Below are 227,182 nucleotides of genomic sequence, written 5' to 3' on the forward strand. Positions count from 1 at the left end.
GGCGTCGTCAGCTGGTTCATCACGCTCGGCGGCACGCTCTCGCCCCAGTCGGCCCCGACCCTCAACCTCCTGCCGGCGATCATCGGTGCCGTCGGCACGCTCGTCATCAGCCTCGTCATCGCCTTCCGCAAGACGGCACCCGTCGCGCTGACGTTCGCCTACGCGGTCGTGGAGGGGCTCTTCGTCGGCGGCATCTCGGCGTTCTTCGAGGTGGTCTGGCCCGGCATCGTGTTCCAGGCCGCGCTCGCGACGATCGCCGTGATCGGTACGACCCTCGCCCTGTTCGCGAGCGGCAAGATCCGCGCCTCGGCGAAGATGACGAAGATCGTCATGATCGCGATGATCGGCTACGGCGTGTTCTCGCTCCTCAACATCGGTCTGATGATGTTCGGCGTGCTGCCCCCGGAGCTGACGTTCGGCATGCGGGACATCACGATCATGGGCATCCCCCTTGGTGTCATCATCGGCATCGCCGTCGTCCTCATGGGCGCGTACATGCTCGTGCTCGACTTCGACGCGATCCAGCGCGGCGTCCGCAACGGCGCCCCCGCGAAGCTCGCCTGGACGGCCGCCTACGGCATCATGGCGACCGTCGTGTTCATCTACATCGAGATCCTGCGAATGATCGCGATCCTGCGCGGCAGCGACTGAGCAGCCGCCTGAGAGAGAAGGTCCGTCCCGGTTCGCCGGGGCGGACCTTTTTCGTGGGCGCAGACGAACTCATGTCCTGCGCTTCACCGCGGCATAGATGCCACATAGGGCGGGTCACTTCACTCGAAGTGAACGAAAGGTGAACACCATGCCCGACCTCACGATGCTCCTCATCGACCTCGCCGCGATCACGATCCTCACGATCGCGGTCTACTTCCGCCGCCATCGTCGGCGCGACCTCGTCGTCGCGTTCTTCGGAGTGAACATCGGCGTCTACGCCGTCGCATACGTGCTCGGTTCCGCCGACGTCGCGATGGGACTCGGCCTCGGTCTCTTCGGCGTGCTCTCGATCATCCGGCTGCGTTCAAGCGAGATCTCCCAGCGCGAGGTCGCCTACTACTTCGCGGCCCTCGCGATGGGGCTCATCGCCGGGCTGACCCCGGCATTCGGGGTCATGCCGGCCGTACTCATCGGCCTCATCGTCCTCGCCCTCGCGATCGTCGATCACCCGGCCCTCTTCGGAGCCACCCGGCACCGCACGATGCAACTCGACGAGGCGATCGCCGACGAAGACGAGCTTCGCGCCGTGATCGGCGCCCGCGTCGGTGGCGACGTGCGCTCGCTGAACGTTCAGCACATCGACTTCGTCAACGACACGACGCTCGTCGACGTGCGCTACCGCGTGACGAGCCAGGGCGATGAGCGAGATCGGGAGCGCAGCGCCGATCGCGCTGAGGTGTCCGCATGAGCACGGCAGTCATCGAGGGTGTCGCATCGCGGTTCCGTCCGATCGGGCTCGACGAGCTCGTCGCGGAAGCCGCGCTCCTCACCCGCGTCGACCGGAAGTACCTCGTCCCCGCCGAACGCGTGATCGGGATCCTCCATCACCTGGACGACGCGACACGCGTACTCGAGATCGACGGCGAGCGCCGATCCCACTACGGATCGATGTACTTCGACACCCCTGATCTGCTGAGCTACCACCTCGCGGCGCGCGGTCGGCGCCGACGCTTCAAGCTCCGTTGCCGCCACTATGTCGACACCGATGCCGCCTTCCTCGAGATGAAGACGAAGGGCAGCCGCGGCACAACCGTCAAGGAGCGCATCCCGCACCCGACAGACGCCGTCGAACGGCTCACGCCCGAAGGCCGCTCGCACGCGGCCGAGGCGATCTCGGCCCTTGGCCTCGAGGAGACGCTCGTCGACGATCTCGTCCCCACCCTGCACACGGGCTACCGCCGCATGACGCTCCTCCTGTCGGATGGCGCACGCGCGACGGTCGATTCCGATCTCGAATGGGCCGACACGTGGGGCGGACATCTGACGCGGCCCGGCCTCGTCGTCGTGGAGACGAAGTCGTCCTCGCGCGCTTCCGTCGTCGACCACCTGCTGTGGCGTGCGGGGATCCGGCCGTCGTCGGTCAGCAAGTTCGCGACCGGACTCGCCGCACTGCGACCCGATCTCCCGTCGAACAAGTGGAGCCGCGTGCTCCGCACCCATTTCGCCGACGGCGCGCCCTCGACTCGCGTCGCCTGATTTCCCAAGGAGAACCACCATGACCACATCCCCCTCCCGCCGGCACCGGCCCGCTCTCCGCGTCGCGGTCGGCCTCGGCCTCACCTTCTCTCTCGGCGTCGCGGCCCTCACAGGCTGCTCGGCCATCGCCGACGCCGCGACAGATTCGACGCCCTCCGACGGCACGGCGACGACCGCATCGACGGCCTCGAAGTCCGAGAGCGTGTCGGCAGTCGTCGAGGCGAACGCCGACCAGACCGTCGTCAACGACGACGAGTGGTCGGCGGACGACGCACAGGACATCGCGCTGTCCGGATCCACCGCGGAGACCGACGCGTCCGGTGTGACGGTCGCGGACGGCGTCCTCACGATCACCGAGGCCGGCGTGTACCGCCTCTCGGGCGAGTTCTCCGGCTCGGTCGAGGTCGACGCGGCCGACGATGCGCAGGTCGTGCTGATCCTCGACGGCGTCACGATCGAAGCGGAGGATGCGCCCGCGATCCAGGTGATCTCGGCCGATGATGTCGCGCTCTTCCTCGAAGACGGATCCACGAACGCTGCCACGTCGACCGGTTCATACGACGAGGAAGCCGAGGCCAACGCCGCGGTCTTCGCCGACACTGACCTCACGATCTCAGGCAACGGATCGCTGACGGTCGACGGATCCGCGAACGACGGCATCACCAGCAAGGACGACCTCGTCGTGCTCTCCGGAACCATCGACGTCACCGCGGCCGACGACGGTCTCCGCGGCAAGGATTCGCTCACGGTGCGCGGCGGTGAGATCACGGTCGATGCCGGGGGCGACGGCCTCGTGAGCGACCAGGACGACGACGACACGGAGGGCTGGGTCCTCGTCGAAGGCGGCACGCTCGACGTCACGGCCGGAAGCGACGGCATCGACGGATTCACCGACGTCATCATCACGGACGGCGACATCGCGATCGCCGCGGACGAGGGCATCGAGGGCGGCACAGTCGCGATCGGCGGGGGCAGGATCGACATCGTCGCGTCCGACGACGGAATCAACGGATCCGCCGGGACACCGGACTCGACGACGACGTCTGCCGAGGATTCCACGGCCGACGAGGATTCCACGGCCGACGAGGACGCCACGGCAGATCGTGAGTTCCCTGGCGGCGAGATTCCCGAGGGCGGGGACCGGCCCGACATGGGCGGCGGCATGCAGGACACGGGCGAGTGGGTGCTCATCGCGGGCGGCGAGATCACGATCGACGCCGCGGGCGACGGCCTCGACTCCAACGGATCCCTCGAGATCACGGGCGGCACGATCGTCGTGGGCGGCCCCACGAACAGCGGCAACGGCGCACTCGACGCGAACGGCGAGATCACCGTGTCAGGTGGCACCCTGCTCGCGCTCGACGCGGGCGGCATGAGTGAGACGCCGTCGACCGACTCAGCTCAGGCTTGGGTCGCCGCGAGCGCCTCCGGCTCGGCCGGCGCGACGATCGAGATCGTCGCGGCCGACGGAACCACCCTGTACTCCGACGAGGCCGCGAAGGACTTCGGCGCCGTGGTGTTCTCGAGCGCGGACGTCGCCGCCGGAGAGAGCTACACGATCACGGTCGACGGCTCCGAGGCAGCCACCGTGACGACCGGCGAGGCCCTCGCTGGAGGCATGGGCGGCCCGCGGGGCTGACTCGCGATGTCAGCGCAGCGGCCCGCCCTCCTCGATCACGCGGTCGAGGAGACGGCGGACGACCCGCGGATCCTGGCGGATCCCGTCGTGTTCGAACTCGTTCGTGATCCACAGATGCATGTTCGGCACGGCGTCGCGGGTCGCCTCGGCGAACTCGATCGGCACGAACATGTCGTCGTGGTACATCGCCGCCGCGACGGGCACCTCGTTGCGGGCCAGCTGCGCGCGATCGTACAGCTCCGGGTGATCGGTGCGCTCATGCAGCGCCATGACTGCATCGCGGAACGGGCGCAGCGACGCGATCTCGTCGAACTGCCACGGGAAGAACATCTCGCCCGTGAACGGCATCGGGCGTCCCGCCGCGACCTCCTCGGCGGCATCGAACCCGCCGAGCTCCTGTCGCATGCGGTGCGCCGCCCACCGGGTGGCGCCCGCCCCGTCGGCGTAGATCTCCTCCTGCAGCACGGCGTACAGGGGCCCGCTCCAGTACTGCGTGCGCTGGTCGACTCCGTCGAGGAAGGCGTCGCTAAGCCGCCCGGACGGAAGGATCGCCTCGTCGAGCAGCCACAGCAGCCGCTCCATTCCGGGGCCCATGCCGAAGTCGATCCCGAGCGTCTGCAGCCGGCGGGCGCTCAGCCGATCCCCACTCGGCAGCAGCACTTCGTCGTTCTCGACGATGTCGACGATCGTCTGCAGCGTCTCGACGTGCCAGGGGTAGCGGCGGGAGAACTCCGCGGTCTTGCGCTGCACGCGCGGCAGGGTGTTCCGGTAGATATCGTCGATCGACGGGTCGATCGAGGTGATCCCGCCCGTGACGTAGCTCGCCTCGAGCGCGTCGGGCGCGAACGACAGATAGCTGAGCGTGAGGAACCCGCCGTAGCTCTGGCCGAGCGTCTGCCACCGGATGCCGCCGAACACCTCGCGGCGGATGTGCTCAGCGTCGGCGATGATCTGCTCGGCGCGGAAGCAGCGGATGTAGTCGGCCGCTTCCTCCGCCGTCATCCCGGCGACCGTCGCGCGGTCGATCGGCGTCGAGCGTCCCGTGCCGCGCTGGTCGAGCAGCAGCACGCGATGCGTCTTCAGAGCCTCGTCGATCCACCCCTCCCCCGGCATGGGCCGCGGCCCTTTGCCGCCCGGTCCTCCCTGCAGGAACAGGAGGACGGGCGCGTCGGACATCCCGGGCTTCTGCAGCTCGCGAGCGAAGAGGCCGATGCTCCGTCCGCTCGCGGGATCCGCCCAGTCAAGAGGGGCGGAAACGGCGTGGTCGCGGACGAGAACGCCGCGCAGATTGAACTCGTGCGTCGTCATCCCTCCATCCTCGCGCACAGCGCGGAATCCGCTCTCCAGAGAGGCAGGTAGATTTGCGAGGTCCTTCTCATCTCCCGGGAGCCGCATGTCCGTCACTCTCCGCGCGCACCGCAACGCGCTATTCGTGCTGTTCCTGCTTCCCGGCATCGGGATCGCGTCGTGGGTCACGCGGACCCCCGATGTGCGGGATCTCCTCAGCGCGTCGACTGCGGAGATGGGGCTCATCCTTTTCGGCTTGTCGATCGGCTCGATGATCGGGATCCTCGGATCTGGGCCTCTGGTGTCGCGCTTCGGCACGCGCCCGATGATCGCGGTCGGCGCGATGATCGTCGCCCTCGGCGTCGCGACCGCCGGCGCCGGATCCGCGGCCGGATCCGGCCCCGTCGTGGCGCTCGGGCTCGCGCTCGTGGGGCTCGGCATGGGCGGCGGCGAGGTCGCGATGAACGTCGACGGCGCCGAGGTCGAGCGCCTCCTGGGCCGCTCCGTGATGCCCACCCTCCACGGCTTCTTCAGCCTCGGCACCGTCCTCGGCGCCGTCGTCGGCATGCTCCTCACGGCGATCTCGTTCCCCGTCGGCTGGCACCTCGGGATCGTCGCCGTCGCCATGGCGATCGTCGTCGTCGCGGCGATCCGCTCCGTACCGAGCGGATTCGGGAAGCGATCCGCCTCCGCAGCGAACGAACGATCGCCGCGCCCGCGCGTCTGGCGCGATCCGAATCTCCTGCTGATCGGCGGCATCATCCTCGCGCTCGCGATGGCCGAGGGAACGGCGAACGACTGGCTGCCGCTCCTCATGGTCGACGGGCACGGCTTCGACGCGGCCCTCGGATCGGCGACCTACGTGGTCTTCGCCGCGTCGATGACGATCGGGCGATTCCTCGGCGGTGGCTTCGTCGACCGCTTCGGCCGCGCCGCGGTCCTCGCCGGGAGCGCGCTCCTCGGCGCTCTGGGCCTCGCGGTCATCATCTTCGTCGACAGCCAGATCGCCGCCGCGGTCGCCGTCATCCTCTGGGGCGTCGGCACCTCGCTCGGGTTCCCCGTCGCGATCTCCGCGGCGGGCGATTCGGGCCCCGATTCGGCGGCGAGAGTGTCGTTCGCGGCGACGATCGGGTACATCGCCTTCCTCGTGGGCCCGCCGGTCCTCGGCTTCCTCGGCGAGCACTTCGGACTGCGAACAGCCCTCGTCGTGGTGCTCTGCCTCGTCGCCATCGCGATCTTCCTGTCCCGCGGGGCCCGCACCGTGACGGACCGTGCGTCGGCCGACGCCGACATTCGGTGAGCGGGACTGCCGCCGCGCCGGATTCGATCAGCCCTGCGGCGGCACGCGCGTCGGTGCGGCCGCGAACGTCTTGCCGTTCGGACGGGTGTGCACGACTCGCTTCGGGCCCGTGCGCCCGTGCGTGGCGAAGATCATGAGCCCGACGAAGGTGAGTCCTCCCACGAGATTCCCGATGACGGTCGGGATCTCGTTCCAGATCAGGTAGTCGCCGACCGTGAAGTCGGCGCCGAGGAGCAGCCCGGTCGGGAAGAGGAACATGTTGACGACCGAGTGCTCGAAGCCCATGTAGAAGAACAGCATGATCGGCAGCCACATGCCGATCACCTTGCCGGGCACCGAGGTGGACATCATCGCCGCAACCACGCCGGTCGACACCATCCAGTTGCAGAGCATGCCGCGAATGAAGAGGGTGAGCATGCCGCCCGCGCCGTGCTCCGCGTAGCCGAGTGTGCGGCCGTGGCCGATCTCGCTGATCGCCTCGCCGACGACGCTCGGCTCGCTCGTGAAGCCGTAGGTGAAGTAGATCGACATGCACAGCGCCACCATGAACGCTCCGGCGAAGTTGCCGAGGAAGACGAGCCCCCAATTGCGCCCGATCCCGCCCACCGTGATGCCGGGCCGCTTGTCGAACAGCGCGAGCGGCGCGAGCGTGAACACGCCCGTGAGCAGGTCGTAGCCGAGCAGGTAGAGCAGGACGAAGCCCGCCGGGAACAGCATCGCACCGACAAGCGGATTGCCTGTCTGCGTCGCAACGGTCACGGCGAACGCTGCGCCGAGCGTGAGCATCGCGCCGCCCATGAACGAGCGGATCAGCGTGTCGCGCGTCGACATCAGGACCTTCGACTCGCCGGCATCGATCATGCTCGTGACGAGCTCGGCGGGCTTCACATACGACATGGGGCCTCCTCGGATGGGGTCCCCCACAGCGTGCCCTGTGCCCATTTCCGGCGTGTGTCGGTTCACGTTTCGCGCCGGCTCCCGAGATCTCACGGGCGACGGCGCGGTGGCGTGAGGGGAACGGCGCCGTCGCGCCGCCGGAATCTGGCCGTTCTCCCTACCCCGTCTGCTTCAACTTCGTCCGCTGGAGTTTCCCGGTCGTGGTGTGCGGCAGGGAATCGACGAAGCGCACGTCACGCGGATACTTGTAGGCCGCCATCCGTGCGCGTGACCACGCGATGATGTCGTCCGCTGTTGTCTCCGCGCCGTCACGCAGCACGATGAATGCGCGCACGCTCTCGCCCCGCTTCGGGTCCGCGTATCCGACGACGGCGGCCTGCGCGACATCGTCGTGACGGATGAGCATCCCTTCCACCTCCTCCGGGAACACCGAGTACCCCGAGCTCTTGATCATCTCCTTGCTGCGACCGTCGAAGTGCAGGTACCCCTCGCTGTCGATCCGCCCGAGATCTCCCGTGTGATACCACCCCTCAATGAGGACCTCGGCGGTTGCCTCCGGCCTGCCGCGATACCCCAGGAAGACGCTGGGCGAGCGCACCAGGATCTCCCCGACCTCGCCGCTCGGGAGGTCTCTCGACGCATCCTCGGGATCGACGATGCGCAGCTCGGTCTCGAAGGTGGGCCTGCCATGGCACCCGTACCGGATCGCCTCCGGAGGCATGAGGGTGTCGCCCGTGTGGGTCTCGCTCATGCCGTATGCCCACTCGAACAACGGGACCCCCGCGACGGCCTGCCAGCGGTCCGACAGATCCCGATCGATCTGCATTCCGAAGCTCGTGCCGAGCGTGAGCCGTACGTCCCGCAGCGCCGCCGACTGGTCGACGTCCGCGTCCAGAAGACCCAGCGCGATCGGAGGCGTCACGTAGAGCACCGTTGCCCGGGTGCGTGCAACGTCCTTCAGCATGAGGATCGGATCGAACCGCGCTTCGACGACGATCGTCGCCCCCACCATGAGCGGGGACGTCATCCCCACAACCATGCCGGCGATGTGGAAGATCGGCATGACCGAGCAGAAGACGTCGTCGCCGGAGAAGCCGTAGGTCTCGACGAGGCACGCCGTCTTGAACTCGGCGTTGCGATACGAGAGCATCGCACCCTTCGGCTTCCCCGTGGTCCCGGAGGTGTAGATCACGAGGCTCGGGTCGTTGACCATGTCGATGTCGACGGGAGCGGGCTCGGGACGCGTCCCCGCCACGATGTCCGCGAATCTCGCGGTCTCCGCCGCCCCGCTGTCGCGGACGACGGCCGCAGACGCGTCGACGGGGATCGATGAAGGGTCCGTGACGACATCGGCGAAGTTCGCACACACCACGGTGTGGACATCGCTCGTCTCCACGCGCCGGAATACGTCGACGAGCTCGTCGAAGGTGATGAGGACCTTCGCCCCCAGATCTCCCAGCTGATACTCCAGCTCCCACTCCTTGAACATCGGGTTGCACGGCCCGACGACAGCTCCCAGGCGCTGAATCGCGAGGAACGACACGATGAACTGCGGCGAGTTCTGCATGAACAGCCCCACCGCATCGCCCTTCTCGACCCCGCGCTCCGCGAGATAGGCGGCGAGCTGAATCGCCTGCCTCTCCAGCTCCGCGTAGCTGATCGATTGATCCCCGAAGACGATCGCCGGGTGGTCGGGCCGCTCGCGCGCGTGCTCGGCGACGTAGGCATGGACCGGTTGATCGCGTGTCGGCGCCGTGCGGGCGCCGTGCGTCGTTTCGTTCATGGGCTCATCTCCCCTCGAACTGCGGATCCCGCTTCTCCGCGAAGGCGCGCTTGCCCTCGGCGAAGTCGTCGGTCTGGGCGCTCGCCGCCGTCGCCTCGACCTGAAGGTCGAACGCCTCTCCCACCGAGAGCGTCTCGCCCGAGCGCATCGCCGACTTCATCAGGCCGATCGCGCGGGTGGCCGATCCCGCGAGGGATCCGGCGAGTTCCGCAGCGACGTCCTGCACCTCGTCGGCGGGCACGCGACGGGCAAGCAGACCGAGCCTGTCCGCCGTCGCCGCGTCCATCATCCCGCCCGTCGCGAGCACGCCCATCGCCACGTGCCAGCTGGTGCGACGAACCAGCATCGTGGTGCCCGCGGCAATCCCTCGCAGGACGAACGGCAGTCCGAAACGTGCCCCCTCGTCCGCGACGATGAGGTCGCTCGCCAGGGCGATCTCGAATCCCGCGCCCAGCGCGTACCGCTGAACGGCACACACCACCGGCTTGTCCAGCTCGAGGATCTTCGTCACGATGCGCGGATAGCCGCCCGCGTAGCGCGCGTGCAGGTCGTCGGGCTCCGGATGCTCGGCGGTTCCCATGTCGACAAGGTCGTCGCCCGCGCAGAACGCCTTTCCCTCCCCGCGCACGAGCACCGCCCGCACGGCCGAGTCGGATGCCGCCTGGTCCAGCGCATCGCAGATCGCCGCGATCATCGAGTTCTCGAGCGCGTTGAGCGCGTCGGGCCTCGCGAGTGTGATCTCGAGGACGCCTCGCGTCCGCGTGATTCTGATCCGATCCGTCACTTCTTCTCCTCCTCCAGACGCTGCCGGTCCAATTCCGCGCGTATCTCCGGTGGCACGGGGGCCGGACGACCATCCGGCCCCACATGTACGTAGGTTGTCTTCCCCGTCACGCAGATCTCGCCCCGCTGAAGAATCCGTTCGTCCAGAGTCACGGAGGTGTTCCCGACTCGTTCGATGCGGCATTCGACCGTCGCCGTGGATCCGTAGTGCAGCTCTTTCTCGAACACCACGGCGTACGCCTTGACGATCATCGACCAGTTCTCGAGAGTCCCGTCCGTCATGAACAGCCGGAACAGCTCGCTTCGCCCCGCCTCGAACCATACGGGAGGCACGGTGTTGTTGACGTGGCCGACGACGTCCGTTTCGCTGATGCGTGGCTCGATCTGCGTGACGTACACGGCTACCTTCCCTGTCGCGCTGGCGCCGGGGTGTCGACGTACTCGCGCTGATGCGCGATGACGACGCGTTCGAGCTCAGCCTCGCTCGGCGGTCGGCCGACCCAGACGCCGATGAGGCACGCGACCAGCGACAGCGGCAGCGACACCGTGATCTGGGACAGGGTCGGCATCTCGACGCCCCACAGCAGGATGAGATAGGAAGCGCCCCCGACGATCGCACCGAGGAGCGCGCCCAGCGTGTTCATGCGCTTCCACCAGATCCCGAGCAGCGTCGGGAAGAAGAGCGTCGAGGCCAGCAGGCCGACGGCCGCGGTGTAGAGAATCGTCAGCAGCTCGGGCGGGTTCAAAGACAGCGCCACGGTCAGCACTCCGAAGCCGAGAACGCTCCAGCTCGTGAGCTTGCGCAGCGACGAGTCCTTCATGTTCGGACGGAACTGACCGACGAGGTCATAGGCGAACGCGCCGCCGAGGCCGAGCAGCATGGCGCTCACAGACGACATGACGGCTGCGAAGATCCCCGCATACGCGAGGCCTGCAACCCAGGCGGGCGTCTGCTGTGCGAGGAAGACGAGGAACGTGTTGTCGAACGAGGACAGGTCGTCCCCGCCCTGGAGGATGATGACGGCACCGACGATGAAGACCGTCGTCACGATCGACGTGACGATGTACAGCCCGAGGCCGACGGCGAGGCTGCCGCGCCCCGCGCGCTCCGACTTCGCGGCGAAGATGCGCATGATCGTATGCGGCAATACCGCGTTCACCGTTCCCCAGATGATGAAGGCACCGATGTACGACACCAGGGGGTAGGTCTCCGCGCCGGACCAGAGCGGACGAAGGGTGGTCGCGAGATCGTACAGCGATGCCGGGCCGCTATGAGCAGCGAAGGCGATACCCCCGCAGATCACGACGACAGAGATCATCAGCAGTCCCTGCACGAAGTCCGTCAGCGTCACAGCCTTCATCCCGCCGAAGAACGTGTAGAAGATGTAGACGGCGCCGATGGCGATCACCGACCAGCCGTAGTCGAAGCCGAACAGCTGCTCGCCGAGCATGCCGCCGACCTTCATCTGCGCGACGAGGTAGGCGACGAGGACGCCGATCAGAACGATCGGAACGATCGTGTTCAGCACCTTGTTGTGGAACCGGACGCGCAGGAACTCCGGGACGGTCGAGATGCGCATATTACGCAGAACCTTCGCGAGGAAGAACGTCGCGATGAGGTATCCGAGCGCGACGCCGCCGTTGTATGCGGTGATGTAACCCCAGCCTCCGGCATAGGACAGGCCGATGTTGCCGAGCATCGTGCCACCCGTCGCGAAAGCCGCGAAGATGGCGAAGCCGTTGACCCAGACGCCGACGTTGCCGCCGCCGGTGAGGTATTCGCGGCTGCTCTTGTTCCCGCCGCGACGGGCGTATATGCCGATGCCGATGCAGAACGCGATGTACGCGATGAGGATGACGAGAGGGATCGGGTTAGGCATTGTCGCCCTCCTCGCCGGTCGAGTCGTTGCGCGTGACGATGAGGTCGATGATCATCACGATGAACGCGGCGATCATGAGCCCGCACAGCATGTAGTTGATCAGCGACGTACCGCCGAGCATGGTGTTGTATGCCCACGGATTGAGTGTGGCGACCGTCAGGATCAGCATGACGATGGTCGCCCAGAGCCGGAACCGCGAGATGCGGAAGAAGCCCCGCGTCGCGGCCGGTCGGGATTCGATGCTCATGTGGTTGCTTCCTTACTGGTGGTGACGCACTTCACCGTCGAAGTGCGGCTGGCGACGCTCGAGGAAGGCGTCCATGCCTTCATCGCGGTCGGCAGTCTCGAAAAGCACGGCCTGAGCGAGCAGCTCTATCTGCAGCCCTGCGGACATGCTCGTATCGTGGGCAGCCGCAATGGCCGCCTTCGCGAGGCGAAGCGCGCGCGGACCCTTGCCGCGCATCGCCTGTGCGAGCTCGATCGCCGCGGCCTCGAGATCCTCCGGTTCGTGGATCGACGACACGATGCCGAGCTCGTAGGCGCGATCGGCGCGCATGTGAGCGCCGGTCAAGATGAGGTGTGAGGCGACGGATGGCCCCGCGATGCGCGTCAGCATCTGCGTCCCCCCGGCACCCGGGATGATGCCGAGTCCGGTCTCGGGCAGCGCGAACGTCGCACGCGGCACGGCGATCCGGACATCGCATGCGAGCGCGAGCTCGAAGCCCCCGCCGAACGCAAGGCCGTTGACGGCCGCGAGGGTCGGCAACGTCGACTCGCGCACGGTCGAGATGGCGTGCTGCATGCCGCGGTGGGTCATCTCGATGCCGCTCTTCGAACGCAGCTCCGGGATGTCGGCGCCCGCCGCGAACGCCCGATCACCCTCGCCCGTGACGATCACGACGTCGACGCTCGCTGACGCCTCCCAGGCGCGGATCTGAGCGGCGAGCGTCTCGGTCACCTCGCTTGTGAGAGCGTTCAGCGCTTTCGGACGCGCGAGCGTGATCGTGCCGATGCCATCGGAGACATCCGTGCGCAGGCCCGTCACGAGGCACCGTATTCATAGAAGCCGCGCCCCGTCTTGCGTCCGAGCCGGCCTGCGCGCTCAAGATCAAGCAGCGTCGTGGCGGGACCGCGCGACGGATCGCCGGTCTCCTGGGCCTCGAGCTTCTTGATGCCCACGTTGACATCGATGCCGGTCAGGTCGAGGAGGGCGAACGGGCCGACCGGGTGGCCGAGTCCGTTCGTCACGGCGAGGTCGATGTCCTCGACCGTCGCGACGCCCGCCTCGAGGAGTTCGATGGCCTCGTCGAAGATCGCCGCGACGATCCGATTCGCGATGAATCCGAAGATCTCCCTGCGCACGACGACCGGAGTCTTGCCCATCCGTTCCGCGAGCTCGACCGCAGCCTCGACGGTGTCGGGCGAGGTGTGCTCACCGCCGACGACCTCGACGAGCTTCATCACGAGCGCAGGATTGAAGAAGTGCATGTTGCACACGCGCCCCGGATTCGTGATGTCCGCGAGCTTGCTCGAGACGATGCTGGAGCTGTTCGTCGCGAGGATCGCGTCGGCCGGTGCGACGCGCCCCAGCCTCTGGAACAGATCGCGTTTCGCGCCGAGATCTTCGACGATCGCCTCGATGACGATGTCCGCCCCGCTGGCCGCGTCGTCGAGGTCGAGGGATGTGGCGAGACGCGCGAACGCGGCTTCGACGTCATCCGCATCGAGGGTTCCTCGGGCGACGCCGCGCGCACAGCGCTTCTCGAGTTGATCCATGGCGCTGTCGAGCCGTTCCTGGTCGACGTCGACCATCGTCGTGTCGCAGCCGGCGAGCGCCGCGAGCATCGCGATCTGGCTGCCCATCGCTCCAGCTCCGCACACGACCGCGGTTCCGATCGGTGTCATCAGTTCTCCTTCTGGTTCCAGCCGGCGGGGCCCGCCGGCGATGCGTCCCGCTCGATCGCGAGCGCAATGCCCTGCCCGCCCCCGATGCAGGCGGAGACGATGGCGCGCCCGCCGCCCGCGCGCGCGAGCTGGTCGACCGCTTTCATCACGAGGGCGGTACCGGTCGCGGCGATGGGATGCCCGTGCGCGATGGCTCCGCCCCAGGCGTTCACCCGGGAGATGTCGAGGTCGAGCTCCTGTGCGCAGGCGAGCACCTGCACGGCGAACGCCTCGTTGATCTCGATCACATCGACGTCGTCGAATGACCAGCCGGTGCGCGCGAGAAGCCGGCGAATCGCCGGAACAGGACCCACGCCCATCACTTTCGGGTCGACACCCGTGACGACTCCGTCGACGACCCAGGCGATGGCCCGAGCCCGCCTGCGGATCGCCTCTTCCTCACCGACCACGACGACCGCGGCCGCGCCGTCGTTGATTCCCGAGGAGTTGCCCGCTGTGACGCTGCCGTTCACGTGAAAGGCGGGCCGCAGCGCCGCGAGGGCCTCTCGCGTCGTCGTCGGCCGCGGGTGCTCATCGGCGCGGACGACCCCGTTCTTCGTCGGGACGGCCGCAATGCCGTCGATCCATCCCTTCGCCCGTGCGTTCTCGTAACGCTGCTGGCTCGTCGCCGCGAAGGCGTCTTGATCCTCACGTCCGATCGCGAACCGTTCGGCGAGATTCTCGGCCGTGGTGCCCATCGCCGGGTCTCCGGCGGCGTCGCTCGCGAGACGGCGGCGCAGGAAGCTCGGGGGAACAGGCGGAGACGGGCGAAGAGAGCGCTCCAGCTGAAAGGGCTCGCGCGTCATCGACTCAGCACCGCCCGCGACGACCGTGTCGGCAGCCCCTGCCGACACCGCCTGCGCCGCAAGCCAGACGGCGTCGATTCCGGAACCGCACTGCCGGTCGATGGTGCGCGCCGGCACCGTCACGGGCAGTCCCGCCTGCAGCCATGCGACGCGCGCCGGATTGCCATCGGGCGCGAGCGTCACCCCCATGACGACGTCGTCGACCTCCTGCGGATCGACCGTCGCGCGTTCGAGCGCCTCGGCGAGCGCGACCGCGCCCAGGTCACGAGCCTCGAACTCCGCGAGGCTTCCCCCACGACGGCCGATGGGCGTGCGGGCGCCAGAGATGATCGCAGCGCGCATCAGCGCCTCCCTTCGAATCGGATCAGTTGTCGGAGCGCGTCGCCGGAGGCGAGCGCATCCATTCCTTCGTTGATGTCTTCGAGGTCGATCACGCCGCTCACGAGCTCGTCGACGGGCAGCCGGCCCGCCCGCCACAGCTCGACGAAGATCGGGATGTCCCGCGAAGGGATCGCCGAACCGAGATAGCTGCCGACGATCGTGCGGGCCTGGGCGACGAGATCGAGCGGCGTGACGCGCGCTTCGGCCTCGGGGGCGGGCAGGCCGACGGTCACCGTGGTGCCGCCCGGCGCGGTCAATCGGATCGCCATCTCGAATGCCCTCGGATTTCCCGCGGCCTCGACCACGGCCGCTCCCCGTACACCGGCCTCGACCGCCTCTTCCGGGCTGTACGCCTCCGCGGCGCCACCGCGCAGTGCGACCGCGCGCTTGTGCGGCAATCCGTCGACCCCGATGACGCGGTGACCCAGCGCATGCGCGACGAGCACGGCCGCCATCCCGACCCCGCCGAGGCCGACCACGACGACGGTCGATCCCGGGGCAGGCGATGCCGCGTTGAGAACCGCGCCGCCCCCCGTGAGCACCGCGCATCCGAGCAGAGCGGCGACATCGGGCGGAACGTCCGCGTCGACTCGGACGACGGATCGAGCGTCGACGACCGCGTGCGTCGCGAATCCCGAGACGCCCAGATGATGGTGCACATCGGATCCACCACGGCTGAGTCGGCGACCGCCGGCGAGAAGCTCTCCGGCCTGATTCGCTTGGGATCCTCGCTCGCAGGGCAGGCGCCCGGCCGTCTCGCACGCAGCGCACGTGCCGCAGCGCGGCAGGAACGTCATCACGACGCGGTCGCCGACCTCGAAGCCCTCTGTCGCCGGGCCGAGGTCTTCGACGATGCCGGCCGCCTCGTGCCCCAGGAGCAGCGGCGTCGGACGCCGCCGGCTGCCGTCGACCACGGACAGATCGGAGTGACAGATGCACGCCGCCTCCATTCGGACGAGCATCTCACCGGCCTGCGGGGCGGCAAGCGTGAGCTCATCGACAGAGATGGGGCGCGATGCGCCGAACGGGCGCGCAGCATCGCCGCGTTCCAGCACGGCGCCACGGATGGCCAGTGGATAGGTGATCGGCATCGACTCTGTCGCTCCTCATCGAGTTCGGGACTCCGCCAGTCAACCGTCCTTTCGTGACGCATCACATGTTGTGCAGAACATGAAGCAGGAGGAAGGATGGTCCTCGATGACAGACGTGGCCCGATCCTTCACCAGTGCGCTCGAGCGGGTGCTCGCCACCCCTGACGAGCCTCCGGAAACGAGCCGCTCCCTCCCCCACCGCGAGGCGATGCTCGTCTCCCAGTTGCAGGCCACGCTCGCCAAAGGGCGCCGGCAAGAGCAGACATCGCGTCTGCTCTTCGACACCGCATCGGCGATCACCGAGGCCCATGACATCGACGAGATCCTCCAACGCGTGTGCGCGCGCACGCGGTCGCTCCTCGTCACCGACATGGCTTACGTGAGCCTCAACGACGCGTCGACGGGCGAGACCTACATCCGGACGACCGACGGCATCGTGACCGACACGTATCGACAGATCCGGATGCCGTTCGGATCGGGGATCCTGGGGCAGGCAGCCGCCGGCGGCTCGACGTACGCGATGTCGAGCGACTACTCTCACGACGATTCGTTCCCGCATCTGCCGCATATCGACGCCGCTGTCGCAGAGGAGGGCGTGGTCTCGATCCTCGGCACGATGCTGAGGACGTCGGAGGGTGTGATCGGCGCCCTCATGATCGCCGATCGCTCGACACGTGTGTACTCCTCCGACGTGATCGCGCTGCTGCAGCAGATCGCCGCCCTCGCGTCGGTGGCGCTCCAGCGCGCCACGTACGTCGACTCACTCACGGATGCCCTCGCCGAGCGCGACCGCGCACGCGAGGAGGCCGACTCGCGGCTGCTGGCGCTCGAGCGGCTGCAGCGGTTCGACCACGACCTTCTCGAACTTCTGCGCAATGACCGCCCCCTGACGTCCCTCATCGATGCCCTGTCGTCGCACCTCGGCGCGGAGGTCGCACTGCTGCGCGCCGCCGAACTCGAGGGGGTGCACCGCGCGGCGCGGCGCACCCCCTGGGTGCACGATTGCGACGGCCGGGCCACGACCCTCATGCACGCGGTCGCCGGGCGTCGTGTGCTCGGCGCCATCGAGGTGCGCCGGGCCCTCGGGGAAGATGACGCGCGTCTTCTCGAACGCGGTGCGGGCGTGCTGAGCGCCATGCTGCTGCACGATGAGCGGCGACACGAGGCCGACCGGAAGCTGCAGGATCAGCTCGTCTCCGGAATCGAGACGGCCGACCAGACCGCGTGGCCCACGCTCTCTCGCCGTCTCGCTCCCTTCGGGCTCCTCGAGGGAAGTCGGGTCCACGTGCTCTCGGCGCGCGGCCCGGGCAACGCCGACGTGTTCGCGGCGCTTCGCCCGCTCGTCGAATCACGCGGCGGCGTCATCGGAGAAGTGGGCGGCACAGTGCGCATTGTCAGCGGTGATGTGGGTCCGGATGACGCAGCGCGCATTCTCAATCCGGGCACGATCCACGCCGCGATTTCGGGGGTCTCGACGACGTTCGCCCGCCAAGACCTCGCCCGCGCTGTGGCGACGACGGAACGCGCCGTGCGTGCCATGCGCGCGCTCGGAGAGATCGGATTCGCCGACCCGACGCGTGAGCTCGGCCTCGCCGGTCTCGCGCTCTCGCATCTGCCGGACGCCACCGCATCGCGACTCGCGGAGTCTGCCCTCGGACCTCTCCTCGCGTACGACCGAAAGCGCGGCTCCGACCTCGTCACGACCGCGCGCACGCTGCTCGACAACGACGCCGACGCGGTCCGAGCGGCGGAGGTGCTGTACCTCCACCCCAACACGGTGCGCCAGCGCATGCGCCGCATCGACGACCTCCTGGGTCCGTCGTGGCGGCACGGAGCGCGTCGCAGCGAGCTGCACATCGCCCTGCGGATCTGGCACGGTTCGATACCGCCCGATCGCCCGGATCCCTCACCCGAATGACACAACCGCTCGTACCCCACGTTCGGATGCGCAGCGACACCGGCAGTTCTCCTCCCGAACGCACCCAGGGGTGCCCCGCGGTCGTTCCCCGGCACCATATGAGCCACACGACACCCCCGGAACGCGGGGTACCACGGGAGGGAACCCCGATGACGACGATGCCCCACGCGCGCGGCGTGGGGCATCGTCGTCATCGGGGTGGAATCACTCCCACTCGATGGTCGCCGGGGGCTTGCTCGTGACGTCGAGGGTGACGCGGTTGACCTCGGCGACCTCGTTGGTGATGCGGTTCGAGATCCGTGCGAGCACGTCGTACGGCAGACGCGTCCAATCGGCCGTCATCGCGTCCTCGCTCGAGACGGGGCGCAGCACCACCGGGTGGCCGTAGGTGCGGCCGTCGCCCTGCACGCCCACGCTGCGCACATCGGCGAGCAGCACGACGGGGCACTGCCAGATCTCGCCGTCCAGGCCCGCAGCCGTGAGCTCCGCGCGTGCGATCGCGTCGGCCGCGCGCAGGGTCTCGAGACGGTCGTGCGTGACCTCGCCGATGATGCGGATTCCGAGGCCCGGCCCCGGGAACGGCTGACGGCCGACGATCGCCTCGGGCAGGCCGAGCTCGCGCCCGATCTGGCGCACCTCATCCTTGAACAGCGTGCGCAGCGGCTCGATGAGATCGAAGTCGAGATCGTCGGGCAATCCGCCCACGTTGTGGTGGCTCTTGATGTTCGCTGTGCCGGATCCGCCGCCCGATTCGACGACGTCGGGGTACAGCGTGCCCTGCACGAGGAACTTGATCGGCTCGCCCTCGGCCTTCGCCTCGTCGACGAGCTCGCGCTGCACCTTCTCGAACGCGCGGATGAACTCGCGGCCGATGATCTTGCGCTTCTCCTCGGGATCCGTGACACCCGCGAGATGGCCGAGGAACGTCTCTTCGGCATCGACCGTGACGAGGCGCACTCCCGTCGAGGCGACGTAGTCCTGCTCGACCTGCTCGCGCTCGCCCTGACGGAGCAGTCCGTGATCGACGAAGACAGCCGTGAGCTGATCGCCGACGGCGCGGTGCACGAGGGCCGTCGAGACGGCCGAGTCGACGCCGCCCGACAGCGCGGAGATCACGCGCGCGGATCCCACCTGCTCACGGATGCGGGCGACCTGCTCGTCGATGACGGATCCGCTGTTCCAGTCAGCGGGAAGACCGGCCGCGCGGTGGAGGAAGTTCTCGATGACCTGCTGACCGTGGTCGGAGTGCTTCACCTCGGGGTGCCACTGCACGCCGTAGAAGCAAGCCTCGGCGTTCCCGAACGCCGCAACGGGCGTCGCCTCGGTCGATGCGAGCACGTCGTAGCCGGCGGGGGCCTTCGCGACCGAGTCGCCGTGGCTCATCCACACGTTCTGCGACGTCGGGGTGCCCTCGAGCAGAACGCCGCCGTCGCCCGCGAGGCTCGCGTCGGTCGCGCCGTACTCGCGCTGGCCGGTCTGCGCGACCTCGCCGCCGAGCGCCTGCGCCATCACCTGGAAGCCGTAGCAGATGCCGAGCGTCGGGATGCCGAGATCGAACACGCTCGTGTCGAACTGCGGCGCACCCGGCGCGTAGACCGAGCTCGGGCCGCCCGAAAGGATGATCGCGACGGGGTTCTTCGCCGTCACCTCGGCCGCCGAGATCGTGTGCGGCACGAGCTCACTGAACACGCCGGCCTCGCGCACGCGGCGCGCGATCAGCTGGGCGTACTGGGCGCCGAAGTCGACGACCAGAACGGGTCGCTGTGCGGTGTCGGTGCTCACGAGGCGGCCTCCTGTGCGGGGTCGGGGGTCAGGTTCTCACGCGCCGCGCGTTTGGCGGCGGCGCGCTTCTCGCGCTCGGCGAGGTAGGTCTTGACGTCGCGGGCCACGATGCCCTCCATGATGAACGACAGGAACGGCACGACGCCGCCGCCCGCGAGAAGAAGGAAGCGGCCGAAGCGCCACCGCATGAGGCTCCACAGCCAGAACACGCCCGCGAGATACACGACGTAGAACCAGCCGTGCGCGATGAGGATGCCGAGCGAGAGATTGACTCCGCCGCTGCCCTCGCCCGTCGACACGATCTCGCAGCCCCCCGCGCCCATCGCGAACTGGGAGTACCAGACGCAGTCCCCCGCGGGGATGACGGGGGCGAACCAGAGGAAGCCGCCGGATCCGCCCAGAAAGAGCTCGACGTGCAGCGGCGAGTACTTCAGGACCATCTCGGCGACGAGCAGGAGCAGGCCGACGCCCGTGATCACGCTCGCGATCTGGTAGAAGCGAAGCGCCGTGCGAATCCTCGGGAAGGTCGCGATCCGGGGCTGAGGCATGCCCACCAGTCTACGGGGCGGAAACTGTGGGATTCCGCCTACTCCTCGTCGAGGTCGTCGGGATCGATGCCCGCGATCTCCTCGAGCTCCCGTTCCCACGCATCCTTCGCGAGGCGGTACCAGAGGTAGAAGGAGAAGGCCGCGAAGATCGCCCACTCGGCCGCATAGAACAGGTTGAGCCAGTTGACGGATCCGTCGTCCGACGGCGCGGGCGAGGAGATCGTCTCGAGCCCGGCTTCGGCGATGCCGCCCGTTGCGTCGGCCGCCGCGAGGAACGGGCGGTAGACCGGCCCGTCGACCTCCGACCACTGGCCAAGCAGAGCGGCCGGCGACATGCGCGTCATCTCGTACGGATCATCGCCCGTGGCGGGCGTCGGCCCTTCATCCGCGACGAGGCGGCCCGTGAGTTCGACCGGCTCAGACCCGGCTTCCGCGGCGAACTCCGCCGCCGCTGCCTCCGCCGCCGCGCGATCCGGCGCCCATCCGATCGCTGTCGCGAGCGACGCGCCCTCCTCGGTCACGAGGCGTCCCGTGACCCAGAAGCCCGCCGCGCCGTCGTTGAAGCGCTCGGACACGACGAGGAAGTCGGTCGCAGACCAGGCGCCCGTCAGCTCCACGCGCTGCCCGACCAGCGGCCCCGGCAGATAGTCGCCTGTCGCGACCACCTCGTCGATCGGAAGCACATTCTCGGTCGCGCCCTCCGGAAGCGGATTCGTCGCGATCGCACGCGAGAGCTGCCACTGCAGCAGCCCCGCGAAGATGCCCGCGACGACGAGGCACAGCACCAGCATGCCGATCCAGCGCGGTCGCAGCATGACCTCGCGGAGCGTCGGCGGGAACTCCTGCAGGCTGAGTTCGTCGTGCGCGGAGACGTCGGTCATTCGTAGGGCGTGACGACCACGTCGACGCGCTGGAACTCCTTGAGATCGGAGTATCCGGTCGTCGCCATCGACTTGCGCAGGGCGCCGATGAGGTTCGAGGTGCCGTCGGCGATCTGCGCCGGGCCGTACAGCACCTCCTCCATCGAGGCGATCTGCTCGACATGCACGCGGCGCCCGCGCGGCAGCGTCGGGTGGTGGGCCTCCTGGCCCCAGTGGAAGCCGCGACCCGGCGCGTCGGTCGCGCGAGCGAGCGAGACGCCCAGCATGACGGCGTCGGCCCCCATCGCGATCGCCTTGACGAGATCGCCCGAGGTCCCCACGCCGCCGTCGGCGATGACGTGCACGTACCGGCCTCCCGACTCGTCCATGTAATCGCGGCGCGCACCCGCGACGTCCGCAACCGCGGTCGCCATCGGCGTGTGCACGCCGAGAGTGGTGCGGGTCGTCGAGGCGGCGCCGCCGCCGAAGCCGACGAGCACGCCCGCCGCGCCCGTGCGCATGAGGTGCAGCGCCGCACGGTAGGTGCCCGCTCCGCCGACGATGACGGGCACGTCGAGGTCGTAGATGAACTGCTTGAGGTTCAGCGGCTCGTCGCCGCTCGAGACGTGCTCGGCCGAGACTGTCGTGCCGCGGATCACGAAGAGGTCGACGCCCGCGTTCACAACGGTCTCGTAGTGCTCCTGCGTGCGCTGCGGCGAGAGGGCGCCCGCCGCGACGACGCCCGCATCGCGGATCTCCGCGATGCGCTGCGTGATGAGCTCGGGCCGGATCGGCTCGGCGTACAGCGCCTGCATGCGCTGCGTCGCCGATTCGGTCGGCAGCGAGGCGATCTCGGCCAGCAGCGGTTCAGGATCCTCGTAACGGGTCCACAGACCCTCGAGGTCGAGCACGCCGAGCGCACCCATCCGCCCCAGGGCGATCGCCGACGCGGGGCTCACGACCGAGTCCATCGGCGCACCGAGGATCGGGGTGTCGAAGGTGAAGGCGTCGATCGTCCACGTCGTCGACACATCGGCGGGGTTGCGGGTACGCCGCGACGGCACCACCGCGATGTCGTCGAAGGTGTATGCGCGCCGGCCGCGCTTGCCGCGCCCGAGTTCGATCTCCATGCTCATCGATTCAGCGTCCTCAGCGTGTGTAGTTGGGCGCCTCGACGACCATCTGGACGTCGTGCGGGTGGGATTCCTTCAGGCCCGCCGGCGTGATGCGGACGAACTTCCCCTTGCTCTTGAGTTCGTCGATCGTGCGCGCGCCGACGTAGAACATCGACTGACGCAGGCCACCGGTCAGCTGGTAGGCGACAGCCTCGACAGGGCCTCGGAACGGCACCTGGCCCTCGATGCCCTCGGGAATGAGCTTGTCGTCGTTCGGCACATCGGCCTGGAAGTAGCGGTCCTTCGAGTAGGACGTCTTCTTGCCGCGCGTCTGCATCGCCCCGAGGGAGCCCATGCCGCGATACTGCTTGAACTGCTTTCCGTTCTGAAAGACGAGCTCGCCCGGCGACTCGGAGGTTCCTGCGAGCAGCGAACCGAGCATGACGGTGTCGGCACCGGCGACGAGCGCCTTCGCGATGTCGCCCGAGTACTGCAGACCGCCGTCCGCGATGAGGGGAACGCCAGCCGCGCGGCACGCGAGCGACGCCTCGTAGATGGCGGTCACCTGGGGAACGCCGACGCCGGCGACGACGCGGGTCGTGCAGATGGATCCGGGGCCGACGCCCACCTTCACGGCGTCAACGCCCGCGTCGATGAGCGCCTGGGCGCCTTCGCGCGTCGCAACGTTTCCGCCGACGATGTCGACATGGGCGAAAGATTCGTCGGCCTTGAGCCGCTTCACGATGTCGACGACGCCCTGCGACTGCCCGTTGGCCGTGTCGACGACGATGACGTCGACGCCCGCATCTCGCAGAGCCTCAGCTCGCTCCCACGCCTCGCCGAAGAACCCGATCGCGGCGCCGACGCGGAGCCGGCCCTGATCGTCCTTCGTCGCGTGTGGGTACTGCTCGCGCTTGTCGAAGTCCTTGATCGTGATGAGTCCGGCAAGCGTGCCGTCGTCGTCGACGAGCGGGAGCTTCTCGACGCGGTGCTTGCTGAACAGCGCGACGACCTCGTCGTGCGAGATCCCGGGGCGTCCGGTGACGAGGCCATCCTGCGTCATCACGTCCCGCACCGAGGTCGTCCGCTTCGCCTCCTCCGAGACGAATCGCATATCGCGATTCGTGACGATGCCGACGAGCTTCCCGGACTCATCGACGACGGGAAGGCCCGAGATGCGGTACTCGGCGCACGTCGCGTCCACCTCGGCGAGGGTGCTCTCCGGAGACGTCGTGATGGGGTCGGTCACCATGCCCGATTCGCTGCGCTTGACGCGGTTCACGGCCGTCGCCTGATCGGCGATCGACATATTGCGATGCAGGATCCCGATGCCGCCCTGTCGCGCGATCGCGATCGCCATGCGGCTCTCGGTGACGGTGTCCATGGCGGCCGAGAGCAGCGGCAGCTCCACGCGGATGCGCTTCGTCAGCTGCGACGCCGTCGCGGCCTCACTGGGGATGACATCGGTGTGCCCGGGCAGGAGCAGCACGTCGTCGTAGGTGAGTCCGATGAAGCCGAAGGGATCGTTGTCCGTCATGTGTGGGAACTCCTGCTGGGGCGCGAGCGGGGTTCCTATTCTATGGCCGCGCAGCTGTGCGCCGGCTCGCCAGCCAACGCAGTCGGCAGTCGCCCGGAACTGACCGATGCGGGCGGGTCTCAGACGCGCCGTCCGCGCCACCGCGAGACGAGGGCGCTCTTCGGTCCGAAAAGGGCAACGAGTGCGAACGCCACCCCCTGCACGAGCACGACGAGCGCACCCGACGCGGCGTCGAGCCAGTAGCTGAGGTAGATGCCGACGACCGAGCACGTTGCCGAGAAGATCGGTGCGATGAGGAGCATGCGCCCGAAGCGATCCGTCAGCTGATGCGCCGTGACGCCCGGGATGATGAGCATCGCGACCACGAGGATGACGCCCACGACCTGGAGCGCAACCACGGCCGTGAGGGCGAGCACGCCCAGCAACATTGCGCCGAGCAGGCGCGGCGACAACCCGATGGCGAAGGCGTGGCCGGGATCGAACGCGTACAGGGTCAGATCGCGTCGCTTCACGACGAGGACGCCGAACGCGACGGCCGAGAGCAGCGCGATCTGCATCACCTCTCCGTCTGACACCCCGAGGATGTTCCCGAAGATGATGTGGCTCAGGTCGGTCTGGCTCGGGGTGACCGAGACGAGCGCAAGCCCCAGGGCGAAGAGCACGGTGAAGACGATGCCGATCGCGGCGTCCTCCTTCACCCGCCCCGTATCGCGGACGACGCCGATGAGCACGACGGCGAGGACGCCGAACACGAGGGCGCCGAGGGCGAACGGCGCGCCGACGATGTACGCGAGCACGACACCCGGCAGCACGGCGTGCGAGACGGCATCGCCCATGAGCGACCAGCCGACGAGCACGAGCCAGCAGGACAGCAGCGCGCAGACAGTGGCGGCGACGACCGTCGTCACGATCGCCCGCACCATGAAGTCGTAGCCGAGCGGCTCCAGGATCAGGTCGAGAACCGTCATCCGAGATCGTCCAATCCGAAGGCCTTCGCGAGGTTCTCGGGCAGCAGCGCCTCCGCAACGGGTCCGTGGAACAGGGGCCGATGCAGCAGGAGAACCGCTTCGTCGGCGAGCCGCGGCAGCGCATGCAGATCGTGGGTGGAGACCACGACGGCGCACCCGTCGACCGCCAGTTCGCGCAGCAGGCGGACGATAGTCGCCTCGGATCGCTTGTCGACGCCGGCGAACGGCTCGTCAAGAAGGAGGATCCGTGCACCCTGAGCGATACCGCGGGCGACGAAGGCCCGTTTACGCTGTCCCCCCGAGAGCTGACCGATCTGCCGACCGGCGAGGGCCGAGAGGTCGACGCGATCGAGCGCCTCGGCGACGGCCGCGCGATCGTCCGCGCTCGGACGACGGGTAGGTCCCTGCCGCGCGTATCGCCCCATCATGACGACGTCTCTCACGGAGACGGGGAAACCGGAGTCGATGTCCTCACTCTGCGGCACGTATCCGATGACGCCGCGCCGCCGCGCCTCTGCGGGAGTCCCTCCGTCGACACGGACGCTTCCGGAGTCCGGACGGACGAGGCCGAGGATCGTCTTGAAGAGCGTCGACTTGCCGGATCCGTTCATCCCGATGAGCGCGGTCACTCGCCCCGGCTCGATCGCAATGCTCGTGTCCCGGAGCGCGACGACGTCGCGGTAGCGCACCGTGACGCCGTCGACCTCGATCGCGGTGCTCATCCGGCGAGCGCCTCCACGATGACCGACGCGTCGTAGCGGATCAGATCGAGATACGTCGGTACGTCCCCGTCCGGCGCCGAGAGCGAGTCGACGTAGAGGGTTCCGCCGAAGACGGCGTCGGTCGCCTCGACGATCTGCCGCATGGGCCGGTCCGAGACGGTCGACTCACAGAAGACAGCGGGGACCCCGGCTTCGTCGACGAACTCGATCGTCTCGGCGATCTGCTGCGGGGTCGCCTGCTGCTCCGCGTTGACCGGCCAGATGTACGCCTCCGTCAGCCCCGCGTCGCGCGCAAGATAGGAGAACGCGCCCTCGCAGGTGACGAGTGCGCGCTCTCCCTCGGGAACGGCCGCGAGAGACTCGACGAGTTCGTCCTGCACCTCCTGCAGCGATTCGCGGTACGCGGCGCCGTTCGCGGCGTATTCCTCGGCCCCGTCCGGATCGAGCTCGGAGAACGCCGTGACCATGTTGTCAACGTAGATCTGGACGTTGAGCGGGCTCATCCACGCATGCGGATTGGGGGTGCCCGCGTACGCGTCCGCCGCGATGTCGATCGGCTCGACGCCGTCCGACACGACGACGTGCGGCACATCGAGCGGATCGACGAACTGCGCGAACCACGCCTCGAGATTCAGCCCGTTGTCGACGATGAGATCGGCCTCCGTGGCTCGGCGGATGTCGCCGGGCGTCGGCTCGTACGCGTGGATCTCGGCGCCGACCTTCGTAATCGACTCGACGCGCAGGCGGTCGCCGGCGACCTGCTCGGCGATGTCAGCAAGAACCGTGAAGGTCGTGAGGACGACGGGACGGTCGTCGTCGGGTGGTGCGGCCTGAGCGGAGCAGCCGACAAGAGTCGACGAGACGACCGCGGCGACGGTCGCCGCCGCCCACGACAGGATCGTTTTCGGCATACCGAAAATATAATCTTTCGGCACACCGAAAACAATCCCGCCGCGCCGTGGATCGTCAGCGCCTCCGGGCGACGATCCTGCGCCGAGCCGTCAGAACCAGGGCGACGACGAGCACGCCGTACAGCACCAGTGAGATGGGGCTCTGCACGAGCACGCTGGCGTCGCCATCCGAACTCATCACGGCGTCACGCAGCCCGGTCTCCGCCACGGGCCCGAGCACCATCCCGATGATGAGCGGTGCGATGGGGAAATCGGCGGCGCGCATGAGGAACCCGACGATGCCGATGCCGAGGAGCATCAGCAGATCGAAGGTCGACCCCGACGTCGCGTAGATTCCGAGCGCACACAGCACCCCGATGCCCGCGTACAGATACGGCCGCGGAACGAGAAGCAGCTTCGCCCACACCATCGCGAACGGCAGATTGATGAGGAGGAGGACGATCATCGCGAGGAAGAAGCTCGCGAGAAGAGCCCAGACGAGATCGGGCGCGCGCTCAAACAGCAACGGCCCCGGCTGCAGTCCGTACTGCCGGAAGGCGGCAAGCATGATCGCCGCTGTCGCAGAGATGGGGAGCCCCAATGCGAGGAGCGCCCCCATCGCCATGCCCGTCGTCGCATTGCCCGCGGCTTCGGGCGCAGCGAGCCCCCGGATCGCGCCCCTTCCGAACTGCGGGTTGCGGCGACGCGCGTCGAGACGCTTCTCGAGCCCGTACGCAAGGAAGGTCGGGATCTCGGCGCCGCCTGCCGGGACGATGCCGAACGGCAGGCCGATTACCGTTCCGCGCCCCCAGGCCGGCGCGGCCTCCACGATGTCCTTCCATGCGAGCCAGGTGCGGCCCGACGGGCGGATCATAGCCGACCCCGAACGGTGTCGTTCGAGACAGCCGACATAGATCACCTCGCCGAGCGCGAGAACCGCGACCGTAACGGTCACGAGCGACACACCGTCGAACAGATCAGGGGATCCGGCCGTGAAGCGAGGCGCGCCCGAGACCCCATCGATCCCGATGACGGCGATACCGAGCCCGAGGAAGAGCGAGGAGAGACCACGAACCGGGCTGTCCGTGACGACCGACGATGTTGCGACGAACGCGAACACGGCGAGCGCGAAGAACTCGGCAGGACCGAAGTGCGTCGAGAGATCCGCGAGCAGAGGCGCCAGGAAGACCACGAGGATCGACGCGACGAGGCCTCCGATGAAGGCACCGATAGCCGCTGTCGCGAGAGCCTGCGCCCCGCGACCGTTCTTCGCCATGCGATGCCCCTCGAATGTCGAGGCGATCGCAGAGGCCTGCCCCGGCGTATTCATGAGGATGCCCATGGTCGAGTCACCGAAGAGACCACCGAAGTAGACGCCCGCGAACATGATGAACGCCGCCGTCGGCTCCAGAGAGAAGGTGACGGGAAGCAGGAGCGCGACGGCCATGGAGGATCCGAGGCCCGGCATGACGCCGACGGCCGTTCCGAGCAGGCACCCGAAGAGCACCCAGACGAGGTTCTGCCAGGTGAGCGCGCCGGCGAAGCCGTCCGCGAGAAGCTGCAGCGATTCCATGTCAGAAACCCCCTCCGAGGATGCCGGACGGCAGAGACAGTCCGAGCGCCATGTCGAACGCGATGTACGCGGCCGAGCTCACGCTGAACCCGACGATGAGCGAGAAGATCGGGCGAGCAGACCCGAATCCCCGCGCGATGCACCAGAACAGCAGACCGGCGCCGATCACCCACCCCAGGATCTGGAGCGAGAGCGTGAATCCCAGGACGGATCCGACGATCCATGAGAAGGACTTCCAGTCCATTCCGACGCGTCGGGTGACGAGCGTCGAAGTGCTCTCGGTCGCGGCGTCCTCGTCGTCCGATTCGGCGGTCGCGGGAACCGGCGCGCGCCAGGCGCGAACCGCGCCGACGACGAGCAGCGCCGCGAGAGCGAAGAGGCCGGCCGTGATGATCGCGGGGAAGAAGCGCGGTCCGGGGAACGCGGCGCCGGGAGGGATCTCCATCGTCGCGATGCCGATCGCGAGATACACCGCGAAGGCGACGATGAGCGCTGGCATGAGAAGCGCCACCGCAAGCGTGGCCATGCGCCCCGAACGTACGCCGAAGATGAGGCGCTCACCGACGACCGCCGAGACGGCGGTCGGATTGTGCATTCCGCTCACAGCCCCATCTCCTCGTACAGTCCGGCGATCCGCGTCGTCTCCTCATCGAGGAACACGTCGAGCTCATCCCCCGTGATCACCTGTTCGGTCCAGTGGTATCGCTCCGTGGCGTCCTGCCACTCGGCGGTGCCGACGGTGTCGACGACCAGCTGCGTGAGCTGCTCGACGTCGTCGGCCTGCAGAGCCGCGGGGGCGGCGAGCATGCGCCAGTTCGTCAGCGTGATGTCGTATCCCTGCTCTTTCGCCGTGGGGAGGTCGATGCCGTCCACACGGTCCGTCGCGACAAGCGCGAGTGCGCGAAGTCGCCCCGATTCGATCTGGTCGATGTTGTCGGGATAGCCGCCGGCCGCGGCCGCCGCCGTCCCGTTGAGCAGGGCCTGGATCGCCTCCCCGCCTCCGTCGGACGAGATGTAGGAGGTGTCGACCGGGTCGATCCCGGCGGTCACCGCGAGATCGGTGACGACCAGCTGGTCGAAGGATCCGCCTCCCGTCCACGGCACAGCCCCCGGGTCGTCCCTCCACGCGGTGACGAGATCATCGAGCGTCTCATAGGGAGAGTCGGCGGGGACAACGATCACGTTGTACTCCTCGACGACCACGGCGATCGGGGTGATGTCATCGAGGGTCGCCTCGGTTTCGAACTGGATGGTCGCGGCAAGCAGCCCCGTGCCACCGACGAGCAGGTTGTTCGGCTCGCCGTCGAGAGCCGACAGATTGCCGAGGGCGATCGTGCCGCCCGCGCCGGGCATGTTCACGACCTGCACGTTGTTCACCAGCCCGTTGGACTTCTGCGCCTGCTGCATCTCGCGGGCGACCGCGTCCCAGCCACCGCCGGCGGCCGCTGGAGCGATGATCGTCATGGAGGATCGGATGTCCGTCCCCGCGGAGGCCGCGCGGATCGAGCCGGCTCCGGCGGTGACGATCAGGGCTGCTGCGACCGCACCCCCGATCACGCGCGCGATCACGCGCCTGCTCGGCGGGCCGCCCGGCGGGGCATCAGGGGTCAGGGATGTCTCGGGCATGGGGATCTCCTTCCTGCGCGACACCGTTGTCAGCACAGTGATCGTCAGTCTCACGACGAGATGAGGCGACGACAACCGAAATCCGAATTGTGCTCTATATGCTCAATCTGATCGATGACCCCGTCAGAGGAGACGCGCGTGCACGCCTGGTCCCGGCCGGAGGCCCGACGGGTTGTCCTGCTGCTCATGCCGAGCCTCGTCGTGCTCCTCAGCGTCATCGCGACAACGAGCATCGCCGCCACGGTCCAGATCGGCAGCATCCGCGAATCGACGACGACGCTCGCTCGGGATGTCGCGACGAGCTTCGCTCAGCTCGACTCGGTGCGCGAGGCGCTTCGGCTCGCGAACGAGGATCCCGTCGTCGACGGATCCTCCATCCGCGAGGAGCCCGCCTTCGGCGAGCTGCAGTCGCTCGCGACGATCATCGAGCAGACATCCGGCGTCACGTACGTCGTCGTCGCAGACCTCGGCGCGATCCGCCTCACTCATCCGCGGCCGTCGGAGCGCGGACGACAGGTGCTCACCGACACGTCGCCGCTTCGCACGGGGGAAGAGTACATCGGCACGGACACGGGACCGGTCGGTCGCACGCTGCGGGTCAAGGTCCCCGTCTTCGACGACGAGGGCGACGTCGTCGGCATGGTGGCCGTCGGATTGCTCGAGACCCGCCTCGACGAGAGGGCCGCCGAGACGCTTCGCGATCTCCTTCCCTGGGCGCTCGGCGCACTCCTCCTCGGCACGATCGCGAGCGCCTTCGTCTCCGTCGCCCTGCTGCGGCGGTTCCGACACTCGGACGACGACGCCCGCGAGCTCGAGACGACGCGGCGGATCACCCTCGCTCTGCGGGAGCAGTCGCACGAGTTCGACACCAGGATCCACGTCATCCACGGCCTGCTCGCGCACGGAGATGCGCAGGATGCGCTCGACTACGTCGAAGAGCTCGGATCCGTCGGCGAGGGCGACGACGGAGGCTCGTGCCCGCCCCTTCTCCGCGCGACTCTCGACGCCGTGCGCGCCGAGCTCAGCGTGCACGGAACTGCGATCGATGTGGCGCACGACGCGACGAGCGACATCGACGGCGATGTGTCGCTCGTGCTCGCGAATCTGTGCCGCAATGCGGGCGAAGCGGGAGCGTCGCTCGTGCGCCTGCGATTGTCCCAGGACGGCGATCTGCTGCGCGCGACCGTCGAAGACGACGGTCCCGGTATCGCGCCTTCCGATGTCGAGCGGATCTTCACGCGAGGGTTCTCCACAAAGACAGACCGGAACGAGGCGGTGCGGGGCATCGGGCTGGACATCGTGCGCCGCACGGTCATCTCGCGCGGAGGAAGCCTCGAAGTCGGTCGCTCGGAGCTGGGCGGCGCCCGATTCCGCTTCGAGATGCAGGTGGCACTGTGACCGAGAGCCCTCTTCGCGTGCTCGTCGTCGACGACGATCGCGGTGCGCAGCTGCTGCATGGCCGCTATGTCGACGAATCCCCCGGCTTCGTGCTCGTCGCCCGCGTCGGCACGGGACGCGCGGCGATCGAGTACGCCGCGCATCACGACGTCGATCTCGTGCTTCTCGACATGCGACTCCCCGACATCAGCGGCATCGAGGTGCTGAACCGTCTGCGCACCCACGGACTCGCCCACATCGACGTGCTCGTCATCAGCTCCTCACAAGACCAGGTCACGGTGCGCCAGGCGCTCGCCGGACGTGTGGCGGGCTACCTCGTCAAGCCGTTCACGCAGGAACGGCTGCTCGGCCGCCTCGCCGCGTATCGCGCAGACCGAACGGATCGCATCGTCGAACGCGAACGCGAACGCCCCCTGGTTCAGGGGGAGATCGATCATCTCTTCGCCCCCGCGCGCACGGACGGCGAGGATCCCCGGAGGGCATCCGCTTCCCCGCACGAACTCCCCCGCGGCATCGCCGAGGTGACGCTGCGTCGCGTCCTGTCCGAACTCGACCCGCTCGTCCCCCGCACGGCGGTCGAGATCGCGGCACGGAGCGAGATCTCGCGCGCGACGGCCCGGCGGTACCTCGACCACCTCGTCGACGTCGGCCGCATCGATCTCGCCCACAGATACGGCCGCCGGGGTCGCCCGGAGGTGCTCTACCGCCTCGCGCCCGATGTCTCGGACGAGTGAGTCCGTCTCACACCCTGTCCGCGAGGATCGCGACACGCTTGCCGTCGATGCGCGTGACGAGGAGGGTCGCGGATCCGCTTCCCCGGAGCTTCAGCTTCTTCCGCAGCGCCGCGGGATCGATGTCGACGCCGCGCTTCTTGATCTCGAGAGTGCCGATATCCCGTTCGCGAAGCGCCTTCGCGAGGCGCCCCGGATCGGCGGGCAGCGTCTCGCGCACCCGGAACGTGCGCACGAACGGGCTCGTGAGCTCCGCGTCGCCCGTCAGGTAGGCGATTCCTTCGGCCACCGGTCCGGCCTCGAGCGCACGGGCCACGTCACCGACGAGGCGCGCGCGGATCACGGATCCTTCTGGCTCGTGGACGAAGGATCCGAGCCGGCGCACCGCCTCGTCCTCTGCATCGCCGGGCGCAGTGATCTCGTGGGCACCTCCCGAGCGGATCACGAGCGCAGCCCGGCGCACCCCTTCGCGGGCCAGAGAGCCCGACCAGAGCACGAGCTCGACGGTCGAGCCGTCGACGCTGATCCACTGCGCCTCGAACTCGTCTGGGATCGCGTCTCGGTCGTGTGCCGGGCTGAGCTTGATGCCGGTCGGCAGCCGCTGAGCGAGAGCAAACGCCCAGTCGAGGGCGGGCGAGTAGTCGTCGGGAGAGACACGCCGCGTCTCACTGTGGCCCCTCGTGCGGCGCGCGGGGTCGAGCCACACGGCGTCGACGCCCGCGAGATCCGTCTCCTCCGCTCGCCCATGACGTACGTCGACGGACCCGGCATCGTCTCGGAACGGCGAGAGATTGTAGGCGGCGAGCGCGGCCGTGACGTCGTCGGCGTCGACCGCGAGGACACCGATCCCGAGCGAGGCGAATGCGAGAGAGTCGCCTCCGATTCCGCAGCCCAGATCGGCGACGCGCCCGATCCCCGCCTTCTGGAACCGGCCCGCGTGGTGGGCCGAGACGGACATGCGGGTCGCCTGCTCGAGGCCGGCGCGCGTGAAGAGCATGTGGCGGGCGAAGTCTCCGAACTTCGCCTCCGCGCGCTGTCTGAGGCGCACCTGCCCGACGACGGCCGAGACGCGCTCGGGGCTGTGTCCGGCGCCCCGCAGCCGCGAGACCGCGCGCGCGACGTCGGCGACCGTCTCGACGGTGTCCAGGGAGTCGAGCAGTTCCAGTGCCTCGGGTGTGAGAAGCTCGTCGAGCTCGGCGTGGTCCATCATTCCAGCGTAGGACGGGACCGACTTGGCACTCACGTTGCGTGAGTGCCAATTGCAGTTCTAGACTGACGATTAGCACTCTCGGGGTGAGAGTGCGAACCTTACGTCTTCTGTCAGGACAGGAAAGCAGAGGTACACCGTGTCGGTTTCCATCAAGCCGCTCGAGGACCGCATCGTCATCAAGCAGGTCGAGGCTGAGCAGACCACGGCGAGCGGGCTCGTCATTCCCGACACCGCCAAGGAGAAGCCCCAGGAGGGCGAGGTCGTGGCGGTCGGGCCGGGTCGCATCGACGACAACGGCAACCGTGTTCCGGTCGATGTCGCTGTCGGCGACGTCGTTCTGTACAGCAAGTACGGCGGAACCGAGGTCAAGTTCGGCGCTGACGAGTACCTCGTCCTCTCGGCCCGCGACGTCCTCGCGGTCGTCGAGCGCTGACGCTCAACGTCACCTGAGAACCCCGGACGCGATGCGTCCGGGGTTCTTCGTCTGTCGGGGGTCATCCCTACTCTGGAGGACATGACCCCAGAGATCCCCGCCGATGTCTCAGAGATCACCGAGAGCGTGACCACGAATCTGTGGACCGCGTGGAGCGCCGTCGCGATCTCTGCGGTCGGCGCACTCGCCCTCGCGTTCGTCGTCGTCTGGGTGTTCAAGGCCGTCACGAGCCGGCTCGGCCGCCGACACGAAGTGTTCCGCGAACTCAGCCGTCGCTTCCCGAAGCCCACCTTCTGGTTCGTCACGGTCATCGGCTGGAAGGCGACGGTTCCGCTCTTCTTCCCGCAGGGCTTCGACGATCTGAAGGGAGCCGCCGACTACGCGCTCGATCTCTCGATCATCGCCGTCATCGGCTGGATCCTCGGCAAGATCCTCATCCTGCTCATCGACGGGGCGATGCGTCGTCAGGATTCCGTGAGCGGCGACGCCTTCACGGCGCGCCGGCGCCGCACGCAGCTGCGCATGATCCGCCGGCTCGTGATCGCCGTTGTCGCGGTGCTCACGATCGCCGCCATGCTTCTCACGATCCCCGGCGCCGAGACGTTCGGCGCCTCGCTGTTCGCGTCTGCCGGCGTCGCCTCGATCGTCGCCGGCCTCGCGGCGCAGTCGACGCTCGGCAATCTCGTCGCGGGTATCCAGCTCGCCTTCTCGAACGCGCTCAAGGTCGGAGACACGGTCGAGGTCGACGATCAGTTCGGCACCATCGAGGAGATCACGCTCACGTACGTCGTCGTGCAGATCTGGGACGATCGGCGCCACGTTCTCCCATCGACCTACTTCACGACGACCCCGTACACGAACTGGACCCGCAACCAGACCGCGGTCACGGGCACCGTCTTCGTCGAGGCCGACTACACGGTCGACGTCGACGCCGTGCGGGCCGAACTCGAGCGGATCCTCGACGCCGCTCCCGAGTGGGATCGCCGCAGCTGGGGCCTCATCGTGTCCGATGCGACGGGCGGAGTCGCCCAGCTGCGCGCGACCATGACGGCCGCCGACGGCGACCTGCTGTGGGATCTGCGCTGCAAGGTGCGCGAGCAGCTCGTCGCGTTCATCGCGACGCAGCGCCCGCAGGATCTGTCCCGCACCCGCGTGCAGGTCGATCCCGACGCCACCTGATTTGGCAGGATCCCGCTCCTGCTCGACAGGACGCGCGCAGCCGCGAGTCTCGCCGCCGCCGTAGGCTTGATCGGTGAGCACGACTTCTCCTCCTGGTCCCCTCTCCCGCGATGCCGTGGCCGGCGTCGGATACGGCTTCGGGGCCTATCTGCTGTGGGGCGTGCTCCCGCTGTACTTCGTCGTGCTGGCGCCGACCGGACCGTGGGAGACGCTCGCCTGGCGCGTGCTGCTGTCGCTCGCGCTCTGCGCCCTGTTGCTCACCGTCACGCGGGGGTGGGGCCGACTGCGCGCGATCGCCCGGTCACCGCGACTGCTCGCATGGTCCGCCGTCGCGGGCGTGCTCATCTACGCGAACTGGCAGGGATTCCTCTTCGCGGCGCAGACGGGCCACGTGCTGCAGGCGAGTCTCGGGTACTTCATCAATCCGATCGCGACCGTCCTGCTCGCGGTCCTCGCGTTGCAGGAACGCCTGCGTCCGTTGCAGTGGGCCGCGGTCGGCATCGCCGCGGTCGCAGTGGTCGTGATCGTCGTGTTCTACGGATCCATCCCCTGGCTCTCGCTGCTGCTCGCCGGCACGTTCGCGCTCTACGGCCTCGTCAAGAAGAAGCACCTCGGACACGCGGTTGATCCCGTGAGCGGCCTGACCCTCGAGACCGCCTGGCTCACGCCGATCGCGTGCGTCCAGCTGCTGATCGTCGGATCCACCACGGGACTGACGCTCGGACACCACGGCGCGGTCCACACGATGCTGCTGCTGCTCGCCGGCGTCGCAACCACCGTCCCGCTGCTGCTGTTCGCGGCTGCATCTCGCCGCGTCTCGCTCACGACCGTCGGACTGCTGCAGTTCACCGCGCCGATCCTGCAGTTCCTCACGGGCGCATTCCTGCTGCACGAGGAGATGCCGATCGAGAGGTGGATCGGATTCGCCCTCGTCTGGCTGGCCTGCTTCGTGCTCGTCGTCGACATGGTGCGCCAGAGCCGTGAGCGCGCCACCCGGCGACGCGCGCACCCGGTTCCGACCGTCTGAAGCGCGCCGGTCAGACCACGAGCTCAGACACCGCGAGCTGCGGCAGGATCCATGTGAGCCAGTAGGCGCTGAAAAGGATCGAGACGCTCCCGCAGACGATCGCGGTCCAACACCAGCGCCGCCGCTCCGAGCGACGGAACAGGGCGACCGCGCCGAGAACCACGCCGACGAGACCGACCACGGCGCCCCACGGTCCGAACCACGACACGACGATGCCGATCGCCGAGAGCGTCACGGCGACAACACCGAGGCGCGTCACGTGCGGGCGCCGCTCGCGCCGGGTGAGGGGGCGCTCGGCGACATCCGGGTGGATCCACCCGAACGTGTCGGATCCGACCGTCGCAAGCGGCCCCGTCGTCGACGAGACCGCGCGGGGATCGGTCGAGCGCTGCTCCGACGCGCGGTCGGCGGAGGACCCTTCTTCCGGGACGTCCGCGTGCGCGCGCATCCCGATCATGCCGTCACGGCCTCCCGCTCGGCGACCTGGATCTCCGTGACGGGCAGCGTCGAGTCGGCGCCGAACGCGAGCGTCGACGGATCCCGTCCGCTCGCGATGAGCTGAGCCGCGAGTGCTGCGATCATCGCGCCGTTGTCGGTGCACAGGCTGAGCGGCGGGATCCGGACGGTGACTCCGCGTTCCTCGGCGCGGGCGAGCGCGACCTCGCGCAGCCGGCGATTGGCGATGACGCCCCCGCCGAGCAGCAGCCGCGGCACGCCGCGCGTCTCGCACGCATCGAGCGCCTTCGTCACGAGCACGTCGACGACGGCCTCGCGGAAGCTCGCGGCCACGTCAGCAAGGGGGACGACCTCGCTCGCCTGCTCGCGCTGCTCGATCCAGCGCGCGACCGATGTCTTGAGGCCCGAGAACGAGAAGTCGAACCGATGCCGTTCGAGATCGCTCGCACGCGACAGCCCACGCGGGAAGCGAATGGCAGCCGGATCCCCGCCCTCGGCCGCACGGTCGATCTGCGGCCCGCCGGGGTACGGCAGGCCGAGGATCCGCGCGACCTTGTCGAACGCCTCGCCTGCAGCGTCATCGATCGTCTCGCCGAGCAGCTCGACGTCGCTCGTGAGGTCGCGCACGTGCAGAAGCGAGGTGTGCCCGCCCGAAACGAGCAGCGCGATCGTCGGGTACTCGAGCGGATCCGTGTCGGGCGCGACGATATCGGCCGCGATGTGCCCGACAAGGTGGTTCACGGCGTAGAGCGGCTTCCCGAGTGCGAGCGCGAGGGCCTTCGCCGCGCCGACGCCGACCATGAGGGCACCCGCGAGACCCGGGCCGCTCGTGACGGCGACGGCATCGAGGTCGTCGAGACGCACGCCTGCCTCGGCGACCGCGCGCTCGATGGCGGGCTGCAGCGCCTCCAGGTGCGCGCGGGCCGCGACCTCGGGCACGACACCGCCGTAACGCGCGTGCTCGTCCATGCTGCTCGCGATCGTGTTGCTCAGCAGCGTGCGGCCGCGCACGATCCCGATGCCGGTCTCGTCGCAGCTCGTCTCGATGCCGAGAACGAGAGGGTCGGTGCGGTTCATCGGGGCGTCTCCTGCGTCTCAGCCCACGCGGTCAGGTCGAGTCGCATGACGACGGCGTCGACGTCGTCGGGCTGGTAGTAGCGGGGGCGACGACCGAGCTCCGTGAATCCCTCGCTCTCGTACAGCGCGGTCGCGACAGGATTGTCGGCGCGCACCTCGAGGAAGACCTCGCGAGCGCGGCGTTCGGCAGCCGTCTCGAGCAGCGCGCGGAGCAGGGAACGCCCCTGACCACGACCGCGCGCGTCGGCCGAGACGGCGATCGTCTGCACGTCCGCGTCTTTCCCGCCCGCGAGGTGCCGCAGGCCTGCGTATCCGGCGACGGCTCCGCCCCGCTCGAGCACGATGTATCGACCGTGCGGCGAGGCCAGCTCGGCCCGCATCGTCTCGTCGCTCCACGCGTCCGCGGGGAAGCTCGCCCGCTCGATCGCCATGATCGCACCGAGGTCATCCATCGTCGCCGTGCGGATCACGTGCTCACCCGCTTCACCGGGCCCGGCAGCTTCGCGTCAGGGGCACGCAGATAGAGCGGCTCGCCGATCTCGGGGATCCTGCCCGCGCGGAGCATGCGCGCCGCGAGGATTCCGATGGCGCCGGCAGCGATGGACCTGGCGTGCACGACCTCTCCGAGCGGGGCGCCTGCCGCGGGGTCCGGCGCGCTGAGATTCTGAGTTCGCGCCGGCGTGCTGACGCCTTCGCCGGATCCTTCAGAATCTCGGGTATTCGTCAGGTCCTCGGCACGCGGCTGCGGCACGAGTACGGGCCCGGAGACGCGGCGCGGGATGCCGTCGTCGGATCCCTCGTACGTGCTCACCGCGTTCTCACGGCGCCGCGCGTCGGTGACGACGGAGAATCGGCCATCGGTCTGCCGCTCGAGCGCCGCCGCGTCGTGGCTGACGACCGGCACCACAGGGATCCCGCGCCCCGTCGCGAACGCGCGGGCCGCCGCGATCCCGATGCGCAGGCCCGTGAACGGCCCCGGCCCCATGCCGACGGCGACGTGCGTGATGTCGGCGGGAACAGCCCCCGCTTCGGCGAGCGCCCGTTCGAGCAGCGTGCCGATCACCTCGGCGTGGCCACGGGTGCCCTCGCTGTCGGCCTGCGCGCACACGTCTTCCGTCGCCGGGTCGACGACGGCGACGGAGGAGCCGAGTGAGGAGTCGATCGCGAGAATCATCGCTTCCAGCGTAGGCGTGCGCTCCTCAGAGCCAGCTGGCGTCACGTTGCGTTACGACAACGGTCCGGGGGGCATCGAGGTCGAGGTTCTCCGGGTCCACATCTGCCTCCCCCACCGGACGCGTGATCTCGATGTCCCACCAAGCATCGGCGATGTGCGCGACCGCGTCGCGGCCCCACTCGATGATCGTCACGGATCCGTCAAGATCGAGGTCGAGGTCTTCCAGCTCGGCGGCATCGGACAGCCGGTACGCGTCGGCGTGAACCAGCGGAGCGCTGCCCGTGAGCGACGGATGCGTCCGTGCGAGGACGAAGGTGGGGCTCTGCACCGGGCCGCGCACTCCGAGCCCGTCGGCGATGCCGCGCGTGAGCGTCGTCTTGCCCGCGCCGAGCGGCCCTGTCAGCACCAGAACGTCGCCCGCCACGAGCGCGTCGCCGATCCGGCGCCCGAGCGCCTCCATGTCGGCGGACGTCGCGACCTCGTGCTCACCCAGGATGTCGTCGGGAACCATGAACCCATCCTCTCGCGTGGTCTCCGTGCACAACGACGCCAATTCTGACCCGTTCCGGCCAACACGCCGCGGATCTGCGCGACGGACGACAGAATCGGCGTCGTTGTGTATCCGCTTACTCCACGACGACGCGGCGCACGCGCGGGCCGATGCGCGTGACGATCTCGTAGTTGATCGTGCCCGCCGCATCGCCCCACTCGGCGGCCGACGGCGCGCCGCGAAGCGGATCCCCGAACAGCACCGCCTGGTCGCCGGGCGCCACCTCGGTGTCGCCGACATCGACGACGAACTGATCCATCGCCACGCGCCCGGCCACACGGAAGCGCTCTCCGCGGATCCGCACCGGACCGGCGTTCGACGCCTGCCGCGGCACGCCGTCGGCGTACCCGAGCGGCACGAGAGCGAACGTCGTGTCCCGCTCGGCGCGATAGGTGTATCCGTACGAGGCACCCTGCCCTGCTTGCACGCGGCGCACGGCGGCGATCGGCACCCGCAGCGTCATGGCCGGCCGCAGCCCGAGCTCGGCCGCCGAGCGGTCGTCGAAAGGCGACAGGCCGTAGATCCCGAGCCCGACCCGCACCGCGTCGAGGCGCGCCTCGGGCACGTCGAACGCCGCGGCGGTCGCCGCGAGATGACGGATCCGCGGGGAGAGGCCCGCCTCCGCGGCGCCGCCGAGCGCTTCCTCGAACAGCCCCAGCTGCGCGAGATCGTCCTCGCGGCTCGCACCAGACAGGTGGCTGAACAGACCATCGACGCGCACGCGATCCTCACGCTCGAGACGCGCGGCCTCGCCGAGAAGCGCGGCCCACTCCCCCGGCGCGGCGCCGTTGCGCCCGAGGCCCGTCTCGAACTTCAGATGCACGACCGGGGCGGATCCGGAGGCGTGGGCGACAACGCGGCGCAACTGATCGACGCCCGAGACGCCGATCTCTACGCCGTCGGCGAGGGCCGGCCGGAAATCGGTGTCGGGAGCGTGGAGCCAGGCGACGATCGGCGCGCCGATGCCAGCCTGACGCAGAGCGATCGCCTCCGCGACATCGGCCACGCCGATCCGCGTCGCTCCCCCGGCGAGGGCGCCGCGCGCCGCCGTGATCGCACCGTGGCCGTACCCGTCGGCCTTCACGACCGCGATGAACTCATGCGTGCGGGTCACGGCCCGCAGCGTGCGCACATTGTGCTCGATCGCGCCGCGATCGACGATCGCCTCGCGCGCGACGCCGTACCCGTCAGCTTCAGTCATACCTCGGATCCTCCCACTCGCCACCCGCGGCGCCCACCTGCACAACGACGCCAATATTCGCCCGGACGGGCCGGAAAGGGCCGAATCGCACGAATCTGCACAGAATTGGCGTCGTTGTGTAGGACATCACCCCTCCAGCACGACGTAGGCAAGGGCGAGGCCCCCGTCGTGCGAGAGGGACAGGTGGGGCCGGGTCGCCCCGCGCGCGGCGAGAGTGCGGGCTGTCTCGCCCGTGACGACATAGCTCGGCGCCTGGCGCTCGCCGAGGCGGGGAACCTCGATCTCCTGCCAGCGCACGCCGTCGGATCCGCCGAGCGCCTTGATGAGCGCTTCCTTCGCCGCGTAGCGCGCGGCGAGGGAACGCAGCGGCAGCTCGCGCTCGTGCGCCGTGAACAGGCGCTCCATGAGGCGCGGCGAGTGCGCGATCTGTCCCTCGAAACGATCGATGTCGACCATGTCGACGCCGATGCCGATGATCACGACGCGCTCCCCTTGCTCATGCCAGCAGTCTAGGTCGACCACCGGCTCGCTCTTGCTCTGCGCCGATCGGGCGCGCGCTACTCCACCGTGACGGACTTCGCGAGGTTGCGCGGCTGGTCGACGTCGAGGCCCTTCGCGGTCGCGAGGCCCATCGCGAAGATGTGCAGCGGCACGACGGCGAGGATCGGCTCGAAAAGCGGGCTCGCAAGCGGAATCCGCAGCATCTCGTCGGCCGACGGCAGCACGGCCGTGTCGCCCTGCTCCGCGATCGCGATGATGCGGGCGCCGCGCGCGCGGATCTCCTCGATGTTCGAGATGACCTTGGCGTGCATTGTGGCGTTGCCGCGCGGCGACGGCACGACGACGAACACGGGCTGACCTGGCTCGATAAGCGCGATCGGACCGTGCTTCAGCTCTCCGGCCGCGAATCCCTCGGCGTGGATGTACGAGATCTCCTTGAGCTTGAGCGCGCCCTCGAGCGCGATCGGGAAGCCCACGTGGCGGCCGAGGAAGAGCACGGATCGCGTGTCCGCCATCCAGTGCGCGAGCTGCTCGATGCGCTCCTGCTCGTTGTCGAGGATCCACTGGATCTTCTCGGGCAGCTCCTCGAGCTGGACGACGGCCTCGGCTGCGTCGTCCGTCGACAGAGCCTCGCGGACGCGCCCCACGTGCAGCGCGAGCAGGTAGAGCGCCGTGATCTGTGCGACGAACGCCTTCGTCGATGCGACCGCGACCTCGGGGCCGGCGTGCGTGTAGACGATCGCATCCGACTCGCGAGGGATCGTCGCGCCCTGGGTGTTGCAGATCGACAGCGTCTTCGCGCCGAGGCGCGCCGCCTCCTTGACGGCCATGAGCGTGTCCATCGTCTCGCCCGACTGGCTGATCGAGACGACGAGCGTGGAGGCGCCGACGATCGGATCGCGGTACCGGAACTCATGAGCGAGCTCGACGTCGACCGGGATCCGGGCCCAGCGCTCGATCGCGTACTTGCCGACGAGTCCCGAGTAGTAGGCGGTGCCGCAGGCGAGGATCACGACGCGCTCGATGCCGGTGAACAGCTCGTCGAGACCGTCGAGCTCGGGGATCACGATCCGGCCATCGCGGATCCGCCCCCGCACGGTGTTGGCGACGGCCTCGGGCTCCTCCGAGACCTCCTTGGCCATGAAGCTCGACCAGCCACCCTTGTCGGCCGCCGAAGCGTCCCACGACACCTCGAACGGTGCCGGCTCGACCGGGTTGCCGTCGAAGTCGATCACGGAGACAGCGTCGGGCGTGATCGCGACGATCTCGTCCTGACCGATCGCGAGGGCGTGGCGCGTGTGCTCGACGAACGCGGCGACGTCGGATCCGAGGAAGTTCTCACCCTCACCGAGTCCGATGACGAGGGGCGAGTTGCGACGGGCGCCGACGACGAGGCCCGGGTGGTCCTCGTGCGTCGCGAGGAGGGTGAACGCCCCATCCAGACGGTGGACGACGGCACGGAAGGCGCCGACGAGATCTCCGCCGTTCGCCCGGTATGCGCGGGCGAGAAGTGCCGCAGCGACCTCGGTGTCGGTCTCGCTGCGGAACGTGACGCCGTCCGCCGCGAGCTCACGCCGGAGATCGGCGAAGTTCTCGATGATGCCGTTGTGGATGACCGCAAGACGGTCATCGTCGGCAAGGTGGGGATGCGCATTCTCGTCGGTGGGCCCGCCGTGGGTCGCCCATCGGGTGTGTCCGATGCCCGTCGTGCCCGCGCCGATCGGCTCGGCCGCGAGCGCCTCGCGCAGCGCCGAGAGCTTGCCTGCGCGCTTGCGCATGCCGAGGGATCCGCTCTCGTCGATCACGGCGATGCCCGCCGAGTCGTACCCGCGGTATTCGAGGCGGGCCAGGCCCGAGACGAGGATGTCCTGGCTGGCCCGAGGGCCGACGTATCCGACGATTCCGCACATGCGGGCAATCCTATGACCGGTGCCTGACAATCCCGCCAGAGGCGCTCCTCCGGTCGCGCTACAGCTTGCGCAGGAGAACGCGCTCGACGGCGTGCTCGGCCCCCTTGCGGAGGACGAGGGTCCCCCGGTGCTTCGTCGGCTCGACGTTCGAGGTGAGATTCGGCAGGTTGATCTCGTTCCAGATGCCCCGCGCCGTTGCGATCGCTTCCTCGTCGGAGAGGTGCTGGTAGACGTTGAAGTACGACGCGGGGTTCGAGAAGGCGCCCTCGCGCAGCTTGAGGAAGCGCCCGATGAACCACTCTTCGATGTGCGCGCTGTCGGCGTCGACGAAGACCGAGAAGTCGAACAGATCGCTCACGGCCACGTCATTCGGGGCGGGCGGCGGCTGCAGGACGTTGAGGCCCTCGACGATGAGCACGTCGGGACTGCGCACGACGACCGACGCATCGGGCATGATGTCGTACTTCACGTGCGAGTAGAACGGCGCCCGCACCTCGCGCGCGCCCGACTTCACGCGCGTGACGAAGTCGACGAGCGCGCGGCGGTCGTACGACTCGGGGAAGCCCTTCCGGCCCATCAGCCCGCGACGCTCGAGCTCCGCGTTGGGGTACAGGAAGCCGTCGGTCGTGACGAGCTCGACGCGGGGGGTGTCTCCCCATCGGCTCATCAGCTCGCGCAGCAGGCGCGCGACGGTCGACTTGCCGACCGCGACCGAGCCGGCGACCCCGACGACGAACGGGATCCGCGGCTGCTCCTCGCCGAGGAAATCGGCGACCTCCCCGCCGATCTGGCGCGTGCCGCGCGCCCACGCGCTCAGCAGACGGCTGATCGGCAGGTACACGTCGCGCACCTCGTTCACATCGAGCCGATCGCCGAGGCCGCGGATCTGCACGATCTCCTGTTCGGTCAGGGGCTGGTCCATCCCCTTCGCCAGGCGCGCCCAGTCCTCGCGCGGGATATCGCGGTAGAGGGAGGGCTGCAGGGAGCCGCTGACAGAAGCCATCCGCGACATGATACTTCCCCCGGCAGCTCGTCGAAGAACGCGCGTTCGGGAGGTGTCGGGCTCTCGCGCCTGCTCTTCGGCGTCTATCGTTCTGCCATGCGCCTCGGAGTTCTCGACATCGGTTCCAACACCGTCCACCTGCTCATCGCCAATGCGCAGCCGGGGGGCCGCCCGCTCGCCGCGACGAGTGAGAAACGCACCCTGCGCCTCATGCGCTATCTCCAGGACGACGGGGCGATCTCTCCCGACGGGGTCGACGCGATCCTCAAGGCCGTGCGCAAGGCACGGAAGGTCGCGAAGAAGGAGGGTGTCGAGGAGCTCCTCGCGACCGCGACTTCGGCCGTGCGCGAGGCCGCGAACGGCCCCGAGGTGATCGCGCAGATCGAAGAGACTCTGGGCCAGAGCCTCCAGGTGCTCGGCGGATCCGACGAGGCGCGATTCACGTTCCTCGCCGTCCGCCGCTGGTTCGGCTGGTCGGCCGGGCAGATCCTGCTCTTCGACATCGGCGGCGGATCCCTCGAGGTCGCGGGCGGATCCGAGGAGCTTCCGCAGATGGCCGAGTCGGTGCAGCTCGGGGCGGGGCGCATGACCGTGCGGCACCTCCCCGAGGATCCTCCGGGCGACGAGGCGGTCGCGCGCCTCGCGGCGCACGCGGAGGAGACACTCGCGCCCCTCGCCACGCGCTTCGGACGGATCGCTCGGCCGGATCACGTCGTCGGATCCTCGAAGACGATCCGCTCGCTCTCGCGGCTCGTCGGCTACAAGCGGCCCGGCTGGTCCGGGATCGATCGCTGGATGCTCCCCCGCGCTGCGCTCGGCGCGTGGATCCCCGTCCTCTCACGGATCCCGGCGCAGTCGCGGCAGGAACTCCCCGGCATCACGCAGGATCGGACCTTCCAGATCACGGCGGGCGCCGTCGTGCTGCACGAGGCGATGAAGGCGCTCGACGTCGACGAGCTCGAGGTGAGCCCGTGGGCGCTGCGCGAGGGCGTTCTGCTGCGTTACATCGAGGACATGGGCTGGTGAAGCGGCCCGGTACGGTGGGGGCATGACCTCCCCCACGGACGCAACGGGATGCGGATGCGGGTGCAGCCCTGCCCGCGAGAAGATGGTTCCGCTCACGACCCGGCCGGCCGTTTCGCCCACCCACGCCGCGGGCGACGGGAGCGCCGCCCACGCGATCGAGCAGGCCGTGGTCCCCGCAACCCGCTTCACGATGGGCGACTCGTCGGGCGACCGTAATCCCGCGGATGGCGAGGTCCCGCTGCACGAGGTCTCGCTCGAGGCGTTCTCGATCGACGCGACGAGCGTGACGAATGCCGACTTCGCGAAGTTCGTCGAGGCGACCGGATACGTCACGGAGGCCGAGTCGTTCGGCTTCTCGGCGGTGTTCCACCTCGCTCTCGAGGCCGACGAGGAGGACATCCTCGGCGTTCCCCCGGGAACCCCCTGGTGGTACGGGACGAAGGGCGCCGATTGGCGGCATCCGAACGGGCGGAACTCCTCGATCGAGGGGATGGACGACCACCCCGTCGTGCACGTGAGCTGGAACGATGCGCAGGCCTACTGCACGTGGGCCGGTCGGCGCCTGCCGACCGAGGCCGAGTGGGAGTGCGCTTCACGCGGGGGGCTCGACGGCGCGAAGTACCCCTGGGGTGACGAGGAGGTCGACGCCGACGGCTGGCGCGCGAACATCTTCCAGGGTGTCTTCCCCACCGAGAACACGGTCGCGGACGGCTTCCTCACGACCGCGCCCGTACGGACGTTCTCGCCCAATGGCTACGGCCTGTGGCAGACCGTCGGCAATGTGTGGGAGTGGTGCGAGGACTGGTTCGACCCGAACACATACCGCCGCTCGCCCGATTCGGATCCGCGCGGCCCCGAGCGAGGGAACGCGCGCGTGCTCCGCGGTGGCAGCTACCTCTGCCACGACTCGTACTGCAACCGATACCGCAATTCGGCGCGCTCGCAGAACACGCCCGATTCGTCGATGGGCAATGCGGGCTTCCGCACCGTCGCGCGCGAGAACGGCGGGCACGCGTGACCGACAAGAGATTCCCCCGCCGCGTCTACCGCGAAGGCGGGGAGCCGGATCCGCGCTTCAGCCTCGCGAACGAGCGCACGTTCCTCGCCTGGCTGCGCACGTCGCTCGCCATGTACGCCGCCGCCTTCGCGCTCGAGGCACTCGAGCTGCCCGCCTCCGCCGGATGGCGCCTCGCGGCAGCCGCTGTCTTCCTCGTGCTGGGCACAGTCGGATCCGTGCAGGCCTGGATCGGGTGGACACGCACCGAGACCTCGCTTCGGCGCAATGAACCCCTTCCGGGTCTCGCCGTCGGCGGCCTCGTCGTGGTCGGCGTGATCGTCGCGGTTGTGCTCATCGTGATCGGCATGTTCGTGCCATGACGACGCACGAGGTCTTCGATCCCGGCCTCCAGCCCGAGCGAACGCTCCTCGCGTGGCGTCGCACGTGTCTGGCGTTCGCTCTCGCGAGCCTCGTCGGCGCGCGCTTCACGGTCGACGCGCTCGGCGTGCTGTCGGTCGTCATCGGCGTGCTCGGCGCGGGTCTCGCGGCGACCGCCTACTTCGCGGCGGCGGCGGGATACCAGCGGGCCCAGCGGGCGCTGCACGCCCACGGCGCTTCGGGCACGACGGGCGTTCCGATCCTTCTCGTCACGGGCGCGGCTCTCCTCGTCGGCATCGCCTGCACCGCGTTCATCGTGGTGCGGACCTGGACCGGCTGACCCCGCGAGGGATGAAGGCTTAGAGCGCGAGGCGGTCGCGGACGATCTGCGCGAGCCGCTCGGCGGCCGTCTGCGCCGTGTGTTCGTCGGCGGCCTCGACCATCACGCGCACAAGCGCCTCCGTGCCCGACGGGCGCAGCAGCACACGCCCCGTGTCGCCGAGCTCGGCCTCGACCTCGGCGACAGCGTTCTGCACGCCCTCGTCGTCGGCCACACGGGTCTTGTCGACACCCGAGACGTTGATCATGGTCTGCGGCAGCACGGTCATGATCGACGCGAGCTCCGCGAGACTCCGTCCCGTGCGCGCCATCTCGCCGACGATCTGCAGGCCGGTGAGGAGCCCATCACCCGTGGTCGAATGCTGCTTCATGATGACGTGACCGGACTGCTCGCCGCCGAGTGAGTATCCGTCGCGGTTCATCGCCTCGAGAACGTAACGGTCGCCGACCGCCGTCTGCACCACGCGGATCCCGCGCTCCTCCATGGCGAGCGTGAGACCGAGGTTGCTCATGACGGTCGCGACGAGCGTGTCGTCGACGAGCTCGCCCCTCTCGTGCAGAGAGGCGGCGAGGATGGCCATGATCTGATCGCCGTCGAGGACGCGGCCCTCCGCATCGACGGCGAGGCATCGGTCTGCGTCGCCATCGTGGGCGATGCCGACGTCCGCGCCGAGCGCGACGACCGTCTCCGAGAGCTTCTCGAGGTGCGTGGATCCGACGCCGTCGTTGATATTGAGGCCGTCGGGATCCGCGCCGATGACCGTGACATCTGCTCCCGCGTCGGCGAACAGCTGCGGGGAGACGCCGGAGGCGGCGCCGTTCGCGCAGTCGATCACGACCCGGAGGCCGTCCAGGCGTACGGGAAGCGTGCCGAGCAAGTGAAGAAGGTAGCGATCCTCCGCGTCGGCGAAGCGCGCGATGCGGCCGACGTCGCCGCCCGTGGGCAGCAGCTTCGGACGCTCGAGATAGCGCTCGATGCGCTCCTCGACGACATCCGGAAGCTTGATGCCGCCGTGCGCGAAGATCTTGATCCCGTTATCGGGCGCCGGGTTGTGCGACGCCGAGATCATGACGCCGAAATCGGCGTCGAAGTCGCTCACAAGGAACGCGAGGGCGGGCGTAGGGATCACTCCCGCGTCGTAGACGTCGATGCCGCTCGATGCGAGCCCCGCCGCGACCGCCGCCCCGAGGAACTCTCCCGAGATGCGTGGGTCGCGAGCGATGACCGCCTTTGCCCGTCGTCCCTCGGCGCGGCGCGCCTCAGCGGAACGCCCCTGGCCCAGGACGACAGCTGTCGCCTGGGCCAGGGAGAGGGCAAGGTCGGCGGTGAGGGCGCCGTTGGCGAGCCCTCGCACGCCGTCCGTGCCGAAGAGCGCCATTTAGCGCTTCGAGAACTGCGAAGCCTTGCGGGCCTTCTTGAGACCGGCCTTCTTGCGCTCGATGACGCGAGCGTCGCGCGTGAGGAATCCGGCCTTCTTGAGGGCGGGACGGTTGTTCTCGCGGTCGATCTCGTTGAGGGCGCGCGCGATCGCGAGGCGGAGCGCACCGGCCTGGCCCGAGGGGCCGCCGCCGTTGATGCGCGCCGTCACGTCGTACGAGTCCGTGAGGCCGAGGAGCGTGAACGGGTCGGTGATGAGCTGCTGGTGGAGCTTGTTGGGGAAGTACTCCTCCAGCGGGCGGCCGTTCACCGTGAAGGCGCCCGAGCCGGGGTTCAGGCGCGCACGGGCGATGGCCTGCTTGCGACGACCCACAGCGGCGCCGGGGACGCTGACGACGGGGCGCGGAGCCTCGACCTCGGCCTCGGCCGGGGTCTCGGTGGAGTAGTTCTGAACGTCTTCAGTCACGATTTGGTCCTTTTAGCCGCGGCGCTTACTGGGCGACCTGGTCGAGGGTGTACGTCTTGGGCTGCTGAGCGGCGTGCGGGTGCTCGGCACCGGCGTACACCTTGAGCTTCGCCAGCTGCTGACGGCCCAGCGTGTTCTTCGGGAGCATGCCGCGGACGGCCTTCTCGACGGCCCGCTCGGGCTTCGTCGCGAGGAGCTCCTCGTAGTTGACCGACTTGAGGCCGCCCGGGAAGCCCGAGTGACGGTAGGCGCGCTTGTTCTGCGCCTTGTTGCCGGTGAGGGCGACCTTGTCTGCGTTGATGATGACGACATAGTCGCCCATGTCGACGTGGGGAGCGAAGGTCGCCTTGTGCTTGCCGCGCAGGAGCGCTGCGGCGTGCGAGGCGAGGCGGCCGAGAACGACGTCGGTGGCGTCGATCACGAGCCACTCGCGCTGAGCGTCACCGGCCTTCGGGGTGTAAGTGCGCGTCACGATTGTGCTGCTTTCTTGTCGAACGGAGGTGTTCGTGAATCCCGCTCCGGGGCGGTTGCCTCGGAGACGCCGAGACAACGCAGCCGGTGGAGGGCTCACGTTCGTGGTGCGCACACGTGCACGCACCAGCGAGCAATACTACCCGATCAGGATCCCCAGCGCGAATGGGACAGAATAGAGGCATGACCTCCGCCCAGCCGCTCGTCGTGGCGTTCGACCTCGACGACACGCTCGCCCCCTCGAAGTCGCCCGTGGATCCGCGCGTCGCGCAGCAGCTCGTCGACCTCGCCCGCCGCGTCGAGGTCGCCGTCATCTCGGGAGGCCAGATCGGCCAGTTCCGCGCGCAGCTCGTCGACCGCCTGCCCGACGCGACCGACGCGCTCGCGCACATCCACCTCCTCCCGACGTGCGGCACGGCGTACTACCGCCACGATGGATCCGATTTCTCGCTCCTCTACTCGCGTGACCTCACCGACGACGAGAAGTCGCGCGCGCTCGCGGCGATCGAGGAGGAGGCGAAGCGCCTCGGATATTGGGAAACCGAGACCTGGGGCCCGATCCTCGAGGATCGCGGCTCGCAGATCACGTTCTCGGCGCTCGGCCAGTCGGCTCCCGTCGACGCCAAGAAGGCGTGGGATCCGACGAGCGAGAAGAAGTCGGAGCTCCGCGACGCCGTCGCGGCGCGTCTCCCCGATCTCGAGGTGCGCTCGGGCGGATCCACCTCGGTCGACATCACCCGCAAGGGCATCGACAAGGCGTACGGCATGCACCAGCTTGCGGAGCAGAGCGGGATCTCGCTCGACGACATGCTGTTCTACGGCGACCGCCTCGACGAGGGCGGCAACGACCGCCCCGTGCTCGACATGGGCGTCGCCTGCGTCGCGGTGACGGGCTGGGAGGACACGGCCGACAAGCTCGACGCGCTGCTGACGGAGTTAGCTGTGCGAGTCTAGGGCGATCAGCGTCTCGCGAACCTCATACTGCCAGAGCCCCACAGCGCGCTCCGCCCGTCATGCCCCGTCACCCTCCACACGCGCACGGTCTTCTCGTTGATTGCCCTTCAGGCGACGATTCGCGAGATACCAGAGTCGCCCTGCGAGAACCTCGGGCTTTCACGGTTGATCTGACCGATCGCGGTCTGCCGCAACAGAAAAGTTCTCCTGATCGGGGAGAATAGTGCTCCCCTACGGAACTGTTCACTCCCGACGAAGGAACACTTTCACGGTGGACACCGCTCGCGTACCCACGCCTGCATATAAGCGCGGCATGACCCGGCAAAGGTGATCTGCGACGCGGCGATCAGCCTCACCTTCGGCGGCGACGCGCTCAGCGACATCGACGCGCTCAGCGCGGAGCCTGCCGTCCACGGGCAGGTCGCGTCGGATCCGACGATCTCCCGCACCATCGCCGCGCTGGCAGCAGACGTGTCCCGCGGCGAGGAAGCCGTTCGGGCCGCCAGGCGAACGGCGCGAGAGGCCGCGTGGTCGCTCGCTGGCGAACACGCCCCGGCGCGAGCCGGTCCGCGCGGGACCTCTGCTCGTCGACCTGGACGCGACACTGATCACCGCGCACTTCGAGAAAGAGGACGCCCGACCGACGTTCAAACGCGGCTTCGGGTTCCATCCGCTGATCGCATCGATCGACCATGGCGCTGACGGCGAGCCACGCCAGGGCGCGGGCGCGGGCGCGGGCGAGCTCACCGGGTTGCTCGACCTCACTGGTTGGCCCGACTGGATGCGCGTCATCGTCCGCCGGGCGCGAGCCGAGGGCCGTATCCGGGACGCGAAAGACACCGGCCTGAGGAACCTCCCGTTGAAGACGTTCAGCCAGTACCGCGTCCCGTGTCTCATCGTCGGAATCGCCAGCGAGCTGATCGCCTGACTCGGCCTCCTCGCCCACCCCACCGAGCAGGCACGCCGCTGGGAGCCGAAAGGCTTCCGGCACCGCCTGTTCCCCCTCCGGGCCGTGATCGCTCGCACCGGCAGAGGCATACACCCTCTGAACACGAGGTCAGCTCGTCGAGGCCGGTCGGCAACGTCACCACAGGGGCATTGCCGACGTCCGGTTACAGACTCACCAGCGATGCTTCCGCCGCGTGCAGCACGACCTGCAGCCTGTTCTCCACTCCCCACTTGCAATTGATCCGGTTGATGTCAGCTTTCACCGTGGCCTCCGAGTAAGAGAGCTCGCGCGCGATCTGCGCGTTCGACAGCCCGTCCGCGATCAGTTCTACGACCCGCAACTCTCGTTCGCTCAGCCCGTCCGCCCGTATGGCAGTAGCCGCCGCGTGCGGCGCCGTCGCGAGCATCTTCTTCACCAGCGATGTCTGCACCGCCGGCGCGAGCACGCGATCACCCGCGTGGGTGGCGATGACCGCATCTGCGAGCGCCTCGGGTGTCGAGTCCTTCACGAGATAGCCATGGGCGCCGGCGCGCAGGAGTTCAACGACACGCCACTCCGTCGTGAAGGTCGTGAGAGCCAGCACACGGCAGGGCAGGCCCGCCTCGACGATCCGCCGTGTCGCCTCGACGCCGCCGACCCGCGGCATACGGATATCCATCAGCACGACATCTGGCATCAGTTCACGACAGGCCTCGAGCACGTCGGCGCCGCCCGCTGCTTCGCCGACGACGTCGATGCGATCGTCGACCCCAAGGAACGTGCGGATCCCGTGCCGCATGAGCGATTCGTCGTCGACGATGAGCACCCGCACCGGATCCATACATGGACGTTATCGTGCTGTCAGAGGACGAAACCCTAGCCCTGGGTTTAGGGTTTCGCGCGGGATCCGCGCCCGAACGTGGAATGATGCGAGTCGGTCAACAGTCACGATCATGATTTCTCTGAAGGAGCTCCCGTGTACGAATCGGACGACCTTCATCACCTCGGGGTACCAGACAACGTCGACGACCCGACATGGCTCTGCGAGGTCTTCGGTATCTGTGACTGAATCGTCCGAGTCTCTCGACGCTCAGACCACGCTCATTCATGCGTCCTTGGACGCAAGGATGAGCACTCTCCTGCGCAGCCGGGAGCTGTGGGGGCCGCGGCACTTCCATCGCCTCTCACAGATCCTGATCCTCATCGCCGCGGCATCGTTGGTCTTCGTCAACGTGGGATTCGCATTCGTCGACGGCGAGCTGTCGCCCTTGGGGATCGTCGGGCTGCTCATCTACGCGAGCATCGGACTCTTCGCCTGGCGGCCCCACGTCGCCTCGATCGTCGTCCTCGTCCTCGCGGCGATCAGCGTCGTCGCCTACGACAACATCGCTCTGCTCCTCGCCGCTGCCCTGACCTACACTCTGGTCACGGCGACGTGTGCCGTATGGGTCATGGCCGCTTACGCCGTCGCGATCGCGCTCCTCACGGCGTACGCGTCCATCGCCGACACGAACCTGACAGACGCGGGCCCGATCGGCATGGCCGGCGCCACGCTCATCGCCTTCCTCGTCGGCTTCGCCTTCCGGGTCGCGACGACGCGCGAACGTGCGCTCGAGCGCGAGCGGCTCCATGCGGTCGAAGACCTGACGCGCATGGCGCACGACGAGCGGGAGCGGATCGCCGACGAGCTGCACGACGGCATCGCGCACGACCTCACCCTCATCCGGTTCCATTCCCAGGGGCTCCCGCTCCACACAGAAGACGCCGACCGCGAGATCTCGCTCACGACGATCCAGAACTCGTCCGAGCGCGCCCTCACCAGCATCCGCTCACTGCTGGAGGTCATCCGCGGTGCGCACGAGCCGTTCACCGACCTCGAGCCGCGCTACGGCGAACGCATCGAGCGCGTGATCTCGTCGCTCACGACACTGCTCGGCAACACGGGGATCCGCGCCGGTTCATCGGCGCCCGACTCTGAGGATCCGCTCGCCGAGCCCGTCAATCGCGCGCTGACGCAGGTCGCCATCGAGGCCGCCACGAACATCATCAAGCACGCCCCACGCTCCATCTCCGCACAGATCGAGCTCACGCGCCGCGACGGCGAAGTCGAGCTCGCGATCCTCAACGTCGATCAGAGCGCCGGGGCGCGGCGACCGTCATCGGGCGGACGCGGCATCGCCCGCTCGCGCGAGCGCGTCGAGCAGCTCGGCGGCCGCATGCACGCCGGATCCACGATCAACGGCTGGGTCGTCAACGCGATCCTTCCGCTCGAGCCGCGGCATTCCGACGCCGTTCCCGGCGCGCTCCGACCGAGCTGAGCGTCCCGCGTCACCGCCCGTTCCGGCGGTACTCGGCCTCGACGAGAATCGGCAGGTGGTCGCTGGATCCCTGCGGCAGCGTCGAGATGTCACCGATCGACAGTCCCCGGCTCGTGACGAAGTCGTAGTGACCCTTGAAGAAGCGGTAGCGCGTGTAGGTGCGCGAATCGCTCAGCGTCATGTCGTAGCCGTGTTCGCGGATCCGGTCGCCGAGGCGCTCCTTGAAGATCGGGTAGTTGTAGTCGCCGACCATGAGCGTCGGGGTGCCGGGGCCCAGCCGCTCGAGCGCCTGCAGGGCCGCGCGGATCTGCGTGCGCCGCAGCGAGTTGAGCGCCGTGAGCGGCGCGGCGTGGAACGAGGCCACCGTGATCTCGCGCCCGGCGTCGATGTCGAACAGCTGCACGCCGAGAAGCCGCTCGTGCGCGGGCTTCAGCACGATGTCGTGCAGCGATCGCTTCAAGCCCATCGACACCGACTCGACGAAGCGATACCCGTTCTCGCGGAAGTACAGGGCGAGCCCGAGCCGGTTGCGGTCGGTGGCCGCCGCGAGCCGGAGCCCGTCGATGCGGGCGGGCAGGCTCTCGACATCGGCCTCCTGCAGGCAGACGACATCGGGCTCCCATCGCTCCACGCGCGCGCTGAGCTCCGCCGCGGCGGCGTGTTTACGGAGGTTGTACGACAGGACTCGCATAGTTCTCTCACGGTATCCCCGACGCGTGACCGCACGGTAGCGACGGGCTATGAACTCCCCATGACCTCGTTCGGATCGCGACGCGCGCGCGTCTGCTCGGCGCGCGCAGCGAGCTGGTCGTCGGCGGGGTAGCCGACCTCGGTGAGGGTGAGTCCGCGCGCCTCCCGCACCGCGAAGGCGCTCGTCCGCGTCAGCTCGTCGCGCAGCCGGGCGGCATCGGCGACGGCGAGCCGCCCCTCGCCCACGGCGACGCACGCGCCCACGAGCGCCCGCACCATCGAATGGCAGAAGGCGTCAGCCTTCACGTTCGCGACGAGCACGCCACGGTCGTCCCTGCTCCAGTCGAACTCCAGCAGGGTGCGGATGGTCGTCGCCTCGGGCCGCGGCTTGCAGTACGCCGCGAAATCGTGCAGGCCGGTGAGGGAGCGGGCGGCCGCATCCATCGCCTCGCCGTCGAGCCGGGCGCGCACATGCGTCGTGTCGTGCCGGCGCAGCGGATCGTATCCGGTCTTCAGATCGGCGACGCGGTATGCGTATCGCCGCCAGGTGGCGGAGAAGCGGGCGTCGAATCCCTCGGGAGCCGTCGAGGCGCGCGTGACGGCGACGTCGGCGTACGGCCGCAGCACGCCCTGCACGCGGCGCGCGAGCGCGGCGACGGGATCCGCCGGCGTCTCCCGCCCCTTTCGCCGGGGCTCGGTCGCGCGGGCCCACTGCTCCTCGTCGAGATCGATGTGCGCAACCTGCCCGGTCGCGTGCACGCCGGCGTCGGTGCGGCCCGCGACGACGAGCCGCGCGTCGCTGCGGAGGATCCGCGCGAGCGCGTCTTCGATCGTGCCCTGCACCGTGCGCAGTCCAGGCTGGCGCGCCCAGCCGCTGAACCCGGATCCGTCGTACGCGATGTCGAGACGCACGCGGTGAGCCCGCTGAACGGGCGGCGGGGTCGTCACGCGGCGAGCCGCGCGATCGCGTCGATCACGGCGGCGGCCGAGCGCGATGCAGCGTCGTCGATGTGGGTCTCGAACTCGTCGGCGTCCGGCGCGCACAGATCGCTCACCGCGCGGCAGGCCGCGAAGCGGGCGGAATGGTTGAAGGCGATCTGCGCGATCGCTGCCGTCTCCATGTCGACGGTCAGGGCGTCGGGGAAGTCGCTCCGCAGTCGGTGAGCCAGCTCGCTCGTCACGAACGCGTCGCCGGATCCCATCGCGCCACGGCGCGCATCGCCGGAATCCGCGAGCGCGGCTGCGAGCTGCGGATCCGCCGGATAAGTCGCGGGCATGCCCGGGACCTGTCCGAGCGCGTAGCCGAACGCGCGCGCATCGGCCGTGACGTTGACGACCTCCGTGCCGACGACGATGTCGCCCACCGCGACGTCCGCCCCCAGGCCGCCGGCGGATCCGGCGCTGATGAGGACGACCCCCTCGGGGCCGTAGCGGTGAATCGCGCCGGTCGCGGCGTCGGCGGCATTGACCATGCCGATCCCGCTCGTGACGAGCACGACGGTCGCGTCGCCGAGCACGACGCCGCGATGCACGGCGCGGCCCACCTCGACCGGCTCGCTGACATCGCGAGCGGCGTCGAGGAAGGGCTGGGCCTCTTCGTCCATCGCGACCTGGATGACGATCGCCGTCACGCTCATGCCTCCGCGGATCCGGCCGCGAACACCGTGAGCCACTCGCCGCGCCGCGCCAGGAAGTCGCGCGCGGCCCGCTGCGCGCCCTCGAGCGTGTGGTTCGCGCCCCAGCCGCACTGCACCTCGTTGGCGGCGGGCACCTCGGTCGCCTCCGCGATGTCTGCGAGCGTCGCGCCGACGAGCTCGGCGACCTGCGAGGTCGTGTGCTCGCCCTGCAGGATCAGGTAGAAGCCCGTCTGACAGCCCATCGGCGAGAAGTCAATGACGCGATCGGAGTGCTCACGACTCTTCTCGGCGAAAAGGTGCTCGAGCGAGTGGATGACGGGCATCTCAAGGTGCTCGACGTTGGGCTGCGCGAAGCGCACGTCGTACTTGACGATGACGTCGCCCGCCGGCAGCTGCTTGCGGTCGGCGAGCCGAAGATACGGCGCGGCCACCGCCCGGTGGTCGAGGTTGAAGGATTCGACGTTCATGCGCGGCGAGTCAGTCACGCCTCCAGGCTACCGGCGATGAGCCCGGTCGCCTCAGTCCGCGTCGCGGACGCGGCGCACGAAGTCGCGCATGCGGCGGGCCGTGCTGTCGATGCGGAAGTCGACGTCCGCCCGGAACTCGCCAGGAGCGAGCGGATGCGCGATCCGCACGTTCTGATGGCACGACGCGTCGGCGCACATATACGTGCCGATGCTCTCCTCGCGCCGCCCCGCTTCGCCTCCCTTGCGGGCACTCATCATCGTGACCTGATTGCCGGGCTGCATCGTCCGGCAGATGTTGCAGATGCCGTTGCGGGCCCGCGACGACGAGGCGGCGACGCGCAGCACCACCCCGGTCGGCTCGCCGTCCAGCTCGACGACGGCGTAGCAACGGCTGCGGGTCGCGGGATCCCGCCAGGCGAGGAAGTCGAGATGAAACCAGTCTGCGAGCATCAGATCCGGTGGAAGATCGAGGATCTCGAGATCACGCTCGTCGGCGTTGACGAACGACGCACGGATGACATCTGCCGTGAGCTCCTGCATGATCCCGTCAGTCTAGGGCGGCCCGTCGTAGGCTGGTGTCATGGCCGACAGCAGCTTCGACATCGTCAGTGAGATCGACCGCCAGGAGGCGGACAACGCCCTCAACCAGGCGCGCAAGGAGATCAGCCAGCGGTACGACTTCCGCGGCACCGAGACCGACGTCGCGTGGTCCGGGGAGCAGATCCTCATCACGGCGAACACGGAAGACCGCGCGACCGCCGCGCTCGACGTCCTGCAGTCGAAGATGATCAAGCGGGGGATCTCGCTCAAGAGCCTCGACAGCGGCGAGCCGTTCGAAAGCGGCAAGCAGACGAAGATCGTCACCTCCCTCAAGGAGGGCATCGCGCAGGACGTTGCGAAGAAGATCGGGAAGATCATCCGCGACGAGGGCCCCAAGGGCGTCAAGAGCCAGATCCAGGGCGACGAGGTCCGCGTCAGCTCGAAGAGCCGCGACGATCTGCAGTCGGTCATCGCCCTCCTCAAGGGCAAGGAAGACGACCTCGACGTCGCACTGCAGTTCCAGAACTACCGGTAGCGAACGCCCCTGACCTGGGGTTTTCAGGTTCCAGTCCGCGCAGAGTCCGCAGAATCGAGGATCTCGCGCGCGAAGTCCGCCGTCGCGGCGCGCGTGCGGTCCTCAGCGGACGGCCAGAGGTGCGAGTACGTGTCGAGTGTGATCGACGGTTGCGAGTGGCCGAGCGCGCACCCTCCCCTGCCACAAAGACACCCTCAGTGCCGCCACAGCGTGCCCCCGTGCCACTCGCACGGGGCGCGCGCCCTTTCCCGTCCTGCCCCACCCGTAGGATCCTCACCATGCACCGGCACGAGCGCGACCGCGTCCAGCGCGCCGGCCACAAGTTCGCCGAATCCCTCCGTCCCCACGCGGCCGAGAGCGCCCCTGCGCCCTCGAGGCGTTCGACAGCAACATGGACGCGGGTAAGTGGTGGCACGCGATTCTCGGCCTCCTCGGACACACCCCGACATCGCCAACGTGCGCTTCCTCGCCGCAGCACTCGACCGGATCGAGACCGACATCCTCCCGCAGTTCGGTAACCACGCCGACGAACAGGAAGACCGCGAGCGATGCCAGCACGTCATCGATGGCGCGCTGGCGCATATCGAGTGTGGGCTGAGCCCGAGACCGGCGGGGAGGCGTACATCCCGCTCGCTCCGCACAAGCGGGCGAGGTCTGAAGCATTCGTCGCAGAGGTTGCGTCGCGGTTTGGTGGCACGTACATCCCAGCCGGAACAACACCGTACGCAACAGGCGCAGTGGTCCCAGCGGACGTCGGCCCCACGGAGGTCCCCTCTGCCACTCCTCCGATCGGGAATATGACGATGCAGGCGGGCCCGACGCCGCGCGATTCGATGAACGACGTCGTGTTCGCGTTGCGGGCGTACTCGCTCGGCAGCAAGCCGGGAGGTGGCGTTCGTGGTTGATCGGACAGGTGCGATGCTCTCGCACGCCACGTTGACACGCGCGCCGTGTCCGCGCGTTCAGCGGTGGACGTGCTCGTCGCCATGCCCGAGGGCACAGCGACGGTAGCCAGACCGCCCAGACAGAAGCCCCGGCCCTCGCAAGAGGCAACGGGGCTTCTGCGTGCAGGAGAAGTCCGGCCGCTCGGTCGTTAGTAGGCCAGCGGCGTCCTTCTGAATGTGCGGGTATCCGATTCGCCGTGTACGCACCATGTCACCTTGACCTCTGGCGTTCTGGACGTCCCCGGCGCTTCGAGGCTGAACTCGTAAACATCGCCGTGATCCACTTGCGCGGGCAAGGGGCGGCGGGTGGTATTCACTTTCGCAAGGGCACCATTGGCGACCTCAATGGTTTCAATGGTCGCCTCGCGGCCGGTCGTGTTCGTGAGCGCGAGACGATGGCCCCCCGTTCTACGCAAAGTGCTCCACTCCCCAGGGGCTGCACGCTTGAGAGCCTCCGCGTGCTTTTCAGCTGCAACGGTGGCTCGCTTCGATAGCTCCAACGCCTCGTCGCGAGCAGACTCCGCCGACCGCTGCGCAGCTAGGGCATCGTCGCGGCCACTCACCGCAGCACGAGCCTGCACGAACGCGAACACGGCAGATGCGACAGCGGCAAGGGCTAGGACGAGCGTCAACCACAGCATCGAAGCTTCCATCCCCACAGCGTCCCAGACACCGACCCCCGCGTCGGCACCTCATCCCACGGGCAAGAGGCCCAAACGAGGTGATCGACATGGCACGGGGTCGAACATTCGAAGACGGCGCACGTGCGCGCGGGACGAAGGCATATGCTCGCGTCATGATCGACCGATTGTTGAAGGTCGCCGAGGTGGCGAAGCTTCTGGGCGTCGGCCGCGACTGGGTCTACCGACGCATCAACTCGGCGAGATCCCCGTCGTCGAGCTCGGCAACGAGAGGCACAACCAGCGGATCCGGGAGTCGGACCTCGAAGCATTCATCGAGCAGCACACTTACGGCCGCCCGCAGGGGTAGCGGCGGGCGCTTTACCTTCGTAGAGCACCCTGCTCTCTCCGCTCAGCCCTCTTGGAGCGCCACCGGTCTTGCGGTAGAGAGACCACATGACGACCGAATCACGACCGCCCCTTCTCACCCTGCGCCAGGTCGCGGAGGTCCTGCAGGTCCCGTACGAGATCGTTCGCACCAACGTCTACTCCGGCAAGTGGCCGCACGTCAAGATCTCCCAACGCAACAGACGGATGACCGACGAGCAGGTGGACGAGGTCATCGAGATGGCCTCGCACACCCCGGCCCCGTCGACGCGCGCCGATGCGCGGAAGCGACGCGACAACATCCGCTCGATGCTCAAGGCGATCTGAGCGCCTGGTCGACGCCCCGCGCTGGCCCGCTGACACCTACGCGGTGGCGGGCTCCGCGGGAGGGGCGACTTTTCGTACTACCGTCCCGCTGTGGGGAGCCTCTAGGATCGCTAGCAACCTGTTGTAGGTGCCGACGTGGGGATTTACTTTTGCCTAAAGTTGCGCGTAGAGTCATCGCGGACGGAGAGTATTGCGAGGTGACGTGCGCGGTGCGGGCCGACGGGACGACATCTCCCGCGTCCGACCTCCTCGACGATCTGAGTGAAGGCATGTGGGATGACCCCGAGGCAGAGTCGTTGCCCGACGAGTATCAGCCGACGTTGCGCCGGAGGCTCATCGCGAACATCGAGTACTTCGCGAACCACGGCGAGCTTGGCCGTGACAGCTACAACCGATTGCGGGACGGTATCTGGGAGTTCAAGGCGTCGGGCGTGCGGATCAGCTTCTACGACACGGACGGTATCGGTGGCTACGACCCGAAGCACGGAGAGCGCGTGAGCACATGGGACCAGCGGTACATATACGAGCTCCCCGAGTTCGATGAGTTCATACGTCTCGGACACGCATTCCCGAAGACGTCCCAGAAGACAACGGAAGCCGATCTGGCGTCGTGTGCGACTGTGCGGGAGGAGGACCTGGAACATGACATCTGCAATTGAGGACAGGGCAACCCTGGGCGAGCTCGAAGAGCGAACTGCCGAGGGCAGACGTGAGATGGCAGCGGCGCGTGTCATGGTGCACGCCGCGCAGAGTCTCAGTCGTGCTTTCGAATTGAGTGGCAGAACGCAGAAGGATCTCGCCCACGAACTAGGCGTCAGCGAGGGGCGTGTCTCACAAGTGCTCCACGGCGACGGGAATGTGCGCCTGTCGACATTGGCTCGCTATTTGCGGGCGATGGGGTACGTCGTTGAACTCCAGGTCAACCCAGCAGACAATGCCGTGCCGCCGTTGCGCGCGCGGCGCAGGCGGCGAGGTCGTCGTGCATCTGAGCGAGAGCAGCACGACGTTTGGGCGGCTCCCGTCGAGCATGACGGGCGGTTTGGGGTCAAGATCATCGCAACACCGCAGGGTGTGCCGCCGATGACCCCCGAGTCAGCTCCACTTCAGCGTGTGGCGCAGACCTCGACTCAGTTGGAGGCGACGTTCGCTGTGAAGCGGGAAGTAGGTAGATAGATGCGCATCGCCATGGCCGTGGCAGCGGACGCCGCAAACGTACGCGAAGGGATGATGAACGTTCTTTCCGCGGGCGTGACTCAGTTCGTTCGCGAGGAGTATCCGGCACGGCTTGGAATCGACGTTGCGTTGATGATCGAGATCACGCCGGAGGAACTCGCGTCAAATGGTGCTATCGAGGCGAGATTCACACTCGTTGCACCGAGTGGCGAGACGGTCGCTGCGATCGACGGAGAGTTCGCCTGGGCTGGGTCGGAGGCTGAATCCAGCAGCTACCTTGCCGCGCCGGTATCGTTCCGTGATGCGGTCGTTCCCGAGCCCGGCACGTACGTGATCCGAATTGCGGTCGCTGATCTCGACGAGATCGTCATCAAACTGACGGGGCATGCGCCTGTGTGAGGCACTGTGCTGTCGCTGCGGCGCCCTCCTGCTTCGGCAGGGGGTCGCTTTCGTCGCGCGCTTGTCTCGATGGCCGGAATCAGGATCCGGTCAACGCCCCATCCTCGCCTAGGCTGGGCCCAGAGAGTCCGCACAGAGTCCGCAGGATCTTCAACTCTCCACTCGCGCACACCATCACGGATCGACGATTAATGCCTGATCAGACCGAAAACCGCTACGACCCACAGCAGGCCCCGATTCTCGGGGATCTGTTCCAGAACTACCGGTGAGCGACCCTTCCCTCGAAGCCGCCCTGCGGCGCGTCGATGCCGACGCGCTCGCGGGGCGGCTCGACGAGTGGGGCTGGTCGACCGTCGTCGATGAGAACGTCGGCGCTCCCGTCATCGAGCGGGACCTGTTCGACCAGCTGCACGTCGCGGCCGGGATCGTCGCCGACTTCCCCCTCGGCAACGCAGGCGTCGTTCACGTCTACGGATACCTCTTCTCGACCGTCGTGACTCCCTACGGGCTGAAGTCCGCCCGCTGGAACGACGGGATCCTCGCTCGTACACTCGGCCTCCCCGAGACCGCGTTCCGCCTCGGCGACAGCGCCGAGGAGACGCCCCTGCAGCGCGTGACCGATGCCGCACTGCCGCCCCTCCTGTCGCCGCCCGCCGATGCTGCGGGCGTCATCGAGCAGCGCGTCGGCGACGCGACGACCCGCGCCGTCGTCACGCGCCCGGCCCCCGATGGATCCGCCGCCCTGATCTCCGGGATCGACACGGGCCGCGGGTTCCGCCTCGTCACGGTCTTCCCCGTGGCCGATGCGGCCACCTTCGCGCGCGATGCCGCGGCCGAACCGCCGCGCCTCCGCTGGAACGCGGCGCTCCCTCCCTTCGGGGCCTGAGCGCTACGGAAGCCCCACCCTCCTCGGCGCCTGAGCGCGCCGGAACGCCGGATATTCGCCCAAAAGTCGGATCCGCCGCCCTCTCCCGATCCGCACTTCCGGCGATTCTCCGGCGTTGGTGCCCGTCCTCACGTCGCGGCGCCCGGCGTCCGTCCCGCGTTGCAGCCTCGCGCCAGCGTCCGAGGCTCCGGAGAATCGCCCGCCCTTCGGATTCTCTCCGTGGAGGGATCCGCACCTCCGGCGATGCTCCGGCGATCGAGCGCGCCCCGCGACACCGAATGTTCACCCAACCGTGACCCATCCGTTCACGTAATCCTTCTACGGTGGACGCATCGTCCACAACAGCGAGGAGAACACGTGGCTTCGACGATCATCTTCGACTTCGACGGCACGGTCGCCGTCGGCAATGGGCCCGTGCTCGCCTACGCTCGCGAGATCGCCCCGCACGCAGGCGGCGACTACCTCGCCCGTGTCGAGGCGACGCTGACGGCCTTCGACGGTGGTCGCGACTCGACATTCCGCGACGGCTACGACGTCGTCGGCAGCCTCGCCACGGAGGCGGGGGTGGATCCCGGGGCGCGACAGCGCGCCTACCTCGCGAGCCGCGGATCCCTGGCTTCCTCGGGCGCCGAACCCGCGCCCGGCCTCGCCGATCTGCTCCGGGAACTGCCGGACGACGCGCGCGTCGTGCTCGCCACGAACGCCCCCCGCGCGGGCCTCGACGAGGTCCTCGCGGCATGGGAGCTGCGCGACGGATTCGACGAGATCCGCGACAGCGTCGGCAAGCCCGACGGCCTCACGCCGATCGTGCGCGAGGCTCTCGCCCACGGCCCCGTGCTGTCGATCGGCGACATCGTCGAGAACGATCTCGCCCCGGCCTCGGCGCTCGGCGCCGCCACGGCGCTCGTCGGCGCGACGGCCGCGACGTCGCCCGCCGACGTCACCATGCGCGGCTCGACGCTCGCCGACCTCGCCCCCACGATCCTCGCGTGGGCGCGCCAGCACGACGGATCCGCGATCCGCGACCGCGTCCCCTCCTCCCCGACCAACTGACCCACCCCAGCAGCACCCGTCCCCGAAAGGTGATCCACATGCGTACGAAGACCCTGCTCGCGTCCGGCGCCGCCGCGACGCTCGCCCTCGGACTCGCCGGCTGCAGCGCCGGCGGCGAGGACACCGCCTCCGCCGACGGCGAATGGCCCGAATCGATCACGATCTCGCTCGTGCCCTCTGTCGAGGGTGAGGACCTCGCGGAGGCCCTCGACCCGCTCACGGGCTACCTCTCCGATGGCCTCGGCATCGAGGTCGAGGGCGTTGTCGCCAACAACTACGCCGCGACGGTCGAGGCCCTCGGCGCCGACCAGGCGCAGGTCGTCATCACCGACGCCGGTTCGCTCTACCAGGCGACCCAGCAGTACGACGCCGAGCTCATCCTGCGCGATGTGCGCTTCGGCGCGACGTCGTACGCGTCCGTCGCGTACACGAACGACCCCGACACATACTGCGAGGACGAGCCCGTCCTGGCGACGTACGAGGCGAGCGGTATCGAGCTGTCGTACTGCAACGGCATCGAGCCGGGCGGCGAGTCGGCCACCGGCCAGGGCCCCGCCGGAATCGAGGCACTCGCCGAGGCCGAGGGCGCGAAGGTCGCCCTGCAGGCCGCAACGAGCCCCGCCGGCTACCAGTACCCCGTCGTCGCGATGCGCGAGCTGGGCCTCGACACCGACGCCGACATCGAGCAGATCCCCGTCGAGGGCAACAACAACGCCGTCCTCGCCGTCGCGAACGGCGACGCCGAGATCGGCTTCGCGTACTGGGACGCGCGGACGACCGTGGCCGAGGAGGTCCCCGACATCGCCGAGAAGGCGGTCGCGTTCGCCTACTCCGACATGATCCCGAACGGCGGCGTCGCCGCGTCGAACACGCTGCCGGACGACCTCGTGGCCGAGCTCACGAGCCTCATGGACGAGTACGCCGACTCGTCTGAGGAAGCCGCGACGGTCATGTTCGACCTCGTCGGACTGTCGGACTGGAGCGCCGACACGGCGGAAGACGAGATCACCCGCTACGGCGAGATCCTCGAGCAGTTCGCGGGCTGACCGAAACGATGACGAACGCCGCACCTCAGGCGGAGGCCGGGCACTCCCCGGCCTCCGCCTCGTGGCCGATCCGCCTCGACGGCGCATCGGTCACCTACCCGAACGGCACCGCCGCGCTGAAGGACGTGTCCCTCACGATCGAAGCCGGCGAGATGGTGTCCGTCGTCGGCCTGTCCGGATCCGGCAAGTCGACGCTCATCCGCACGATCAACGGTCTCGTCCCCGTCACGGGCGGATCCGTCGCGGTCGGTCCGCACACCGTCTCCGGTCTCGGCGGACGCCGCCTGCGCGAGCTGCGCGCCCACGTCGGCATGATCTTCCAGGGCTTCAACCTCGCCGAGCGCGTCGATGTGTACCGCAACACGCTCGTCGGGCGCTTCGCCCGCGCCGGCGCCCTGCGGACGCTCCTCGGCATCGCGACCGCGGAGGACCGCGAGATCGCCCTGCGTGCCCTCGACGCCGTCGGCATGCTCGAGAAGGTCTGGACGCGCGCCGGATCCCTCTCGGGCGGACAGAAGCAGCGCGTCGCGATCGCGCGGGCGCTCTCGCAGGAGCCGCGCGTCATGCTCGCCGATGAACCCGTCGCGAGCCTAGATCCGCCGACGGCGCACGCCGTCATGGCCGAGCTCGAGCGCATCAACGCCGAGCGCGGCCTCACGGTGCTCGTCAATCTGCACCTCATGGACCTCGCCCGGGACTACACGACCCGCATGATCGGCCTGCGCGCCGGAGAGGTCGTCTATGACGGACCCGCCGCGAGCGCGACCGACGCCGACTTCGAGCAGATCTACGGACGCCGGATCCGCCCCGAGGACCGCCTGGGGACGACGGAATGACGGATCTCGCCGTCCCCGCGCGCCCGCGCACGTGGCCGCGGACGCTGCTCGTCGTCGCTGGCTTCGCGGCCTTCACGGCGCTGACCTGCCTCCCCGCGATCGGCGGCGTCGAGATCGACCTCGCCGCCATCGCACGCAATTGGCGCAACGGAGCGGACAAGATGCTGCAGCTGCTGCAGCCCGATCTCGCGTTCCTCCCGCGCACGCTCGGTCCGATGCTCGAGACGCTGCAGATGGCGCTGATCGGCGCCGCCGCCGCCGCGATCGTCTCTGTTCCGCTCACGCTGTGGGCCGCCCGGCCCACGAACCCGAACGCCGTCACGCGCCGTCTCGTCCGCGCGGCGATCAACGTGATCCGCTCGGTTCCCGACCTCGTCTACGCGACGATCCTCGTCGCGCTCGTCGGGGTGGGGGCGCTTCCCGGCCTGCTCACGCTGTTCCTCTTCGACCTCGGGATCATCGTGAAGCTCGTGTCGGAGGCGATCGACTCGGACGAGCACCCGTACCTCGAGGCGGGCCGCGCGGCCGGCGCGACGCAGGGGCGACTCAATCGCGCGCTCGCGCTCCCGCAGAGCCTGCCCCTGTTCGCGAATCAGTGGCTCTACGCGCTCGAGCTGAACGTGCGCATCTCGGCGATCCTCGGCATCGTCGGCGCCGGCGGCATCGGGCGCCTGCTGGACGAGCGCTTCGGCTTCTACGCCTACGACGACGTGTCAGTGATCATCCTCGAGATCCTCGTCGTCGTGATCCTCATCGAGGTCTGTTCCAACCTGCTGCGGCGGAGGCTGACATGACGACGCAGACCGATCTCCTCCTGCCCGCGCCGCCGTCGCGGACGAAGCAGAACGTCGCCGCTCTGGGCGTGGGCGCGCTGATCCTCGCCGCGATCGCGACGCTCGACGTCGACTGGGCGAAGCTGTTCGACCTCCCCCGCGCCTCGTGGGAGTACGGCGTGCTGATGTTCGCAGACCCGACGTGGGAGAAGCTCCCCCGCGCGCTGTTCGAGACGTGGCGCTCGATCTCGATGGCGTGGCTCGGCGCGATCCTCTGCGTCGTGGCTTCGATCCCCCTCGGCATGCTCGCGGCGCACGGCGTCGGGCCTGCGTGGCTCCGACAGGGCCTGCGCGGGATTTTCGCCGTCATCCGCGCCGTTCCCGAAGTCATCATCGCGCTGATCCTCCTCACCGTGACGGGGCTCACGCCCTTCACGGGCGCGCTCGCCCTCGGCATCGCCGGCATCGGCACGCAGGGCAAGTGGGTGTACGAGACGATCGAATCGCTCCGCTCCGACGCGACGGAGGCCGTGCGCGCCGCGGGAGGCGGCCGCCTCGCCGTGCTGCGCTGGGCGCTGTGGCCAGCCGCGCTACCCTCTCTGATGTCGTTCGCGCTGTACCGCTTCGAGATCAACATCCGCACCTCGGCCGTGCTCGGCCTCGTCGGCGCCGGCGGCATCGGCAGCATGCTGTCGAACTACACGAACTATCGTGAGTGGGGAACCGTCGGGATGCTGCTCATCGTCGTGATCGCCGCGACGATGCTGATCGACGCGATCTCGGGGGCGCTGCGCCGCCGCATCATGGAAGGAGCGAAGCCCCGTGGCCTGGACAGGATCCGCTGACGCGCCGCCCACGGCGCGGATCCACGCGCTCGCGCCCTCCATGCACGCGGGCGAACGCCGCGTGGCCGAGGCGATCGTCCACGACCTCTCGGCGACCGTCGAATCGACGGCGCAGGAGTTCGCCGAGGCCGTCGGCGTCGGTCGCGCGACCGTCATCCGCACGGCGCAGACCCTCGGCTTCGACGGCTATCCGCAGCTGCGCGTGGCCGCCGCGCGCGAGCTGGCGCGCGAGACCCCGTCCGATGAAGCGGGGGACGGATCCCTCGTCGGGACCCTGCGCGCATCGACCGACCGGTTCGCGGCGCGGCTCGGCCACATCGTCTCCGCCCTGACAGAGGAATCTCTGCGCGCCGCCATCACCTCGCTCGACGAGGCGGGCCGCGTTCTCGTCGTCGCCAACGGTCTCAGTTCGCCGATCGGTCTCGATCTCGTGCTGCGGCTCACGGCCGCGGGCCGACCCGCCGAATATCTGCACGATGCGCTCGCTCAGCGCATCGCCGCGCGGCAGATGTCATCCGGCGACCTCTGCCTCGTGATCTCGGGATCCGGCGCCAATGGGGCATCCCTCGCGGCCCTGGGTGCCGCCCGAGAGGCGGGCGCGCGCGTCCTCGCGATCACATCCTTCGCGCGCTCGGCGGTCGCCGAGGCCGCGGACACCGCGCTCATCATCCCGACGATCGACGGCTCGTTCCGCGACGAGCTCGTGCACACGTCGCGAGCGGGCCTGATGCTCGTCATCGAATCGCTCACGGATGCACTCATCGCCCATCGCGGATCCCGGGGACGCGACGCGCGCGAGACGGTGCTGCGTGAGCTCGGATCCGCCCTGCGCGAGTAACGCCGGGCGCGGAATCTAGCACGTTCCGCGCGGGAGAGAAAGGCTTGTGCTGACCGCTCAGGTCGGTATCGTCCGCGTCGATGTCATTGCACAACGAGCGGACTTCCGACCAGACCGAGGTCGCACCGGTGACGGTGCGCGCACCCCGGATGGAAGACGGGGGCGAGATGTGGCGGGTCGCGCGCGACTCGGGCACGCTCGACCTCAATTCCTCCTACGCGTACGCGCTGTTCGCGCGCGACTTCGCGACGACGTGCCGGGTGGCCGTCACGGACGGCGAGGTGGTCGGATTCGTGATCGGCTACCGCCGGCCCGACGACCCGTCCCGCCTCTTCATCTGGCAGGTCGCCGTCGACGCCGAGCAACGAGGCCGGGGCCTCTCGGGGCGCATGCTCGACGACCTCGTCACCGGGCTGCGCGCCGAAGATCCGACGGTCGCATGGCTCGAGACGACGATCACGGACGACAACGTCGCGTCCCGAGCGCTCTTCCGGTCCTTCGCGGAGAGGTGGCAGACGACCGAGCGGATCGATCCGCTCTTCGACGCCACCCACTTCCCCGACGACCACGATCCCGAACCGCTGCACCTGATCGGCCCGCTCGTCGCCGCAGCGGCATGACCGAGCCTGGGGCCGACGGCCCCAGCCGCGAGACGCGAGAGCGTCGAGCGTCATTGCCCCAGCCGGGGCATCCCCTGGAGGAAATCACGATGTCCGTCACCGAAGACCCGTCCATCGCCACCTTCGCCAGCCAGGAATCGAACGTCCGCAGCTACTCGCGATCCTGGCCGGTCGTCTTCGACCGCGCCCGGGGAGCAACCCTGTACGACACCGCCGAACGACCGTATCTGGACTTCTTCGCGGGCGCCGGAGCGCTCAATTACGGACACAACGACCCGACGCTCAAGAAGGCGCTCCTCGACTACATCTCGGGCGACCACATCATCCACTCGCTCGACATGTTCACGGAGGCGCGGCGCGACTTCCTCGACACGTTCTCCTCGACGATCCTCGAGCCGCGCGATCTCGACTACCGCGTCATCTTCCCGGGACCGGGCGGCGCGAACGCCGTCGAGGCGGCGCTCAAGCTCGCCCGCAAGATCACGGGGCGCGAGTCGGTCGTCAACTTCACGAATGCATTCCACGGCATGACGCTCGGCGCGCTGAGCGTCACGGGCAACTCACTCAAGCGCGGCGGCGCCGGCGTGCCGCTCGTGCACGCGACGCCCATGCCGTTCGACGACTACTTCGACCGCGACTACCCCGACTTCTTCTACTTCGAGAAGCTGCTCACCGACACCGGCAGCGGACTGAACAAGCCGGCCGCCGTCATCGTCGAGACCGTGCAGGGCGAGGGCGGCGTCAACACCGCGCGCGCCGAGTGGCTCCGCGGCCTCGAGCGCCTGTGCCGCGCGCACGACATCCTGCTCATCCTCGACGATGTGCAGATGGGATGCGGACGGACGGGAGACTTCTTCAGCTTCGAAGAGGCCGGGATCGTGCCCGACTTCGTCTGCCTGTCGAAGTCGATCTCGGGAATCGGCCTCCCCATGGCGCTCACGCTGGTGCGCCCCGAGCTCGATGTGTGGGAGCCCGGCGAACACAACGGCACCTTCCGCGGTGTGGCTCCGTCGTTCGTCACGGCGGCCGAGGCGATCCGGAAGTTCTGGAGCGACGACACCCTGGCGACCTCGACCCGCGACAAGGGCGCCTACATCGAGAGCCGACTCAACGCGATCGCGGCCGACCACCCGGCCGCCGATCTCGTCGCCAAGGGCCGCGGCCTCGCCCGCGGTCTGCAGTTCGCCGACGGAGAGACCGCTGGACGGGTCTCGGCGAAGGCGTTCGAGCGCGGCCTCCTCGTCGAGACCTCGGGCCCCGAGGACGAGGTGCTCAAGCTCCTGCCGCCCCTGACCATCACCGACGACGAGCTGAATCGCGGCATCGCGATCATCGAGGACGCGACGGCCGACGCCCTCGCGCACTGACCCGAGAGGAGAACACATGATCGTTCGCACCCTGGACGAGATCGACGGCAGCGACTCCGACATCCGTTCGGAGAACTGGCGCAGCAAGCGCATCGTGCTCGCGAAGGAGGGGGTCGGATTCTCCCTCCACGAGACGACCCTGTACGCCGGCACCGAGAGCAGCTTCTGGTACGCGAACCACATCGAAGCGGTGTTCATCACGCACGGCGAAGGCGAGATCGAGGATCTCGCGACGGGCGAAGTGCATCCCCTGAAGCCGGGCACGATGTACCTGCTCAACGACCACGACAAGCACATCGTGCGCGTGCGCGAAGAGATCCGCTGCGTGTGCGTGTTCAACCCGCCGATCACCGGCCGCGAGGTGCACGACGAGAACGGCGTCTACCCGCTCGTGAAGGCCGAGACCGCCTCCGTCTGAGTGCCTCCCGCGCGCCCCGAGAAGCAACGGTCAGTCTTCTCGGGGCGCGCACCGGGTAGGGTGGGTCGCGAACGCATCGCGCGTTCGTCGTCGCGGTCTGCTCGAGCTTCTCGCTCGCACCGCTCCCCGTGGCGAATCGGATTCGGCACCCGCCGCGTTCGCCCCCCACCGGATCCGCGCTCCCCGCGTGCCCGGTCCTCACCGAGAGACACATTCATGACCGCTGCCCCTGCGCAGACCTCGTCCTTCGCCGATCTCGGCGTTCCCTCCGTTCTCGTCGACGCGCTCATCGCGGCCGATCGTCCCACTCCGTTCCCGATCCAGACCGCCACGCTGCCGTCGACCCTCGCCGGTCGCGACGTGCTCGGCCGCGGCAAGACCGGATCCGGCAAGACGCTCGCCTTCGCCATCCCGCTCGTCGCCCGTCTTGCCGCCGGCGGCAACGCGCGTCGTCCCGGTCAGCCGACCGGTCTCGTGCTCGCACCGACGCGCGAGCTCGCCACGCAGATCGCGAAAGTCATCACGCCTCTCGCCCAGGCCGCGGGCCTGACGGTCACGACCGTCTTCGGCGGCGTCTCGCAGCGCCCGCAGGAGCAGGCGTTCGCGCGCGGTGTCGACATCGTCGTCGCGTGCCCCGGCCGCCTCGAGGACCTCATCGGCCAGAAGATCGTCCGCCTCGACCGCGTCCTCATCACCGTTCTCGACGAGGCCGACCACATGGCCGATCTCGGCTTCCTTCCCGGCGTCACGCGTCTCCTCTCGCAGACGCCGCAGGGCGGTCAGCGGATGCTGTTCTCGGCGACGCTCGACAACGGCGTCGACAAGCTCGCGAAGCGCTTCCTGTCGTCTCCCGTCGAGCACTCGGTCGACTCGGCCGAATCGCCGGTGCCCGACATGACGCACCACGTCTTCGAAGCCGCGACCCCCGACGACAAGAAGGCGCTCGTCCACGCGCTCGCGTCGGGCAGCGGCAAGCGGATCCTCTTCTCGCGCACGAAGCACCAGGCGAAGCGTCTCGCGCGCCAGCTCACGGCATCCGGGATCCCGGCCGTCGACCTGCAGGGCAATCTCTCGCAGAACGCGCGCGACCGAAACCTCGCGGCGCTCTCCGACGGCAGCGTCAAGGTGCTCGTCGCGACCGACGTCGCGGCGCGCGGCGTGCACGTCGACGGCATCGACCTCGTCGTGCACATGGACCCGCCGGCCGACCACAAGGCGTACCTGCACCGTTCCGGCCGCACGGCGCGCGCCGGAGCCTCGGGCGATGTCGTGACCCTCATGACGCCCGACCAGCGCTCCGATGTGAAGCAGCTGCTGCGTCGCGCGGGGATCCAGGCACGCCCGCAGCTCGTGAACCCCGACAGCTCCGAGGTCGTCGCCCTCATCGGCGAGCCCGCCGAGCACGTCGCGCCGCGCGCCGGTGGCCCCGGCTCGGGCAACGCCCCCGCGCCCGGCTCGACGGGCGGCGGAACATCGCAGGGCGCGAACGCCCGCCGCAAGCGCGCGGCCCGCGGCCAGGGCCAGCAGGGCCAGGGCGGACGCGGCCAGGGCCGCGGCGGTCAGGCTCGCGGCCAGGGCGGCGGCCAGCGCCGCAGCGGCCAGGGCCAGCGCCGCGGCGCCTCCCGCTGATCCGCCATACCAGGGTCGCCAAAAAATGCTGATGCGAGCACCGCTCCACTGACATTTTCTGGCGACCCTGGGGGTGTCACGTGACACAGAGAACCCCCGGCCTCGAAAGGCCGGGGGTTCTCTGTGTCAGGCGATCACTCGCCGCGCGAGATCTTCACCATCTCGTCGCGCGGGACGACCTTAACGCGCTCGCGCCCCTCGGGCTCGCCGAGCGCGACCTCGTGTCCGTCGAGGCGGTGCCAGCCGTCGAGGTCGGTCCACTTCACGTCGCGCGAGGCGAGCAGAGCGGGGATCGCCTCCTCCGACGGATCCGCGGGCTGCCACCAGGATCCCTGGTCGTTGACGAGGTGGGTGATCGTCTCCATCGCGTCGGACTTCGTGTGCCCGATGAGGCCGACGGGTCCGCGCTTGATCCAGCCGGTCGCGTAGACGCCGGGGAGGATGTCGTTCGAGTCCTCGGCGAGCACCTGGCCCTCGTGGTTGGGGATGACACCGTGGCGGTCGTCGAACGGAACGTCCTTCAGCGGGGAGCCGAAGTAGCCGACCGCGCGGTACAGCTGGCCGAGGGGCTGCTCGCGCAGCTCTCCCGTGCCGACGACGCCGCCGGCGCCGTCCGACTTCGTCCGTTCGTACACGAGCGACGCCACGCGCCCCTCGTCGTCGGTCTTCACCTCGACGGGCTTCGCCCAGAAGTGCAGGTGCAGTCGGCGCGACGCCTCGCCGCCCGCGCCATTCGCGCTCGGCAGCTCACGCCACTTCTGCAGCACGCGGTCGATGACCTTCACCTGCTTGTTCGTGGCGATGGCCTCCTTCGAGGCCTCGTCGTAGTCGAAGTCCTCGTCGTAGACGACCATGTCGACATCGTTCAGCTCGCCGAGCTCGCGCAGCTCAAGCGGCGTGAACTTCACCTGCGCGGGGCCACGGCGCCCGAACACGTGCACGTCGGTGACGGGCGATTGCTTGAGGATCTCGTAGACGTTCGCGGGGATCTCGGTCGGCAGCAGGTCGTCAGCATGCTTCGCGAGCACGCGTGCGGCGTCGAGCGCGACGTTGCCGTTGCCGATCATGCCGACGTGCTCGCCGGTGAGCGGCCACGTGCGCGGCACATCGGGGTGTCCGTCGTACCAGCTGACGAAGTCCGCCGCGCCGTACGACTCCTTCGCGTCGATCCCCGGGATGTCGAGCGACGCATCGCGCACCGCGCCGGTTGCGAAGATCACCGCGTTGTAGTGCTGCTTCAGGTCATCGAGGGTGATGTCCTCGCCGAAGTGCACATTGCCGAAGATCCGGATGTCCCCGCGGTCGAGCACGCCGCGCAGCGCGTTCACGACGCCCTTGATACGCGGGTGGTCGGGCGCGACGCCGTAGCGCACGAGGCCATAGGGCGCGGGGAGGTGCTCGAAGAGGTCGATCGAGACCTCGAAGCTGCGCTCGGTCCGAAGCAGGATGTCGGCGGCGTAGATCCCGGCGGGGCCGGCGCCGACGATGGCAAGGCGGAGCTTTGTCATGTGGTGCGGATCTTTCTCTTGTTTTTCGGCGAAGCGCGTCAGCTGGATCGATCGGCGAGCTGCCGGGCGAAGCGCGTGAGCGCCTCGCGCACGGCGCCGCGTGGCAGGACCGACAGGGCGTCGACTGCCTCGTTCGTCCAGGAGAGCGCGAGTTCGTGGGTGCGGGTCGTCGCGGCGTGGTCGCGAAGCTCGGCGAGCGGACCGTCGAGGATCGCGGGATCCTCGCCGTCACGGATGCGCGCCACGCCGTCGTCGATGCGGCGCGCGAGATCCCGGTCGGCGGCGTCGTCACTCGCCTGCAACAGCAGATAGGGCATCGTGACGACCCCGGCCCGCAGATCGGTTCCCGGAACCTTGCCCGTGTCTTCCGGGCGCGAGGAGAGGTCGATGACATCGTCAGCGAGCTGGAAGGCGACACCGACCTTCTCGCCGTACTCGCGCAGCGCATCGCGGTAGTCATCCTTCGCGTTCGCGAAGTACGCCCCGGCCTGCGCAGCGGCGGCGATCAACGACCCCGTCTTGTCGGCGAGCACACGAATGTAGAAGTCGATCGGATCGTCGCCTTCGGCCGGGCCGACCGTCTCGTGCAGCTGGCCCATGACGAGACGCTCGAACGTCTCGGTCTGCAGATCGACCGCCACGGCACCGCGACGCCCCATGACGCGGCTCGCCCGCGCCAGCAGGAGATCTCCGGTGAGGATCGCGGTCGAGTTGTCCCAGACGCGGTGCGCCGACGGCACACCCCGGCGCCGGTCGGCGCCGTCCATGACGTCGTCGTGGTACAGCGACCCGAGGTGCATGAGCTCAAGCGCAACGGCAACGTCGCGGACGGCGGGGGTGATGCCGTCGCCGAGCTGCGCCGTGAGCATCACGAGCATGGGGCGCACGCGCTTGCCGCCAGCCTCATAGAGGTATCGGCTCGTGGCGTCGGCGAGGCGGTCGGCCGAGCCGAGTTCCTCGGCGATCGCCTGCTCGACCTCCTCCAACGCCTCTTCGAGCGTCGACACCAGACGTCGGGCCGCAGGGCCGACGAAAATGCGGTCGCTGAGGCCGAATCGGCTCGCAAGTCGCGAGCCCGAGGGCACGGGGCTCGATGTCACCCGTCCACCCTACCCGCGTGCCAGGGGGCTGTTACGCCGTGCGACGGGCCCGGTGCAGCGCGACGATGCCGCAGCTCAGATTGCGATAGGCGACGTCGCTCCATCCCGCCTCCCGCATCCACGCCGCGAGCGTGCGCTGATCGGGCCAGGCGCGGATCGACTCGTTCAGATAGTCGTATGCCTCGCCGTTCGAGCCCACGATCCGGGCGATCTGCGGGAGCACGCGGTCGTTGTAGAACTCGTAGAGGCGGCGGAAGACGGCGTTCGGCGGCGTCGAGAACTCGTTGATCACGATGCGCCCACCCGGCCGCGTCACGCGCGCCAGCTCGGCGAGCGCCTTCTTCGGCTCGTTCACGTTGCGCAGGCCGTACGACATCGTGACGGCGTCGAACTCGTCGTCGTCGAACGGCAGCGCGGTCGCGTCGGCCTCGACGAAGCTCAGACCGCGGACGTCTCCGAAGCGACGTCGCCCCTCGGCCAGCATGCCGGGAGAGAAGTCGGCCGCGACCACCTGGGCTCCGCGGCGCGCGAGCGATGCCGACGAGCGGCAGGTGCCCGCCGCGAGGTCGAGGATCCGCTCCCCCGGCTGCGGATCGACCGCGCGCGTCGTCGCCTCGCGCCAGAGGGCGTCCAAACCGAACGTCATGGCGACGTTCGTGAGGTCGTATCGCTTCGCGACCTGGTCGAACATGCCGCTGACGGTCCGCGGATCCTTGCTGAGGTCGGCGCGCTTCGAGGTCACCCGACGAGTCTACGTGGGGTGGCTCGGCGGGAGCGTCCGCGCGCATGCACAACGACGCCAACTCTGAGCGCGAGCCGCCCGACACGCCGCAACTCGGGCCCGTCTGCACAGAATTGGCGTCGTTGTGCAGATCACGCCGACCGCTACGCGAGCGCGTCGACGATGGGGCGGAACTTCACCCGGGTCTCGAGCAGCTCGGCCTCGGGGACGGATCCGGCGACGATGCCGCCGCCTGCGTGCGCGCGGACCGCCCGCGTCGCGCCGTGATCCGCGTCGTCCTCCGACAGCGGCTCGAACTGCGCCCCGCGGAGGGCGATCGCCCACTCGCCGTCACCGTTGCCGTCGATCCACCCGACAGGTCCGGCGTAGCGACCACGATCGAAAGGCTCGATCAGGCGGATCGCCTCCTTCGCCTTGTCTGTCGGAGTGCCCGCGACGGCAGCCGTCGGGTGCAGCGCCCGCACCATGTCGAGCGCCGACGCTCCGTCGGTGAGCGTGCCGTGCACGTCGGTCGCGAGGTGCCAGAGATTCGGCAGTTCGAGGGTGAAGGGATCCCCTGCCGCCTCGAGGTCGCGCGTGTGCGGACGCAGCGCGTCAAGGACGCTGTCGACCGCGTACCGGTGCTCGGCGCGATCCTTCTCGCTCGTGGAGAGCTCGAACGGCACCGAATCATCTTCGATCGCGCTGGCGCCGCGCGGCAGCGTTCCCGCGAGAACGCGCGCCGAGACTTCGCCACCCTGGACGGTCACGAGCGTCTCGGGGCTCGCCCCGATGATTCCGTCGACGGCGTACGTCCACGTGTCGAGGTACTCGGTCGCCAGCGAGCGCACGAGGCGGCGCAGATCGGCCTGCGCGGGGATCGTTCCCTCGAGGTCGCGCGCGATGACGACCTTGCTCACCTCACCGGATCCGATCGCGGCGAGCGCCTGGCGCACGGCCGCGTCGTGTGCCTCGGGATCCATGGCTCCCGGGCCGAGTGTCGCCGACCAGGACGGCCCGAATCCCACCTCGCCCACGGCGGGGAGGTCGTCGGGACGGTCCGCGACGCGGATCGTCGTCATCCATGCGCGGTCGCCGCGGCGCCCGACGATCGTCGACGGGACGATGAGGGTGCTCGGCCACTCGGAGGCGTCGTCGAACGCGAACGCACCGAAGCCGACGAGACCCGTTCCAGGGAGGCCCACTTCGTCGTCGACGTCGGTCGCCTGCGAGATCGCGCGCCAGAGGTCGGCGATCGCCGCGATCCGTCCGTCCTCCGCGACGTCGATGTGGAGGAGATCGGGGCCCGCGGCGACGAGCCCGTCGCCCTTTCGCGTCCACACGAGCGGGTTCCGCGGATCCGCGCACAGCAACGCGTCGACGGGTGCGATCTCCCGGGTCGTGGCGACGAGGCGCGGCAGCGAAAGCGGTTCTGTCACGTCCCCGATCCTATTGAGCGACCGGTGCATTCCGCCTGGGAGCGGAACGACACCATATTGTCGAGGGATGAGTACCTCGATCCGCCCCGGAACCAGAACGCACATCAACTGGCGAAAATGGGACGGCGGGCCGCACTGGGTGCACGAGGTCGTCTACCTCGGTCGCGATGAATGGGGCGCGTGGTTCGGCCAGCGCCCGGGTTGGCGCAGCCACCGCCCGGGGCGGGACACGCTGCTGAAGACGCCGTGCGTCATGCTGCTCCCCGACCCCGAGGCGGGGAGTGATCATGGTGCGGAGTGGATCCTCACCGTCAACGCGCCCCCGCAGCGCACCCGCATCTACATCGATGTCGCGTGGGATGCCCGCTGGGACGACGAGGAGCCCCGCGCGATCGACATGGATCTCGATGTCGTGCGCCGTACAGACCAGCGCGGCATCTACATCGACGACGAAGACGAGTGGGAAGAGCACCGCGTCGAGTACGGGTACCCGCTGCACGTCGTCAACCGGCTCGAGCAGGTGACGGCCGAGCTCAAGCAGCGGGTCACCGACCGCGTCGCCCCCTTCAACGAGGCGACGACGCACCCCTGGTTCGACGTCCTCGACGCGCTCGATCTCTGACGCGTCAACACAACGCAGTCGATCCGGCATACGGACTGGCCGTAGGGCGGCGCGTTGGGCCGCCCCGTTCGGATCGACTGCGTTGTGTTGCCGGGACGACGGATCAGCCGCAGCTGATGCCGTCGTAGGGAGCCGTCACTGCGGCGTCGCCGACGGTGACAGTCGCCTCGCCCGGCTCGGCGTCCTGCGAGCGGACCGGGAAGGCGCGCGAGGCGCTGTCGCCCGAAGCCAGGGCGCCGGTCGACTTCTCGCCGTACGGCGTCGACACGATCGCTCGCTGCCGCTCCTCCGAGACGTTTTCGGCCCGGACCACGACGAACGCACGCGGGCCGACGCACCGGCTTTCAGCCTCGGCCGCGACGGGCGCCACGGCGGCACTCAGGGGCGACACCGCGATGCGGTCGACGATGGGCGCCTCGTCAGCCCGGAGGTTGTAATCGGCGGGCCAGATCTCGGAGGCGAGTGTGTCGCCGCCCCAGTTCTTCGCCTCTTCCGATCGCAACTCGATGGTGTTGACGCCCTGCTCAAGGTCGAGCACGATCGTCCGCTCCCAGAAGTTGTTCTCGTGGAAGGTGGGCACGAACATCTCCCGCTGCGGTGCGCCCCCGTTGACGGAGAAGTCGGCGTGGCGCGCCACCGGGTTGGGGTTGTAGTGCGTTCCGTCGACCTGCTCAGGGTTCGAATAGCGCACGACCACGGCATGGGGCCCGGCCGACGCGGCGTCGACCTCGAAGGTGAGCGTGTTGCCGTTGCCCTGCTCTCCCCCGATTCCGGCGACGGCTCGTCCGCCGAAGGCGTTCGTCAGCTCGACGATGGCGGCATCGCCGGCAAGAATCGCGTCCTCCGCGGCGTATTCGGCCGTGTCGAGTGCGCCCGCACTGGCGCCGACGGTGACGCGATCGACAAGCGCTCCTGCGGATCCGCCGGTCACGACCACCTTGTTCACGCCGCCGGACAGGTGCGCCGCGAGTGAGGTGCGCGACGCGAGGTCGGCGACGTCGCGTCCGTTGATCGACACGGATCCGGTCGCCTCGCCCAGCACGTCGACACCGAGCGTCTTCTCGCCGTCGATGTCGCCATAGACCCAGAAGGTCGCCGTCTCGCCCTCGGCCAGCTGCACGGCGCCTGCACCCGAGACGTCGCCATCCAGCCCCGCGTACACCGCGCGGCCACCCGCCAGGGAGGCATGTTCGGCCTCGTAGACCGATACTGCGGCGGCCGGGTTCGGCAGGGCGAGGGTAATGCGGTCGATGATCGCGTCGCCCTGCGTCGCTCCGGTTCCGTCGAGGCTCTGCGCCGCGAGCGAGATCGTGTGCGTGCCTTCCGTCAACTCGACCGTCGTGTCGGCGTGATCCCAGACCACCCACTTGTACGCGAGCGGCAGCAGGATCTCCTGCTCGGCACCGCCGTCGACGCGCACGAACACGTTCGTGGGCCCCTGTTCCGCGACCGCGTCGAAGGTGTTGAGCGAGTTCGCGAAGACCGACAGGTCATAGGTGCCGTCCTCGGGCACGGTCACCTCGAAGTCGAGCACCCCGTCGGATCCGGTGCGCAATCCCCCGACGCCGTAACCGCCCGAGGTGTAGAACTTGCCGACGTCGGCCGGCGACCCCTCGGGGCCGTTCTTCGAGTAACCCGAGCCGGTGTACTCGGCCTCCTCGGCCTCGTAGCTCCCGGTCCACAGCATCGGGTTCGCCGCAGTCGCCTCGCCGGCGCCCGCGGGCGTCACGATGACCTCGTAGGCCGACGACTCCTCGATCAGCGGAAGCGATTCCCCGTCGAACGGCACCGTCACGGATCCGCCCTCGACCCCCATCGTCGTCTCAGCAAGCAGTCGCGGCTGCGCGGAGTCGCCGAGCTGACCCGTCCACGGGATCTCCCTCACGGTCACGCGCACGGCGTCGCCGAACACATCCGCCGGCACGTTCTGAAGCCTGACGGGTGCGGCCCCGTCCGCCCCGCCGAAGATCGTGCGGGAGACCGCCTTCTCCTCGTCGAGGGTCGAGACGCCCTGGAGCGTGTAGTTCTCGCCCGGGAATGGAGGTGCGACGTCGACCGTGTGCCCCGACATCTGCGAGTACGCGTTGTACAGCCACCACTGGCCGTTTCCGCGGTTCGACTGCACCGCCGAGTCGGACAGATTTCCGTTGATGTTCCAGAACGCGATCATCGCGTCGACCTTGGAGTCCTCGATCGCAGACATCCACTGGATCATCTGGCCGGGCACCGAGGTGTGATAGTTGAACGCGTATTCATTGACGTTGATCGGCAGCTCGCGCCCCTCGTGCGCTGTTCCGGCGAAGACCTCCGCTTCCCAGCCGCGGAAGCGCTCGACCGAATCGCGGATGCTCTGCGGATGCGAGAGCTCGTGCCAGGTGATGATGTCAGGCACCGTGCCAGCATCGCGGGCGTGTTCGAGGAAGCCCTTGACCTGGCCGTAGAGCACGCTGGTTCCGGGGCCGGCGATGCGCACGTCCGGGTAGGCGGCCTTGATCGTGCGATAGGTCTCATCCCATGCCGCGAAGTAGTCGGTCGGGTCGTCGAGCCACGACGTACCGTCGAGGCTCCATTCGCCGGTGCCGAACATGTTTCCCTCAGGCTCGTTGAAGGGCTCGATCACCAGATTGTCGAGGTACTCCTCGTCCAGTCCGGCGATCTTCTCGAGCTGGTCGTCGAGCACGCGGGCGTAGTCGGCGAGCTTCTCCTCCGGAGTGTCGCCCGGCCACTGGTACGGGAATCCGCGGTACCAGTCGGTGACGCGAAGGTACACGTCGCCGTCGGTCGTGTCGGCGAGCTGTTCGAGCACCTCGAGAGCGTCGGATCCGGGGTGCTGCGCGCCGTCCTGCGCCTTCGTCGCGACGGATCGCACGTTCATCCCCTCGACGAGGTTGTCCGTCGGCATGCCGTCGGCGTAGAGCCCGTAGAGAAGGCCGGATGCGCCGCCGAGGAACTCCCCCGTGTCGCTGCCGAGGTCGACGAAGAGCCCGCCGTCGTGCACCGTGACGTCCGCAGTCAGGGCCACGCCCGCCGCCTCGCCCTGCACCGTGAAAGTGCCGGCCTCGGCGTACTGGGACGGGTCGATGTCCTCCCACGTGGCCGCCACATCGCGATCGTATCCGTCCGAGAACGATGCGCGAACACTCGACGGCAGCTCGGGAGCGGCCTGCGCTGCCGTCCGAACCTCGAACGCTCCCTGCGTCAGTGATTCGAAGGTCGGGGTCTCCCCGACGAGCCCCGCGACCTGCTCGGCCGAGAGCGCGTCGTGGAAGACCTGGACATCGTCGATGGCGCCCTGCAGCAGCGGATCCGGATAGAAGGACCTGCCGAGGTATCCCGCCGATGTCGCGTCGTCTGTGAGCAGATCGCCCACCGCGATACTCGTTGCGGCGTTCGAGACCGCGACGCCGTCGAGGTAGGTCGTCACGCTTCCGGCGCTCGTGTCGAGTGTCGTCGTGATCGTCGCCCACTCGCCCGCGCGGAGCGCGCCGTATCCCGTGACGTTCGCCTCCCCCGAGCTGCCCGATGCCGTCAGGGCCGTACGGAGGTCGCCGTCGCCGTTCGAGGGGGTCGCGAAGAGATACCTCGTCGTGTCGGTGCCGAGATCGAAGACGCGCTGCCACGCGCCGCCGGTTCCGTCCCAGCGCACGCGCGCCGAGACCGTGAGGTCCGTGGCGCCTTCGAGAGCACCACGCGGGATCGTCACATACCCGCCGCCGTCGCCGCCGGGAAGCTGGAGGGCGGATCCGCCGCCGTCGGCGCCAACGATCTCGGCCGCGCCCGTGAGGGTGCCGTCGAGCCCGTTGCCCGATGCGTCGGCGATGACGCCGCCGTCGATCGCATCCATCGTGTAGTGCAGCAGGGGCGCGGGCGCCTCCTCCGCCGCGGCCGGGACCGCGACGGCCCCCATGCCGACTCCGAGAGAGAGCGCAACCGGGAGGGCGATGGCCGCCCGCCTCGATCGGCTCGTCGGAGGTGTGTTCCTCATCTTTGAGTGCCTTCCGTGTGTTCGTGGATCCGTCGTGCGGCGCACGCCGGGGTCATCAGATCGTCGGCCGTGGGGCCGGGCTGGTGCGGATGCGCTCCCTTCGTTGATCGAACCGGTTCGATTTGCGGCGCGCGGCAAGGCCGTGGCGCCGTGCCTCATGCGCCGTCGCGGGTCGCCGTGCGGCCCACGAGATACGGATGCGCGCCGTCCCGCAGGAAGACGGGGATCACGTCGAGCGGCGCCGCGACCCGGATCGTCCGGCCGCCGTCGTGTCGCTCCCCCGTCGCCGCGTTCGTCCAGCGCGCGCCCGCGGGCAGATGCACATCGCGCTCTCGGGCCCCGGCGACGACGACCGGCGCGACAAGGACGTCGGCGCCGAGGAGGAACTGGTCGTCGACCTCCCATGCCCGCGGATCGGCGGGAAACTCGTGGAACAGGCCGCGCATGACCGGCTGCCCGTCCTCGTGCGCCGCACGCATCGCCCCGCGAACGACCCCGCGGAGCTCCTCGCGCAGGTGCGCGTAACGGGCGAGGATCTCGAGCACCTCGTCTCCGAAGCTCCACAGCTCGTTCGGGCCGCCGCTGCGCAGGCGCCGGGATCCGTCGGCCGCCGCGACCTCGGCGTACGGCAGACGATCACCGTGCATGCGCATGACGGGGCTGAAGGCGCCGAGCTGGAACCAGCGCACGAGCAGTTCGTGGAACGCCGGGTCCGCAACGTTGCCGCGGTGGAAGCCGCCGATGTCAGTCGTGAACCACGGGATTCCGGCGACGCCCATGTGAATCCCGGCGGTGACCTGACGGGCGAGATCTTCCCAGCTCGACGAGATGTCGCCCGACCAGACGAGCGCACCGTATCGCTGGCTTCCAGCCCACGCGCACCGCACGAGGTTGACGATCTCCGTCTCGCCGTCCGCGCTCTGACCGTCGAAGAACGCCCGGGCGAACGCCTGCGGATAGATGTTGCCGACGCGCTGATACGGGCCGAGATGCGTGCGATACGCGTCGTAGTCGTAGACGCCGAACTCGGGCTCGGCCTCGTCGAGCCAGAACGTGCGCACGCCATACGCCCCATAGTTTTTCCGGCACGTCTCCCACAACCACGCCCGCGCGGCGGGATTCGTCACGTCGAGGAACACGCTCGGCCCTTCGAACGACATCTGCACGTCGACGCCGCGGTCCGAGCGAACGAGCATGTTATGGGCACGCAGATACGCGAAGTTCTCGGATTCGAGTGACACCTGCGGCCACACCGAGACCATGAGCTCGACGTCAAGCCCTTGCAGCTCAGCGGTCATGGCGGCCGGATCGGGCCAGAACTCGTCTTCGAAGCGGAAGTCGCCCATGTGCGGCCAGTGGAAGAAGTCGGCGACGATGACGTCGAGCGGCAACCCGCGCGCCCGGTGTTCGCGCGCGACGCCCATGAGCTCGTCCTGGCTCGCGTACCGAAGCTTGCTCTGCCAGAGACCGAGACCGCGCTCCGGCATCATGGGCGCGTGGCCCGTCGCGTCGGCGTACGCCCGCGCGATCCGGGCGGGTGTCGACCCGGCCGTCACCCAGTAGTCGAGCTGCGTCGTCGACTCGGCGTGCCACTCAGTGCGGTTACGCGCGAACGTCGCGCGCCCGATCGCCGGGTTGTGCCAGAGGAAGCCGTAACCCGCGCTCGAGACAACGAACGGCACGCTCGCCTGCGAGTTGCGGTGGGCGAGCTCGAGCGTCGTCCCCTTGAGGTCGAGCACGTGCTGCTGGTACTGCCCCATCCCCGCGAGGTGCTCGCCAGGGTCAGCCTCGAACGACGCGGTCAGGGAGATCCCGTCGTCGCCGAGGCGTGGGCGCATGTTCCGCGCGCGCAGGTTGAGGGATCCGCCGCGGCTCAGCTCGCGGAACAGCACGCGCCCGTCCGCGTCGCGGAACGTCAGCTCGCACGCGGTGACCTCGTGGCCGACGATCTCGTGGAACCACGACGACGTCGCGAGCTCGACGCGGATGTCGCCGTTGACGAGCACCGCGCCATCCGAATCCGCCTCGATCCGGACGCGGTCGTGCGCCCTGGCGTCCGGCGTCACGAGCGCCCAGTCGGCGTCCTCGACGTCGCCCATGAGGGCGGCGCGCACGCGCACGCTGTCGCGACCCCACGGCTCGACGACGAGGGTCTCGCCGCCGCCCCGCCATACGAGGCGATGTCCGTCGACGGCGACGGGGAAGTCGGCTGTCATGTCGTTCTCCTGTTCGGAATCGGCGTCGGTCATGCGACCGGAAGGAACACGCGCATGGTCGACGCGCCGCGCTCGGCCCACCGGTGATACGGGATAACGGTCGCGTCGATCTCGCGCCCGAGCCCGTCAGGGTGCGCCGGCGACGCGAGGAAGGGCGGCCGCCCTTCGGCGCCGTCCTTCGGCTGCCTCACGCGCAGGCGGACGACCGCGCCGTCCCCTGATCCGCGCGGCGACTCAGCGACGTCGAGGGCGACGCCGTCGATTGCGACGCCGTCCGGAAGGTCGACCGACTCGAGGCAGAGCACGAGCGGCCCGCGCTCGACGGCGACCGTGCCGCGGGCGGCGTCGACGCGCGGATCCGGCCACGTGAGGCGCGGCGCCACGGGGAGAGTGAGCTCGATCTCGTCGCCCGTCGCGAACGGCCCCGCGACGTCGGCCCAGCCGGGCGCGCAGGGGAGGTCGCCGTCCGGGCCGCGCAGCGTCGCTCCGTCGGCCCAGTGGGGCACGCGCAGGCGGAGCGCAACGGGATCCGCGGGCGCCTCGCGGACGCGGATCCGCACGGATCCCTCGTCGGGGTAGGCGGTCGCGATGTCGAGGACGAGCGTCCCGCGATCCGTCGCGACGTGCATCTCGCCGGCGGCGTACTGCGCGATCGTCACGACCGGCTCCTCCCCGGCGTCGTCGACGAACGCGGCGTAGCTCTGCCACGATGCGAGCGTGCGGGCGACGTTCGTCGGGCAGCACGACACATCGAACCAGGGGGCACGGATCCCGCCTTCGGCGCGGGGATTGACCTCGTCCGGGCGCACGTCGCCGCCAGGCTCGCGCTGGTGCAGCGGATTCGCGTAGAAGAACGCTCGCCCGTCGGCGCGTGGCGATGTCGCGACGACGTTGTACATCGTCCGCTCGATGAGGTCGGCGTACTTCACCTCGCCCTTCGCGAGCAGCAGGCGCCACGACACCATGATCGAAGCAACGCCCGCGCAGGTCTCGCAGTAGGCGCGATCCGGCGGCAGCTCCCAGTCGTCGCCGAAGCCCTCGTCCTGGTGGCGGGAGCCCATGCCCCCCGTGAGGTAGGTGCGACGCTCGACCGAACGTGTCCACTGTCGTTCGACCGCGTGGAGAAGCTCGTCGTCGCCCATCGAGGTCGCGACGTCGAGCGCGCCCGCCGCGAGGTACAGAGCCCGCACGGCGTGACCCCGCCAGCGATCGGCCTCGCGCACGGGGATGTCGTCTTGGAAGTAGGCGGGGCTGAGCAGCGCGATCGGAGCGAGGGATCCGCGCCCGCGGCGTTCGATGAACAGGCGGGCCTGCTCGATGTACGCGGGCTCGTCGAGGGCGCGGCCGAGCTCGGCGAGCCCGAGCTCGATTTCGGGATGGCCGCAGATGCCCTGCCGCCCGTTGGCGCCGAACTCGCGGCACACGTGATCGGCGGCACGGCGTGCGATCCGCACGAGCTCGTCCTCGCCGCGGGTGCGTACGCGAGCGACCGCCGCCTGCAGCAGATGCCCCGTGCAGTACAGCTCATGCCCCTCCGACAGATCGGAGTAGCGCGGCCGCTGTCCGCCGTGCCCGAAGCAGGTGTTGAGGTATCCGTCGTCGTCCTGCGCGGCCGCGATCCGCTCGACGAGAGCGTCCCACAACTCCTCGGCCGCCGGATCCGGCTCGCGCGCGGTCTGCCAGGCGACGGCCTCGAGCAGCTTGTACACCTCCGAGTCCGAGAACTGCCAGCCCGGCCGCTCCCCGCCCGTGGAGCCGCGCGCGACGCGGTCGAAGTTCGCGAGCCAGCCGAGTCGCTCCATCCAGTCGACGCAGTGCCGCAGGGTCGCGCGCGCATTGGTCTCCTGGTGCACTCCCCAGAACCCGCCGTCGAGGCGCATCTCGTCGAGGCCGATCCCGCGGCGAGGCCCGGGGGCGACGACGGGGCGTGCGACCGCGGTGCGTGTGGTGTCGAATGTCACGAGGATTCCTTCTCAGTCCTTGACGGCGCCGGCCGTCACTCCGGCGGCGACGTAGCGCTGGGCGATGACGAGCAGGATCGCGGCCGGGACGGAGGCGACGACGGCGGTCGCCATGATCGCGTTCCACTGCGTCGTGTTGTTGCCGATGTAGTTGTAGATGCTGAGGGTGATGGGGATCAGCTCGCCGTTGCGGTTGAGCGTCGAAGCGAAGATGAAGTCCGACCAGGCCCAGAGGAATGCGAACAGCGACACCGTGAGGGCCGAGTTCCGGCTCACCGGCAGCACGATCGAGACGAAGGTGCGCCACGCGCCCGCGCCGTCGACGCGCGCCGCCTGCAGCAGCTCGCGCGGGATCCCCGACATGAACGCCGAGAACAGCAGCACGCCGAACGGGACCGCGATCGTCGAGTCGGCGATGATGAGGCCCCAGACCGTGTTGAGCAGGCCGAGGCTGTTGTAGACGGCATAGAACCCCATCGCCATCACGACGGCCGGAACCATCTGCGCGACGAGCAGCAGGAAGTTGAGCGAACGCCCGCCGCGCAGGTTCAGCAGCGCGAGCGCGTAGCCCGCGGGCGCGGCGATCACGAGGGTGACCGCGACGCATCCGAGGCCGATGAGGAGGCTCGTGGCGAGCGCGGGGAGCTGCTGCGCGAACACCGCCTCATATCCCTCGAACGTCGGATCCCACGGGAACCATCGCGGCGGCGTGCGCCGCAGATCCCCCGTCTTCGTGAACGACACGTTCACCATCCAGTAGACGGGGAAGAGCATCGCGAGCGTGAAGACGACGCCGAGCGCCGTCTTCCACCAGGCGCGCCGGAGCGAGCGTGCGGCGGTCATGATCCGGCCCCCTGTCGGTGCTGGAGTCTCAGGTGCAGGAACCCGAAGACGAGTGCGATGACGATGAGCAGATTGCCGACGGCCGCGGCAGGAGAGAACGCCGGGATCCCTGTGCCGAAGGCTTCCTGATACGCCCAGATCGACAGCGTCGTCGACGCGCCGGCCGGGCCTCCGGCGGTCATCACCCAGATCACGTCGACGACCTTCAGCGTGTAGATCAGGCCGAGCAGCAGGGTGATCGCCGACACCGGCCGCAGCAGCGGGAGCGTGATGCTCCAGAACTTCCGCCACGGCCCGGCGCCGTCGAGCGAGGCCGCCTCGTACATGTCCTCCGGAATGTTCTGGAGACCGGAGTACAGGACCACGAGGTTGAAGGGGATCCCGAGCCAGATGTTCGCGATCGTCACCGACAGAAGCGCCGTCTCGGGCGAGGTGAGCCAGTTGATCCGATCGCCGCCGAACGCGACGAGCACCGAGTTCACGATGCCGTTGTCGCTGTTGAGCATCCACGCCCACGTCGACGCCGACACGATCAGCGGCAGCAGCCACGGCACGAGGAAGAGCGCGCGCAGCACGTTCGACAGGTGGAAGTTCTGCCGGAAGAACACCGCGAGCGCGAGGCCGATCGCGAACTGGACGACGATCGATCCGAACGTGAACAGCAGGGTGTTCACGAGGGCGGTCGGGAACGTCGACGATCCGAAGATCTCCGCGTAGTTCGCGAAGCCCACGAACTCGGCGTCTCCCTGCACGAACGCGCGGATCGTGTAGTCGTGGATCGACAGGTCGATGTTGCGCCACAGCGGGTAGGCGTAGAAGACGACGAGGTACGCCAGCAGCGGGGCGGCGAACCCGACGGCGGCCCACCGGCTCGCGTCGAGCCGCCGTCGGGGGCGCCACGCGCCCTGCTTCTCCCGCGCCCCGATGAGCGTCGCGGTGGTGGTCATGAATCGGTTCCCTCTCGTGCGCGGGGTGCGCGGATCAGCTGGTGGCGGCTTCGGCGGCGTCCTGCGCCGCCTCAAGTGCCTCCTGCGGGCTCTCGGCGCCCGACAGCGCGCTCTGCACGGCCGTCCACAGCGCCTCGGAGATCAGCGGGTAGTCGGTGCCGAGACCGTCGCTCGTGCGGCCCTTCGCGTTCTGCACGGCCGTCACCCACGGCTCGAGGTCGGGGTTGTCGGAGAGAAGCTGCTCCTGGCCCGCGGCCGTCGGCGGGATGTAGTACGCGAACGTGTTCGCCGTCTCGACGAAGCCCTCGGGTGTCGTCATGCACTCGACGATCTGGCGCGTGACGTCATAGCGATCCGCATCCGACTGCACGGGCGCGACGATGAACTCGCCTCCCGTCGGGGCGGGTGCGACGCCACCGTCGCGACCGGGCAGCTGCACGATGCCCGTCTCGAAGTCCGCCTCGGCGGCGCTGTTGACCTGCCACGTGCCGTTCTCCGCGAAGGCGAACTCGCCCGTGAGGAACTCCTCCCACACGGTGTTCTGCGAGTTGCCGATGACCGAGTTGGGGGCGTAACCCTCGTCGAGCCACGTCTTCCACAGTTCGAGGGCCTCGACCGCCTCGGGCGAATCGAGCTCCGTGAGCTCGGCGCCGGATCCCCAGAACCACGGTAGGAACTGGAACGTGCCTTCCTCCGTGCCGATGCCTGCGAAGGTGATGCCGCGACTGCCCGCCTCGTCGACCTTCTTCAGGGCCGCGGTGAGCGACGCCCAGTCGGTGATCGACGCGGGGTCGACGCCTGCGGCGGCGAGGACGTCGGCGTTGTAGTAGAGCGAAAGCGTGTTGGCGCCGACCGGGATCCCGTATGCGGACCCGTCGACGACCCCCGCGCCGAGAAGGTTCTCGTCGATCGCCGAGGTGTCGAGGCCGAGTTCGTCGACAGTCGTGAGCATCCCGGTCTCGGCGAGCGTCGACACGGCCGGGTTGTCGAGCAGGATGATGTCGGGCGACGTGCCCTCCTGCGCCGCGAGCAGCGCCTGATTGGTGAGCGCCGTCGTGTCGTACGCGGTGCGCTCGATCGTGACGCCGGCGTCCTCGCCGCACTGCTGGGCGCGCTGCTCCCAATCGGACGAACCGTCGTGCTGGGGGTACGGATCCCACCAGGTGTAGGTGCCGGAGGCGGCGTCGCCGCCATCGTCGGATCCGCCGCTCCCTCCGCCCGATGAGCAGGCGGCGAGGGCGCCCACGGCGACGAGCGCCGTGGCCGTGGCGAAAGCTGTGCGGGTGCGAATCATTTCTGTTCCTCCTTGAACGGGATCCAGTTCATTCGAACCGGTTCGATGAATGACGTGCTGAAAGGGATCGACGGTTGGGTTCTGCGGTCAGGCTCGCCGCGGAGCAGCCGTGCTGCCCCGATCGACGAGTTCGGGAGAGACGTAGCGCACGACGTGCGGACCGTCGTGACCGGTCTGCCCTTCGATACGCCGGACGAGCGCCCGGACCGCCATGGCCCCCAGTCGGTCCGGGGCGCTCTCGATGGCCGAATAGGGCAGCGAGAAGGTGCGGGCGAACTCATCGGAGTATCGACCGACGACGGATAGGTCGCGCGGCACCGACAGACCGCGCTCGTGCGCGACCGTCGGAAGCGCCGCGGCCGCCGCCTCATTGTTCACGAGCAGGCCCGTGGCGCCCGAGTGGGCGTCGAGCAGCTCGCCGATCGCGCGACCGACCTCCGGCTGACGCGCGGGAGCGAACGCGGTGTCGAGCCGAATGCCGCGGATCCGCGCCTGCTCGATCGCAGCATCTCGCAGGCGCCACACGTACGCGCCACCGCGCTCGACAACGTGCTCGGGCTGCGAGATGAGCAGCAGCTCGCGGTGGCCGAGACCGTGCAGGTGATCGACCATCTGACGCCCGGCCTCCTCGAAGTCGAGGTCGAAGACATCGACGCCCGAGCAGTCCGCGGGCCGCCCCACGAGTGCGCCGGGCTGAGCCGCCGAACGCAGGATGGGCAGTCGCTCGTCGTGCTCGGCGACGTTCAGCAGGACGATGCCATCGACCATGCGCGTCGAGGTCAGGCGGCGCAGGGCGTTTCGCCCGTCAGACTCGGTGACGAGCAGGATGTCGTAGCCGAGCTCGCGCGCCGTGTCGGACACGCCGAGCATGTACTGCATCATCGCCGGCGCGAACTCGTCCTCATAGAACTGCGCGAGAAGGCCGATCGTGCGGGTCTTCGCGGTCGCGAGGGCGCGGGCACCGGCGTTGGGCGAATAGCGGAGCTCGCGCACGGCAGCCTCGACGCGGCGACGCACGTCCTCCGAGATCGACCGCTTGCCGGACAGGGCGTACGACGCGGTACTGCGTGACACGCCCGCTTCGCGAGCGACGTCTCCGATCGTGACCACGGCGTCTCCTGTTCGGGTTGCGGCTGTGCGAACCGGTTCGACAGTACACGCGGCACTGGACGCGGCACAACCCCCAATACTTCTGGACCAGCGAACCTCAGGCTTCGAATCGATTCGATGCGTCGCTCTCCCATTCCCCCGCAACACAACGCAGTCGTTCCTCACCGCACACAGCCCGGGCCCCGGCGTTTCAGGCTGGCTTCGTCCAGATCGACTGCGTTGTGTTGGAGGAGGGGTCGAGCTCAGCCGGCGAGGCGGACGCCCGCGTCACGCAGCCAGCGGGCGGGATCCGCGAGGGCGGCCTCGGTGGATCCGGCGAGCTCCGTCAGAGACGCAGCACTCGCGAAGGCCGAGGTGTCGCCGTCGATCGCACCCGCGACGAGCGCGACGGGGACTCCCGCCTCGCGCGCGAGGGCGGCGACGTGCGCGGGGGCTTTGCCGTCTGCCGACTGACCGTCGAAGCGCCCCTCCCCCGTCACGACGAGGTCGGCACCGGCGATGTCCCCGGCCAGGCCCGTAAGCTCGGCGATCGCGACGGATCCGGGAACGAGCTCGGCACCCCAGACCCGCAGGCCGAAGCCCGCACCACCCGCGGCACCCGCGCCGGGCTCCCCCGCGACGCCCTCCCGCCCGAGCACACCGGCGAGGCGCACGAGACCCGCGTCGGCGCGCGCGACGCCTGCCGCGTCGAGGCCCTTCTGCGGACCGAAGACGGCGGCGGCGCCACGCTCACCCGTGAGGGGATTCGTGACGTCGCTGAGCACCGTGACGCCACCCGTGGGCAGCGCGCGCAGCGACGACAGATCTGCGCTCGCGACCTCGTCGAGGCCTGCGACGCCGGGCGCGATCGACGCACCGAACTCGTTCTGGAAACGCGCTCCGAGCGCCGTAAGCAGGCCAACGCCGCCGTCGGTCGAGGCGCTCGAGCCGATACCGAGCACGAGGCGCGAGACTCCGGCATCGAGCGCCGCCGCGATCGCCTGGCCGAAGCCGAGAGACGAGGCGCCGAAGGGGCGCAGTTCGTCGCCGAGCAGCTCGATACCCGACGTGCTCGCGAGTTCGACGACGCCCGTCCCGCCCGGGAGGTCCTCCTCGGCCGGAAGCCGCAGCCACGACGTCGTGACCACGCGCCCCGCCGGTCCGGTCACGCGCACGGCGATACGCTGCGCGCCGGGCACGGCCTTCTCGAAGGCATCGAGCGTGCCCTCCCCGCCGTCCGCCATGGGGCGCAGCGTGACGCGGTCCGCGGGCGACGCACTTGCCCACCCCTCGGCGATCGCGGCAGCCGCGTCTGCGGCCGTGATGGATCCCTTGAAGCTGTCGGGCGCGACGACGATGTGGCGAGTCATGGGATCCATCCTGCCGCACGCTGCCGGAAAGCGCTTACCTTCCGCGGACTCAGAAGGTCGCGCGGAGACGGGCCTTCTCGGCCTCGACGTCGAAGTCGGCCGAGGGCCAGGACGGATCGATGTCCTCGAGGGTCTCGAGCAGCAGCTCCTGCACCGCCAGGCGGGCGTACCACTTGCGATCGGCCGGCACGACGAACCACGGCGCCTCGTCCGTCGACGTGCGGCGGATCGCCGTCTGATAAGCGTCCTGATAGGCGGGCCATTCGGAGCGCTCGTCGACGTCGCCCGCGTTGTACTTCCAGTGCTTGTCGGGGCGGTCGAGCCGTTCCATCAGCCTCTCGCCCTGCTCGTCGTACGACACGTGCAGCATGACCTTGACGACCCGCGTCCCCCGCGCGACGAGGCGGCGCTCGAAGTCGACGATCGCGTCGTAGCGGCGCTCGATCTCGTCAGGATCCGCGAGCTCGCGCACCTTGCCGATGAGCACGTCCTCGTAGTGCGAGCGATCGAACACCCCGATGAAGCCGGGCTTCGGCACACGCTTCTCGATGCGCCAGAGGAAGTCGTGTTCGAGCTCGTCGGGCGTGGGCGCCTTGAACGCCGCAAGCTCGACGCCCTGCGGGTCGACGCCGCCCACGACGTGCCGGACGACGCCGCCCTTTCCGGCCGAGTCCATCCCCTGCAGCACGAGGAGCACCGCGTCCCGGGCTCCGGCCGTGCGCGCGGCGAACAGCCGTTCCTGATACTCCGAGAGCTGCGCGAGCCCGGCCTCCAGATCGGCGTGCCCCGCCGTCTTGTCGCCCTCGTACCCGGGCGTCGAACGCGGATCCACGCTCGGCAACACGAGATCCGCCCCCGCCTTCAGGCACGTACGCGCGTCCTCGACCCACTTCACCTGGCTCTTCGCGGTCATGCCGTCAGTCAAGCGGATCGACCGCCCGATGCACAACGACGCCAGAATTCATCGCCGCGGCCCGACACGCCGCCCAATCGCCCCTCGCCGTCGAAAATTGGCGTCGTTGTGCAGCGGGAGGGGTCAGCGGTCGAGCGGAACCTCGATGACCTGCGGCCCCGAGATCGCGGCCGTCAGCGCCTGATCGAGTTCGGATCGGGTCGTCGCCCGCACGTGCTCCCAGCCGTAGGCGCGCGCGATCTGCGCGAGGTCCGCGGACTGCGGCGTGAGCTGCACGCGATCCATCGCCTCGGCAGACGCGATCTTCGCGACCTCGAGTCCGTCGAAGATCGTGCCTCCGCCGTCGTTCCCGACGACGAGCTGGATCCGCGGCCGCGGCTCTCCCTCGGGAAGCAGCAGCGACCCGACGTCGTGCAGGAAGGCGAGATCGCCGAGGAGCACGCGGGTCGTGCCGGGCTCACCCTCGCCCTGGCTCGCGAGGGCGATGCCCAGCGCAGTCGCGATCGTGCCGTCGATGCCCGCCAGCCCGCGGTTGGCGTGCACGGGGACCTTCTTGCCCGCCAGCACCTCGTCGGCGACGCGTACGAGCCGGCTCGATCCGAACACGATCCGGTCGTGCGGCCACGTCGCGCGCCACAGTCCCGCGACGAGTTGCGCGCGGTCGAGGGGCGTACGCACGGCCTCGAGCTCGGCCCGTACGGCGCCCAGGCGAGTCTTCGGATCCGTCGACGCAAGCGCCTCCGAGTCGGGCGCCGCCGTCTCGAGGTCGACGGCGTGCGCGCGCGACCAGCGCATCCAGGATCCGAGCCAATCGCGGTCGATCTCTTCGACGGCGACCGCGACGGCATCGGCGGAACGGGTGGATCCGCTGAGGTCGAGCGGTTCGTCCGTTCCGCGCAGGGCGATGATGTCGACACCACCGCGCGACAGCAGGGCCGCGACCTCGCGGCTGAGGGTCGGATGCCCGACCACGACGACGCGCTCGATGCGCCCGCCGAGCTCGGGATCAACGAGCGCGCCACGGTATCCGCGGACGGCGTGTCGGCCGAAGCGCGCACCGCTGACGATCTCGGCGAGCAGCGGCCAGCCGCCCTGATGCGCGATGAGCTCGGCGTCGGGACCCGCGTCGGCGCCCGCGACCACGACGGTGCGCGGACCGTCTTCGAGCGTGACGGGCTCGGGCGGATCCGGCAGGAGCGCCTGCGCCTCGCGCACGATCTCCTCCGTTTCCTGCGCCTCGCCGCGCACGAACCACTCGGGCGGCGCGCCGGCGAGAGGCTCGCGGAACGGCAGATTGACGTGCGCGACGCCCTGCACGGCCTCGCCCGCCGCGGCGACGAAGGCGCGCGCGGCGAGCCGGCGCATCTCAGCGGCTTCGCCGCCCGCTCCTTCCGGAACGAGGGCGTCGTGGGCGAAGCGCGCGGCGGATCCGAAGAGGCCGGGCTGCTGCGTCGCCTGATTCGCACCGACGCCGCGCAGCTCGGGCGGCCGATCGGCCGTGAGGAGCACGAGGGGCACTCCCGAGTGGTGCGCCTCGAGCGCGGCGGGCAGCAGGTTCGCGACCGCGGTTCCCGATGTGCAGATCACCAGGGCCGGCGTGCGCGTCTCACGCCCGATTCCAACCGCTGTGAAACCAGCGCTGCGTTCGTCGATGCGCACGTGGAGCGTGACGCGCCCCTGCCGCTCAAGATCCGCCGCGGCGAGCGCGAGCGCCTGCGAGCGGGATCCGGGGCTCAGGACGACGTGGCGCACGCCGAGCGCCACGAAGGCGTCGAGGAGCGCACAGGCGGCAGCCGTCGCGGGAGACAGTGCGTCAGTCGCGGGCATCGCGCGGGTCGTCGCCATCGCCGGGCTTCCGCGAGTCCGCGTCGCCGTCGGCGGAGTCGTCGTCCGACTCGGCGTCGTCCTTCTGCTCGGCCTCACCGTCGGCCTGATCCTTCTCGTCATCCCGGGGAACGTCGGCGTCGTCGAACTGCTCCTCGGCATCGAGCATCGCCAGCTCCTCCTCGAGACGGCGGATGCGCTCATCGGCGGCCGAGAGGAACTCGGGATTGTCGTCGGGGGCCGCCGGGTTCGGACCCGCGGCCTGCGCGTAGCCGGGGCGCGCACGCCCGATGGTCCACCAGAGGATTCCGCCGATCACAGGCACAAGCGTGATGACGACCCAGGCACCCTTCGAGACACCGCGGTGTCGCGAATCAGGCTGGACCGCGCAGTCGACGATGCTGATCACGGTGAAGACGACCGCGGCGACCGCGAGGATGATGAGAAAGCGTGCCACCCCTCCATCCTATGGCGGCGCACTGAAGATCCGCGCCGTCAGGACGGATCGACAGCCTCAATGCGCGAGAACGAGGCCGTCTCCTCCCCCACGGGCGACTCGACCGTCTCGACTGCATCGTCCTCGCCCGTCAGTCGTGCGATCGCCGCCTCGAACTGTCGCGAGAGCGCATCGGCGGCCCCCTCACCATCACCACGCCCGATCGCGTCGATGATCTGGCGGTAGGTGGGCGACACCGACCGCCGCACGTGGTAACCGTCCTCGGCGCTGAGGCTGGCGATGCGCGTCTCGGCGAGGAGAGTCGAGATGCGGGCGGAGAGACGCTCGCTGCCGACGAGATCGACGAGCTGCCGATGGAAGGCGATGTCGGCGTCACCGATCGGCACCGCCTCGTCCCCCGAGCTGACGGTCACGAGCCGGGCGAGACAGGCTTCGAGCTCAGCGATCTCGCGCGCCTGGGGGCGCTGGGCCAGGCGCCGCGCCGCGTGGGCCTCGACCGCGAGGCGCGCCTCGTAGAGATCGTCGACCTCCTCGGAGCGGATCGTCCTCACGCGCAGACCGCGACCGGGGATCGAGACGAGCAGCCCCTCCTGCACGAGCCGCTGCGCCGCCTCACGGAGGGGCCCCCGGCTCACGCCGAGCTGGGCCGCGATCTCGACCTCGCCGATCGGGCCGCCGACGGGCAGATCGCCAGCCAGGATCGCTTTGCGCAGCTCGATGACGATCAGGTCGACGGTGGACATACGCGCAACGGGCACGACGGATCGCGTCGCGTCGAATCGGGGGACGGATTTCGGCACGTCACGCCTCCTCTCGCCCAGAAGTTCCCTCACGGCTCGATTCTCTCACTGTCACGATTCTGTCTCATTGTCGACATTCCTACAATCGGATTGATTTGACGTCGACTGTGTGTCACAGTTGCCCCGTTCTGCGTCGATGCGAGCTCCACGCACGCACCGGCTTCCCACGGAGAGGAAACAGCACGATGATCCGACGCACCATCACGACCACCGGGATCGCGGGCCTCGGCGTCCTCGCTCTCGGCCTCGCGGCCTGCAGCTCCGGAGAGACGACCGGCGGCAGCGACGGGGGCGACGGCGGAGACGAAGCCCTCAGCACGCTGGAGCGGCTGCAGGAAGAGGGCACGATCACCCTCGCGATCAACGGCGAGCAGCCGTATTCCTGGGTCGACGAATCCGGCGAACCCCAGGGCGGCACGATCGCCATCCACAAGGAGATCTTCGGCAATCTCGGCATCGACAACATCGAGGTCGAAGAGGTCGCCTGGGACAACCTGATCCCCGGCCTCAACGCGGGCCGCTGGGATGCTGTCAGCGCGGGCATGTCGATCCTCCCCGAGCGCTGCGAGCAGGCAGCGTTCAGCGCTCCCGAGATCATGTACACGACGACGCTCGCGGTGCCCGCCGGCAACCCGGAGGGTCTCACCGACCTCGACTCGGTTCTCGAATCGGGCGGCGACGTGACCCTCGCCCTCCAGTCGGGCGCCATCGAAGACGGCTACGTCGAGCAGCTCGGCGGCTACGACAGCATCGTCCAGGTGGACAGCGCCGCTTCGGGCCTCGAGACCGTGCAGGCAGGGCGCGCCGACGCGTTCGCCCTGACCGCGGTGTCGCTCGCGTGGATGACCGAGGACATGGACGACCTCGAGACGACGGGCGCGTTCATCCAGGAGATCGACGGCGTCGAGCAGATCGGCGCGGGCGCCACAGTGTTCCGCCCCGACGACACCGAGCTGCTGGAGGCCTACAACGAAGAGCTCGCGAAGATCACGGGCGACGAGCAGGCCTATCTCGACCTCGTCGAGCCCTTCGGTTTCTCGGCCGAGAACCTGCCGCCGGCCGACCTCACGACCGAACAGCTCTGCGCGGGCGACCTCGAATAAGAAGGAACATCTGAGGTCGTGACTGACAACCTCGAGGCGCTCGGACGGGCGCTGCCGCGGATTCTCGACGGACTTCTCATCACCGTCGAGCTGACCGTCGGCGGCGCCCTCCTGGCGCTGATCATCGCCGTCGTGCTCGGGCTGCTCGCTCGGGTCGACAACATCCTCCTGCGCGGCTTCGCCCGCGTGGTGATCGAGCTGTTCCGCGGCACCTCGCTTGTCGTGCAGCTGTTCTTCTTCTTCTTCGTGCTGCCGCTGCCGCCGTTCAATCTCGACCTCCCGCCGATCCTCGTCGGCCTGGTCGGGCTCGGGCTCAACTACGGCGCGTATGCCGCCGAGGTGGTGCGAGGATCCATCAACTCCGTCCCGAAGGGACAGTGGGAGGCGACGACGGCGCTCAGCATGTCGCGCGCGCAGCGCATGCGGCGGATCATCTTCCCCCAGGCGTGGGCTCTCATGATCCCCTCGCTCAACAATCTGCTGATCCAGCTGCTGAAGGGCACGGCCGTCGTCTACACGATCACGATCGTCGACCTCACGAACGTCTTCAACAAGCTGCGCATTGAGACCGACGTGTTCTTTGCCTACACGATCGCCCTCATCATCTACTTCCTTCTCGCCTACGCGCTCTCGAGCTTCATGGGCCTCCTCGAGCGGCGGGCCACCGCGAAGCTCGGCCGCGGACGAAAGAAGACGAAGGCCGTTCCGGATCTGAAGGGGGCTGCGACAGCATGATCGACGAGTCTCTCTGGAACTGGGAGCACGTCTGGGCCGCGCTCCCCGACATGCTGCTCGCCTTCGTCAAGGTGACGCTCTTCGTCACGATCGTCGGCAGCGCGATCGCGGCCGTGCTCGGCCTCGTCATCGCGCTCGTCAGGCGCACCGCGCCGCAGCCGATCTCGGGCATCGTGACGTTCGTCATGAACTTCATCCGCATGACGCCCCTCGTCGTGCAGCTCCTGTTCGTCTACTACGCCATCCCGACCATGCCCGGCATCGTCGTCGGGATCCTCGTGTTCGGCGTGCACTACGCGACGTTCATGGCCGAGGTGTACCGCGCGGGCATCGAATCGGTCCCCAAGGGCCAGTGGGAGGCGACGACCGCGCTCAGCATGTCGCCCTCACGCACCTGGGTCGCGGTCATCATCCCCCAGGCCGTGCGCGCAACCGTTCCCGCGCTCGGCAACTACGTCATCTCGATGTTCAAGGAGACGCCGTTCCTCGTGGCCATCGCCGTGATGGACATGGTCGGCGCCGCCCGCGAATACGGTGCCGGCACATTCCGCTTCACCGAGGTGTTCATCGTCGCGGGCGTGCTCTTCCTCATCGCGAGCTACCCCACCTCTCTTCTCATCGGGCGATTGGAGAAGCGCCTTGTCTACTGAACCCCACACCCACACCGGTGCGGTCGAGCTCGCGGCGGGCGAGGTCCCCGCGATCCGATTCGAGCACGTCGTGAAGCGCTACGGCGACAACACGGTGCTCGACGGGCTCAACTTCACCGTGCGCAAGGGCGACCGCGTGACTCTCATCGGCCCCAGCGGATCCGGCAAGACGACGATCCTGCGCCTCGTGATGACGCTCGAGGACTCGACCGACGGCTACATCCTCATCGACGGCAATCCGCTGACGCACGTCGAGAAGGACGGCAAGCGCGTCGCGATCAAGGACAAGCGCCGCGCCGAGATGCGCAAGCGCATCGGCATGGTGTTCCAGCAGTTCAACCTGTTCCCGAACATGACCGTGCTCGAGAACATCATCGAGGCGCCCGTGCACGTGCTCGGACGGTCGAAACCCGACGCCATCAAGCGGGCGCACGAGCTGCTCGAACAGGTCGGCCTGCCCGACAAGGCCGACGCGCACCCGACGTCGCTCTCGGGCGGACAGCAGCAGCGCGTCGCGATCGCACGGTGCCTCGCGATGGATCCCGAGATCATGCTGCTCGACGAGGTGACGAGCGCCCTCGACCCCGAGGTCGTCGGCGAGGTGCTCGGGATCCTGCGCGACATCGCCGAGAACACCGACGTCACGATGCTGATCGTCACGCACGAGATGCAGTTCGCGCGCGATGTGTCGAACCGCGTGCTCATGTTCGACAAGGGACGCATCGTCGAGGAGGGTCCGCCCGCGGAGATCTTCGACAATCCTCAGGAGCAGCGCACGAAGGACTTCCTGTCGGCCGTCGCGTGAGGCGCTCAGGCGCGGATCCTACGATGGCACCGTGAAGATCCGCTCCCTCGTCGTCTACTCGCTGCTCCGCCTCGCGTTCTTTCTCGTCCCGCTCGGCGTCATGATGCTGTTCCCGGCATTCCAGGAACTGTGGTGGCTGGCGGTGATCTTCGCAGCGCTCATCGGCCTCAGCCTGTCGATCGTCTTCCTGCGGAAGCCGCTCGGCGAGGTCTCGTCGGGCATCTACGAGCGCCAGCACGCGAAGGATCAGCCGCGCACGGCCCGCGACGTCGACGCCGCGATCGAGGACGCCGCGAACGAGGCCGCCCAGAAGAACGAGTAGTGCGGGCAGCTACCCCACGAACGCCCAGGCGAGGAAGAACCCGTAGATCGGCGAGCTGATCGAGGTCAGCGCCAAAGCGGTGATCAGCTCACGCGGGGTGCGGTGGGCCCACACGATGACGATCGCGGGGCCGGCCGCGAGGAGCGCGAAGAACGCGAGCCACGCGATCGGGTAGAACAGGGCGAGCCAGCCCGCGATACCGAACGCGAGGGCAACGAGCACCGTGTAGAGGATCTTCGTGCCGAGCGCGCCGATCACGACCGACAGCGTGCGCTTGCCTGCCTCGCGGTCCTGGTCGATGTCGCGCAGATTGTTGGCGAGCAGCACGGCAACGGCGAGCAGACCCGCCGCGACGGCGCCGATCCACGCCTCCTGCGGCAGGAAGAGAGCCTGCACCCACGTCGTGCCGAGCGTCGCGACGAGCCCGAAGAACACGAAGACGAACACCTCACCGAGAGCGTGATAGCCGTACGGCCGCTTCCCCCCGGTGTAGAACCAGGCGGCGACGATGCAGGCGGCGCCGACCGCGAGCATCCACCACTGCTGCGTGCGGATGACGATCGCGAGGCCCGCGAGGGCCGCGACCGCGAAGAACGCCAGCGCGACATACAGCACGCGTTTCGCAGGGATCCGTCCTGAGGCGGTGAGCCGGGCGGGACCGACGCGGAAGTCGTCGGTGCCGCGGATCCCGTCGGAATAGTCGTTGGCGAAGTTCACGCCGATCTGCAGAGTCACCGCGACGACGAGGCAGAACAGGGCGATGACCCAGTGGAACTCGCGGTCGCCATCAGCGAGGATCGCAGCACCCGTTCCGATGATGACGGGAGTGATCGCGAGCGGCAGCGTGCGCAGCCGCGCCGCGCCGATCCAGTCGCGCACTGTCACGGGCTTCGGCGGCGGCGTCGCCACCGTGCCGCGCTTGGCCGGATTGCCGGGGATGTTCCGTGTCTTCTTCGCCTTCGCCACGACCATCCATCGTACGCGGGTGCGGCACGCACGCGCCCGGACGCCTAGGCTGGCCGCATGAAGCGCACCGTGCACCTGGTCATCGACGACCTCGACGGCTCCACCCTCCCGGCCGGCGAGGGCGAGACGCTTGAGTTCGGAATAGACGGGGCGTCATACGAGATCGACCTCGGCGCGCGGAACGCCGCGGCGCTTCGCTCGGCGTTGGATCCCTTCGTCGAGGCGGCGCGCGCCTCCCTGGGAGGTGTCGCCGCGCCGAAGAGCCGTCCGACGACCGAGTACACCGTCACGCATCTGCCGACCACGCGCCCGCGCGGCGAGAACGGGCGGATCCGGAAGTGGGCCCGGAAGAACGGCTACGACGTCGCCGAGCGTGGGGCCATCCCCCAGTCGGTGCGCGACGCATTCCACGCCCGGGGCTGAGGCGCGCGTCAGCGCAGCGCGCGGAGGTAGCGCCGCGTGTAGATCTCCTGCAGGAGGCGCAGGAGCGGGTAGCCGATCCAGAAGATCGCGCCCGACGGCCTTGAGAAGGCACGCACGCGCAACCACACGGATCCGTCTTCGTCTCGTTCGACGATGAACGCCTCCTCGCCGCGCTCGGGGTGCCCAGGAAGGGTCCCGTAGGCGAAGCCCGCGCGATGCGGCTCGTCGACGACGTAGACGACGCGGCACGGAACGTCACGCGGCCAGAACGGGATCCGCAGGACGGCACTGTCGCCGAGCCGCAGCGGCCGCGCGGCGGCGTGCACCCGCATCCCGGATCGCCGCTGGAGACCCCACCGCATCGTCTCCGCGACGGCGCGACGGAAGACGTCGTCGCCCGCTCCGATGCGGGCTCGCCGGTCGATCGTCCGGAATCCGCGCGGCGCATCGCCGCGCGTGCCTCCCACGTTCGGGTAGGTGAACTCCGTCACCGGCTCGCCCGCCCCACGAGCTCGGCGAGCGCCCGACGATCGGGCTTCCCGCTCACGAGGCGCGGCATCTCCTCTACCCGCACGACGCGGTCGGGGCGCGCGGGCTTGCCGAGCTCGCGTTCGACCGCGGCGCGCGCCTCGTCAAGTGATCCGGGGCCCGTCGCGACGATCACGGGCGTCTGTCCCCAGCGCTCGTGGGGCGCGCCGACGACGACCACGTCCTCGAAGCCGGGCACCTCACGGACGACGCGCTCGACTCGATCGAGCGAGATGTTGACACCGCCCGACACGATGACGTTGTCGATCCGCCCCGTCACGCGCACGACCCCGTCCACGACGGATCCGGCGTCGCCCGTGCGATACCAGCGGGAACCGGCGGGATCCGTCACGAAGACAGTCTTGGTGCGCTCTGGATCCCCGAGGTATCCGTCGGCGAGCGTCGGGCCGGAGATCCGCAGCTCCCCTTCCGGCGCCTCGACCCGCACCCCGCCCAGCGGGACGCCGTCGTACACGCACCCGCCGCTCGTCTCCGTGGATCCGTAGGTGCGCACGACGCGCGCGCCGAGGGCGATCGCCCGCTCTCGCAGGGCGTCGGGCAGGCGCTGCCCGCCGACGAGGATCGTCTCGAACGACGCGACGGCGTCGGCGATCCGCGGATCCCGCTCCCCCGCGTCGACGAGCGTCTGCAGCTGGGCGGGCACGAGGGAGGTGTATGCCGGAACGCGCATGCCACCCGCGAATGACCGCATGCCCGATGCGGCATGCGCGAAGGTCTCGGCCGAGAACCTCCCCGCGAGGATCGCCGGATCCCGCCCCGCGACGAGGGCGCGGACCATGACCTGCACGCCGGCGATATAGCCGCCCGACAGCGGCAGAAGCCAGTGCCCCTCCCCGATCCGCGCCGCCGTCGCCATCGCCGACGCCGTGAGCGCCGACCGCGAGAGGGCGACGGACTTCGGCACCCCCGTGGACCCGGAAGTCGTGAGCACGACGCCGGTCCCGGCGGGCACCTCCGCGGGAAGATCCGGCGCGGCCCCGAGGGCGATCGCCGGCCCCGCCCCGAGCACGGCCCCGCGCAGCGCCCGCAGCAGCTCCCGCGGATCCTCCCCCGCGACGCGCTCGAGCCTCACGGCATGTCCCCGACCCGCAAGTCCACAAGTCTTCGCCGAGTCCGGTGCAATTCGCAGCGGACTCGGCGAAGACTTGTGGAAATGGGCATCAGAAGTGGTGGGGGAAGGCCGACCAGTCGGGGTCACGCTTCTCGAGGAAGGCATCGCGGCCCTCGACCGCCTCGTCAGTGCCGTAGGCGAGCCGGGTCGTCTCGCCCGCGAAAAGCTGCAGGCCGACCATGCCGTCGTCGGTCGCGTTGAAGGCGTACTTGAGCATGCGGATCGCGGTCGGCGACTTGGTGAGGATCGTGCGCGCCATCGCGATCGCCTCGCGCTCCAGATCCTCGTGCGGCACGACCCGGTTGACGGCGCCCATCTCGTAGGCACGGTCGGCCGAGTACTCCTCGGCGAGGAAGAAGACCTCGCGCGCGAGCTTCTGGCCGATCTGCTTCGCGTAGTAGGCCGAGCCGTAGCCGGCGTCGAAGGATCCGACGTCGGCGTCGGTCTGCTTGAACTTGCCGTGCTCGCGCGACGCGATCGTCAGATCACACACGGCGTGCAGCGAGTGCCCGCCGCCTGCCGCCCACCCAGGGACGACGGCGATGACCGGCTTCGGCATGAAGCGGATGAGGCGCTGCACCTCGAGGATGTGCAGGCGTCCGGCTCGGGCCGGATCCGACACCGCCTGCTCGTCATCGGAGTACTTGTACCCGTCGCGGCCCCGGATGCGTTGATCACCGCCCGAGCAGAACGCCCACCCGCCATCCTTCGGGCTCGGGCCGTTGCCCGTGAGCAGCACGCACCCGATCTTCGGATCGGTCCGCGCACCCTCGAGCGCCCGGAACAGCTCGTCGACCGTGCCGGGACGGAAGGCGTTGCGCACTTCGGGTCGGTCGAACGCGATGCGGGCGATGCGGCCGTCGGTCGAGACGTGCGCCGTGATGTCCTCGAAGCGATCGGATCCGGGCGCGGGGATCCATTCGTCGGCGTCGAAGAGGTCGGAGACGTGGGGCTCTGTCACGATTCCCACCCTACGCGCGGGCACCGGGCGCGAGCGTCGGAGCGCTGCCACGACCACGGCGCGAGCGTCGGATCCAAGGCGCCGTACGTCACCTGCACGCCCGCCCCGGCCCCGATCCCACCAGATTCTCCGACGCCCGCGCGGGCACACTCCACGCACTCCGACGCCCGCGCCGAACGCGCACGCGGCAGGATGGGGGCATGTCCGCTCCTCTGCCGCCCGTCGCCGAGATCCTCGAAACCCTCCACGTCGTCTCGCTGCCGATGTCGGTGCGATTCCGCGGCGTCGACCACCGCGAAGCCGCCCTGTTCGAGGGCCCCGAGGGGTGGGCCGAGTTCTCGCCCTTCCTCGAGTACGGGCCCGCCGAGGCCGCGACATGGCTGGCCGCCGCGATCGACTTCGCGTTCGAGCCGCAACCGCTCCCCCATCGCGACCGGATCGGCGTCAACGCCACCGTGCCCGCCGTCGCGGCCGAGCAGGTTCCCGAGATCCTCGCCCGCTACGGGGCCTGCCGCACCGTCAAGGTCAAGGTCGCCGAGGTCGGTCAGACGCTCGAAGAGGATGTCGCCCGCGTCGCGGCGGTGCGCGAGCGCCTCGGCCCCGCGGGGCGCGTGCGCGTCGACGCCAACGCCGGCTGGAACGTCGACGAGGCCGAGCGGGCGCTGCATGCGCTCGCCGAGTTCGACCTCGAGTACGCCGAGCAGCCGTGTGCCACGCTCGAGGAACTCGCGGAGGTGCGGGCACGGATGCGCGATTGGGACATCCCGATCGCGGCCGACGAGTCGGTGCGGAAGGCGACGGATCCCCTCGCCGTCGCGCGGGCGGGGGCGGCCGACATCGTCATCGTCAAGGCGCAGCCGCTCGGTGGGGTCCGTCGTGCGCTCGACATCGTCGAGCAGACCGGGCTGCCCGCCGTCGTCTCGTCGGCGCTCGACACGAGTGTCGGGCTGGGGCAGGGGGCTCGCCTCGCGGCCGCGCTCCCGACGCTCGACTATGACTGCGGCCTCGGCACCGCGAGCCTGTTCACGGGAGACGTGGCGTCTGATCCGCTCGTCCCGGCGAACGGAGAGATCCCGGTGACGCGCGTGGCGCCGGATCCGGAGCTGCTGGCGCGCCACGCGGCGAGCGCCGAGCGACGCGCATGGTGGGAATCCCGGATCCGCGCCTGCCACGCGCTGCTCGACACCTGATGGGTCGCCAGAATCCGTCAGTCAGCGCCGCCCGGCACTGACATGTTCTGGCGACCCACCCAGGCCGCACGATTGGGTCGCCAAAATGTGTCAGTGCGAGGGCGGCGCGACTGACGTTTGTTGGCGACCCACTGATCAGTTCTTCGCGTCGCGCCAGGCGAGCCAGCGCTCGACCGCGCCGAAGTCGAGATCAGGGCCTGAGATGCCGAGGGTGAACAGGCGCGCCCCGGCGTCGTAGAGCGCATCCGCCTCCTGCACGTCGCGGCCCTTCAGCTCGTTCGAGACGACGAGGCCCGACACATCGCGGCCTTCCTTCTCGGCCCACGCGTCGATGACGCCGAGCTTGTGGGCGATCTCGTCGGGCCCGACGAAGCTGTGCCAGATATCAGCGTGCCGGGCAACGAGGCGCAGCGTCTTCTGTTCGCCTTTGCCGCCGATCATCACGGGGATCTCCCGCGTCGGGGCGGGGTTCAGCTGCGCCCATCGCCGCTCGATGCGCGGCAGGGATTCGGCGAGCGCATCCAGGCGTGTGCCGAAGGTGCCGAACTCGTAGCCGTACTCGTCGTAGTCGCGTTCGAACCACCCGGATCCCGTTCCGAAGATGAAGCGGCCGGTGTCGCCGCCCTTCGCGGAGATGTGGTCGACCGTGCGGGCCATATCGGCCTGCAGGTCGGCGTTTCGGTACGAGTTGCAGTTGACGAGGCATCCGAACTCGACCCGCTCGGTCTGCTCGGCCCAGGCCGAGAGCATCGTCCACGATTCGAAGTGCAGGCCGTCGGGCTCTCCCGACAGCGGAAAGAAGTGATCCCAGTTGAAGAGGATGTCGACGCCCATCTCCTCGAGCCGGGAGACGGCGTCGCGGATCTCGGAGTAGGACGAGTGCTGGGGCGCGATCTGGACCCCGAGCCGGACGGGCGTGTCAAGTGCTGGCATATCGCCAGGCTATTGCGCCTCCGACGGGATGAGGTCGAACAGCAGCGAATTTACCGACCGTCCACAAGCAGGCCCGCTGTGCGTCCGATCTCATCTGCGCGCGCGCGAGTGAAGTCGTCATCAGACGCTCCCTCCATAACGCCGCGCTGGCTCGAGTCGACCCACACCGCGAGAAGGATCCGTGTGGCTTCGACGGGCGTGGTCCGCAACCGCGCGCCGCTGCGCTCGACCGTCTCGGCGAGGATCTGCGAGACCTCCTCAATGCACCGGTCGTTCGTCTCACGGAAGGCGTGAGCGAACTCTTCATCGCGCATCGCGTGCGTCGTCATCTCGGTCCAGAGCTGGGCGCCGAACCGATCGTCGCCGCCGACGGCGCTGAGGATCGACACGACGACCGAGGTGTCGTCAAGGCGAACCGGATCCCCGAATGACTCGACGCGCTCGCGCACCGCCGCGATCTGCGCGTTGCCGTACGCCGCCACGAGTTCGAGGAAGATCTCGTCCTTCGACGCGAAGTTCGAGTAGAAGGCGCCGCGGGTGAAGCCCGCACGTTCACAGACGGCCTCGACGGAGGTCGCTCCCAGGCCGACCTCGGCGAACAGCTCGGCTGCGGCGTCGAGAAGTCGCGATCGGGTGGCCGCCCGACTGCGGGGCTTCACGGGGGGCTGGGCGTCGGCGCCCGGGTCTTCGTTCACTTTCCCTACGATACACTTTCGTATCGGATACAGAACTGTATCGACCCCGATCGCATCACCCGGAGGCCCCCGGCGTGTCCACATTCCTCTCCTCACTCGGACGCTGGTCCTATCGCCACCCCTGGCGCGTGCTCGGATCCTGGCTCCTCGTTCTCCTCATCGCCGGGGCGGCCGCCGCCGGGCTCAACAAGGGCTTCGACAACTCCTTCTCGATTCCCGGGACGGAGTCGCAGGAAGGCCTCGAGCAGCTCAACCGCACCTTCCCTCAGGTCGCCGGCGCCGCTGCTCAGTTCGTCGTCGTCGCAGACGACGGCGACAGCGTCGAGGATCCCGCCTACCGCGATCCGATCGAACAGGCCGTGACCGATCTCGCAGACTTCGACGGAATGTCAGCGACGACATCGCCGTACGGAGACGAGGTCGACGGACTCGTGTCGGACGACGGCGCAGCCGCGATCGTCCAGCTGCAGCTCGAGGGGCAGTCGACGAACATCGGCGACGACACGAAGGATGCGATCGCGGATCGCGTGGACGAGCTCGCCGCCGAACTGCCGGATGGATCCACGACGCGTCTCGGCGGCGAGCTGTTCTCGACCGAGCTGCCCGCGCTCTCCCCCGTCGAGGCCGTCGGCGTTCTCATCGCGCTACTCGTACTCGTCGTCACGTTCCGCGCCTTCGTCCTCGCGGGTCTGCCGCTCGCGGTCGCGCTGCTCGGCGTCGGCGTCTCCATGCTCGGGATCGTCTCGGTCACGGCTTTCACCGAGGTCAGTTCGACGACGCCGATGCTCGCGCTCATGCTCGGACTCGCCGTGGGCATCGACTACGCCCTCTTCATCGCGGCGCGCCACCAGGATCAGGTGCGCGACGGGGCGGATCCCGAGGACTCGGCCGCGCGGGCCACGGGCACCGCCGGTTCCGCCGTACTATTCGCGGGCGTCACCGTGCTCATCGCGCTCATCGGCCTGAGCTTCGCGGGGATCCCGTTCCTCACGACGATGGGCATCGCGGCCGCCGCGGCCGTCGCGATCGCCGTCGCGATCGCCGTGACCCTGACCCCCGCACTCCTCGGATTCCTCAAGGGGCGGGCCATCGGTCACCCCCGCGCGCCGCGCCCCGGCCGCGAGCGCGTCGGCTTCGCGCGCCGGTGGGTCGGACTCGTCACTCGCCACCCGATCGTCACGACCGTCGCGATCGTGCTCGGGCTCGGGGTCGTCGCCATCCCGGCGGCTCAGCTGCAGCTCGCCCTGCCGAACGCGGGTGTCCTCCCCGAGGACAACGAGGCGCGTCAGGCCTACGACCTCACCGGCGAGCACTTCGGAGAGGGATTCAACGGCCCCCTGATCCTCACGGGGACGATCGTCACGCGCGACGATCCCCTGACGCTCATGGAGGATCTCGGAGCCGAGGTCGAGACCGTCGACGGCGTCGCAGAGGTCGCTCTCGCGACCCCAAACGAGACGGCCGACACGGGCATCGTGCAGGTCATCCCCGAGACGGGCCCCTCGGATCCCGAGACGAGCGACCTCGTGCGCGAGCTCCGCGCCCACCACGACGTGTGGCTCGACGAGTTCGGCATCGATCTCGCCGTCACGGGCTTCACGGCCGTCTCGATCGACATCTCCGACCAGCTGCAGGACGCGCTCATACCGTTCGGCATCTTCGTCGTGGGGCTGTCGTTCCTCCTGCTCATGGTCGTGTTCCGGTCGATCTGGGTGCCGCTCAAGGCGGCGCTCGGATATCTGCTGTCGATCCTCGCGGCGTTCGGCGTCGTGACGATGGTGTTCGAATGGGGATGGGGCGCCGAGCTGCTGCACGTCAGCAAGACGGGGCCGGTGATCGCCTTCATGCCGATCGTCGTCATGGGTGTCCTGTTCGGCCTCGCGATGGACTACGAGGTGTTCCTCGTCTCGCGCATGCGGGAGGACTTCGTGCACGCCTCACGGAAGTTCGGCGCGACGCGCCGTGTCGCCGTCGACGCCGTCCGATCCGGGTACGCGGCGTCGGCGCGCGTCGTCACGGCCGCGGCCGTCATCATGTTCGCCGTGTTCGCGGCGTTCGTCCCCGAGGGCGACAGCAACATCAAACCGATCGCCCTCGCTCTCGCGGTCGGCATCGCGGTCGACGCGTTCCTCATCCGCATGACGCTCGTTCCGGCGGTCATGGCCCTGCTCGGGGACGTCGCGTGGCGGATGCCTGCGTGGCTCGAGAAGCGGCTCCCCCGATTCGATATCGAGGGCGAGGCGGTCGAGCGCGAAGACCTGTTGGCGGACTGGCCCGGACCCGATTCGGACGCCGTGATCGCGGCCGACGATCTCTCGATCACAGCCGACGACGAGACGCTCGCGCGGGACGTCTCGCTCCGCGTCGCCCCCGGGGAGGCCGCCGTGCTCACGGCAGAGGATCCGCGATCCGGGCGAGCCGTCCTGCTCGCGATCGCGGGGCGCATCGATCCGGACGGCGAGAGCCGCCTGCGCGTCGCCGGGCACCTGCTTCCCGGCCGCGGCGCGTGGGTGCGCGCGCACGTCGGCGTCGCGCTTCTCGCAGGCGCTGAGGATCCGGCGCGCTCCGTGCGCGCCGCGCTCAGCGGGGGCACGCGGATCCTCGCGGTCGACGGGCTCGATCAGCTCGCGCCGTCGGCCCGCGCCGACGTCGCGCGCCTGCTCCGCGAGTCGCGAGTGGGATCCGCGGATCCGCTCACGCTCGTCGCGACCTCCGCCGACGCGTCGCCGCCGATCCTCGCCGACGCCGGCTGGCCCTCCCCTTCCGTTCTCGACGTCACGCCGCGCGTCGCGGCGACGACAGCAGAGGTATTCGCATGAGCACGCACATCGAACGAGCCGGCACGAAGCGCCCCATCACGTGGATCACGATCGCGGGGCTGCTGCTTCTGCCCGCGCTGATCGGCGGGATCCTCGTCGCCGCGCTGTATGACCCGACCGAGCGCCTCGACAATATGTCGGCCGTGATCGTCAACGACGACTCGGGCGTCGAGATCGACGGCCAGCTGACCCCGCTGGGGCGTCAGCTCGCCGCAGGGCTCGTCGAGGGATCCGACGATGTCGACAGCAACATCACCTGGGTCATCTCCAATGCCGAGGACGCCGAAGAGGGCGTCGAGAGCGGCGCGTATCAGGCGATCGTCACGATCCCCGAGGACTTCAGCGAGGCCGCGATGTCGCCGGCCGAGGCGATCCAGGGATCCGGCTCTCCCGTGCAGGCGACGATCGACGTCGAGACGGCGGCCGACGCCGCCGTCGTCGACGGCGCCATCATGGAGCAGGTGGCGGCGACGGCGGCGGACACGATCGGCGCGCTCCTCTCGGAGGCGACGCTCGAGAACGTGTTCCTCAGTTTCACGGACCTGGGCGATCAGCTCGGCGACGCGGCCGACGGCGCGACACAGCTCGCGGATGGCGCGGGAGAGGCCGAGGACGGTGCCACGCAGCTCGGCGCCGGCGCTGACGAGCTCGGCGATGGGATCTCGCAGCTCGGCGCCGGCATCTCCGAGATCGCGGCGGGCGCCGACGAGGCCGCGTCGGGCGCCGTGCAGCTCGCGGACGGCACGTCGTCGCTGTCCGACGGCGCGTCCGGGCTCTCCCAGGGGGCCAGTCGGCTCGCGGGCGGAGCGGTCTCTCTCGCCGACGGGCTCACGCAGTTCGACGACGGCTTGAGCGGCACGAACGGCCAGCCGGGTCTCACGGCAGGCGCGCAGCAGGTGGCCGACGGCGTCGCCGGACTCGACACAGGCCTGAACGGGACCGGCCAACAGCCGGGCCTCGCGGGCGGCGCCGAGGAGCTCGCCGGAGCGATGGATCAGTTCACCTCAGCCGTCAACGGCGGCGAGCAGCCGGGCCTCGCGGACGGTGCGGCACAGGTCGCCGACGGTATCGCCGGACTCGACACAGGCCTGAACGGGACCGGCGAACAGCCGGGCCTCGCGGGCGGCGCTGCACAGGTGGCCGACGGCGTGGACGGACTCGACGCCGGTGCGACCGATCTCGCGGGCGGCGTCGCCGCCGTCGCCGAAGGCACGGCGGCCCTCAACGCGGGCCTCAACGGCTCTGCCGAGCAGCCCGGCCTCTCCACCGGATCGGCTCAGATCGCGTCGAGCCTCGAGGAGCTCGCGGCGAACTGCGCGGAGCTCGGCGGGAGCCCCGCGATCTGCGCGCAGCTCGAGCAGCTCGCCCCCGGAGCGCGCGATGTGGCGAACGCGGCCTCGGATCTCGCGGGGGCGGCGACGCAGGTGAACACCGGCGCGCAGCAGGCGTCGGACGGGGCCGCCTCGCTCGCAGACGGCGCTTCCCAGCTCGCGCCCGGCGCGCGGCAGGTGGCTGACGGATCCGCCCAGCTCGCCGACGGCGCCTCCCAGCTCGCCCCCGGAGCGCTGGAGCTCGCCGAGGGCGCTGATCAGCTCGGAGCCGGTCTCTCGCAGGCGCAGCCGGGCGCGCGGCAGCTCGCCGACGGTACGGCTCAGCTCGCCGACGGCGCCTCCCAACTCGCCCCCGGAGCACGGCAGGTGTCAGACGGCATCGCCCAGCTCGCGGACGGAACCCCCGCGCTGATCGACGGCGCATCCTCGCTCGCCGACGGAGCGAACGCGCTCGGCGACGGCGCCGACCAGCTCGCCGCCGGAGCGCAGCAGACCTCTCTCGGCACGATCTCCCTCGCGGACGGCATCCGGCAGCTCGGCTCCGGCGCCCGCGAAGCAAGCGACGGCACGACGCCGCTCGCCGACGGCGCGACCGGGATCTCCGACGGCGCCGACGAGCTCGCGAGCGGCATCGGGCAGCTCGAGGGCGGCGCGACGGAGCTCGGCGACGGGCTCGACGAGGCCGTCGCCCAGCTGCCGCGCTTCACGGACGACGAGGCCGCCGATGTCGCGTCGGCGGTACGGGCCCCCGTCGCATCGAACGGCAACGGGCTGATGCTGTTCGGAGCCGCCGCGATCCCGCTGCTCGCCGCGATCGTGCTGTGGTTCGGATCCCTCGCGACGTTCGTCGCCCTGCGCCCCGTGACGGCCCAGGCGCTCGCCTCGCGGCGCTCATCGTTCACCCTCGCCGCGCGGGGGCTCCTGCCGGGTGCGCTCATCGGCGCCGTCCAGGGCGTGCTCGTCGGCGCGATCGTCGTGTGGATCGGCGACTACGCGGCCTCCGTCTCGTGGTCGCTCATCGGGATCGCCGCCCTCGTCGGTGTGGTGTTCACGTGCATCCACCAAGCGCTCACGGCGGCATTCGGCGGCGTCGGACGCTGGATCGCGGTGATCGCAGGGGCCCTCGCGGTGGCCGTGAGCATCGTCTCGACGGTGCCGGGCGCCCTCGCACAGGCCGCCGCGTTCCTGCCGACCTCGCCGGCGATCACCGCGTTCCTCGGAGCGATCACGGAATCCTCCGTGGGAGGCCCGCTCGCGGCCCTCGCCGCCTGGGGTGCCCTGTCCTTCGCTGTGACGATCCTCGCGGTGCAGGCCCGCCGCACGACCACGGCGAAGGCGGTCCTCGCGGGGGCGTAAGGCGGTCCTCCCTCCGCGAAAAATCACCGCTTCCCGCGAGCGAGCACAGTTTCAGTGCTCGCTCGCGGGGCCGGCCGGTGACGCCTGCTCAGGCCGCGACCGGCTCGGCCTTCTTCGCGCCGATCGACTTGAACAGGGTGACCGCGACGCCCGAGACGATCGTGCCGGCGGCGAGCGCGACGAGGAAGCCCCAGAGCGGGCTGATCGCGAAGAACACGAAGGCCCCGCCGTGCGGCGCCTGCGATTCGACGAGCAGCAGCGTCGACAGGAATCCGGTGACGGCGCCGCCGAGCATCGATGCGGGGATCACGCGCAGCGGGTCGGCCGCGGCGAACGGGATGGCACCTTCCGAGATGAACGACAGGCCGAGGAGCCAGGCCGCCACACCGTTCTCGCGCTCGACGGCCGAGAACTTCGAACGCGCGAGCAGCGTCGAGGCAAGGGCCATCGCCAGCGGCGGCACCATGCCGGCGGCCATCACGGCCGCCATGAGGTAGTACGGCACGGGGTTGTCGGGCGTGGCGTTGCCGAGCGATGCGACCGCGAATGCGTAGGCGACCTTGTTGATCGGCCCACCGAGATCGAAGCACATCATGAGCCCGAGGATGATGCCGACGACCGGCAGGAAGCCGGATGCCGAGAGATCGTTCAGGCCGGCCGTGAGCGCCTCCATGAGCGCCGCGATGGGCGCGCCGAGCACGAGCAGCAGCAGACCGGACGCGAAGATCGAGCCGAGCAGCGGAATGATGACGACGGGCATCAGACCGCGCAGCCAGCGCGGCACGTTGAGCGTGCCGAGCCACCAGGCCGCGAGCCCCGCCAGGAGCCCGCCGACGATGCCACCGAGGAAGCCAGCGTTCATGAGCACGGCGACGGCGCCCGCGACGAAGCCGGGCGCGATGCCCGGACGGTCGGCGATCGCGTAGGCGATGTACCCCGCGAGCGCCGAGACGAGGAAGCCCATCGACAATCCGCCGATCGAGAAGGCCACGGCGCCGAGATACTCGCGCAGTCCGCCGTCGGGAAGGTTCCACAGCGCGTTGTTCACGGCGATGTCTTTCGCCGACTGGTCGATGTCGAAGCCGCCGAGCAGGAAGCCGAGCGCGATCAGCAGACCGCCGCCCGCGACGAACGGGATCATGTAGCTGACACCTGTCATGAGGATCCGCTGGATGCGCTTGCCCCAGCCCTCGTCCTTCTCGGCGGGGGCGGACGAGGCCGATGCGTCTCCCGAGACACGCTCGGCGTCCGGGTCGGCCGCCGCCTGCGCGGCGAGCTCCAGCAGCTCGCCGGGGCGCTCGATCCCGGCCTTGACGGGGCGGCGGATCACGGGCTTGCCCGCGAAGCGACCCGGCTCGCGCACATCGACGTCAACGGCGAACACGACGGCGTCCGCGTCGGCGATGACCTGCGGATCGATGGGCGTGTAGCCGCTGGATCCCTGCGTTTCGACGGCGAACTCGAAGCCCGCCTCCTCCGCGGCCTTCGTGAGCCCGTCAGCCGCCATGTAGGTGTGCGCGATGCCGGTCGCGCAGGCCGTCACGGCGACGATCTTGGTCGCGCCGGGGGCGGCGACCGAAGCGGCCGGAGCGGCAGCCTCCTCCTCGGCGTCGTCGGAGGAGGTCTCGCCGATGGCCTCGCGCACGAGGGCGACGACCGCGTCGGCATCCTTCGCCTCGCGCAGCGCCGAGGTGAAATCGTCGTCCATGAGGTGCCGGGCGAGCTGCGACAGCACCGCAAGGTGCTCTTCGGCGGCCGTGTCGGGCGCGGCGATCATGAAGACGATGTCGCTCGGGCCGTCGAAGGATCCGAAGTCGACGGGCGGGCTGAGCCGTGCGAAGGCGAGCGAGGCCTCCGTGACGGTCGCGGCCTTGGCGTGCGGGATCGCGATCCCGCCGGGCAGCCCGGTCGCGTCCTGCTGTTCGCGGGCCCAGGCGGCGTCGAAGAGCGCGTCGGCATCGCCCGCGCGCCCCTCGGCGACGAAGCGGGCCGCGAGGCTTCGCAGAACGTGTTCCTTGTCGGCGCCGATCTCGTCGTCGAGGCTGACGAGCGCCGGGGTGATGGTGGACATCTCGGGGGTCCTTTCTCGGACGCGGGTGCGTTATCGAAGTTCGGTCAGGGCGATCTCGCCCGTCGGGAGGTCGTCGGGGCCGGCGAGCCGGGTTCCCGGGAGAGCAGCGGTTCCGGATCCGTGGCGGACGGCGCTCGCGAGCCGCTCGGCAGAGGATGCACCGGCCTGCGCGGCGTGCAGGTATCCGGCGAGCGAGCTGTCCCCCGCGCCGACGGTCGATCGCACGCGGACGTTCGGCGGGATCGTGGCGTGCACGGCCCCGTCGCTGTCGACGAGCACAGCGCCGTCGCCGCCGAGCGTGACGAGGGCTGCGCCGATCTTGGCCGGGACGAGGCTCCCGGCGATGTCGGCGACCGCACGCTCGATGGCCACGCCTTCGGGCAGGCGCGCGCCCGCGAGCTCGGCGAGCTCGAGCTCGTTCGGCTTGATGAGGTCGGGGCGCCCGTCGGCGACGGCGGCGGCAAGCGCCGGCCCCGACGTGTCGACGGCGATGCGGGGCGGATCCGCGAGGCGCGCGCGCACCGCGTGGATGATCTGCACGTAGAGGTCGTCTCCCGCCCCGGGCGGCAGGGATCCGCAGAGCGCAAGCCAGTCTGCGCCCTCGCGTTCGCAGACCGCGACGACGGCGTCGACGAGCGTCGCCGCCGTGTCGGCGTCGAGCGTCGGTCCCGGCAGATTGAGCTTGGTCGTCTCGCCGACCGGGTCGGTGATCGTGAGATTGCACCGCGCGTGCCCGGTGATCGGCACGGCGTGCACGGGAAGCGCCGATCCGAGGGCCGCCGCGTAGGGATCCGTGGGGGCGAGCGGCAGGACGCCGCGCACGACGTCGCCGGCGTCGTGGAGCACGCGCGCGACGTTGATGCCCTTCCCGCCCGCGTCCTCGCGCATCGAAGCGGCGGACTGCACCTCGCCCGGCACGAGGGGGGCGTCGAGCTCGACCGTGCGGTCGAGCGACGGGTTGACGGTGAGCGTGACGATCATGCGCGTTCTCCCTCGTCGGCGGATCCTGCCCAGACTTCGACGTCGTGACGTGCGAGCGCGTCGGCAAGCTCGGGGCCCGGCTCCTCATCGGTGACGAGCACGTCGATGTCGGAGAGGTCGGCGAAGCGCTGCAGAGACTCGTCGCCGAACTTCGACGCATCGATGAGTGCGACGACGCGACGGGCCGAGCGCACCATCGCACGCTTGACGGCGGCTTCATCCGCGTCGGGTGTGCTGAGACCGAAGTCGGCCGACAGACCGTTCGCGCCGATGAAGGCGATGTCGGGACGCCGTTCGTCGATCGCCCGCACCGTGTCGATGCCGACGGCGGCGCCGGTGACCGTGCGCACGCGTCCTCCGAGCACCGTGAGACCGATGCCGTCGCGCCCCGCGAGCGCCATGGCGTGGGCGACCGCGTTCGTGACGATCTCGACGCGCCGCCCGAGGAGGCGTTCTGCGAGCGGCTGGACGAGCGCGCCGGTCGTCGTCCCGGCGTCGATCAGCACGGATCCGTCGAAGTCGGCGGGGATCGCGGCGAGCGCTCGCGCCGCGATGCGTGCTTTCTCGTCGCCGCGCTGCGTCAGACGTTCGTCGACGGCGCGCTCGACGAGGCTCGCCCGCGATGCGGCGATCGCTCCGCCGTGCACGCGGCGCAGGGCGCCGCCCTCCTCGAGTGCCTGCAGATCGCGGCGCACGGTCTCGGTCGTGATGTCGAACTGCTCGGCGAGTTCACGAACAGACACGCGCCCCGCGTCCCGCACGGCGCGTGCGATGAGCTCCTGCCGCTCTGCCTGATACATCTCGTCCCCTCCTTGGGTCCGCACGAGAATACAACACGTTCACACCCAAAACAACACATACACAGATAGGTATCGAGCACACACGACAACGGCCCCCTCCCGTGTCGGGAGAGGGCCGTCGAAGCAGGCGCGGATCAGTCGATGCCGCTGTAGGCGTGGAGCCCCTCGAAGAACATGTTCACGATGGTGAAGTTGAAGATCACGGCGATGAAGCCGACGATCGACAACCAGGCCGAGCGGGTGCCGCGCCATCCGCGCGTCGCGCGAGCGTGGATGTACCCCGCGTAGAGCACCCAGATGATGAAGGTCCAGACTTCCTTCGTGTCGAAGCCCCAGTACCGGCCCCACGCATCCTGCGCCCAGATGGATCCGGCGATGAGCGTGAAGGTCCAGAAGATGAAGCCGATGATCGCGAAGCGGTACGCGAGCCCCTCGAGCGCCTCCGCCGACGGCATCGTGCGCAGCACGCTCCGCTTCTCGGCCTGCTCGGGATCGTCGACCGCACGACGCTCGCGGCGCGCCTGCATCAGTTGAAGAACGCTGAGCGCGAAGGCGAGCGCGAGGAACGCCGTCGAGAGCGAGGCGACGAAGACATGGATCACGAGCCACGTCGACTTGAGGGGATCCATGAGCGGCGTGATCGAGGTGTAGATCGTCGGCATCGACGCGGCCCCGAGCAGGATCGTGACGAGCCCCGTCATGAACGCGCCGAGATAGCGCAGGTCCTTCCAGAACAGCACCCCGATGTACACGGCCGTGAACAGCAGCGTCGAGGTCATCGCGAACTCGTACATGTTCGACCACGGCACGCGACCCGCGCCGATACCGCGCAGCACGGTGGCCCCCAGGTGAAGCAGGAAGGCGATTCCCGTCAGGGTCGTGCCGATACGCGCCATGACGTTTTTCCCGTGCGGAACGGGGCCGTCCGCGTCGAGCTCGGCGGGCGCCGCGCTGCCCCCGGCGCCGACCAGCTGCGCCTGGCGGTCCTTCTGGCGGATCGAAGCTTCCGACCGCTTCGCCAGGTCGACGGCATAGCAGATGAACGCCAGCGCGTAGACGGAGATCGCCGTCCACAGGGCGATGACGGACCACGTGTCGTACATGAGTGCGTCGGCAGAGGGCATGGGCTCGATTCTCGGTTCTGGTTCTCGTGGGGTCAATGGCGGCGTCAGCCGCGGAGGTCCTTCTCGTGCTGCTCGGCGAGCTCGTCCACAGCGCGACGGATCGCCGGATCCTCGCCGCGCGCGAGGCCCGCGTACTCGACGCGCGCGCCGTCGTCGCCCTCCGGCGTGACCTTCACCCACAGCCGGCGGCGCGGCACGAGGAGCGCCGTGATGAGTCCGCCGACGAGCAGGATCGCGAAGGTGAGCACCCAGCCCGTCGAGGCGTCGTGATGCACCTGCAGCGACGCGAATCGCTTGACCGACTCGGTGTAGCCGACCTCGTCGATGTCGGCATCGCTCGGCGTCTCGTCCTCGAAGGTGACGGATCCGCGCCCGCCCGGCAACTCGACCGTCTGCCCCGGCGAGAGTTCGAGGGACTCCGCCTCGGCGTCGCCTCCCGCGATCTCCTCCATCCCGTCGGCTTCGAGCGTGTAGACCGATCGGGGGGTGCCGTCATCGATGCCGAGATCGCCCACATAGGCGCGCAGCGAGAGAACGGGATTGTACAGATCGGCGTAGGCCGACGTCATCGCCCCCGTGCTGAGCTCGGCCTGGGTCGGATAGAAGAAGCCGACGAGGCCGAGCTGCTCTTCGAGTCCGTCCGGCACCTTGACGACGCCCGCCGAGGTGAGGTTGTCGTCCTGCGGCAGGAACGGCACGGAATCGCGGAAGACCACCTCGCCATCGGCATCGCGCACCGTGATCGTGGGCGCGTAGCCGTTGCCGAGCAGGTAGATGGCGTCGCCGTGCACCCGCAGCGGGTGGTTGACGCGCACGGCCCCTTCTTCGGCGGATCCATCCGGTTCGCGGACCGTGACGTTCGCCGAGAAGTCGCCCGCCTGCCCCGCCCCGTTCTGCCCGTAGGGCACATACGACACGTCGAAAGAGTCGAGCGTCATCGAGTAGGGGGCGAGCGCGTCGTCGGGGACGAGGCGCCCCTTGTTCATGGACGAGTAGTTCAGCAGCGAGTTGACGAAGGTCGTGCCCTCGATGATGACGCTCTGCCCCGTGTAGGCGAACTGTCCGCCGAGGCCCACGGCCACGAGGATCCCGACGAGCGAAGCGTGGAACAGGAGATTTCCCGTCTCGCGCAGATAGCCGCGTTCGGCCGAGACCGAGAGGGTTCCGCCCGCGTCGTATCGCTCGACGCGATACCCCTGCTTCTTCAGCCGCTTCTCCGCCGCGTCGATGGCCTTCGCGGGTTCCGCGGCGAGAGTCTGCGAGCGGAAGTCGGCGAGACGGCTCAAGCGGGCGGGGGTGCGGGGCGGGCGCGCCTTCAGCGCCGCGAGATGATGCTTCGTCCGCGGCAGGATGCAGCCGATGAGCGAGACGAACAGCAGCAGGTAGATCGCCGAGAACCACGCCGAGGAGTAGACGTCGAACAGCTGCAGGGCGTCGACGATCGGGAACAGGTCGGGATTGTCTCGTTCCCACTGCGTGACGCCGTTCGGGTTCGCCATGCGCTGCGGGAAGATCGATCCCGGGATCGCGGCGATCGCCAGCAGGAGCAGCAGGACGAGCGCCGTCCGCATGCTCGTCAGCTGACGCCAGGCCCAGCGCAGCCACCCGACGAATCCGAGCTTTGGCTGGTTCACCGGCGCGGCCGACTGCGGGCGCGCGTCGAAGTGGTCGTCGGGGCGGCGCGGATCCGCGGCCGAGTTCCGCGTGAGATCAGAGCGGGAGTTCGACACCGCCGATCACCCCCTGCAGTCGCGACATGATCATGGTCCAGATGCCCGACACCATCAGCAGGCCGAGGAGAATCAGCAGGGATCCGCCGATGATGTTGACAATGCGCACGTGCTGGCGCAGAAATGCGAGCGAACGCGTCGCCCAGCCGAGGCCGAGCGCCGCGATGAGGAACGGGATCCCGAGCCCCAGGGAGTAGACGAGGCCCAGCAGCCCCGCGCGCCACGGATCACCCGTGTTCCACGACAGGCTCATGATCACGGCGAGAGTCGGCCCGATGCACGGGGCCCACCCGATGCCGAGGGCGAGCCCGAGCAGCGGGGCTCCGACGAGGCCGAGATCGCCGTTCATGTTCGGCTTCATGGTGCGCTGCATCGGGCGGAACAGCCCGAGGAAGACGAGGCCCATGACGATGACGACGGCGCCGAGGACACGCGTGATGACGTCCTGGTACTGGAGGAAGAACATCCCGAGGCTGCCGCTGAAGACGTTGACCGCCATGAAGACGACCGTGAATCCCGCGATGAACAGCAGCACACCGCCCACCAGGCGCCCACGCGTCGCGGATCCGCCCTGATCCGAACGCGACGTCACGGTGCCCGAGATGAACCCGAGATACCCCGGCACGAGCGGGAGAACGCAGGGCGAGAGGAACGACAGCAGCCCCGCCGCGAGGGCGATCGGAAGGGCGATCCAGAGCGCGCCTCCGCCGACGAGCTGTTCGACGCTCACGCGGCCTCGTCGAGGGTCTCGCCGACGAGCGTCGAGAGGATCGACGCCCCCTCGAGCTGTCCGATGATGCGCGCGGCGACGCGCCCCTCGCGATCGAGCACGAGAGTCGTCGGCGTCGCCTGGATCGGCGTGGCGTCGGCGAAGGCCAGCTTCACGGATCCGGTGTTCACGTCGACGATGCTCGGGTACGTCACGCCGTTGTCCTTCGCGAACGAACGGGCAGTGTCGGCCTGGTCGTAGATGTTGACGCCGACGAACGCGACGTCGTCGTCCTGGTACTCCTGCCAGACCTGCTCGAGGTCGGGAGCCTCGACGATGCACGGGCCGCACGAGGCGTACCAGAAGTTGACGACCGTGACCTTCCCGGCCGTGTCCTCGCTCGAGAGCGGCTCGCCGTGCTCGGTCTCGCCGGCCCACTCGACGGGCTCGCCGCGATCCTCCGCGGGGATGGGGTCGACGCGGAAATCTCCCGCGATGTAGCCCTTGTTGTCGCCGTCGAGATACTGCTCTGCCACGGGGTCATTCGAGCACGCGGCGGCGGTGGCGGCGAGCGCGAGGACCGCGAGAACGGATCCGATGCGCCGGAGCGGGGTCTTCAGGGGCACCTGAGGAATTCTACGCGTTGTAGTAAGAGGAGGCTGAGTGCCACCGGAACCGGGGTGCCTCAGCGACGCCGGTCGCGGATCCGCGCGACGAGCGCCGCGATCGCGCGCCAGCCGACAAGGAACGCCGCGAGGACGACGGCCGTGACGAGGAGGAACGACACCGCGAAGCCTCCTCCGGTCACGACGCGGAGGCCCATGCCGAGCGCGACCGCCAGGATCCAGACGGGGAGGCCGACGCGCAGCGGGGCGGCGGGGACGCGCCACGCGAGGCAGACGATCCATCCGACCCCGGCGCCCACGAGGAACGGCCACGCGACGCCCACGAGGCCCGGCACCGTGAAGCCGCCCTCGTGATTCACCATGCCGATCGCCGCGAACGCGACGATGAGCACGACGTCGAGTACGGCGGCGAGGATCCAGGGGAACGGGCGGCGAGAGGTCACAGTTCGAGCGTACGCACCGCACGCCTACCGGGCGACGCCAATTCTGTGCGGAGACGTCTGCGATGGCGGCGTGTCACCCCGACGGACCCAGAATTGGCGTCGTCGTGCACGCGGATAGAGTGGCCCCATGCCCGCCGAGCGCCTGTACCTCGTCCGCCACGGGGAGGTCCACAACCCCGATCACGTGCTCTACGAGCGGATCCCCGGCTTCGGCCTGAGCGAGGCAGGGCGCGAGATGGCGCGCGCCGCCGCGGCGCACGTCGCTGACCTCGGGCGCCCCGTCACGCGGCTCATCTGCTCGCCGCTGCAGCGCACGCGAGAGTCGGCCGAGCCGTTCGCGACGACGTTCGGGCTCGAACCGCAGGCCGACGAGCGCGTGATCGAGCCCTGGAACGCGTTCGCAGGCAAGCGGATGAAGCGCGCCGTGCTCAATCCGCTCAATTGGCGCCTGCTCGTGAACCCGGCGCGCCCCAGCTGGGGAGAGCCGTTCGCCGACACGGCAGCGCGCGTCGTCGCGGCGATGCAGGACGCGTGGGACACAGCCGACGGCGGCGACGTCGTCATCGTGTCCCACCAGGCCCCCATCTGGCTCGCGCATCTCGCCGTCGCGGGCGAGAAGCTCGCGCACTCCCCCGCGCGGCGGCGGTGCGCCCTCTCGAGCGTGACGAGCTTCTCGCGCTCCGGCACCGGCCCGACCGGCTTCAGCGAGATCGCCTACGCGGAGCCGGCGGCGTCCGGGATCGATCTCGGAGCGGTGTAACGGCGCGGCGTCAGCTCCGGCGCCGGATCGCCGCGCGCTCGACGACGATCAAGGCGAGCACGACGACCGCACCGCCAATGGCGAACAGGATCGGACCGAGCGGATCCGTCGGCGCGACGAGAGCCCCGTGCCCGTCCTCGCTGCCCGCGCCGCCCTGCCACGGCCAGAGTGCACGCAGGGATCCGAGCATGAGGCCGGCCATGACGAGGAGCGTCATGCGGCGGTGCCGCTCGAGCAGCACACGGATCACGCGGACGACCGTGAGCAGGCCGAGGATCGCGCCCGCCGCGAAGACCGCGATGTAGCCGAGCGCGCGGTCGTCAACGGCCTGCAGCGTCGGCGAGTAGAGGCCCACCGCCAGCAGGAAGAAGGATCCCGAGACTCCCGGAACGACGAGGGCGCACACCGCGACCGCCGCGGCGAGGAAGACGAAGACGAGGTTCGGCTCGTCGATCGACGAGTTGCTCGCGAAGCCGACGAGGAAGAAGGCCACGACCGCGGGAATCAGGAAGGAGGCGATGTCGACCGCCAGGTTCGTGCGCTTCGGAAGCAGCTGGAACGGCACGATGAGGCTCGCCGCGACGAGCCCGAAGAACAGTCCCCGGGCGTTCTCCGGGTGGGCGGTGACGAGATCTTTGACGATGCCGGCGGCGAACAGCACCGCCGCCGCCATCCCGATGAGCAGCGGTCCGATGAGCCACCAGTCGACCTCTCGCAGACGGCTCCGGAACCCCGAGAGACGATCCGGACCGACGACGAGCGCCTTGCAGGCTCCGCCGAGGGCGCCGGCGGCGTGCAGCGCCCGCTCGTAGACCCCCGTCACGAGAGCGACGGTGCCCCCGGAGACGCCGGGCACCAGCTCCGCCATCCCGATGAGGAATCCGCGCAGCACGTTGATCGGGCTGTGCGCTGCTCGCGCGGCAGTGGCGTTCTCGCTCATGGGTCTCGCTTCCGTCGGAGGGCGCTGTCGCGCCGCCACGACACTACCGGCCGCGGGATGCCCCCACACGGCGGACTCCCCTGCTCGCAGCCTGGGGATTCTCGGTGAACTTCGCCGTCGGCTTGAACCGATTCCGGCCGCGCGAGTGGAGTGGGCAGGTGACCGCTCCCCTGCTCTCGATGCCGCGCCACTCGTCGACCGACCTTGCTCGCGTGCGTCGACGGCGAGTGGTCCTGCTCGCAATTCTCGCGATCCTCACCGCCGCCGCGCTCGCCCTGGGGATCGGCGTGACGAAGCTGAACAGCAATCTCACGGTCGTGCAGCTCCAGCCGCACGAGGACATCGGTACGGGCGCCGCGGCCGGCATCGGCATGGACGGCGCCGCCGTGAACATCCTCGTGCTCGGATCCGATGGACGCGACGCGGGCGACGGCCGCTTCGGCGAGGACGACGGCACCCGCCGCAGCGATTCGATGATGCTCGTCCACATCGCCGAGGACAACGAGCGCATCGAAGCCGTGCAGATCCCTCGCGACACGATCCTGGATCTGCCGGCGTGCGTCGATCGCGGCTTCGGCGCTTTCGCGGGCGGCGTCGGCATGATCAATACGCCGTACAACTACGGCGAGGGGTGTTCCGTCGAGGCGGTCGAGGCTCTGACGGGCGTCGACATCGACCACGTGATCGCGATGAACTTCGACGGCTTCGCCACCGTCGTCAACGCCGTCGGCGGAATCGAGGTGTGCCTTGCCGAGCCGATCTCCGACGGGCATGCGCTCATCGACCTGCCCGCCGGCCGGCAGACGCTCGGCGGTGAAGACGCCCTGGCGCTCGCCCGCGTGCGATACGTGATCGGCGACGGCAGCGACATCTCGCGACTCGAGAACCAGCAGATGGTCATGTCTGCGATCGTGCAGCGGGCCACCGCCAACGAGGTACTCTCGTCGCCGACGCGCGTGTACGGCCTGGTCGACGCCGTCACCTCGTCACTGACCGTCGACGCGGGGCTGTCGTCGGTGACGAAGCTCGCGAGCCTCGCGCTGCGCCTGCATGCGGTGCCGGACGAGAACATCACCTTCCTCACGATGCCGTGGCAGCCGGCGGCGAGCGATCCGAATCGCGTCGAGGCATCCGCCGACGCGGAGATCGTGTGGAGCGCGCTGGAGAACGACGAGCCGATCGTCTTCGCGGGCGACGCCGAGGGCGCTCTCGCCGAGGAAGCGGCGAGCGATGACGAGGGGTCTTCCGCGGAGGATCCGACGGATGACGCCGACCGCGCTCCCGCCGAGGACCCGGATGGCAACGACCGGGGATCGACGGAGCCCCAGGAGGCTGCCGAGGACGTCGACACGATCGACGCGGCCGCCCGCACCGCGGCCGAGCCCGTCTGCGGCTGACAGTGCCTCGTCCGGAGGAGCCACCCATTTCGCGGCCGGTCCGCCGGAATACGCTCGGAGAGTGACCCCGCCCGACGAGCACCTCCCGACCCGTACGCTGCCGCGCGTGCGGGCGCAGTTCAGCATCCGGCCATCGCTGCGCAGCGTGCGCCTTCCGCGCGACGCCTGGTACCTGCGGGCCGCGGCGCTCGTCGTCTCCGCCGTCATCTCGATGGGCGTCCTCGCCGCCCTCGACCGCGTCGATCTCGGCGCGTACACGATGGCGGGATCCATGACCGCTCTCTACACACACGGCCTTCCCTACCGTCAGCGAGCTCGGACGATGGCGGGTTTCGTGGGGCTCCTCTCGCTGGGGTGTGCGATCGCGTTGGCGACCGCCGCCGTCGGCAGCGTCGGCGTCTCGATCGGCGTCGCCGTGCTGCTGGCCGCCGTCATCAAGGTGGCTCACGAGGCGTCGAACGTCGGCCCGCCTCCGGCCGTCATCCCGATCTTCCTCGTCACCGCTCTCGCCTTCACCGACCAGGACTGGCCCGACGTGCCTCTGCATGCGGGGCTCGTGCTCGCCGCCGGATCCGTCTCGTGGTTCGTCGTCATGCTCCCGCGCCTCGCGCGGCCGCACGGCCCCGAGCGGCGGGCCGTTGCGACGGCGGTGCTCGCGACCGCGTCGCTGGGCGAGGATCCTTCGTCGTCCGCTGCCCGAGAGAGGCTCGCCGCCGCGATCGCTGCCGCATGGCGCACCATGTCGCTTGCGCGGGCGCGCACAGACGAGCATGCGGCCCTCGAGGCGCACATCGTCGCCGCGGAGCGGATCCTCGTGGATCCCTCTTCGAGCGACCCCGCGCGAGCACGCGCTCATGCGCGGAAGATCGAGCACTCCCGCACGGGGGTCCCCGCGCCGCCCCTCAGTGACGCCGAGCGCGCGCAGGTGCGCGGCATCCACCTCGACCACGACGCGAGAAGGGGCTTCACCGACCGACATCCTGTCCTCGCCGCGTTCCGCCCGTCCTCTCCCTCGATGCCGTTCTTCTGGCGCGTGCTCATCGGTTGTCTGGCTGCGGCGCTCATCTCCTACGCGCTGGGCGTCGGCCGCCCCTTCTGGGCGATCACCTCTGCCGCCGTGATCATCCAGCCGAATCTTCTGCTCACCTGGCGAAAAGCACCTCCACGCGCGCTCGGCACCGTCCTCGGAGTCGGCCTGTTCGCCGCGCTCGCGCCCGCCGCGCACCTCGACCCGCTGCTCGCGGTGGCGATGATCCTCGTGCTCAACTCCCTCGCTGAATTGTTCGTCCCCCGCAACTACCTCGTCGGCCAGGTGTTCGTCACGCCGATGGCGCTCCTCATGAGCCAGTTCGGAACGGTCCTGCCGACCGACGAGCTGATCCGCGACCGCCTGCTCGACACGGTCATCGGCGTCCTCGCCGGACTCGCCGCCGCGTTCGTCATCCGCAATGGCCATCTCCGCCGTCACGCGAAGGCCGCGACGATCCGACTCGAGGCGGCCGCGATCGACGCGGAGGCACTCCCGCAGAGCGCGAGCGCAGACGAGCTCGCGCGGGCGAGGCGCGCGCTGATCGCGGATCTCGCCGCTGTGTCGGCGGCCGTGCGCTCGTCCGACAGCGAATGGTGGACCCACCGTGTCGATGAGACACGCGTGATCGCCGCGCAGAAACGCGCCCACGCCGCGCTCGCGGCGCTTGACCGGTAACGCCGGCATCGAACCGGATGTGCGACGTCGCGCGGAGGGCTCCGACCGCGTCCGCGCACTCAGGCGGCGACGAATAGGATTGTCTCCGTCAGACCAACACAATCAGGAGGATCCTCCGTGCTGCGCACACACACGGCCGGCTCACTGCGAGCCGAGCACATCGGTCAGACCGTCACCCTCACGGGGTGGGTCGATCGTCGCCGCGATCACGGAGGAGTCGCCTTCATCGATCTGCGCGATGCCTCGGGCATCTCGCAGGTGGTCATCCGCGACGAAGAGGTGGCGCACCCGCTGCGCAACGAGTTCGTCCTCCGCGTGACGGGCGAGGTCTCCGGCCGCCCCGAGGGCAACGCGAACGACAACCTGCCGACGGGCGACATCGAGGTCATCGCGACCGAGGTCGAGGTGCTCAACGAGTCGGCGCCGCTTCCCTTCCAGGTGTCGACCGCCCTCGATGGACAGGAGACGGTCGGCGAGGAGGCGCGCCTCGCGCACCGCTACCTCGATCTGCGCCGCCCGTTCCCGGCGAAGGCGATGCGCCTGCGCTCGAAGGCGAACCAGACGGCTCGGCGCGTGCTCGACCAGCAGGAGTTCGTCGAGGTCGAGACGCCGACGCTCACGCGCTCGACCCCCGAGGGAGCCCGCGACTTCGTCGTCCCCGCACGCCTCAGCCCCGGGTCCTGGTATGCCCTTCCCCAGTCGCCGCAGCTGTTCAAGCAGCTCCTCATGGTCGGCGGGATCGAGCGCTACTACCAGCTGGCCCGCAGCTACCGCGACGAGGACTTCCGCGCCGACCGCCAGCCCGAGTTCACGCAGCTCGACATCGAGATGAGCTTCGTCGACCAGGAGGACGTGATCGCGCTCGGCGAGCAGATCGTGTCCGAGCTGTGGAAGCTCATCGACGTCGAGATCCCCCTGCCGATCGACCGGATCACGTACGCCGACGCTATGCGGCTGTACGGATCCGACAAGCCCGATCTGCGCTTCGGCAACGCGATCGTCGAGCTCGCGGAGTACTTCGCCGACACCCCGTTCCGCGTGTTCCAGCAGGAGTACGTCGGATCCGTCGTCATGCCCGGGGGCGCCTCGCTCCCCCGCCGCCAGTTCGACGCCTGGCAGGACTGGGCGAAGTCGCGCGGCGCGAAGGGCCTCGCGTACGTCACGTTCCTCGAGGACGGCACGCTCGGCGGCCCCGTCGCGAAGAACCTGTCCGACGCCGAGCGCGACGGTCTCGCAGATGCCACGGGCGCGAAGATCGGCGATGCTGTGTTCTTCGCCGCGGGCAAGACGGGCGAGGCGCGCGCGCTGCTCGGCGCCGCGCGCGTCGAGGTCGCGAAGCAGACCGGCCAGCTGAACGACGACGAGTTCGCCTTCGTCTGGGTCGTCGACGCCCCGATGTTCGAGTCGACGGCCGACGCTGTCGCTTCGGGCGACGTCGCCGTCGGGGGCGGCGCCTGGACGGCCGTGCACCACGCCTTCACGGGCCCGAAGCCCGAGTTCGAGGACACCTTCGACACCGATCCCGGATCGGCGCTCGCCTACGCATACGACATCGTCTGCAACGGCGTCGAACTGGGCGGCGGCTCGATCCGCATCCACCGCGAGGACATCCAGAAGCGCGTCTTCGCGGTCATGGGAATCGACGAGGAGGCCGCGCAGGAGAAGTTCGGCTTCCTGCTCGAGGCGTTCAAGTTCGGCGCCCCGCCCCACGGCGGCATCGCGCTGGGCTGGGACCGCGTGCTGCAGCTGCTCACGAAGGCCGACTCGATCCGTGAGGTCATCGCGTTCCCGAAGACCGGCAACGGCTTCGACCCGCTGACGGCAGCCCCCGCGCCCATCACTCCGGAGCAGCGCGCCGAGGCCGGCGTCGACTACGAGCCCGACGAAAACGAGTAGGCCCCGTCGCATGAGCGCCCCCGCGGATCCGATCCGCGGGGGCGCTTCGCGTTTCGCCGGAGATTCGCCCATCCTTCGGATCCGGTGGGGAATTCTGGTCCGTAGATCCGACGATTCTCCGGCGTTCCGGTCGGCCCTGTTGGGGGCGACGTGGGGGTCAGCGTGTCCACAGGCGCCGAACTCGTGGAGTTATCTGAGGATCCGGGGCCTGTGACGCACGCGTCGCCGCGGATCTCGGCATCGTGCTGTCCATGCACATCGAGAACGAGCTCCTCCGGGCGGGCGGCATCGCGCGGACGCGATTCCTGGTCGACGCCGGTGCGACGCCCTCACAGATCACACGCGCGGTGCACGACGGTCGGGTCGAGCGCCCGGCCAAGGGCTGGATCGCCCTGCCGGATGCGGATCCGCTACTGCGGCGGGCCGCGATGGCGGGTGTCGTCCTGTCCTGCGTCACAGCCGCCAAGCGGCATGGACTCTGGGATGTCGGCGCCCCGCAGGTGCACGTCGCGGTCGCGCCGAACGGGAAGCCACGCGCGACGACGACCGCGCGCGTGCACTGGTTCCAGCCGCTCATACCGCGCCAGCCCGGCGCCCTCGTGGATCCCATCGAGAACACGCTCGCGATCGTGGCCGAGTGCCAGCCGCACGAGGAGGCGCTGACGATCTGGGAATCCGCGATCCGACGCGAGGCGATCGCGCTGGACACGATTCGCACGCTGCCGCTCGGCCCGAAGGCGCGCCGGATCCTCGACGAGGCCCGGCCCTTCGCCGACGAGGGCACAGAGACGATCCTCTTCAACCGCCTGAAGTGGCTGCGGCTCCCCCTCCGCCGTCAGGTCTGGCTGCTCGGCCACCGCGTCGACCTGCTCGTCGGCGATCGCCTCGTGATCCAGGTCGATGGCGGGCACCACGTCGATGCCCAGCGCACGAGCGACAACGCGCACGATGCGCGGCTGCGCCTGGCCGGGTATCACCCGATCCGGATCACCTACTGGCAGCTCATGCACGAATGGCACGTCGTGCAGGACCTCATCCTCGGCGCGATCGCGCGCGGGCTCCATCTCGCCGCATGAGCACGCGCCCGTCCGCCGGAGATTCGCCCATGTGTCGGATCGGATGTGCGATCCGGATCCGAAGAACGGGCGAATCTCCGGCGGATCGACTTCGCCGCCTACAGCTCGATGTCGATGGCCGCCCGACGCGACTTGAACGTGCCGATGAACTTCGACACGGCGACGTGGGCGGGGTGAGTTGCGTACACGGCGAGCGCGTCGGCGTCGTCGAAGTCGGCGACGAGCGCGAAGTCGTAGTTGCCGTCGATGTCGACGGCGTTCGCTCCGACGATCATCGAGCGCAGACCGGGGACGACGCCGACGAGCTTCTCGAGCTGCACCGCCGCCTCCGTGATCTTGGCGTTGCGGTCCTCGGCGGTGTCGGCATCGACGTCGAACATCACGATATGGCGGATCATGTGCGCTCCTTTGCGGATCAGGGGATCCTGTCATCGTACGGATCGATTCGGATCCCGACGGGAGGTCGACGCGATGGCGCGGCTCACGCCGCCGTCACGCGCACGGTGTGGTGGCCGGTTGCACCGTCAGGCGCCGGCGGCGCGGTGTCGGATGTCTGCGTCTCACCTTGGCGGCTCAGGGCTCGGCAGGTGAGGGTGTGTTCCCCGGGCGCGAGGGCGACGGGCAGACTCCACTGCACCCATGTGTCGTCCGAGATGGCCGATGCGAGCTGTGCGCGCTGCCACGATCCGCCGTCGACCGACACCTCGACCCCCGCGACTCCGACGTGCTGCTGCCACGCGACCCCGGCGACCACCGTCTCGCCCGACGGCACCTCGGTGCCGCGCGGCACGTCGATGCGGGACTGCAATTTAACGGGTCCTCGCTCCGACCAGCCGCGGTCCGTCCAGTACGCGCGTGCCTGATCGAAGCGCGTCACTTCGAGATCGACGACCCACTTCGTCGCCGAGACGTAGCCATAGAGCCCCGGCACCACCATCCGCACAGGGAAGCCGTGCGCGAACGGCAGCGGCTCGCCGTTCATGCCGACGGCGAGAATCGCGTTGCGGTCGTCGGTCAGCGTCTCGAGGGGCGTGCCGGCCGAGAAGCCGTCGTGCGACCGCGACAGCACCATGTCTGCATCGGGCAGCGGCCCGGCCTCGGCCAGCAGGTGGCGGATCGGGTAGCCGAGCCAGACCGCGTTGCCGATGAGCCCGCCGCCGACCGTATTCGACACGCAGGCGAGGGTCGTGACCGACTCTTCGAGCGGGAGCGCGAGCATCTCGTCCCAGGTGAGCGTCACCTCGCGCTCGACGAGGCCGTGGATCCGCAGGCTCCACTGCGCGGGGTCGATCTCGGGCACGACGAGCGCCGTGTCGATGCGGTAGAAGTCACGGTTCGGCGTGATGACGGGGGCGAGCCCGTCGATGCCGAGCTCCGCGCCCTCGGGAACGCTCGCGCCGACACCGGCTGCCGGCAATCGGATCGCGGCACGGATCGCCTGGACCGCGCGATCGGTCGCGGTCCCGACGCTCGACCAGACGGCGGCCGCGGCGCCGACGACGGCGGCTGCGCCGCTCGCGAAGAGAAATCCCCGCCTCGACAGCCCCTCGGCCTGCTCGGACTCGCGGCGCCGCACCAGAAGCCAGACGCCCGCCGCGCCGACCCCGCCGGCGATGGCCGAGGGGAGAATCGCAAGCGCGTCGGGATTCGCACGTGTGAGGACGGCGGCAATGCCGACCAGGCCGAGGGCGCCCGCCACGACGGATCCCCACGGCGGGCGGATCCGCTGGATCTGCCCCGCGATCGCGGCCACGCCGAGGAGGACCGCTCCGATCAGCACGAGGAGAGCGATCTTGTCTGCCGTGCCGAAGAGCTCGATCGCGAGGTCCTTCGCCCACGTCGGCGCGAGGTCGATGAGAGCGGATCCGATGCCGGCGAACGGGCTCGAACGCGGCGCCACCAGCGCGGCTACGAGCTCGCCGAGCCCCGCGCCGGCGATTGCGGACGCCATTCCCGCCCACGCGGCGGCGGCCCTCGAGATCCGCTTCTCCATGCCCTGAGGCTACGACGCGGCCTCACGCCGCCGGATGATCCTTACGAAGACGAAATGTGCGCGTCCGCCCGACGTGCACGGGCATCGCGTCGCGTGTCGGAAACGAACCAGAGGATCGAGCCGAGCACGGGAAGAACGATCACGGCGATCGCCCAGAGCGCGCGGCGGTCGCGGTCTGCCCCGCGCGCCCGCCCGATCGACACGAGCGCGGTGATCGCGACGGCTGCGACGAGCAGAACCATCCCGCTCCACGCGATGTCGTACGCCGCGGGAATGAGTGGATTCGTGCCCACCTCTTCCGAGATCATCATGGCGGTGACGCTACCAGCGGTCACCGACCGCCGAGCGCCTGCGACAGCCGATCCCGCGAGACGCGCCAGTGTCCGTGCAGTTCGCCGTCGATGAGGACGACGGGGATCTTCTCCCACCACTTCTCGTACAGCTGCGGATCGTCGACGATCGACAGCTCGGTCACCTCGACGCGATCGGCGACGGGATCGGGCAGCTCGGCGAGCGTCTGGTCGATGACCTCGCGCGCGACATCGCAGAGGTGGCAGTCGGGCTTGCCGATGAGGGTGAGCTGCGTCACCGCTCGACCTCGTAGCCCGCGTCGATCCACGCATCGGTTCCGCCGACGACATTCGTGGCGTCGTAGCCGCGAGGTTCGAGGGCGGCGACGACCTGGGCCGAGCGCCCACCGACCTTGCAGATGACGTCGAACTCGTGGGGCAGCTCGCCGAGCCGCTCCCCCAGCTGTGAGAGAGGGATGTTGACCGCGCCGGGCACACGGCCCGCGGCGAACTCGCCTTCCTCACGCACGTCGATGAGCGGGGTGTCCGTGCGCGCCGACAGTTCGGCGACCGTGATCTCCTGCATGGATCCATTCTCGCGCACGAGCGACCCCTTGGTCCCGCCCGCGCGGATGCACAACGACGCCAATTCTGCGCGGGGCCGGATCGGATCCCGCGGAATCACGCGGCTCGTCCGCGAAGCGGCACCAGAATTGGCGTCGTTGTGCAGGGAGGTCCCACGTCACATCGCGCACTCGGCCATCGGCTGCTCGGCCATCTCGTCGTCCGACATCGATTCCTCGTCCATCGACTCGTCCGACATCGACTCGTCCGCATCGTCCTTGGGCGCCTCGGTCTCGCAGTCGTCCATGGGGGCCTCGGAGTCCATCTCCTCGTCCATCGGCGCGTCCGACTCCATCGGCTGCTCCATGGGTGTTTCGTCCATCGGCTCCTCCTCGTCGCCCGATCCCGCACCTGTGCCGCAGCCGGCGAGGACGAGGGCGAGCCCGACGAGGGCGCTTGCTGTGATCGGTGTTCTGCGCATGGCTCTCTCCTGGGTTCTGGTCGCGCCATTCGCGACCTCTCCTCCGACGCAACCACCCCGCCTCGCCGCGCGGGCGAGAGGTTTCAAGGACGTAAGGGTCGGTGTCCGCCTCGGCTCGAAGGCCTATCGTCGGGACCATGGACAGCGCACCGCGGGTCATGGTCGTCGAGGACGATCCCACCGTGCGCGCCATCGTGGGCGATTACCTCCGCGATGCCGGCCTCGTGGTCTCGCTCCACAGCGATGGGATCTCGGCGCGCGCCGCCCTCGCAGATGGCGTGCCCGATCTCCTCGTCGTCGACCGCATGCTGCCCGGGATCAGCGGAGACGAACTCTGCCGCGACGTTCGTTCGGGATCCAATGTGCCGATCCTCATGCTCACAGCACTCGGCGGCGTGGAACGGCGCATCGAGGGCCTCGAGTTCGGCGCCGACGACTACCTCTCGAAGCCCTTCGCGATGCGCGAGCTGCTGCTCCGGGTGCGAGCGCTCCTGAGGCGCCGGCAGGCGGCCGATCCCGTCTCGGTATTCCAGACCGGACGTTTTCGCGTGGAACCCGCACACCGGCGTGCGTGGATCGCCGGACGCGAGATCGCTCTGACATCGCGCGAGTACGAGCTGCTGCTGCACCTCGCGCGACACCCGAATCGCGTGTTCACGCGCGACGAGCTTCTGCGCGCCGTGTGGGGATGGAGCGTCGGCGACGCGTCCACCGTGACGGTGCATGTGCGGCGACTCCGCGAAAAAATCGAGGAGGACCCGCGCTTCCCCGAGTATCTGCGCACGGAGTGGGGTCGCGGCTACCGCTTCACGCCGGAGGGGGATGCGCCATCGACGTCATGATGCTGGGCGGCTGGGACATCGCCCTGATCGTCGCCACCGCGCTCGTGTGCACGACCGGCGTGGCGGGCGTCACGTTGCTTCTGCTCCGCTGGAATCGGCGCCGCTCGATCGCCTCACAGTTCACGATCGTCGTCGCGGGCGCCGTCGGTGGCGTCGTCGTCTCGACGGTGGCGATCATGGGCGAGATGTATGTGTCGCCGCACGACCTCACCGTGTTCCTCTGGGTCGTCGGGGTCTCGGCGATCGTGAGCATCGCCGCCGCGTGGTTTCTCGCGAGGCGGACGGCGCGCGCGTCGACGGCCGCCCTCATCGCCTCGGCGCGGCAGCTCGGCGAAGGTGCCGTCGTCGACGCCGAGCACCCCGGATGGCGAGAGTTCGACGACGTGTCCGCCCAGCTGGCGGAGACGAGCGAGAAGCTCGCGGCCGCCCGCGCCGAGATCGCGAAGCTCGACGACGCTCGGCGGCAGTTCTTCGCGTGGATCTCACACGATCTGCGGACGCCGCTCGCGGGGATCCGCGCGACGGCCGAGGCGATTGACGACGGCGTGACGTCGGATCCGGCCGCCTCGGCGCGCGTCATCCGCGCCCGCGTCGACGCGCTCGATCGCATGGTCGACGATCTCTTCCAGCTCTCGCGCCTCGAGACCGGCACGCTCGTCCTGCAACGCGAACTCGTGTCGCTGCTCGATCTCGTGTCCGACGCCGTGGTGGATGTGCAGGCGCAGGCGGAAGACCGCGGCGTGCGGATCGTGCCCGCCCGCATCGACGGGCACATGCTCTGGGCGGATCCGCGCGAGCTCACCCGCGCGATCGGAAACCTCCTCGCGAACGCGGTGCGCCACGCGCCCGAGGGGTCGGAGATCCTCATCGACGCGGAGCGACGGGATCCGATCCGCCGGACGATCGCTCATCCGACGGATCGAACCGGCGGTGCGGATCCGGCAAAACCGACATTCTCCGAAGATCCGGACGCCGACGGCTCCGGAAACCTCGTCCTCAGCGTCATGGACCACGGATCCGGCGTCGCGAGCGAGGATCTCGGGCGACTGTTCGACGTCGGGTGGCGCGCCGAGGGATCCCGCGACGAGCCCGGCGCCGGGCTCGGCCTCGCGATCGTCCGCGGCATCGTCGAAGCGCACGGCGGCGCCGTGGGCGCAGACAACGTTGACGACGGCTTCGTCGTCACGCTCGCGCTGCCCGCTGAACGCTGAGCGTCGAGCCTCATCCATACACAACGACGCCAGTTCTGCAGCCGCGCCCCACCGCACCCCCGGAATCACGCGGGTGCCCGTCAGGCCGATGAAGAATTGGCGTCGTTGTGCACGAGCACCCGAATGCACTCCGGGCACAGCAAACGCCGGCCCCGTGGAACGGAGCCGGCGTTTCCGGGTGCGGCGCTTACTTCTTGTTGCGACGCTGGTGGCGGGTCTTGCGAAGCAGCTTGCGGTGCTTCTTCTTCGCCATGCGCTTACGTCGCTTCTTGATCACAGATCCCATGGGAACCTCGCTATGTCTCGGGGTCGGAAGCCTGGCACGTACATGTGCCGGCGTCCGGAAACGGGCACGGCAGAAAAAGTGCCTCGGAGCATCCTATCGCATGCCCCGCGCGCGGCCTGACAGCCGCCAGGGAGCGCCTCAGCCGGCCTGTGCGCCGTGCTCGTCGTCCGGCAGCTGAACGACCTGCGTCACCGCACTTTCGGGTACGCGATAGCTGCGGCCGAATCGCACGGCAGGGAGCTCGCCGGAGTGCACGAGGCGGTAGACCGTCATCTTCGAGACGCGCATGATGTCGGCGACTTCGGCGACGGTCAGGAACCGCACGTCGGGCATATCGGCCATTTTCAACTCTCCCCCGCAGGTGTTTCTTCCCGCTCACCCTATGGGGCGCGGGATACCGATGTAAACCCGTGTGGCCGGTGTGATCACGATGCGCACCTCAGTGAGAGTGACAACCGTTCGCTTCCGGCGCACGAGCGGCCTATGCCCGCGCCTCGCGAAGCGCCTGCGCCTCGGCTCTGCGCGCCTGACGCAGCGCCTTTTCGGCGTGGCGCACCTCCTTCTCCGCTGTGGTCCGTGCGCGCACTGCGGCGCGATATCGCCTGTCATCCGCGACGTCGGCGTCGTCGACTTCACGGTGCTCCGACGGCTCAGGCGCGACGCGCCCCTCAACGTACGCTTCGATCCCGTCCAGCGTGCGTTCAAGCCCGAAGAGAAATGGGTCTGCCTCGGCGAGGAACGCTCCGGCGTCGATGAGGGCACGCAGGCGTGGGTACGTGTCACTGTCGATGACGCGATCGTAGAGCGCGTGCTCGTCGGCACTGATCTCGTCGGGCGTGCGCCCCGATTCGCGCGCCGCCTGGTCGTACCCTGCATAGACCATCCCCTGCCACCGCGCCTGCCCCGTAATCGCGAGCACCACGGCGAGCTTCTCGTCGAAATCGAGCGGCGTACCGTCGATCGCCTCAAGGCCCGCCTCGATCCACTGCGAGCTGTTGGGAGTGACCGGCGAACCCAAGATCGGCAGGGCGAGGATCCACGGGTGGCGCAGGTAGATCGCCACCTGTTCGCGAAACAGCACGCGGAGCTTCGCACGCCATCCCTCCTCGTCGCGGTACCGCAGCGACGGCTCACCTGTCGCCTCCTCCTGCATGAGAAGCAGCAGGTCGTCCTTCGCCGTGACATAGCGATACAGCGACATCGGCGTGTAGCCGAGCTTCTTCGCGACGGCTGCCATGGACACAGCACCGATGCCCTCGGCGTCGGCGAGCGCGACCGCCGTTTCGACGATGCGCTCGACACTCATCTCGCGCTTCGGTCCGCGTTGCGGGGCAGCCGCCACACCCCAGGCGAGGGCGATTCCACGGGGGAGCTCGGTGTCTTCCTGCATGCCCCAACTCTACGATGTGTATGTTATAAACAGTGTGTTATCTTCATAAACAGTTTTTTACGTATACGGAAGGATCAGATCGTGACTCCCGCCATCGAGACCCGCGCTCTGCAGAAGCGCTTCGGGCGCCAGACCGTGCTCGACGGCGTCGACCTGAGTGTCGAACCGGGCGAGATCTTTGCCTTGCTCGGCCCCAACGGCGCCGGCAAGACCACCCTCGTGAACATCCTCACGACGCTCGTGCGACCCGACGACGGATCCGCACATGTCGCCGGCCACGACGTCGTCCGCTCCCCCGTGGCGGTCGCGCAGCGGATCGCCCTCACGGGCCAGGCCGCCGCCGTCGACGAGGTACTCACGGCCCGCGAGAACCTCGTGCTGTTCGGTCGCCTGTCAGGGCTCTCGCGGCGCGAGGCACCGGGGCGCGCCGACGAACTGCTCGACCGCTTCGATCTCGCGGACGCCGCGAACGGGCGCGTCGGAACCTTCTCGGGTGGGATGCGCCGCCGGCTCGACCTCGCGCTGAGCGTCGTGGTCAGGCCGCAGGTGCTTTTCCTCGACGAGCCGACGACCGGTCTCGACACGCGCAGCCGACGCGAGCTCTGGCGCATCATCGTGTCGCTCGCCGACGCCGGCACGACCGTGTTCCTCACGACGCAGTATCTCGAGGAGGCCGACCGGCTCGCCGACCGCATCGCCGTGCTCCACGACGGCCGCATCGCTGCACTGGGAACCGCCGAACAGCTCAAGGCGCGCGTCGGCGGCACGTCCGTCGAGCTGCGCGGAGGGGACGGCACTCTCCTGCGCGAGCTGCCGACCGATGGATCCGTCTCGTCGTTGCGCCGCGCGATCGACGAGATCGACGCGGCCGGACTCGACGGCGATGTCGTGCTGCGCCGCCCCAGCCTGGACGACGTCTTCCTCTCACTCACTGACCGCACCCACCAGGAGGACCTCGCATGACTATCGCACCGCACACCGACGTGCGGCCCCGTCTAGGCGGGCTCACCGCCGAGGCCATCTTCATCGGCCGCAGCCTGCGCCACTCCCTGCGCGACGCCGAGTCGCTCCTGATGTCGATCGTGCTGCCGGTGATGCTCATGCTCATGTTCACGTACGTGTTTGGCGGTGCGATCGACCCGACAGGCGGGTACGTCGACTACGTCGTCCCCGGCACGATACTGACGTGCGCCGGATTCGGCGCCGCGACGACCGCCACATTCGTCGCGGGCGACATGACAGGCGGCATCATCGACCGAATCCGCACGATGCCGCTGCGCGCCGGGGCGGTCCTGACGGGGCACGTCGTCGCGTCCCTCGCGCGCAATCTGTTCGCAACGGTCGTCGTGATCCTCGTCGCCCTCGCGATCGGCTTCCGCCCCGACGCGTCACCGGTCGACTGGCTCGGCGCGATCGCGATGATCGCCGTCTGGATCTTCGCGATCACCTACCTGTTCGCCGCGATCGGGCTCGCCGCGGGATCCGCCGAGGCCGCAAGCGGGTACGGCTTCATCCTGCTCTTCCTGCCGTACGTCTCCAGCGGCTTCGTCCCGCTCGACACGATGCCCGGCTGGCTGCACATCGTCGCCGAAGTGCAGCCCGTCACACCCGTGGTCGAAACGATCCGGATGTTCCTGCTCGGGACGGATCCGGGATCCGCGCCCGCCTGGGCCCTTGCATGGTGCGCAGGAATCGCCGTCGCGGCCTCCGCGTGGGGCGCATGGCTGTTCCGGCGAAAGGCCGGGAGGCGGTGATGCCGGCGCTCAGGCGCCGAGGCGCTTGAGCGCCGTCTGCACGACCGCGGCCGTCCGGCCGAGCGACTCGGCGAACTTCGTCGCGGGCTGCGGCAGGGGCGCGTAGATCGACTGCGCGGCCTCCGCCGCCAGATCGCCCTCGTCGACGAAGAACGGGACGAGCCAGTCATCGATCTCCTCGAGCGGCTGCTGCTCGAGCCGGTAGTAGCGATGCTGCCCCTCTTCGCGAACCGAGACGAGCCCCGCCTCGCGCAGAACCTTGAGGTGCTTCGACACGGTCGGCTGGCTCACGCTGAGCTCCCCGACGATCTCCGACACGCTCGTCCCGTCCTGCGTCTCCTGCTCTCGGCGCAGCAAAAGCTGCAGGATCTCGCGGCGGGTGCCATCGGCGATCACGTCGAAGATGTCGGCCATAGCCCACAGCGTATGGCATGCGGGGCATATTCGACACGACGATCACCCTCGCGGCGGTACGATGATCGCTGTCCTGCCCGCGAACGAGAGGCGCCCGGTGATGCCAGGCAGCGAGGCCGCGCAGCGTTCGAGGTCGCTCGGCCGCCTCACGCGCGGCGTGTGGCACTGGTTCCGCGTGTTCACGACCCACTCGCCATCGCGATTCGCGATCCTCGTGTTCTCGAGCCTCGTACTGATCTTCACGGCGATCCTCTCGCTGCCGATCTCAGCGGCGGATCACACGGTCACCCCGCTCTCCGATGCGGTGTTCACGGCGATGTCGATGATCTGCGTCACCGGTCTCGTGAGCGTCGATATGACGACGCACTGGTCGGCCTTCGGCGAGATCGTGCTGTTCATCGGCGTGAACATCGGAGGAATGGGCGCGCTCACGCTTGCCTCGATGCTTGGCCTCATCATGTCGAAGCGCATGGGGCTGCGCGCGAAGCTCATCGCGGCGGGCGACACGAACCCCCTCCGGGCTCACGGCGGCGCCGTCAGCGAATCACAGGCGGTTCGCCTCGGGGAGGTCGGGCAGCTGCTGCGCACGGTCGCCCTCTCGACGCTGCTCATCGAGCTCGCCGTCGCACTCCTCGTCTTGCCCTCCACACTCGCGAAGTACGACTGGTGGCTCGAGGGCACATGGGCCGCGATCACCTACGCCGCAATGTCGTTCACGAACACCGGATTCACGCTCAACGAGGGCAGCATCGGGCTCTTCGCCGACGACTTCTACTTCCTCACGGTGATCATGGTCAGCGTGTTCATCGGATCCGTCGGATTCCCCGTCATCTTCGCGCTCTCGCGCCACCTGACGAATCCGCGCAAGGCCATGCTGTTTCGCCCGAGAACCTGGTCGCTGCACGTGAAGCTCACGGTCGTCACGAGCATCCTGCTCCTCTTCGGCGGCGCGGGCGTCCTGCTCTCGCTCGAATACGACAATCCCGGAACCTTCGGATCCATGGGTGCCGGCGAGACGATCTTCCAAGCGTTCTTCGTCTCCGTCATGACCAGGTCCGGTGGTTTCTCGATCATCGACATCGGCGAACTCTACGGATCCGGCATGGTCGTCGGATCCATGCTCATGTTCGTCGGCGGCGGATCCGCGTCAACGGCCGGCGGCATCAAGGTCACGACGCTCGCTGTGCTCGCCCTCGCCGTCTGGTCTGAGGCGAAGGGGCGCCGCCAGGTTCAGGCTTTCGGACGACGGATCCCCTCCGATGTGCAGCGCGTCGCCGTCGCGGTCCTCGCGTGGGGAGCAACGATCGTCGCCGTCGCGACGATCGCGATCGCGCAGATCACGCACGAGCCGATCGCCGAGGTGCTCTTCGATGTCATCTCGGCCTTCGGCACCGTTGGCCTGTCGACGGGCCTCACGGAGAACCTGCCCGATCCCGCGCTGTACATCATGGCCCTGACCATCTTCATGGGGCGCGTTGGTACAGTCACACTCGCCGCGGCCGTCGCGGCGACATCGCAGTTGCAGCACTACGAACTGCCCGTCGAAAGGCCCATCGTTGGTTGAACCGATCCGGAGCGACTCCCCCGTGCTCGTCATCGGCCTCGGGCGCTACGGCGCCGCCTGCGCTGGCGAGCTCGACCGTCTCGACCGCGACGTGCTCGCGGTCGACGCAGACCTCGGCCTCGTGCAGAAGTGGTCGGAGCGCGTGACACACACGGTGCAGGCCGACGCACGCAACCTGGAGGCGCTGAAGCAGATCGGCGCCCAGGACTTCCAGGTCGCCGTCGTCGCGACCGGATCCTCGATCGAGGCGTCCGTGCTCATCACGGCCAACCTCGTCGATCTCAAGGTGCCGCAGATCTGGGCGAAGGCGACGAGCCAGTCGCACGGCAAGATCCTCTCGCGCGTCGGCGCGAACCACGTCATCTACCCCGAACGCGAGGCCGGCGAGCGCGTCGCCCACCTCGTGAGCGGGCGCATGCTCGACTTCATCCGCTTCGACGACGACTTCGTGCTCGCGAAGATGTTCCCGCCGAAGTTCATCCGCGGCGTCACTCTCTCCGACTCGGCCGTGCGCAGCAAGTACCACGTGACCGTCGTCGGCGTGAAGTCACCCGCCAAGCCCTTCCACTATGCCGAGGCGAACACGGTCGTCACCAATCACGACCTCATCATCGTCTCGGGCACGAACGAGGACGTCGAGCGCTTCGCCGCGCTCGACCGGTAGCGCCTCAGCGCAGCTGCGCGAACGCCTCCACTTTGCGGGTCGGGCCGAAGACGAGCACCGTGTCGTCCTGCCGAAGGATCGTCTCGGCATCGGCCGGCTTCCATTCCCCGCCAACGGCCTTGCGCGCCGCGATCGTGACACCGCGACGCTCGCGCAGCCGCGTCTGACCGAGCGGGACGCCGTCGAGCTCCGCCGGCGGCGACACCTTGACGATGGCGAAGCCCTCGTCGACCTCGAGGTAGTCCTTCGCAGCGCCGCGCAGGAGGTGCGCGACACGGCGCCCCATGTCGTGCTCGGGGTAGATGACGTGCTGCACGCCAAGCTGTTCGAGGATCCGGCCGTGCTGATCGTCTGTGGCCTTCGCCCACACGACGGGGCCGTCCAGCTGGAGCAGCAGCGACGCCGCGAGGATCGATACCTTGAGGTCTCCGCTGATCGCGATGATCGCACGGTCGAACTCATGCACCGCGAGCTGACGCAGCACCTCCTCCTTCGTCGCATCGGCGCGCACGACCTGCGTGAGCCGGCCGTTGAGCTCCTGCACACGATCCTCGTCGGCGTCGATCCCGAGCACCTCCGTTCCCGACGCCATCAGCTCGAGGGCGACCGCAGCGCCGAATCGGCCGAGGCCGATGACGACGACCGAGTCGGCCTCCGCGATGCGTTTCGAGGTCTCTCCGAACGAGAGAAACGAACCCATGATGTGATCCTCTCCGCGCCCCTCAGCCAATGGCCGGGCGCTCCTTGGGAAGTTCGTACGCTGTCTTCCGCTCGCGGAGGGCGAGCGCGGATCCGAGAGTGAGAGGGCCGAGCCGGCCCAGGAACATGAGGATCGACATCAGCACGCGCGCTGGATCAGGCAGATCCGCCGTAATGCCCGTCGACAGTCCGACGGTGCCGAACGCCGAGATCGCTTCGAACAGCACCCTGTCGAGGTCGAGATCCGTCATCGCAAGGATCACGAGCGTCACGAAGACGATGCCCGCGATCGCGACGAGAACGACCGAGATCGCCTGGCGGTGCACGCTGCGCGAGAGGCGCTTGCCGAAGATGTTCACGGCCGTGCCTCCGCGCAGCTCGGTCCAGAGGATGAACAGCAGCACGGCGAAGGTCGTCACCTTGATGCCGCCGGCGGTTCCCGCGGGGCCGCCTCCGATGAACATGAGGATGTCGGTCACGAGCCACGTCTCGTCGTGCATCTGACCGACATCGACCGAGTTGAAGCCCGCCGTGCGCGTCTGCACGGCGTGGAAGAAGCCGCCGAGCACGCGCGTCCAGGGATCCTCTCCGCCGAGCGTCTGGGGATTCGTCCACTCCATGGCCGTGATGACGAGCGTCGATCCGACGAGCAGGACGATGGTCGCGGCGAGCACGATGCGGGTATTCATGGACCAGTGCAGGGGCTGACGGAACTCGCGCCGCAGCTCCCGCAGCACGGGGAAGCCGACGCCGCCGACGATGATCGCGGCGCACATCGGCAGCAGGATCCACGGATCCGCCGCGAAGCCCATCATGCTGTCGCTCTGCAGCGCGAATCCGGCGTTGTTGAACGCCGAGATCGAGTGGAAAACCGACATCCACACCGCCTCGCCGAGACCGTAGTCGCCGCGATAGCCGAGGAGGAACCGGCCGAGGAGGATCGCGGCGACGACGGCCTCAATGATGATCGATGTGAAGAAGATGCCGGCGACGATGCGGCGCACGTTCGGGGCGCCGAGCGTCTTCGACTCCGTCACGGCGTTCATTCGTGCACGCACGGACAGCTTGCGGGCCAGCACGATGCCGACGAGCGCGGCGAAGACCATGATCCCGAGTCCACCGAGCTGGATGAGCACGAGGATCACCGCGAGGCCGAAACCGCTCCAGTGGCTCGCCGTGTCGACGACGACGAGGCCCGTCACGCACAGCGCCGATGTCGCGGTGAAAAGCGCGTCGATGAAGCTCGTGCGGTTGCCGGGGACAGCTGAGATCGGCAGCCAGAGCAGGAGGGTGCCGACGACGAGGACTGCTCCGAACCCCAGGACGATTGCCTGGGCGGGAGCGAAGCCGCGCCGTACCGACGCGGACGCTGTTCGAGTCACGAACGACGACAGTACGCCAATTCCGTCACGGCGCAAGTCCGGCCCGCGGGGCTGCTCACCCCTCGGCGGCGAGCTCCTTCGCGCGCGCATACGCCGCGTCGGTCGCCTTCTTGAACAGGGCATCGAGATCGGCGGCCTGGAACGTCTCGACGGCCTCGTGCGTCGTGCCCTTCGGGCTCGTCACGCCGCGACGCAGCTCGGCCGGGTGCTGGCCCGAAGCCTCGAGGAACGCCGTCGCACCGATGAAGGTCTTCTCGGCGATGAGGCGGGCACGCTCGTCGTCGAAGCCCTGGTGCTTCGCGGCCTCGATCAGCTTCTCGACGAAGAGGAAGACGTATGCCGGGCCGGATCCGGAGATCGTCGAGATCGCGTCGATCCCATCGTCACCGTCGACCTCCACCGCGTCCCCGACCGTCTCGAAGAGCCGCTTCACGATCGCCATGTCCTCGGCGGAGGCGTGCGTGCCCGCGGCGAGCCCCGTCACGCCCTTGCCGACCGTCGAGGGCGTGTTCGGCATCGACCGGATCACCGAGGTCGAGCCGAGCTTCTCCTCGAACTGAGCGAGGGTGATGCCCGCCGCGAGGCTCACGACGATCGCGTCGTCGCGCAGGTGCGGCCCGATCTCGTCGAGCAGATCGGCGATCATGTATGGCTTCACGCCGACGAGGACCACGCGCGCCGCGGCAGCCGCCTGCGCATTGCCGTCGGGGGTGTTCTCAAGCGCGATGCTCGTGACGCCGTCGAGCTCGGCAAGCGGCTCGGCCTTCGCGGCAGTGCGGTTCGTGACGTGGATCCCGCCGTCGACGGGGATCCCGCTGGAGACGAGGCCTCGGAGGATCGAGCCTCCCATCGAACCGGCACCGATGAACGCGACAGAGGGAAGGGCTTCAGTCATGCCTTCCACGCTACAGCCGGGTGCGCTATACGCTGGGCGCATGGATGCACAGGTGAGCGACCACGCAGCCCAGGACGACGTGCCGAAGGTCATCGAAGCGATCGAGCGCGGCCCCGAAGTGCAGAAGGCTCTGCGCATCATGGTCGTGCCGATCTCCCCGGACCGGCTGCTCGTCTCCGGCGAGGTGACGGTCCCGCTCGACAAGCCCCTCTCGTCGATCGCACGGGATCTCGACGTCGTCGAGGGCCGCGTGCGTCACGAGGTGCCGAAGGTGCACGAGATGTTCCTCTCGGCCCGCGTCTATTCGGATCCCGACCAGGCCGATCCGCCGACCGAGGCATTCGTGGTCCGCTCGATCGACTGATGCGCGTCGGCGCGGAAGCGCGGATGCCAGTATTGACGCATGGCCACTCCTGAGTTCTGCGTCTTCACCGAGCCCCAGCAGGGGGCCTCCTACGACACCCAGCTCGCGTTCGCCCAGCAGGCCGAGCGCAGCGGTTTCGACGGCTTCTTCCGCTCGGATCACTATCTCAAGATGGGCGACTTCTTCACGGGAGAGCCCGGCCCGACCGACGCGTGGACGACGCTCGCCGGTCTCGCCCGCGAGACGCGCACCCTGCGCCTCGGCACGCTCGTGTCGTCCGTGACCTACCGCACCCCGGGGATCCTCGCGATCCAGGTCGCGCAGGTCGACCAGATGTCGGGCGGCCGCGTCGAGCTGGGGCTCGGAACCGGCTGGTTCGAGGCGGAGCACGCCGCGTACGGGATCCCCTTCCCCCGCAAGCGATTCGATCTGCTCGAGGAGCAGCTCGAGATCGTGCAGGGCCTCTGGGGCACACCGGAGCACGCGACGTACTCGTTCGACGGCGAGCACTACCAGCTCGTCGACTCCCCGGCGCTGCCGAAACCCGCGCAGGAGGCACCTCCCGTCATCGTCGGCGGTGCCGGCCTCAAGCGCACGCCGTCACTCGCCGCGCGCTTCGCGACCGAGTTCAACATCCCCTTCCAGCCCGAGGACGTCGTCGTCGATCGCTGGGCGCGGGCGCGCGCCGCATGCGAAGACATCGGCCGCGACCCCGAGACCCTGAAGACGACGGTCGCCCTCACAACGCTCGCGGGCGAGACCGAGCAGGACGTCGCGCGCCGCGCAGCCGCGACGGGCGTCGACGTCGACGAGTTCCGCCGCGACCACACCTTCTGCGGATCCGCGGCCGAGATCGTCGACCGGGCGGGCCGACTCCTCGAGCAGGGCGCGAACCGGCTCTACTTCCAGATGATCGACATGACCGACCTCGACCACGTGGCCTTCGTGGGCGAGGAGGTCCTGCCGCAGCTGCGCTGAGCGCACTCACCGTCGCGCGCGGAAGAACTCCTCCAGCGGGGCGCGGGCCTCGTGCTCGAGGACGCCGCCGATCACCTCGGCGCGCACGGGCAGCCGGCGATCGCGCACGACGTCGTAGACAGATCCTGCGGCGCCGGCCTTGTCGTCCCACGCCCCGAAGACAAGCCGCGAGACGCGGGCCTGCAGCAACGCACCCGCGCACATGACGCAGGGTTCGAGCGTCACGACGAGCGTGCACCCGTCGAGGTTCCAGGATCCGATGCGCGCAGCAGCTTCGCGCATCGCGAGTACCTCCGCATGGGCGCTCGGGTCGTGCGTCTGCTCGCGGCGGTTCCGACCGCGACCGATGAGCGCGCCGGCACCGTCGAGCACGACGGCGCCGACGGGTACCTCCCCCGCCGCGCCGGCGTCTGCGGCGAGCGCGAGCGCGAGCCGCATGGCGTCGACGTCGGCGGGGTCAGGTGTCATGCCCTCGAGGTTACGGCGTGATGACCGCGCGACCGCGCAGGGTGCCCTCGTGCAGCCGGCGATACGCCTCGGGGGCGTCTTCGAGCGCGAAGCGCTCGGTTTCGACATCGATCAGGCCGCCGCGGGCCAGGTCGAACACCTCCATGAGCTCGGCGCGCGACCCCCAGTACGGCGAACGGATCGTCGCGTCGTACGGACGCGCGAGCATCCCGACATCGGCCTTCGTCGCCCCGACGCCGACGAGCACAAGGTCGGTCTCGACGCCGCTGAGCTTCGATCCGAGGTCGACGGTCGGCTGGATCGCAACGAAGTCGAAGATCGCCGTGACGGTCGCCTTGCCCGTCGCCTTCGCGATCTCATCGGCGGCGTCGTCGTTCGAGAGGAAGGCGTGATGCGCGCCGACGTCCTTCGCGAGGGCGAGCTTGTCGTCGTTGACGTCGAGGGCGATCACCGTGGCGGGAGTGAGCGCCCGGAGGATCTGGATCGCCACGTGCCCGAGCCCACCGGTGCCGATGACGACAGCCGTCGAGCCGGGACCGAGCTTCTGGAGGGACCCCTTGATCGCGTGGTACGGCGTGAGTCCTGCGTCAGTCAGGGCGACGTTGTCGACGGGGTCGAGGTCGCCCAGCGGGACGAGGAAGCGCGGCGAGTCGACGATCATGTACTCGGCCATGGATCCGTCGTGGCCGAGACCGGGAGGTGTGATTCCGAGCTCGGCGGCGCGCTCGCAGTAGTTCTCCTTGCCCTGAGCGCACTGGTAGCAGCCCCCGCAGCCCCAGGGTCCGTAGACGGCGACGGCGTCGCCGACGGCGACCTCGGTGACGCCTTCGCCGAGCGCGTCAACGATGCCGGCGCCCTCGTGGCCGAGGGTCATGGGAAGCGGATACCCCATGCCATCGGTGTAGGCGTCCTCCGGCAGCCCCATGACGAACGAGTCGGAGTGACAGGCGCCTGCCGCGGTGACCTTGAGTCGCACCTGCCCGGGGCCGGGCTCGGGCGTCGGCACCTCTCGGATCTCGGGCGGCTGGCCGATCGCAACGTACTGCAGAGCCTTCATGGGGTTCTCCTTTCGTGTACGTGACGGGGGTCTCCGGCACGTGTAGACATTCTCTCCCCTGTGCGCGCCTGACGCACCCGTCTGCGCGGTAAACGGCTGAGGACCTCCGAGTAACGCGCGACGCCTGCGGAATTCCGCCAGGTGCGCCCAGTAACGTGTGGTTCATGCGCGTGCACATTGCCGACCACCCGCTCATCACCCACAAGCTGACCGTCCTTCGTGACAAGTCCACCCCGTCGCCCGTGTTCCGTCAGCTGACGGAAGAGCTCATGACCCTCCTCGCCTACGAGGCAACGCGGAACGTGCGCGTGCAGGACTGTGAGATCAACACTCCCGTGACGACGACGATCGGCGTGAAGATCGCCGATCCGAAGCCCCTCGTCGTGCCGATTCTGCGCGCGGGGCTCGGCATGCTCGAGGGCATGACGAAGCTCATCCCGACGGCGGAGGTGGGATTCCTCGGAATCGTGCGCGACGAGCGCACACTGAAGCCGACGACCTACGCCGAGCGCCTTCCTGACGATCTGGCGGGACGGCAGTGCTTCGTGCTGGATCCGATGCTCGCGACGGGCGGTTCGCTCGCGGCCGCGATCAAGTTCCTCTTCGACCGCGGCGCGACCGACGTGACGGCCGTGTGCCTCCTGGGCACCCCGGAGGGCGTGCGCGCGATCGACAGTCTCGTCGGCGACCGCGACGTCAACCTCGTGCTCGGCGCGATGGACGAGGGTCTCAACGAGAAGGGCTACATCGTCCCCGGCCTCGGCGACGCCGGCGACCGCCTCTACGGCACGGCCGACTGACACCTCTCACACAACCGGTGACTCCCCCTCCCGCCGTATACGCGGCGGGTCTAGACTGCACGCGACGGGGGGAGACGTCTCTGCGAGAGCGTGCCCTTCGTTGACGTCTGGTCGACCCATCGAGAGGCATGTGATGAATGACGCACCCCGCGGGGCAACCGACCCGCTCCCGTTCGACTCGCCGGAGCGCGACCTGGGTGTCCTGGTCGGATACGACGGCTCCGAGCACGCGGATCTCGCGCTCGACTACGCCGCGGAGGAGGCTGCTCGCCGAGGCACGGTCCTCACCGTCGTCACGGCGTACACCATCCCGGTGAAGCTCTACACGACGCTCGCCGCGGTCCCCGCCCACCCCGACGACATCACGGCCGAACGCACGGCTGAGAGCATCCTTTCCGAGGCGCGTACGCGCCTGGCAGGATCCGCCCGACAGATCGACTATCGCACCGTGCCGGGCCATGCCACGAGCGTGCTCGAAGACCTCAGCGTCGGCGCGCAGGTAGTCGTCCTCGGCGCGCGCGGTCGCGGCGGGCTCGTCGGCCAGGTCGTCGGATCCGTGGCCAACGCGATGCCCGTGCGCGCGCACTGCCCGACCATCGTCATCGGCGAGCCGCACGAGTCGGATGAGCGCGCGAATGCTGTTGCCGTGGCTGTCGACGGATCCGAGCGGAGCCGCGTCGTCCTCGTCGAGGCCGCCCGCATCGCACATGCGCGGAAGGTCCCGCTCGAGGTCATCACGGTCCTGCCGTCGAGCGAGGAATGGCTCTACTGGTATCCGGACGCGGGACTGAACGATCAGATGGTCGCGGATCGGACGCGGGAGCTCGAGCGGGAGCTCGAGTCGTGGGCCGAGGAGACCGCGAAGGAATTCCCTGGGCTCGAGACGACGGCGTCCGCGTACATCGGAAATCCGAAGGACGTGATCGCCGCCCGCACGGGCCTGAACGAGTTGACCGTGATGGGCACGCGTGGGCGCGGCGCGATTCGTAGCGCGCTGCTCGGATCCGTCTCTCGCAGCGTTCTGCACCACGCTCGCGGCCCCGTCATGGTCGTCCCTTCCTGACGCCCCCAGCGGGGCGACGCGCTCAGCCCCGGTCGAGCTCAGCCCCGGTCGACGAGTCGCGCGAATGCGCTGAGTCGGGCGACCGAATCGGCGTGGAACGGCAGATCGTCGAGCAGCGCGGGACTGTAGACCACGTGAGCGGCGACCTTCGCGCGGCTGATGCCGACGTTGAGGCGGTTCTGTAGCAACAGGAACTCGGGGCCCCGTGGGGCGTCGCGGCCGGAGGAGGCGGCGAGGGTGAGGATCGCGACCGCCGCCTCCTGCCCCTGGAACTTGTCGACCGTGCCGACGCGCACATGGGGGAAGCCGCCCTGCGCGAGGGTCTGTTCGACGAGCTGCTGCTGTGCGTTGTAAGGCGCGACGACGATCACATCACTCTGCGTGAGTGCGCGCGGCGCGCGCGGCGATGCGGCCTGTTCGTCGTCGATGTCGATGTCGACGAAGGCCCGCCCGATGGTCTCCTGCACGATCTGCAGGACGGCCTCGGCCTCTTCCGGCGACGCAGTCGCGTTGCCACGGTGCGAGATCGGCACGGGGTGGACCCCGGGCTCGACACCCTCGATCGACCGCAGCTCGGCGCCCGACCGCGCGCGCAGACGACCGCTGTAGGAGAGTTCGGAGACGGGGCGGGCGACCTCGGGGTGCAGGCGCCACGTCTGCGCCAGGAAATACCCGTGCCCGTCGGGAAGCACGGCGGATCCGCGCATGAGCCAGCCGAGAGCCGACGTGTCGACGGGGGCCGTGTGGGTTCCCTGGCTGACCTGCGGAAGCTGCTGCGGGTCGCCGAGAAGCAGCAGCCGGCGCGCGGCCATCGACACGGCGATCGTCGAGGCGAGGGAGAACTGCCCCGCCTCGTCGACGACGAGCAGGTCGAGTCCGCGGCGGTCGACGCGCGTGACGTTCGCGAAGTCCCACGCCGTTCCGCCGACGACGTATCCCTTCGAGCGCCCTCGCTGATATGCGGCGAGCCCACCCCGGGGCAGGACCGTGAACGACTGCCCGTCGGCGCGGGCGCCTCCCTTGAGCGTCTTGCCGACGTGCGCCGCCGGAACACCCGCCGCCACGACGCGATCGAGCATGTTCTCGACGACGGCGTGAGACTGTGCGACGACGCCGACCTTCCACCCATGGTCGTTCACGAGCCGCGCGATGACGTGGGAGCCGACGTAGGTCTTCCCCGTGCCCGGGGGTCCCTGCACGGCCAGGTAGGTGGGAACGCTCAGCAGCGAGAACACGATCGCGTCGATGTCGCTGCCGATCGCGGATGACACGACGCGCCCCGAGTGGTGATCGGCGCGCAGCGTGCGGAGGATGTCGGTCGCGGCATCGATCGGGAACGCGCCATCGGCCGATCCGACGTGGTTCTCGCCCTTGAGGAGTGTGTCTGCCCACTCGTCGATTGCGCCCTGCTGGGCGCCGGCGCGCGGCGGCGACGGCGGTGTGAGTGCCACGGGCAGCTCTCGCCAGGTCTGACCGTCGACGGCGTATTCGTCGACGACCACCCCGTCGTCGAGCACCTCGACGACCGTGACCTCGCGGGGCACGTGGATCCATCGCTGCGACGCCTCGTTCGGGAACGGCGCGGGGGCGGGGTACAGCGCATAGGGCGACGAGCCGACGCCGAGCCTCGTGCCCGGAGCGAGATCGCCGCGCAGCTCGACGCGGCGGCGCTCGGCGCGGGATCCGTCGGGAATGTGCCAGTCGTCGACGAGCTCGGAGCGGCGGATGTCGACCACGACGACGTCCTTCGTCTCTCCCCACAGAGAGACGGGCTCGCGCAGCCGTTCGAAATGGTTCTGCCAGAACGAGCGCGCCTCGCGCGGGTAGTAGTCGATCGCCGCGGCCGCGAGACGGAGCGCCTGTTCGTCATTCGACACGGGCTCCCCCTCGCCGCGTGCGTCGGCGAGTTCGTCCGCGCGCGCCGTGAGCGCGGTGGCACGCGGCGAGGGCTCGTACACATCGCTCAGCCGGTCGTCGGGGGCGGCAGGCAGCACGCGCGCCTCGCGGGCGCGTTCGACGAGCCAGTCGCGCAGTCGGCGCGTCGACACGCAGTCGTAGCGGTTGTAGTCGGCGAGATCCTCGAGGATCGCCTGCGCTTCGGAGGGACGCCCGGCCTCGAGCAGGCCACGCGCCTCGACGTACCGCACGATCGAGTCGTCGCCCTTCTGGACGTCCTGTGTGCGCACGTCGCCGCCCATGTAGAGCGGTTCGAGCTTCTTGATCGAGTACGAGCGAGACCCGACGCGCAGCGCGTGCTTGACGATGGGATAGAGGTCGACGAACAACTCGTCCCGCAGCATGCGATCGACCTCGGCCTCGCGGACACCGTGCCGCGCCGCCATCGCCGCGAGGTGCGACGGCTCGTACGGCGCGTAGTGGTAGATGTGCATCTGCGGATGCGCGCGCCGACGGGCCGCGACAAAATCGCAGAACCGCTCGAGGGCGCGGCGCTCGGCGGCAAGGTCGTGCGCCCAGATCGGCGTGTACTGCTCGCGCAGATCGACCCATCCGAAGAGGTAGTCGATGCCCCAGCTCGTCCGTCCGTCGCTGCCCCGCTCGCTGAACAGCGGATCGCCCTCGAAATCGAAGAAGATGTCGCCGTGGTCGGGGCGCGGCATCGCACTGAGTGCGGCCGGGTTCACGACCTCGTACAGCGGGGCCGCCCCGCCCTCGCGCTCGGTCTCGACCTGCAGCCGCGCCTGCGTACGCAGCGCCTCGAAGACGTCGTCGCTCAGCCGGGCAGGCTTCTCGCGGGCCTCGGCGAGCTGGTCGATCGTCTCGATGCCACCCGCACGAAGTCGGTCGCGCTGCGTCGGCCGCATACCGGCCACGAGCAGGACATCTCGGTGCGCCTGCACTTCGAGCTCGCACACGACGCATCGCCCGCAGGAACGCACGCCGAGCCCCCCGCGTGCGTCGCCCCAGGCGATCGCCTCCGTCGCCGCCCCCGTCTCGACGCGCCGGTCGGCGACGAGCGCCCGCAGCCGCTCTCGATGCACCTCGAAAAGCGGCAGGAGATCGCGCACGTCGTGGGTGGACGTCGAGCCGTCACCGAGCAGGAGGTCGACCTCGTCGGATCGCGCGACGCCCCCACGATCGAGCTGATCGACGTATGCCGCGAGCTGCATCAGGGCGGTCGAACGGGCCGTACGGGCAAGCTTCGTGTCCTGCACGCGCCACCCGCCGGCGGCGTCGCGGATGAGGAAGTCGGCGAATCCGACGAAGTCGCCCGACGAGAACGCTCCCTGGAAGACAACCTGGGCCATCGGATCCTTCAGCGCCGCGATCGTCTCGCGCACTGCCTCGGCCAGCCCATCGGCATCGGCGGACGAGACCCGCGCGATCTCCACGACGGCATCGCCGTGCTGCGCGCGGTACTCCGACAGCACGCGCGCCTCGTGCGCGTCTCCCATCTGTGCCGCCCGTTCGAGCATCGCGTCGTCGGGGTCGTCTACCGGCTCGCACCGGCCGAGCTTCGCGTCGATGCGGCGCAGCCACGCGAACTCGCACTCGGCGGCGGCCTTGAGGTCGCTCGCGCTCCAGATGAGCCGGTGATCGTCGCGGGTGATGCGCATGACCTCAACCGTAGATCGGACCCCTGACAGACGAGTTGCCGCTTCCCTCCCCGACGGATCCGTTGCGGTCGCATCGCGCCGTGGAGGCGTCGAAGAGGTGCGAGACTGGGCGTCGTGACCGAGTTCGATTTCCGCAGCGCCTATCGCCACGGCTTCGCGCGCGTCGCCGCCTGCCACGTCCCCATCTCCGTCGCCGACCCCGAAACCAACGCGCGGCACGTGCTCGACGCAGCACACTCACTCGATGACGATGCGGTCGCCGTCGCGGTCTTCCCCGAGCTGTGTCTCTCCGGCTACGCGATCGACGACCTCGTCCTGCAGGACGTCGTTCTCGACGGCGTGCGTGCGGCGATCGAAGAGATCCGAGATCAGTCGGTGTGGATCATGCCGATGATCGTCGTCGGCGCTCCGCTGCGACACGGCGGTCGCCTCTTCAACTGCGCAGTTGCGATCCACCGTGGCGAGATCCTCGGCGTCGCACCGAAGTCTCATCTGCCCACCTACCGCGAGTTCTACGAGCGCCGCTGGTACGCGCCGGGCGACGATCAGCGAGGCACGATCCGGCTCTCCGGTCGCGACGTGCCGTTCGGGCCTGACCTTCTCTTTGAAGCATCCGACGTCCCCGGACTCGTCGTGCACGCCGAGGTGTGCGAGGACATGTGGGTGCCCGTGCCGCCGTCGTCGCTTGCGGCCCTCGCGGGCGCGACCGTGCTCCTCAACCTCTCAGGAAGCCCCATCACGGTCGCCCGCGCCGACGACCGGAAACTGCTCGCGCAGTCGGCCTCGGCACGCTGCCTCGCCGCCTACGCGTACGCGGCCGCCGGCCTCGGCGAGTCGACGAACGACCTGTCGTGGGACGGCCAGACGATGATCTACGAGGGCGGTTCGCTCCTCGCCGAGACTGAGCGCTTCCCTCGGGAGGCGACGGCCTCGATCGCCGACGTCGACCTCGACCGCCTGCGGCAGGACCGGATCCGCCAGGGCACCTTCGACGACAACCGCCGCGCGCACGCGCAGGCCACACAGTTCCGCCGCATCCCGTTCGAGCTGCGTCCGCCGAAGGGTGATGTGGGGCTGCGTCGCCACGTGGATCGCTTCCCGTTCGTGCCCGACGACCCCGCACGACTCGCGCAGGACTGCTACGAGGCGTTCAGCATCCAGGTCGCCGGGCTCGTGCAGCGCATGACGGCGATCGGATCCCCCAAGCCCGTCATCGGCGTCAGCGGCGGCCTCGACTCGACGCATGCCCTGCTCGTCATCGCGCGCGCGATGGACCTCATGGATCGCCCGCGCAGCGAGATCCTCGCGTACACGATGCCCGGGTTCGCGACGAGCGACCGCACGAAGTCGAACGCGATCGCCCTCGCCGAGTCGGTCGGCGCCACCATCGAGACGGTCGACATCCGGCCAGCAGCAACCGAGATGCTGACGCAGATGGGGCACCCGTTCGCCGACGGCGAGCCCGCGTACGACGTGACCTTCGAGAACGTGCAGGCGGGCCTGCGCACGGACTACCTCTTCCGCCTCGCGAATCACCACGGCGGCATCGTCGTCGGCACGGGCGACCTCTCGGAGTTCGCCCTCGGCTGGGCCACCTACGGCGTCGGGGATCAGATGAGCCACTACGCCGTCAACAGCGGCGTCCCGAAGACGCTCATCCAGCACCTCATCCGCTGGGTCGTCGCCGAAGGCGCGGCGCAGGGTGTGAGCTCGGACGAAGCCCGCGTGCTGCAGGCCGTTCTCGAGACAGAGATCTCGCCCGAGCTGGTGCCCGCGGGCGAAGACGGCAAGGTGCAGTCGACCGAGGACACGATCGGGCCGTACGCTCTGCACGACTTCACGCTCGCGCACGTGCTGCGCCACGGATCCCGCCCCTCACGGATCGCATTCCTCGCGGCGCATGCGTGGGAAGACGCCGGCCGCGGCGAGTGGCCCGCGGGATTCCCCGAGGGCGAGCGTCCCGAGTACGACCTCGAGACGGTCGTGCGCTGGCTGCGGGTGTTCCTGAAGCGCTTCTTCGGCTTCGCGCAGTTCAAGCGCTCGGCGGTGCCCAACGGCCCGAAGGTGTCGCACATCGGATCCCTGTCGCCGCGCGGCGATTGGCGCGCGCCAAGCGACGGCAACGCGCGCGCATGGCTCGCCGAGCTGGAGCGCGCCTTTCCCGAGCGCTGATCCTCCGGCGCGTCGCCCCGAGTGCGTTCGCGCCCCGCCGGGGCTTCCCGAGTGCCATCGCGCCCCCGCGGAGCTTCCCGAGTGCGGATCGGCCCCTCCACGGCACCCAAGGGGCGGATCCGCACTCGACAACGGGCGCCCTCCCTACGCAATGCGCGCTCCTCAGACCTACCGCGCCGTATGGACGACGGCGCCACCCCGCGAGCGCGGACGCGCCCTCAAGGGCCCTCCCGAGTGCCGTCGCGCCCCCGCGGATACTCCCGAGTGCGGATCCGCCCCTCCACGACGACCAAAAGGCAGATCCGCACTCGACAACAGCCGCGCACCCTTCGACGTGCGAAACGAGACCGTCAGGCCTGTCGCCCGCTGTGGAAGACGGCGCCACGCCAAGATCCTCCCGAGTGCCGTCGCGCCCTCCGCGGAGCCACCTGAGTGCGGGTCGCCCCCACAGGAGCCACCGGAGTGCCATCGCGCCCTCGCGGAACCGTCCCGAGTGCGGATCAGCCCATCCACGGCACCCAAACGGCGGATCTGCACTCGAGAACGGGCGCCCTCTCTGCGCAAAGCGCGCTCCTCAGACCTACCGCGCCGTATGGACGACGGCGCCACCCCGCGAACGCCGACGCGCCCTCAAGGGCCCGCCCGAGTGCCATCGCGCCTTCGCGGAGCCACCGAGTGCCATCGCGCCCCCAATGGATCCACCCGAGTGCCGTTCAGCCCATCCACGACGCCCAAGGGGCGGATCCGCACTCGACAACGGGCGCCCTCCCTACGCAAAGCGCACTCCTCAGACCTACCGCGCCGTATGGACGACGGCGCCACCCCGCGAGCGCGGACGCGCCCTCAAGGATCCACCCGAGTGCCGTTCAGCCCATCCATGACACGTAAGGGGCGGTCCCGCACTCGGGAACGGCCCCCTCCCCTCGACGTGCGGAACGAGACCGTCTGGCCTGTCGCGCGGTGCAAACAACATCGCCGCCCGCGAGCGCGACCACGCCCCACGAAGCCGCCCGAGTGTCATCGCGCCTTCGCGGAACCGTCCCGAGTGCGGATCAGCCCATCCACGGCACCCAAGGGGCGGATCCGCACTCGGGAGCGGACCCCGTATCCCGCGCCGTACGAAACCGGGCCCTCAGGCCTGTCGCGCGTTGTAGACGACCGCGCCGCCCGCGGCGACCGCGTCGCGGTAGGCCTCGAAGACCCGTACGGCCTCGGGTTTGGCGACGTCGAGTGTGACGGAGATTCCACGCTGCTCGAAGGCTTCGACCCAGGTGTCGATCATCGGCCCCTCGTCGAAGGTGGTGAGATCTTCGCATTCGGAGCCGTGACCAGCGAGGACGAGCGAGGTGATTCCTGACCACATCGCCGCCCCGTAGCACTGCACGCAGGGGCGCCAATTGACGACGAGCTCGTGTTCGGGCAAGCCGGCCCCGCCGAGGTCCCACGTGCCGAGGCGCGCCTGCGCCGTGCCGATCGCGGTCACCTCCGCGTGCCCGAGGGAGATGTTCGACGCGAGCACCACGTTGACGCCGACGGAGACGATGCGTCCTGTCGCGCGTTCGGCGACGAGGGCGGCGAATGGCCCGCCCCCGCCTTCACGCCAGTTGCGGTCGGCGAGGCGGTTGACGAGCGCGACACGATCGGCGACGGCGGGGATCTCGTCGGGAACGTCTGCGAGTTCGTCGTTCAGCCAGTCGGGCAGATCGAGAGTGACGGCGGTCGCGAGCGGCGGAAAGTGCATGACGCCAGGCTAGGCGTCGCGTGTTTCGCGCGTGTGGCGCGAGGCCGAGCGGCTCAGGTGCGCGAGCGAAAGAGCGCGCGCAGCGCGAAGAAGACGATGAGTGCGACGACGGCGACGACCGCGAGCTTGAACAACCAGAAGAGGACGCTGAAGAGGACGTTGACGATCCAGAAGGCGACGACAACCGCCACGATGACGCCGAGGATAGTCCAGATCGTGCCCTTGTTCATGACTCCATTCTGCCCTGATCGACTGTGCTCCAGCCTTGCGGCTGCGGAATGACCCGGAGCTGGGCCGGAATCTGCTCTTTCATGGCCTCGACGTGGCTGATGACACCGATCGTGCGGCCGCCCTGGCGGAGTTCGTCGAGCGTGCGCATGGCGACCTCGAGGGTCTCACCATCGAGGGATCCGAAGCCTTCGTCGATGAAGAGAGTGTCGAGGCGGACGCCTCCGGCGCGCCCCGTGACAACCTCGGCGAGGCCGAGTGCGAGGGAGAGCGAAGCGAGGAACGTCTCCCCACCCGAGAGGGAGTGCGCGGGGCGCGGCCGGCCCGTGAAACGGTCGACGACCTCGATGCCGAGGCCGGATGCCGCGCCGCGTCGGGCGAGGGCGTCGGTGTGCTGCAAGGCGTACCGGCCGCTGGACATCTCGGAGAGACGACGGTTGGCGGCTTCGACGATCTCCTCCAGCTCAGCCGCAAGAACAAACGTCTCGAGGTTCATCCTCTTGACGTTGTGCGCGCGCCCGGCGATCGCGTCGGCAAGACGCGCGATGTCGTCGGCTTCGCGCGCGGCCGCGCCGACCTCGCGATGGGCTTCCTCGGCGCGGCGGGCGGCTGTGGCGAGCGCGTCAGCGATCTGGCGCGCGGCGGCACGGGCGTCGACGGCCGCGTCCAGGGCTTCCTGAGCGCGGGCGAGCGCTTCTTCGGCGCGCGCGGCGTCGAGAGGATCCTCGGGGAGGTCGAACGCGGCGAGCTCGGCGAGCGCCGCCTCGGCGGATGCGCGGCGAGCCGCTTCGTCGGCGAGTGCGGCGTCCAGCGCAGAGATGGACTGCTCGTCACGGTGCGCGGCACGGGCGGCATCGCGGTCGTCGAAGCGTGCGTCGGCGAGAACGCGGTCAAGGTCCGAGGCGCGGGCGGAGCGCTCCCCCGCGGTCCGCGCGGCCTCTCGGTCGGCGTCGGCGAGTGTCGCGGCCGCGGAGGCGAGTCGCTGCGCACTCCCGATGCGCGCAGCGACGGAGGGGAAGGATCCGCGCCCGCGGCGGACGGCATCGCGATGGCCCGCGAGATCGCGCTCTCCCGCCGCGATCGTCGCGTCAAGCGCGGCGCGCTGCCGGGTGGCTTCGGCGAGACGCTCGTCGAGTTCGTCACGCTCGGAGGCGAGCTGAGCGCGTTCGCGCTCGAGCTCGGCCTTCTCGCGCGCCGCGGTCTCGGCATCGGCGAGCTGATCGCGCGCGGCGATGAGGTCGCCGTTCACCTCGATCTCGGTGCGGCCTCCCGCCCGCTCCTCGGCGGCTCGGAGATCGACTTCAATTCGCTGCCGCCGGGTATCCGCTGTCTCGGCCTGCTCGGCCGCCTCCGAACGCTCAGCGTCGGCCGCGTCGATCTGTGCGGCCGTGACGTGATCGTCAGGGAGCGGCGCGGGCGACGGGTGGTGAGTCGAACCGCAGACGGGGCACGCGTCTCCGTCGGTCAGGTCGGCCGCGAGTTCTCCCGCGTACCCGGCGAGACGCTGGGAGTGCAGGGCGCTGAGCGCGTCTTCTGCGGCGCGACGACGGGCAATCGTCTTGGCCGCGTCGTCGACGGCGCCTCGGTACTCAGCGGCGAGGGAGGCGACCTCGCCGAGTGCCGTGAACTGGTGTTCGAGCTGCGTGATGTGCGCGCGCACCGAGTCGGCTCGGGCGGCTCGTTCTGCCGCACGGTCGATCGCGCTCTGGTTCGCCGCGATGCGGCCGGGAAGCGCGTCGCGTCGCGCGGTGAGGCTCCCGAGGAGCTCATCGTGGGCGGCGAGGGCGGCGCGGAGATCGTCGAGTCGCGCCGTCTCGTCGGCGAGCAGCGTCTCAATCTCGCGGAGTGGCTGCCACGCACCGATGCGCCGATTGCTCTCGTCGACGAACGCCTCGAGCACGTCCGGAACGGCGTCGACCCCGGGGAGATCGTCCGCTTCGTCAACATCGGCCCCGGGCAGATCACCGGCCTCGGCAACGCCAGCGCCCCGGCGATCATCGACCTCGGCTTCGACAGCGTCGGGGATCTCCGCGTCACCGGCGGTATCACGGGCCGAGAACTCCGCACCACCCTCATCGTCGTGTTCCTCGCCCTGTGCCCGCGTGGGGCGCACCGCCGCGGAGGGATCGTCGCCGGTTGCTTCGCGTCGCAACCCGACGGCGGATGATGCCTGCAGGAGCGCCTCATCGCGCGCCGTGACCCACTGTTCACGGGCGGCATCGGCATCGGCATGCGCCGTCGCGGCGACCGCTTCTGCCCTGTCGACGGCGTCAGCGATGGGCGCGACTGTCGCGGCACGACGTGCAGCTTCGAGCTCAGCGCGGCGTGCGGCGGTCGCCTCGGCTCGGCTGTCGAGCTCCGCAAGCTGTGCGCGGGCGCGATCGCGGCGGGTCTGACGATCGCGCGTCTCGCGGATCCGGTCACGCTCGGCCTCAGCGTCAGCGCGTCGAGCGCGGGCAGCTGATTCAGCGGCATCGGCCCGCTCGGCGCGCGCCGCAGCACCCTCGGCACCCGCGTGCAGTCGTGAGATGCGAGCGGAGAGCGATTCGTCGTCGGGCGCCGCAGCCCGGGCTGCTCCCGCCGGCTCGTCGGTGCCGAGCGCGCCGGACCGCACCCCCGCGTCCGCCGAGCTTTCCGCACCGGCGCGACCCCCTACATCCACCGCGTCTTCCGGTCCGACGCGATCTTCCCGGTCTGCCGGGCTCTCGGCGCCGATCACGCGGACCGGAGCATCCGCGTCGGCTCGACCTCCGATGGCGGAGCCCTCCGGGCGTGCCGTCTCGTCGTCGAAACGGTCGTCGTTCTCTGGCTGCTCCACCCGTTCGAGGTCGTCGTGCGCCTGATCGAGGATCGCCCGCAGCGCCTCAGTACGGCTGTCGACAGACGCCCTGTGTTGACGTCGACGCTCGTCGAGGGCTGTCTCGTAGTCCTGGAATCGGCGTGTGCCGAAGAGGGTGCGCAGCAGCTTCTGCCGCTCGTCGTTCTTCGCGAGCAGGAACCGCGCGAAGCGCCCCTGTGCGAGCAGGATGACCTGGAGGAACTGCTGCTGGTTGAGGCCGACGACATCGGCGATGAGGCGGCCTGCTTCGACCGCTCGCGCGGCCCGACCGACCCATTCGCCGCCGACCTGCTCAAATACTTCGACCTTCGGCGGCGCCGTCGTGGTGCCCTCACCGCGGAGCTTCGGGCGCTCGTACTCCGGGCTCCGTTCGACGCGCCAACGGTGGTCGGCGACGGAGAACTCGACGGCGACGCTCGTGGGGTCGCTCGGTTCGGCGTGGTCGCTGCGGTACCGCTGTTCGCCGCCGTCGTATCGCGGCGCGGCTCCGTACAGAGCGAAGCAGACGGCATCGAGGATGCTCGACTTGCCCGTGCCGGTGCGACCGGCGATGAGGAAGATTCCGTCGGACGCATACTGGTCGAGGTCGATCGCCTGTCGCGCGCGAAACGGGCCGAAGCCCTCGATCTCGATGCGGTGGATCCTCATTGCGCCGCCTCCGCCCGTCGCTCAGAGATGACGTCGGCAATGAGCGCCCGCTCTTCGTCGCTCGCGCCGTCGCCGTCGCGTACGAGCGCCAGGAAATCGTCGACGATCTGCGGATCGGGCGTCTCGCGTGCGACGCGCTCACGATACGTGCGCACCGTGTCATCTCGGCGACGCTCCGGGTCGGGCTGGATCGTCGCGCAGTGCGGGAAGCGTGTGCGCAGGCGCCGCATCGGCTCGTGCGGAGGCGTCGCGTCGGTCAGTACCGCGCACACCCAGTCGTCGACGTGCACGGCGAAGCGCTCGTCGAAGAGCAGCTCGTCGAGCGTGCCCCTCAGGGTGACGAGACGGCGCGGCACCGGCAGCTCGACCCACGCGACATCTGCAAGCCCGTCGGCATCGAGATCGACGAGCCAGGCGCCGCGCGGTTTGTCTCCCTCGCCGAAGCTGTAGTGCAGAGGAGCGCCCGCGTACCGCACACGCTCCGACAGAGTCGCGCGCCCGTGGATGTGGCCGAGTGCCATGTAGTCGGGGCCGTCGAAGCAGGCGAGCGGCACGACGTCGAGCGAGCCCTGCCGCAGATCCTGACGCACTTCGCGCTCGAGCTGCGGCGTCGGTTCGACGCCCGCCGCGAAGCAGTGCGCGATCGCGACCGACCTCCCGCCACGCGCGGCCCGGTCGGCCTCGACGAGCGACATCGCGTGGCGCATCACCTGCTCCTGTGTGCGCAGCGTCTCGTCGGGCCACAGGTGCCGCACGAGGGCCGGTTCGAGATACGGGACCCCGTAGAAGTGCACAGGCCCGTGATCATCGTCGATCGTGACGGGCGCGCCCACCGTGAGCGGGTCGGTGACGACGTGCACGCCAGCGCGACCGAGAAACGGCGCCTGGAACCCGAGCCGAGCGGCCGAGTCATGGTTGCCGCTCGTGACGACCGCCTGCGCGCCCGCGTCTCGGATCGCGAGCAGTGTGTCGGTCAGGAGCGAATAGCAGTCGGCCGCGGGCGTCGCCGAGTCGAACACGTCTCCGGCCAGCAAGACGACGTCGACGCCCCGCTCGACGATCTCCCGAGTGAGCGCATCGAGCACGCCGCGCAGCGCGTCGAGCGTCGAGTTGCCGTGGAAGGACCGCCCGATGTGCCAGTCGGAGGTGTGCAGGATCCGCATGCCCCCACGCTATTCGGGACGTCTGACAAACGAACGCGCCGTCGTATGGCGACATGTCGAGGCGGGCAAGCACTTCGATCATCGACGACGAACGGAGTCTGCTGGTCACCGAACGTCGCGAGTGCCCCCGATACGGACACCGCTGGAACAGTGCTCACCAGACGATCGCGCTGCGCCGACTACCGGACCGTCTTACTTGAGCGTGGATGACCGATAGATGGGCACTGTTCCTGCTCGTGAACGACTGGCAAGCACAACCGCCAGGATCCCGAGGCCGAGGGTCGACGCCAGGAAGGCGAGGGTCCCGAACGCGGCGACAAGTCCGCCCATTCTCATGAAGGAGCTTGGTGAGGCGACGCCGATCACCTCTGGCGTCACCCACAGCAGTGTCTGGCCGCCGAGCACCCAGAGCGGCGCCCAGTTCCATGGGGATTGGACGACTCGGGCGCGGGCCACCTGCATGGCCGCGACGAACCCGATCATCAGCGGCAGCGCCATGGACAGGTACTCCCAGAACCGCCAGGCAACAAGCTGTTCGGGAGTGTCAGGACCGGCGAGCACGGCGACGAGAGTTCGGGTCACGGGCCACAGCGCCACAGCGATGGAAGCCGCAAGCCCCAGCGGGTTGCGCGCGACGACGCTGCCCTCCCGGCTCAGTCCCACGGCGAGGATGAGGATGGCGCCTGCCCACAGCACATCAGCGATGAGGGTAAGGGCGGCATGCGTCCCGGCGGATCCCAGGACCGAATCCCGGACGACGCCTATGACACCGCACGCGATAAGCCCGATGCCACCGACCAACCAGGAACGTCTGCGTTCGCGCATGGCTCCACGCTAACGGCGTCGAGGCCGTCCGCGGAAAGCCGGAACCGCGCGCGGCCCCTCCCGTCGGGATGGGACCGAAGGCCCCGAGGCCTACGCTCCGGAAACCCGACGGGACGCTCGAAACGACAGGCGACTGACACGCGGCGGGGCGGGTATCCGTGCCCGCCCCGCAGCGAGCCGGGTCAAGCGCCTCCGCTCGAGGCGCTCTCCCTGCCACAATCTCCTTCATGGATCCCATCGCCCTCGCCGCCGCACACGGCCTCGTCCTCGATCCCGAATCGGTCTCCGTCAACGAGGCCGGGCTCGACTTTCGCGTCGTCATGGCCGCTGACGCGGACGGCGTCACGTGGGTGCTGCGGATCCCCCGCCGCCCCGAGGTCGCGGAGGAGGCCGAGAAGGAGGCCAGGATCCTGCAGCTCGTGCGGCCCGCACTCGCCGAGCTCGACATCGCAGTGCCCGATTGGCGGATCCGCTCGCGTGAGCTCATCGCGTATCCGGCGCTTCCCGGGCATCCCGGTCTGACGCTGGACGGCGCCGAGCCGATCTGGCACATGGATCCGGCGTCCCCCGACTACGCGGCTCGGCTCGGCACGCTGCTCGGCGCCCTGCACGCCATCGACCCCGACGAGGCACGCGACGCCGGCGTCGAGGTGCGCTCACCCGACGAGGTGCGCCGGCAGTGGCAGGAAGACATGGATCGCGTGCGCGACGAGTTCACGATCGCTCCTGCCCTCGACGAAGCCTGGCGCGCCTGGGTCGACGACGATGCGAGCTGGCCCGAGCACACGGTGATGTCGCACGGCGAGATCTATCCGGCGCACGTCCTGCTCGACGAGGGGCGGATCACCGGCGTCCTCGACTGGACGACCGCCCGCGTCGATGACCCGGCCCGGGACTTCTCGTTCCAGATCGGCGCCGCGGGCGATGCCATGCTGCAGGCCACACTCGAGGCGTACACCGCGGCGGGTGGCCGCACGTGGCCGGGACTCGCGACGCAGGCGCGTCGGATCTGGGATGCAAGCCCTCTCACGTATGCCCTCTTCGCCCTCACCACCGGCGACCCGGCGCATCGCGATAGCGCCGAGGCGATGCTGAATCCCGCGGCGTAGCGGATCATCGGGAGATGCAATCTGCCGGCGCCCCGATACTCTCGTATCCACTCCGATCCGCGCGTTCATCCCTTGACCATTCCCACGCGGCGGAGCGCGAGAGAATGCACATTCGCCGAGAGTCGCGCTCGACCGCGAAAATCCCCTCGTCTCGGAGCGTCGGCGCCGCTCCCGCCCCGCAACCTTCCGCCACGCGTTGGCGTCGCGCCCCGCACGCCGCGTAGCGTGGGCCGCATGACGGACGAGCAGCCGAAGAACATCGTCAAGAACGCCCGCGTGCAGGAGGCGCTTGAGGCGTGGGCCGAAAAGAAGGATCCGCAGACGCACAGCGACGTCCTGCGGCGTGCGGCCTCCGGGCAGCTGCTGCTCGACATCAGCCACTCCGAATTCGCTGACCCTGACAAGCCCATGCAGGACGGCGACAGGCTCATTGTCACGTCGGTGCGCGACGACGAGGGCAAGGATCTGCTGCTCGCGTTCACCGACAATCCGCGCCTCGAGGCGTTCACGCCGGGCGACGAGGGGCGTTCGCTCGCTCAGCCCGCGGCCGCGACCCTCGCACAGGCGATCGAGCACCATGACGGCATCGCGATCGACGCAGGATCAGAGGGCGCGTTCATCGCGTACAGCGACGAGATGCAGCGCGCCTTCGGCGACAGCCTCGCCGACGCGTCGCGACTCTCGTCCGCGATCGTCGAGGGCGGCGTCGAGATCGACGAGTTCGTGCGGATGCTGAAGGATGCGGTCGTCTACGTGGGCGGGATCCCCGTGACCGACGACGACGGCGACACGATCGGCTACAACATCGCGAGCGCGACGCGCCCCGATGGCCAGGTGCTGCACGCCCTGTTCACGAGCCCCGCCGAGCTGTGGGCGTGGGAGCCGTCCGCGGTCGCGCAGCCGACCACCCTCGACAAGGTCGTCGCGTCCGCTCGTGGCGATGGCATGGCGGGCCTGGTCGTCAACCCCGTCGGACCCGCCGCAGAACTGAAGATCGAGTGGTTCGAGAACGCCGACACCGACGACTGATCGGCTACTCGCCCGCAACCTCGCCGACGAGGATCCGCGCGAGTTCCTCAGGCTTGGTCAGCTGAGGCCAGTGGCTCGTCGGCAGCTCAATGACCGACATCTCCTTCACGGCCTGCATCTCAGCCGTCATCGGATGATCCGCCGCGATGAGGTTCTCGAGCTGCCCCACAGGGAACGCCGTCGCGACGATCGTGACCGGCACCTCCCAGCGAGCCTCGTCCGTGAGGACGATCGGATCCTTCGCAACGCGTTCCGGCACGGGGATCGCCCGCGCGATGAAGTCAGCGAGCTGATCATCCGTGAAGTCCTGAAACTCGACGTCGGCGAAGTGCTCCGCGCGATCCTCCGGAAAGGGTACGAGCCCGTCGATAGCGGGCAGATCCTCGTTGATCGCCAGACCTGCGGGCGGCGGGAAGGCATCGACGAAGATCACTCGCGCGACCCGATCCGGGCGCGCATCGGTCGCTCCCCACGCAACGGCGCCGCCCGCGGAATGCCCGACGAGCACGACGCTCCCGGGCGCCTCGTCGATGAGGCGCACGATCGCGTCGACATGATCCTGAAGCCCCACGTCGCTGCTGTCGCCCGGCGCGTACCCGGGCAGGGTAGGCGCGTGTACGCGATGCCCCGCGCCCTCAAGCGCGGGCGCCTGGCCGGCCCACGATGATCCGTCGAGCCAGAATCCGGCGATGAGAATCACGTCCATACGGCGAGCGTACGGCGCGATCTCAACCCGCGAAACGGGGGCGGCCGCGTACGCGCCAAGCCCCAACGGATCAGGCCACCCGCACCACCGTCTTCGCCGCCCCCGCGCCGTGGCCGAGATGGCGCAGCGCCTCCGCTGATTCGTCGAGGGCGAACTCGCGGTCGATGATCGGCCACAGCTCCCCCGCTTCGACCAGCGCCGCGAGGTCGCGCAGCGCCTCCGCGTCTTCCGACGAGCTCAGCATCACCAGGCGCTGGCGCGTGAAGGGATCCGCCATGGCGGCTCCGAGCGATCGCGTGATGCCCCCGAGCGGAGCGCCCTCGGGCTCCGATCCAACGACCACGAGCGCGCCCGCGTGTGACAGAGCGCGACGCATCGCACGCACAGGCCGGTGCCCTCCCGTATCGATGATCACGTCGAAGGGTCCCCGTGCAAGGGGGTCCTCACGCCTGTAGTCGACAACGTGATCCGCGCCCGATGCCCGCGCGATCGCCGCCTTGCCCGCGCTGCAGGCGGCGACGACGGATCCGCCGAGCGATTTCGCGATCTGCACGGCAAAGTGCCCCACGCCGCCGCCCGCGCCGAGCACCAGCACGCGATCGCCCGCGCTCGTGCGCCCCGCGTCGCGCACGGCACGGAGCGCAGCGGTCGCCGAGGTCGGGACGGCGGCGGCCTCCGCGAACGATAGGCCCATCGGCTTCGCCGCGATCCGACTCACACGCACGCGCGCAAACTCGGCGAGGGAGCCGTCAGGTGCCTCCGCGACGCCGTACACCTCGTCACCTCGCTGCAGCCCCGCCACCTCGGCCCCGACCTCGTGCACCGTGCCCGCCAGGTCTCCGCCGGGCACACGCCCACCGCGAAGCGGCATGATCGCCCGGATGAGAGCGGGACGCCCCTCGACCAGATGGACCGTGCCCGCGTCGACTCCCGCCGCGGCGACACGCACCACGACCTCTCCTTGGCCGGCAATCGGCGCCTCGCGATCGCCCATCCTCAGCACCTCTGGACCGCCGTAGCGAGCCTGCACCACCGCGCGCATCTCATCCCCCCTCGGGATACTCGAACACCTCGTCGATCCCCACGCCGAATGCACGGGCGATCAGGAACGCGACCTCGAGCGACGGCGAGTACCGCCCCTGCTCGATCGCGATGAGCGTCTGGCGCGTGATCCCCACACGCGACGCCAGCTCCGCCTGCGTCATCTCATCGGCGTCGAAGCGCAGGCGGCGGATCCGATTCGTCACCCTCGTCGGCTTCACCATGCGGGATCGAAGCCTCGACGATATGCGTAGATGCGGGCGACACCGCCGAACACGGCGGAGAGCGCGAAGCCCAAGAGAATCGCGTTCGCGATCCAGAAATGCGCCGATTCGAAGAGCGCGAGTGACAGCGCGACGGCACCGCCGAGGAGAACGAAGCTGTGTCCGATGCGTTCGGACCATTTCTCGATCAGGAGATCGCGCTCGTCCCTCTCACCGCGGAACCCGCCCAAGATCCAGCACAGCAGGAAGACTCCCCCGATGACCGCGGGGAGCATCACGGTGAGGACGCCGCCGTAGCCCGCGTCGACGAGCGGACCGCCGCCGGCACGCACAAGGACGATCGCGACGTATGCCGGATACGCAACGGCGACGACCGCCATCTGCACCCACGCCGTCCGCTCGCCCGGCGCCATGTCATTTCGCACGTCAGCCCCCGTCCATGTCAAAGATTCATGACACGGTCAACGTAATCCATATGCGACATGGAGTCAAACATTATTTACACGTTGACACCCACGGGATCGGTGCGAACAAAACCTGCGGCCCCTTTGCCTCGACGGAGCCATGCGCCGCTCAGCCCTCGAGCATCGCCCGGCGCTCCGGATGGGTGTCGAACCATTCGGCGACGTACCAGCAGACGGGCAGGATCCTCCGACCGCCGAGCGCCTCAATCGCGTCGACCGCGCGTTCGGTCACGACCCCGGCGAAGCCGTGCCCGCGATGCGCGGGGATCGTGAACGCCCGCGTGAGAGCGATCGTGTCGCCGCGCCGTTCATAGTCGAGCACGCTCACGAGCTCGTCGCCGCGGCGCAGTTCGTAGCGAGACCTGTCCGCGACATCCGTGAATGTCAGTTCCTCCGTCACATCTTGATTCAACACCGCGCGCCACCGTCCTGTTCCGCGGCAGGACGATGCTCCCGCACGACATCCGACGTCACAGACCGCGTCACGGATTGACACGGGGCGTCGCACGCAGTCACAATGAGCCACATGACTGACGACACGCAGATTCTGTCCGCCCGGGAGGCGAACGGAGTTGCCGGTGCCGTGATGCCCGGCCGCGTTGTCATGTGCTGTCGAATGTGCCGCTGAGCGACTCACCCCGCCGAGCACTTCCGTCCAGCCGCCGGTTCTGCGCACCGCGCCCGCCGTCCTGGAGCACGCATCGCCTCGATTGAGGCGCGCATCCCGCGCTTTCCGCGCGATTCGACGCACCTTTCCCGGATCCTTCTTGCGGATCCGCGCATACTTCAAGGACCATCCTCATGACCACTCTGATCGCACCCGCCGCCCGACCGACCCGACAGACGCACCTCCGCGCGGTACCCTCGCTCCGTGAGCAGCAGGCAGTCCGTACGGCACATCCCTCGAATGGCCGCACCGTGAACGACGACTCCGCACCCCAGTCTGCCCCGGCGGCGCCCGCGGGCCCGCCCTCCGGATCCGAGCCGCGCGGCTTCGCCCTCTATGTCGGCCTCGACGAGGCCTCCGCGGCGGCCGACGGCGTCAGCCTGAACGTGCTCGTCGACGCGCTGCGCCGCACGATCGCCGATCTGTCGCCGCGCGCCGAGACGTACGCGACGGTCGCCCTCGCCTCGCAGGACGCGGGCGGCCGCGATATCGACATCGTCCGCCTCGCCCTGAAGGAGCCGGGCGCCGTGGCGCGCGTGCGTTCGGAGGCTCCCGCTCGAAATGCCGACACCGGCGTCGTCGTCGACATCTCGCGCAAACGGGTCACGATCGACGGTGAAAGCGCATCGCTCACCTACAAGGAGTTCGAGCTGCTGCAGTACCTCGTCCTGCGCGAGGGGCGCACGATCGAGCGCGCCGAGCTCGTCGACTCGCTGTGGCAGACCGGCGACGAAGACGCCCCCGGCGAGCGGACGATCGACGTGCACGTGCGACGCCTGCGCGCCAAGCTCGGCCGCTACGAGGACATCGTCCGCACCGTGCGGGGCATCGGATACCGCTTCGACCGGCACGCCGACGTCACCATCCGCTACGGAGCCGGCGCCCCCTCGCCCGACCGCTTCTGAAAAGCCGCGCGAGCGCGCGGCGCCTCGGTGGGATTCGGGTCGATTCCTGATAATCGACCAGTTTCCCGACGAGGCGCCCGCCTCTCGGCATCCGCGGCGACCATCCCGCAGACCGTCGGTGCGCCACACAGGATGGGTCGCCAGAAAACGCGGGTTCGTGCGGCGGCCAACTAGCGTTTTCTGGCGACCCTCTGTTCCTTCGACATGCCGCGCCGCGCCGAGCCGCGGGCGGCGTGAGCCCAGGAGGTCGGCGTAGCGTGACGGCCATGCCCACCGCCGTTCGCGAGTCGCCGCCGCAGACGCGGTATGCGCCGCGCGCGGCGATCGATCTGCGGGCGACGGTCGGGGTGCTGCAGCGGGGGCCGGGCGATCCGGCGCAGACGCACGCGGGCGGCGTGATCTGGCGGGCGATGCGCACGCCCGACGGCATTGCGACGCTCGCGCTGTCACAGACCGCCGATGGATCCGTGCGGGCGGCCGCGTGGGGGCCGGGACGCGAGCGGGCGCTCGCGCAGGTGCCCGCGCTGTGCGGGGCGGGCGACGACGTCGACGGATTCGACGCGTCGCACCACCCGCTCATCGCCGAGGCGCACCGCCGCCACCTCGGCCTGCGCCTCACCCGCACCGACGCACCGTTCGACGCACTGACGCAGTCGGTGATCGAGCAGAAGGTCACCCTGCGCCAGGCGTTCGGCGCGTGGCGCCGACTCGTCGCGAGATTCGGCGATCCCGCGCCGGGCCCCACGCCTCGACCTCTCACCGTGCCGCCCGCGCCCGCGGTGTGGCAGCGGATCCCGTCCTGGGCGTGGCACCGCGCGGGTCTCGAGCCGCCCCAGGCGCGCACGATCGCCCAGGCGGCGCCCCGCGCCGCATCGCTCGACCGCGCCCTCGCGCGTTCGTCCGACGGAGACGCGCGCGACCGCCACCTCACCGCGCTGCCGGGCGTCGGGCCCTGGACGGCCGCCGAGACACGGATCCGCGCATTCGGCGATCCCGACGCCGTCAGCGTGGGCGACTACCACCTCGCGCACCACGTGGGATACGCACTCGCCGGGTCTCGCACGAACGACGACGGCATGCTCGCCCTGCTCGAACCGTGGCGCGGGCACCGGCAGCGGGTGATCCGTCTCATCCTCGCCGCCGGCCTCACGGAACCGCGCCGGGGGCCGCGGCTGCACATCGAAGATCACCGGGAGCGATGATGCACGACTCCCACCACGAAGATCCGCGCCACAATGGAGACATGTCTCCGCGTGCCCGCAGGACCCTCATCTCGATCGGGCTGTTCGCCCTCGCGGTGCTCGTCGGCTCGATCCTCGGCAGCGCATGGCTCGGCGCGACGATCGGCGTTCTCATCGGAATCGGCGCACTCATCGCGTTCGAATCGAAGCGCGGCGGCAATCAGGGCCTCTACGACAAGGACGACGACGGCGCAGAGCTGTAACCGCGCGGGGCGCTCCCACCGCTCTCGCAGGAGACTCTGAGCCCGCCACCGTTATCGGTTCGTTACCAAAGGGCTTCACGCCCGTCCGATCCGCACCATGATGCGGATCCGCGCGTTCCGCCGCGCACACTCAGGTTTCCGGGGCGAATCAGGCGAGGACCGCCCGAATCCGGCCGATGCCGGGGGTTTTCCGCGCGTGCGTTCAGAATCGGCCCCCATCGTCGGTACCCGGCAGCCACGCTGGCACTGTCCGACACGTGCCGCCCGCCGCACGCAGCGACCCGACTGCGCTCCCCGCACAGACTCTTTGGACGAACCTCCCGCATGACGACTGACGAGACACCTCTGCTCACCCCCTTCCCCCGCGCGAACCACCTTCGCCTGCTCCGCCAGGATCGCGAGCGTCGTCGTCGCCGCTTCGGCTTCGGCGCGGCCCTCGCCGTCGGCCTCCTCGCCGTCGGCACCGGAACGTCCGCGTATGCGATGGACACGATGATCCCGCGCGAGAAGGCGGGCACCATCCAGACGGCGACGGGCGAGACAGCCGCCGAGGCTCAGGAGACGCTCGTCGCGGCGAAGAACCTGCTCGAGCGCGCCGAGGACAAGGTCGACGCGACGGAGCTCACGGCATCCGTCGAGTACCTCGAGGACTACGAGGGCATGCCCGCCTCGATCGCCGATGACGCGACCGCCGAGGCCAACGAGGCGATCGAGGATCTCACCGTCGAGGTGACGGAGTACGAAGAGGAGCAGGCCGCGAAGGCCGAGCAGGAGCGCAAGGAGCAGGAAGAGGCCGCGGCCGCCGCCGCGGCGGAGGAGCAGGCCGCCGCCGAGGCCCTCGCCGCCGCCAACACGGTCGAGGGCGCGAAGGCCACGGCCCAGCAGCTCGCGCTCAGCACCTACGGCTGGGGCGGCGACCAGTTCAGCTGCCTCGATCTGCTGTGGACGAAGGAGTCGGGCTGGAACTACCAGGCGTCGAACCCGTCGAGCGGCGCGTACGGCATCCCGCAGTCGCTGCCCGGCAGCAAGATGGCCACAGTCGCGTCCGACTGGGCGAGCAACGCCACGACGCAGATCACGTGGGGTCTGCAGTACATCTCCGCGGCCTACGGCACGCCCTGCGCCGCGTGGGGCCACTCGCAGGCCGTGAACTGGTACTGAGCCGGTTCAGTAGTACACGGCGAGCGGGCCGTTCGGGCCCGGCACGACCTGCACGGGGGTGTCGAACACCCTTGTGAGGACGTCGTCGGTCATGATCTCGTCCGGCCCGCCGAACTCCACCACCCGGCCGTCCTTCACGGCGCAGATGCGATCGGCGTAGTGCCCCGCGAAGTTGATGTCGTGCAGCACGATCACGATCGTGCGTCCGAGCTCCTCTGCCGCGCGGCGCAGCTGCTGCATCATCTGCACCGAGTGACGCATGTCGAGGTTGTTGAGCGGCTCATCGAGCAGCACGTAGTCGGTCTCCTGCGACAGAACCATCGCGACGTACGCGCGCTGACGCTGTCCGCCCGAGAGCTGGTCAAGATAGCGCCCTTCGAGCGCACCGAGGTCGAGGAAGTCGATCGCCCGGGTGATGATCTCCTCGTCTGCGCTCGTGAGGCGCCCCTTCGAGTACGGGAACCGTCCGAACGACACGAGCTGGCGCACCGTCAGACGCGTGATGAAGTGGTTCTCCTGGCGCAGGATCGACACGATCCTGGCGAGATCCTTCGATGCGGTCGAAGCGACGTCGTAGCCGGCGACCTTGATCGTGCCGTCATCGATGCCGAGAAGGCGCCCGATCATCGTGAGAAGGGTGGACTTCCCGGCGCCATTCGGCCCGACGAGCGCCGTGATCCCGCCGCCCGGGATCTCGATGTCGACGGGGCCGATCTCGACCTCGCCGCCGTACTGCTTGCGAACACCGGTGAGCGAGATCACAGTCGCCCCTTTCTGAGGATGACGAAGAGGAACACGGATCCTCCGACAAGTTCGATGATGATCGTCACGGCACCTTGCGCGGCGAACACGTTCTTGATGACGAAATAGGCGCCCGCGAGCACGACGAAGCCAGTGAGGGCCGCGACCGGGAAGATGAGCCGGTGGTCGTGCGTATCGGCGAATTGGTAGGCGAGCGTCGCGACAAGGAAGCCCAGGAAGGTCATCGGGCCGACGAGCGACGTCGACACGGCCATGAGGATCGACACGAGGAACAGCATCGCCATCGTCTGACGGCGATGCGCGAGACCGAGGCTCGTGGCAGCCTCCTTGCCCAGGGCGAGCACATCGAGGCGCCGGCCGTTCCACCAGATGAGCCCGACCGCGACGACGACGAGCGGGATCGCGATCGGCAGATACGACACATCGGCGTTGGCGATGCTGCCGAACAGCCGCGCCGACAGGACGTCGAACTCGCTCGGCGTGAGCATGCGCTGCATGAACGTCGAGATGGATCCGAGCCCGCCACCGATGACGATGCCGATCAGCAGCATGATCTGCAGATTGCCGTATCGCCCCGACAGCAGCCAGCCATACAGCAGCAGCGACAGCCCGACCATGAGGCCGACCTGCAGGAGGAACTGGGGGACGCCCTGTACGGCGACGACGCCGGCGGCGCCGAGCACGAACACGGCCCCCGTCTGCACGGCGATGTAGAGCGATTCGAAGCCCATGATCGACGGCGTGAGGATCCGGTTGTTCGTCACAGTCTGGAAGGTGACGGTCGCGATCGCCTGGCAGATCGCGACGACCGCGATGACGGTGACGTTCGTCACCCGCATCTTCGCGATGCGCCAGAAGCCATCGGATCCGGCCGGCATCGGGTTGTCCCAGGCGAGCAGGCCGTAGGCGAGCCCCACGGCCAGCACTGCGAGGATCGCGACGATGATCGTGTAGCGCACGCGGGCGCGCCGCGTCGGGAGAGGACGGGAGCTGCGTGTCGCGGCGGAGGGAGCCGCGGTCTTCGTGTCAAACATTCCGGCGCTGCCTCAGCAGGAGGAAGACGAACACCACGGCGCCGACGACGCCGAGGATCAGGGAGACGGGGATCTCGAACGGCATGATGATGGTCCGCCCGATGAGGTCGCAGACGGTGACGATCGCGATGCCCGTCAGGCACACCCACGGCAGATTGCTGCGCAGATCGTCGCCGCGGATCATGGAGACGATGTTCGGAACGATCAGCCCGAGGAAGGGCAGGCTGCCGATGACGACGGTGACGACGCCGGTCGCGACGGCGATGAGCCCCGTGCCGAGGAGGATGACGCGGTCGTAGTTCAGGCCGACGTTGGTGGCGACGTCCTTGCCGAGGCCGGCGACCGTGAAGCGGTCTGCCGCGACGAAGATGAGGGCGGCGACGATCGCCACGACCCACAGGGGCTCGTACTGCCCACGGAACACCGAGGTGAAGCTGCCGGCGAACCAGATGCCGAGGCTCTGCAGCATGTCGGTCTGCAGCGCGACGAAGGTCGAGATGGATCCGACCACGGCGCCGAGCATGATGCCGACGATGGGAACGATGAGCGACGAGCGCAGCGACACGCGCCTCAGGAAGAGGAAGAAGATCATCGTGCCGATGAACGCCGCGACGACGGCGCCCCCCATGCGGGCGAGGATGCTCGCGCCGGGAAAGAGCACCATCACCGTCAGCAGCCCGAGCCCGGCCCATTCGGTCGTGCCGGTCGTCGTCGGCTCGACGAAGCGGTTCTGCGTGAGCAGCTGCATGACGAGCCCGCACATCGCCATCGCGCCGCCCGCGAGGACGAGAGCGAGCGTGCGGGGGATCCGCGTGATGACGAACATCTCGGCGCCGTCATCGGCGCCGAAGACGTCATAGACGCCGGTGAACAGCGAAACGACGAGCAGCGCGAGAACGACGAGGACCCCGATGATGAGCTTCCCGTCGAACAGCCGTCCGCGCGTGCGCACCGTCCCGTCGGCCGTGCGAGTGGTCATGTGCGTGTGTCCTCCTCCGGACGCGACGCAGGTGGGGCGCGACTCGCGCCCCACCCTGGTCGATCAGTACGTCCGGCGGATCAGGACGCAGCCTCGAAAGCGTCGGCGAGATCCTCGAGGAACTCGGTGTAGGTCTGGATGCCCTCGTTCGTGTACGTGTCGGCGGGCATGTAGACGAGCTGATCCTCGGCGACGGCCGTGACGCCGGCCAGCGGCTCGGAGTCTTCGATCACCTCGGCAGCCTGCGTGTACTCGGGGTCGTCGGCGGCGACGGCCGCGTCGCGATCCATCACGAGGATCCAGTCGGGGTTCGAGTCGGCGATCGCCTCGACCGAGATGTCGTCACCCTGATGGTCGTCGCTCGCCTCGTCGACCTCGAGCGACGGCGTGAGGCCGAGGATGTCGTAGAGGGGCCCGAAGGTGCGTCCCGCGCCTGGCGACGAGTAGCCGATCTCGCCGCCCGATGTGATGACCGACATCACCGTCTGGTCGGCGTCGTATGCGGCCTTGACGCGCTCGACAGCGGCGTCGAAGTCAGCCACCACCTGCGCCGCCTCGTCCTGCTTGCCGAAGATCTCGCCCAGCACCTCGACCTGGCGCTTCAGTTCGGCGTCGAACGGCTCTCCCTCACGCGGGTCGAGTTCGAGGATCGTCGCGTCGGGAACGAGCTCGGCCATCTGATCGTGGAACTGTGCGAAGCGCTGCCCGTTCACGATGATGTCGGGGTCGACGGCGACGAGAGACTCGAGGTCGGGCTCGCGGTGGATGCCGAGATCGATGACGGAGTCGTCCTGCGTGTAGGAGATCGTGTCGGGCATCAGCGACACGGCCGCGGCGCTCAACTCGATCCCCCAGTCGTCGAGCGTCTGGAACGTGCGGTTATCCGTCGCGACCACGGACGCCGGCGGCACTGCGATCGTGTGGGTGCCGTTGTTGTCCTCGACCTCGACGGTGTCGGCCGCGGCGTCTGACGGAACCTCGGCTTCGGCGCCGGCCTCCGACGCGCAGCCAGCGAGGGCGAGGGCCGAGACGGCGACGAGGGAGAGCGCCGAGACGGGGCGGATCATGCTCATAGAGGTGACTCCTGTAGTGGTGAGAGCGCGCTGTCATGCGCGGACTCGCGTGAGTGGAGAGGCCCGATGCGTGCCGTCGTGGGACGCGGCCTGCACGAAGTGAGGCAAGCCTTACCGAGCCAGAATCAGGTTAGCCTTACTTTATGAGCTCGTCCAGCACCGATCGCCCGACATACGCCACTCACCGGGAGCAGCTCGAGCTGCGGTTCCGCAATGCGACCCTCACCGCGCGGGAACATCTCACGGACGACTACGTGCGAGTGCGCCTCTCCGGCGACGATCTGCGCGGCTTCGACACACCCGGGCACGACGACCACATCCGCATCTTCCTGCCCGACGGCCCTGTTTCGACCGTCGAGGAGATGCGCGCGGCTCCGAGCCGCGAGTTCACGCCTCTCGCGTGGGGAGAGACCCATGACGGGGACGCCTTCCTCGATCTCGAGTTCGCGCTGCACGGCGACGACGGCGTCGCGGGCGTCTGGGCGGCGAACGCTCCTCTCGGCGCGCCGATCGGCGTCGGCGGCCCGCGCGGCACGCTGCGCGTCGACGGATCCCCTGACGGATGGCTGCTCGCGGGCGACGAGACGGCGATCGCACAGATCCGCCGCTACGCCGCCCTCATCCCCGAGGACGCGCCGGCGCTCATCATCGTCGAGGTCCGAAACGCGGGCCAGCAGGTGCCGATCGATGCCCCGGTCCCCGTCGAGTACGTGCACCGCAAGGACCAGGCCCCGGGGACGGCGTTGGCCGCCGCCCTCGACACACTCGACGAGGACGACCGCCCGGGCGAGGATCCGTTCGTGTTCATCGCCGCCGAGCAGGCGATCGTGAAGACCGGACGCGCGCTCGCGTGCGACCGCTGGGGACTCGACGCCGACCGCCGCGTCATCAAGGGCTACTGGAAGGCGGGCGACACCGAGTTCCACGCTCCCCACTGACGGGAGCGGGCGGTCACTTCGTCGAGAACGCCGCGTCGAACGAGGCCTCCGGCGGCGTGATCGCGTTGAGCTTGCGCACGAACGCGAGCGCCTCGGGGGCGCCCTGCAGGCGGTCCATGCCCGCGTCCTCCCACTCGACGCTCGTCGGCCCGTCGTAGCCGATCGCGTTCAGGGCGCGGAAGAGCGGCTCCCACGGCACCTCACCGTGGCCCGTCGAGACGAAGGTCCAGCCGCGCCGGGGATTCGCCCACGGCAGATGGGATCCGAGCACGCCATTGCGGCCGTCAAGGTTCGTCACCGACTCCTTCACGTGCACGTGCAGGATGTGCTCGGCGAAGTCGAGCACGAACGCCACCGGATCCAGCTGCTGCCACATGAAGTGCGACGGATCGAAGTTGATGCCGAAGCCCGGGCGATGCCCGATCGCCTCGAGTGCGCGCTTCGCCGTCCAGTAGTCGTACGCGATCTCGGAGGGGTGCACTTCGAGCGCGAAGCGAACGCCCTCTTCCTCGAATACGTCGATGATGGGGTTCCAGCGGTCGGCGAAGTCCTGGTAGCCGGCCTCGATCGCCTCGTCGCTCACGGGCGGGAACATCGCGACGTACTTCCAGATCGCCGAGCCCGTGAAGCCCGTCACGGTCTTCACGCCGAGCTTCGCGGCGAGCCGCGCGGTGTTCTTCAGCTCGTCGGCGGCACGCTGCCGCACCCCCTCGGGATCCCCGTCGCCCCACACACGACCCGAGAGGATGTCCTGGTGGCGCTGGTCGATCGGATCGTCGCAGACGGCCTGGCCCGTGAGGTGATTCGCGATCGTCCACACCTTCAGGCCGTTGCGCTCGAGGATCTCTTTGCGACCTGCGATGTAGGCGTCGTCGTCCCAGCGGGACGGATCCAGGTGATCACCCCAGCATGCGATCTCGAGCCCGTCGTATCCCCATTCCCCCGCGAGGCGACACACCTCCTCGAACGGCAGATCGGCCCACTGGCCAGTGAACAGTGTGATCGGTCGGGTCATGTCCTTCTCCTCCTGTGGTCCGGCGGTCAGATCGTGATCCAGCGCGCGTCAGCGGCCGAGCTCTCCTCGACGGCGGCGAGCACGCGCTGCACCTGCGCACCCTCGTCAAACGTCGGCGTCGGCACGGTTCCAGCGGCGATCGCCTCGACGAGGTCCTTCACCTGGTGGCTGAAGGCGTGCTCGTACCCGAGCATGTGGCCCGTCGGCCACCATCCCTCGAGGTACGGGTGCCCGGGCTCGGTGACGATGATGCGCGTGAATCCCTGATCGGTGTCGGGGGTCGTGCGGTCGTACACGTGCAGCTCGTTCATGTTCTCGAGGTTGAAGGCGATCGCGCCCTTCTCGCCCGAGATCTCGACCGTGAGCTCGTTCTTGCGGCCGGTCGCGAAGCGCGTCGCCTCGAACGCGGCGAGCGCCCCGCCCTCCAGCCGGCCCGTGAAGATGGCGACGTCATCGACCGTGACGTCGCCGTACTCGTCGCCGCCCCGCCCTGCGATACCGATGCGCTCGGTCTCGACCGGACGCCGCTTGACGATCGTGTCGACGACACCCGAGACCGTCGTGACCTGCTGATCCGTGAGGAACTGCACGAGGTCGACGGCGTGGCCGCCGATGTCGCCGAGGGCGCCCGCCCCGGCCTGATCCTTCTGCAGGCGCCACGACAGCGGCGCCTCGGGATCGACGAGCCAGTCCTGACGGTAGGCCGCGCGCACCTGCTGCACGGCGCCGATCCGCCCCTGGGCGATGAGGTCGCGGGCACGCGTGAGGGCGGGCACGCGGCGATAGGTGAATCCGAGCATGGCGATCGCGCCGGATCCGCGCGCCGCGGCGGCCATCCGGTCGGCGTCCTCGACCGTGTTGGCGAGCGGCTTCTCGCAGAGCACGTGCTTGCCGGCCTCGAGCGCGGCGATCGCGATCTCGTCGTGCGAGTGTCCGGGCGTGACGATGTCGACCACGTCGATGTCGTCGCGCGCGACGACCTCACGCCAGTCGGTGGCCGCCTCGCGCCAGCCCCACTTCGACGCCGCCGCCTGGACCGCATCTTCGTTCCGGCCCACGATCACGGACATCTCGACAGCGCGCGGCAGGTCGAACACCCGCGGCGCCGTCCGCCACGCCTGGGAGTGCGCTGCCCCCATGAATCCGTATCCGATCATGGCGACGCGGAGGGTCGCGCGTGCCTGTTCACCCATGCGGGATCCTTTCCTCGTGGAGAGCCGGCGTCGCCCGGGGCGCGCCGAGGCGGCGGGGAAGGCCCCGCCGCCGGGACAGATGGCGGCCGCCGTCAGGAGCGGAAGCCGATGTCCATGTATTGTTCGACGTTCTCGGCGGTGACGACGGGTGCATTCAGCTGGATCGTGCGCGGCACGTCGGCGGACACGAGATCCGAGAAACTCTTGTCCTGCGCGACGAGGCGCGCCAGCTTGATGCCATCGGCCGCCTGCGTCGACGGGTAGACGACGGTGGCCTGCATGACCGTGTCCCCGGCCTGGATCTGCTCCATCACGTCGAGCGAGCCGGCGCCGCCGACCATGAAGAACTCGTCGCGGCCCGCGTTCTCGATCGCGGCGAGCACGCCGATGCCCTGGTCGTCGTCGTGATTCCAGATGGCGTCGATCTCGGGCTCGGCCTGCAACAGGTTCGATGTGGCGGTCTCGCCGCCCTGGATGGTGAAGTCGGCGGAGACTTGCGTCGAGACGGACAGGCCGCAGTCGTCGAGCGCATCAGCGAAGCCCTGCGAGCGGTCCTGCGTAAGTGGCAGATTCGCGATGCCCTGGATCTCTGCGACGACCGCGTCGGACTGGTCGGCGAGCTGTTCGCAGATGTACGTGCCGGCCGAGACGCCCATGCCGTAGTTGTCGCCGAGGATCGTGACCCGGGAGGCGAACGGGCTCGACAGCTCTCGGTCGACGTTGATGACCGGGATGCCCGCCTCCATCGCCTCGAGCGCGACCTCGGTCAGCGCGTCGCCGTCGAACGGCAGCAGAACGATGGCGTCGACACCCTCGTTGATGAACTGCTCGATGTGGCTGATCTGCATGTTGACGTCGTTCGTGGCCTCGGCCTGACGCAGATCGATGTCGTCGTACTGGTCGGCCGTGTCCAGCGCGGCGCCCGTGATGGCGCCCATCCATCCGTGATCGGCGGCAGGCGCAGAGAAGCCGATCGTGACGGTCTCGCCGGGCTCGTCGTTGGCCGTGCCGCCTGTGACGGCCGTACCCTCGTTCGAGGTCTCTTCTTCGGGCGGCTCGCCTCCGAGGCAGCCGGTCAGCAGGAGGGCGCCTGCGGCGAGAGCGGCGGGAACGGCGACCAGGTTTCGCCGTGCGATGCGTGCAGACATGTGATCTTCCTCGATTCCATGCGGTGTTGTGTGGTGCGGGGTTTCAGGTGGATCGCGAGCGGCCCGCGAACCGCTGCTGCAGGAGCACGGCGACCACGATGATGGCCCCCTTCGCGACGAGCTGCGCCGAGCTCGACATGTTGTTGAGGGTGAAGATGTTCGTGAGGAGCGTGAAGATGAGTACACCGATGACGGTGCCCATGATCGTGCCGCGGCCGCCTGCGAGCAGCGTGCCGCCGACGACGACCATGGCGATGGCCTCGAGCTCGTAGAGCATGCCGTGAGTCGAGGTACCGGCCGTCGTGCGCGCGAGCATCATCACCCCGGCGATCCCGGCTGCCAGCCCGGCGAGGCCGTAGATGTACACCATGTGGCGCCGCACTTTGATACCCGCGAGACGCGCGGCCTCGGCGTTGCCGCCGATCGCGACGGTGCGGCGGCCGAAGGTCGTGCGGTTGAGCAGAAACCAACCGGCCACGGCGACGACTGCGAAGATCCAGACCAGAATCGGTACGCCGAGCGGCTCCAGCCGGAAGAACTCGATGAACGCAGCGTTCTCGACGCGCTGCGTCTGTCGGCCTGAGATCAGTTCGGCCAGCCCGCGCGCGCCCGCGAGCATCGCCAGTGTCGCGATGAACGGCACCACCTTTCCGTAGGCGATGATCACGCCGTTGATCAGGCCCGCGGCGGTGCCCACGACGAGGGCGGTGAAGACGATCACGATCCAGTGGGAGTTCTCCGCCATGTTCTGCGTCGCCCACGTGGTGGCCCAGACCGTCGCGAGCCCCATCACGGATCCCACGGACAGGTCGATCCCGCCGGAGGTGATGACGAAGGTCATCCCGACCGCGAGCACGCCGAACACGGAGGCAAGGCTCAGGATCGTCACCAGGTTGCCGATGTTCATGAATCGGTCGCCGCCCGTGACCGCGCCGACGACGCACAGCAGCAGGAGCGCCGCGACGAGACCCAGATTGTGCCCCGCGGCGCCAGACAGCAGCGATCGGAACCGACCCCGCTCTCGGGATCCGGAGCTCCCCGCATCGACGGTTGCTTGTTCGGTCACGCGCCTGTCCCTTCCATGACGAGGTCGAGCACTCTGTGCTCGTCGATCTCCTGCGCGGGCGCCGTGTGGACGATGCGCCCCTCCGACACGACGAGCACGCGGTCGGCGAGCCCGAGCACCTCGGGAATCTCGCTCGACACCATGAGGACGGCAGTCCCCGCGTCGGCGAGACGTCGTATGAGGGCGTAGATCTCGCTGCGCGCCCCCACGTCGACTCCGCGGGTGGGCTCGTCGAGCAGCAATACCTCGCAGCCGTGCACGAGCCAACGGGCGAGCATCGCCTTCTGCTGGTTGCCGCCCGACAGGGTGCGGATCGGTCGTTCGACGCCCGCGGGCCGCATATCGAGCGCCGTCGCCTGTTCCTCCGACACTGCCTTCTCGCGGCGCTCGTCGAGCCATCCGGCTTTGGCGATACGTGCGAACGACGAGAGCGTGATGTTGCGGTAGACAGGCTCGTCGAGGAGCAACCCCTGGCTCTTCCGCTCTTCGGGCGCGAGCCCGATCCCCGCCCGGATGGCGCGGTCGACGCCCCCCTTCCGAACCGCGCCGCCGTCGAGCGAGACGGTCCCCGCCGTCGAACGGCGCGCGCCGAAGACGGCCTCGAGGATCTCCGAACGTCCGGATCCGACGAGCCCCGCCAATCCGACGATCTCGCCGGCCCTGACGGTGAAGGACACATCGGCGAACTGGCCCGGCACGGTGAGACCGTCGACCTCGAGCCGCGTCGGCGCATCGGCGGGGACGCCGGGGCGCGCCGGGAAGGCATCGGCGACGTCTTTGCCGGTCATCAGACGGATGAGCTCGTCGGTGGCGGTCGCGGCCACGTCCAGTCCCCGCGAGACCGTGCGGCCGTCCTTGATCACGGTGATGCGGTCGCCGATGCGCCGGATCTCCTCGAGGCGGTGCGAGATGTAGACGATCGCGATGCCCTGGGCGGTGAGGTCGTCAACGACGCGGAAGAGATTGTCGACCTCGCCCGAGTCGAGCACCGCCGATGGCTCGTCCATGACGATCACCCGGGCGTTCCGCGACAGAGCGCGCGCCATCGACACGATCTGCTTGCCGGCGGCCGAGAGCGTGCCGACGGCGCGGTGCGGGGCGATCTCGGCGTGCCCGAGGCGCTCCATCAGCTCTCGCGTGCGTTCCGCCGCGACCCGGCGCTGCGTCACGCCCGCCGTCGCGAGTTCGTGACCAAGGTAGATGTTCTCGGCGACCGTGAGCCCGTCGACCACGTCGAGCTCCTGATACATCGTGGCGACGCCGTGCTCGAGCGCCGCGACAGGATTCGGGATCGAGATCCGCTCGCCGTCCATGAGGATCGAGCCCTGGGTGGGCTGGTGAGCGCCCGCGAGAACCTTGATGAGGGTGGACTTTCCGGCGCCGTTCTGACCGAGCAGGCAGTGCACCTCACCGGAGCGCACGTCGAGATCCACGCCGTCGAGAGCGCGGACTCCGGGGAACGTCTTCACGATGCCCTGCATCTGCAGCAGGGGCACGGATGGGTCTTCACTGACCATATGGCGAAGCTATACCGACTTTTGTTGCCTGTCAATCAAAAGTGTGCGAGCTTTGTGCGCAGCTGCTCGCGATCGTCCGCAAGCAGCCGAAGAAGGTGCCGGAAGGGCGTGGTTAACTGTGCTCATGGAAGGGCTGCAGAAGTTTCCGCCGCGACCGACCGGCGCCGGAGATCTCTTCCAGCTTTTCCGCGACGGCGCCCCGCGCACCCGCGCCTCCCTCGTCTCCGAGACGGGGCAGTCCCGTTCGACCGTCGCGGCGCGCATCGATGCCCTCACGGCGATCGGTCTCCTCGCGCCGGCTGGCGAGGCGACAAGCACGGGCGGTCGCCCGCCGTCGACGTTCGCCTTCGCGCCAACGAACCGAGTCGTGCTCGGCGTCGATCTCGGGGCGACGCATGCGCGCCTCGCCGTCACCGACCTCGCCGCCGGGACGCTCGCGTCCACGCAGGCTCCGCTCGCGATCAGCGAGGATCCGGAACGCGTTCTGAGCTGGGTCGCCGAGACAGGCTCATCGCTCGTGGCAGAAGCCGGACGCAGCCTCGACGAGCTCGCCGGCGTCGGCATCGGGCTCCCCGGGCCCGTCGACCACGCCAACGGCCGCCCCGTGAACCCGCCGATCATGCCGGGCTGGGACGGCGTCGACGTTCCCGGCTTCCTGCACCGACTGCTCGGCGCGCCCGTGGTCGTCGACAACGACGTCAACGTGATGGCCCTCGGAGAGCACCGCACGGCGTGCCCCGACGAGCAGAATCTGCTGTTCGTCAAGGTCGCGACCGGCATCGGATCCGGCGTCGTGATGGATGGTGAGCTTCGGCGCGGCGCACAGGGCGCGGCGGGAGACATCGGCCACGTCGCGGTTCCCGGTGCCCCCGAGGTCCCGTGTCGCTGCGGAAACTCCGGATGCCTCGAGGCAATCGCCGGAGGCGGCGCGATCGCCCATCGGCTGCGACAGGGCGGGGCGCGGATCGACACGACGCAGGACATCGTCGACCTCGTCCGCGGCGGCGACATCGCGGCGGGCCAGGCGGTGCGCCAGGCGGGACGCGACATCGGCATGGTGCTGGCGACGTCCGTCAGCATGCTGAACCCGGCCCGCATCATCGTCGGCGGGATGCTATCGGGCGCGGGAGAGCACCTCATCGCGGGCATCCGCGAGGTCGTCTACCAGCGTTCCCTCCCGCTCGCGACTCAGCACCTGCGGATCGTGACATCGAGCGCCGGCGCGCAGGCCGGTGTGATCGGCGCCGCAACCCTCGTGACCGACCGTTTCCTGGCCCCGCACGCGATCGATGCGCTCATCACCGACAAGGAGGACACGTGAACACGCGTACGGCTCTCGTCGTCCGCGGTGGCTGGGAGGGACACGATCCCGTCGGCTCCACGGACATCTTCATCCCCCAGCTCGCCGACGCCGGATTCGACGTCGTCATCGAGGACTCGCTCGAGGTCTACGCGGACGAATCCGCGATGTCCGGCGTGGACCTCATCGTCCAGTGCTGGACGATGGGCGACATTCTCGTCGACGAGATGCACGGACTCCGCGTCGCGGTCGAGAACGGAGCCGGGCTGGCCGGGTGGCACGGCGGGATCCTCGACTCCTTCCGCGGCGCCACTGACTTCCACCACATCGTCGGCGGCCAGTTCGTCGCGCATCCCCGCGACATGGTCGACCACGAGTTCGTCGTCCGCCCCGAACGCGTCGACCATCCGATCACGGCCGGGATCGGGCCGCGCGTGCGAATCACGACTGAGCAGTACTGGGTGCAGACGGATCCGCTATGCGACGTGCTCGCGACGACGACCCACGAGGTGCGGCCAGACGCCCCGTGGAACGAGCCCGCGACAGTGCCGGTGATGTGGACCAGGCGATGGGGGCGCGGCAAGGTCTTCGTATCGACGATCGGACATGGGCCCGACGACCTCCGGATCCCTGAGATCCGGACGATGATCGGCCGCGGCCTGATCTGGGCCGCGCGGGAAGAGGCTGAGTCGAACTGAGCCGATGACGCCGCGACTCACGCCGGGTCAGCGAGCCGAACGCGCGAGGATCACGTCGACGAGCGCTTCGGCGGTGTCGCGCTTCGTGCCTTCGATGTCCGCGACGACCGTTTCGGCGTCGTCCACCACGATGAGGTGGTTGTCGTCCTGTTCGAAGCCCGCCGTCCAGCCGACCTCGTTCGCGGCGAGCAGATCGGCCCCCTTGCGGCGGCGCTTCGCGAGCGCCCGCTCGGCGAGCGTCTCGCCGTCGACCGGCGTCTCCGCCGCGAAGCCGACGATCGTCTGGCCCTCGCGGCGGCGGGCGGCCAGGCCCGCGAGGATGTCGGGCGTCTCGACGAGCTCGAGCCGCAGCGGACCGCTCGCGTGCTCCTTGCGCAGCTTCTCGTCCGCGACCTCGTGGGGTCGGTAGTCGGCGACGGCCGCGGCCATGACGACGACATCGGCGCCCTCCGACCGTGCTGCGACCGCGCGCTCGAGGTCGTCGGTCGTGCTCACGGGGATCACCTGGATCCGCGGGTCCCCCGCCGTCTGCTGCAGCACCGCGCGGTCGATGTTCGCGGCGAGGAGCGTCACATCCGCGCCGCGCCGCGCCGCGGCGAGCGCGACCTCGACGCCCTGCCGCCCGCTCGAACGGTTGCCGAGGAAGCGCACCGGATCGAGCGGCTCGCGCGTCCCGCCAGCCGTGACGAGCCAGCTGCGGCCCGCGGCCCCGCCGGATCCGTGATGCAACTCGCGGAGCACGGCGTCGTGGATCCGCTCGGGCTCGGCCATGCGCCCCGGCCCGCTGTCGCCCCCCGTCAGCTCGCCGGCCTCGGGGCCGATCATGTGCACGCCGCGCGTCGTGAGAGTGTCGATGTTCGCCTGCGTCGCCGGATGCAGCCACATCTCGGTGTGCATGGCGGGCGCGATGAGAACGGGCGCGGTCGTGGCGAGGAGCGTCGTACCCAGCAGATCGCCCGCGAAGCCGGCCGCCATCTTCGCGATCGTGTTCGCGGTCGCCGGTGCGACGACCACGAGATCGGCCTTCTGCCCGAGCGCGACGTGCCGCACCTGGGCGACATCGTCGTGCACGCTCGTGGTCACAGGATTGCGGCTGATTGCCTCCCAGGTGGGCTGCCCGACGAAGCGGAGCGCGTCGTCGGTCGGCACGACGTGCACATCGTGCCCCTCCTTCACGAGCAGGCGCACGAGCTGCACGGTCTTGTAGGCGGCGATCCCGCCCGTCACACCCACGACGACGAACATGGATCCATCCTGGCAGGGCAAGCTCGATCCGTGTCCGGAAGGGCCCGCTGACGCGGCGTGTCCAGGAACTCCGCCATACGCTGGGGAGCGATCCTCATGTGCACCGTCGTCTTCCGCATCCCCGAAACCCCGTCCGATCCCGTGCGGCTCCTCGCCGTGCGCGACGAAGACCCCACGCGCCCCTGGAACGCGCCCGGCGAGTGGTGGCGCGAGCTGCCCGGCGTCATCGGCGTGCAGGATCGTCGCGCGGGCGGCGCGTGGCTCGCCGCGATGCCGGAGCGGGGCCGAGCCGCGGTCGTGCTCAACCGCGAGGGCGAGCCGGCCGGCGCGCCCGAATCGATCGTCTCGCGGGGCTCGCTCGCGCTCGACGCCGTCTCGGGCCGTCCGCTCACCCGCCACTCGCGGATGCGGGGATTCAATCTGCTGAGCGTGCGCGACGGATCCGTCGAGGTCACTTCCTGGGACGGATCCCGCTTCTCGCGCACGACCCCGGGACCGGGCACGCACATGCTCGCGCACCACGACGTCGATGACGCGCGCAGCGCGCGCATCGGGGCGTGGCTCGGCGCCTTCCGCGAGGCCGACGCCGACGACTGGGGTGATGTGCTCGCTCGCACGGGCGAGCTCGATCCGACGGATGACCGGGCGATCGTCCGCGACAACCGCCCGCACGGATATCCGACCGTCTCGACCCTCGCCTGCGTCGCCTCGGTGTGGGCCGACCGATCCGAGGTGCGGTACGCCGAGTTCACGACCCCCGGCACCTGGTCGCCGCTGACGTTCGCGTGATGAGGGGTCCCGTTCCTCCCTGCACAACGACGCCAATTCCGTCCGTCGGCCCCGCGACACGCTGCCGATCCGGGTACTCCGCGCAGAATTGGCGTCGTTGTGCAGTTCGCGTGATGAGGTCCGCCGCATGATGGGGACCTCCCACGCCGTGTCCGGTGCCGCCGCGTGGGTCGCGATCACGACAACGACGCCCGGTTTCGGGTGGGAGCCGCTCGCCCCGGTCGGGGTTCTCACCGGCGCCCTTGTCTGCGCGGGCGCGGCACTGCTCCCCGATATCGACCACCCGTCGTCGACCGTGGCGACGGGTCTGCCGGGAGGACGGGTGATCTCCGGCGCCGTCAGCGGGCTCACCGGCGGGCACCGCAAGGGCATGCACTCCCTCATCGCCGTCCTCGGCGTCGTCCTCGCCGCCATCGCCCTCTCGTACGCGAGCTGGACACCGCCGGGCTGGGACACGGACCTGCCCCTCGGCCCCGCGGTCGGTGCGGCCGTCTGCATCGCGATCGGCACGAAGTGCCTGCGGATCGCCCGCGGATGGTTCGCGTCGTGGCTCGTCGGCATCGCCGCAGCGGGCGGCCTCATGTGGTGGTTTCCCGACCAGTTCGGCTGGCTCGCGACCTGCATCGGGGTGGGTTTCGTCGTCCATCTCATCGGCGACACCCTGACGACAGGCGGCGTGCCCTGGCTGTGGCCGATCATGCTGAAGCGTCCCGTCGCATTCCGCCGCACGCTGCTGATCACGAAGCTGTGGCCGCGACGCGGATCCTTCGCCCTGCCCCTCCTGGGCGACGCGGGGTCCGGGCGCGAATGGCTCCTCACTCTCGCACTCGGCGCCTTCGCCGCCTGGGGCCTCGTCGGCGCAGCGGTGCAGATCCTCGCCCCACTCTTCGCGTAGACCCCGTACACAACGGACCCCCACCGCCGCGAGCCTCGGCTCGGCTCGCAGACCCCAGCTGCACAACGACGCCAATTCTGTACAGACTCGCACGACACGCCGGGGATCCGGGGGCCGCGGCTCAGTTCTGGCGTCGTTGTGCAGCGGGGCCGCCCTCACCCCCGCTTGCGCGTGGCAATCTGGGGAGGCGAGCGCCCCGGTGCTCGCCTCCCCAGACGCACGACCTTGGAGACCCCATGCTCACCGTCAACGCATACGGCGCCACCTCCGCGACGGATCCCCTCGCCCCGCTCACGATCGAGCGTCGCGATGTCGGGCCGCGCGATGTGCTCATCGCGATCCGCTACGCCGGAATCTGCCACAGCGACATCCACACGGTCCGCGAGGAGTGGGGCCCGATCACCTTCCCGCAGGTCGTCGGCCACGAGATCGTCGGCGAGGTGACGGAGGTCGGATCCGAGGTCACGGCGCACGCCGTCGGCGACCGCGTCGGAGTGGGCTGCATGGTGAACTCCTGCGGCGAGTGCGAGCAGTGCCTCCTCGGCGAGGAGCAGGACTGCCTCGAGGGCAACATCCAGACCTACGCGTCGGTCGACCGCGACGGGACGATCACACAGGGCGGATACTCGACCCACGTCGTCGTCGACGAGCGCTTCGTTCTGAAGGTGCCCGAGGCGATCCCCTACGAGGCGGCCGCTCCCCTGCTCTGCGCGGGAATCACGACCTACTCGCCCCTCGCCCGCTGGGGCGCCGGACCGGGCAAGAAGGTCGCCGTCGTCGGGATGGGCGGGCTCGGCCACATGGCCGTCAAGATCGCCGTCGCGATGGGCGCCGACGTCACGGTGCTCTCGCGCACCGCGTCGAAGAAGGACGACGCGCTCGCCTTCGGGGCATCGCGCCACATCTCGACGGGCGAGGAAGGCGCACTGAAGGAGCTTCGCGGATCCTTCGACCTCGTCATCAACTCCGTCAGCGCCCCGCTCGACATGGACGCCTATCTTGCGACTCTGCGCCCCCACGGTGCGCTCGTGAACGTCGGTGCGCCGCCCCAGCCGCTGCCCATCAGCGTGTTCTCGCTCATCGTGGGCGGGAAGTCGTTCGCCGGATCCAACATCGGCGGGATCCGCGAGACGCAGGAGATGCTCGACTTCTGTGCCGAGCACGGCATCGCGCCCGAGACCGAGCTCATCGGCGCCGACCGGATCAACGAGGCATACGAGCGCGTGCTCGCGAGCGACGTCCGCTACCGCTTCGTGATCGACACGGCAACGCTGTAGGCACGCCCGACGCGAGCGCCTCCGATCCCTCGGAGGCGCTCGCGCGTTCGTGCGTCAGGCCAGGGTCAGCGACACCGTGGCGTAGGAGTGCGCGGGCAACGTGACCTCGATGCCGTTCTCGGTACGGCGCAGCCCGTCCAGCGCGACCGGTGCGACCTGCTCGGGAGCCTCGGGTGTGTTGTGCGCGGCCAGACCGTCGGCTGACAGCACGCGGCCCGACATCTCGGTGACCTCCCGCCCGCGCAGATCGAGCTCGACGATGCGGTCGGACTCGTGGTCGAGGTTGGTGAGCGAGATGAGGGCCGTGTCGCCCTTCGTCGAGGCCGACGCCGACACGAGCGGCAGCTCGCCTCCCTCGACCGCGCGTGTCGGCGCGCCCTTCACATGCACGTCGAGCGCGTCGGCGTCGTGGTGCCCCGTGTTCATCTCGAACACGTGGTAGCTCGGCGTCTTCACGAGGGCGCCCGTCTCAGCGTCGGTGAGCAGCATCGCCTGAAGCACGTTCACCGTCTGGGCGATGTTCGCCATCACGACGCGGTGCGCGTGACGGTGGAAGGCGTCGAAGTGCACCGACGCGACGAGCGCGTCGCGCAGCGTGTTCTGCTGGTACAGGAACCCGGGGTTCGTTCCCTCCTCGACGTTCCACCACGTGCCCCACTCGTCGACGACGAGGCTCACGCGACGATTCGGATCGTGACGATCCATCACCTGCCCGTGCCGCGTCAGCAGCTTCTCCATGTGCAGGGCGCGCGACAGGGCGAGGTACCACTCGTCGACGTCGAAATCGAGCGCCGACCCCTTGTCCTGCCAGCTGCCCGTCATCGTGTAGTAGTGCAGCGACAGGGCCTGGAACGGGGCGGCCTTGCCCTCCTCGGCGGACAGGTCGTCGAACGACTCCATCAGCACCTCGGTCCAGTGCAGATCGTCCGCGTTGGCGCCCGCCGCGATGCGGTACACCTCGTTGCCCGCGTGATCGCGCACGTACGTCGAGTACTGACGCGCCAGGGAGGCGAACTGCTCGACACGCAGATTGCCGCCGCAGCCCCACGCTTCATTGCCGATGCCGAAGTACGGCACCTTCCACGGCTCGTCGCGACCGTTCTTCCGCCGCAGATCGGCCATCGGTGAATCGTCGGCGCGCGTGAGGTACTCGATCCACTCGCTCATCTCGGCGACCGATCCGGATCCGACGTTGCCCGAGATGTAGGCGTCGGTGCCGAGCATCTCGCAGAGGTCCATGAACTCGTGCGTGCCGAACGAGTTGTCCTCGACGACGTCGCCCCAGTGCGAGTTGACCATGCGCGGGCGATCCTCGCGCGGACCGATCCCGTCCTGCCAGTGATAGTCGTCGGCGAAGCAGCCGCCCGGCCAGCGCAGATTCGGGATCTGCAGCGCCCGCAGCGCCTCCACCACGTCGGTGCGGATTCCCCGCTCGTTCGGCACATCGCTGTCTTCGCCGACGTAGAAGCCGCCGTAGATGCAGCGGCCCAGGTGCTCGGCGAAGTGACCATAGATGTGGCGCGAGATGCGCGATCCCGGGAGATCCAGATCGATGACGGCGCGGATCGGTTCGGACACGGATGTGCTCCTTCTTCGTTGACGGTCGGATGGCATCGGCCATCGATGCTTCCCGCGCGCACCAGATTTAACGATAAACCCACGGGTCGCGACTACGATAGCGGCCACGGCGGACGAGCACCAGCCGCCCCCGTTCGAGAATCGGATCCCTCATGACATCGACCATGCACGACGTCGCGAAAGCGGCCGGCGTCTCGGCGATGACGGTCTCGAACGTGCTCAACGGGCGGGGGCGCGTCGGCGAGACGACGCGCGAACGCGTCGAGTCGGCCGCCGCGGACCTCGGCTACTCGCTCAACCTGACCGCCCGCCATCTGCGCGAAGGACGCACGCACACGATCGCGCTGATCGTCCCACAGCTCGACCACGCCTATTTCGGCGAGCTCGCCGCGCGCTTCGACCGGCTGCTGCAGCCATCCGGTCGCCACCTCGTCGTCGAGCAGACGCGCGCCCATCCGGAGGCCGAACGCTCCGCCCTCAGCCCCGCTCGCCTCCGTCTCTATGACGGCGTGCTCATGTCGGTTGTGGGCCTGCGCCCCGAGGAGGTGGCCGGCATCCAGCCGAGCGTTCCCGTGGTCATGCTCGGCGAGCAGGACATCCCCGACCGCTTCGACCACGTGCGGATGTCCAACTTCGAGGGTGCACGCCTCGCGACGGCGCACATGCTGCAGAAGGGCTCACGACGGATCGTGCTCCTCGGCGGCGCGCGCGATCAGGACGATACGAGCGGCATGGCGCGCAGGCGCACCCGAGGGTGGCGCGCCGCCCACCACGACGCGGGGGCGAGCGTTCCGGAGGAGCTCATCGTCCCTCTTGCCACACCGACCGCGCAGCTCGGCTACGACGCGATCCAGCAGCTTCTTGCGGATCGCGTCGACTTCGACGGCGTGTTCGCCGTCACCGACGCGCTCGCGACGGGCGTCCTGTCCGCGCTCTCGCAGACCTCCCTCCGCGTGCCGGAGGACGTGCAGGTCATCGGATTCGACGATCTCGACTCCTCGCGCTTCACCGTGCCGCCACTGTCGACGATCGCTCCCGGCGACGAACAGATGGCCGCCGAAGCGCTCCGTCTGCTCGATCGCCTCATCGAGGCCTCCCCGGAGGATCCCCCCGCCCGTGAGCACCTCACGGCGCCCGTGTCGCTCATCGAGCGCGGAACAACGCGGTGAACGCGCCTCACACCCCCGCCGCTGCGTACCGCTCGGCCGCCGTGGCGACGCGCACCTGGTAGTCGAAGGTGTTGTTGTACGAGCGGATCGCGCGGATCCACTGCTCCCCCTCGGCGAGGGTGCCGTCGAGCCGACAGAGGTAGGCCGCGGCGGTCGCGGCCGCGGCGTCGATGCTGTGCGGATCCGCGACGCCGTCGCCTGCCGCGTCGACGGCCCAGATCGACCACGTTTCGGGGATGAACTGCATCGGCCCGACCGCCCGGTCCCATTCGGCGTCGCCGTCGAGGAGGCCGCCGTCGGTATCGGGGATCTCCATCGTCTCGTTCGTGCCGTCGAGGGCGATGCCGATGATGTGCGGGCGCGCGACGCCGTCGGCGTCGATGGACCCGCCCTGCAGCGTGCCGTGATGGCTCTCGACCCAGCCGATGCCCGCGAGCGTGTTCCAGCCAACCTCGCATCCGCTGGCGCGAGCGCGCGCGTCGGCCGCGGCGTACGCGGCGAGCGCGCGCTCGGGGATCCCCGTCTCCTGCGCGACGTCTTCGAGCCAGACGGTGTCGACGGATCCGTCGGCCCGCATCGGCGCCGCCGCGGGGCTCGCGACTTCGACGCGAGGAGCGGTGTCGCCGCCGACGGCGTCGAACTCGATGGGGTCGACCGAGATCGTGCCGATGATCGCCACCACGCCGAGGACACCCAGTACGCCGATCACACCGAGCAGGGCGACGACCCCGATCACCGCCCCGATCCCCCGTCGTGTGCTCATCCGGTCATTGTCGTCGGCTCTGCCCGTACGCGCGCCGTGAGCGATGCCGGGCGCGATAGGACATGATCAATCCGTGAGAGACCATTCCCGGCACAGCGGCGTCGGAATCGCCGCGCTCGTCCTCGGCGTCGTCGCGGTGCTGACCGCGTGCGTGCCGCTGCTCGGTGAAATCCTTGCACTGCTCCCCGCTCTCGGGGCGATCGCGTTCGGAATCGTCGGCGTGCGTCACCACGAGACCGGCCGTGCCGCGGGCGCGGGCATGGCCGTCGTCGGCGCTGTGCTGGGCGGGTTCTCCCTGGCCATCGTCGGGCTCCTGTTCGCCCTGTCGATCATGCCGTGACGCGGCGAGGCCCTCACATCTCCTCGTGGGTGTCGGGGTCACCGCCCCAGAGCCGGCCGCGCTCGAGGTTGCTGAGTCGCTTGACATCGATGTCCGACAGTTCGAAGCCGAACACGTCGGCGTTCTCACGCTGACGGGCCGGATCGGCAGACTTCGGGATCGGCGTGGATCCGCACTGCACGTGCCAGCGCACGACGAGCTGGGTCGGCGTGACGCCGTAGTCCTGCGCGAGCTGGGCGACGAGGGGCTCTGCGAGCAGATCGCTGCGCCGGGCGAGCGGGCTCCAGCTCTCGGTGCGGATCCCGTGCTCGGCGTGGAAGGTGCGCAGCGGGGCCTGCGGAAAGTACGGGTGCATCTCGACCTGGTTGACGGCGGGCACAACTCCGGTCTCGTCGATGAGACGCTCGAGCATGGGCACCGTGAAGTTCGAGACGCCGACCGAACGCACGACCCCCTCGTCGCGGAGGGCGAGCATGCCGCGGAAGGTGTCGACGTACTTGTCGACGCTCGGGTTCGGCCAGTGGATGAGCAGCAGGTCGATGCGGCCGAGGCCGATCGTCTCGTTCGACTCGCGGCCCGATGCGATCGCCTCGTCGTAGCCGTGGTGGCGCCCGGGGATCTTCGTCGTGACGATGATCTCGTCGCGGTCGGCGGATCCGGTGCGCACGGCCTCGCCGACCTCACGCTCGTTGTCGTAGTTGACGGCGGTGTCGAGCACGCGATACCCGGTCTCGATGCCGGACCGGATCGCCGCGATCCCGTCGTCACCCGCGAGCTTGTACGTACCGAGCCCGACCTCGGCGAACGGGTGCCCGTCGTTCAGTGCGATCTGGGGGATGTCGAGAGTCACGATGTCGTCCTTCCGATCGGCGATTCTGGCCCTGTCGAGCCTACGCGGACATCCCAACACGACGCAGTCAATTTCCGGCCTCGCACCGTGACACGCAGCCCGGCGGGCCCTCGGCCTCCAGATTGACTGCGTTGTGTTGGGTGTTGGGTGCCGGGCGGGCACACGGACGGATCCGGACCACCGGCCGTCGCCCGCCCCTACGCTGGGATCGTGGACCTCGCCGTGTTTGTCCTCGTCGCCGTCACCTGCTGCTGCCTCGCTCTCATGGTCATCGCCATCGCGATGTCGCGCCGCGCCCGCGCCGAGGCACCGGGGCGCCCGACGGTCGTCGCCGAATACGCGCCGCCCGAGAGCATGGATGCGGCGAGCGCCGCGCTGATCCTGCAACGCCCCCGCCGCGTCCTGCCGGCGAAGGTGCTCGAGCTCGCCGTCCGCGGAGCCGTTCGCTTCGTGCCGTCCACGCGACGACGGCGTCGCCTCGACCTCGCCCCCGGGCGCCCGAAAGGCCTCGACTCGGTCGACACTCAGCTCGTGCGCGCGATGTTCCCGCCCGGAACGGACACCTTCCGGCCGTCGCGCCGAAACCGCGGCTGGTCGAGCGCGGCGCAACAGGTTCTCGCCCACACCCGCGCGGCCGCGATCCGGTGGCAGCGCCGCCTCGACGGCGCGAACACCGTCATCATCCTCGGCATGCTCGCCTTCCTCGCCGAGCTCGTCCTGGTGCTCGTCGCGGGGCTCGCGGGCGCGCCGTTGGGCCTCGTGATGTCGCTCGGGTTCGTCGGCGTCATCGCCGCGATCCTGCCCGGCCCGATCCTGGGTCGCGAGTTCTTCACGCCCGAGGGCGCCGAGGCGCGCGACCATCTGCTCGGGCTGAAGGAGTTCATGCACTGGGCGGAGGAGGATCGGATCCGCGCCCTGCAGTCACCGGAGACGGCCGACATGGTCGGCACCGACGAGGGCGCGACGCTGCGACTCTACGAACGGCTGCTGCCGTACGCCGCGGTGTTCGGCATGACGAAGGAGTGGCTGCGCGTGCTGCGCGCCCGATACGCCGACGAGGATGTGATGCCCGTCTGGCTGGATCCGGCGATCGGCGACCTCGGCACGGCCGACATCGAGGTCGTGGACATGGTGGATTCCGTCGTCGGCGATACGTCGATCTCGGGCGACGGAGACGGCGGCGGCGATGGGGGCGGCGACTGAGGAGCCGCCCTCGCCCGTCAGAAGATCGCGCTGAGGAGCAGGTATCCGACGGCGCCGATGCTGGCCGCGACGGGCAGCGTGATGACCCACGCCATCGCGATCGGCTTCATCAGCTTCCAGTTGGCGGCTTTGTTCACGAGGCCGACGCCGAGCACAGCGCCGATGAGGATGTGCGTGCTCGAGACCGGCAGGCCGAGGACGGACGCGAGCATGACGACGCCCGCCGCCGCGAGCTCCGCCGAGAAGCCGCTCGCCGGGTGGATCTCGGTGAGTCGCTTGCCGACGGTCGACACGACGCGGCGTCCGATGAACCAGAGCCCTGCGAGCAGCGCGATCCCGAACGTGATGAGCACGGGCAGGGGAACCGCGGCGGCGTCGCCGACGGTATCTGTCCGAAGCACGTCGAGCACGGCCGCGAAGGGACCGACGGCGTTCGCGATGTCGTTCGCGCCGTGGCTGAACGCGAACGCACTCGCCGTGAACACCTGCATCCACGAGAAGAGCGTGAAGGCCGCTTTCTTGAACTTCTTCTTGCGCAGGGCCTGCGCGAACACGTACACGCCGACCCATACGGCGATGCCGATCATCGCGAGCAGGAAGACGAGCACGGCGGGCTCGACGTCGAGGTCGAGGTTCCCCAGGCCCTTCACGAACAGCATGCCCGCGAGCATGATCGCCGCGAGCGCGGCGACGAGCGGGACGAGCGTCTGCAGGGCGCGGTGGCCCTCCTCGCGGTCATCGACCGCGTGGTTGAGGATGTACCGCTTGATCAGCCAGAAGATGATGAACGCGACGATGCCGCCGAGCAGGGGCGAGAGCACCCACGAGGCGACGATCTGTCCGATCGCGTCCCACTGCACCATGTCGCCTCCGCCGAGGCCCGTGGCGATCCCCATCGTGACCGACGCGCCGACGATGCCGCCGATGATCGAGTGCGTCGTCGAGACGGGCCACCCCATGCGGGTGGCGAGGAACAGCCAGAGCGCGGCTCCGAGGAGCGCCGACATCATGATGTAGACGAAGTCGTCGGGGCTCTGCGAGACCACCTCGAGGTCGACGATCCCCTTGCGCACCGTGTCGGTGACGGATCCGCCCGCGAGCACGGCGCCCGACACCTCGAACACGGCCGCGACCACGAGGGCCTGCTTCATCGTGAGGGTGCCGGACCCGACGCTCGTGCCGAACGAGTTCGCGACGTCGTTGCCCCCGATGTTGAAGGCCATGAAGACGCCGAAGGCGATCGCGGTAATGAGGAGGACGCGGTTGGTCTCGGTCGAGACCCAGCCGAGCGACCAGAGGGTGAAGCCGATCGCCGCGATGGCGAGCAGTCCACCGAAGGCGAGGTGCCACCACCGGTCGCTGGGATCGCGTACGTCGGCGTCGTCGGGAAGGTCGGATTCCGCCCGTGAAGGGGTATCGGTCGCCACCGCGGTGTTCTCCCTGAGATGCGTGCTGTGTGCGCCCGTCCGACGCCCGACCGCGACGCTCCCCTCGAAGCGGGCGACACGGTTTCGAGAAGATTAACAACCGTTGCGGGGAGGGCGCCAGGAGCGTCTCCAGGGACCCGTCGGGCGCCACGCACGTGAACGGATCCTGAACGGGCTACGAGTGAGGCACCTCGCACGCGGAAGCCGCCGCGCCATCCCGTGCCTGCCAGGCTGCGAGTCCGCCCGCGAGAGATCGGATCCCGCGTTCTCGCCAGCCGTCGCGCGCGGCGAGGATCTCCGCGGCCCGGCGGGACCGCACGCCGATCGCGCAGTGCAGCACGATGTCGTCGGCGTCCGCCACGGCAGGCGGCGCGTCCTCCCCCGCCTCGATCGCGGCGAGATCCCAGCGCACGGACGTGGGGATCCCGCCCTCCTCATCAGCGCCCCGCACGTCGACGATGACGGGCGGATCCTCCCCCGCCAGCTCGCTCCGCAGCTGCGCGGCGGTGACGATCCCCACGCCCGCCCGGCGCGCCTCGGGGCGCAGCGCGACCTCACGCCAGCCGGCCCCGAGCGCGTCGATCACGACGAGTCGGCCGAGCAGCGAGCGTCCGCGCCCCGTCACGAGCTTGATCCCTTCCGCGGCCATCTGGCTGCCGACGATCGCGCACAGCGGCCCGAACACGCCGGCCGTGCCGCAGTCGGGCGCCGACGCGGGCGCGTCCGGGTAGAGATCTCGGTAACGCACGCCGCCTTCGGCCGAGAAGACGGTCACCTGCCCCTCGTCGCGCAGGACGGATCCCCAGACCACAGGGATCCCGGCTTCGGCGGCCGCATCGTCGACGAGGTAGCGCGTGGCGAAGTTGTCGGAACCGTCGACGACGAGGTCGTATCGGGCGAGGAGCTCGGGCGCGTTCTCGGGCGTCAGCCGGAAACCGTGGGCCTCGACGACGAGACCGGGATCGAGCGCGCGCAGCCGGTCGCGCGCCGAGTCGATCTTGCGGCGGCCGATGTCGGCGGCGCCGTGGAGCAGCTGCCGCTGCAGATTCGAGATCTCGACCGTGTCGTCGTCGACGATGCCGAGTGTTCCGACGCCGGCCGCGGCGAGACCCATGAGGCACGGCGCGCCGAGGCCGCCGGCGCCGACGACGAGCACGCGGGCCGCGCGCAGCCGCCTCTGCCCTTCCTCGCCCATGCCGGGCAGCATGGTCTGCCGCGAGAAGCGCTCGCGCTCGGCCGCCGTCAGCGGAGGCCCCGGATCCACGAGAGCCGTCACAGCGCGGCCCCGAACGCCGGCAGCCCGTCGGTCTCGGACGACGCCTGCGCGAGGCGCCGGCGCGGGATCCGCCCCGCTCCGGCCGCGAGCCGCCCGGCCTCGACAGCGTGCCGGAAGGCGGCGGCCATCCGTGCCGGGTCGTGGGCGCGCGTGACGGCCGTCGCGAGCAGCACGGCGTCGCAGCCGAGCTCCATCGCGAGCGCCGCATCGGACGCGGTGCCGAGACCCGCGTCGAGCACGACGGGAACGCCCGCGCGCCGGACGATCAGCTCGATGTTGTGGGGATTGAGGATCCCGAGCCCTGTGCCGATCGGCGCGCCGAGCGGCATGACGGCCACGACGCCGGCCTGTTCGAGGCGCAGCGCCGTGACGGGGTCGTCGTTCGTGTAGGCGAACACCGCGAACCCGGAGGCCACGAGGCGCTCCGCGGCGTCGACCAGCTCGACGGGATCGGGCAGCAGGGTCTCGTCGTCCGCGACGACCTCGAGCTTGATCCAGTTCGTGCCGAACGCCTCGCGCGCGAGCTCGGCGGTCAGGACCGCCTCGTGGGCGGTGCGGCACCCCGCCGTGTTCGGCAGCAGGCGGATCCCCTTCTCGCGCAGCAGCCCATACAGGGATCCGTCGCGCTCGGCGCCGTAGCGGCGCACCGCGACCGTCGTGAGCTCGGTGCCCGACGCGTCGAGCGCGTCCGCGAGCACGTCGAGGCTCGGGGCTCCGCCCGTGCCGAGGATGAGGCGAGAGCCGAGCGCCACGCCGTCGATCTCGAGGGGATCCATGCTCACCCTCCCTGGGCCGCGGTCAGCACCTCGACGCGGGAGCCGTCGCCCAGCCGATGCGCCGCCCACGCGCGGCGCGGGACGACGGCGTCGTCGACCGCGACGGCGATACCGAGGGGCTCGCCGTCGGCGGCCTGCCCGTCGGACGCGACCGCACGCCCCGTGAGGGCGGCGACGACGTCGGCGGGCCCGGATCCGTCGGGAAGCGTCAGGCGATCGCCGTTGACGATGATCTCGATCATGTGTGTGCTCCTTCGAAGATGCGTGGTTCGGGATCGCGCGTGTCCGAGGCGCCGTGCTTCCGCGCCCCGAGGAATCGCCGCGGATCGAGCGGCCCGATGTCGATGTCGGGCTCGTCGCCCGCGGCGAGCGCCGCGATCGCCTGGGCGATGAGCGGCGCGAGCAGAACCCCCGCGCGGTTCGTCCCCGTCGCGACGAGCAGCCCGTCGGCCGCGCGTCCGACGAGGGGGAGGTGATCGGGCGTCGCGGGGCGGGCCCGGGCGGAGTGGGCGACGAAACGGCTCTCCTCGACCGACGGCACGAGGGCGATCGCGTCGCGCAGCAGGGCGTGCACCCCGCCTGCCGATACCCCCTCATCGCCGTCTTCCCGCTGCGTCGCTCCGACGACGAGCGTGCCGTCGGGCCGCGGCACGAGGTACACGGGGCGGCCGCGGACGCGGCCCCGGACCGTGTGCCGCAGCCGCATGCCGGCGGGCGCGTACAGACGCAGGATGTCGCCGTGCACGGGCCGCACGGCGCCGCCGAGATCGACCCCGTCGACGTGACCCGTGCCGTGCGCGATCACGGTCTCGCGGGCGCGGATCACGCGGCCGTCCGCGAGTTCGATGCCCGTCACGCGGCCTGCGCCGTTGCGGGCGATGCGCGCCGCACGCGTGCGCTCGACGCGGTCGCCGATGCCGGACCGCAGCGCGGCCGCGAGTCGGCGCGGATCCACGCGATGGTCGCCCTCGGCCAGGAGCGCCCGCGAGATGCCGGGCGCGAGGAGCGGCTCGCGCGAGCGCGCCTCCCGCGACGACAGCCACCGCACGCCCGCGGCCGCGGGGGCGCAATCCTGGTCCGGCGGCCGTGTCGCGCCGTCCGCGGCCGCAGAGGCGCAACGGGATCCGCCCGCGAGCGCATTCAGCTCGTCGAGCGACCGCGCGTCGGCGGCGTCCGCGCCGAGGAGGAGCGTCGGCTCGCGCTCGTACGCGCAGGCTTCGGCCCCTCCGGGGATCCCGGCGACGAACCGCGGATACATCGCCACCGCCACGCGGCCGAGCGCGTGCAGCACGGGCTCGGTGTGCTCGAGCTCCCCGAAGGGACTGAGCATCCCCGCAGCGGCATACGTCGCACCTCCGCCGGGATCCGGGTCGACGACGCGCACGCGCGCCCCCGCGGCGAGACAGGCGGCTGCGATCGCGGATCCGACGATGCCCGCGCCGACGACGGCGACGTCGACGTCAGGCGCGCACACGGGGTTCGTCGAGGTAGACCTTCGCCCCCTGCGCGAGGAACTCCTCCGACTTGCGCCGCATCTGGACGATCGCCTCCTGCTCCTCGGCGCCGCCGAAGCGGTCGCGGATGTCCTGCGAGATGCGCATCGAGCAGAACTTCGGCCCGCACATCGAGCAGAAATGCGCCGTCTTCGCGGGCTCGGCCGGAAGAGTCTCGTCGTGGAACTCCTCGGCGGTGTCCGGATCGAGCGAGAGCGCGAACTGGTCACGCCAGCGGAACTCGAAACGCGCCTTCGAGAGGGCGTCGTCGCGCTCGTGCGCGCCCGGGTGGCCCTTCGCGAGATCGGCCGCGTGCGCCGCGATCTTGTAGGTGATGACGCCCGTCTTCACGTCGTCGCGGTTCGGCAGCCCCAGGTGCTCCTTGGGCGTGACGTAGCAGAGCATCGCCGTGCCGTAGCGGGCGATCTCGGTGGCCCCGATCGCCGAGGTGATGTGATCGTAGCCGGGCGCGACATCGGTCACGAGCGGGCCGAGCGTGTAGAACGGGGCGCCCGAGCAGAGCTCCTGCTGTCGTTCGACGTTCTCACGCACGAGGTGCAGCGGGATGTGCCCCGGCCCCTCGACCATGACCTGCACGTCGAACTCCCACGCGCGGTGCGTGAGCTCGGCGAGCGTGTCGAGCTCGGCGAACTGCGCGGCGTCGTTCGCGTCGGCGATGGATCCGGGACGCAGCCCGTCACCGAGCGAGAACGACACGTCGTAGCGGGCGAAGATCTCGCACAGCTCGTCGAAGTGCGTGTAGAGGAAGTTCTCCTGGTGGTGCGCGAGGCACCAGCCGGCCATGATGGATCCGCCGCGCGAGACGATGCCCGTCACACGGTCGGCCGAGCGGGGCACGTAGCGCAGCAGCACGCCCGCGTGGATCGTCATGTAGTCGACGCCCTGCTCGCACTGCTCGATGACGGTGTCGCGGAAGATCTCCCACGTGAGCCGGTGCGCATCACCGTCGACCTTCTCGAGCGCCTGGTAGATCGGCACGGTGCCGATCGGGACGGGCGCGTTGCGGATGATCCACTCGCGCGTCGTGTGGATGTCGTCGCCCGTCGACAGGTCCATGACCGTGTCGGCGCCCCACTTCGTGGCCCAGGAGAGCTTGTCGACCTCCTCCGCGATCGAGCTCGTCACGGCCGAGTTGCCGATGTTGGCGTTGATCTTGACGAGGAACGCCTTGCCGATGATCATCGGCTCGGCCTCGGGGTGGTTCACGTTGAGCGGGATGATCGCCCGGCCCGCCGCGAGCTCGCTGCGGACGAGCTCGACATCGCACCCTTCGCGGAGCGCGACGAAGCGCATCTCGTCGGTGATGATCCCCTGACGCGCGTAGTGCATCTGGGTGACGGTGCGACCATCGACGGAGCGCCGCGGCGCGGCCTCGTGCCCGCGCCATTCGGCCGAGGCCTCCCCGCGGCGGGCGGCGGCGCGACCGTCGTCCTGCAGATCGCGCGGGCGGCCCTCGTACTCCTCGGTGTCGCCGCGGCGGCGGATCCACTGCTCGCGGAGGCGCGGGATGCCGCGGACCGGATCGCCGCCGGGCCCCTCGGTTCGGTACGCCGTGAACGGCGCGTTCTCCTCGCCGTTCGGCGAGTCGGAGAGCGCGATGCGGGTGACCGGCACCCGGATGTCGTGCTCGTCGTCGTGCAGGTGGTCGAGCGAATGGGTCGCTTCTCGGGTGCGCAAGATGGCGCTCCTCACTTCCTCCGCCGGTATGAGCCGGTTCAGGTTCGACGGTCGCGGGCAGCATCAGCCCGATCTCAGCCCCTGCGTGGGACTCCCGTGTGGACGCCGATCACGTTAGCAGGCCCGCGGCGGCGCGCAAGTCGACGTCAGCGAGCGGCGAGGATCTCCTGCAGACGGGAGTATTCCTCTTCCGGCATGCCGTAGCGATGCTCCGCAGCGGGGTACTTCGCCGCCCGCACCTCGCCGACATAGGCCGCCACTCCGGCTTCCATGCGCTCTCGCAGCGCCTCGTATCGCTTCACGAATCGCGCCGCCGGACCGTCGTATATGCCGAGGAGATCATGGAACACGAGCACCTGGCCGTCGGTGGCCGGACCGGCGCCGATGCCGATGACGGGGATCCCGATCCGCGGCGTGATCGCCGACGCCGCGTCGCTCGGGATCGCCTCGAAGACGATCGAGAAGCATCCCGCCTCCTCGAGTGCGAGCGCGCCCTCGTAGACCTCGAGGGCTTCCTCGGCGGTGCGCCCCCGCGCGCGGTACCCGCCCTGGCCGTTCGCCGTCTGCGGCGTGAGGCCCACGTGCCCCATCACGGGGATCCCGGCCCGCACGATGGCACGCGCCCGGTCGACGGAGGATCCGCCGCCCTCCAGCTTGACCGCGTCGCAGCCCGTCTCCTTGACGAAGCGCTGGGCCGTCGCGACGGCGATCTCGTCGGAGGCCTCGTACGAGCCGAACGGCAGATCGGCCACCAGGACGGGACGGCTCAGACCGCGGCGCACGGCGCGGCAGAGCATGATCATCTCGTCGACCGTGACGGGCACGGTGCTGTCGTATCCGAGCACCGTCATGGCGGCCGAGTCGCCGACCAGGACGACGTCGGCGCCGCCCGCCTCGGCGGCGAGCGCGCTCGGGTGGTCGTACGCCGTGATCATCGCGATCTTCTCACCCCGTTCCTTCATGGCGGCGAGGTCGCCGAGGCGCACGCGGGGCCGGTCCGCGGGCGCGGCGCTCACGAGACGTTCCCGAGCAGCTCGCCCACAGCGTCGTCGACGGCGACGATCTCGTTGCTCCGTCCGACGTGCACGACCGTCGGCTCGTACGTCTCGAGGTCGGTCTCGTCGTAGTCGGCGTACGAGACCACGATGATCGTGTCGCCCGTGTGCACGAGGCGCGCGGCGGCGCCGTTGACCTGGACGGCTCCGGATCCGCGCTCGCCGAGCAGCGTGTACGTCTCGAAGCGCGCGCCATTGTCGACGTCGAGCACGTGCACCTTCTCGTGCACGAGGATGTCGGCGGCCTCGAGCAGCTCGGGGTCGATCGTGATGGATCCGACGTAGTGCAGGTCGCTCCCCGTCACGGTCGCGCGGTGGATCTTGGACTTCAGCATGGTGCGGCGCATCACGCGCCTCCCCTCAGGATGCGATTGTCGATCAGTCGCGCCGCGCCCACGCGGGCCGCGACGGCGAGCAGCGCGTCGCCGTCGATCTGCGCGATCTCACGCAGATCGACGGCGTCACGCAGCTCGAGGTACTCGGGCTCGATCCCGGCGTCAGCGAGCACGGCGCGAGCATTCCGAACGATTCGGGCCGCGTCCCGCTCGCCGCCCGCGAACGCGGCCTCGCCCGCCGCGAGCGCCCGGTTCAGCGCCGCCGCGCGCCTGCGCGCCGCGGCGTCGAGATAGGCGTTTCGCGAGCTCATGGCGAGCCCGTCCGACTCGCGCACGATCGGGCAGGCGACGATCTCGACGGGCAGGTTCAGGTCACGCACAACGCGGCGTACGACGAGCACCTGCTGCGCGTCCTTCTGACCGAAGTACGCGGCGTCGGGGGCGACGATGCCGAACAGCTTCGTCACCACAGTCGCAACGCCGTCGAAGTGGTGCGGGCCGCGGCGTGCCCCGCAAAGCACGTCGGTGACGCCTTCGACATGGATCGTCGTGGCGAAGCCGTCGGGATAGATCTCGGCGGGCTCGGGGGCGAACAGGATGTCGACGCCCTCGGCCTCGGCGAGCGCCGCGTCGCGCTCCTCGTCGCGCGGGTAGGAGCCGAGATCCTCGTTCTGCCCGAACTGCGTCGGATTGACGAACAGCGACACGACCACGAGTCCGTGCGCATCCCGCGCGGCGCGCATGAGCGACAGGTGACCCTCGTGGAACGCCCCCATCGTGGGCACGAGTCCGACCGAGGCGCCGCCGGAGCGGGCGTCCGCGACGACCGCGCGCACCTCGGCGATGGTCCGCAGGATCCTCACGATGCGCTCCTGACGGCCAGCGCGCGCGTGCTCTCGTGCAGCGCGTCGAACAGCTCGGCGACGTCGGGGAGCGCCGCGACCGCCTCTCGGTGGCGGGCGACCGTGGCCTCGTCGCCGCGCGCGATGGGGCCCGTCAGCGCCGCCGCCCCCTGCCGCTCCCAGTTGTCGAGGGTGCGGCGCGCGAGCGGGGCGAGCATGGCGCGCGCGTCGGCCGCGGGGATCCCCGCCGTACCCGCCACGCGCTCCGCCGCGTCCTCGAGCGTGACGAGGAAATTCGAGGCGATGCACGCCGCCGCGTGATAGGCCGCGCGCCGCTCGTCGTCGATCGGGAACGGACGCGCGCCGAGCCGATAAGCGAGGTCCTCGGCTGCAGCCAGCGCCTCCTCCGTCCGCCCCGCGACGGCACACGCGATGCCCTCGAACGCGTCGGCGCCATCGCCGCCCGCGAAGGTCTGCAGGGGGTGGATCCCGAAGTCGACATCGTCCAGGGGCGTCGCACCCGACGTGTGCCCGATGAGCGCCGCCCGACCCGCCGCAGCCCGCGCGGCGTGTGCGATCTCGCGGTCGGGCACGCACAGCAGGGCGAGATCCGCGTCGGGGATCTCCTCGCCGCGACCCGTCGGACCGAGCACGTCGACGCCTGCGGCGCGCAGGGCGCGCGCGAAGGCGCCGCCGAGCCGGCCGTTGCCGACGAGGACGACACTGTGGGTCTCGCGAGGAGGCGTAAAGGGCGTGTTCATAAGGGTGCGGCGCGCGGGTGTGTCGCGCCCCTCGAGTATCCGGCTGACACGCCCCACATCACAAATCAGTGATCATACTGATAGACACAATCCACTAGATGCTTCGCACATTCGCACACCAAACGCCGAAATGCTTAGCAGAGTGATTTTCACATCACGTGTCGGCCTGTTATCAGTCGGTGCGCCGGACGAGCGCCGAGACGAGCTCGACGACCTCGGCATTCATCTCGGCGTCCGAGATCGTGGCGACGCCATCGCCAGCCTGCGCACCGTAGTCACCGAACGACGCGTGGGAGGCACCGTCGATCTCGACGAGCACCGCACCCGCGGGGAGGAGATCCGCCGCGTCCGCGATCTTCTCCGGGGTCGAGAGACCGTCTTCACCCCCGCCGATGCTCAGCGCCGGCATACCCGATGCCGACAGATCGTTCGCGCAGTACGACGCGAACAGGACAAGCGCGTCCGCGTCTCCACCGAGCCCGCACGCACGCACTCCACCGAGCGAATGGCCGCCGACGATCCATGTGTCAACCCCGGGCGCGAGCGCCGTGAAGGCGTCAAGCGGGCGCGGGTCGAAGAACGCGAGATTCAGCCACGGCCGAGTGATGACGACCGTCATCCCCTCCTCCACAACGAGCCCCGCGAGGCGGTTCGCATAGGCGGCCGCGTCGACCTTCGCCCCCGGGATGAAGACGAGCCCCGCCTCCGAGCCGCCCTCGGCCGGCGAGAGCGTGATCGCCGCGCTCGTGTCGGCGTACTCGATCACCCCGTCTTCCGTGACTGCATCGAGCGGTTCCGCCTCGGGCTGCATGACCCCGAGCTGGCTCCAGATGAGGAGCGCGGCGACCGCCACGACCACAACCCCTCCGAGGGATCCGCCTGCCCAGGCGAAGATCCGCCGCCTGCGGGATCGCCCCCTCATCGCGTGCTCGCGGTCCACCGCTCCCCCTCCGTCTGCGTCAGAAGGATCCTCTCATTCGAAGAACCGTGCCCCGCCGGCGCGAGCGCGACGACGACGAGCGCCGCGGCGACGAGGCCCAGGCCGATCCATCCCCCGACCCCGAAGCGTTCGCCGACGATGAGTACGGCGAGCACGGCGGCGACCGCCGGTTCGATGAGGGTGATCGTCGTCGCGGAGCGCGCCGGGATCCGAGCGAGCCCGATGCCGAAGAGCACATAGCCGAGGAACATCGGCACGAGGGCCATGTAGGCGGCGACCGCGAACGCGGTGCCCGATGCGACGAGCGGCGCCCCCGTCACGGCGAGGACGGGCAGCAGCAGAACGCCTCCCGCACCGAAAACAGCTCCCATGGCGGCCGCCCGCGAGATTCCCCCACCGATCAGGCGCTGCACGACCCAGGAGTACGTCGCATACGACACCCCCGCGCACAGCCCGAGGACGATGCCGAGCAGCGTCGAAGCCGCGGGGTCGCCGCCGCTCGCCTTCTCTGCACACAGCAGCACGCCGCCCGCGATCCCCAACGCGGCTGCCACGGCCCAGCCGCGCCCGAGGCGGCTCCGATCCACGACACGATCGATCACGCCGGAGGCGAGCGGCGCGGAGGCGAGCGACACGACGGATCCGATCGCCACGCCCGCGAGATGCATCGACGCGTAGAACGCCAGCGGGTAGATCGCGACGCTCACCGCGCCGAGCACCACGAGCCCGAGGCGCTCCCTCAGGGCCGGCAGCGCCGCGCGCAGCGGGCGCAGGGCGATGAGCGCCTGCAGGATCCCACCGATGCCGAGCGCCGCCGAGCCGATCGCGAGCGGCCCCGCCTCGGGGGCGAAGGTCGCGGCCGTGCCCGTCGTCCCCCAGAGCACGCCGGTCGTCGCGACGGCCGCGACGCCGACTCGATGTTCGCGGGTCATGCGGCGTCGATCATCTTCGCGGCGATCGCCCGCGCGGCGGAGAGGCGGTCACGGCTCCCCTCGAGCCCGGCGCGCACGACGGCCCCCTCGACGAGGAAGGAGAGATGCTGCGCGAGCTCGGCGGATCCCGTCGCCGCGGCGAGAAGCCCCTCGATTTCCTCCTTGTGCCGGCGCACGGCGTCGCGCCCCGCGGATCCGTCAGGCAGCTCCGCGGCCGCGTTGAGCAGGCCGCATCCGCGGAAGCCGCTCTCGAGCGAGGCATCGGCGTGATCGAGATAGGCGTCGAACACGGCGAGCGCCCGCTCGCGCGGCCCACTCGCCGACGCCGCTCGGCGCTCGTACAGCGCGCGCCACTCGGCGTGCCGCGCCTCGACGTACGCCTCGATCAGCTCGTCCTTCGACGAGAAGTTGTTGTAGAGGCTCATCTTGGCGACGCCCGCCTCGGCGATGATCGCGTCGATGCCCGTCGCAACCACGCCGCGGGCGTAGAAGAGCCGCCCCGCGGCATCGAGGATCCGCGCCCGCGCCGGGCGTCGTTCAGCGAGTGTCATAGGTAGACCAGTCTACCTATTTTGCGGGGTGTGGAGCCACCCCCTGGGTGCGGTCGATGGAGAACCTATGAATAACGGAAATGTAACGGAAACCCCTTGCCCCCCGTTATCTCACCGTTATAGAGTGCTCAGCACGGTGATCGTTTTGCTGTGGCGGTCATCGCATGTGATTGCAGGACACTCTTGGTGCAAGGGACACGGGCCCGGCCGGGGAACACCCCGACCGGGCCCTTCTGCGCGCAGACGCATACACTTGCATGTATGCCCGATCGTCGTCTCGCCATTGAAGCCTGGGAAAACCTCTTCCGTGCCCAGCACGAGGTCTTCGAGGACATCAAGCGCGACTTCGCCGACTCGTCCCTGCAGCAGGGCGAGTACGACGTGCTGCTGACCGTCGTTCGCGGCACGGAGGGCACCGAGGGCACCGCCCGACTGCGCGACATCACCGAGAACATGCTCATCAGCCAGCCGAGCGTCTCGCGCCTCGTCGACAAGATGGTCACCCGCGGCCTCGTGACGAAGTGCTCGGATCCCGAAGACGGCCGCGGATCCCTCGTCACAGCCACCGAAGAAGGCGTCCGCACCTTCCGGACGCTCGCGGTCGAGCACGGCCGCCACATCGCCGAGCGGATGTCCGCACTCACGAACGACGAGCTCCGCACGCTTACCGCGCTGACGCAGAAGCTTCGCGAGGACTGACGCCGCCCGCGAGCGACCATCGACCCCGCGACGGAGCACCCGCGCGGAGCTTGGTCGTGCGGACGCTGCTCTCTTGGGGGCGCCGAGGCGCGGCCGGGCCCACCGGGCCCGGCCGCGAGGCCTCAGCCCGTGTTCTGCAGGCCAGCGGCGACGCCCGAGACGGCGAGTAGCAGCAGGCGCTGCACCTCGGGATCCGCGGGGGCGTCCTCCGGCGCATCGCGCAGGGCGCGCAGCGCGCGCAGCTGCAGGAGCGACAGGACGTCGACGTAGGGACTGCGCAGCTTGACGGCCCGCTGCAGGACCGGCTTGTTCGCCAGCAGGCCATCGCCGCCGACAATCCGCACGACCCAGTCGCGCGTCAGCGCCATCTCGTCGAGGACGAGCTCCGCGAGATCGTCGCGGTCGCCCAGGGAAAGGTACTGCCGGGCGATGCGGTCGTCGGTCTTCGCCAGGCTCATCGCGACGTTGTCGATCATGGTGCGGAACAGCGGCCACTCGGCGTAGGCCTCGCGCAGCAGATCCTCGTCGCCGACCGCCTCGAGCGCCGTGCCGAGGCCGAACCAGCCGGCGAGGTTGATGCGCGCCTGCGTCCACGCGAAGACCCACGGGATCGCGCGGAGGTCCTCCAGCGACTCGACCGACAGCCCGCGCCGGGCGGGGCGCGAGCCGAGCGCGAGCAGCCCGACCTCCTCCATGGGCGTGACGGTCGCGAACCAGGGAGCGAAGCCGTCGGCCTTCACGAGGTCGAAGAAGCGCGCCCGGGACGACTGCTCCATGCGCTCCGCGACAGACGCGAATCGCTCGGCCGCATCACGGTTGCGCTGCTCGTTCGACGGCGCAGAGGCCGTGAGGATCGCCGCGGCGACCTGGTCGACGTGGCGCATCGCGATGTCGGGGTCGCCGTAGCGGGCGAAGATGACCTCGCCCTGCTCCGTGAGCTTGAAGCGCCCGTCGACCGAGTGCGGCGGCTGCGCGAGGATCGCGCTGTTCGCCGGCCCGCCGCCGCGGCCGAGCGCGCCGCCGCGACCGTGGAAGAGCGTGAGCTCGATGTCGTGCGCCTGCGCCCAGTCGGCGATCAGGGCCTGCGCCTCGTACAGCGCGAGCGTCGCCGCGACGGGCCCGACGTCCTTCGACGAGTCGGAGTATCCGAGCATGACCTCGAGGCGACGCCCCGTCTGCTCGAGACGCGACGCGAACGACGGGTGCTCGACGATCTCGGCGAGGATCCCCGGGGCCGCCTGCAGATCGTCGAACGTCTCGAACAGGGGGATCACGTCGAGCACCGGCGGCGTGCCGTCGTCGCCGACCGCGTACCGCGCGAGGCGGTGCACGTTCGCGAGGTCTTCGGCCGACTGCGTGAACGACACGATGTAGCGGCCCGCGGCCCGCGGCCCGAAGCGATCCTGCACGAACGCGATCGCGCGGAAGACCTCGAGCACTTCCTCGGTGAGCTCGCTGCGGGGTTCACCCGCGTCGAGCTCGGCGAGCACCTTCGCGTGCACCGCCGAGTGCTGACGCACCTCGAGCTCGGCCAGGTGGAAGCCGAAGGTCTCGACCTGCCAGATGAGCTTCTGCAGCTCGCCGTATGCCTGACGGGCGGCGCCCGCGTCAACGAGAGAGCTCTGCACCGTGCGCAGATCGGCGAGGAGATCTTCGGGATCCCGGTAGGCGAGATCCGCATTGCGCGTACGCGTCGCCGTGATCTTGCGGGCGAGCAGGAGGAGGGTCGCGCGGTGCGGCTCGTTCGGCGAGCGCTTCGCGACATCGGCCGCGGCGTCCTCGTCGGCGCTGCGCAGGCGCGTCAGCAGCGACTGCAGCTCCGAACTGGGCGTCGTCGATGCCTCGGCGAGCGTGAGCCCGCGTCCGACCCGCTGCGCCGCGCGCTCCAGGCCGAGCAGCACGTGCTCGCTCGCGATCGCGGCGGCCTTCCGGCTGATCTTCGCGGTCACGAACGGGTTGCCGTCGCGGTCGCCGCCGACCCAGCTGCCGACGCGCACGAACGGGCGCACAGCGGGCGCCGATCCACCGGCGGCGGCGCCCTGCAGGGCATCGTCGACCCGGCGGTAGACCTCGGGGATCGCCGTGAAGAGCGTGTCGTCGAACACAGCCATGACCGTGCGGACCTCGTCGAGCGGCGAGGGCTTCTCGGGGCGGATGGGCGAGGTACGCCACAGCGTGTCGATCTCCTCGAGCATCTGCCGGCGCGTGCGCTGCTCGGCGGATCCCTCGCGCGGTGCCTCCGACAGGGCGTCGACGAGCGAAGACAGGCGGCGGATGCTCGTCGAGACCGCACGGCGACGGGCCTCGGTCGGGTGCGCCGTGTAGACGGGGTGGAAGCAGAGTCCGTCGAGTCGCTCGCGCGCAGCGTCCTCTCCGATCTCCTCGGCGAGCGCCGAGAACGCGCCCGCGATCGTGCCGCGAGGATCCCGCGGCGTCGCCCCGTCCCGCTCGCGCAGGATGCGCACGCGGTGGCGCTCCTCCGCGAGGTTCACGAGATGGAAGTAGCACGTGAACGCACGCGCGACCTCATCCGCGCGGGACGGCGAAAGCTCGTCCGCGATCGCTGCGGCGCGGTCGAACGCGCCGGAAGACGGGTCGGTGTACGCCTGGATCGTCGCCATACGCAGGCGCTCGACGTCCTCAAGGAGTCCGTCGGATCCGCTTTCGCGAAGGACCTGGCCGAGAAGCGTGCCGAGGAGTCGCACGTCGGCGCGCATCTGCTCGGGCATCTCCTGCTCGGCCTCGAGGCGTCCGACGACGTCGAGAGTCTCTGTGGGGGAAGGAGTGGGCATGGATCCCACGGTAGCGACAGGCGGCGCCAGCGCCGAAACGAGCGACGGCCGAACCGGCGAGAACGGCGTTCCTTCGGGCATCCGATGTGACGAGATGTTTCGGACTCGTCACCGTTCGGTTCCCCCTCTCGGCAGGGGCCCACCGCACCCCTACACTCTCTTCATCGGCCACATCCGGCCGTATCTTCCGTCATACGGCGCGACGACGCGCCCGATCTGGAGACACCACCACGATGCTCGATGACATCACCGCATTCCTCGGCGCCGCCAGCGGCTTCATCTGGGGGCCCTGGCTGCTCATCCCCCTGTTGCTCGGAACCGGCCTCTATCTCACGATCCGTCTCGGCGGGATCCAGTTCGTGCGCCTCGGCGCCGCTCTCGGGCTCGGCCTGTTCCGCCGGAAGGACCCGGGCGCCGCGGGCGACATCTCTCAGTTCCAGGCGCTCACGACGGCCCTCGCGGCGACGGTCGGCACCGGCAACATCGTCGGCGTCGCGACGGCCCTCGCCGTCGGCGGCCCTGGCGCGCTGTTCTGGATGTGGATCACGGGCCTCGTCGGCATGGCCTCGAAGTACTCCGAGGCCTTCCTCGGAGTGCGGTTCCGCACGACGGACGAGGCGGGCGAGCGCAACGGCGGCCCGCAGCAGTACCTCGAACGCGGAATCCCGAACGTGTTCGGGAAGATCCTCGCGATCGCGTTCACGCTGTTCGCCGTCTTCGCGTCCTTCGGCATCGGCAATCTGACGCAGGCGAACGCCGTCTCAGCCAATCTCGAGAGCAGCTTCTCCGTGCCGACGTGGCTCACCGGCGTCGTCCTGACGATCGTCGTGCTCGCCGTCCTCGTGGGCGGCATCAAGTCGATCGGCCGTGTGACGGCGGGCCTCGTGCCCGTCATGATCGTGCTGTACATCATCGCGGCGCTGTATATCCTCATCGTCAACATCGGCGACGTGCCCGCCGCCCTCGGCACGATCTTCCACGACGCCTTCACAGGATCCGCCGCTGCGGGCGGATTCGCCGGATCCGCGATCATCATCGCGATCCAGTTCGGCGTCGCGCGCGGCATCTTCTCGAACGAGTCGGGCATGGGATCCGCCGCGATCGCCGCGGCCGCCGCCCAGACCAGCCACCCCGTCCGTCAGGGCCTCGTGTCGATGACCCAGACGTTCATCGACACGATCATCGTCGTGACGATGACGGGCCTCGTGATCGTCACAACCGGCACGTTCATGTCCACCGACGACTCCGGCGAGCAGATCGAAGCCTCGCTCATGACGGGCGAGGCGTTCACGCACGGGCTGCCCGGCGAGTGGGGCCACTGGATCGTGACGATCGGGCTCTCGCTGTTCGCCTTCTCGACCGTGCTCGGTTGGTCGTACTACGGCGAGCGCGCGATCGAGAAGCTGCTCGGGCGCCGCGCGGTGATGCCGTTCCGCGTCGTGTTCGCGCTCGTCGTCTTCGTCGGCGCCACGACCGAGCTCGAGGTCGTGTGGCTGTTCTCGGACGTGATGAACGGGCTCATGGCACTGCCGAACCTCATCGGTCTGCTCATCCTGTCGGGCCTCATCGCCCGCGAGACCCGCGCCTATCTGCGCCATGATCCGAAGCTGAAGGCGACGCAGAAAGAGATCGAGCAGTTCATGGCCGGCGACCCGTCATGGGAGGCCTGGAAGCGCAGCGAGAGCGCGAACTGATTCGCGAGCCCGGCCCGAGAGGGCCGGGCTCACGGAGGCGAGGGGTCGCTGGAGCGCAGCGGTTCCGCATCAGCGCGTCCGGACGATCGATCGGGCGCCCCGGACGATCGATCGGGCGGCGCGTGCAGCGCCCTGCGAACGTCGAAGCATGACCGATACCGACACCGTCCGCGTCTCCCCCGATGCGGCGGCTCCCTCTCGCCCGCGGCTGCGCTACGCCGCTCTCGTCATGATGACGCTGACGAGCTTCTCGCTCGTCAGCGCCGAGTTCCTGCCGAATGGCCTCCTCACCGATATGGCCGCCGATCTCGGGGTGACGCCCGGCCAGGCCGGCCAGACCGTCACGGTGACGGCGTTCGTCGGGCTCGTCGCGGCCCCGACGATCGGCCTCATCGTTCCGAGGGCCGATCGTCGCTCGCTCCTCGCCGTGCTCGCAGCCGCGGCCGCCGTATCGAATCTCGCCGTCGCCGTCGCGCCCGAGCTGTGGATCATCCTCGTCTCGCGGATCCTGCTCGGCGCCGCCATCAGCGGGTTCTGGGCGATGTCGCTCACCGTCTCGATGCGGATCGCCGGCCCCGCCCAGCTCGGCCGCGCCGTCATGTTCACGACGGCGGGCGTCTCGCTCGCGACGGTCGCCGGCGTGCCCATCGGCGTGCTGCTGTCAAGCATCGCCGATTGGCGCACGGTCTTCGTCGTGGCCGGAGTCGTCACGGCGGGTGTCGCGCTCGGGCTGCGGATCCTGCTGCCGCCGGTTCCCGCCGAGAAGGCCACGCGCCTCGCAGACCTCTTCGACACCCTCCGTCGCCCGGGGCTCGCGCTCGGCCTGCTCGGGCACGTGTTGATCGTGTTCGGCCATGTCACGGCGTACACCTACATCCGGCTCGCGCTGGAGCGCGTGATGATCGACGGCCGCCCGATCGACGAGACGGGCATCATCCTGATGCTCGCGCTGTTCGGCGCAGGCGGCCTCATCGGCAACGTCGTGACGGGCGGTCTCGTCGACCAGCACACCCGGATCCTGAGCGCCGCCGTGCCGCTGCTCGTGGCCGCCTCGATCCTCGTCGCGCTGATCAGTTCTGGTTCGGCGTGGGTGTTCGGCGCCGCCGTGTTCGTCTGGGGCGCCGCCTTCGGAGGCTGGCTCATCGTGCTCAACGCATGGATCGGCAGGCAGGCGCCCGACCGCCTGGAGTCTGGAGGTGCGCTCGTCGTCGTCGGGTTCCAGTTCGCGATCGTGGTCGCGGCGGGCATCGGCGGCCTCATCGTCGATCTGGGCGGCGTGCTGCCGGCCTACGCTGTGGCGGCGATCTCGTCCGGCGTCGGCACGGTGCTCTTCGTCGCGGCGGCGCGCCGATAGTCAGCGCACCGCGCCGGCGGAGAGGATCCGGATCCCGCTCCTCTCCGCCGATGCGGACTCACACAGGCGCCGGATCCGGCCGCGCGCGCCACATCGACGGCGCCAGCCCGACGCCGCGGCGGAAGGCCCGGCTGAAGCCCTCATCGGAGGCATACCCCAGCCGCCTCGCTGTGTCGGAGACGCTCGCACCGGACGCGAGCATCGACTTCGCCGCGTCGATGCGCACGGCGCTGAGGTAGGCGGCGGGCGTCTGCCCTGTCGCGACGCGGAAACGATCGGCGAACACGCTGCGCGACATGGCACCGAGCGACGCGAGCTCGCCGACAGACCACGGCCTGCCGGGCTCGTCGTGGATCGCGTCGAGTACGCGAGCGAGGAACGGATCCGCAGAGCGCGCCGGCCACCCGGTCGGCGCGCAACCCGCCTCTGCCCACGCTCGGATCGCGGCGAGGACGACCGTCGTCGCCATGAGCGCGCAGATCGTCCCGTCCGCCGCACGATGCTGTCCGCAGGCGGGGGCGCCGATATCGCGGGCGATCGCCGCGATCGTCGGCTCGACCTCCGCGAATCGACGCACGGAGAGCACATCGGGGATGAGGCCGATCGCGGGTGGCGCATCGGGCGCGGGATCCAGCTCGGCGATTACGAGCTCGGCGCCCGCGTCGGCGCGGAGCGCGAAGGACACGCGACCCGTCGCGACGAAGGCACCACCCTCTGGCAGGTCGATGCGGTGCTCGCCGCTCGCACCGGTCACGCGGCCGGAGGAGACATAGCCGAGCGTGGCGATGCCCGTGCGGACCGGCAGCTTCTCCCCCGCCTCGAGCGACGGCCGGTGCCCCGTATGCACGTTCCATTCCATGCCCGCGAGAACCCGCTCGAGGGACATCGGATCAGCGAACTGCGTCGTCTCGGCCACGGTGGGGAGAACGCCGGTCGCCCGCGGGCCATTCCCGACGCGCTCGGGAGGAGATCCCTCACCTCTCGGAGGATTCCTGCACAAAGGAGGAGGCACTTGGGGACCTCGTCCTCCGGCGCGCGATTCCCCTCCGCAGGGCGAGGGATCCCCACCGGGAACGACGAAGGCCCGGTTCCGCAGAACCGGGCCTTCGTGACCAGTGCGCCCCGAGGGACTCGAACCCCCAACCTTCTGATCCGTAGTCAGATGCTCTATCCATTGAGCTAGGGGCGCGCTGTCGTTGCCGTGGCAACTCATATAGCCTACAACGACCTTCGCGCAGAAGGGAAATCGGGCGAAGATCCTCACAGGCTCGGGCGTGTCTGGACGTCAGCTGGCGACGCCGTCAGCCGCCTGCCGCTTCTTGGCCTCGCTCGAGAGTCGCTGCAGGTCGACCAGACGCAGCGCCTGCATCCGCGCTTCGCGCATCTTCTCGTAGTCGGGGTCGTCGTCGGGGCGCATCGCCTCGATCCGCAGACGCGTATCGATGTTGTTCTCGACGTCGTGCCAGGCGGCGTCGCGCGCCTCCTCGACGATCCGGTGCACGTCGTCTTCCGACTCGGCAAGCAGGCGCAGACGCTTCGCGACGCCTGCGTACTGCTTCGCTCGCCGGCGCAGGTTGCGCACGTCGCGGTCGCGATAGTCGTGCGTGCCGTGAGGATCGCTGTGGCGTCCCCACGCCTTGACGCGCAGCATGCTCATCGCCGACGCGGCCTCGTCCTGTTCCGCGGCGAGCCCCATGAGCGCCTCACGGGCGTCTCCGCCGAACACCTCGGGCGCGAAGTCGTCGCCGTCGACGATCGTGTCGACGAGGATCCGATTCTTGACCTGCAGGCGCGCGGCGGCGAGAGCGATCGCGACGCCCTCCTCGATTGCCTCTGCGTTCCGCCTCACGGCACCTCCTGTGTCCCTGTCGATCTTAGGGCGTGTCCCCTGATCAGAGCAGGAGACGATTCAGGACCCCTGCGCAGCGAGCAGCACGGCGACCGCCTCTGCTCGCGAGGCGGCGCCGAGCTTCTGCAGAATGCGCGAGACGTGGAACTTCACCGTGTTCTCGCTGATCCCGAGCTCTTCCGCGATCGCGCGGTTCCGATACCCCGCGACCAAGAGCGCCGCGACCTGCACCTCGCGCGGGCGCAACTGCGCCATGGCTGCGGACGCCGCATGCGCGTGCGGCGGATCGAGCGGGATCACCGCGGCCAGCTCGGTGCCCCATCCCGGCGTGGCGTCCACGGAGAGGCGCCCGTTGAGCGCCTGGATCCGCTGCCGGATGCCGCCCAGCACCGCATCCGCACCGGCCATCGTGCCCGGCCCGTCGTCGCGGATGCTCATGAGGAGGCTGCTCCCGTCGCAGTCCCATTGCACCCGCGCCCGGCGAACGTCCGGGATGTCCACGAGGGAAAGGATCGCGCGCCGCACGACGGCCCGTGCGCCGCGGGCGACCTCCCCGGGCAGCGGACGCCCATCGCTCGGCGGATCGATGAACTGCACCTCGATCTCGCGATGCCGCGTCACGGGGCGAAGATCCTCCTTCAACCGATCGAACGCCGTCACGACGGGCTCTTCCGTCAGAGTTCGCACCTGATCCCCCGCGGTTCGCAGGCTCACGAGGCCGTCGGCGGCACGGGCGATCGCGGCGCCACGAGCCTCCGCATCGCCGAGTCGCTGCGAGCGCAGCGTTGAGAGAACGGCTTCGAGCGTCATTGAATACTCGTCGGCGAGCTCGGTGAGTGCCTTGAGACGCGTACCGGAGGTCGCGCGGGCATGCTGCAGGTAGTCGGGCGCGGCTTCATCGGCGCGCTCCTGCACGTGCAGCGCCACGATGTTCCAGATGTCCAGCACGCGCGAGGTGTCGTCGAGCGGACCGGGATCGGCGACGACGAGCACGGCGTCGTTGCGAGAGTGCACGAGCAGGACGGCACGCTCGACCCCGCCGACGGTCAGCGACGTGCGCCGCACGGCCTCGACGCTCGGCACCTCACGCCGCAGCCGGTCGAGCTCGAGCCCCCTCACGCCGCGAATGAACTCTGGGTCGCCGGATCCCTGCAGTCGCCCGCCGCTGGTGTCGGCCGCCAGCACCACGAGCGCCGAGTGCGTCACCAGCGGTGCGAGAAAGACCGAGAGCTCATGGACGATCGACCGCAGCGGCGAGGCGAGCACGTCGTAGAGCCGGCGCAGGAAGTCACCACGCGCCCCATCGTCCATCGCCACAGGATATCCGCCCATCCCCCTCATTTCGGAGCTACCCGAAAGGATGGGCAGAGCCCACCCGAAGGACGATTGTTCGGCCGTGCGAACCGGGGGACGCTCAGAGAGGCGAAACCCGCCGCACACCCCGGAAAGGACAAGGATGTCTGGCAACAGAGCAGTCGCGTATAAGGGCCCCGGAATCGTCGAGGTGGTCGATACCCCCTACCCGGAGTTCGAGCTCAAGGACGGCCCCGGCGTCAACCCCGCCAACGTCGGACGCAAGGTTCCCCACGGCGTGATCCTGCGCACCGTGAGCACGAACATCTGCGGATCCGACCAGCACATGGTGCGCGGTCGAACCACAGCCCCGGAGGGCCTCATCCTCGGGCACGAGATCACGGGCGAGGTCATCGAGGTCGGGCCCGACGTCGAGTTCATCAAGGTCGGAGACATCGTCTCGGTCCCCTTCAACATCGCGTGCGGCCGCTGCCGCAACTGCAAGGAGGGCAAGACCGGCATCTGCCTGAACGTCAACCCCGACCGCCCCGGAAGCGCCTACGGGTACGTCGACATGGGCGGCTGGGTCGGCGGCCAGGCCGAGTACGTTCTCGTGCCCTACGCCGACTGGAACCTGCTGAAGTTCCCAGACCGCGAGCAGGCCCTCGAGAAGATCCTCGACCTCACGATGCTGTCCGACATCTTCCCGACCGGCTTCCACGGCGCCTACACCGCGGGCGTGCGGCCTGGATCGACGGTGTACATCGCCGGAGCCGGCCCCGTCGGCGTCGCCGCCGCCGTCGGCGCGCAGCTCCTGGGAGCGGCGTGCGTCATCGTCGGCGACCTCAACCCCGACCGCCTCGCGCAGGTGCGTTCGTTCGGCTGCGAAACGGTGGACGTCTCGAAGGGCGATCCGCGCGATCAGATCGAGCAGATCCTGGGTGTGCCCGAGGTGGAGTGCGGCGTCGACGCGGTCGGCTTCGAGGCGCGGGGCCACGGTGCCGACGCCGGACACGAGGCGCCCGCGACCGTTCTGAACTCGCTCATGGATCTCACCGAGGCCGGCGGTTCCCTCGGGATCCCCGGCCTCTATGTGACGGGCGACCCGGGCGGTGTCGACGAGGCGGCGAAGGTCGGATCCCTGTCGATCCGCCTCGGTCTCGGCTGGGCGAAGTCGCTGTCGTTCGCGACCGGGCAGTGCCCGGTCATGAAGTACAACCGACAGCTCATGCAGGCGATCCTCCACGACAAGGTGCAGATCGCGAAGGCCGTGAACGCGACGGCGATCCCGCTCGATGAGGCACCCGCGGCATACGCCGAGTTCGATCAAGGAGCCGCCAAGAAGTACGTCCTCGACCCGAACGGGTACATCACGGCGTGACAGCACCGATCCCGGTCGGGGGCGGCGCGAACGCACCACCGCGCTCGACCGGGATCGTCTGCGTCAGGCGCACCTCCACAACACAACGCAGTCAATTTGAGCCACACGAGCAGTGGAGCCACGTATGCACCCCATCGCCCGACGTATTGACTGCGTTGTGATGCGGCGTCCTTAGAGTGCGGGCACCTCGACAGCGGCACCGCCCGCCTCATGCGACTGCACCACGGCGTCCAAGAGCCTCATATTTCGCAGCCCCTCCTCAAACGACGCATTGCGTGGCAGCGACGCCTCCTCGGGGATTCCCGCGACTTCCTCGAGGAACGCGCGCGCCTGGTAGACGAACGGCTCGTTCTGACCGTGACCGACGCCGGGTGAATCCATGGGGAGGCCATTCGCGAGGTACGGATGCGCCGGCCCAAGGCGCACGGTCCGGTACCCGATGACATCCTCGGGGTCGTCGTGGAATGCCACCTCGGCCTCGGCGAAGCTCCGCTGGTCCCACCGTGCCGCGCCCTTCGTGCCGAAGACCTCGAAGAACAGCGTCGACGGGTGTGCGACGGCGACGCGCGAGACCTCGAGCGTTCCGGATCCTTGCGCGAACTCGGCCGTGAAGCCCGCGTAGTCATCGTTCTCGACGGGCACCATCTCGTCGCTCGCGCCACCTCGCGTATGCCCGACGATGGCCCCGAGCGGCTTCGGCCGCTCCGTGATCGCGGTCGACAGCTGCGCACCCGACACCGACACCATGTCGCCGCAGATGAACTCGGCAACGTAGCTCAGGTGACTCCCGATGTCACCGAGCGCCCCGGATCCGTTCGGGCCCCGATAGCGCCAGCTCATCGGCGCGTCGGTGTGGGCGCCGTAGTCGGCCCAGTATCGGCCGCTGAAGTGGAGCACGTCCCCCAGACGCCCCGACTGTACGAGCTCGCGCACGAATGCGATCCCGGGAGCGCGACGATAGGTGAGCCCGATGCGCGCGATCGAGGACGCGCTCCGCGCGGCCTCTGCCATCGCCTCGGCGTCCTCGATCGTGTCGCTCAGAGGCTTCTCACAGAGCACATGCTTGCCTGCCGCGAGCAGCGCCTCGACGATCTCGCGATGCAGGAAATTCGCGACGACGATGCTGACGACGTGGATGTCGGGATCGTCGACGATCGCCCTCCAGTCGACATCGTGCCGCTCATAACCGAACCGCGCGGCTGCCTCTTCCGCGAGCTGCGCGTTGAGGTCGCAGATCGAGACGAGCCGCACGGGCGGAATCGTCGACGCGTATACGGATCCGGCTTCCCTGTATGCATGCGCGTGGGCCTTCCCTGCCATTCCTGCGCCGATGACGGCGATTCCTAGGGGGTGGGATGCCATGTGTGGCTCCTTTTGACTCGAGACGATGAGATCAGGGACGAGGCCCACGGGGCCCCGATCGTTCCAGCTCGTGCGCGAGCGCATCCAGCTCGCCTCCTCCGGCCATCATGCTCGTGAGCTCGGCGAGGGTGATCTCGGACTTTGAGAAGTCACCGAGACTCGTTCCTCGGTTAAGTAGCAGGAATCGATCGCCCACGGGGTAGGCGTGGTGGGGATTGTGGGTGATGAACACGACGCCGAGACCGCGGTCGCGAGACCGGGCGATGTACTTCAGCACGACCCCCGACTGTTTGACGCCGAGGGCCGCCGTCGGCTCATCGAGGATCAGCACTCGAGCCCCGAAGTACACCGCGCGGGCAATCGCGACGCACTGCCGTTCTCCGCCTGAGAGGGTACCGATCGGCTGATCGACGTCCCGCAACTCGATCCCCATGTTCGCGAGCTCGAGGAGGGTGATCTCCTTCATCCGCCGCACATCGAGCCGCCGAAACGGCCCCCTGCCTTTCCTGAGCTCGCTGCCGAGGAAGAAGTTGCGCCACACGGGCATGAGCGGCACGACCGCGAGATCCTGGTACACGGTGGCGATGCCGGCCTCGAGAGCCGCGCGCGGCGAGTCCAGCGCGACGGGGGTGCCATCAATGAGCAGCTCTCCCTCGCTCGGCCTGTGCACGCCGGCAAGCATCTTGATGAACGTCGACTTGCCCGCGCCGTTGTCGCCGAGCACGCACGTCACGGCCCCGGGATCGACCTGCGTACTGACGCCATAGAGGGCGTTAATCGGCCCGTAGGACTTGGCGACGTCTCGGACCTCGATGATGGGAGCACTCATCGCGCCGCCCCTCCTCTCGTGCGGACATAGTGGTTCAGCAGGACCGCGAAGAGCAGCATGACCCCGAGGAAGGTGCGCAGCCAGTTCGTGTCCCACTGCGCGAAGGTGATGCCCTGGAACACCATTCCGTAGATGAGGGCACCGAGCGCAGCGCCGATCGCCGATCCGAAACCTCCGGTCATGAGGCAACCACCCACGACGGCGCAGATGATGTAGATGAACTCCTGCCCGAAGCCTGTATTCGCCTGCACCGTGGAGGTGCGGAACAACGAGATCATGCCCACGAGCCACCCGGCTCCCGCTGTCGTCATGAACAGCGCAATCTTCGTGGTCATCACGGGAACGCCGACCTGCCGGGCGGAGTTCACCTGCCCGCCGACGGCGAAGATCCAGTTTCCTGACCTCGTACGCAACAGCACCCACGTGGCGAGGCCCGTGATGACGATCCACCACAGGACCGAGACGTAGAACGTGCCCCCGCCGATCGAGAGCGATGCCCCGAAGAGCGGCTGGATCGTGTCGTAGAAGGGAACCTGACGCATCCCTTGGATGGCGACCTGACCCGTCACGAGCTTGGTCACTGCGAGATTCATCCCCGCAAGGATGAACATCGTCGCGAGTGTGATGATGAAGCTCGGCAGACCGGTTCTCATGACCATCCAGCCGTTGAGCGCGCCGACGCCGAGGGCGATCACGAGCGAGACCAGAGCGGCAACCCAGATGTTGAGTCCGTATCCGGTTGTCAGCACACCGACGATGAGCGCAGAGAACCCCGTCATGACCCCGGCTGAGAGGTCGAACTCTCCGCCGATCATGAGGAGCGCCACCGCGACGGCCATGATCCCGAAGGTCGATGCCGATTCGAGCCAGACGCCCGCGCCCGCGAGGCTCATGAAGGAGGTCGTGTACACCGAGAAGAAGATCATCACAGCGAGGGCGGCAACGAGCGCTCCAATCTCGGGTCGCGACAGAAGACGCCTCAGCGGATGGTTCTCGAGCCGCGGCCTTGTCGCAACCGTCAGGATGTCTGTCGTCGTCATCTCATGCTCCTTCCTGCCAGCGCGGAGCCCCGTCGTCCCCGGATATCCGACAGCATGATCATCGTGTTCCGTTCGCGGCGAATTCGGCGATGACCTCGGCGTTCTCCGACGTCACAAACGCCGGCCCCGAGTACACGGGCTGTCCGCCACCGAGGATGTTGCCGTTGATCGTGTTGAGATAGAGCGACGTCACGCCCACGTAGCCCTGAACGAACGGCTGCTGATCGACCGCGAAGACCACGCTTCCCGCCAGGATCTCGGTGAGGACGTCTGAGGAGAGGTCGAAGGTCGCGACACGCGCCGCGCTGCCGGACTCTTCGACGGCGCCGACTGCGTCGATCGCGTACTGCCCTCCCAGGGCGAGCACTCCGTCGATCGAGGCGTCGGACTGCAGCTTCGCACGCAGCGTGTTCTTCACCTCAGCATCGTTGCGACCGTCGACGATGATGTTCTCCATCTCGCCCGAGAATGCATCGGCGGCCGAGGAACACCTCTCCTCCAGACCGACGTGGCCTGCCTCCTGGATGACGCAGATCACGTTCGAGAACCCTTCCTCGCCCATCCTCTCGCCGACGGCGGCGCCGGCGACGCTCTCGCTCTGCCCGATGTGCGTGAGCGCCCCGTACTCGGAAGACTCGTCCATTCCGGCGTTGATCGTCACGACGGGCACCCCAGCCGCCACGGCCGCCTCGACGCTCGTCTTCACGCCTTCCGGGTTGGCCATCGACACGACGATCCCGTCGACGTCCTGCGCGACCGCGTTGTCGATGAGCTGCGACTGCAGGGCGGGATCGGGGTCGCCGTTGTAGACGATCGTGGCGTCGTAGTCCGCGCCCGCCTGCTCAGATCCCGCCTTGATCCGATCCCAGAACGCATCACCGGGAGGGGCGTGCGTGACCACGGCGTATGTGCGGGCGCCATCCGAGGGGGCGCTCGCTCCGCCGTCGCCTTCCGGTGCTGTCGCTTCCTGCCCTGTCCCGGAGCATCCCGCGAGCAGGACGGCCGCCGTCACGATGCCGAGGCCTGTGAAAATGCGCTTCTTCATTGAAGTTCCCTTCACGCGCAACCGACTCCGATGCCGGCTGACTGCTGTGTCAAGACGAGCATGAGCCAGTCAACCGCATTTGTCAAGACATACTGTCTTTAATAGAAGCGGGCCCGAGTCGCCGACTCGGGCCCGCCCCCCTCCGACGAACGATCAGGCGAACGCGGAGCGGAACGCATCAAGCGCAGCATCGGAGTCGGCACTCGCCCACGCCTCCATGCCGACGACACCCTCGTATCCGATGTCCCGGAGCGTCTGCGCGACGGCCTCATAACGAATCTCACCGGTGCCCGGCTCACACCGGCCCGGTACGTCCGCGACCTGGATCTCGCCGATCCAGGGAAGAGCCCGGCGGACGAGATCGACGAGGTTCCCTTCGCCGATCTGCGCGTGATAGAGGTCAAGGTTGAGCCGCAGTGCGGGGCTGTCGACAGCAGAGACGAGAGCTATCGTGTCCGCCGCGCGCGCGAACGGCACACCGGGATGGTCGACCGCCGTATTCAGATTCTCGAGCGTGAACACGCGGCCCGCGCGCTCGCCCAGCTCAGCGACGCGCCGGAGCGTGTCGGCGGCGCGCAGCCAGTCGGCACCTGATGTCGTCTCGACCGGGCGCACGGGCAGACCGCCTTCGCCAAGCCCCGTGCCATGCAACCCCAGACGCGCCACGTCGAGGGCATCAGCCTGCTCGAGCGATCTCGCGGCCGATTCGAGGAGCGCGTCGATACCGTCGTCGGTCGTGAGGTCGCCCCGCACATATCCCGTCATCGACGAGAACACCGCGCCGGTGTCCGCGAGCGCGCGCAGATCCTTCGTCGTCCAGTCCCAGATCTCGATCTCGAACCCGCGCTCGTGGATGCGCCGCACACGTTCCTCGAATGGCTGGTCGAGGTAGATCATCTCGGCACAGGCGGCGAGCCGATACCCCATCAGCCGAGATCCACCGTCACGGCGACGCGGTCAACCGCCGAGCGCTGGGCGGCTTCGGCGAGCACGAGTGCCGCCCGTCCATCCTCGAAACTCGGGCTCGTCGATGACTCGCCGCGCACGAGCTTGACGAACTCGTCCAGCTCGACGGCGTAGGCGCGAGCGTAGCGCTCGAGGAAGAACGTCTCGTAGGGAGGCTTCGCTTCAACGGACTTCGACGTCGAGAGGCTCACGAGGCTCGATGGAGCGTTGGCGACGGAAAGATGCCCCCGTCCGCCGAATGCCTCGATGCGCTGGTCATAACCCACGGCGCTGTGGCGCGAGTTGATGATCGTGACGATGGCGCCCGAAGCCGTCCGGAGCGTGCACACCGCGGTATCGAAGTCACCATGGAGCCGAGCACCCTCGTCGAACGTCGTCGTCCCCGTCGCCTGCACCTCGACGATGTCGGGCAGGAAGAAGCGCGCCATGTCGAAGTCGTGGATCGTCATGTCACGGAAGATGCCGCCCGAGCCAGCGATGTAGTCGGCAGGAGGTGCGCTCGGATCGCGGCTGATGATCGTCAGCTGCTCGAGGTCGCCGATCTCCCCCGACGCGACGCGCGCACGGACGCTCGCGAACGCGGGGTCGAAGCGCCTGTTGAACCCGAGCGCGACCGGGACCTGCGCCGCCGCCACCCGCGGACGCAGCGCGTCCACGCGAGCGATATCGAGATCGATCGGCTTCTCGCACAGCACGGGCAGCCCGAGATCGATCGATCGCGCAATGAGGTCGATGTGGGTCGCTGTAGGCGACGCCACGAGCACCGCGTCCACACCGCCGGATGTCAGAAGCTGCTCGGGATCGTCCGTGGCGCGGCCACCGTGTCGCGCGGCAAGGGCCTCGGCGCCCGCGACGAACGGATCGGCGATCCACGACAGCGTCGCCTCGGGGTTCGACGCGATATTCGCGGCGTGCACCTGACCGATGCGGCCGGTGCCGATCAGGCCGATACGGAGGGGAGGATTCGTCATTGCATTCTCACTTTCCCGGTGTGGTCAGACCCAAGAACGCAGGGCATTCCGATTGACAGCCTGGTCATGCGCGCGCTCCGCCTGGAACGCGCTGATCGCGACGTCTGGACCGTTGAGCACGTCCTGCTCTATGACGATCCAGCCGTCATACGCTCCCTCGTCGACGATGGACATGACGCCCGCGAGGTCGACGTCGCCGCGCCCGAACGCCACGAATGCGCCGCCAGACCACACATCGGCCATCCCGCCGCCTGCCGCAAGAATCCGCCGCAGCGCCCCCACATCGACGTCCTTCAGATGCAGATGATTGATCCGCAGTCCCCACCGCCGCACCGCATCGACGGGATCCCCGCCAGCGAGAAGGAGATGGCCGGTATCGAGTGTGAGGCCGACGTCGGTCTGAGCGAGGAACGCATCGACTTCCTCCGGAGACTCGACGAACGTTCCTGCGTGATGGTGGAACGTCGGCTCGAATCCGGCGGCTCGGACGATGCCTGCCGCACGATCGACGTTCGCGAACAGACGCGCGGCCGCATCGGGGTCGAGCGGCTCGGCCTCCTGCCCGCGCCCGGGCGCCGCGACGCGAGCCGCAGAGCCATCGTCGGCGAGCGTCGGCAACGGCAACCGCGACGGCCCCGTCTCGGACGCCTCGGAAAACACGCTCAGCGCCTCCCGTAGGGACGGCACCGCCTCCGCGAACGCATCGTCGTCGGAGAACGGCAGCTGGATCCACCCGCCCGCGAGCTCGAGTCCGAAACGCTCGAGCCGCGAACGCAGCTCGTGACCACGCCCTAGGTAACCAACGGGTCCGAGGTCGATGCCCGAATAGCCGGTGGCCTGCAGGATCTCCCCAAGCCCGTCGGGGTCGACCGTCTCCGCGCCCTCAGGCGTGAGCTCGAACACACCGAAACTCACGGGCGCACCTGCGACGGCGGCGTTCACGCGTCACCCCCTGCCGGGCCGCCGAGCAGCGGCCGCTGCGCCTGCTGCTGTTCCAGGTACTCGGTACGGGCGGCGCGGGTCGCCTCGAGCGTCGAGACCTCGGCGACGGGCACGTCCCACCATCCCGCACCGTCGGGCGCGTAGATCAGCGGATCGCTGTTGATGTGGATCACGGTCGACGCCTCCGACGCCTTGGCGCGCGCGATCGCCTCCGACAGCTGGTCGATCGAGCCGGGGCCCGGCTCGATCTCGATCGTGTCGATGCCGTAGCTGCGGGCGTTCGCCGCGAGGTCGACGGGAAGTACGTCCTCGCCCTGGAAGTTGCGGGCCTGCGGGTCGTAGGCGCGGTACTTCGTGCCGAATCTCTCGGATCCGACGGTCTCGGACAGGTGCCCGATCGACGCGTATCCGTGGTTCTGGATGATGATCGTGATGATCTTGATGCCCTCGGCGACCGCTGTGACGAGCTCCGTGTTCAGCATGAGGTATGAGCCGTCGCCGACCATGACGATCACGTCGCGGTCGGATCCCGACGCCTCGGCGCCGCGCTTGGCGCCGAGGCCGCCGGCGATCTCGTACCCCATGCAGCTGAAGGCGTATTCGACGTGGTAGCCGAGCGGATCCCGCACGCGCCACAGCTTGTGCAGGTCGCCGGGCAGGGATCCGGCCGCCTGTACGACGACGTCCTCGGGCGCAGACGCCCGCTGCACGGCGCCGATGATCTCGGGCTGTCCGGGCAGTGCGAGCCCGGACGGCGCAAACGACTCGTCGACCGCCGCGTCCCACGCCTCTTTCTCACGGGCGATCCGCTCCGCGTACCCGCTGTCCACCGAGAGGCCGGCGAGCGCCTCCGCGAGCTCCACGAGCGCCTCGCGGGCGTCCGCGATCACGGGCAGCTGCGTGCCGTGCTTGTAGGCGTCGAACGGGGCGACATTGACGTTCACGAACGTCACATCGGGATGCTGGAAAACAGTGCGCGAGGCCGTCGTGAAATCGCTGTAGCGCGTGCCGATGCCGATGACGACATCGGCTTCTGCGGCGATCCGGTTCGCCGCGAGCGTGCCGGTCGCGCCGACTCCGCCGAGGTTCTGGGGGTGGTCCCACGCGAGCACGCCACCGCCGGCCTGCGAGGTTCCCACGGGGATCCCCGTCGCCTCGACGAAGGCACGCAGCTCGTCCTCGGCGCCCGAGTAGAGCACCCCGCCACCCGCGACGATCACGGGCCGCTCGGCATCACGGATCGCCTGAACCGCCGCGGCGAGCGCATCGCGTTCGGGGCGCGGACGCCGGATCCGCCATTCGCGGCGCTGCAGGAACTCCACCGGGACGTCCACCGCCTCGGCCTGCACGTCTTCCGGCAGCGCGATCGTGACGGCACCCGTCTCGGCGGGATCCGTCAGCACCCGCATCGCCGCGAGGGCGATGGAGAAGAGCTGCTCGGGCCGCTGCACGCGGTCGAAGAACCGTGACACGGGCCGGAAGGCGTCGGTCACCTGCACGCCGAGATCGTGCGGGTGCTCGAGCTGCTGCAGCACGGGATCCGCGACGCGCGTCGCGAAGGTGTCGCTCGGCAACAGCAGCGCCGGCAGGCGGTTGGCTGTCGCCAGCGCGGCGCCCGTCAGCATGTTTGCGGCTCCGGGGCCGACCGACGCGGCCGCCGCGTAGGTGGCCCGGCGGCGGTGCATGCGGGCGAAGCCGACCGCCTGGTGCACCATCGCCTGCTCATTGCGCGCCTGGTGGTAAGGCATCAGGTCGGGCTGCGTCTCGTTGTACTGGCGCAGCGCCTGCCCGATCCCGGCCACATTGCCGTGGCCGAAGATGCCGAACGTGGCGGGGACGGTGCGCTCGACGTGATCGCCGTCGACCGTCCACTGGTTCGCGAGGAACTCGATGAGGGCCTGCCCCACCGTCATCCGCGTGGTCTGACCCATCGCCGTGACCCTTCTCAGTCGTTCTGCGGGAATCCGAGGTTGATGCCGCCGTGCGTCGCCGGATCCAGCCACCGACTCGTGACGGCCTTCTCTCGGGTGAAGAACTCGAAGCCCTGCACGCCGTACGCCTTGCTGTCGCCGAACAGCGACTGCTTCCAGCCGCCGAACGAGTGATACGCGACCGGCACGGGGATCGGAACGTTGATTCCGATCATGCCGACCTGGATCTCGTTCTGGAAACGACGCGCGGCTCCGCCGTCGTTCGTGAAGATCGCCGTGCCGTTGCCGAACTGGCCGGAATTGATGAGCTCCACGCCCTCGTCGTAGCTCTTCACGCGCACGACCTCGAGCACCGGCCCGAAGATCTCCTCCGTGTACGCCCGCGAGCTCGTCGGGACGTCGTCGATGAGCGTCGGGCCGAAGAAGAAGCCGTCCTCGCACCCCGGGGCCGTGAAGTCGCGCCCATCGACGACGATCTTCGCGCCGTCGGCCTCGGCGATGTCGACGTATCCCGACACCTTCGCTCGGTGCTCGGCCGTGATGAGCGGACCCATCTGCGGTTCGGGGTGCGATGCGCCGTCGCCGATGCGGAGCTCACCGATGCGCTGGCTGATCTTCTCGATCAGCTCGTCGGCGATGGGTTCGACCGCGAGGACGACCGAGATCGCCATGCACCGCTCGCCCGCAGCTCCGTAGCCGGCGTTGATGGCCTGATCGGCGACGATGTCGAGGTCGGCGTCGGGCAGCACGAGCATGTGGTTCTTCGCGCCGCCGAGGGCCTGCACCCGCTTGCCATGCTGCGAGGCGGTCTCGTAGATGTACTTCGCGATGGGCGTGGATCCGACGAATGAGATCGACTGCACGACCGGGTCGGTGAGCAGGCCGTCGACGGCGAGCTTGTCGCCCTGCAGCACCGTGAAGACGCCGTCCGGCAGGCCGGCTTCCTTCCACAGCTCGGCCATCCACAGCGCAGCCGAGGGATCCTTCTCGCTCGGCTTGAGCACGACCGAGTTGCCCGCAGCGATCGCGACAGGGAAGAACCACATCGGAACCATCGCGGGGAAGTTGAAGGGGCTGATGACCCCGACGACGCCGAGCGGCTGCTTGAGCGAGTAGACGTCGATCCCTGTGGAGGCGTTCTCGTTGAACGCTCCCTTCGTGAGGTGGGCGAAGCCGGTCGCGAGCTCGACGACCTCCTGCCCGCGGGCGATCTCACCCATCGCGTCGGAGAGCACCTTGCCGTGCTCGCGCGTGATGATCTCGGCGAGCTCACCCTTGCGGGCATTCAGCAGCTCGCGGAAGGAGAACAGGATGGACTGACGCTTCGCGATCGAGTAGCGCGACCACTCCTCGTACCCGCGCTGTGCGGAAGCGATGGCCTCATCGATCTCGGCCTGGTCGGCGAGGGCGACCTGGGCCTGCTGGGCGCCGGTCGCGGGGTTGTACACGGGGGCAGTGCGACCGCTCTCCGAGGCGCGCACGGCGCCGTCGATCCAGTGGCCGATCGTGGGGATGTCAGTGGTTCCAGTCATGATGTCCTCAACTCAGACGAGGGTGGAGGTGGTTGTGTGGACGAGGCCCGCGGCCGTATCGACCGCGCCGGCGACGTCGCCGTCCGGCGGATACAGCAGGTTGCGACCGACCGTGAGGCCGACGACGCCGGGAAGAGCGAGCGCGTCGCGCCAGGAGGCGAACATCGCGTCGGGATCCCCCGCACCGTCGCCTCCGAGCAGCAGCGTGGGCATCGTGGTCGCCGCCATGACGCGAGCCATGTCGTCGACCACCGGAAGCTTCATCCAGGTGTGCGAGCTGTCGGCGCCGAGACCCGCGGCGATCGCGATCGACCGGATCACGGCATCCGGCGTCAGGTCGTTCACGATCCGACCGTCGCGCCACTCACTGACGAATGGCTCGAGCATGATCGGCAGTCCTGCGGCAGCGGCCGCGGTTACGGCGTGCGCCGTCGCCTCAAGGGTCGGAGCCGTGCCGGCGTCCTGCAGGTTGATGCGCACGAGCGTCTTCGCGAAGTCGATGCCGCGCGCGGTCATCGTCGGCACGTCGTAGCCCGTGTAGCGGTCGTCCATCTCGAACGTTGCACCACGCAGGCCACCACGGTTCATGGATCCGACGATCAGCTTGTCGTCGAGGAGCCCGAGACCGGCGAGATCGTCGACGATGTCGGGCGTCCCGAGCACGCCATCGACGCCTGGACGTTCGAGGGCCGTGGCGAGGCGCTCAAGGAGGTCGTAACGGTCCGCCATGGCGGATTCGTTCGATCCGACCGAGAGAGATCCACGCGCAGGGTGGTCAGCGGCGACGATCAGGAGGCGGCCGTCGTCTCCCAGGAGCGGCCGGCGCCGACGAACCCTGAACGCGTCCGCGATCTTCTCGGGACGCCGCGCGCGCATCTCCCGCAGCGTGACGAAGTCGGCCTCGTCGACCGCGCTCATACGGCGCTCCCGGCGATCGCCTGCTCGACTTCGTCCGGGGTGGGCATCGCTGTCGAACACTCACGTCGTGAGGCCACGATCGCACCCGCGACGTTCGCGAACCGAAGGGTCCGCTCGAGGTTCCATCCCTCCAGCAGGCCGTGACAGAGGGCACCGCCGAAGGCGTCGCCGGCCCCGAGGCCGTTGACGACGTCGACGAAGTGGGTGGGCACCTCGACCTGCTCGTCGCGAGTCTTGGCGAGCACGCCCTTCGGCCCCTGCTTCACGATGGCGATCTCGATGCCGCGCTCAAGGAGGGCGTCGGCGGCACGCTGCGGCTCAGTCTCACCGACGGCCACCTCGCACTCCTCGCGGTTGCCGACGGCGACCGAGACCTGCCCAAGGACCGGTTCCAGCTGCGCCGTGGCGTCGCCGGGAGACTCCCAGAACATCGGGCGGTAGTCGAGGTCGAGGATCGTGTGCGGCCTCCGCTCGCGAGCCGCCAACGCCGTGTGCAGTGTCGAGCGGCTCGGCTCCTCGCTCAGCCCCGTTGTCGTGATCCAGAGGATCCGAGCCTCGCGCACGGCGTCCGCGTCGACCTCGTCGGGTGTGACGTTCATGTCGGGCGCCTTGGGCTCACGGTAGAAGTAGAGCGGGAAGTCGTCGGGCGGGAAGATCTCGCAGAACGTGACCGGAGTCTGAAGCTCGGGGTCGGTGCCGACGTAACGCGTGTCGACGCCGAGCCGCTCGAGCTCACCCCGTAGGTATCGTCCGAACGGGTCGTCACCGACCCTCGCGAGGAGCGCGGGGCGATGCCCATGCCGCGCCGTGGCGACCGTCACGTTGGCCGCCGTTCCGCCGAGATACTTGCCGAACGTCTCGACCTTCTCAAGGCCGACACCGTCCTGCAGGGGATAGATGTCGACGCCGAGTCGGCCGATGGCCAGAACGTCGGGGACAGAGCTCATGTCGTCACACTCCGTTGTCGGGACCGATGATTCACGAGCCATGCCCGCATATGTCCTGACAATATCACAACGTGCAGGCCGTGCAAACGGACAAACCGCTCCTCAGGTAACATTGTGTGGACAAAATACGCGAGGAGGAGCCATGCCCACCGACGCACCCGTCTGGCCCGACGAATTGTTCGCCGATCTCGATCGAACGGGACCGATCCCGCTGTACTTCCAGATCTCGAGCCGCCTCGAGAACGCGATCCGCTCCGGCGCCATCCCCGCCGGTGCCCGGCTCGACAACGAGATCTCGATCGGCCAGCGCCTCGGACTGTCCCGCCCGACCGTACGGCGGGCGATCCAGGAGGTCGTCGACAAAGGGCTGCTCGTCCGTCGACGCGGGATCGGAACGCAGGTCGTGCAGGGCCAGGTGACGCGTGAGGTCGAGCTGACGAGCCTCTACGAGGACCTCAAGGGATCCTCTCTCGAACCGGGCACGCGCGTGCTTGCGCGCGAGATCGTCGCGGCGCCCGAACCCGTGGCCGAGAAGCTGAGCATCCCGACAGGCACCGAGGTGCTCCGGTTGCGCCGCCTGCGCACGACCGACGGCACGCCAATGGCCGTGCTCGAGAACTACCTCCCCGACGAGTTCGCCGACGTCTCCGAAGAGCAGCTCGAGGCCGACGGCCTCTACGCGATGCTCCGCGCCCGCGGCGTGACCATCCGGGTCGCCAAACAGCACATCGGTGCGCGCCGCGCCCACGACGACGAGCCGAGCCTGCTCGACGTCGATGCGGGCAGCCCCCTGCTCACGATGGAGCGCATCGCATACGACGCCGCGGGGCGCGCGATCGAGTACGGGCGGCACGTGTACCGCCCGGACATGTACAGCTTCGAGACGACCCTCGTCGCGAAGTAGCCGTCGCCGGAACTACGCCGTCGCGAGCTCCTCCTTGATGGCCGCCTCGACCGGAACCGGCTCGCGGTGCGGCAGGATCACCGGGTGCACGCCCGCCATGCGCTCCAGCACGCGCAGCACCTGGCAGGAGTACCCGTACTCGTTGTCGTACCAGACGTACAGCACGACGTTCTCGTCGCCCTCCGCGAGCGTCGCGAGCCCATCGACGACCCCGGCGCGATTCGTACCGACGAAGTCGCTCGAGACCGCCTCCGCCGACTCGCTGTAGTCGATCTGCTGCCGTAGGGGCGAGGTGAGCGCCGTCTGCCGAAGGAAGGCGTTGATCTCGTCCTTCGCCGTCGTCCTTCCGAGCTCGAGATTGAGGATCGCGAGGGACACGTTCGGCGTCGGAACGCGAATCGCGCTGCCCGTCAGCCGCCCCTTCAGCTGCGGAAGGGCCTTCGCGACGGCCTTCGCCGCCCCCGTCTCCGTGATGACCATGTTGAGCGAGGCCGCCCGTCCACGACGGGCACCCTTGTGGAAGTTGTCGATGAGGTTCTGGTCGTTCGTGAACGAGTGCACCGTCTCGACGTGCCCGCGCCGAACGCCGTAGGCGTCGTCGAGCGCCGCGAGAACCGGCGTGATCGCGTTTGTCGTGCACGAGGCGGCCGAGATCACCTCGTCGTCGGATGAGATGTCGTCGCTGTTGACGCCGAAGACGATGTTCTTGATGTCGCCCTTGCCGGGCGCCGTGAGCAGCACACGATTCACGCCGTTCGCACGCAGGT

At 69.3% G+C, this 227,182-nt stretch carries 220 protein-coding genes, 1 tRNA gene, 1 pseudogene and 1 riboswitch (2 of these 223 only partly in view); of the genes and pseudogenes, 80 read left to right on the forward strand and 142 right to left on the reverse strand.

Annotated elements, in window-relative coordinates:
* From C0012_RS12795 to C0012_RS12810, 4 genes are all read left to right on the forward strand, one after another.
* Positions 1–651 carry the 3' portion of a Bax inhibitor-1/YccA family protein gene (locus C0012_RS12795; RefSeq protein WP_111466997.1) on the forward strand. It extends 243 nt beyond the left edge of the window, so only the last 651 of its 894 coding nucleotides appear in the window; its start codon lies beyond the left edge, outside the window; it ends in the stop codon at positions 649–651.
* Positions 652–799: 148 nt separating this feature from the next.
* Entirely contained in the window at positions 800–1,399 is a 600-nt protein-coding gene (locus C0012_RS12800; protein WP_111466998.1) for a DUF4956 domain-containing protein, read from the forward strand.
* On the forward strand, positions 1,396–2,187 hold the full coding sequence (locus C0012_RS12805; protein WP_111466999.1) for a polyphosphate polymerase domain-containing protein: 792 nt from the start codon (positions 1,396–1,398) through the stop codon (positions 2,185–2,187). Before C0012_RS12800 ends, C0012_RS12805 begins: the two co-directional genes overlap by 4 nt.
* 19 nt (positions 2,188–2,206) lie before the next feature.
* Positions 2,207–3,826, forward strand: coding sequence for a carbohydrate-binding domain-containing protein (locus C0012_RS12810; protein WP_111467000.1), 1,620 nt, complete (start codon positions 2,207–2,209; stop codon positions 3,824–3,826).
* Between the two features lie 9 nt (positions 3,827–3,835).
* Here the strand turns inward: C0012_RS12810 and C0012_RS12815 are convergent, their stop codons facing one another.
* Positions 3,836–5,134 carry an alpha/beta fold hydrolase gene (locus C0012_RS12815; protein WP_111467001.1) on the reverse strand — a complete coding sequence of 433 codons (1,299 nt, stop codon included), beginning with the start codon at positions 5,132–5,134 and terminating at the stop codon, positions 3,836–3,838.
* Between the two features lie 85 nt (positions 5,135–5,219).
* Here C0012_RS12815 and C0012_RS12820 point away from each other — a divergent pair, with 85 nt between their 5' ends.
* Entirely contained in the window at positions 5,220–6,413 is a 1,194-nt protein-coding gene (locus C0012_RS12820; protein ID WP_111467002.1) for an MFS transporter, read from the forward strand.
* Between the two features lie 27 nt (positions 6,414–6,440).
* Here C0012_RS12820 and C0012_RS12825 read toward each other — a convergent pair whose 3' ends face one another.
* From C0012_RS12825 to C0012_RS12870, 10 genes are all read right to left on the reverse strand, one after another.
* On the reverse strand, positions 6,441–7,310 hold the full coding sequence (locus tag C0012_RS12825; protein ID WP_111467003.1) for a formate/nitrite transporter family protein: 870 nt from the start codon (positions 7,308–7,310) through the stop codon (positions 6,441–6,443).
* A gap of 157 nt (positions 7,311–7,467) precedes the next feature.
* On the reverse strand, positions 7,468–9,093 hold the full coding sequence (locus C0012_RS12830; protein ID WP_111467004.1) for a class I adenylate-forming enzyme family protein: 1,626 nt from the start codon (positions 9,091–9,093) through the stop codon (positions 7,468–7,470).
* Between the two features lie 4 nt (positions 9,094–9,097).
* On the reverse strand, positions 9,098–9,877 hold the full coding sequence (locus C0012_RS12835; protein WP_162622943.1) for an enoyl-CoA hydratase/isomerase family protein: 780 nt from the start codon (positions 9,875–9,877) through the stop codon (positions 9,098–9,100).
* Complete coding sequence (locus C0012_RS12840; RefSeq protein ID WP_111467006.1) at positions 9,874–10,275, reverse strand: acyl-CoA thioesterase; 402 nt, start codon at positions 10,273–10,275, stop codon at positions 9,874–9,876. The genes C0012_RS12835 and C0012_RS12840 overlap by 4 nt, the downstream gene beginning before the upstream one ends.
* Positions 10,276–10,277: 2 nt before the next feature.
* Complete coding sequence (locus tag C0012_RS12845) at positions 10,278–11,756, reverse strand: sodium:solute symporter family protein (RefSeq protein ID WP_111467007.1); 1,479 nt, start codon at positions 11,754–11,756, stop codon at positions 10,278–10,280.
* On the reverse strand, positions 11,749–12,003 hold the full coding sequence (locus C0012_RS12850; protein ID WP_111467008.1) for a hypothetical protein: 255 nt from the start codon (positions 12,001–12,003) through the stop codon (positions 11,749–11,751). Before C0012_RS12850 ends, C0012_RS12845 begins: the two co-directional genes overlap by 8 nt.
* A gap of 12 nt (positions 12,004–12,015) precedes the next feature.
* A complete protein-coding gene (locus C0012_RS12855) occupies positions 12,016–12,801 on the reverse strand; it encodes an enoyl-CoA hydratase/isomerase family protein (RefSeq protein WP_162622944.1) in 786 nt (261 codons plus the stop codon).
* Entirely contained in the window at positions 12,798–13,661 is an 864-nt protein-coding gene (locus C0012_RS12860; protein WP_111467010.1) for a 3-hydroxyacyl-CoA dehydrogenase family protein, read from the reverse strand. The genes C0012_RS12855 and C0012_RS12860 overlap by 4 nt, the downstream gene beginning before the upstream one ends.
* Positions 13,661–14,848: a thiolase family protein gene (locus C0012_RS12865; protein ID WP_198411144.1), complete on the reverse strand. Its 1,188-nt coding sequence runs from the start codon at positions 14,846–14,848 to the stop codon at positions 13,661–13,663. Before C0012_RS12865 ends, C0012_RS12860 begins: the two co-directional genes overlap by 1 nt.
* The gene (locus C0012_RS12870) at positions 14,848–15,978 is read right to left on the reverse strand and encodes an alcohol dehydrogenase catalytic domain-containing protein (RefSeq protein WP_408631142.1); all 1,131 of its coding nucleotides are present in this window, start codon (positions 15,976–15,978) and stop codon (positions 14,848–14,850) included. The genes C0012_RS12865 and C0012_RS12870 overlap by 1 nt, the downstream gene beginning before the upstream one ends.
* Positions 15,979–16,084: 106 nt before the next feature.
* Here C0012_RS12870 and C0012_RS12875 point away from each other — a divergent pair, with 106 nt between their 5' ends.
* The gene (locus C0012_RS12875; RefSeq protein ID WP_162622945.1) at positions 16,085–17,896 is read left to right on the forward strand and encodes a helix-turn-helix domain-containing protein; all 1,812 of its coding nucleotides are present in this window, start codon (positions 16,085–16,087) and stop codon (positions 17,894–17,896) included.
* Between the two features lie 204 nt (positions 17,897–18,100).
* Here the strand turns inward: C0012_RS12875 and guaA are convergent, their stop codons facing one another.
* From guaA to C0012_RS12930, 11 genes are all read right to left on the reverse strand, one after another.
* Positions 18,101–19,678: a glutamine-hydrolyzing GMP synthase gene (guaA, locus tag C0012_RS12880; RefSeq protein WP_111467012.1), complete on the reverse strand. Its 1,578-nt coding sequence runs from the start codon at positions 19,676–19,678 to the stop codon at positions 18,101–18,103.
* Positions 19,675–20,226: a DUF3817 domain-containing protein gene (locus C0012_RS12885; RefSeq protein ID WP_111467206.1), complete on the reverse strand. Its 552-nt coding sequence runs from the start codon at positions 20,224–20,226 to the stop codon at positions 19,675–19,677. Before C0012_RS12885 ends, guaA begins: the two co-directional genes overlap by 4 nt.
* A gap of 38 nt (positions 20,227–20,264) precedes the next feature.
* Positions 20,265–21,107: an SURF1 family protein gene (locus tag C0012_RS12890; protein ID WP_111467013.1), complete on the reverse strand. Its 843-nt coding sequence runs from the start codon at positions 21,105–21,107 to the stop codon at positions 20,265–20,267.
* Positions 21,104–22,216, reverse strand: coding sequence for a GuaB3 family IMP dehydrogenase-related protein (locus C0012_RS12895; RefSeq protein WP_111467014.1), 1,113 nt, complete (start codon positions 22,214–22,216; stop codon positions 21,104–21,106). The genes C0012_RS12890 and C0012_RS12895 overlap by 4 nt, the downstream gene beginning before the upstream one ends.
* A 19-nt stretch (positions 22,217–22,235) precedes the next feature.
* Positions 22,236–23,738 (reverse strand): IMP dehydrogenase, encoded by a 1,503-nt coding sequence (gene guaB / locus C0012_RS12900; RefSeq protein WP_111467015.1) that lies wholly within the window; start codon positions 23,736–23,738, stop codon positions 22,236–22,238.
* Between the two features lie 119 nt (positions 23,739–23,857).
* Positions 23,858–24,706, reverse strand: a complete 849-nt coding sequence (locus C0012_RS12905; RefSeq protein ID WP_111467016.1) for a metal ABC transporter permease — start codon at positions 24,704–24,706, stop codon at positions 23,858–23,860.
* Complete coding sequence (locus C0012_RS12910; protein ID WP_111467017.1) at positions 24,703–25,428, reverse strand: metal ABC transporter ATP-binding protein; 726 nt, start codon at positions 25,426–25,428, stop codon at positions 24,703–24,705. Before C0012_RS12910 ends, C0012_RS12905 begins: the two co-directional genes overlap by 4 nt.
* Complete coding sequence (locus tag C0012_RS12915; RefSeq protein ID WP_111467018.1) at positions 25,425–26,339, reverse strand: metal ABC transporter substrate-binding protein; 915 nt, start codon at positions 26,337–26,339, stop codon at positions 25,425–25,427. The genes C0012_RS12910 and C0012_RS12915 overlap by 4 nt, the downstream gene beginning before the upstream one ends.
* Before the next feature lie 55 nt (positions 26,340–26,394).
* Positions 26,395–27,891, reverse strand: a complete 1,497-nt coding sequence (locus tag C0012_RS12920; RefSeq protein WP_111467019.1) for a tripartite tricarboxylate transporter permease — start codon at positions 27,889–27,891, stop codon at positions 26,395–26,397.
* Between the two features lies 1 nt (position 27,892).
* On the reverse strand, positions 27,893–28,486 hold the full coding sequence (locus C0012_RS12925) for a tripartite tricarboxylate transporter TctB family protein (protein ID WP_232527945.1): 594 nt from the start codon (positions 28,484–28,486) through the stop codon (positions 27,893–27,895).
* Positions 28,487–28,491: 5 nt separating this feature from the next.
* On the reverse strand, positions 28,492–29,517 hold the full coding sequence (locus C0012_RS12930) for a Bug family tripartite tricarboxylate transporter substrate binding protein (protein WP_111467021.1): 1,026 nt from the start codon (positions 29,515–29,517) through the stop codon (positions 28,492–28,494).
* 114 nt (positions 29,518–29,631) lie between these two features.
* On the opposite strand from C0012_RS12930, the gene C0012_RS12935 reads away from it, so the two are divergent.
* Positions 29,632–30,915 carry an ATP-binding protein gene (locus tag C0012_RS12935; protein WP_111467022.1) on the forward strand — a complete coding sequence of 428 codons (1,284 nt, stop codon included), beginning with the start codon at positions 29,632–29,634 and terminating at the stop codon, positions 30,913–30,915.
* Positions 30,912–31,649 (forward strand): response regulator, encoded by a 738-nt coding sequence (locus C0012_RS12940; RefSeq protein WP_111467023.1) that lies wholly within the window; start codon positions 30,912–30,914, stop codon positions 31,647–31,649. The genes C0012_RS12935 and C0012_RS12940 overlap by 4 nt, the downstream gene beginning before the upstream one ends.
* A gap of 7 nt (positions 31,650–31,656) precedes the next feature.
* Here the strand turns inward: C0012_RS12940 and C0012_RS12945 are convergent, their stop codons facing one another.
* A complete protein-coding gene (locus C0012_RS12945; protein WP_111467024.1) occupies positions 31,657–32,853 on the reverse strand; it encodes a class I SAM-dependent methyltransferase in 1,197 nt (398 codons plus the stop codon).
* A 139-nt stretch (positions 32,854–32,992) separates the two neighbouring features.
* On the opposite strand from C0012_RS12945, the gene groES reads away from it, so the two are divergent.
* The 3 genes from groES (at position 32,993) to rarD (ending at position 35,495) form a co-directional block, all read left to right on the forward strand.
* Entirely contained in the window at positions 32,993–33,289 is a 297-nt protein-coding gene (gene groES / locus C0012_RS12950; RefSeq protein ID WP_029152404.1) for a co-chaperone GroES, read from the forward strand.
* 81 nt (positions 33,290–33,370) lie between these two features.
* Positions 33,371–34,468, forward strand: a complete 1,098-nt coding sequence (locus tag C0012_RS12955) for a mechanosensitive ion channel family protein (protein WP_111467025.1) — start codon at positions 33,371–33,373, stop codon at positions 34,466–34,468.
* Between the two features lie 73 nt (positions 34,469–34,541).
* Positions 34,542–35,495: an EamA family transporter RarD gene (gene rarD, locus C0012_RS12960; protein WP_198411145.1), complete on the forward strand. Its 954-nt coding sequence runs from the start codon at positions 34,542–34,544 to the stop codon at positions 35,493–35,495.
* Positions 35,496–35,505: 10 nt separating this feature from the next.
* On the opposite strand, the gene C0012_RS12965 is transcribed toward rarD, so the two are convergent.
* The 9 genes from C0012_RS12965 to coaA all read right to left on the reverse strand — a co-directional run bounded on the left by C0012_RS12965 (position 35,506) and on the right by coaA (position 43,367).
* Positions 35,506–35,952 (reverse strand): hypothetical protein, encoded by a 447-nt coding sequence (locus C0012_RS12965; RefSeq protein ID WP_111467027.1) that lies wholly within the window; start codon positions 35,950–35,952, stop codon positions 35,506–35,508.
* Positions 35,949–37,028 (reverse strand): tRNA (adenosine(37)-N6)-threonylcarbamoyltransferase complex transferase subunit TsaD, encoded by a 1,080-nt coding sequence (gene tsaD, locus C0012_RS12970; protein ID WP_111467028.1) that lies wholly within the window; start codon positions 37,026–37,028, stop codon positions 35,949–35,951. The genes C0012_RS12965 and tsaD overlap by 4 nt, the downstream gene beginning before the upstream one ends.
* On the reverse strand, positions 37,025–37,480 hold the full coding sequence (gene rimI, locus C0012_RS12975; RefSeq protein ID WP_111467207.1) for a ribosomal protein S18-alanine N-acetyltransferase: 456 nt from the start codon (positions 37,478–37,480) through the stop codon (positions 37,025–37,027). The genes tsaD and rimI overlap by 4 nt, the downstream gene beginning before the upstream one ends.
* 14 nt (positions 37,481–37,494) lie before the next feature.
* Positions 37,495–38,202 (reverse strand): tRNA (adenosine(37)-N6)-threonylcarbamoyltransferase complex dimerization subunit type 1 TsaB, encoded by a 708-nt coding sequence (gene tsaB / locus C0012_RS12980; protein WP_111467029.1) that lies wholly within the window; start codon positions 38,200–38,202, stop codon positions 37,495–37,497.
* 25 nt (positions 38,203–38,227) lie between these two features.
* Positions 38,228–38,713, reverse strand: a complete 486-nt coding sequence (gene tsaE, locus C0012_RS12985) for a tRNA (adenosine(37)-N6)-threonylcarbamoyltransferase complex ATPase subunit type 1 TsaE (protein ID WP_111467030.1) — start codon at positions 38,711–38,713, stop codon at positions 38,228–38,230.
* Between the two features lie 115 nt (positions 38,714–38,828).
* Entirely contained in the window at positions 38,829–39,953 is a 1,125-nt protein-coding gene (alr, locus tag C0012_RS12990) for an alanine racemase (protein WP_111467031.1), read from the reverse strand.
* 126 nt (positions 39,954–40,079) lie between these two features.
* A complete protein-coding gene (locus tag C0012_RS12995) occupies positions 40,080–40,433 on the reverse strand; it encodes a holo-ACP synthase (protein WP_111467032.1) in 354 nt (117 codons plus the stop codon).
* 77 nt (positions 40,434–40,510) lie between these two features.
* Positions 40,511–42,364, reverse strand: coding sequence for a glutamine--fructose-6-phosphate transaminase (isomerizing) (gene glmS, locus C0012_RS13000; protein ID WP_111467033.1), 1,854 nt, complete (start codon positions 42,362–42,364; stop codon positions 40,511–40,513).
* A gap of 58 nt (positions 42,365–42,422) precedes the next feature.
* Positions 42,423–43,367: a type I pantothenate kinase gene (gene coaA, locus C0012_RS13005; protein ID WP_408631143.1), complete on the reverse strand. Its 945-nt coding sequence runs from the start codon at positions 43,365–43,367 to the stop codon at positions 42,423–42,425.
* A gap of 96 nt (positions 43,368–43,463) precedes the next feature.
* Between coaA and C0012_RS13010 the strand changes: the two genes are divergently transcribed.
* From C0012_RS13010 to C0012_RS13025, 4 genes are read left to right on the forward strand one after another with little or no spacing between them, the layout of a single operon-like run.
* The gene (locus tag C0012_RS13010; RefSeq protein ID WP_111467035.1) at positions 43,464–44,393 is read left to right on the forward strand and encodes a Ppx/GppA phosphatase family protein; all 930 of its coding nucleotides are present in this window, start codon (positions 43,464–43,466) and stop codon (positions 44,391–44,393) included.
* 22 nt (positions 44,394–44,415) lie between these two features.
* Positions 44,416–45,411 carry a formylglycine-generating enzyme family protein gene (locus tag C0012_RS13015; RefSeq protein WP_111467036.1) on the forward strand — a complete coding sequence of 332 codons (996 nt, stop codon included), beginning with the start codon at positions 44,416–44,418 and terminating at the stop codon, positions 45,409–45,411.
* Positions 45,408–45,770: a YidH family protein gene (locus C0012_RS13020; RefSeq protein WP_111467037.1), complete on the forward strand. Its 363-nt coding sequence runs from the start codon at positions 45,408–45,410 to the stop codon at positions 45,768–45,770. The genes C0012_RS13015 and C0012_RS13020 overlap by 4 nt, the downstream gene beginning before the upstream one ends.
* The gene (locus C0012_RS13025) at positions 45,767–46,108 is read left to right on the forward strand and encodes a DUF202 domain-containing protein (protein ID WP_111467038.1); all 342 of its coding nucleotides are present in this window, start codon (positions 45,767–45,769) and stop codon (positions 46,106–46,108) included. The genes C0012_RS13020 and C0012_RS13025 overlap by 4 nt, the downstream gene beginning before the upstream one ends.
* Before the next feature lie 19 nt (positions 46,109–46,127).
* On the opposite strand, the gene glmM is transcribed toward C0012_RS13025, so the two are convergent.
* The 3 genes from glmM to rplM are packed head-to-tail and all read right to left on the reverse strand — an operon-like array spanning position 46,128 to position 48,423.
* Positions 46,128–47,486 carry a phosphoglucosamine mutase gene (glmM, locus tag C0012_RS13030; RefSeq protein WP_111467039.1) on the reverse strand — a complete coding sequence of 453 codons (1,359 nt, stop codon included), beginning with the start codon at positions 47,484–47,486 and terminating at the stop codon, positions 46,128–46,130.
* Entirely contained in the window at positions 47,487–47,954 is a 468-nt protein-coding gene (gene rpsI, locus C0012_RS13035; protein ID WP_111467040.1) for a 30S ribosomal protein S9, read from the reverse strand.
* 22 nt (positions 47,955–47,976) lie between these two features.
* Positions 47,977–48,423, reverse strand: a complete 447-nt coding sequence (gene rplM / locus C0012_RS13040; protein WP_111467041.1) for a 50S ribosomal protein L13 — start codon at positions 48,421–48,423, stop codon at positions 47,977–47,979.
* Between the two features lie 182 nt (positions 48,424–48,605).
* On the opposite strand from rplM, the gene C0012_RS13045 reads away from it, so the two are divergent.
* On the forward strand, positions 48,606–49,376 hold the full coding sequence (locus C0012_RS13045; RefSeq protein WP_111467042.1) for an HAD-IIB family hydrolase: 771 nt from the start codon (positions 48,606–48,608) through the stop codon (positions 49,374–49,376).
* A 306-nt stretch (positions 49,377–49,682) separates the two neighbouring features.
* Positions 49,683–50,088, forward strand: a pseudogene (locus C0012_RS15750) (transposase); the annotation flags it as partial.
* A gap of 400 nt (positions 50,089–50,488) precedes the next feature.
* Here the strand turns inward: C0012_RS15750 and C0012_RS13055 are convergent.
* Positions 50,489–51,130 (reverse strand): response regulator, encoded by a 642-nt coding sequence (locus C0012_RS13055; RefSeq protein WP_232527929.1) that lies wholly within the window; start codon positions 51,128–51,130, stop codon positions 50,489–50,491.
* Positions 51,131–51,431: 301 nt separating this feature from the next.
* On the opposite strand from C0012_RS13055, the gene C0012_RS13060 reads away from it, so the two are divergent.
* Complete coding sequence (locus C0012_RS13060) at positions 51,432–52,622, forward strand: sensor histidine kinase (RefSeq protein ID WP_162622946.1); 1,191 nt, start codon at positions 51,432–51,434, stop codon at positions 52,620–52,622.
* A gap of 10 nt (positions 52,623–52,632) precedes the next feature.
* Here the strand turns inward: C0012_RS13060 and C0012_RS13065 are convergent, their stop codons facing one another.
* Genes C0012_RS13065 through C0012_RS13085 form a run of 5 tightly spaced genes read right to left on the reverse strand, consistent with a single transcriptional unit; the run spans position 52,633 to position 55,956 of the window.
* Entirely contained in the window at positions 52,633–53,313 is a 681-nt protein-coding gene (locus C0012_RS13065) for an endonuclease/exonuclease/phosphatase family protein (RefSeq protein WP_111467045.1), read from the reverse strand.
* 47 nt (positions 53,314–53,360) lie between these two features.
* Complete coding sequence (gene truA / locus C0012_RS13070) at positions 53,361–54,260, reverse strand: tRNA pseudouridine(38-40) synthase TruA (RefSeq protein ID WP_111467046.1); 900 nt, start codon at positions 54,258–54,260, stop codon at positions 53,361–53,363.
* Positions 54,257–54,949, reverse strand: coding sequence for a 5'-methylthioadenosine/S-adenosylhomocysteine nucleosidase (mtnN, locus tag C0012_RS13075; RefSeq protein WP_111467047.1), 693 nt, complete (start codon positions 54,947–54,949; stop codon positions 54,257–54,259). The genes truA and mtnN overlap by 4 nt, the downstream gene beginning before the upstream one ends.
* A complete protein-coding gene (locus tag C0012_RS13080; RefSeq protein ID WP_111467048.1) occupies positions 54,946–55,416 on the reverse strand; it encodes an S-ribosylhomocysteine lyase in 471 nt (156 codons plus the stop codon). Before C0012_RS13080 ends, mtnN begins: the two co-directional genes overlap by 4 nt.
* 51 nt (positions 55,417–55,467) lie before the next feature.
* On the reverse strand, positions 55,468–55,956 hold the full coding sequence (locus C0012_RS13085; protein ID WP_111467049.1) for an FBP domain-containing protein: 489 nt from the start codon (positions 55,954–55,956) through the stop codon (positions 55,468–55,470).
* Between the two features lie 40 nt (positions 55,957–55,996).
* On the opposite strand from C0012_RS13085, the gene C0012_RS13090 reads away from it, so the two are divergent.
* Positions 55,997–56,491: a YajQ family cyclic di-GMP-binding protein gene (locus tag C0012_RS13090; protein WP_111467050.1), complete on the forward strand. Its 495-nt coding sequence runs from the start codon at positions 55,997–55,999 to the stop codon at positions 56,489–56,491.
* A gap of 1,093 nt (positions 56,492–57,584) precedes the next feature.
* Here the strand turns inward: C0012_RS13090 and C0012_RS13100 are convergent.
* Positions 57,585–58,088: a hypothetical protein gene (locus C0012_RS13100; RefSeq protein ID WP_162622947.1), complete on the reverse strand. Its 504-nt coding sequence runs from the start codon at positions 58,086–58,088 to the stop codon at positions 57,585–57,587.
* Positions 58,089–58,511: 423 nt separating this feature from the next.
* Here C0012_RS13100 and C0012_RS13105 point away from each other — a divergent pair, with 423 nt between their 5' ends.
* From C0012_RS13105 to C0012_RS13170, 15 genes are all read left to right on the forward strand, one after another.
* Positions 58,512–58,769 (forward strand): hypothetical protein, encoded by a 258-nt coding sequence (locus C0012_RS13105; RefSeq protein ID WP_111467052.1) that lies wholly within the window; start codon positions 58,512–58,514, stop codon positions 58,767–58,769.
* Positions 58,770–58,966: 197 nt separating this feature from the next.
* Complete coding sequence (locus C0012_RS15500; protein ID WP_162622948.1) at positions 58,967–59,428, forward strand: hypothetical protein; 462 nt, start codon at positions 58,967–58,969, stop codon at positions 59,426–59,428.
* Complete coding sequence (locus C0012_RS13110) at positions 59,412–59,942, forward strand: helix-turn-helix domain-containing protein (protein ID WP_162622949.1); 531 nt, start codon at positions 59,412–59,414, stop codon at positions 59,940–59,942. The genes C0012_RS15500 and C0012_RS13110 overlap by 17 nt, the downstream gene beginning before the upstream one ends.
* Positions 59,943–60,341: a DUF6941 family protein gene (locus C0012_RS13115; protein WP_111467054.1), complete on the forward strand. Its 399-nt coding sequence runs from the start codon at positions 59,943–59,945 to the stop codon at positions 60,339–60,341.
* Positions 60,342–60,606: 265 nt separating this feature from the next.
* The gene (locus C0012_RS13120; RefSeq protein ID WP_111467055.1) at positions 60,607–61,227 is read left to right on the forward strand and encodes an amino acid deaminase; all 621 of its coding nucleotides are present in this window, start codon (positions 60,607–60,609) and stop codon (positions 61,225–61,227) included.
* Between the two features lie 357 nt (positions 61,228–61,584).
* Positions 61,585–62,280: an HAD family hydrolase gene (locus C0012_RS13125; RefSeq protein ID WP_111467056.1), complete on the forward strand. Its 696-nt coding sequence runs from the start codon at positions 61,585–61,587 to the stop codon at positions 62,278–62,280.
* A gap of 38 nt (positions 62,281–62,318) precedes the next feature.
* Positions 62,319–63,326, forward strand: a complete 1,008-nt coding sequence (locus tag C0012_RS13130; protein ID WP_111467057.1) for a PhnD/SsuA/transferrin family substrate-binding protein — start codon at positions 62,319–62,321, stop codon at positions 63,324–63,326.
* An 8-nt stretch (positions 63,327–63,334) separates the two neighbouring features.
* On the forward strand, positions 63,335–64,162 hold the full coding sequence (gene phnC, locus C0012_RS13135) for a phosphonate ABC transporter ATP-binding protein (protein ID WP_111467058.1): 828 nt from the start codon (positions 63,335–63,337) through the stop codon (positions 64,160–64,162).
* Positions 64,159–64,956 (forward strand): phosphonate ABC transporter, permease protein PhnE, encoded by a 798-nt coding sequence (gene phnE, locus C0012_RS13140; RefSeq protein ID WP_111467059.1) that lies wholly within the window; start codon positions 64,159–64,161, stop codon positions 64,954–64,956. The genes phnC and phnE (C0012_RS13140) overlap by 4 nt, the downstream gene beginning before the upstream one ends.
* Entirely contained in the window at positions 64,953–65,780 is an 828-nt protein-coding gene (gene phnE / locus C0012_RS13145) for a phosphonate ABC transporter, permease protein PhnE (protein WP_111467060.1), read from the forward strand. The genes phnE (C0012_RS13140) and phnE (C0012_RS13145) overlap by 4 nt, the downstream gene beginning before the upstream one ends.
* Positions 65,758–66,618, forward strand: coding sequence for a MurR/RpiR family transcriptional regulator (locus C0012_RS13150; protein WP_111467061.1), 861 nt, complete (start codon positions 65,758–65,760; stop codon positions 66,616–66,618). Before phnE (C0012_RS13145) ends, C0012_RS13150 begins: the two co-directional genes overlap by 23 nt.
* An 80-nt stretch (positions 66,619–66,698) precedes the next feature.
* Entirely contained in the window at positions 66,699–67,238 is a 540-nt protein-coding gene (ectA, locus tag C0012_RS13155) for a diaminobutyrate acetyltransferase (RefSeq protein ID WP_111467062.1), read from the forward strand.
* Positions 67,239–67,327: 89 nt separating this feature from the next.
* Positions 67,328–68,605: a diaminobutyrate--2-oxoglutarate transaminase gene (gene ectB, locus C0012_RS13160; protein WP_111467063.1), complete on the forward strand. Its 1,278-nt coding sequence runs from the start codon at positions 67,328–67,330 to the stop codon at positions 68,603–68,605.
* A 16-nt stretch (positions 68,606–68,621) separates the two neighbouring features.
* Positions 68,622–69,023, forward strand: coding sequence for an ectoine synthase (locus C0012_RS13165; protein WP_111467064.1), 402 nt, complete (start codon positions 68,622–68,624; stop codon positions 69,021–69,023).
* 216 nt (positions 69,024–69,239) lie between these two features.
* Entirely contained in the window at positions 69,240–70,652 is a 1,413-nt protein-coding gene (locus C0012_RS13170; RefSeq protein ID WP_111467065.1) for a DEAD/DEAH box helicase, read from the forward strand.
* 134 nt (positions 70,653–70,786) lie between these two features.
* On the opposite strand, the gene C0012_RS13175 is transcribed toward C0012_RS13170, so the two are convergent.
* From C0012_RS13175 to C0012_RS13190, 4 genes are all read right to left on the reverse strand, one after another.
* Positions 70,787–72,160, reverse strand: a complete 1,374-nt coding sequence (locus C0012_RS13175) for an FAD-dependent oxidoreductase (RefSeq protein ID WP_111467066.1) — start codon at positions 72,158–72,160, stop codon at positions 70,787–70,789.
* Positions 72,161–72,198: 38 nt separating this feature from the next.
* Positions 72,199–73,260 carry a polyprenyl synthetase family protein gene (locus C0012_RS13180; protein WP_111467067.1) on the reverse strand — a complete coding sequence of 354 codons (1,062 nt, stop codon included), beginning with the start codon at positions 73,258–73,260 and terminating at the stop codon, positions 72,199–72,201.
* 31 nt (positions 73,261–73,291) lie between these two features.
* Complete coding sequence (locus C0012_RS13185; RefSeq protein ID WP_111467068.1) at positions 73,292–74,002, reverse strand: demethylmenaquinone methyltransferase; 711 nt, start codon at positions 74,000–74,002, stop codon at positions 73,292–73,294.
* Positions 74,003–74,145: 143 nt separating this feature from the next.
* Positions 74,146–75,420, reverse strand: a complete 1,275-nt coding sequence (locus C0012_RS13190) for an isochorismate synthase (protein ID WP_232527930.1) — start codon at positions 75,418–75,420, stop codon at positions 74,146–74,148.
* A gap of 67 nt (positions 75,421–75,487) precedes the next feature.
* Between C0012_RS13190 and C0012_RS13195 the strand changes: the two genes are divergently transcribed.
* Positions 75,488–76,042, forward strand: coding sequence for a DUF402 domain-containing protein (locus C0012_RS13195; protein ID WP_111467070.1), 555 nt, complete (start codon positions 75,488–75,490; stop codon positions 76,040–76,042).
* Between the two features lie 103 nt (positions 76,043–76,145).
* On the opposite strand, the gene C0012_RS13200 is transcribed toward C0012_RS13195, so the two are convergent.
* From C0012_RS13200 to C0012_RS13255, 12 genes are all read right to left on the reverse strand, one after another.
* Positions 76,146–80,027, reverse strand: coding sequence for a LamG-like jellyroll fold domain-containing protein (locus C0012_RS13200; RefSeq protein ID WP_111467071.1), 3,882 nt, complete (start codon positions 80,025–80,027; stop codon positions 76,146–76,148).
* Positions 80,028–80,182: 155 nt separating this feature from the next.
* A complete protein-coding gene (locus C0012_RS13205; RefSeq protein ID WP_232527931.1) occupies positions 80,183–82,276 on the reverse strand; it encodes a glycoside hydrolase family 31 protein in 2,094 nt (697 codons plus the stop codon).
* Positions 82,273–84,204, reverse strand: a complete 1,932-nt coding sequence (locus C0012_RS13210; RefSeq protein WP_332835691.1) for a glycoside hydrolase family 127 protein — start codon at positions 84,202–84,204, stop codon at positions 82,273–82,275. Before C0012_RS13210 ends, C0012_RS13205 begins: the two co-directional genes overlap by 4 nt.
* A 12-nt stretch (positions 84,205–84,216) precedes the next feature.
* Positions 84,217–85,047: a carbohydrate ABC transporter permease gene (locus tag C0012_RS13215; RefSeq protein WP_111467072.1), complete on the reverse strand. Its 831-nt coding sequence runs from the start codon at positions 85,045–85,047 to the stop codon at positions 84,217–84,219.
* Positions 85,044–85,994: a carbohydrate ABC transporter permease gene (locus C0012_RS13220; RefSeq protein WP_111467073.1), complete on the reverse strand. Its 951-nt coding sequence runs from the start codon at positions 85,992–85,994 to the stop codon at positions 85,044–85,046. Before C0012_RS13220 ends, C0012_RS13215 begins: the two co-directional genes overlap by 4 nt.
* Positions 85,995–86,028: 34 nt before the next feature.
* On the reverse strand, positions 86,029–87,288 hold the full coding sequence (locus C0012_RS13225; protein ID WP_111467074.1) for a sugar ABC transporter substrate-binding protein: 1,260 nt from the start codon (positions 87,286–87,288) through the stop codon (positions 86,029–86,031).
* A gap of 87 nt (positions 87,289–87,375) precedes the next feature.
* Positions 87,376–88,398, reverse strand: a complete 1,023-nt coding sequence (locus C0012_RS13230; RefSeq protein ID WP_111467075.1) for a LacI family DNA-binding transcriptional regulator — start codon at positions 88,396–88,398, stop codon at positions 87,376–87,378.
* Between the two features lie 242 nt (positions 88,399–88,640).
* The gene (locus tag C0012_RS13235) at positions 88,641–89,747 is read right to left on the reverse strand and encodes a glycerate kinase (protein WP_111467076.1); all 1,107 of its coding nucleotides are present in this window, start codon (positions 89,745–89,747) and stop codon (positions 88,641–88,643) included.
* Between the two features lie 49 nt (positions 89,748–89,796).
* Positions 89,797–90,660, reverse strand: a complete 864-nt coding sequence (locus C0012_RS13240) for a PPK2 family polyphosphate kinase (protein WP_111467077.1) — start codon at positions 90,658–90,660, stop codon at positions 89,797–89,799.
* 123 nt (positions 90,661–90,783) lie between these two features.
* Complete coding sequence (gene menD, locus C0012_RS13245) at positions 90,784–92,505, reverse strand: 2-succinyl-5-enolpyruvyl-6-hydroxy-3-cyclohexene-1-carboxylic-acid synthase (RefSeq protein WP_111467078.1); 1,722 nt, start codon at positions 92,503–92,505, stop codon at positions 90,784–90,786.
* Positions 92,474–92,941 carry a PLD nuclease N-terminal domain-containing protein gene (locus C0012_RS13250; RefSeq protein ID WP_111467079.1) on the reverse strand — a complete coding sequence of 156 codons (468 nt, stop codon included), beginning with the start codon at positions 92,939–92,941 and terminating at the stop codon, positions 92,474–92,476. Before C0012_RS13250 ends, menD begins: the two co-directional genes overlap by 32 nt.
* Before the next feature lie 38 nt (positions 92,942–92,979).
* Positions 92,980–93,741 carry a GntR family transcriptional regulator gene (locus tag C0012_RS13255; protein WP_111467080.1) on the reverse strand — a complete coding sequence of 254 codons (762 nt, stop codon included), beginning with the start codon at positions 93,739–93,741 and terminating at the stop codon, positions 92,980–92,982.
* Between the two features lie 185 nt (positions 93,742–93,926).
* Between C0012_RS13255 and C0012_RS13260 the strand changes: the two genes are divergently transcribed.
* The 5 genes from C0012_RS13260 to C0012_RS13280 are packed head-to-tail and all read left to right on the forward strand — an operon-like array spanning position 93,927 to position 97,356.
* Positions 93,927–94,844: a transporter substrate-binding domain-containing protein gene (locus C0012_RS13260; protein ID WP_111467081.1), complete on the forward strand. Its 918-nt coding sequence runs from the start codon at positions 93,927–93,929 to the stop codon at positions 94,842–94,844.
* Positions 94,845–94,862: 18 nt separating this feature from the next.
* Positions 94,863–95,579, forward strand: coding sequence for an ectoine/hydroxyectoine ABC transporter permease subunit EhuC (gene ehuC / locus C0012_RS13265; protein ID WP_111467082.1), 717 nt, complete (start codon positions 94,863–94,865; stop codon positions 95,577–95,579).
* Positions 95,576–96,229, forward strand: coding sequence for an ectoine/hydroxyectoine ABC transporter permease subunit EhuD (gene ehuD / locus C0012_RS13270; RefSeq protein ID WP_111467083.1), 654 nt, complete (start codon positions 95,576–95,578; stop codon positions 96,227–96,229). The genes ehuC and ehuD overlap by 4 nt, the downstream gene beginning before the upstream one ends.
* Positions 96,219–97,034, forward strand: coding sequence for an ectoine/hydroxyectoine ABC transporter ATP-binding protein EhuA (gene ehuA / locus C0012_RS13275; protein WP_111467084.1), 816 nt, complete (start codon positions 96,219–96,221; stop codon positions 97,032–97,034). Before ehuD ends, ehuA begins: the two co-directional genes overlap by 11 nt.
* Positions 97,035–97,065: 31 nt before the next feature.
* On the forward strand, positions 97,066–97,356 hold the full coding sequence (locus C0012_RS13280; protein WP_111467085.1) for a DUF4229 domain-containing protein: 291 nt from the start codon (positions 97,066–97,068) through the stop codon (positions 97,354–97,356).
* A 9-nt stretch (positions 97,357–97,365) separates the two neighbouring features.
* On the opposite strand, the gene C0012_RS13285 is transcribed toward C0012_RS13280, so the two are convergent.
* On the reverse strand, positions 97,366–98,328 hold the full coding sequence (locus tag C0012_RS13285) for a 1,4-dihydroxy-2-naphthoate polyprenyltransferase (protein WP_111467086.1): 963 nt from the start codon (positions 98,326–98,328) through the stop codon (positions 97,366–97,368).
* Between the two features lie 51 nt (positions 98,329–98,379).
* Between C0012_RS13285 and C0012_RS13290 the strand changes: the two genes are divergently transcribed.
* Positions 98,380–98,745, forward strand: a complete 366-nt coding sequence (locus C0012_RS13290) for a histone-like nucleoid-structuring protein Lsr2 (protein ID WP_111467087.1) — start codon at positions 98,380–98,382, stop codon at positions 98,743–98,745.
* Positions 98,746–98,753: 8 nt separating this feature from the next.
* Here C0012_RS13290 and C0012_RS13295 read toward each other — a convergent pair whose 3' ends face one another.
* The 3 genes from C0012_RS13295 to C0012_RS13305 form a co-directional block, all read right to left on the reverse strand.
* Positions 98,754–99,236 carry a DUF1990 family protein gene (locus C0012_RS13295; protein WP_111467088.1) on the reverse strand — a complete coding sequence of 161 codons (483 nt, stop codon included), beginning with the start codon at positions 99,234–99,236 and terminating at the stop codon, positions 98,754–98,756.
* On the reverse strand, positions 99,233–100,366 hold the full coding sequence (locus C0012_RS13300; protein ID WP_111467089.1) for an AMP-binding protein: 1,134 nt from the start codon (positions 100,364–100,366) through the stop codon (positions 99,233–99,235). Before C0012_RS13300 ends, C0012_RS13295 begins: the two co-directional genes overlap by 4 nt.
* Positions 100,367–100,454: 88 nt before the next feature.
* Positions 100,455–101,366 (reverse strand): 1,4-dihydroxy-2-naphthoyl-CoA synthase, encoded by a 912-nt coding sequence (locus C0012_RS13305; RefSeq protein ID WP_111467211.1) that lies wholly within the window; start codon positions 101,364–101,366, stop codon positions 100,455–100,457.
* A gap of 200 nt (positions 101,367–101,566) precedes the next feature.
* Here C0012_RS13305 and C0012_RS13310 point away from each other — a divergent pair, with 200 nt between their 5' ends.
* Positions 101,567–102,556, forward strand: a complete 990-nt coding sequence (locus tag C0012_RS13310; RefSeq protein ID WP_111467090.1) for an o-succinylbenzoate synthase — start codon at positions 101,567–101,569, stop codon at positions 102,554–102,556.
* Between the two features lie 135 nt (positions 102,557–102,691).
* Here the strand turns inward: C0012_RS13310 and C0012_RS13315 are convergent, their stop codons facing one another.
* Entirely contained in the window at positions 102,692–103,489 is a 798-nt protein-coding gene (locus C0012_RS13315; protein WP_111467091.1) for an LLM class F420-dependent oxidoreductase, read from the reverse strand.
* Positions 103,490–103,539: 50 nt separating this feature from the next.
* A complete protein-coding gene (locus tag C0012_RS13320; RefSeq protein ID WP_198411146.1) occupies positions 103,540–104,184 on the reverse strand; it encodes a TetR/AcrR family transcriptional regulator in 645 nt (214 codons plus the stop codon).
* A 74-nt stretch (positions 104,185–104,258) separates the two neighbouring features.
* Between C0012_RS13320 and C0012_RS13325 the strand changes: the two genes are divergently transcribed.
* Both C0012_RS13325 and C0012_RS13330 read left to right on the forward strand, forming a co-directional pair.
* Positions 104,259–107,003: an MMPL family transporter gene (locus tag C0012_RS13325; RefSeq protein WP_111467093.1), complete on the forward strand. Its 2,745-nt coding sequence runs from the start codon at positions 104,259–104,261 to the stop codon at positions 107,001–107,003.
* Positions 107,000–109,690: a YhgE/Pip family protein gene (locus tag C0012_RS13330; RefSeq protein ID WP_111467094.1), complete on the forward strand. Its 2,691-nt coding sequence runs from the start codon at positions 107,000–107,002 to the stop codon at positions 109,688–109,690. Before C0012_RS13325 ends, C0012_RS13330 begins: the two co-directional genes overlap by 4 nt.
* Before the next feature lie 88 nt (positions 109,691–109,778).
* Here the strand turns inward: C0012_RS13330 and C0012_RS13335 are convergent, their stop codons facing one another.
* The 8 genes from C0012_RS13335 to C0012_RS13370 form a co-directional block, all read right to left on the reverse strand.
* Positions 109,779–111,761, reverse strand: coding sequence for a PTS fructose transporter subunit IIABC (locus C0012_RS13335; protein WP_111467095.1), 1,983 nt, complete (start codon positions 111,759–111,761; stop codon positions 109,779–109,781).
* A 30-nt stretch (positions 111,762–111,791) separates the two neighbouring features.
* Positions 111,792–112,742, reverse strand: a complete 951-nt coding sequence (locus C0012_RS13340; RefSeq protein WP_111467096.1) for a 1-phosphofructokinase family hexose kinase — start codon at positions 112,740–112,742, stop codon at positions 111,792–111,794.
* Complete coding sequence (locus tag C0012_RS13345) at positions 112,739–113,542, reverse strand: DeoR/GlpR family DNA-binding transcription regulator (RefSeq protein WP_111467097.1); 804 nt, start codon at positions 113,540–113,542, stop codon at positions 112,739–112,741. The genes C0012_RS13340 and C0012_RS13345 overlap by 4 nt, the downstream gene beginning before the upstream one ends.
* Before the next feature lie 134 nt (positions 113,543–113,676).
* Entirely contained in the window at positions 113,677–114,666 is a 990-nt protein-coding gene (ccsB, locus tag C0012_RS13350; protein WP_111467098.1) for a c-type cytochrome biogenesis protein CcsB, read from the reverse strand.
* 44 nt (positions 114,667–114,710) lie between these two features.
* Positions 114,711–116,396, reverse strand: coding sequence for a cytochrome c biogenesis protein ResB (resB, locus tag C0012_RS13355; protein ID WP_111467099.1), 1,686 nt, complete (start codon positions 116,394–116,396; stop codon positions 114,711–114,713).
* Entirely contained in the window at positions 116,377–117,126 is a 750-nt protein-coding gene (locus C0012_RS13360; protein WP_111467100.1) for a cytochrome c biogenesis CcdA family protein, read from the reverse strand. Before C0012_RS13360 ends, resB begins: the two co-directional genes overlap by 20 nt.
* The gene (locus tag C0012_RS13365; RefSeq protein ID WP_232527932.1) at positions 117,123–117,731 is read right to left on the reverse strand and encodes a TlpA family protein disulfide reductase; all 609 of its coding nucleotides are present in this window, start codon (positions 117,729–117,731) and stop codon (positions 117,123–117,125) included. The genes C0012_RS13360 and C0012_RS13365 overlap by 4 nt, the downstream gene beginning before the upstream one ends.
* A 59-nt stretch (positions 117,732–117,790) precedes the next feature.
* Entirely contained in the window at positions 117,791–118,174 is a 384-nt protein-coding gene (locus C0012_RS13370; RefSeq protein WP_232527933.1) for a DUF3054 domain-containing protein, read from the reverse strand.
* A gap of 127 nt (positions 118,175–118,301) precedes the next feature.
* Here C0012_RS13370 and C0012_RS13375 point away from each other — a divergent pair, with 127 nt between their 5' ends.
* Positions 118,302–118,934: a histidine phosphatase family protein gene (locus C0012_RS13375; RefSeq protein WP_111467101.1), complete on the forward strand. Its 633-nt coding sequence runs from the start codon at positions 118,302–118,304 to the stop codon at positions 118,932–118,934.
* A gap of 10 nt (positions 118,935–118,944) precedes the next feature.
* On the opposite strand, the gene C0012_RS13380 is transcribed toward C0012_RS13375, so the two are convergent.
* On the reverse strand, positions 118,945–119,874 hold the full coding sequence (locus tag C0012_RS13380) for a DUF368 domain-containing protein (protein WP_111467102.1): 930 nt from the start codon (positions 119,872–119,874) through the stop codon (positions 118,945–118,947).
* Between the two features lie 158 nt (positions 119,875–120,032).
* Between C0012_RS13380 and C0012_RS13385 the strand changes: the two genes are divergently transcribed.
* The 4 genes from C0012_RS13385 to C0012_RS13400 all read left to right on the forward strand — a co-directional run bounded on the left by C0012_RS13385 (position 120,033) and on the right by C0012_RS13400 (position 125,948).
* Positions 120,033–121,271, forward strand: coding sequence for an LCP family protein (locus C0012_RS13385; protein ID WP_162622950.1), 1,239 nt, complete (start codon positions 120,033–120,035; stop codon positions 121,269–121,271).
* A gap of 61 nt (positions 121,272–121,332) precedes the next feature.
* The gene (locus C0012_RS13390) at positions 121,333–122,976 is read left to right on the forward strand and encodes an FUSC family protein (RefSeq protein WP_162622951.1); all 1,644 of its coding nucleotides are present in this window, start codon (positions 121,333–121,335) and stop codon (positions 122,974–122,976) included.
* 117 nt (positions 122,977–123,093) lie between these two features.
* Positions 123,094–124,872, forward strand: coding sequence for an aspartate--tRNA ligase (gene aspS / locus C0012_RS13395; protein ID WP_111467105.1), 1,779 nt, complete (start codon positions 123,094–123,096; stop codon positions 124,870–124,872).
* Positions 124,873–125,123: 251 nt separating this feature from the next.
* Positions 125,124–125,948, forward strand: coding sequence for a type IV toxin-antitoxin system AbiEi family antitoxin domain-containing protein (locus C0012_RS13400; RefSeq protein ID WP_111467106.1), 825 nt, complete (start codon positions 125,124–125,126; stop codon positions 125,946–125,948).
* Between the two features lie 98 nt (positions 125,949–126,046).
* Here the strand turns inward: C0012_RS13400 and C0012_RS13405 are convergent, their stop codons facing one another.
* From C0012_RS13405 to C0012_RS13430, 6 genes are all read right to left on the reverse strand, one after another.
* The gene (locus C0012_RS13405; RefSeq protein ID WP_111467107.1) at positions 126,047–126,346 is read right to left on the reverse strand and encodes a Dabb family protein; all 300 of its coding nucleotides are present in this window, start codon (positions 126,344–126,346) and stop codon (positions 126,047–126,049) included.
* Positions 126,347–126,429: 83 nt separating this feature from the next.
* On the reverse strand, positions 126,430–127,941 hold the full coding sequence (locus C0012_RS13410; protein ID WP_111467108.1) for a molybdopterin-dependent oxidoreductase: 1,512 nt from the start codon (positions 127,939–127,941) through the stop codon (positions 126,430–126,432).
* 41 nt (positions 127,942–127,982) lie between these two features.
* On the reverse strand, positions 127,983–128,252 hold the full coding sequence (locus C0012_RS13415; protein ID WP_232527934.1) for a PLDc N-terminal domain-containing protein: 270 nt from the start codon (positions 128,250–128,252) through the stop codon (positions 127,983–127,985).
* Between the two features lie 20 nt (positions 128,253–128,272).
* Positions 128,273–128,530 carry a glutaredoxin family protein gene (locus C0012_RS13420; protein ID WP_111467109.1) on the reverse strand — a complete coding sequence of 86 codons (258 nt, stop codon included), beginning with the start codon at positions 128,528–128,530 and terminating at the stop codon, positions 128,273–128,275.
* Positions 128,527–128,817 carry a rhodanese-like domain-containing protein gene (locus tag C0012_RS13425; protein ID WP_111467110.1) on the reverse strand — a complete coding sequence of 97 codons (291 nt, stop codon included), beginning with the start codon at positions 128,815–128,817 and terminating at the stop codon, positions 128,527–128,529. Before C0012_RS13425 ends, C0012_RS13420 begins: the two co-directional genes overlap by 4 nt.
* 156 nt (positions 128,818–128,973) lie before the next feature.
* Entirely contained in the window at positions 128,974–129,276 is a 303-nt protein-coding gene (locus tag C0012_RS13430; RefSeq protein WP_111467111.1) for a hypothetical protein, read from the reverse strand.
* Between the two features lie 137 nt (positions 129,277–129,413).
* On the opposite strand from C0012_RS13430, the gene C0012_RS13435 reads away from it, so the two are divergent.
* Together C0012_RS13435 and C0012_RS13440 are read left to right on the forward strand one after the other, a co-directional pair.
* Positions 129,414–130,118: a response regulator transcription factor gene (locus C0012_RS13435; protein ID WP_232527935.1), complete on the forward strand. Its 705-nt coding sequence runs from the start codon at positions 129,414–129,416 to the stop codon at positions 130,116–130,118.
* Positions 130,115–131,329, forward strand: coding sequence for a sensor histidine kinase (locus C0012_RS13440; RefSeq protein WP_198411147.1), 1,215 nt, complete (start codon positions 130,115–130,117; stop codon positions 131,327–131,329). The genes C0012_RS13435 and C0012_RS13440 overlap by 4 nt, the downstream gene beginning before the upstream one ends.
* A 187-nt stretch (positions 131,330–131,516) precedes the next feature.
* Here the strand turns inward: C0012_RS13440 and C0012_RS13445 are convergent, their stop codons facing one another.
* The 3 genes from C0012_RS13445 to C0012_RS13455 form a co-directional block, all read right to left on the reverse strand.
* Positions 131,517–131,615, reverse strand: a complete 99-nt coding sequence (locus C0012_RS13445) for a 30S ribosomal protein bS22 (RefSeq protein ID WP_003792170.1) — start codon at positions 131,613–131,615, stop codon at positions 131,517–131,519.
* Positions 131,616–131,753: 138 nt separating this feature from the next.
* Complete coding sequence (locus tag C0012_RS13450; RefSeq protein ID WP_111467113.1) at positions 131,754–131,957, reverse strand: helix-turn-helix domain-containing protein; 204 nt, start codon at positions 131,955–131,957, stop codon at positions 131,754–131,756.
* 139 nt (positions 131,958–132,096) lie between these two features.
* Complete coding sequence (locus C0012_RS13455) at positions 132,097–133,005, reverse strand: TetR/AcrR family transcriptional regulator (protein ID WP_111467216.1); 909 nt, start codon at positions 133,003–133,005, stop codon at positions 132,097–132,099.
* 81 nt (positions 133,006–133,086) lie between these two features.
* Here C0012_RS13455 and C0012_RS13460 point away from each other — a divergent pair, with 81 nt between their 5' ends.
* Positions 133,087–133,968, forward strand: coding sequence for an ATP-binding cassette domain-containing protein (locus tag C0012_RS13460; RefSeq protein WP_332835692.1), 882 nt, complete (start codon positions 133,087–133,089; stop codon positions 133,966–133,968).
* Positions 133,965–134,759: an ABC transporter permease gene (locus C0012_RS13465; protein WP_111467114.1), complete on the forward strand. Its 795-nt coding sequence runs from the start codon at positions 133,965–133,967 to the stop codon at positions 134,757–134,759. Before C0012_RS13460 ends, C0012_RS13465 begins: the two co-directional genes overlap by 4 nt.
* Positions 134,760–134,768: 9 nt before the next feature.
* Here C0012_RS13465 and C0012_RS13470 read toward each other — a convergent pair whose 3' ends face one another.
* A complete protein-coding gene (locus C0012_RS13470; RefSeq protein WP_111467115.1) occupies positions 134,769–135,173 on the reverse strand; it encodes an ArsR/SmtB family transcription factor in 405 nt (134 codons plus the stop codon).
* Between the two features lie 100 nt (positions 135,174–135,273).
* Between C0012_RS13470 and C0012_RS13475 the strand changes: the two genes are divergently transcribed.
* Positions 135,274–136,737: a TrkH family potassium uptake protein gene (locus C0012_RS13475; RefSeq protein ID WP_111467218.1), complete on the forward strand. Its 1,464-nt coding sequence runs from the start codon at positions 135,274–135,276 to the stop codon at positions 136,735–136,737.
* The gene (locus C0012_RS13480) at positions 136,730–137,401 is read left to right on the forward strand and encodes a potassium channel family protein (RefSeq protein ID WP_111467116.1); all 672 of its coding nucleotides are present in this window, start codon (positions 136,730–136,732) and stop codon (positions 137,399–137,401) included. Before C0012_RS13475 ends, C0012_RS13480 begins: the two co-directional genes overlap by 8 nt.
* A 4-nt stretch (positions 137,402–137,405) precedes the next feature.
* On the opposite strand, the gene C0012_RS13485 is transcribed toward C0012_RS13480, so the two are convergent.
* From C0012_RS13485 to proC, 3 genes are read right to left on the reverse strand one after another with little or no spacing between them, the layout of a single operon-like run.
* Entirely contained in the window at positions 137,406–138,101 is a 696-nt protein-coding gene (locus C0012_RS13485) for a potassium channel family protein (RefSeq protein ID WP_198411148.1), read from the reverse strand.
* Positions 138,102–138,123: 22 nt separating this feature from the next.
* Entirely contained in the window at positions 138,124–139,482 is a 1,359-nt protein-coding gene (locus C0012_RS13490; RefSeq protein WP_232527936.1) for a TrkH family potassium uptake protein, read from the reverse strand.
* A gap of 55 nt (positions 139,483–139,537) precedes the next feature.
* Positions 139,538–140,377: a pyrroline-5-carboxylate reductase gene (gene proC / locus C0012_RS13495; RefSeq protein WP_111467118.1), complete on the reverse strand. Its 840-nt coding sequence runs from the start codon at positions 140,375–140,377 to the stop codon at positions 139,538–139,540.
* Between the two features lie 40 nt (positions 140,378–140,417).
* Between proC and C0012_RS13500 the strand changes: the two genes are divergently transcribed.
* Together C0012_RS13500 and C0012_RS13505 are read left to right on the forward strand one after the other, a co-directional pair.
* Positions 140,418–140,741, forward strand: a complete 324-nt coding sequence (locus tag C0012_RS13500; RefSeq protein WP_111467119.1) for a hypothetical protein — start codon at positions 140,418–140,420, stop codon at positions 140,739–140,741.
* A 39-nt stretch (positions 140,742–140,780) separates the two neighbouring features.
* Positions 140,781–141,719: an LLM class F420-dependent oxidoreductase gene (locus tag C0012_RS13505; protein WP_111467120.1), complete on the forward strand. Its 939-nt coding sequence runs from the start codon at positions 140,781–140,783 to the stop codon at positions 141,717–141,719.
* A gap of 6 nt (positions 141,720–141,725) precedes the next feature.
* On the opposite strand, the gene C0012_RS13510 is transcribed toward C0012_RS13505, so the two are convergent.
* Positions 141,726–142,187 (reverse strand): nucleoside deaminase, encoded by a 462-nt coding sequence (locus C0012_RS13510; RefSeq protein WP_111467121.1) that lies wholly within the window; start codon positions 142,185–142,187, stop codon positions 141,726–141,728.
* A gap of 10 nt (positions 142,188–142,197) precedes the next feature.
* Positions 142,198–143,244 carry an NAD(P)-dependent alcohol dehydrogenase gene (locus tag C0012_RS13515; protein WP_111467122.1) on the reverse strand — a complete coding sequence of 349 codons (1,047 nt, stop codon included), beginning with the start codon at positions 143,242–143,244 and terminating at the stop codon, positions 142,198–142,200.
* Positions 143,245–143,408: 164 nt separating this feature from the next.
* Between C0012_RS13515 and upp the strand changes: the two genes are divergently transcribed.
* Positions 143,409–144,044: a uracil phosphoribosyltransferase gene (upp, locus tag C0012_RS13520; protein ID WP_111467220.1), complete on the forward strand. Its 636-nt coding sequence runs from the start codon at positions 143,409–143,411 to the stop codon at positions 144,042–144,044.
* 133 nt (positions 144,045–144,177) lie between these two features.
* On the forward strand, positions 144,178–145,107 hold the full coding sequence (locus C0012_RS13525; RefSeq protein ID WP_111467123.1) for a universal stress protein: 930 nt from the start codon (positions 144,178–144,180) through the stop codon (positions 145,105–145,107).
* Between the two features lie 38 nt (positions 145,108–145,145).
* Here C0012_RS13525 and C0012_RS13530 read toward each other — a convergent pair whose 3' ends face one another.
* A complete protein-coding gene (locus C0012_RS13530) occupies positions 145,146–148,682 on the reverse strand; it encodes a TM0106 family RecB-like putative nuclease (protein ID WP_111467124.1) in 3,537 nt (1,178 codons plus the stop codon).
* Positions 148,683–148,796: 114 nt separating this feature from the next.
* On the opposite strand from C0012_RS13530, the gene C0012_RS13535 reads away from it, so the two are divergent.
* Positions 148,797–150,854: an NAD(+) synthase gene (locus C0012_RS13535; protein WP_111467125.1), complete on the forward strand. Its 2,058-nt coding sequence runs from the start codon at positions 148,797–148,799 to the stop codon at positions 150,852–150,854.
* Between the two features lie 1,132 nt (positions 150,855–151,986).
* Here C0012_RS13535 and C0012_RS13540 read toward each other — a convergent pair.
* The 5 genes from C0012_RS13540 to C0012_RS13555 all read right to left on the reverse strand — a co-directional run bounded on the left by C0012_RS13540 (position 151,987) and on the right by C0012_RS13555 (position 158,298).
* Entirely contained in the window at positions 151,987–152,595 is a 609-nt protein-coding gene (locus tag C0012_RS13540; protein WP_111467126.1) for a tRNA-specific adenosine deaminase, read from the reverse strand.
* A gap of 53 nt (positions 152,596–152,648) precedes the next feature.
* Positions 152,649–152,825, reverse strand: a complete 177-nt coding sequence (locus C0012_RS15600; RefSeq protein WP_198411149.1) for a hypothetical protein — start codon at positions 152,823–152,825, stop codon at positions 152,649–152,651.
* Positions 152,822–156,310, reverse strand: a complete 3,489-nt coding sequence (locus tag C0012_RS13545) for an AAA family ATPase (protein WP_111467127.1) — start codon at positions 156,308–156,310, stop codon at positions 152,822–152,824. The genes C0012_RS15600 and C0012_RS13545 overlap by 4 nt, the downstream gene beginning before the upstream one ends.
* Positions 156,307–157,473 carry an exonuclease SbcCD subunit D gene (locus tag C0012_RS13550; protein ID WP_111467128.1) on the reverse strand — a complete coding sequence of 389 codons (1,167 nt, stop codon included), beginning with the start codon at positions 157,471–157,473 and terminating at the stop codon, positions 156,307–156,309. The genes C0012_RS13545 and C0012_RS13550 overlap by 4 nt, the downstream gene beginning before the upstream one ends.
* Before the next feature lie 192 nt (positions 157,474–157,665).
* Entirely contained in the window at positions 157,666–158,298 is a 633-nt protein-coding gene (locus tag C0012_RS13555) for a hypothetical protein (RefSeq protein WP_111467129.1), read from the reverse strand.
* Between the two features lie 227 nt (positions 158,299–158,525).
* Between C0012_RS13555 and C0012_RS13560 the strand changes: the two genes are divergently transcribed.
* Both C0012_RS13560 and C0012_RS13565 read left to right on the forward strand, forming a co-directional pair.
* A complete protein-coding gene (locus C0012_RS13560; RefSeq protein ID WP_111467130.1) occupies positions 158,526–159,407 on the forward strand; it encodes a macrolide 2'-phosphotransferase in 882 nt (293 codons plus the stop codon).
* Positions 159,408–159,641: 234 nt separating this feature from the next.
* The gene (locus C0012_RS13565; RefSeq protein ID WP_111467131.1) at positions 159,642–160,436 is read left to right on the forward strand and encodes an SseB family protein; all 795 of its coding nucleotides are present in this window, start codon (positions 159,642–159,644) and stop codon (positions 160,434–160,436) included.
* A gap of 4 nt (positions 160,437–160,440) precedes the next feature.
* Here the strand turns inward: C0012_RS13565 and C0012_RS13570 are convergent, their stop codons facing one another.
* From C0012_RS13570 to C0012_RS13585, 5 genes are all read right to left on the reverse strand, one after another.
* Positions 160,441–161,142, reverse strand: coding sequence for an alpha/beta fold hydrolase (locus C0012_RS13570; RefSeq protein WP_111467132.1), 702 nt, complete (start codon positions 161,140–161,142; stop codon positions 160,441–160,443).
* A gap of 70 nt (positions 161,143–161,212) precedes the next feature.
* On the reverse strand, positions 161,213–162,184 hold the full coding sequence (locus tag C0012_RS13575; protein ID WP_111467133.1) for an NAD(P)-dependent alcohol dehydrogenase: 972 nt from the start codon (positions 162,182–162,184) through the stop codon (positions 161,213–161,215).
* Position 162,185: 1 nt separating this feature from the next.
* Positions 162,186–162,407, reverse strand: a complete 222-nt coding sequence (locus C0012_RS15755) for a helix-turn-helix transcriptional regulator (RefSeq protein ID WP_232527937.1) — start codon at positions 162,405–162,407, stop codon at positions 162,186–162,188.
* Positions 162,401–162,832 (reverse strand): hypothetical protein, encoded by a 432-nt coding sequence (locus C0012_RS15760; RefSeq protein ID WP_232527938.1) that lies wholly within the window; start codon positions 162,830–162,832, stop codon positions 162,401–162,403. The genes C0012_RS15755 and C0012_RS15760 overlap by 7 nt, the downstream gene beginning before the upstream one ends.
* 148 nt (positions 162,833–162,980) lie before the next feature.
* Positions 162,981–163,271, reverse strand: a complete 291-nt coding sequence (locus C0012_RS13585; protein ID WP_232527939.1) for a GNAT family N-acetyltransferase — start codon at positions 163,269–163,271, stop codon at positions 162,981–162,983.
* Between the two features lie 401 nt (positions 163,272–163,672).
* Between C0012_RS13585 and C0012_RS13590 the strand changes: the two genes are divergently transcribed.
* From C0012_RS13590 to C0012_RS13605, 4 genes are all read left to right on the forward strand, one after another.
* Positions 163,673–164,443, forward strand: a complete 771-nt coding sequence (locus C0012_RS13590; protein ID WP_111467136.1) for a winged helix-turn-helix domain-containing protein — start codon at positions 163,673–163,675, stop codon at positions 164,441–164,443.
* A gap of 266 nt (positions 164,444–164,709) precedes the next feature.
* Complete coding sequence (locus tag C0012_RS13595; protein ID WP_111467137.1) at positions 164,710–165,645, forward strand: DNA-3-methyladenine glycosylase family protein; 936 nt, start codon at positions 164,710–164,712, stop codon at positions 165,643–165,645.
* A 41-nt stretch (positions 165,646–165,686) separates the two neighbouring features.
* Positions 165,687–165,887, forward strand: coding sequence for a hypothetical protein (locus C0012_RS13600; RefSeq protein ID WP_111467221.1), 201 nt, complete (start codon positions 165,687–165,689; stop codon positions 165,885–165,887).
* 324 nt (positions 165,888–166,211) lie between these two features.
* On the forward strand, positions 166,212–167,048 hold the full coding sequence (locus C0012_RS13605) for an aggregation-promoting factor C-terminal-like domain-containing protein (RefSeq protein WP_232527940.1): 837 nt from the start codon (positions 166,212–166,214) through the stop codon (positions 167,046–167,048).
* A 6-nt stretch (positions 167,049–167,054) separates the two neighbouring features.
* On the opposite strand, the gene C0012_RS13610 is transcribed toward C0012_RS13605, so the two are convergent.
* From C0012_RS13610 to C0012_RS13625, 4 genes are all read right to left on the reverse strand, one after another.
* Positions 167,055–167,810 (reverse strand): iron ABC transporter ATP-binding protein, encoded by a 756-nt coding sequence (locus C0012_RS13610; protein WP_111467138.1) that lies wholly within the window; start codon positions 167,808–167,810, stop codon positions 167,055–167,057.
* On the reverse strand, positions 167,807–168,844 hold the full coding sequence (locus C0012_RS13615) for an iron chelate uptake ABC transporter family permease subunit (protein ID WP_111467139.1): 1,038 nt from the start codon (positions 168,842–168,844) through the stop codon (positions 167,807–167,809). Before C0012_RS13615 ends, C0012_RS13610 begins: the two co-directional genes overlap by 4 nt.
* Positions 168,837–169,823 (reverse strand): ABC transporter permease, encoded by a 987-nt coding sequence (locus tag C0012_RS13620; protein ID WP_111467140.1) that lies wholly within the window; start codon positions 169,821–169,823, stop codon positions 168,837–168,839. Before C0012_RS13620 ends, C0012_RS13615 begins: the two co-directional genes overlap by 8 nt.
* An 80-nt stretch (positions 169,824–169,903) precedes the next feature.
* Entirely contained in the window at positions 169,904–170,896 is a 993-nt protein-coding gene (locus C0012_RS13625) for a siderophore ABC transporter substrate-binding protein (RefSeq protein WP_111467141.1), read from the reverse strand.
* 143 nt (positions 170,897–171,039) lie between these two features.
* On the opposite strand from C0012_RS13625, the gene C0012_RS13630 reads away from it, so the two are divergent.
* On the forward strand, positions 171,040–171,834 hold the full coding sequence (locus tag C0012_RS13630) for a siderophore-interacting protein (protein WP_111467142.1): 795 nt from the start codon (positions 171,040–171,042) through the stop codon (positions 171,832–171,834).
* Positions 171,835–171,847: 13 nt separating this feature from the next.
* On the opposite strand, the gene C0012_RS13635 is transcribed toward C0012_RS13630, so the two are convergent.
* The 5 genes from C0012_RS13635 to C0012_RS13655 form a co-directional block, all read right to left on the reverse strand.
* A complete protein-coding gene (locus tag C0012_RS13635; protein ID WP_111467143.1) occupies positions 171,848–172,849 on the reverse strand; it encodes a sugar phosphate isomerase/epimerase family protein in 1,002 nt (333 codons plus the stop codon).
* Positions 172,850–172,875: 26 nt separating this feature from the next.
* On the reverse strand, positions 172,876–174,042 hold the full coding sequence (locus C0012_RS13640; RefSeq protein WP_232527941.1) for a Gfo/Idh/MocA family protein: 1,167 nt from the start codon (positions 174,040–174,042) through the stop codon (positions 172,876–172,878).
* Positions 174,043–174,134: 92 nt separating this feature from the next.
* Positions 174,135–175,190 carry a substrate-binding domain-containing protein gene (locus tag C0012_RS13645; RefSeq protein WP_111467144.1) on the reverse strand — a complete coding sequence of 352 codons (1,056 nt, stop codon included), beginning with the start codon at positions 175,188–175,190 and terminating at the stop codon, positions 174,135–174,137.
* Positions 175,191–175,233: 43 nt separating this feature from the next.
* Positions 175,234–176,256 carry an ABC transporter permease gene (locus C0012_RS13650; RefSeq protein ID WP_111467145.1) on the reverse strand — a complete coding sequence of 341 codons (1,023 nt, stop codon included), beginning with the start codon at positions 176,254–176,256 and terminating at the stop codon, positions 175,234–175,236.
* Positions 176,253–177,773: a sugar ABC transporter ATP-binding protein gene (locus C0012_RS13655; RefSeq protein WP_111467146.1), complete on the reverse strand. Its 1,521-nt coding sequence runs from the start codon at positions 177,771–177,773 to the stop codon at positions 176,253–176,255. Before C0012_RS13655 ends, C0012_RS13650 begins: the two co-directional genes overlap by 4 nt.
* 124 nt (positions 177,774–177,897) lie before the next feature.
* Here C0012_RS13655 and C0012_RS13660 point away from each other — a divergent pair, with 124 nt between their 5' ends.
* The gene (locus C0012_RS13660; protein WP_111467147.1) at positions 177,898–179,094 is read left to right on the forward strand and encodes an ROK family protein; all 1,197 of its coding nucleotides are present in this window, start codon (positions 177,898–177,900) and stop codon (positions 179,092–179,094) included.
* Complete coding sequence (locus C0012_RS13665) at positions 179,091–179,771, forward strand: ThuA domain-containing protein (protein ID WP_111467148.1); 681 nt, start codon at positions 179,091–179,093, stop codon at positions 179,769–179,771. Before C0012_RS13660 ends, C0012_RS13665 begins: the two co-directional genes overlap by 4 nt.
* 27 nt (positions 179,772–179,798) lie before the next feature.
* Here the strand turns inward: C0012_RS13665 and coaBC are convergent, their stop codons facing one another.
* Positions 179,799–181,016 carry a bifunctional phosphopantothenoylcysteine decarboxylase/phosphopantothenate--cysteine ligase CoaBC gene (coaBC, locus tag C0012_RS13670; protein WP_111467149.1) on the reverse strand — a complete coding sequence of 406 codons (1,218 nt, stop codon included), beginning with the start codon at positions 181,014–181,016 and terminating at the stop codon, positions 179,799–179,801.
* A gap of 96 nt (positions 181,017–181,112) precedes the next feature.
* On the opposite strand from coaBC, the gene C0012_RS13675 reads away from it, so the two are divergent.
* The 3 genes from C0012_RS13675 to C0012_RS13685 all read left to right on the forward strand — a co-directional run bounded on the left by C0012_RS13675 (position 181,113) and on the right by C0012_RS13685 (position 183,977).
* A complete protein-coding gene (locus C0012_RS13675) occupies positions 181,113–181,805 on the forward strand; it encodes an NRDE family protein (protein WP_111467150.1) in 693 nt (230 codons plus the stop codon).
* A gap of 127 nt (positions 181,806–181,932) precedes the next feature.
* Positions 181,933–182,700 carry a metal-dependent hydrolase gene (locus tag C0012_RS13680; RefSeq protein WP_111467151.1) on the forward strand — a complete coding sequence of 256 codons (768 nt, stop codon included), beginning with the start codon at positions 181,933–181,935 and terminating at the stop codon, positions 182,698–182,700.
* Positions 182,701–182,936: 236 nt separating this feature from the next.
* Entirely contained in the window at positions 182,937–183,977 is a 1,041-nt protein-coding gene (locus C0012_RS13685) for an NAD(P)-dependent alcohol dehydrogenase (protein ID WP_111467152.1), read from the forward strand.
* 54 nt (positions 183,978–184,031) lie between these two features.
* Here C0012_RS13685 and C0012_RS13690 read toward each other — a convergent pair whose 3' ends face one another.
* Entirely contained in the window at positions 184,032–185,591 is a 1,560-nt protein-coding gene (locus tag C0012_RS13690) for an alpha-N-arabinofuranosidase (protein ID WP_111467153.1), read from the reverse strand.
* 116 nt (positions 185,592–185,707) lie between these two features.
* Here C0012_RS13690 and C0012_RS13695 point away from each other — a divergent pair, with 116 nt between their 5' ends.
* Positions 185,708–186,724 carry a LacI family DNA-binding transcriptional regulator gene (locus tag C0012_RS13695; protein WP_111467154.1) on the forward strand — a complete coding sequence of 339 codons (1,017 nt, stop codon included), beginning with the start codon at positions 185,708–185,710 and terminating at the stop codon, positions 186,722–186,724.
* Positions 186,725–186,731: 7 nt separating this feature from the next.
* Here C0012_RS13695 and C0012_RS13700 read toward each other — a convergent pair whose 3' ends face one another.
* Positions 186,732–187,487, reverse strand: coding sequence for a lytic transglycosylase domain-containing protein (locus C0012_RS13700; protein ID WP_111467155.1), 756 nt, complete (start codon positions 187,485–187,487; stop codon positions 186,732–186,734).
* A gap of 73 nt (positions 187,488–187,560) precedes the next feature.
* On the opposite strand from C0012_RS13700, the gene C0012_RS13705 reads away from it, so the two are divergent.
* Positions 187,561–187,827, forward strand: a complete 267-nt coding sequence (locus C0012_RS13705) for a hypothetical protein (protein ID WP_111467156.1) — start codon at positions 187,561–187,563, stop codon at positions 187,825–187,827.
* A gap of 13 nt (positions 187,828–187,840) precedes the next feature.
* On the opposite strand, the gene C0012_RS13710 is transcribed toward C0012_RS13705, so the two are convergent.
* On the reverse strand, positions 187,841–188,677 hold the full coding sequence (locus tag C0012_RS13710) for an aldo/keto reductase (protein ID WP_111467157.1): 837 nt from the start codon (positions 188,675–188,677) through the stop codon (positions 187,841–187,843).
* A gap of 210 nt (positions 188,678–188,887) precedes the next feature.
* Between C0012_RS13710 and C0012_RS13715 the strand changes: the two genes are divergently transcribed.
* Positions 188,888–189,880 carry a DUF2207 family protein gene (locus C0012_RS13715; RefSeq protein WP_111467158.1) on the forward strand — a complete coding sequence of 331 codons (993 nt, stop codon included), beginning with the start codon at positions 188,888–188,890 and terminating at the stop codon, positions 189,878–189,880.
* Positions 189,881–189,897: 17 nt separating this feature from the next.
* On the opposite strand, the gene C0012_RS13720 is transcribed toward C0012_RS13715, so the two are convergent.
* The 13 genes from C0012_RS13720 to C0012_RS13780 form a co-directional block, all read right to left on the reverse strand.
* Positions 189,898–191,307: an inorganic phosphate transporter gene (locus C0012_RS13720; protein WP_111467159.1), complete on the reverse strand. Its 1,410-nt coding sequence runs from the start codon at positions 191,305–191,307 to the stop codon at positions 189,898–189,900.
* Between the two features lie 175 nt (positions 191,308–191,482).
* Complete coding sequence (locus tag C0012_RS13725) at positions 191,483–192,583, reverse strand: ThiF family adenylyltransferase (RefSeq protein WP_232527943.1); 1,101 nt, start codon at positions 192,581–192,583, stop codon at positions 191,483–191,485.
* The gene (locus tag C0012_RS13730) at positions 192,580–193,359 is read right to left on the reverse strand and encodes a thiazole synthase (protein WP_111467160.1); all 780 of its coding nucleotides are present in this window, start codon (positions 193,357–193,359) and stop codon (positions 192,580–192,582) included. Before C0012_RS13730 ends, C0012_RS13725 begins: the two co-directional genes overlap by 4 nt.
* Before the next feature lie 2 nt (positions 193,360–193,361).
* On the reverse strand, positions 193,362–193,601 hold the full coding sequence (gene thiS, locus C0012_RS13735; protein ID WP_111467161.1) for a sulfur carrier protein ThiS: 240 nt from the start codon (positions 193,599–193,601) through the stop codon (positions 193,362–193,364).
* Positions 193,598–194,833, reverse strand: a complete 1,236-nt coding sequence (locus C0012_RS13740; RefSeq protein ID WP_111467162.1) for an FAD-dependent oxidoreductase — start codon at positions 194,831–194,833, stop codon at positions 193,598–193,600. The genes thiS and C0012_RS13740 overlap by 4 nt, the downstream gene beginning before the upstream one ends.
* Entirely contained in the window at positions 194,820–196,550 is a 1,731-nt protein-coding gene (thiC, locus tag C0012_RS13745) for a phosphomethylpyrimidine synthase ThiC (RefSeq protein ID WP_332835696.1), read from the reverse strand. Before thiC ends, C0012_RS13740 begins: the two co-directional genes overlap by 14 nt.
* Positions 196,549–196,658, reverse strand: a riboswitch (TPP riboswitch). (Overlaps the previous gene by 2 nt.)
* A 38-nt stretch (positions 196,659–196,696) precedes the next feature.
* Positions 196,697–197,566, reverse strand: coding sequence for a 3-methyl-2-oxobutanoate hydroxymethyltransferase (gene panB / locus C0012_RS13750; RefSeq protein WP_111467163.1), 870 nt, complete (start codon positions 197,564–197,566; stop codon positions 196,697–196,699).
* A complete protein-coding gene (panD, locus tag C0012_RS13755; protein ID WP_111467164.1) occupies positions 197,563–197,952 on the reverse strand; it encodes an aspartate 1-decarboxylase in 390 nt (129 codons plus the stop codon). The genes panB and panD overlap by 4 nt, the downstream gene beginning before the upstream one ends.
* Positions 197,952–198,803 (reverse strand): pantoate--beta-alanine ligase, encoded by an 852-nt coding sequence (gene panC, locus C0012_RS13760; RefSeq protein WP_111467165.1) that lies wholly within the window; start codon positions 198,801–198,803, stop codon positions 197,952–197,954. Before panC ends, panD begins: the two co-directional genes overlap by 1 nt.
* The gene (locus C0012_RS13765; RefSeq protein WP_111467166.1) at positions 198,800–199,543 is read right to left on the reverse strand and encodes a DUF2520 domain-containing protein; all 744 of its coding nucleotides are present in this window, start codon (positions 199,541–199,543) and stop codon (positions 198,800–198,802) included. The genes panC and C0012_RS13765 overlap by 4 nt, the downstream gene beginning before the upstream one ends.
* A 172-nt stretch (positions 199,544–199,715) precedes the next feature.
* Complete coding sequence (locus C0012_RS13770; protein WP_111467226.1) at positions 199,716–200,465, reverse strand: alpha/beta hydrolase; 750 nt, start codon at positions 200,463–200,465, stop codon at positions 199,716–199,718.
* Complete coding sequence (locus tag C0012_RS13775) at positions 200,462–201,415, reverse strand: EamA family transporter (protein ID WP_111467167.1); 954 nt, start codon at positions 201,413–201,415, stop codon at positions 200,462–200,464. Before C0012_RS13775 ends, C0012_RS13770 begins: the two co-directional genes overlap by 4 nt.
* A complete protein-coding gene (locus C0012_RS13780) occupies positions 201,412–201,966 on the reverse strand; it encodes a TetR/AcrR family transcriptional regulator (protein ID WP_111467168.1) in 555 nt (184 codons plus the stop codon). The genes C0012_RS13775 and C0012_RS13780 overlap by 4 nt, the downstream gene beginning before the upstream one ends.
* Before the next feature lie 261 nt (positions 201,967–202,227).
* Here C0012_RS13780 and C0012_RS13785 point away from each other — a divergent pair, with 261 nt between their 5' ends.
* Positions 202,228–202,665 (forward strand): MarR family winged helix-turn-helix transcriptional regulator, encoded by a 438-nt coding sequence (locus C0012_RS13785; RefSeq protein ID WP_111467169.1) that lies wholly within the window; start codon positions 202,228–202,230, stop codon positions 202,663–202,665.
* 122 nt (positions 202,666–202,787) lie between these two features.
* Here the strand turns inward: C0012_RS13785 and C0012_RS13790 are convergent, their stop codons facing one another.
* Entirely contained in the window at positions 202,788–205,457 is a 2,670-nt protein-coding gene (locus C0012_RS13790) for a phosphoenolpyruvate carboxylase (RefSeq protein ID WP_111467170.1), read from the reverse strand.
* A gap of 233 nt (positions 205,458–205,690) precedes the next feature.
* Here C0012_RS13790 and C0012_RS13795 point away from each other — a divergent pair, with 233 nt between their 5' ends.
* Both C0012_RS13795 and C0012_RS13800 read left to right on the forward strand, forming a co-directional pair.
* Positions 205,691–207,151 carry an alanine/glycine:cation symporter family protein gene (locus C0012_RS13795; RefSeq protein WP_111467171.1) on the forward strand — a complete coding sequence of 487 codons (1,461 nt, stop codon included), beginning with the start codon at positions 205,691–205,693 and terminating at the stop codon, positions 207,149–207,151.
* Between the two features lie 148 nt (positions 207,152–207,299).
* A complete protein-coding gene (locus C0012_RS13800) occupies positions 207,300–208,505 on the forward strand; it encodes an MFS transporter (protein ID WP_111467172.1) in 1,206 nt (401 codons plus the stop codon).
* A gap of 58 nt (positions 208,506–208,563) precedes the next feature.
* Here the strand turns inward: C0012_RS13800 and C0012_RS13805 are convergent, their stop codons facing one another.
* The 4 genes from C0012_RS13805 to C0012_RS13820 form a co-directional block, all read right to left on the reverse strand.
* A complete protein-coding gene (locus tag C0012_RS13805) occupies positions 208,564–209,391 on the reverse strand; it encodes a helix-turn-helix domain-containing protein (protein ID WP_162622952.1) in 828 nt (275 codons plus the stop codon).
* A 230-nt stretch (positions 209,392–209,621) separates the two neighbouring features.
* A tRNA-Arg gene (locus C0012_RS13810) sits at positions 209,622–209,694 on the reverse strand.
* A gap of 96 nt (positions 209,695–209,790) precedes the next feature.
* Positions 209,791–210,354: an asparagine synthase gene (locus tag C0012_RS13815; RefSeq protein ID WP_111467174.1), complete on the reverse strand. Its 564-nt coding sequence runs from the start codon at positions 210,352–210,354 to the stop codon at positions 209,791–209,793.
* Between the two features lie 60 nt (positions 210,355–210,414).
* Positions 210,415–211,665: a helix-turn-helix transcriptional regulator gene (locus C0012_RS13820; protein WP_111467175.1), complete on the reverse strand. Its 1,251-nt coding sequence runs from the start codon at positions 211,663–211,665 to the stop codon at positions 210,415–210,417.
* A gap of 145 nt (positions 211,666–211,810) precedes the next feature.
* Between C0012_RS13820 and fdhA the strand changes: the two genes are divergently transcribed.
* Positions 211,811–213,028 carry a formaldehyde dehydrogenase, glutathione-independent gene (fdhA, locus tag C0012_RS13825; protein WP_111467176.1) on the forward strand — a complete coding sequence of 406 codons (1,218 nt, stop codon included), beginning with the start codon at positions 211,811–211,813 and terminating at the stop codon, positions 213,026–213,028.
* Between the two features lie 171 nt (positions 213,029–213,199).
* On the opposite strand, the gene C0012_RS13830 is transcribed toward fdhA, so the two are convergent.
* The 11 genes from C0012_RS13830 to iolC all read right to left on the reverse strand — a co-directional run bounded on the left by C0012_RS13830 (position 213,200) and on the right by iolC (position 225,511).
* Entirely contained in the window at positions 213,200–214,390 is a 1,191-nt protein-coding gene (locus C0012_RS13830) for a Gfo/Idh/MocA family protein (protein WP_111467227.1), read from the reverse strand.
* Positions 214,391–214,421: 31 nt separating this feature from the next.
* A complete protein-coding gene (locus tag C0012_RS13835; RefSeq protein WP_111467177.1) occupies positions 214,422–215,219 on the reverse strand; it encodes an ATP-binding cassette domain-containing protein in 798 nt (265 codons plus the stop codon).
* A complete protein-coding gene (locus C0012_RS13840) occupies positions 215,216–216,259 on the reverse strand; it encodes an ABC transporter permease (protein ID WP_111467178.1) in 1,044 nt (347 codons plus the stop codon). Before C0012_RS13840 ends, C0012_RS13835 begins: the two co-directional genes overlap by 4 nt.
* Positions 216,260–216,317: 58 nt before the next feature.
* Entirely contained in the window at positions 216,318–217,304 is a 987-nt protein-coding gene (locus tag C0012_RS13845) for a substrate-binding domain-containing protein (RefSeq protein WP_111467179.1), read from the reverse strand.
* Between the two features lie 153 nt (positions 217,305–217,457).
* The gene (locus tag C0012_RS13850; protein WP_111467180.1) at positions 217,458–218,231 is read right to left on the reverse strand and encodes a TIM barrel protein; all 774 of its coding nucleotides are present in this window, start codon (positions 218,229–218,231) and stop codon (positions 217,458–217,460) included.
* Positions 218,231–219,241 (reverse strand): inositol 2-dehydrogenase, encoded by a 1,011-nt coding sequence (gene iolG, locus C0012_RS13855; protein ID WP_111467181.1) that lies wholly within the window; start codon positions 219,239–219,241, stop codon positions 218,231–218,233. Before iolG ends, C0012_RS13850 begins: the two co-directional genes overlap by 1 nt.
* 24 nt (positions 219,242–219,265) lie before the next feature.
* Positions 219,266–220,183 carry a sugar phosphate isomerase/epimerase family protein gene (locus C0012_RS13860; RefSeq protein WP_111467182.1) on the reverse strand — a complete coding sequence of 306 codons (918 nt, stop codon included), beginning with the start codon at positions 220,181–220,183 and terminating at the stop codon, positions 219,266–219,268.
* Entirely contained in the window at positions 220,180–222,114 is a 1,935-nt protein-coding gene (iolD, locus tag C0012_RS13865; RefSeq protein ID WP_111467183.1) for a 3D-(3,5/4)-trihydroxycyclohexane-1,2-dione acylhydrolase (decyclizing), read from the reverse strand. Before iolD ends, C0012_RS13860 begins: the two co-directional genes overlap by 4 nt.
* Positions 222,115–222,128: 14 nt before the next feature.
* Positions 222,129–223,646, reverse strand: coding sequence for a CoA-acylating methylmalonate-semialdehyde dehydrogenase (locus tag C0012_RS13870; protein WP_111467184.1), 1,518 nt, complete (start codon positions 223,644–223,646; stop codon positions 222,129–222,131).
* Between the two features lie 12 nt (positions 223,647–223,658).
* Positions 223,659–224,564 (reverse strand): class I fructose-bisphosphate aldolase, encoded by a 906-nt coding sequence (locus C0012_RS13875; protein WP_162622953.1) that lies wholly within the window; start codon positions 224,562–224,564, stop codon positions 223,659–223,661.
* The gene (gene iolC / locus C0012_RS13880) at positions 224,561–225,511 is read right to left on the reverse strand and encodes a 5-dehydro-2-deoxygluconokinase (protein WP_111467185.1); all 951 of its coding nucleotides are present in this window, start codon (positions 225,509–225,511) and stop codon (positions 224,561–224,563) included. The genes C0012_RS13875 and iolC overlap by 4 nt, the downstream gene beginning before the upstream one ends.
* A gap of 142 nt (positions 225,512–225,653) precedes the next feature.
* On the opposite strand from iolC, the gene C0012_RS13885 reads away from it, so the two are divergent.
* Positions 225,654–226,415: a GntR family transcriptional regulator gene (locus tag C0012_RS13885; RefSeq protein ID WP_111467186.1), complete on the forward strand. Its 762-nt coding sequence runs from the start codon at positions 225,654–225,656 to the stop codon at positions 226,413–226,415.
* A gap of 12 nt (positions 226,416–226,427) precedes the next feature.
* On the opposite strand, the gene C0012_RS13890 is transcribed toward C0012_RS13885, so the two are convergent.
* A protein-coding gene (locus C0012_RS13890) for a glyceraldehyde-3-phosphate dehydrogenase (protein ID WP_111467187.1) crosses the window boundary here: on the reverse strand, positions 226,428–227,182 show its 3' portion. 742 nt of this gene lie beyond the right edge of the window; only the last 755 of its 1,497 coding nucleotides appear in the window; its start codon lies off the right edge, out of view — the gene reads right to left on this strand; the stop codon is at positions 226,428–226,430.

The organism is Microbacterium suaedae (genome assembly GCF_003254645.1).
Classification (GTDB): Bacteria; Actinomycetota; Actinomycetes; order Actinomycetales; family Microbacteriaceae; genus Microbacterium; species Microbacterium suaedae.

Excerpts from the sequence above, each read along its gene's own strand:
- C0012_RS12800 (WP_111466998.1), top strand. The coding sequence starts at position 800 with ATGCCCGACCTCACGATGCTCCTCATCGACCTCGCCGCGATCACGATC.
- C0012_RS12805 (WP_111466999.1), top strand. The coding sequence starts at position 1,396 with ATGAGCACGGCAGTCATCGAGGGTGTCGCATCGCGGTTCCGTCCGATC.
- C0012_RS12810 (WP_111467000.1), top strand. The coding sequence starts at position 2,207 with ATGACCACATCCCCCTCCCGCCGGCACCGGCCCGCTCTCCGCGTCGCG.
- C0012_RS12815 (WP_111467001.1), bottom strand. The coding sequence starts at position 5,134 with ATGACGACGCACGAGTTCAATCTGCGCGGCGTTCTCGTCCGCGACCAC.
- C0012_RS12820 (WP_111467002.1), top strand. The coding sequence starts at position 5,220 with ATGTCCGTCACTCTCCGCGCGCACCGCAACGCGCTATTCGTGCTGTTC.
- C0012_RS12825 (WP_111467003.1), bottom strand. The coding sequence starts at position 7,310 with ATGTCGTATGTGAAGCCCGCCGAGCTCGTCACGAGCATGATCGATGCC.
- C0012_RS12830 (WP_111467004.1), bottom strand. The coding sequence starts at position 9,093 with ATGAACGAAACGACGCACGGCGCCCGCACGGCGCCGACACGCGATCAA.
- C0012_RS12845 (WP_111467007.1), bottom strand. The coding sequence starts at position 11,756 with ATGCCTAACCCGATCCCTCTCGTCATCCTCATCGCGTACATCGCGTTC.
- C0012_RS12850 (WP_111467008.1), bottom strand. The coding sequence starts at position 12,003 with ATGAGCATCGAATCCCGACCGGCCGCGACGCGGGGCTTCTTCCGCATC.
- C0012_RS12860 (WP_111467010.1), bottom strand. The coding sequence starts at position 13,661 with ATGACACCGATCGGAACCGCGGTCGTGTGCGGAGCTGGAGCGATGGGC.
- C0012_RS12865 (WP_198411144.1), bottom strand. The coding sequence starts at position 14,848 with ATGCGCGCTGCGATCATCTCTGGCGCCCGCACGCCCATCGGCCGTCGT.
- C0012_RS12870 (WP_408631142.1), bottom strand. The coding sequence starts at position 15,978 with ATGCCGATCACCTATCCACTGGCCATCCGTGGCGCCGTGCTGGAACGC.
- C0012_RS12875 (WP_162622945.1), top strand. The coding sequence starts at position 16,085 with ATGACAGACGTGGCCCGATCCTTCACCAGTGCGCTCGAGCGGGTGCTC.
- C0012_RS12885 (WP_111467206.1), bottom strand. The coding sequence starts at position 20,226 with ATGCCTCAGCCCCGGATCGCGACCTTCCCGAGGATTCGCACGGCGCTT.
- C0012_RS12890 (WP_111467013.1), bottom strand. The coding sequence starts at position 21,107 with ATGACCGACGTCTCCGCGCACGACGAACTCAGCCTGCAGGAGTTCCCG.
- C0012_RS12895 (WP_111467014.1), bottom strand. The coding sequence starts at position 22,216 with ATGGAGATCGAACTCGGGCGCGGCAAGCGCGGCCGGCGCGCATACACC.
- guaB (WP_111467015.1), bottom strand. The coding sequence starts at position 23,738 with ATGACGGACAACGATCCCTTCGGCTTCATCGGACTCACCTACGACGAC.
- C0012_RS12905 (WP_111467016.1), bottom strand. The coding sequence starts at position 24,706 with ATGACGGTTCTCGACCTGATCCTGGAGCCGCTCGGCTACGACTTCATG.
- C0012_RS12910 (WP_111467017.1), bottom strand. The coding sequence starts at position 25,428 with ATGAGCACCGCGATCGAGGTCGACGGCGTCACGGTGCGCTACCGCGAC.
- C0012_RS12915 (WP_111467018.1), bottom strand. The coding sequence starts at position 26,339 with ATGCCGAAAACGATCCTGTCGTGGGCGGCGGCGACCGTCGCCGCGGTC.
- C0012_RS12920 (WP_111467019.1), bottom strand. The coding sequence starts at position 27,891 with ATGGAATCGCTGCAGCTTCTCGCGGACGGCTTCGCCGGCGCGCTCACC.
- C0012_RS12925 (WP_232527945.1), bottom strand. The coding sequence starts at position 28,486 with ATGCACAATCCGACCGCCGTCTCGGCGGTCGTCGGTGAGCGCCTCATC.
- C0012_RS12930 (WP_111467021.1), bottom strand. The coding sequence starts at position 29,517 with ATGCCCGAGACATCCCTGACCCCTGATGCCCCGCCGGGCGGCCCGCCG.
- C0012_RS12935 (WP_111467022.1), top strand. The coding sequence starts at position 29,632 with ATGACCCCGTCAGAGGAGACGCGCGTGCACGCCTGGTCCCGGCCGGAG.
- C0012_RS12945 (WP_111467024.1), bottom strand. The coding sequence starts at position 32,853 with ATGGACCACGCCGAGCTCGACGAGCTTCTCACACCCGAGGCACTGGAA.
- C0012_RS12955 (WP_111467025.1), top strand. The coding sequence starts at position 33,371 with ATGACCCCAGAGATCCCCGCCGATGTCTCAGAGATCACCGAGAGCGTG.
- C0012_RS12965 (WP_111467027.1), bottom strand. The coding sequence starts at position 35,952 with ATGATCGGGATGCGCGCGCACGCGGACGTCCCGGAAGAAGGGTCCTCC.
- tsaD (WP_111467028.1), bottom strand. The coding sequence starts at position 37,028 with ATGAACCGCACCGACCCTCTCGTTCTCGGCATCGAGACGAGCTGCGAC.
- rimI (WP_111467207.1), bottom strand. The coding sequence starts at position 37,480 with ATGGATGACCTCGGTGCGATCATGGCGATCGAGCGGGCGAGCTTCCCC.
- tsaB (WP_111467029.1), bottom strand. The coding sequence starts at position 38,202 with ATGATTCTCGCGATCGACTCCTCACTCGGCTCCTCCGTCGCCGTCGTC.
- tsaE (WP_111467030.1), bottom strand. The coding sequence starts at position 38,713 with ATGGTTCCCGACGACATCCTGGGTGAGCACGAGGTCGCGACGTCCGCC.
- alr (WP_111467031.1), bottom strand. The coding sequence starts at position 39,953 with ATGACTGAAGCTGACGGGTACGGCGTCGCGCGCGAGGCGATCGTCGAT.
- glmS (WP_111467033.1), bottom strand. The coding sequence starts at position 42,364 with ATGTGCGGAATCGTCGGATACGTCGGCCCTCGGGCCAGCCAGGACATC.
- coaA (WP_408631143.1), bottom strand. The coding sequence starts at position 43,367 with ATGGCTTCTGTCAGCGGCTCCCTGCAGCCCTCCCTCTACCGCGATATC.
- C0012_RS13010 (WP_111467035.1), top strand. The coding sequence starts at position 43,464 with ATGCGCCTCGGAGTTCTCGACATCGGTTCCAACACCGTCCACCTGCTC.
- C0012_RS13015 (WP_111467036.1), top strand. The coding sequence starts at position 44,416 with ATGACCTCCCCCACGGACGCAACGGGATGCGGATGCGGGTGCAGCCCT.
- C0012_RS13025 (WP_111467038.1), top strand. The coding sequence starts at position 45,767 with ATGACGACGCACGAGGTCTTCGATCCCGGCCTCCAGCCCGAGCGAACG.
- glmM (WP_111467039.1), bottom strand. The coding sequence starts at position 47,486 with ATGGCGCTCTTCGGCACGGACGGCGTGCGAGGGCTCGCCAACGGCGCC.
- C0012_RS13045 (WP_111467042.1), top strand. The coding sequence starts at position 48,606 with ATGACCTCCGCCCAGCCGCTCGTCGTGGCGTTCGACCTCGACGACACG.
- C0012_RS13060 (WP_162622946.1), top strand. The coding sequence starts at position 51,432 with ATGAGCACTCTCCTGCGCAGCCGGGAGCTGTGGGGGCCGCGGCACTTC.
- C0012_RS13065 (WP_111467045.1), bottom strand. The coding sequence starts at position 53,313 with ATGCGAGTCCTGTCGTACAACCTCCGTAAACACGCCGCCGCGGCGGAG.
- mtnN (WP_111467047.1), bottom strand. The coding sequence starts at position 54,949 with ATGAGCGTGACGGCGATCGTCATCCAGGTCGCGATGGACGAAGAGGCC.
- C0012_RS13080 (WP_111467048.1), bottom strand. The coding sequence starts at position 55,416 with ATGAACGTCGAATCCTTCAACCTCGACCACCGGGCGGTGGCCGCGCCG.
- C0012_RS13085 (WP_111467049.1), bottom strand. The coding sequence starts at position 55,956 with ATGCAGGAGCTCACGGCAGATGTCATCCGTGCGTCGTTCGTCAACGCC.
- C0012_RS13090 (WP_111467050.1), top strand. The coding sequence starts at position 55,997 with ATGGCCGACAGCAGCTTCGACATCGTCAGTGAGATCGACCGCCAGGAG.
- C0012_RS13100 (WP_162622947.1), bottom strand. The coding sequence starts at position 58,088 with ATGGAAGCTTCGATGCTGTGGTTGACGCTCGTCCTAGCCCTTGCCGCT.
- C0012_RS13105 (WP_111467052.1), top strand. The coding sequence starts at position 58,512 with ATGACGACCGAATCACGACCGCCCCTTCTCACCCTGCGCCAGGTCGCG.
- C0012_RS13110 (WP_162622949.1), top strand. The coding sequence starts at position 59,412 with ATGACATCTGCAATTGAGGACAGGGCAACCCTGGGCGAGCTCGAAGAG.
- C0012_RS13115 (WP_111467054.1), top strand. The coding sequence starts at position 59,943 with ATGCGCATCGCCATGGCCGTGGCAGCGGACGCCGCAAACGTACGCGAA.
- C0012_RS13130 (WP_111467057.1), top strand. The coding sequence starts at position 62,319 with ATGCGTACGAAGACCCTGCTCGCGTCCGGCGCCGCCGCGACGCTCGCC.
- phnC (WP_111467058.1), top strand. The coding sequence starts at position 63,335 with ATGACGAACGCCGCACCTCAGGCGGAGGCCGGGCACTCCCCGGCCTCC.
- phnE (WP_111467059.1), top strand. The coding sequence starts at position 64,159 with ATGACGGATCTCGCCGTCCCCGCGCGCCCGCGCACGTGGCCGCGGACG.
- phnE (WP_111467060.1), top strand. The coding sequence starts at position 64,953 with ATGACGACGCAGACCGATCTCCTCCTGCCCGCGCCGCCGTCGCGGACG.
- ectA (WP_111467062.1), top strand. The coding sequence starts at position 66,699 with ATGTCATTGCACAACGAGCGGACTTCCGACCAGACCGAGGTCGCACCG.
- ectB (WP_111467063.1), top strand. The coding sequence starts at position 67,328 with ATGTCCGTCACCGAAGACCCGTCCATCGCCACCTTCGCCAGCCAGGAA.
- C0012_RS13165 (WP_111467064.1), top strand. The coding sequence starts at position 68,622 with ATGATCGTTCGCACCCTGGACGAGATCGACGGCAGCGACTCCGACATC.
- C0012_RS13170 (WP_111467065.1), top strand. The coding sequence starts at position 69,240 with ATGACCGCTGCCCCTGCGCAGACCTCGTCCTTCGCCGATCTCGGCGTT.
- C0012_RS13175 (WP_111467066.1), bottom strand. The coding sequence starts at position 72,160 with ATGACAAAGCTCCGCCTTGCCATCGTCGGCGCCGGCCCCGCCGGGATC.
- C0012_RS13195 (WP_111467070.1), top strand. The coding sequence starts at position 75,488 with ATGAGTACCTCGATCCGCCCCGGAACCAGAACGCACATCAACTGGCGA.
- C0012_RS13200 (WP_111467071.1), bottom strand. The coding sequence starts at position 80,027 with ATGAGGAACACACCTCCGACGAGCCGATCGAGGCGGGCGGCCATCGCC.
- C0012_RS13205 (WP_232527931.1), bottom strand. The coding sequence starts at position 82,276 with ATGACCGACGCCGATTCCGAACAGGAGAACGACATGACAGCCGACTTC.
- C0012_RS13215 (WP_111467072.1), bottom strand. The coding sequence starts at position 85,047 with ATGACCGCCGCACGCTCGCTCCGGCGCGCCTGGTGGAAGACGGCGCTC.
- C0012_RS13220 (WP_111467073.1), bottom strand. The coding sequence starts at position 85,994 with ATGACCACCACCGCGACGCTCATCGGGGCGCGGGAGAAGCAGGGCGCG.
- C0012_RS13225 (WP_111467074.1), bottom strand. The coding sequence starts at position 87,288 with ATGATTCGCACCCGCACAGCTTTCGCCACGGCCACGGCGCTCGTCGCC.
- C0012_RS13235 (WP_111467076.1), bottom strand. The coding sequence starts at position 89,747 with ATGACTCGCCACATCGTCGTCGCGCCCGACAGCTTCAAGGGATCCATC.
- C0012_RS13240 (WP_111467077.1), bottom strand. The coding sequence starts at position 90,660 with ATGACCGCGAAGAGCCAGGTGAAGTGGGTCGAGGACGCGCGTACGTGC.
- menD (WP_111467078.1), bottom strand. The coding sequence starts at position 92,505 with ATGGCGACGACCCGCGCGATGCCCGCGACTGACGCACTGTCTCCCGCG.
- C0012_RS13260 (WP_111467081.1), top strand. The coding sequence starts at position 93,927 with ATGATCCGACGCACCATCACGACCACCGGGATCGCGGGCCTCGGCGTC.
- ehuD (WP_111467083.1), top strand. The coding sequence starts at position 95,576 with ATGATCGACGAGTCTCTCTGGAACTGGGAGCACGTCTGGGCCGCGCTC.
- C0012_RS13285 (WP_111467086.1), bottom strand. The coding sequence starts at position 98,328 with ATGGTCGTGGCGAAGGCGAAGAAGACACGGAACATCCCCGGCAATCCG.
- C0012_RS13290 (WP_111467087.1), top strand. The coding sequence starts at position 98,380 with ATGAAGCGCACCGTGCACCTGGTCATCGACGACCTCGACGGCTCCACC.
- C0012_RS13310 (WP_111467090.1), top strand. The coding sequence starts at position 101,567 with ATGTCCGCTCCTCTGCCGCCCGTCGCCGAGATCCTCGAAACCCTCCAC.
- C0012_RS13315 (WP_111467091.1), bottom strand. The coding sequence starts at position 103,489 with ATGCCAGCACTTGACACGCCCGTCCGGCTCGGGGTCCAGATCGCGCCC.
- C0012_RS13330 (WP_111467094.1), top strand. The coding sequence starts at position 107,000 with ATGAGCACGCACATCGAACGAGCCGGCACGAAGCGCCCCATCACGTGG.
- C0012_RS13335 (WP_111467095.1), bottom strand. The coding sequence starts at position 111,761 with ATGTCCACCATCACCCCGGCGCTCGTCAGCCTCGACGACGAGATCGGC.
- C0012_RS13340 (WP_111467096.1), bottom strand. The coding sequence starts at position 112,742 with ATGATCGTCACGCTCACCGTCAACCCGTCGCTCGACCGCACGGTCGAG.
- C0012_RS13345 (WP_111467097.1), bottom strand. The coding sequence starts at position 113,542 with ATGTATCAGGCAGAGCGGCAGGAGCTCATCGCACGCGCCGTGCGGGAC.
- ccsB (WP_111467098.1), bottom strand. The coding sequence starts at position 114,666 with ATGCCCTCTGCCGACGCACTCATGTACGACACGTGGTCCGTCATCGCC.
- C0012_RS13375 (WP_111467101.1), top strand. The coding sequence starts at position 118,302 with ATGCCCGCCGAGCGCCTGTACCTCGTCCGCCACGGGGAGGTCCACAAC.
- C0012_RS13380 (WP_111467102.1), bottom strand. The coding sequence starts at position 119,874 with ATGAGCGAGAACGCCACTGCCGCGCGAGCAGCGCACAGCCCGATCAAC.
- C0012_RS13400 (WP_111467106.1), top strand. The coding sequence starts at position 125,124 with ATGCACATCGAGAACGAGCTCCTCCGGGCGGGCGGCATCGCGCGGACG.
- C0012_RS13405 (WP_111467107.1), bottom strand. The coding sequence starts at position 126,346 with ATGATCCGCCATATCGTGATGTTCGACGTCGATGCCGACACCGCCGAG.
- C0012_RS13410 (WP_111467108.1), bottom strand. The coding sequence starts at position 127,941 with ATGGAGAAGCGGATCTCGAGGGCCGCCGCCGCGTGGGCGGGAATGGCG.
- C0012_RS13415 (WP_232527934.1), bottom strand. The coding sequence starts at position 128,252 with ATGATGATCTCGGAAGAGGTGGGCACGAATCCACTCATTCCCGCGGCG.
- C0012_RS13425 (WP_111467110.1), bottom strand. The coding sequence starts at position 128,817 with ATGCAGGAGATCACGGTCGCCGAACTGTCGGCGCGCACGGACACCCCG.
- C0012_RS13430 (WP_111467111.1), bottom strand. The coding sequence starts at position 129,276 with ATGCGCAGAACACCGATCACAGCAAGCGCCCTCGTCGGGCTCGCCCTC.
- C0012_RS13435 (WP_232527935.1), top strand. The coding sequence starts at position 129,414 with ATGGACAGCGCACCGCGGGTCATGGTCGTCGAGGACGATCCCACCGTG.
- C0012_RS13440 (WP_198411147.1), top strand. The coding sequence starts at position 130,115 with ATGATGCTGGGCGGCTGGGACATCGCCCTGATCGTCGCCACCGCGCTC.
- C0012_RS13445 (WP_003792170.1), bottom strand. The coding sequence starts at position 131,615 with ATGGGATCTGTGATCAAGAAGCGACGTAAGCGCATGGCGAAGAAGAAG.
- C0012_RS13450 (WP_111467113.1), bottom strand. The coding sequence starts at position 131,957 with ATGGCCGATATGCCCGACGTGCGGTTCCTGACCGTCGCCGAAGTCGCC.
- C0012_RS13455 (WP_111467216.1), bottom strand. The coding sequence starts at position 133,005 with ATGCAGGAAGACACCGAGCTCCCCCGTGGAATCGCCCTCGCCTGGGGT.
- C0012_RS13465 (WP_111467114.1), top strand. The coding sequence starts at position 133,965 with ATGACTATCGCACCGCACACCGACGTGCGGCCCCGTCTAGGCGGGCTC.
- C0012_RS13470 (WP_111467115.1), bottom strand. The coding sequence starts at position 135,173 with ATGGCCGACATCTTCGACGTGATCGCCGATGGCACCCGCCGCGAGATC.
- C0012_RS13475 (WP_111467218.1), top strand. The coding sequence starts at position 135,274 with ATGCCAGGCAGCGAGGCCGCGCAGCGTTCGAGGTCGCTCGGCCGCCTC.
- C0012_RS13485 (WP_198411148.1), bottom strand. The coding sequence starts at position 138,101 with ATGGGTTCGTTTCTCTCGTTCGGAGAGACCTCGAAACGCATCGCGGAG.
- proC (WP_111467118.1), bottom strand. The coding sequence starts at position 140,377 with ATGACTGAAGCCCTTCCCTCTGTCGCGTTCATCGGTGCCGGTTCGATG.
- C0012_RS13500 (WP_111467119.1), top strand. The coding sequence starts at position 140,418 with ATGGATGCACAGGTGAGCGACCACGCAGCCCAGGACGACGTGCCGAAG.
- C0012_RS13505 (WP_111467120.1), top strand. The coding sequence starts at position 140,781 with ATGGCCACTCCTGAGTTCTGCGTCTTCACCGAGCCCCAGCAGGGGGCC.
- C0012_RS13510 (WP_111467121.1), bottom strand. The coding sequence starts at position 142,187 with ATGACACCTGACCCCGCCGACGTCGACGCCATGCGGCTCGCGCTCGCG.
- C0012_RS13515 (WP_111467122.1), bottom strand. The coding sequence starts at position 143,244 with ATGAAGGCTCTGCAGTACGTTGCGATCGGCCAGCCGCCCGAGATCCGA.
- upp (WP_111467220.1), top strand. The coding sequence starts at position 143,409 with ATGCGCGTGCACATTGCCGACCACCCGCTCATCACCCACAAGCTGACC.
- C0012_RS13525 (WP_111467123.1), top strand. The coding sequence starts at position 144,178 with ATGAATGACGCACCCCGCGGGGCAACCGACCCGCTCCCGTTCGACTCG.
- C0012_RS13530 (WP_111467124.1), bottom strand. The coding sequence starts at position 148,682 with ATGCGCATCACCCGCGACGATCACCGGCTCATCTGGAGCGCGAGCGAC.
- C0012_RS13540 (WP_111467126.1), bottom strand. The coding sequence starts at position 152,595 with ATGCACTTTCCGCCGCTCGCGACCGCCGTCACTCTCGATCTGCCCGAC.
- C0012_RS15600 (WP_198411149.1), bottom strand. The coding sequence starts at position 152,825 with ATGAACAAGGGCACGATCTGGACTATCCTCGGCGTCATCGTGGCGGTT.
- C0012_RS13545 (WP_111467127.1), bottom strand. The coding sequence starts at position 156,310 with ATGAGGATCCACCGCATCGAGATCGAGGGCTTCGGCCCGTTTCGCGCG.
- C0012_RS13550 (WP_111467128.1), bottom strand. The coding sequence starts at position 157,473 with ATGCGGATCCTGCACACCTCCGACTGGCACATCGGGCGGTCCTTCCAC.
- C0012_RS13555 (WP_111467129.1), bottom strand. The coding sequence starts at position 158,298 with ATGCGCGAACGCAGACGTTCCTGGTTGGTCGGTGGCATCGGGCTTATC.
- C0012_RS13560 (WP_111467130.1), top strand. The coding sequence starts at position 158,526 with ATGGATCCCATCGCCCTCGCCGCCGCACACGGCCTCGTCCTCGATCCC.
- C0012_RS13565 (WP_111467131.1), top strand. The coding sequence starts at position 159,642 with ATGACGGACGAGCAGCCGAAGAACATCGTCAAGAACGCCCGCGTGCAG.
- C0012_RS13570 (WP_111467132.1), bottom strand. The coding sequence starts at position 161,142 with ATGGACGTGATTCTCATCGCCGGATTCTGGCTCGACGGATCATCGTGG.
- C0012_RS13575 (WP_111467133.1), bottom strand. The coding sequence starts at position 162,184 with ATGCGCGCGGTGGTGCAGGCTCGCTACGGCGGTCCAGAGGTGCTGAGG.
- C0012_RS15755 (WP_232527937.1), bottom strand. The coding sequence starts at position 162,407 with ATGGTGAAGCCGACGAGGGTGACGAATCGGATCCGCCGCCTGCGCTTC.
- C0012_RS13590 (WP_111467136.1), top strand. The coding sequence starts at position 163,673 with ATGACCACTCTGATCGCACCCGCCGCCCGACCGACCCGACAGACGCAC.
- C0012_RS13595 (WP_111467137.1), top strand. The coding sequence starts at position 164,710 with ATGCCCACCGCCGTTCGCGAGTCGCCGCCGCAGACGCGGTATGCGCCG.
- C0012_RS13600 (WP_111467221.1), top strand. The coding sequence starts at position 165,687 with ATGTCTCCGCGTGCCCGCAGGACCCTCATCTCGATCGGGCTGTTCGCC.
- C0012_RS13605 (WP_232527940.1), top strand. The coding sequence starts at position 166,212 with ATGACGACTGACGAGACACCTCTGCTCACCCCCTTCCCCCGCGCGAAC.
- C0012_RS13615 (WP_111467139.1), bottom strand. The coding sequence starts at position 168,844 with ATGTTTGACACGAAGACCGCGGCTCCCTCCGCCGCGACACGCAGCTCC.
- C0012_RS13620 (WP_111467140.1), bottom strand. The coding sequence starts at position 169,823 with ATGACCACTCGCACGGCCGACGGGACGGTGCGCACGCGCGGACGGCTG.
- C0012_RS13625 (WP_111467141.1), bottom strand. The coding sequence starts at position 170,896 with ATGAGCATGATCCGCCCCGTCTCGGCGCTCTCCCTCGTCGCCGTCTCG.
- C0012_RS13630 (WP_111467142.1), top strand. The coding sequence starts at position 171,040 with ATGAGCTCGTCCAGCACCGATCGCCCGACATACGCCACTCACCGGGAG.
- C0012_RS13635 (WP_111467143.1), bottom strand. The coding sequence starts at position 172,849 with ATGACCCGACCGATCACACTGTTCACTGGCCAGTGGGCCGATCTGCCG.
- C0012_RS13640 (WP_232527941.1), bottom strand. The coding sequence starts at position 174,042 with ATGGGTGAACAGGCACGCGCGACCCTCCGCGTCGCCATGATCGGATAC.
- C0012_RS13645 (WP_111467144.1), bottom strand. The coding sequence starts at position 175,190 with ATGTCTGCACGCATCGCACGGCGAAACCTGGTCGCCGTTCCCGCCGCT.
- C0012_RS13655 (WP_111467146.1), bottom strand. The coding sequence starts at position 177,773 with ATGGTCAGTGAAGACCCATCCGTGCCCCTGCTGCAGATGCAGGGCATC.
- C0012_RS13660 (WP_111467147.1), top strand. The coding sequence starts at position 177,898 with ATGGAAGGGCTGCAGAAGTTTCCGCCGCGACCGACCGGCGCCGGAGAT.
- coaBC (WP_111467149.1), bottom strand. The coding sequence starts at position 181,016 with ATGTTCGTCGTCGTGGGTGTGACGGGCGGGATCGCCGCCTACAAGACC.
- C0012_RS13675 (WP_111467150.1), top strand. The coding sequence starts at position 181,113 with ATGTGCACCGTCGTCTTCCGCATCCCCGAAACCCCGTCCGATCCCGTG.
- C0012_RS13680 (WP_111467151.1), top strand. The coding sequence starts at position 181,933 with ATGATGGGGACCTCCCACGCCGTGTCCGGTGCCGCCGCGTGGGTCGCG.
- C0012_RS13685 (WP_111467152.1), top strand. The coding sequence starts at position 182,937 with ATGCTCACCGTCAACGCATACGGCGCCACCTCCGCGACGGATCCCCTC.
- C0012_RS13690 (WP_111467153.1), bottom strand. The coding sequence starts at position 185,591 with ATGCCATCCGACCGTCAACGAAGAAGGAGCACATCCGTGTCCGAACCG.
- C0012_RS13695 (WP_111467154.1), top strand. The coding sequence starts at position 185,708 with ATGACATCGACCATGCACGACGTCGCGAAAGCGGCCGGCGTCTCGGCG.
- C0012_RS13700 (WP_111467155.1), bottom strand. The coding sequence starts at position 187,487 with ATGAGCACACGACGGGGGATCGGGGCGGTGATCGGGGTCGTCGCCCTG.
- C0012_RS13730 (WP_111467160.1), bottom strand. The coding sequence starts at position 193,359 with ATGGATCCCCTCGAGATCGACGGCGTGGCGCTCGGCTCTCGCCTCATC.
- thiS (WP_111467161.1), bottom strand. The coding sequence starts at position 193,601 with ATGATCGAGATCATCGTCAACGGCGATCGCCTGACGCTTCCCGACGGA.
- panD (WP_111467164.1), bottom strand. The coding sequence starts at position 197,952 with ATGCGCCGCACCATGCTGAAGTCCAAGATCCACCGCGCGACCGTGACG.
- C0012_RS13765 (WP_111467166.1), bottom strand. The coding sequence starts at position 199,543 with ATGAACACGCCCTTTACGCCTCCTCGCGAGACCCACAGTGTCGTCCTC.
- C0012_RS13770 (WP_111467226.1), bottom strand. The coding sequence starts at position 200,465 with ATGAGGGGGCGATCCCGCAGGCGGCGGATCTTCGCCTGGGCAGGCGGA.
- C0012_RS13775 (WP_111467167.1), bottom strand. The coding sequence starts at position 201,415 with ATGACCCGCGAACATCGAGTCGGCGTCGCGGCCGTCGCGACGACCGGC.
- C0012_RS13780 (WP_111467168.1), bottom strand. The coding sequence starts at position 201,966 with ATGACACTCGCTGAACGACGCCCGGCGCGGGCGCGGATCCTCGATGCC.
- C0012_RS13785 (WP_111467169.1), top strand. The coding sequence starts at position 202,228 with ATGCCCGATCGTCGTCTCGCCATTGAAGCCTGGGAAAACCTCTTCCGT.
- C0012_RS13790 (WP_111467170.1), bottom strand. The coding sequence starts at position 205,457 with ATGCCCACTCCTTCCCCCACAGAGACTCTCGACGTCGTCGGACGCCTC.
- C0012_RS13795 (WP_111467171.1), top strand. The coding sequence starts at position 205,691 with ATGCTCGATGACATCACCGCATTCCTCGGCGCCGCCAGCGGCTTCATC.
- C0012_RS13800 (WP_111467172.1), top strand. The coding sequence starts at position 207,300 with ATGACCGATACCGACACCGTCCGCGTCTCCCCCGATGCGGCGGCTCCC.
- C0012_RS13805 (WP_162622952.1), bottom strand. The coding sequence starts at position 209,391 with ATGTCCCTCGAGCGGGTTCTCGCGGGCATGGAATGGAACGTGCATACG.
- C0012_RS13820 (WP_111467175.1), bottom strand. The coding sequence starts at position 211,665 with ATGGACGATGGGGCGCGTGGTGACTTCCTGCGCCGGCTCTACGACGTG.
- fdhA (WP_111467176.1), top strand. The coding sequence starts at position 211,811 with ATGTCTGGCAACAGAGCAGTCGCGTATAAGGGCCCCGGAATCGTCGAG.
- C0012_RS13830 (WP_111467227.1), bottom strand. The coding sequence starts at position 214,390 with ATGGCATCCCACCCCCTAGGAATCGCCGTCATCGGCGCAGGAATGGCA.
- C0012_RS13835 (WP_111467177.1), bottom strand. The coding sequence starts at position 215,219 with ATGAGTGCTCCCATCATCGAGGTCCGAGACGTCGCCAAGTCCTACGGG.
- C0012_RS13840 (WP_111467178.1), bottom strand. The coding sequence starts at position 216,259 with ATGACGACGACAGACATCCTGACGGTTGCGACAAGGCCGCGGCTCGAG.
- C0012_RS13845 (WP_111467179.1), bottom strand. The coding sequence starts at position 217,304 with ATGAAGAAGCGCATTTTCACAGGCCTCGGCATCGTGACGGCGGCCGTC.
- C0012_RS13850 (WP_111467180.1), bottom strand. The coding sequence starts at position 218,231 with ATGGGGTATCGGCTCGCCGCCTGTGCCGAGATGATCTACCTCGACCAG.
- iolG (WP_111467181.1), bottom strand. The coding sequence starts at position 219,241 with ATGACGAATCCTCCCCTCCGTATCGGCCTGATCGGCACCGGCCGCATC.
- iolD (WP_111467183.1), bottom strand. The coding sequence starts at position 222,114 with ATGGGTCAGACCACGCGGATGACGGTGGGGCAGGCCCTCATCGAGTTC.
- C0012_RS13870 (WP_111467184.1), bottom strand. The coding sequence starts at position 223,646 with ATGACTGGAACCACTGACATCCCCACGATCGGCCACTGGATCGACGGC.
- C0012_RS13875 (WP_162622953.1), bottom strand. The coding sequence starts at position 224,564 with ATGAGCGCGGTCGACGAGGCCGACTTCGTCACGCTGCGGGAGATGCGC.
- iolC (WP_111467185.1), bottom strand. The coding sequence starts at position 225,511 with ATGAGCTCTGTCCCCGACGTTCTGGCCATCGGCCGACTCGGCGTCGAC.
- C0012_RS13885 (WP_111467186.1), top strand. The coding sequence starts at position 225,654 with ATGCCCACCGACGCACCCGTCTGGCCCGACGAATTGTTCGCCGATCTC.